Annotated in this window: 212 protein-coding genes and 7 tRNA genes (1 of these 219 cut by a window edge); 163 read left to right on the forward strand and 56 right to left on the reverse strand. The window is 36.1% G+C overall.

Going from position 1 to position 230,686, the window contains the following annotated elements:
- Positions 1-94 precede the first annotated feature (94 nt).
- On the reverse strand, positions 95-802 hold the full coding sequence (gene pepE / locus AWV75_RS08090; protein ID WP_060873905.1) for a dipeptidase PepE: 708 nt from the start codon (positions 800-802) through the stop codon (positions 95-97).
- Between the two features lie 159 nt (positions 803-961).
- On the opposite strand from pepE, the gene AWV75_RS08095 reads away from it, so the two are divergent.
- Genes AWV75_RS08095 through AWV75_RS08105 form a run of 3 tightly spaced genes read left to right on the forward strand, consistent with a single transcriptional unit; the run spans position 962 to position 2,676 of the window.
- A complete protein-coding gene (locus AWV75_RS08095) occupies positions 962-1,762 on the forward strand; it encodes a hypothetical protein (protein WP_060873906.1) in 801 nt (266 codons plus the stop codon).
- A 39-nt stretch (positions 1,763-1,801) separates the two neighbouring features.
- Positions 1,802-2,107: a Sec-independent protein translocase subunit TatA/TatB gene (locus tag AWV75_RS08100; RefSeq protein ID WP_002987759.1), complete on the forward strand. Its 306-nt coding sequence runs from the start codon at positions 1,802-1,804 to the stop codon at positions 2,105-2,107.
- Entirely contained in the window at positions 2,107-2,676 is a 570-nt protein-coding gene (locus tag AWV75_RS08105) for a phosphatase PAP2 family protein (RefSeq protein WP_060873907.1), read from the forward strand. Before AWV75_RS08100 ends, AWV75_RS08105 begins: the two co-directional genes overlap by 1 nt.
- A gap of 37 nt (positions 2,677-2,713) precedes the next feature.
- Here AWV75_RS08105 and AWV75_RS08110 read toward each other — a convergent pair whose 3' ends face one another.
- On the reverse strand, positions 2,714-3,355 hold the full coding sequence (locus AWV75_RS08110) for an O-methyltransferase (protein WP_060873908.1): 642 nt from the start codon (positions 3,353-3,355) through the stop codon (positions 2,714-2,716).
- Positions 3,356-3,510: 155 nt separating this feature from the next.
- Here AWV75_RS08110 and AWV75_RS08115 point away from each other — a divergent pair, with 155 nt between their 5' ends.
- From AWV75_RS08115 to AWV75_RS08130, 4 genes are all read left to right on the forward strand, one after another.
- Complete coding sequence (locus AWV75_RS08115) at positions 3,511-4,671, forward strand: serine hydrolase domain-containing protein (protein ID WP_060873909.1); 1,161 nt, start codon at positions 3,511-3,513, stop codon at positions 4,669-4,671.
- Between the two features lie 2 nt (positions 4,672-4,673).
- The gene (locus AWV75_RS08120) at positions 4,674-5,387 is read left to right on the forward strand and encodes a 3'-5' exonuclease (RefSeq protein WP_060873910.1); all 714 of its coding nucleotides are present in this window, start codon (positions 4,674-4,676) and stop codon (positions 5,385-5,387) included.
- A 474-nt stretch (positions 5,388-5,861) separates the two neighbouring features.
- A complete protein-coding gene (locus AWV75_RS08125) occupies positions 5,862-6,314 on the forward strand; it encodes an OsmC family protein (protein ID WP_060873911.1) in 453 nt (150 codons plus the stop codon).
- 124 nt (positions 6,315-6,438) lie between these two features.
- On the forward strand, positions 6,439-8,121 hold the full coding sequence (locus AWV75_RS08130; RefSeq protein ID WP_060873912.1) for an ABC transporter ATP-binding protein: 1,683 nt from the start codon (positions 6,439-6,441) through the stop codon (positions 8,119-8,121).
- Here the strand turns inward: AWV75_RS08130 and AWV75_RS08135 are convergent.
- Positions 8,108-9,232 (reverse strand): hypothetical protein, encoded by a 1,125-nt coding sequence (locus AWV75_RS08135; protein WP_060873913.1) that lies wholly within the window; start codon positions 9,230-9,232, stop codon positions 8,108-8,110. The two genes, AWV75_RS08130 and AWV75_RS08135, sit on opposite strands and share 14 nt — an antisense overlap.
- Positions 9,233-9,289: 57 nt before the next feature.
- On the opposite strand from AWV75_RS08135, the gene AWV75_RS08140 reads away from it, so the two are divergent.
- The 3 genes from AWV75_RS08140 to AWV75_RS08150 are packed head-to-tail and all read left to right on the forward strand — an operon-like array spanning position 9,290 to position 12,916.
- Positions 9,290-10,180: a hypothetical protein gene (locus AWV75_RS08140; protein ID WP_060873914.1), complete on the forward strand. Its 891-nt coding sequence runs from the start codon at positions 9,290-9,292 to the stop codon at positions 10,178-10,180.
- 6 nt (positions 10,181-10,186) lie between these two features.
- The gene (locus AWV75_RS08145) at positions 10,187-12,067 is read left to right on the forward strand and encodes a zinc-dependent metalloprotease (protein WP_060873915.1); all 1,881 of its coding nucleotides are present in this window, start codon (positions 10,187-10,189) and stop codon (positions 12,065-12,067) included.
- 3 nt (positions 12,068-12,070) lie between these two features.
- On the forward strand, positions 12,071-12,916 hold the full coding sequence (locus AWV75_RS08150; RefSeq protein WP_060873916.1) for a hypothetical protein: 846 nt from the start codon (positions 12,071-12,073) through the stop codon (positions 12,914-12,916).
- 38 nt (positions 12,917-12,954) lie between these two features.
- Here AWV75_RS08150 and AWV75_RS08155 read toward each other — a convergent pair whose 3' ends face one another.
- On the reverse strand, positions 12,955-14,304 hold the full coding sequence (locus tag AWV75_RS08155) for a saccharopine dehydrogenase family protein (RefSeq protein ID WP_060873917.1): 1,350 nt from the start codon (positions 14,302-14,304) through the stop codon (positions 12,955-12,957).
- A gap of 427 nt (positions 14,305-14,731) precedes the next feature.
- Here AWV75_RS08155 and AWV75_RS08160 point away from each other — a divergent pair, with 427 nt between their 5' ends.
- Both AWV75_RS08160 and pckA read left to right on the forward strand, forming a co-directional pair.
- Complete coding sequence (locus AWV75_RS08160; RefSeq protein ID WP_060873918.1) at positions 14,732-15,130, forward strand: DUF423 domain-containing protein; 399 nt, start codon at positions 14,732-14,734, stop codon at positions 15,128-15,130.
- A 67-nt stretch (positions 15,131-15,197) separates the two neighbouring features.
- Entirely contained in the window at positions 15,198-16,817 is a 1,620-nt protein-coding gene (gene pckA / locus AWV75_RS08165; protein WP_060873919.1) for a phosphoenolpyruvate carboxykinase (ATP), read from the forward strand.
- A gap of 108 nt (positions 16,818-16,925) precedes the next feature.
- On the opposite strand, the gene AWV75_RS08170 is transcribed toward pckA, so the two are convergent.
- Entirely contained in the window at positions 16,926-17,669 is a 744-nt protein-coding gene (locus AWV75_RS08170; protein WP_006264750.1) for a uroporphyrinogen-III synthase, read from the reverse strand.
- Between the two features lie 14 nt (positions 17,670-17,683).
- Positions 17,684-18,355 carry a DUF4271 domain-containing protein gene (locus tag AWV75_RS08175; protein WP_060873920.1) on the reverse strand — a complete coding sequence of 224 codons (672 nt, stop codon included), beginning with the start codon at positions 18,353-18,355 and terminating at the stop codon, positions 17,684-17,686.
- Positions 18,356-18,458: 103 nt separating this feature from the next.
- On the opposite strand from AWV75_RS08175, the gene AWV75_RS08180 reads away from it, so the two are divergent.
- The 3 genes from AWV75_RS08180 to AWV75_RS08190 are packed head-to-tail and all read left to right on the forward strand — an operon-like array spanning position 18,459 to position 21,068.
- Complete coding sequence (locus AWV75_RS08180; RefSeq protein WP_060873921.1) at positions 18,459-19,178, forward strand: polyprenol monophosphomannose synthase; 720 nt, start codon at positions 18,459-18,461, stop codon at positions 19,176-19,178.
- Complete coding sequence (locus AWV75_RS08185; protein ID WP_060873922.1) at positions 19,178-20,515, forward strand: dihydroorotase; 1,338 nt, start codon at positions 19,178-19,180, stop codon at positions 20,513-20,515. Before AWV75_RS08180 ends, AWV75_RS08185 begins: the two co-directional genes overlap by 1 nt.
- Positions 20,516-20,525: 10 nt before the next feature.
- The gene (locus AWV75_RS08190) at positions 20,526-21,068 is read left to right on the forward strand and encodes a DUF4296 domain-containing protein (RefSeq protein WP_060873923.1); all 543 of its coding nucleotides are present in this window, start codon (positions 20,526-20,528) and stop codon (positions 21,066-21,068) included.
- Positions 21,069-21,088: 20 nt separating this feature from the next.
- On the opposite strand, the gene AWV75_RS08195 is transcribed toward AWV75_RS08190, so the two are convergent.
- Positions 21,089-22,087, reverse strand: coding sequence for an NAD-dependent epimerase/dehydratase family protein (locus AWV75_RS08195; RefSeq protein ID WP_060873924.1), 999 nt, complete (start codon positions 22,085-22,087; stop codon positions 21,089-21,091).
- Between the two features lie 182 nt (positions 22,088-22,269).
- Here AWV75_RS08195 and tyrS point away from each other — a divergent pair, with 182 nt between their 5' ends.
- From tyrS to AWV75_RS08215, 4 genes are all read left to right on the forward strand, one after another.
- On the forward strand, positions 22,270-23,562 hold the full coding sequence (tyrS, locus tag AWV75_RS08200) for a tyrosine--tRNA ligase (protein ID WP_060873925.1): 1,293 nt from the start codon (positions 22,270-22,272) through the stop codon (positions 23,560-23,562).
- A 419-nt stretch (positions 23,563-23,981) separates the two neighbouring features.
- Positions 23,982-27,077, forward strand: a complete 3,096-nt coding sequence (locus AWV75_RS08205) for a SusC/RagA family TonB-linked outer membrane protein (protein WP_060873926.1) — start codon at positions 23,982-23,984, stop codon at positions 27,075-27,077.
- Between the two features lie 4 nt (positions 27,078-27,081).
- Positions 27,082-28,599: a RagB/SusD family nutrient uptake outer membrane protein gene (locus AWV75_RS08210; RefSeq protein ID WP_060873927.1), complete on the forward strand. Its 1,518-nt coding sequence runs from the start codon at positions 27,082-27,084 to the stop codon at positions 28,597-28,599.
- Between the two features lie 127 nt (positions 28,600-28,726).
- Positions 28,727-29,386, forward strand: coding sequence for a response regulator transcription factor (locus AWV75_RS08215; RefSeq protein WP_060873928.1), 660 nt, complete (start codon positions 28,727-28,729; stop codon positions 29,384-29,386).
- A 35-nt stretch (positions 29,387-29,421) separates the two neighbouring features.
- On the opposite strand, the gene yihA is transcribed toward AWV75_RS08215, so the two are convergent.
- On the reverse strand, positions 29,422-30,042 hold the full coding sequence (gene yihA, locus AWV75_RS08220) for a ribosome biogenesis GTP-binding protein YihA/YsxC (RefSeq protein WP_060873929.1): 621 nt from the start codon (positions 30,040-30,042) through the stop codon (positions 29,422-29,424).
- 4 nt (positions 30,043-30,046) lie between these two features.
- A complete protein-coding gene (locus AWV75_RS08225; RefSeq protein ID WP_060873930.1) occupies positions 30,047-30,811 on the reverse strand; it encodes an alpha/beta fold hydrolase in 765 nt (254 codons plus the stop codon).
- A 745-nt stretch (positions 30,812-31,556) separates the two neighbouring features.
- On the opposite strand from AWV75_RS08225, the gene mraZ reads away from it, so the two are divergent.
- The 14 genes from mraZ (at position 31,557) to AWV75_RS08295 (ending at position 48,293) form a co-directional block, all read left to right on the forward strand.
- The gene (mraZ, locus tag AWV75_RS08230) at positions 31,557-32,015 is read left to right on the forward strand and encodes a division/cell wall cluster transcriptional repressor MraZ (RefSeq protein WP_060874059.1); all 459 of its coding nucleotides are present in this window, start codon (positions 31,557-31,559) and stop codon (positions 32,013-32,015) included.
- Positions 32,008-32,919, forward strand: a complete 912-nt coding sequence (gene rsmH / locus AWV75_RS08235; RefSeq protein WP_060873931.1) for a 16S rRNA (cytosine(1402)-N(4))-methyltransferase RsmH — start codon at positions 32,008-32,010, stop codon at positions 32,917-32,919. Before mraZ ends, rsmH begins: the two co-directional genes overlap by 8 nt.
- Positions 32,916-33,275 (forward strand): FtsL-like putative cell division protein, encoded by a 360-nt coding sequence (locus AWV75_RS08240; RefSeq protein WP_002987710.1) that lies wholly within the window; start codon positions 32,916-32,918, stop codon positions 33,273-33,275. Before rsmH ends, AWV75_RS08240 begins: the two co-directional genes overlap by 4 nt.
- Complete coding sequence (locus tag AWV75_RS08245) at positions 33,266-35,278, forward strand: penicillin-binding protein (RefSeq protein WP_060873932.1); 2,013 nt, start codon at positions 33,266-33,268, stop codon at positions 35,276-35,278. The genes AWV75_RS08240 and AWV75_RS08245 overlap by 10 nt, the downstream gene beginning before the upstream one ends.
- Complete coding sequence (locus tag AWV75_RS08250) at positions 35,275-36,729, forward strand: UDP-N-acetylmuramoyl-L-alanyl-D-glutamate--2,6-diaminopimelate ligase (protein WP_060873933.1); 1,455 nt, start codon at positions 35,275-35,277, stop codon at positions 36,727-36,729. Before AWV75_RS08245 ends, AWV75_RS08250 begins: the two co-directional genes overlap by 4 nt.
- Positions 36,730-36,744: 15 nt before the next feature.
- Entirely contained in the window at positions 36,745-37,956 is a 1,212-nt protein-coding gene (gene mraY / locus AWV75_RS08255) for a phospho-N-acetylmuramoyl-pentapeptide-transferase (RefSeq protein WP_060873934.1), read from the forward strand.
- Positions 37,957-37,959: 3 nt separating this feature from the next.
- Positions 37,960-39,291 (forward strand): UDP-N-acetylmuramoyl-L-alanine--D-glutamate ligase, encoded by a 1,332-nt coding sequence (murD, locus tag AWV75_RS08260; protein ID WP_060873935.1) that lies wholly within the window; start codon positions 37,960-37,962, stop codon positions 39,289-39,291.
- A gap of 24 nt (positions 39,292-39,315) precedes the next feature.
- On the forward strand, positions 39,316-40,557 hold the full coding sequence (locus AWV75_RS08265; protein WP_060874060.1) for an FtsW/RodA/SpoVE family cell cycle protein: 1,242 nt from the start codon (positions 39,316-39,318) through the stop codon (positions 40,555-40,557).
- A 6-nt stretch (positions 40,558-40,563) separates the two neighbouring features.
- Positions 40,564-41,658: an undecaprenyldiphospho-muramoylpentapeptide beta-N-acetylglucosaminyltransferase gene (murG, locus tag AWV75_RS08270; protein ID WP_060873936.1), complete on the forward strand. Its 1,095-nt coding sequence runs from the start codon at positions 40,564-40,566 to the stop codon at positions 41,656-41,658.
- A 3-nt stretch (positions 41,659-41,661) separates the two neighbouring features.
- A complete protein-coding gene (gene murC / locus AWV75_RS08275; RefSeq protein ID WP_060873937.1) occupies positions 41,662-43,011 on the forward strand; it encodes a UDP-N-acetylmuramate--L-alanine ligase in 1,350 nt (449 codons plus the stop codon).
- 6 nt (positions 43,012-43,017) lie between these two features.
- Positions 43,018-43,755: a cell division protein FtsQ/DivIB gene (locus AWV75_RS08280; RefSeq protein WP_060873938.1), complete on the forward strand. Its 738-nt coding sequence runs from the start codon at positions 43,018-43,020 to the stop codon at positions 43,753-43,755.
- 9 nt (positions 43,756-43,764) lie between these two features.
- Entirely contained in the window at positions 43,765-45,210 is a 1,446-nt protein-coding gene (gene ftsA / locus AWV75_RS08285; RefSeq protein WP_060873939.1) for a cell division protein FtsA, read from the forward strand.
- A gap of 15 nt (positions 45,211-45,225) precedes the next feature.
- Positions 45,226-47,274 (forward strand): cell division protein FtsZ, encoded by a 2,049-nt coding sequence (gene ftsZ / locus AWV75_RS08290; RefSeq protein WP_060873940.1) that lies wholly within the window; start codon positions 45,226-45,228, stop codon positions 47,272-47,274.
- Between the two features lie 302 nt (positions 47,275-47,576).
- Positions 47,577-48,293 carry a hypothetical protein gene (locus AWV75_RS08295; RefSeq protein ID WP_060873941.1) on the forward strand — a complete coding sequence of 239 codons (717 nt, stop codon included), beginning with the start codon at positions 47,577-47,579 and terminating at the stop codon, positions 48,291-48,293.
- 45 nt (positions 48,294-48,338) lie between these two features.
- On the opposite strand, the gene AWV75_RS08300 is transcribed toward AWV75_RS08295, so the two are convergent.
- The 7 genes from AWV75_RS08300 to AWV75_RS08330 all read right to left on the reverse strand — a co-directional run bounded on the left by AWV75_RS08300 (position 48,339) and on the right by AWV75_RS08330 (position 55,922).
- The gene (locus AWV75_RS08300; protein WP_060873942.1) at positions 48,339-51,071 is read right to left on the reverse strand and encodes a hypothetical protein; all 2,733 of its coding nucleotides are present in this window, start codon (positions 51,069-51,071) and stop codon (positions 48,339-48,341) included.
- Positions 51,071-52,093, reverse strand: a complete 1,023-nt coding sequence (locus tag AWV75_RS08305) for a hypothetical protein (RefSeq protein WP_060873943.1) — start codon at positions 52,091-52,093, stop codon at positions 51,071-51,073. Before AWV75_RS08305 ends, AWV75_RS08300 begins: the two co-directional genes overlap by 1 nt.
- Positions 52,090-52,881 carry a hypothetical protein gene (locus AWV75_RS08310; protein WP_060873944.1) on the reverse strand — a complete coding sequence of 264 codons (792 nt, stop codon included), beginning with the start codon at positions 52,879-52,881 and terminating at the stop codon, positions 52,090-52,092. Before AWV75_RS08310 ends, AWV75_RS08305 begins: the two co-directional genes overlap by 4 nt.
- Positions 52,882-52,895: 14 nt before the next feature.
- Positions 52,896-53,429 (reverse strand): hypothetical protein, encoded by a 534-nt coding sequence (locus AWV75_RS08315; protein ID WP_060873945.1) that lies wholly within the window; start codon positions 53,427-53,429, stop codon positions 52,896-52,898.
- Positions 53,430-53,437: 8 nt separating this feature from the next.
- Entirely contained in the window at positions 53,438-53,950 is a 513-nt protein-coding gene (locus AWV75_RS08320; RefSeq protein WP_060873946.1) for a hypothetical protein, read from the reverse strand.
- A gap of 227 nt (positions 53,951-54,177) precedes the next feature.
- On the reverse strand, positions 54,178-54,738 hold the full coding sequence (locus tag AWV75_RS08325; RefSeq protein WP_002987670.1) for a hypothetical protein: 561 nt from the start codon (positions 54,736-54,738) through the stop codon (positions 54,178-54,180).
- Between the two features lie 332 nt (positions 54,739-55,070).
- On the reverse strand, positions 55,071-55,922 hold the full coding sequence (locus AWV75_RS08330) for a helix-turn-helix domain-containing protein (protein WP_060873947.1): 852 nt from the start codon (positions 55,920-55,922) through the stop codon (positions 55,071-55,073).
- Positions 55,923-56,239: 317 nt separating this feature from the next.
- Between AWV75_RS08330 and AWV75_RS08335 the strand changes: the two genes are divergently transcribed.
- Both AWV75_RS08335 and AWV75_RS08340 read left to right on the forward strand, forming a co-directional pair.
- Positions 56,240-56,692, forward strand: a complete 453-nt coding sequence (locus AWV75_RS08335) for a GatB/YqeY domain-containing protein (RefSeq protein ID WP_002987665.1) — start codon at positions 56,240-56,242, stop codon at positions 56,690-56,692.
- A 12-nt stretch (positions 56,693-56,704) separates the two neighbouring features.
- Positions 56,705-56,778, forward strand: a tRNA-Arg gene (locus AWV75_RS08340).
- Positions 56,779-57,114: 336 nt separating this feature from the next.
- Here the strand turns inward: AWV75_RS08340 and AWV75_RS08345 are convergent.
- The 3 genes from AWV75_RS08345 to AWV75_RS08355 form a co-directional block, all read right to left on the reverse strand.
- Positions 57,115-57,450, reverse strand: a complete 336-nt coding sequence (locus tag AWV75_RS08345; protein ID WP_060873948.1) for a heavy-metal-associated domain-containing protein — start codon at positions 57,448-57,450, stop codon at positions 57,115-57,117.
- Between the two features lie 21 nt (positions 57,451-57,471).
- The gene (locus tag AWV75_RS08350) at positions 57,472-59,712 is read right to left on the reverse strand and encodes a TonB-dependent receptor plug domain-containing protein (RefSeq protein WP_060873949.1); all 2,241 of its coding nucleotides are present in this window, start codon (positions 59,710-59,712) and stop codon (positions 57,472-57,474) included.
- Positions 59,713-59,793: 81 nt separating this feature from the next.
- Complete coding sequence (locus AWV75_RS08355) at positions 59,794-60,267, reverse strand: HYC_CC_PP family protein (RefSeq protein ID WP_440131128.1); 474 nt, start codon at positions 60,265-60,267, stop codon at positions 59,794-59,796.
- A 128-nt stretch (positions 60,268-60,395) separates the two neighbouring features.
- Between AWV75_RS08355 and AWV75_RS08360 the strand changes: the two genes are divergently transcribed.
- From AWV75_RS08360 to AWV75_RS08375, 4 genes are all read left to right on the forward strand, one after another.
- The gene (locus AWV75_RS08360) at positions 60,396-60,857 is read left to right on the forward strand and encodes a GAF domain-containing protein (protein ID WP_060873950.1); all 462 of its coding nucleotides are present in this window, start codon (positions 60,396-60,398) and stop codon (positions 60,855-60,857) included.
- A gap of 139 nt (positions 60,858-60,996) precedes the next feature.
- On the forward strand, positions 60,997-61,266 hold the full coding sequence (gene rpsO / locus AWV75_RS08365) for a 30S ribosomal protein S15 (protein WP_002987657.1): 270 nt from the start codon (positions 60,997-60,999) through the stop codon (positions 61,264-61,266).
- Positions 61,267-61,436: 170 nt separating this feature from the next.
- The gene (locus tag AWV75_RS08370; RefSeq protein ID WP_060873951.1) at positions 61,437-63,617 is read left to right on the forward strand and encodes a polyribonucleotide nucleotidyltransferase; all 2,181 of its coding nucleotides are present in this window, start codon (positions 61,437-61,439) and stop codon (positions 63,615-63,617) included.
- Positions 63,618-63,737: 120 nt separating this feature from the next.
- Complete coding sequence (locus AWV75_RS08375) at positions 63,738-64,676, forward strand: ketopantoate reductase family protein (protein ID WP_060873952.1); 939 nt, start codon at positions 63,738-63,740, stop codon at positions 64,674-64,676.
- A gap of 34 nt (positions 64,677-64,710) precedes the next feature.
- On the opposite strand, the gene AWV75_RS08380 is transcribed toward AWV75_RS08375, so the two are convergent.
- Complete coding sequence (locus AWV75_RS08380; protein ID WP_231738068.1) at positions 64,711-65,049, reverse strand: hypothetical protein; 339 nt, start codon at positions 65,047-65,049, stop codon at positions 64,711-64,713.
- Positions 65,050-65,401: 352 nt separating this feature from the next.
- Here AWV75_RS08380 and AWV75_RS08385 point away from each other — a divergent pair, with 352 nt between their 5' ends.
- The gene (locus AWV75_RS08385) at positions 65,402-66,787 is read left to right on the forward strand and encodes an NAD(P)-binding domain-containing protein (RefSeq protein ID WP_060873953.1); all 1,386 of its coding nucleotides are present in this window, start codon (positions 65,402-65,404) and stop codon (positions 66,785-66,787) included.
- Between the two features lie 183 nt (positions 66,788-66,970).
- A complete protein-coding gene (locus AWV75_RS08390; RefSeq protein ID WP_002987652.1) occupies positions 66,971-67,834 on the forward strand; it encodes a sigma-70 family RNA polymerase sigma factor in 864 nt (287 codons plus the stop codon).
- 96 nt (positions 67,835-67,930) lie between these two features.
- Here AWV75_RS08390 and lysS read toward each other — a convergent pair whose 3' ends face one another.
- Positions 67,931-69,631: a lysine--tRNA ligase gene (gene lysS, locus AWV75_RS08395; RefSeq protein WP_060873954.1), complete on the reverse strand. Its 1,701-nt coding sequence runs from the start codon at positions 69,629-69,631 to the stop codon at positions 67,931-67,933.
- Positions 69,632-69,828: 197 nt separating this feature from the next.
- Here lysS and AWV75_RS18475 point away from each other — a divergent pair, with 197 nt between their 5' ends.
- The 3 genes from AWV75_RS18475 to rpe all read left to right on the forward strand — a co-directional run bounded on the left by AWV75_RS18475 (position 69,829) and on the right by rpe (position 71,439).
- Complete coding sequence (locus tag AWV75_RS18475; RefSeq protein WP_082711057.1) at positions 69,829-69,993, forward strand: YqaE/Pmp3 family membrane protein; 165 nt, start codon at positions 69,829-69,831, stop codon at positions 69,991-69,993.
- A gap of 10 nt (positions 69,994-70,003) precedes the next feature.
- Positions 70,004-70,708: a lipoyl(octanoyl) transferase LipB gene (gene lipB, locus AWV75_RS08400; RefSeq protein WP_060873955.1), complete on the forward strand. Its 705-nt coding sequence runs from the start codon at positions 70,004-70,006 to the stop codon at positions 70,706-70,708.
- 71 nt (positions 70,709-70,779) lie between these two features.
- The gene (gene rpe, locus AWV75_RS08405; RefSeq protein WP_060873956.1) at positions 70,780-71,439 is read left to right on the forward strand and encodes a ribulose-phosphate 3-epimerase; all 660 of its coding nucleotides are present in this window, start codon (positions 70,780-70,782) and stop codon (positions 71,437-71,439) included.
- Positions 71,440-71,541: 102 nt separating this feature from the next.
- Here the strand turns inward: rpe and groL are convergent, their stop codons facing one another.
- The 7 genes from groL to miaB all read right to left on the reverse strand — a co-directional run bounded on the left by groL (position 71,542) and on the right by miaB (position 78,338).
- Positions 71,542-73,170, reverse strand: coding sequence for a chaperonin GroEL (gene groL / locus AWV75_RS08410; RefSeq protein ID WP_060873957.1), 1,629 nt, complete (start codon positions 73,168-73,170; stop codon positions 71,542-71,544).
- A gap of 41 nt (positions 73,171-73,211) precedes the next feature.
- Positions 73,212-73,487 (reverse strand): co-chaperone GroES, encoded by a 276-nt coding sequence (locus tag AWV75_RS08415; RefSeq protein WP_060873958.1) that lies wholly within the window; start codon positions 73,485-73,487, stop codon positions 73,212-73,214.
- A 155-nt stretch (positions 73,488-73,642) separates the two neighbouring features.
- Complete coding sequence (secG, locus tag AWV75_RS08420; RefSeq protein WP_060873959.1) at positions 73,643-74,032, reverse strand: preprotein translocase subunit SecG; 390 nt, start codon at positions 74,030-74,032, stop codon at positions 73,643-73,645.
- Between the two features lie 2 nt (positions 74,033-74,034).
- Complete coding sequence (locus AWV75_RS08425) at positions 74,035-75,024, reverse strand: tetratricopeptide repeat protein (RefSeq protein WP_060873960.1); 990 nt, start codon at positions 75,022-75,024, stop codon at positions 74,035-74,037.
- Between the two features lie 19 nt (positions 75,025-75,043).
- Positions 75,044-75,547 carry an LptE family protein gene (locus AWV75_RS08430; protein ID WP_060874063.1) on the reverse strand — a complete coding sequence of 168 codons (504 nt, stop codon included), beginning with the start codon at positions 75,545-75,547 and terminating at the stop codon, positions 75,044-75,046.
- Positions 75,548-75,550: 3 nt separating this feature from the next.
- On the reverse strand, positions 75,551-76,849 hold the full coding sequence (locus AWV75_RS08435; RefSeq protein WP_060873961.1) for a sigma-54 interaction domain-containing protein: 1,299 nt from the start codon (positions 76,847-76,849) through the stop codon (positions 75,551-75,553).
- A gap of 37 nt (positions 76,850-76,886) precedes the next feature.
- Positions 76,887-78,338 carry a tRNA (N6-isopentenyl adenosine(37)-C2)-methylthiotransferase MiaB gene (gene miaB, locus AWV75_RS08440; RefSeq protein WP_060873962.1) on the reverse strand — a complete coding sequence of 484 codons (1,452 nt, stop codon included), beginning with the start codon at positions 78,336-78,338 and terminating at the stop codon, positions 76,887-76,889.
- A 544-nt stretch (positions 78,339-78,882) separates the two neighbouring features.
- Here miaB and topA point away from each other — a divergent pair.
- The 10 genes from topA to AWV75_RS08490 all read left to right on the forward strand — a co-directional run bounded on the left by topA (position 78,883) and on the right by AWV75_RS08490 (position 92,248).
- The gene (gene topA / locus AWV75_RS08445; RefSeq protein WP_060873963.1) at positions 78,883-81,405 is read left to right on the forward strand and encodes a type I DNA topoisomerase; all 2,523 of its coding nucleotides are present in this window, start codon (positions 78,883-78,885) and stop codon (positions 81,403-81,405) included.
- Positions 81,406-81,419: 14 nt separating this feature from the next.
- Entirely contained in the window at positions 81,420-82,568 is a 1,149-nt protein-coding gene (locus AWV75_RS08450) for a formimidoylglutamase (RefSeq protein WP_060873964.1), read from the forward strand.
- A gap of 128 nt (positions 82,569-82,696) precedes the next feature.
- Positions 82,697-84,097 carry a gliding motility lipoprotein GldK gene (gldK, locus tag AWV75_RS08455; protein WP_060873965.1) on the forward strand — a complete coding sequence of 467 codons (1,401 nt, stop codon included), beginning with the start codon at positions 82,697-82,699 and terminating at the stop codon, positions 84,095-84,097.
- Between the two features lie 55 nt (positions 84,098-84,152).
- Positions 84,153-84,824, forward strand: coding sequence for a gliding motility protein GldL (gene gldL / locus AWV75_RS08460; protein WP_060873966.1), 672 nt, complete (start codon positions 84,153-84,155; stop codon positions 84,822-84,824).
- A 26-nt stretch (positions 84,825-84,850) separates the two neighbouring features.
- Positions 84,851-86,416 (forward strand): gliding motility protein GldM, encoded by a 1,566-nt coding sequence (gldM, locus tag AWV75_RS08465; protein WP_060873967.1) that lies wholly within the window; start codon positions 84,851-84,853, stop codon positions 86,414-86,416.
- 36 nt (positions 86,417-86,452) lie between these two features.
- Positions 86,453-87,340: a gliding motility protein GldN gene (gene gldN / locus AWV75_RS08470; protein WP_060873968.1), complete on the forward strand. Its 888-nt coding sequence runs from the start codon at positions 86,453-86,455 to the stop codon at positions 87,338-87,340.
- A gap of 55 nt (positions 87,341-87,395) precedes the next feature.
- On the forward strand, positions 87,396-88,463 hold the full coding sequence (locus AWV75_RS08475) for an NAD(P)/FAD-dependent oxidoreductase (protein ID WP_060873969.1): 1,068 nt from the start codon (positions 87,396-87,398) through the stop codon (positions 88,461-88,463).
- A gap of 5 nt (positions 88,464-88,468) precedes the next feature.
- On the forward strand, positions 88,469-90,388 hold the full coding sequence (abc-f, locus tag AWV75_RS08480; protein ID WP_060873970.1) for a ribosomal protection-like ABC-F family protein: 1,920 nt from the start codon (positions 88,469-88,471) through the stop codon (positions 90,386-90,388).
- A gap of 98 nt (positions 90,389-90,486) precedes the next feature.
- Complete coding sequence (locus AWV75_RS08485) at positions 90,487-91,059, forward strand: hypothetical protein (RefSeq protein ID WP_060873971.1); 573 nt, start codon at positions 90,487-90,489, stop codon at positions 91,057-91,059.
- A 160-nt stretch (positions 91,060-91,219) separates the two neighbouring features.
- Positions 91,220-92,248 (forward strand): SseB family protein, encoded by a 1,029-nt coding sequence (locus AWV75_RS08490; RefSeq protein WP_060873972.1) that lies wholly within the window; start codon positions 91,220-91,222, stop codon positions 92,246-92,248.
- Between the two features lie 64 nt (positions 92,249-92,312).
- On the opposite strand, the gene AWV75_RS08495 is transcribed toward AWV75_RS08490, so the two are convergent.
- The 4 genes from AWV75_RS08495 to AWV75_RS08510 all read right to left on the reverse strand — a co-directional run bounded on the left by AWV75_RS08495 (position 92,313) and on the right by AWV75_RS08510 (position 95,030).
- Positions 92,313-92,385, reverse strand: a tRNA-Met gene (locus AWV75_RS08495).
- 120 nt (positions 92,386-92,505) lie between these two features.
- Entirely contained in the window at positions 92,506-93,123 is a 618-nt protein-coding gene (locus tag AWV75_RS08500) for an NAD(P)H-dependent oxidoreductase (protein WP_060873973.1), read from the reverse strand.
- 4 nt (positions 93,124-93,127) lie between these two features.
- On the reverse strand, positions 93,128-94,081 hold the full coding sequence (locus tag AWV75_RS08505; RefSeq protein ID WP_060873974.1) for an alpha/beta hydrolase: 954 nt from the start codon (positions 94,079-94,081) through the stop codon (positions 93,128-93,130).
- A gap of 1 nt (position 94,082) precedes the next feature.
- Positions 94,083-95,030 (reverse strand): NADP-dependent oxidoreductase, encoded by a 948-nt coding sequence (locus tag AWV75_RS08510; protein ID WP_060874064.1) that lies wholly within the window; start codon positions 95,028-95,030, stop codon positions 94,083-94,085.
- An 86-nt stretch (positions 95,031-95,116) separates the two neighbouring features.
- On the opposite strand from AWV75_RS08510, the gene AWV75_RS08515 reads away from it, so the two are divergent.
- Positions 95,117-95,971: a helix-turn-helix domain-containing protein gene (locus tag AWV75_RS08515; RefSeq protein ID WP_231738070.1), complete on the forward strand. Its 855-nt coding sequence runs from the start codon at positions 95,117-95,119 to the stop codon at positions 95,969-95,971.
- Here the strand turns inward: AWV75_RS08515 and AWV75_RS08520 are convergent.
- From AWV75_RS08520 to AWV75_RS08535, 4 genes are all read right to left on the reverse strand, one after another.
- Positions 95,968-96,810, reverse strand: coding sequence for a hypothetical protein (locus tag AWV75_RS08520; RefSeq protein ID WP_060873975.1), 843 nt, complete (start codon positions 96,808-96,810; stop codon positions 95,968-95,970). The two genes, AWV75_RS08515 and AWV75_RS08520, sit on opposite strands and share 4 nt — an antisense overlap.
- Positions 96,811-96,900: 90 nt before the next feature.
- On the reverse strand, positions 96,901-97,533 hold the full coding sequence (locus AWV75_RS08525; protein ID WP_060873976.1) for a peroxiredoxin-like family protein: 633 nt from the start codon (positions 97,531-97,533) through the stop codon (positions 96,901-96,903).
- A 275-nt stretch (positions 97,534-97,808) separates the two neighbouring features.
- Positions 97,809-97,881, reverse strand: a tRNA-Met gene (locus tag AWV75_RS08530).
- 142 nt (positions 97,882-98,023) lie between these two features.
- A complete protein-coding gene (locus AWV75_RS08535; protein ID WP_060873977.1) occupies positions 98,024-98,680 on the reverse strand; it encodes a CatB-related O-acetyltransferase in 657 nt (218 codons plus the stop codon).
- Positions 98,681-98,844: 164 nt separating this feature from the next.
- On the opposite strand from AWV75_RS08535, the gene era reads away from it, so the two are divergent.
- The 3 genes from era (at position 98,845) to AWV75_RS08550 (ending at position 103,936) form a co-directional block, all read left to right on the forward strand.
- Positions 98,845-99,732 (forward strand): GTPase Era, encoded by an 888-nt coding sequence (gene era, locus AWV75_RS08540; RefSeq protein ID WP_060873978.1) that lies wholly within the window; start codon positions 98,845-98,847, stop codon positions 99,730-99,732.
- Between the two features lie 66 nt (positions 99,733-99,798).
- Positions 99,799-101,112 (forward strand): ribosome biogenesis GTPase Der, encoded by a 1,314-nt coding sequence (gene der, locus AWV75_RS08545; RefSeq protein WP_002987617.1) that lies wholly within the window; start codon positions 99,799-99,801, stop codon positions 101,110-101,112.
- A 61-nt stretch (positions 101,113-101,173) separates the two neighbouring features.
- Positions 101,174-103,936: an outer membrane beta-barrel protein gene (locus AWV75_RS08550; RefSeq protein ID WP_156424186.1), complete on the forward strand. Its 2,763-nt coding sequence runs from the start codon at positions 101,174-101,176 to the stop codon at positions 103,934-103,936.
- Between the two features lie 52 nt (positions 103,937-103,988).
- On the opposite strand, the gene AWV75_RS08555 is transcribed toward AWV75_RS08550, so the two are convergent.
- From AWV75_RS08555 to AWV75_RS08575, 5 genes are read right to left on the reverse strand one after another with little or no spacing between them, the layout of a single operon-like run.
- Complete coding sequence (locus AWV75_RS08555; RefSeq protein ID WP_060873979.1) at positions 103,989-104,813, reverse strand: TPM domain-containing protein; 825 nt, start codon at positions 104,811-104,813, stop codon at positions 103,989-103,991.
- 6 nt (positions 104,814-104,819) lie between these two features.
- Complete coding sequence (locus tag AWV75_RS08560; RefSeq protein ID WP_060873980.1) at positions 104,820-105,260, reverse strand: TPM domain-containing protein; 441 nt, start codon at positions 105,258-105,260, stop codon at positions 104,820-104,822.
- Between the two features lie 6 nt (positions 105,261-105,266).
- Positions 105,267-105,851: a LemA family protein gene (locus AWV75_RS08565; RefSeq protein ID WP_060873981.1), complete on the reverse strand. Its 585-nt coding sequence runs from the start codon at positions 105,849-105,851 to the stop codon at positions 105,267-105,269.
- Between the two features lie 15 nt (positions 105,852-105,866).
- The gene (locus AWV75_RS08570; RefSeq protein WP_002987612.1) at positions 105,867-106,196 is read right to left on the reverse strand and encodes a MerR family transcriptional regulator; all 330 of its coding nucleotides are present in this window, start codon (positions 106,194-106,196) and stop codon (positions 105,867-105,869) included.
- Positions 106,196-107,173 (reverse strand): M23 family metallopeptidase, encoded by a 978-nt coding sequence (locus tag AWV75_RS08575; protein ID WP_060873982.1) that lies wholly within the window; start codon positions 107,171-107,173, stop codon positions 106,196-106,198. Before AWV75_RS08575 ends, AWV75_RS08570 begins: the two co-directional genes overlap by 1 nt.
- Positions 107,174-107,390: 217 nt before the next feature.
- Between AWV75_RS08575 and alaS the strand changes: the two genes are divergently transcribed.
- The 3 genes from alaS to AWV75_RS08590 are packed head-to-tail and all read left to right on the forward strand — an operon-like array spanning position 107,391 to position 111,688.
- The gene (gene alaS / locus AWV75_RS08580; RefSeq protein ID WP_060873983.1) at positions 107,391-110,027 is read left to right on the forward strand and encodes an alanine--tRNA ligase; all 2,637 of its coding nucleotides are present in this window, start codon (positions 107,391-107,393) and stop codon (positions 110,025-110,027) included.
- A gap of 59 nt (positions 110,028-110,086) precedes the next feature.
- A complete protein-coding gene (locus AWV75_RS08585) occupies positions 110,087-111,043 on the forward strand; it encodes a GSCFA domain-containing protein (protein WP_060873984.1) in 957 nt (318 codons plus the stop codon).
- 12 nt (positions 111,044-111,055) lie between these two features.
- The gene (locus AWV75_RS08590) at positions 111,056-111,688 is read left to right on the forward strand and encodes a DUF4230 domain-containing protein (protein ID WP_060873985.1); all 633 of its coding nucleotides are present in this window, start codon (positions 111,056-111,058) and stop codon (positions 111,686-111,688) included.
- 1 nt (position 111,689) lies between these two features.
- Here the strand turns inward: AWV75_RS08590 and AWV75_RS08595 are convergent, their stop codons facing one another.
- The gene (locus AWV75_RS08595) at positions 111,690-113,438 is read right to left on the reverse strand and encodes an aromatic amino acid hydroxylase (protein WP_060873986.1); all 1,749 of its coding nucleotides are present in this window, start codon (positions 113,436-113,438) and stop codon (positions 111,690-111,692) included.
- Positions 113,439-113,784: 346 nt separating this feature from the next.
- Between AWV75_RS08595 and AWV75_RS08600 the strand changes: the two genes are divergently transcribed.
- Positions 113,785-114,915 carry a hypothetical protein gene (locus tag AWV75_RS08600; RefSeq protein WP_060873987.1) on the forward strand — a complete coding sequence of 377 codons (1,131 nt, stop codon included), beginning with the start codon at positions 113,785-113,787 and terminating at the stop codon, positions 114,913-114,915.
- Between the two features lie 429 nt (positions 114,916-115,344).
- On the opposite strand, the gene AWV75_RS08605 is transcribed toward AWV75_RS08600, so the two are convergent.
- Both AWV75_RS08605 and AWV75_RS08610 read right to left on the reverse strand, forming a co-directional pair.
- Complete coding sequence (locus tag AWV75_RS08605; protein ID WP_060873988.1) at positions 115,345-115,905, reverse strand: DUF4136 domain-containing protein; 561 nt, start codon at positions 115,903-115,905, stop codon at positions 115,345-115,347.
- A gap of 21 nt (positions 115,906-115,926) precedes the next feature.
- Entirely contained in the window at positions 115,927-117,915 is a 1,989-nt protein-coding gene (locus tag AWV75_RS08610; protein WP_060873989.1) for a urocanate hydratase, read from the reverse strand.
- A gap of 218 nt (positions 117,916-118,133) precedes the next feature.
- Here AWV75_RS08610 and AWV75_RS08615 point away from each other — a divergent pair, with 218 nt between their 5' ends.
- Genes AWV75_RS08615 through hemL form a run of 3 tightly spaced genes read left to right on the forward strand, consistent with a single transcriptional unit; the run spans position 118,134 to position 121,233 of the window.
- A complete protein-coding gene (locus tag AWV75_RS08615) occupies positions 118,134-119,018 on the forward strand; it encodes a 1-aminocyclopropane-1-carboxylate deaminase/D-cysteine desulfhydrase (protein WP_060873990.1) in 885 nt (294 codons plus the stop codon).
- Between the two features lie 4 nt (positions 119,019-119,022).
- Positions 119,023-119,946: a glucosaminidase domain-containing protein gene (locus AWV75_RS08620; protein ID WP_060874067.1), complete on the forward strand. Its 924-nt coding sequence runs from the start codon at positions 119,023-119,025 to the stop codon at positions 119,944-119,946.
- A gap of 6 nt (positions 119,947-119,952) precedes the next feature.
- Entirely contained in the window at positions 119,953-121,233 is a 1,281-nt protein-coding gene (hemL, locus tag AWV75_RS08625; RefSeq protein ID WP_060873991.1) for a glutamate-1-semialdehyde 2,1-aminomutase, read from the forward strand.
- A gap of 58 nt (positions 121,234-121,291) precedes the next feature.
- Here the strand turns inward: hemL and AWV75_RS08630 are convergent, their stop codons facing one another.
- A complete protein-coding gene (locus AWV75_RS08630) occupies positions 121,292-121,891 on the reverse strand; it encodes a ribonuclease HII (RefSeq protein WP_060874068.1) in 600 nt (199 codons plus the stop codon).
- 445 nt (positions 121,892-122,336) lie between these two features.
- Between AWV75_RS08630 and AWV75_RS08635 the strand changes: the two genes are divergently transcribed.
- Together AWV75_RS08635 and AWV75_RS08640 are read left to right on the forward strand one after the other, a co-directional pair.
- Positions 122,337-125,393 carry a SusC/RagA family TonB-linked outer membrane protein gene (locus AWV75_RS08635; RefSeq protein WP_060873992.1) on the forward strand — a complete coding sequence of 1,019 codons (3,057 nt, stop codon included), beginning with the start codon at positions 122,337-122,339 and terminating at the stop codon, positions 125,391-125,393.
- 6 nt (positions 125,394-125,399) lie between these two features.
- Complete coding sequence (locus AWV75_RS08640) at positions 125,400-126,917, forward strand: RagB/SusD family nutrient uptake outer membrane protein (protein WP_060873993.1); 1,518 nt, start codon at positions 125,400-125,402, stop codon at positions 126,915-126,917.
- A 98-nt stretch (positions 126,918-127,015) separates the two neighbouring features.
- Here AWV75_RS08640 and AWV75_RS08645 read toward each other — a convergent pair whose 3' ends face one another.
- Entirely contained in the window at positions 127,016-127,618 is a 603-nt protein-coding gene (locus AWV75_RS08645; RefSeq protein ID WP_060873994.1) for a hypothetical protein, read from the reverse strand.
- A gap of 840 nt (positions 127,619-128,458) precedes the next feature.
- Between AWV75_RS08645 and AWV75_RS08650 the strand changes: the two genes are divergently transcribed.
- From AWV75_RS08650 to AWV75_RS08690, 9 genes are all read left to right on the forward strand, one after another.
- Positions 128,459-131,650 (forward strand): SusC/RagA family TonB-linked outer membrane protein, encoded by a 3,192-nt coding sequence (locus AWV75_RS08650; RefSeq protein WP_060873995.1) that lies wholly within the window; start codon positions 128,459-128,461, stop codon positions 131,648-131,650.
- A 13-nt stretch (positions 131,651-131,663) separates the two neighbouring features.
- A complete protein-coding gene (locus tag AWV75_RS08655; RefSeq protein WP_060873996.1) occupies positions 131,664-133,157 on the forward strand; it encodes a SusD/RagB family nutrient-binding outer membrane lipoprotein in 1,494 nt (497 codons plus the stop codon).
- 362 nt (positions 133,158-133,519) lie between these two features.
- Positions 133,520-136,543: a SusC/RagA family TonB-linked outer membrane protein gene (locus tag AWV75_RS08660; RefSeq protein ID WP_060873997.1), complete on the forward strand. Its 3,024-nt coding sequence runs from the start codon at positions 133,520-133,522 to the stop codon at positions 136,541-136,543.
- Positions 136,544-136,548: 5 nt separating this feature from the next.
- A complete protein-coding gene (locus AWV75_RS08665; RefSeq protein ID WP_060873998.1) occupies positions 136,549-138,003 on the forward strand; it encodes a RagB/SusD family nutrient uptake outer membrane protein in 1,455 nt (484 codons plus the stop codon).
- 120 nt (positions 138,004-138,123) lie between these two features.
- Positions 138,124-140,154 carry a putative porin gene (locus AWV75_RS08670; protein ID WP_060873999.1) on the forward strand — a complete coding sequence of 677 codons (2,031 nt, stop codon included), beginning with the start codon at positions 138,124-138,126 and terminating at the stop codon, positions 140,152-140,154.
- 104 nt (positions 140,155-140,258) lie between these two features.
- Positions 140,259-141,548: a DUF2851 family protein gene (locus tag AWV75_RS08675; protein WP_060874069.1), complete on the forward strand. Its 1,290-nt coding sequence runs from the start codon at positions 140,259-140,261 to the stop codon at positions 141,546-141,548.
- A 28-nt stretch (positions 141,549-141,576) separates the two neighbouring features.
- Positions 141,577-141,798, forward strand: coding sequence for a PspC family transcriptional regulator (locus AWV75_RS08680; protein WP_060874000.1), 222 nt, complete (start codon positions 141,577-141,579; stop codon positions 141,796-141,798).
- 54 nt (positions 141,799-141,852) lie between these two features.
- Positions 141,853-142,755: a ComEA family DNA-binding protein gene (locus tag AWV75_RS08685; RefSeq protein ID WP_231738072.1), complete on the forward strand. Its 903-nt coding sequence runs from the start codon at positions 141,853-141,855 to the stop codon at positions 142,753-142,755.
- Between the two features lie 11 nt (positions 142,756-142,766).
- On the forward strand, positions 142,767-143,909 hold the full coding sequence (locus AWV75_RS08690) for an acyl-CoA dehydrogenase family protein (RefSeq protein ID WP_060874002.1): 1,143 nt from the start codon (positions 142,767-142,769) through the stop codon (positions 143,907-143,909).
- A 78-nt stretch (positions 143,910-143,987) separates the two neighbouring features.
- Here AWV75_RS08690 and AWV75_RS08695 read toward each other — a convergent pair whose 3' ends face one another.
- A complete protein-coding gene (locus tag AWV75_RS08695; RefSeq protein WP_060874003.1) occupies positions 143,988-145,172 on the reverse strand; it encodes a dicarboxylate/amino acid:cation symporter in 1,185 nt (394 codons plus the stop codon).
- A gap of 341 nt (positions 145,173-145,513) precedes the next feature.
- On the opposite strand from AWV75_RS08695, the gene AWV75_RS08700 reads away from it, so the two are divergent.
- The 28 genes from AWV75_RS08700 (at position 145,514) to AWV75_RS08835 (ending at position 172,336) form a co-directional block, all read left to right on the forward strand.
- Entirely contained in the window at positions 145,514-147,646 is a 2,133-nt protein-coding gene (locus AWV75_RS08700; RefSeq protein WP_060874004.1) for a TonB-dependent receptor, read from the forward strand.
- Positions 147,647-147,726: 80 nt separating this feature from the next.
- Complete coding sequence (locus AWV75_RS08705; RefSeq protein WP_060874005.1) at positions 147,727-148,365, forward strand: tetratricopeptide repeat protein; 639 nt, start codon at positions 147,727-147,729, stop codon at positions 148,363-148,365.
- A gap of 35 nt (positions 148,366-148,400) precedes the next feature.
- Positions 148,401-149,477, forward strand: coding sequence for a sensor histidine kinase (locus AWV75_RS08710; protein WP_060874006.1), 1,077 nt, complete (start codon positions 148,401-148,403; stop codon positions 149,475-149,477).
- A gap of 3 nt (positions 149,478-149,480) precedes the next feature.
- Positions 149,481-150,227 carry a LytR/AlgR family response regulator transcription factor gene (locus AWV75_RS08715; protein ID WP_060874007.1) on the forward strand — a complete coding sequence of 249 codons (747 nt, stop codon included), beginning with the start codon at positions 149,481-149,483 and terminating at the stop codon, positions 150,225-150,227.
- Between the two features lie 159 nt (positions 150,228-150,386).
- Complete coding sequence (rpsU, locus tag AWV75_RS08720; RefSeq protein WP_002987575.1) at positions 150,387-150,581, forward strand: 30S ribosomal protein S21; 195 nt, start codon at positions 150,387-150,389, stop codon at positions 150,579-150,581.
- Between the two features lie 68 nt (positions 150,582-150,649).
- Entirely contained in the window at positions 150,650-151,558 is a 909-nt protein-coding gene (locus AWV75_RS08725) for a tyrosine-type recombinase/integrase (RefSeq protein WP_060874008.1), read from the forward strand.
- Positions 151,559-151,570: 12 nt separating this feature from the next.
- Entirely contained in the window at positions 151,571-151,870 is a 300-nt protein-coding gene (gene hpf, locus AWV75_RS08730) for a ribosome hibernation-promoting factor, HPF/YfiA family (RefSeq protein WP_060874009.1), read from the forward strand.
- Positions 151,871-151,963: 93 nt separating this feature from the next.
- Positions 151,964-152,037, forward strand: a tRNA-Thr gene (locus AWV75_RS08735).
- Between the two features lie 29 nt (positions 152,038-152,066).
- Positions 152,067-152,147, forward strand: a tRNA-Tyr gene (locus AWV75_RS08740).
- Positions 152,148-152,170: 23 nt separating this feature from the next.
- Positions 152,171-152,242, forward strand: a tRNA-Thr gene (locus AWV75_RS08745).
- A 58-nt stretch (positions 152,243-152,300) separates the two neighbouring features.
- Positions 152,301-153,488: an elongation factor Tu gene (tuf, locus tag AWV75_RS08750; protein ID WP_002987571.1), complete on the forward strand. Its 1,188-nt coding sequence runs from the start codon at positions 152,301-152,303 to the stop codon at positions 153,486-153,488.
- A gap of 58 nt (positions 153,489-153,546) precedes the next feature.
- Positions 153,547-153,617 (forward strand) — tRNA-Trp (locus tag AWV75_RS08755).
- A gap of 15 nt (positions 153,618-153,632) precedes the next feature.
- Complete coding sequence (gene secE, locus AWV75_RS08760) at positions 153,633-153,830, forward strand: preprotein translocase subunit SecE (protein WP_002987570.1); 198 nt, start codon at positions 153,633-153,635, stop codon at positions 153,828-153,830.
- Between the two features lie 12 nt (positions 153,831-153,842).
- Entirely contained in the window at positions 153,843-154,397 is a 555-nt protein-coding gene (nusG, locus tag AWV75_RS08765; RefSeq protein ID WP_060874010.1) for a transcription termination/antitermination protein NusG, read from the forward strand.
- A gap of 54 nt (positions 154,398-154,451) precedes the next feature.
- Positions 154,452-154,889, forward strand: coding sequence for a 50S ribosomal protein L11 (gene rplK / locus AWV75_RS08770; protein ID WP_002987568.1), 438 nt, complete (start codon positions 154,452-154,454; stop codon positions 154,887-154,889).
- A gap of 18 nt (positions 154,890-154,907) precedes the next feature.
- Entirely contained in the window at positions 154,908-155,597 is a 690-nt protein-coding gene (gene rplA, locus AWV75_RS08775) for a 50S ribosomal protein L1 (RefSeq protein ID WP_002987567.1), read from the forward strand.
- Between the two features lie 22 nt (positions 155,598-155,619).
- Complete coding sequence (rplJ, locus tag AWV75_RS08780; RefSeq protein WP_060874011.1) at positions 155,620-156,108, forward strand: 50S ribosomal protein L10; 489 nt, start codon at positions 155,620-155,622, stop codon at positions 156,106-156,108.
- A gap of 85 nt (positions 156,109-156,193) precedes the next feature.
- Positions 156,194-156,562: a 50S ribosomal protein L7/L12 gene (gene rplL, locus AWV75_RS08785; protein ID WP_002987565.1), complete on the forward strand. Its 369-nt coding sequence runs from the start codon at positions 156,194-156,196 to the stop codon at positions 156,560-156,562.
- Positions 156,563-156,689: 127 nt separating this feature from the next.
- A complete protein-coding gene (gene rpoB / locus AWV75_RS08790; protein ID WP_060874012.1) occupies positions 156,690-160,502 on the forward strand; it encodes a DNA-directed RNA polymerase subunit beta in 3,813 nt (1,270 codons plus the stop codon).
- A gap of 70 nt (positions 160,503-160,572) precedes the next feature.
- Complete coding sequence (gene rpoC / locus AWV75_RS08795; protein WP_060874013.1) at positions 160,573-164,868, forward strand: DNA-directed RNA polymerase subunit beta'; 4,296 nt, start codon at positions 160,573-160,575, stop codon at positions 164,866-164,868.
- A 3-nt stretch (positions 164,869-164,871) separates the two neighbouring features.
- The gene (locus tag AWV75_RS08800; RefSeq protein ID WP_060874014.1) at positions 164,872-165,183 is read left to right on the forward strand and encodes a DUF3467 domain-containing protein; all 312 of its coding nucleotides are present in this window, start codon (positions 164,872-164,874) and stop codon (positions 165,181-165,183) included.
- A 628-nt stretch (positions 165,184-165,811) separates the two neighbouring features.
- Complete coding sequence (locus AWV75_RS08805; protein WP_060874015.1) at positions 165,812-166,090, forward strand: hypothetical protein; 279 nt, start codon at positions 165,812-165,814, stop codon at positions 166,088-166,090.
- A 137-nt stretch (positions 166,091-166,227) separates the two neighbouring features.
- Positions 166,228-167,226 carry a pyruvate dehydrogenase (acetyl-transferring) E1 component subunit alpha gene (gene pdhA / locus AWV75_RS08810; RefSeq protein WP_060874016.1) on the forward strand — a complete coding sequence of 333 codons (999 nt, stop codon included), beginning with the start codon at positions 166,228-166,230 and terminating at the stop codon, positions 167,224-167,226.
- Between the two features lie 9 nt (positions 167,227-167,235).
- Positions 167,236-168,873, forward strand: a complete 1,638-nt coding sequence (locus AWV75_RS08815) for a pyruvate dehydrogenase complex dihydrolipoamide acetyltransferase (protein ID WP_060874017.1) — start codon at positions 167,236-167,238, stop codon at positions 168,871-168,873.
- 119 nt (positions 168,874-168,992) lie between these two features.
- Positions 168,993-169,940, forward strand: coding sequence for a M28 family metallopeptidase (locus AWV75_RS08820; protein WP_060874018.1), 948 nt, complete (start codon positions 168,993-168,995; stop codon positions 169,938-169,940).
- 2 nt (positions 169,941-169,942) lie between these two features.
- The gene (locus AWV75_RS08825) at positions 169,943-170,620 is read left to right on the forward strand and encodes an SDR family NAD(P)-dependent oxidoreductase (protein WP_060874019.1); all 678 of its coding nucleotides are present in this window, start codon (positions 169,943-169,945) and stop codon (positions 170,618-170,620) included.
- An 11-nt stretch (positions 170,621-170,631) separates the two neighbouring features.
- Positions 170,632-171,255 (forward strand): SprT-like domain-containing protein, encoded by a 624-nt coding sequence (locus AWV75_RS08830; protein ID WP_060874020.1) that lies wholly within the window; start codon positions 170,632-170,634, stop codon positions 171,253-171,255.
- A gap of 10 nt (positions 171,256-171,265) precedes the next feature.
- A complete protein-coding gene (locus AWV75_RS08835; RefSeq protein WP_060874021.1) occupies positions 171,266-172,336 on the forward strand; it encodes a mannose-1-phosphate guanylyltransferase in 1,071 nt (356 codons plus the stop codon).
- A gap of 33 nt (positions 172,337-172,369) precedes the next feature.
- Here AWV75_RS08835 and AWV75_RS08840 read toward each other — a convergent pair whose 3' ends face one another.
- Positions 172,370-174,163, reverse strand: coding sequence for a cytochrome c peroxidase (locus AWV75_RS08840; protein WP_060874022.1), 1,794 nt, complete (start codon positions 174,161-174,163; stop codon positions 172,370-172,372).
- Positions 174,164-174,222: 59 nt separating this feature from the next.
- The gene (locus tag AWV75_RS08845) at positions 174,223-175,737 is read right to left on the reverse strand and encodes a hypothetical protein (RefSeq protein WP_060874023.1); all 1,515 of its coding nucleotides are present in this window, start codon (positions 175,735-175,737) and stop codon (positions 174,223-174,225) included.
- A 222-nt stretch (positions 175,738-175,959) separates the two neighbouring features.
- Here AWV75_RS08845 and AWV75_RS08850 point away from each other — a divergent pair, with 222 nt between their 5' ends.
- Complete coding sequence (locus AWV75_RS08850; RefSeq protein WP_060874024.1) at positions 175,960-176,694, forward strand: sterol desaturase family protein; 735 nt, start codon at positions 175,960-175,962, stop codon at positions 176,692-176,694.
- 74 nt (positions 176,695-176,768) lie between these two features.
- Here the strand turns inward: AWV75_RS08850 and purE are convergent, their stop codons facing one another.
- Together purE and AWV75_RS08860 are read right to left on the reverse strand one after the other, a co-directional pair.
- Entirely contained in the window at positions 176,769-177,251 is a 483-nt protein-coding gene (gene purE, locus AWV75_RS08855) for a 5-(carboxyamino)imidazole ribonucleotide mutase (RefSeq protein WP_060874025.1), read from the reverse strand.
- Between the two features lie 3 nt (positions 177,252-177,254).
- The gene (locus AWV75_RS08860) at positions 177,255-178,409 is read right to left on the reverse strand and encodes a 5-(carboxyamino)imidazole ribonucleotide synthase (RefSeq protein ID WP_060874026.1); all 1,155 of its coding nucleotides are present in this window, start codon (positions 178,407-178,409) and stop codon (positions 177,255-177,257) included.
- Positions 178,410-179,017: 608 nt separating this feature from the next.
- Between AWV75_RS08860 and hpt the strand changes: the two genes are divergently transcribed.
- The 11 genes from hpt to AWV75_RS08915 all read left to right on the forward strand — a co-directional run bounded on the left by hpt (position 179,018) and on the right by AWV75_RS08915 (position 189,381).
- Positions 179,018-179,551 carry a hypoxanthine phosphoribosyltransferase gene (gene hpt / locus AWV75_RS08865; RefSeq protein ID WP_002987547.1) on the forward strand — a complete coding sequence of 178 codons (534 nt, stop codon included), beginning with the start codon at positions 179,018-179,020 and terminating at the stop codon, positions 179,549-179,551.
- A gap of 33 nt (positions 179,552-179,584) precedes the next feature.
- Positions 179,585-180,160 carry an adenylate kinase gene (locus AWV75_RS08870; RefSeq protein WP_060874027.1) on the forward strand — a complete coding sequence of 192 codons (576 nt, stop codon included), beginning with the start codon at positions 179,585-179,587 and terminating at the stop codon, positions 180,158-180,160.
- A gap of 53 nt (positions 180,161-180,213) precedes the next feature.
- The gene (gene obgE, locus AWV75_RS08875; protein WP_060874028.1) at positions 180,214-181,215 is read left to right on the forward strand and encodes a GTPase ObgE; all 1,002 of its coding nucleotides are present in this window, start codon (positions 180,214-180,216) and stop codon (positions 181,213-181,215) included.
- 173 nt (positions 181,216-181,388) lie between these two features.
- Positions 181,389-183,707, forward strand: coding sequence for a putative monovalent cation/H+ antiporter subunit A (locus tag AWV75_RS08880; protein ID WP_060874029.1), 2,319 nt, complete (start codon positions 181,389-181,391; stop codon positions 183,705-183,707).
- The gene (locus AWV75_RS08885; protein WP_002987541.1) at positions 183,688-184,128 is read left to right on the forward strand and encodes a Na+/H+ antiporter subunit B; all 441 of its coding nucleotides are present in this window, start codon (positions 183,688-183,690) and stop codon (positions 184,126-184,128) included. The genes AWV75_RS08880 and AWV75_RS08885 overlap by 20 nt, the downstream gene beginning before the upstream one ends.
- 18 nt (positions 184,129-184,146) lie before the next feature.
- The gene (locus tag AWV75_RS08890) at positions 184,147-184,500 is read left to right on the forward strand and encodes a Na+/H+ antiporter subunit C (protein WP_002987540.1); all 354 of its coding nucleotides are present in this window, start codon (positions 184,147-184,149) and stop codon (positions 184,498-184,500) included.
- Positions 184,497-186,008 carry a proton-conducting transporter transmembrane domain-containing protein gene (locus tag AWV75_RS08895; RefSeq protein ID WP_002987539.1) on the forward strand — a complete coding sequence of 504 codons (1,512 nt, stop codon included), beginning with the start codon at positions 184,497-184,499 and terminating at the stop codon, positions 186,006-186,008. Before AWV75_RS08890 ends, AWV75_RS08895 begins: the two co-directional genes overlap by 4 nt.
- A gap of 8 nt (positions 186,009-186,016) precedes the next feature.
- Positions 186,017-186,502: a Na+/H+ antiporter subunit E gene (locus AWV75_RS08900; protein WP_060874030.1), complete on the forward strand. Its 486-nt coding sequence runs from the start codon at positions 186,017-186,019 to the stop codon at positions 186,500-186,502.
- On the forward strand, positions 186,499-186,774 hold the full coding sequence (locus AWV75_RS08905) for a cation:proton antiporter (protein WP_002987537.1): 276 nt from the start codon (positions 186,499-186,501) through the stop codon (positions 186,772-186,774). The genes AWV75_RS08900 and AWV75_RS08905 overlap by 4 nt, the downstream gene beginning before the upstream one ends.
- Positions 186,767-187,171, forward strand: a complete 405-nt coding sequence (gene mnhG, locus AWV75_RS08910) for a monovalent cation/H(+) antiporter subunit G (RefSeq protein WP_060874031.1) — start codon at positions 186,767-186,769, stop codon at positions 187,169-187,171. Before AWV75_RS08905 ends, mnhG begins: the two co-directional genes overlap by 8 nt.
- A 53-nt stretch (positions 187,172-187,224) precedes the next feature.
- Positions 187,225-189,381: a S46 family peptidase gene (locus tag AWV75_RS08915; RefSeq protein ID WP_060874032.1), complete on the forward strand. Its 2,157-nt coding sequence runs from the start codon at positions 187,225-187,227 to the stop codon at positions 189,379-189,381.
- Between the two features lie 486 nt (positions 189,382-189,867).
- Here AWV75_RS08915 and AWV75_RS08920 read toward each other — a convergent pair whose 3' ends face one another.
- Positions 189,868-190,308 (reverse strand): DUF4190 domain-containing protein, encoded by a 441-nt coding sequence (locus AWV75_RS08920; RefSeq protein WP_060874070.1) that lies wholly within the window; start codon positions 190,306-190,308, stop codon positions 189,868-189,870.
- A gap of 273 nt (positions 190,309-190,581) precedes the next feature.
- Here AWV75_RS08920 and AWV75_RS08925 point away from each other — a divergent pair, with 273 nt between their 5' ends.
- The 3 genes from AWV75_RS08925 (at position 190,582) to AWV75_RS08935 (ending at position 193,561) form a co-directional block, all read left to right on the forward strand.
- The gene (locus tag AWV75_RS08925; protein WP_060874033.1) at positions 190,582-191,934 is read left to right on the forward strand and encodes a UDP-N-acetylmuramate--L-alanine ligase; all 1,353 of its coding nucleotides are present in this window, start codon (positions 190,582-190,584) and stop codon (positions 191,932-191,934) included.
- A gap of 132 nt (positions 191,935-192,066) precedes the next feature.
- Positions 192,067-192,807 carry a JAB domain-containing protein gene (locus AWV75_RS08930; protein WP_060874034.1) on the forward strand — a complete coding sequence of 247 codons (741 nt, stop codon included), beginning with the start codon at positions 192,067-192,069 and terminating at the stop codon, positions 192,805-192,807.
- Between the two features lie 55 nt (positions 192,808-192,862).
- Entirely contained in the window at positions 192,863-193,561 is a 699-nt protein-coding gene (locus AWV75_RS08935; protein WP_060874035.1) for a YjjG family noncanonical pyrimidine nucleotidase, read from the forward strand.
- Positions 193,562-193,576: 15 nt separating this feature from the next.
- Here the strand turns inward: AWV75_RS08935 and AWV75_RS08940 are convergent, their stop codons facing one another.
- A complete protein-coding gene (locus tag AWV75_RS08940) occupies positions 193,577-194,854 on the reverse strand; it encodes a replication-associated recombination protein A (protein WP_060874036.1) in 1,278 nt (425 codons plus the stop codon).
- Between the two features lie 153 nt (positions 194,855-195,007).
- Between AWV75_RS08940 and AWV75_RS08945 the strand changes: the two genes are divergently transcribed.
- Positions 195,008-195,748, forward strand: a complete 741-nt coding sequence (locus AWV75_RS08945; RefSeq protein ID WP_060874071.1) for a rhomboid family intramembrane serine protease — start codon at positions 195,008-195,010, stop codon at positions 195,746-195,748.
- A 407-nt stretch (positions 195,749-196,155) separates the two neighbouring features.
- Here the strand turns inward: AWV75_RS08945 and rlmB are convergent, their stop codons facing one another.
- Together rlmB and AWV75_RS08955 are read right to left on the reverse strand one after the other, a co-directional pair.
- Positions 196,156-196,890 (reverse strand): 23S rRNA (guanosine(2251)-2'-O)-methyltransferase RlmB, encoded by a 735-nt coding sequence (rlmB, locus tag AWV75_RS08950; RefSeq protein WP_060874037.1) that lies wholly within the window; start codon positions 196,888-196,890, stop codon positions 196,156-196,158.
- A gap of 95 nt (positions 196,891-196,985) precedes the next feature.
- Complete coding sequence (locus tag AWV75_RS08955; RefSeq protein ID WP_060874038.1) at positions 196,986-198,647, reverse strand: hypothetical protein; 1,662 nt, start codon at positions 198,645-198,647, stop codon at positions 196,986-196,988.
- Between the two features lie 183 nt (positions 198,648-198,830).
- On the opposite strand from AWV75_RS08955, the gene rpsL reads away from it, so the two are divergent.
- From rpsL to AWV75_RS09165, 43 genes are all read left to right on the forward strand, one after another.
- Complete coding sequence (rpsL, locus tag AWV75_RS08960; RefSeq protein ID WP_002987523.1) at positions 198,831-199,211, forward strand: 30S ribosomal protein S12; 381 nt, start codon at positions 198,831-198,833, stop codon at positions 199,209-199,211.
- A 25-nt stretch (positions 199,212-199,236) separates the two neighbouring features.
- The gene (rpsG, locus tag AWV75_RS08965; RefSeq protein ID WP_002987522.1) at positions 199,237-199,713 is read left to right on the forward strand and encodes a 30S ribosomal protein S7; all 477 of its coding nucleotides are present in this window, start codon (positions 199,237-199,239) and stop codon (positions 199,711-199,713) included.
- Between the two features lie 21 nt (positions 199,714-199,734).
- Entirely contained in the window at positions 199,735-201,870 is a 2,136-nt protein-coding gene (gene fusA / locus AWV75_RS08970) for an elongation factor G (protein WP_060874039.1), read from the forward strand.
- A 12-nt stretch (positions 201,871-201,882) separates the two neighbouring features.
- Positions 201,883-202,188, forward strand: coding sequence for a 30S ribosomal protein S10 (gene rpsJ, locus AWV75_RS08975; RefSeq protein WP_002987520.1), 306 nt, complete (start codon positions 201,883-201,885; stop codon positions 202,186-202,188).
- A 113-nt stretch (positions 202,189-202,301) separates the two neighbouring features.
- The gene (rplC, locus tag AWV75_RS08980) at positions 202,302-202,919 is read left to right on the forward strand and encodes a 50S ribosomal protein L3 (RefSeq protein WP_002987519.1); all 618 of its coding nucleotides are present in this window, start codon (positions 202,302-202,304) and stop codon (positions 202,917-202,919) included.
- Positions 202,919-203,548 carry a 50S ribosomal protein L4 gene (gene rplD, locus AWV75_RS08985; protein ID WP_002987518.1) on the forward strand — a complete coding sequence of 210 codons (630 nt, stop codon included), beginning with the start codon at positions 202,919-202,921 and terminating at the stop codon, positions 203,546-203,548. The genes rplC and rplD overlap by 1 nt, the downstream gene beginning before the upstream one ends.
- Before the next feature lie 7 nt (positions 203,549-203,555).
- Positions 203,556-203,846, forward strand: coding sequence for a 50S ribosomal protein L23 (gene rplW / locus AWV75_RS08990; protein ID WP_060874040.1), 291 nt, complete (start codon positions 203,556-203,558; stop codon positions 203,844-203,846).
- 6 nt (positions 203,847-203,852) lie between these two features.
- Positions 203,853-204,677, forward strand: coding sequence for a 50S ribosomal protein L2 (rplB, locus tag AWV75_RS08995; protein WP_060874041.1), 825 nt, complete (start codon positions 203,853-203,855; stop codon positions 204,675-204,677).
- 11 nt (positions 204,678-204,688) lie between these two features.
- Positions 204,689-204,967 carry a 30S ribosomal protein S19 gene (gene rpsS, locus AWV75_RS09000; RefSeq protein ID WP_002987514.1) on the forward strand — a complete coding sequence of 93 codons (279 nt, stop codon included), beginning with the start codon at positions 204,689-204,691 and terminating at the stop codon, positions 204,965-204,967.
- A gap of 9 nt (positions 204,968-204,976) precedes the next feature.
- Positions 204,977-205,387 carry a 50S ribosomal protein L22 gene (gene rplV, locus AWV75_RS09005; protein ID WP_002987512.1) on the forward strand — a complete coding sequence of 137 codons (411 nt, stop codon included), beginning with the start codon at positions 204,977-204,979 and terminating at the stop codon, positions 205,385-205,387.
- A gap of 8 nt (positions 205,388-205,395) precedes the next feature.
- Positions 205,396-206,118 (forward strand): 30S ribosomal protein S3, encoded by a 723-nt coding sequence (gene rpsC, locus AWV75_RS09010; RefSeq protein WP_002987511.1) that lies wholly within the window; start codon positions 205,396-205,398, stop codon positions 206,116-206,118.
- Between the two features lie 18 nt (positions 206,119-206,136).
- Positions 206,137-206,556: a 50S ribosomal protein L16 gene (gene rplP, locus AWV75_RS09015; RefSeq protein WP_002987510.1), complete on the forward strand. Its 420-nt coding sequence runs from the start codon at positions 206,137-206,139 to the stop codon at positions 206,554-206,556.
- Between the two features lie 12 nt (positions 206,557-206,568).
- Positions 206,569-206,760: a 50S ribosomal protein L29 gene (rpmC, locus tag AWV75_RS09020; protein ID WP_002987509.1), complete on the forward strand. Its 192-nt coding sequence runs from the start codon at positions 206,569-206,571 to the stop codon at positions 206,758-206,760.
- Between the two features lie 17 nt (positions 206,761-206,777).
- The gene (rpsQ, locus tag AWV75_RS09025; RefSeq protein ID WP_002987508.1) at positions 206,778-207,035 is read left to right on the forward strand and encodes a 30S ribosomal protein S17; all 258 of its coding nucleotides are present in this window, start codon (positions 206,778-206,780) and stop codon (positions 207,033-207,035) included.
- Positions 207,036-207,037: 2 nt separating this feature from the next.
- The gene (gene rplN / locus AWV75_RS09030; RefSeq protein WP_002987507.1) at positions 207,038-207,406 is read left to right on the forward strand and encodes a 50S ribosomal protein L14; all 369 of its coding nucleotides are present in this window, start codon (positions 207,038-207,040) and stop codon (positions 207,404-207,406) included.
- Between the two features lie 12 nt (positions 207,407-207,418).
- Complete coding sequence (gene rplX / locus AWV75_RS09035; RefSeq protein ID WP_060874042.1) at positions 207,419-207,736, forward strand: 50S ribosomal protein L24; 318 nt, start codon at positions 207,419-207,421, stop codon at positions 207,734-207,736.
- Positions 207,737-207,738: 2 nt separating this feature from the next.
- Positions 207,739-208,290, forward strand: a complete 552-nt coding sequence (gene rplE, locus AWV75_RS09040; RefSeq protein ID WP_060874043.1) for a 50S ribosomal protein L5 — start codon at positions 207,739-207,741, stop codon at positions 208,288-208,290.
- A 5-nt stretch (positions 208,291-208,295) separates the two neighbouring features.
- Entirely contained in the window at positions 208,296-208,565 is a 270-nt protein-coding gene (rpsN, locus tag AWV75_RS09045) for a 30S ribosomal protein S14 (RefSeq protein ID WP_002987503.1), read from the forward strand.
- Positions 208,566-208,587: 22 nt separating this feature from the next.
- Positions 208,588-208,986 (forward strand): 30S ribosomal protein S8, encoded by a 399-nt coding sequence (gene rpsH / locus AWV75_RS09050; RefSeq protein ID WP_002987500.1) that lies wholly within the window; start codon positions 208,588-208,590, stop codon positions 208,984-208,986.
- Positions 208,987-209,003: 17 nt separating this feature from the next.
- Positions 209,004-209,546 (forward strand): 50S ribosomal protein L6, encoded by a 543-nt coding sequence (rplF, locus tag AWV75_RS09055; protein WP_060874044.1) that lies wholly within the window; start codon positions 209,004-209,006, stop codon positions 209,544-209,546.
- Positions 209,547-209,557: 11 nt separating this feature from the next.
- Positions 209,558-209,908, forward strand: coding sequence for a 50S ribosomal protein L18 (rplR, locus tag AWV75_RS09060; RefSeq protein WP_060874045.1), 351 nt, complete (start codon positions 209,558-209,560; stop codon positions 209,906-209,908).
- A gap of 6 nt (positions 209,909-209,914) precedes the next feature.
- Positions 209,915-210,439: a 30S ribosomal protein S5 gene (gene rpsE, locus AWV75_RS09065; protein WP_002987497.1), complete on the forward strand. Its 525-nt coding sequence runs from the start codon at positions 209,915-209,917 to the stop codon at positions 210,437-210,439.
- 11 nt (positions 210,440-210,450) lie between these two features.
- Positions 210,451-210,633 carry a 50S ribosomal protein L30 gene (rpmD, locus tag AWV75_RS09070; protein ID WP_002987496.1) on the forward strand — a complete coding sequence of 61 codons (183 nt, stop codon included), beginning with the start codon at positions 210,451-210,453 and terminating at the stop codon, positions 210,631-210,633.
- Between the two features lie 12 nt (positions 210,634-210,645).
- Complete coding sequence (gene rplO / locus AWV75_RS09075) at positions 210,646-211,098, forward strand: 50S ribosomal protein L15 (RefSeq protein ID WP_002987495.1); 453 nt, start codon at positions 210,646-210,648, stop codon at positions 211,096-211,098.
- 16 nt (positions 211,099-211,114) lie between these two features.
- A complete protein-coding gene (gene secY, locus AWV75_RS09080; protein WP_060874046.1) occupies positions 211,115-212,461 on the forward strand; it encodes a preprotein translocase subunit SecY in 1,347 nt (448 codons plus the stop codon).
- A 5-nt stretch (positions 212,462-212,466) separates the two neighbouring features.
- Entirely contained in the window at positions 212,467-212,682 is a 216-nt protein-coding gene (gene infA / locus AWV75_RS09085; protein ID WP_002987492.1) for a translation initiation factor IF-1, read from the forward strand.
- A gap of 13 nt (positions 212,683-212,695) precedes the next feature.
- Positions 212,696-212,812 (forward strand): type B 50S ribosomal protein L36, encoded by a 117-nt coding sequence (ykgO, locus tag AWV75_RS18480; protein WP_002987490.1) that lies wholly within the window; start codon positions 212,696-212,698, stop codon positions 212,810-212,812.
- A gap of 2 nt (positions 212,813-212,814) precedes the next feature.
- A complete protein-coding gene (rpsM, locus tag AWV75_RS09090) occupies positions 212,815-213,189 on the forward strand; it encodes a 30S ribosomal protein S13 (protein WP_060874047.1) in 375 nt (124 codons plus the stop codon).
- Between the two features lie 11 nt (positions 213,190-213,200).
- Positions 213,201-213,584 carry a 30S ribosomal protein S11 gene (rpsK, locus tag AWV75_RS09095; RefSeq protein ID WP_002987484.1) on the forward strand — a complete coding sequence of 128 codons (384 nt, stop codon included), beginning with the start codon at positions 213,201-213,203 and terminating at the stop codon, positions 213,582-213,584.
- An 84-nt stretch (positions 213,585-213,668) separates the two neighbouring features.
- A complete protein-coding gene (gene rpsD, locus AWV75_RS09100; protein WP_002987483.1) occupies positions 213,669-214,274 on the forward strand; it encodes a 30S ribosomal protein S4 in 606 nt (201 codons plus the stop codon).
- 25 nt (positions 214,275-214,299) lie between these two features.
- Positions 214,300-215,292 (forward strand): DNA-directed RNA polymerase subunit alpha, encoded by a 993-nt coding sequence (locus AWV75_RS09105; protein WP_060874048.1) that lies wholly within the window; start codon positions 214,300-214,302, stop codon positions 215,290-215,292.
- 33 nt (positions 215,293-215,325) lie between these two features.
- A complete protein-coding gene (gene rplQ / locus AWV75_RS09110) occupies positions 215,326-215,805 on the forward strand; it encodes a 50S ribosomal protein L17 (protein ID WP_002987480.1) in 480 nt (159 codons plus the stop codon).
- A gap of 101 nt (positions 215,806-215,906) precedes the next feature.
- Positions 215,907-217,016, forward strand: coding sequence for a glutamine-hydrolyzing carbamoyl-phosphate synthase small subunit (gene carA, locus AWV75_RS09115; protein ID WP_060874049.1), 1,110 nt, complete (start codon positions 215,907-215,909; stop codon positions 217,014-217,016).
- A 113-nt stretch (positions 217,017-217,129) separates the two neighbouring features.
- Positions 217,130-218,419, forward strand: a complete 1,290-nt coding sequence (eno, locus tag AWV75_RS09120; protein WP_002987478.1) for a phosphopyruvate hydratase — start codon at positions 217,130-217,132, stop codon at positions 218,417-218,419.
- Between the two features lie 279 nt (positions 218,420-218,698).
- Positions 218,699-219,985 carry a citrate synthase gene (locus AWV75_RS09125; RefSeq protein WP_060874050.1) on the forward strand — a complete coding sequence of 429 codons (1,287 nt, stop codon included), beginning with the start codon at positions 218,699-218,701 and terminating at the stop codon, positions 219,983-219,985.
- 231 nt (positions 219,986-220,216) lie between these two features.
- Positions 220,217-221,131: a dimethylarginine dimethylaminohydrolase family protein gene (locus tag AWV75_RS09130; protein ID WP_060874051.1), complete on the forward strand. Its 915-nt coding sequence runs from the start codon at positions 220,217-220,219 to the stop codon at positions 221,129-221,131.
- A gap of 10 nt (positions 221,132-221,141) precedes the next feature.
- Entirely contained in the window at positions 221,142-222,077 is a 936-nt protein-coding gene (gene ctlX / locus AWV75_RS09135) for a citrulline utilization hydrolase CtlX (protein ID WP_060874052.1), read from the forward strand.
- Positions 222,078-222,218: 141 nt separating this feature from the next.
- Positions 222,219-224,342 carry a TonB-dependent receptor plug domain-containing protein gene (locus tag AWV75_RS09140; RefSeq protein ID WP_060874053.1) on the forward strand — a complete coding sequence of 708 codons (2,124 nt, stop codon included), beginning with the start codon at positions 222,219-222,221 and terminating at the stop codon, positions 224,340-224,342.
- Positions 224,343-224,344: 2 nt separating this feature from the next.
- Complete coding sequence (locus AWV75_RS09145; protein WP_060874054.1) at positions 224,345-225,793, forward strand: HmuY family protein; 1,449 nt, start codon at positions 224,345-224,347, stop codon at positions 225,791-225,793.
- Between the two features lie 254 nt (positions 225,794-226,047).
- On the forward strand, positions 226,048-226,704 hold the full coding sequence (locus AWV75_RS09150; RefSeq protein WP_060874055.1) for a class I SAM-dependent methyltransferase: 657 nt from the start codon (positions 226,048-226,050) through the stop codon (positions 226,702-226,704).
- Positions 226,705-226,848: 144 nt separating this feature from the next.
- Positions 226,849-227,415: a xanthine phosphoribosyltransferase gene (xpt, locus tag AWV75_RS09155; RefSeq protein WP_002987460.1), complete on the forward strand. Its 567-nt coding sequence runs from the start codon at positions 226,849-226,851 to the stop codon at positions 227,413-227,415.
- A 154-nt stretch (positions 227,416-227,569) separates the two neighbouring features.
- Entirely contained in the window at positions 227,570-228,577 is a 1,008-nt protein-coding gene (locus AWV75_RS09160; protein ID WP_060874056.1) for an LLM class flavin-dependent oxidoreductase, read from the forward strand.
- Positions 228,578-228,615: 38 nt separating this feature from the next.
- Positions 228,616-229,164 carry a hypothetical protein gene (locus AWV75_RS09165; protein ID WP_060874057.1) on the forward strand — a complete coding sequence of 183 codons (549 nt, stop codon included), beginning with the start codon at positions 228,616-228,618 and terminating at the stop codon, positions 229,162-229,164.
- A gap of 35 nt (positions 229,165-229,199) precedes the next feature.
- Here AWV75_RS09165 and AWV75_RS09170 read toward each other — a convergent pair whose 3' ends face one another.
- A protein-coding gene (locus AWV75_RS09170) for a M3 family metallopeptidase (RefSeq protein ID WP_060874058.1) crosses the window boundary here: on the reverse strand, positions 229,200-230,686 show its 3' portion. Its footprint extends 679 nt past the window's final position; only the last 1,487 of its 2,166 coding nucleotides appear in the window; its start codon lies off the right edge, out of view; it ends in the stop codon at positions 229,200-229,202.

The raw sequence follows: 230,686 nt of genomic DNA on the forward strand, positions 1-230,686 counted from the left end.
TCAGTTGGTAGAGCTCCAGCCTTCCAAGCTGGTTGTCGCGAGTTCGAGCCTCGTCTTCCGCTCAAATAAAAAAGCCTGCATTCGCAGGCTTTTTCTATTTTAAATCACTTAGATCCGTGTTGGGTGCAACTTCATAAGCTGCTTTGCCTTGTTCAAAAATACGAGCATGAAGTGATCCTTCTAAAACAATGTGATTACCAGCAACGTTCAACCAACTTCCTTCTCTTAATCCTACAACTGGCTGAGAATTTATCGTGTGAAATTCATTAATTCTCGTTTCTCTCGTCTCTCCCATGTGGGTAGATCCTTCAATAGGATCCAAATAGTGTGGATTGATATTGAATGGTACAAAACCAAAAGTTTTGAATGAAGGTGGATATGTGATAGGCATATCGTTGGTCGTTTCCATTGTTAAACCACAGATATTACTGCCGGCACTACAACCTAAATAAGGCGTTCCATTGTTGACCACTTCAATAATGGTTGGTAGTAAATCGTGAGCATATAATTGTTTTACTAGTAAAAAGGTATTTCCACCTCCAGTAAAGATTCCTGTAGCTTCTTGAATTGCTTGTTTAGGGTTGTCAAATTCATGCAACCCTTTTACTTGCACATCAATGGATTGAAACGCTTCGCGTACTTTCGCTGTATAGTCGTCATGACTAATGCCGCTTGGACGAGCATAGGGAATAAATACAAGTGTTGAACCTGCTTTGAAATGGTTTTGTAGCGTCGGTAATAAGTACTCCAAGTATCCTTGATTGTAGATAGTTGAGGTACTGGCTATAATTAAATTTCTCATGATTGCTTTATTAAGTAGAACAAAAATAGACTTTATTCGGCAAATGAAAAAAGTTGTTTCTTTTAGGTGAATTTTATATTTAACATAACTTTACACGATTAAAATTTTGCTTTATGCTTTTATAAGATATTTTTACGGACTTCATTAATATATTAATAGATGAGATTAGTTTTAACCTTTTTATTGTTGATTGTAGGAGTAAATGTATGGGCCCAGAATCGTGTGCCTTTGCAAGGGAAAATCGTATCTCGAAGCAAGGACTTAAAAGGGATTTACGTCTCAAATATCAATACAGGTGATGCCTTGGTAACAGAGCCAGGGGGGTATTTTTCAATTCAAGCACAAGAAAAGGATACCTTGATATTTTCAGGTCCCCTATTTATTGGTTATCGCTATGTATTAGATGATATCGATTTTAAACGTGATATTGTCTTAATTCCACTTGAACCTAACGACCTTAATCGACAGTTAAACGAGATTGTCATTACTCATATTTCCTCTTCTTCTTTAGGATTGGTCCCAGAAGGGGCTAGACGTTATACACCTGCAGAACGCCGATTATATACAGCTACTTCTGGATCGGGAATTATCCCAGTCAGTGCAATTGTCAATTGGATTAGTGGACGTACCGCTATGTTGAAAAAAGCATTGAAGTATGAAAAACAAGAAATGAGAAAAGATAAGTTCTTGAATATCATGGACGAATACGTGTTGGTTAAAGATTACAGTATTCCTAAAGACTACGTGGTTGGTTTTGCTTATTATGTTTCGGATGATGATATCATGTCAGGGTATTTGAATGCAGGTATTATTGAGAAAGATAAGATTTCTTCTAGAACAGGAGTTTTGGCCTTGGAATTTTTAGATTTATTAGGTAATAAAATAAAGGAAGAGCCTCAGCAGAAGAATTTAACAATAGAGCAAGTAAATTTAAACCAACAGAAAGCAACTAAAAAATAATAAACTTTGTAGATTTGTATCTTAACTAAAAATAGAGTTATGTTTGGAATAGGAGGAGGAGAACTGTTTTTTATCATATTAGTCATTTTAATGCTTTTCGGTTCTGATAAGGTACCAGAAATGGCTCGAGCTTTTGGTAAATTTATGGCTCAAGTGAAAAATGCCACAAATGATATCAAACACGAAATCAATAAAAGTGCTGACGAATCTGGTATTAAAAAAGATATTGAAGATGCCTTGAATATAGAGGCTGATATAAATCCGATTAAGGATATCCAACAAGAAATTGAGAAGCAAAAAGAGGATATTGAAAATATTACAGGGCCAATTAAAAGGAGAAATTAATGTTAGATCAATTGATACAATTAGATAAAGAACTACTCATTTTTTTTAATGGATTAGGAAGTGAAGCTTTTGATCCCTTTTGGTTGTTTATTACGAAGCAAGTAAACTGGATTCCCTTTTTTGCGTTATTGGTTTATTTAACCTATCGCAAAGTATCACTGAAAAAATTAGGTGTTATTATTTTAGTATTAGCTGGATTGGTTGCTTTTACGGATCAGATGACGAATGTAGTAAAATATGCTGTTGCTCGTCCTAGACCGTGTAATACAGAAGATATTCAGGCGTTTATTCGCGTAGTAAAATGTAGTCCAACCTTGAGTTTCTTCTCAGGACATGCTTCAAATTCTATGGCGAATATGCTTTTTATGTTTATGGTATTGAGACGTTATTATAAACATGCTTATTTGGTGTTTATTTTTCCTTTAGTATTTGCATATAGTAGAATCTATCTGACCATGCATTTTCCTTTTGATATTTTAGCAGGATATTGTTTCGGTTTGTTATCTGGAACGCTATTCTATCAAATCTTTTTGTGGATTGAAAGAAAATACAAGGATCAATTGATATAATAAAAAAAGGGATTTGGCTCAAACCAAATCCCTTTTTTTATCGTACTCTCGAAACGGTTAATCCATCTCGAATCGGAAGTAAAATCGTTTCTACTCGAGGATCTTCCTTCAAAAGTTTATTGTATTGATCTAGCGCAAGTGTACTTTTATCATTTGCTTTAATTTCTTCAATCACTTTGCCTGACCACAAGACATTATCAGATAAAATAATTCCTCCAGGGTTCATTTTATTGATAATCAATTCAAAGTAATTGCTGTAATTCTGCTTATCAGCATCTATAAAAACTAAATCGTATTTTTTGTCTAGCTGTGGAATAATATCCAAAGCACTTCCTACGTGCTGTGTGATTTGTTTCCCATAAGGAGACAAGTCAAAATACTTGCGTTGGAAGTCGTATAATTCTTCATTGACGTCAATGGTGTCTAAGGTTCCTTCAGCTTGTAAACCTTCGGCTAAGCTCAGTGTTGCGTATCCTGTAAAAGTTCCAATTTCTAAAATATGCATTGGACGAACCAATTTAGCAATCATACTTAAAAAACGCCCTTGAAAATGACCGCTTAACATTCTCGGTTGTACTACCTTTTGATGCGTCTCTTTGTCAAGTTGTGCCAATAATTCAGGTTCATTTTCACTGTGGTTCGCAGCGTAATCTTCTAGTTCTTTGGATATAAAGTGCATATAAAAAGCGTATTTAAATTAAGAAAATCAAGTTGCAAAGATAAAAGGCTTTTTACAATACGAGACTATTTTGTTGATTTTATAAGAATGCTAGAGAAATTCATCAAACAAGGAAAAAAAATGGTAAATTTAACTACCAACTAGAATCAAATGTTATGAAAATACTCTGGAGAATCCTAAAAGGATTGGCTATTATCATCGTGGGAATCGTTGTTTTAGCCTATGTGTTTAAGGTAGATTACTTATTTACAGCAGTGCGAACCATTTATTTTAATGGACATAAAACAGCATTCTTAGATGATTATCACTATTTCCCAACACGTGAAGTTCCTGCAGGAAATGCACAGCCATGGCCTGTGGCTAAGGATTATAATTCCGTTGCAGCTACTGAAGTCTTAGCAAGTACCCATAAAGATTTACAGACCATTGCTTTTTTGATTATTAAAAATGATAGTATTTGGCATGAGAGTTACTATGATGGGTATACGGCCAATAGTAAAACGAATTCGTTTTCTATGGCAAAAAGTGTCGTTTCAGCGGCGTTAGGAAAGGCTTTACAACGAGGTGAAATCAAGAGTTTAGAGGATAAAGTGATTCAGTATCTTCCAGAACTAAAAGGAAAGTACAAAGACGAGGTAACAGTCGGAGATTTATCTTCGATGGCTTCTGGTTTGGATTGGGATGAAGGGTATTACAGTCCTTTTTCAGTAGTTACGCAAGCTTATTTTGATAAGGACTTACGAGCAGTGATGTTAGGTTTGGATATAAAAGATCAGCCAGGAAAAGAATTTATCTATAAAAGTGGTGATACACAATTATTGGCCATGGTATTGGAAAAAGCAACGGGACAAACGCTTTCTGCTTATGTGTCGGAATATTTTTGGAAACCAATGGGAGCTGAAAATGATGCTCTATGGCAAATTGACCATAAAGGGGACGGAATTGAAAAATCATACTGTTGTTTTACAAGCGGTGCTAGAGATTTTGCGCGATTTGGTAAGTTGTATAAAGACTTTGGAAAATGGAGAGGAGAACAACTCTTAGACAGTATATTTGTGGCTAAATCAATTGTGCCTCGATTTGAAGCTAGCCCAGAATATGGCTATGGTTGGTGGTTAAAAAAATACAAAGGGCAAGATTTCTTTTATATGCGCGGTCATTTAGGACAGTTTACCATTGTATCACCAAAAGACAATGTTATCATCGTTCGCTTAGGCCATATTAAAGGACTGCAAACAGAAGAGGACCCGCATAGCAATGATTTGTACACCTATATTGATGAAGCTTATGCTATGTTAGCGCAACGAAAAAAATAATTATGCTAGATCGAATTAATTTATCTCACATCTTGTTTTTAGATATTGAAACCGTTCCACAAGAACAAGACTTTCAACAACTCCAACCAGAAGAGCAACTATTGTATGAGGAGAAAACACGTTATCAGCGCAAAGGAGAAATTTCAGCAGAAGAGTTTTATACGCAAGCGGGGATATGGGCTGAGTTTGGCAAGATTGTTTGTCTTTCGGTAGGCTATTTTACGTATAAAATGGGGGATCGCCAATTTAGAACAACTTCCTTCATCGGAGAAGAGGCAAAAATTCTTACGGATTTTACTAATCTACTGACGTCTTACTTTAACCGAGGAGAACACCTATTGTGTGGTCATAATGCAAAGGAGTTTGACTTTCCTTATATCGCAAGAAGAATGATTATCCACGGATTAAAAGTACCAGCAAAATTAGATTTAATGGGAAAAAAGCCGTGGGAAGTACCACATCTAGATACCATGGAAATGTGGAAATTTGGTGATTATAAACATTATACATCGCTGAAATTATTGACGCATATTTTGCAAATTCCCTCTCCTAAGGATGATATTTCGGGCGCAGATGTTGCTCAGGTTTACTACCGAGATAACGATATAGACCGTATTGCGCGTTATTGTGAAAAGGATGTCGTTGCAGTGGCGCAAATTTTATTGCGTTTGCGAGGAGAAAAGATTTTAGAAGAAGATGAATTAATAGCAGTGTAAAAAAAAAGAGTTAAAAATATTGGAAAACTTGCTTTTTATAAAAAAATAATTTCTAGCTTTGTAAGCAGTAAAAAAATAGAGAAAAAATATATTATGTCAACAATTCAATCGTATTTTCATAAATCAATGTGGTGTTCTACACAAGAGGTGAGTGGATTGGGATTGTTATTTTAAATTGATAATAATAATTAGATATACGAAAGCCTCTGTTTGTAAAACAGGGGCTTTTTTTTTAAATCAAACGCAATGAGACAGCAAATTCAGTATGTATCGAACCCAACATGTTATATGTGGATGTTTATTAAACATTCGCCTAACCGCTTGTTACCAGAACTGAAGCAAAAATCCTAGCGTTTTTTAAATAAAAAATGATTAAGTGTAATATTTCAAGTCCTTTTGGTAACGTACGACGACCAAAAGGACTTTTTTTTTGAGGTAAAGTGTCGTCATTCAAATAAAAAAATAAAAAGCAAAATGAGTAAAAAAGTAGTAAAAGTATTAGGTTTTTCAGTACGAGAAAGTCAGCTGGCAATCAAGACAGCGAACTTTTCTTTCACTGTCAAAGATGGAAAAGAGTTGGTCAAAGAAGCCCAAGTGGATTCAGAAGAATTGATCTTAGCAAAGTTAGCGGGAAGTATCCATGCGATTGGAAACTTGATTGGTTCGACGTTAAACGTGGATTTGAAATCCATTCAGATTGAGGTAAGTGGCGTGTTAGATGAAGCTTTGCAACAAAAGCATTTGGATGCAGGGGTATTTAAAAAAATTGATGTGATTGTGAAACCAACATCAACGGCTTCTATTATTCTACTAAAAGAATGGATAGATGCAGTGAAATTAGCTTGCCCTGTTTTCGCTAATTTTAAACAACAAACACCAACTATTGTAACGTTGGTCAAGGAATATGATCATGTAAATGTAGCTTAGTATGTCTGACTTTAGTTTTTTAATTGTGATTTGATGTTCACGATAGAGCGAATAGCTTCTTTCTACAACATTAAATCACAATTAAATATCTTATTTTTGTTTTAGACATCGTTAACTCATTTTTATGCCAGAACAAACACCGCTACTTCACGTAAAGGATCTTCAAATTAGTTTTCAACAGAACAAAGATTGGAAACCAATTGTACACGGAGTGTCCTTTGATTTGCACACCAACCAAATTTTAGGTATTGTGGGCGAATCAGGATCGGGGAAATCGGTTAGTTCTTTGGCCTTACTAGGTTTATTACCTAAAAAACAAAGTAAAATTGTCGGGCAAATCGTGTTTGAAGGACAAGATTTAACGGCTTTTACGGAAGAGGAATACCGACAAATACGAGGGAATAAAATCGCGATGATTTTCCAAGAGCCTATGAGTGCGCTTAATCCTTCGATGCGTTGTGGATATCAAGTGGAAGAAATGTTGCGCTTGCATACCCATTTAAGGGGAACTGCCTTAAAAAATAAGGTAATTGAATTATTTACTCAAGTGAAATTGCCTTTTCCAGAAGAGGCTTATACCAAATATCCGCATCAATTATCAGGAGGACAAAAACAACGGGTAGTGATTGCGATGGCGATTGCTTGTAAACCGACCTTGTTGATTGCCGATGAACCAACGACCGCTTTGGATGTTACCGTTCAAAAAGACATTATCCTATTGTTGAAAGAACTGCAGGCTGAAACGCAAATGGCGATGATTTTTATCTCCCATGATTTAGGTTTGGTTTCTAGTATTGCGGATGAAGTAATGGTGATGTACCAAGGAAAAGTGGTGGAAAAAGGAGCTACACAGGCTGTTTTTACTACACCTCAAGAAATTTACACCCAAGCCTTAATTGCCGCTCGACCTTCGGGTGAGGTTCGCTTAAGACGCTTGCCGACTATTCAAGATTTTATCGAAAAACGCGTAAGTGCTTCGATTGTCTCTCAAGAAGAACGCCGAGAGTTTCATGAAAAAATCTATGCTAAATCTCCTTTGTTAACCGTCAAAGATGTGGGAAAGGAATATGTCTCTACTGTTGGATTATGGGGGAAGAAAACTTTTCGTGCTTTGGATCAAATTAACTTTGAAGTATATGAAGGCGAAACATTGGGATTGGTTGGAGAAAGTGGCTGCGGAAAATCCACGCTAGGCAATGCCATTCTACAATTAGACCCCGCTACTCAAGGGGCTATTTTCTACCAAGGAAAAGATATTACACAATTGAATGGCAAAGCGCTTCGTGCATTGCGCAAGGATATTCAAATTATTTTTCAAGATCCTTTTTCTTCTTTAAATCCAAAACTAACGGTTGGGCAAGCCATCATGGAACCCATGATTGTACATGGACTATTTGGCAATAAAAAAGAGAAAAAACAAAAAGTACTTCAGCTTTTACAACAGGTAGGATTGACGGAAGAAGCCTTTAATCGTTATCCTCATGAATTTTCTGGCGGTCAGCGTCAGCGTATCGGGATCGCGCGTACGATTGCCGTTCATCCGAAGTTAATTATCTGTGACGAATCGGTCTCTGCATTAGATATTTCAGTTCAAGCCCAAGTGCTCAACTTGTTGAATGAACTGAAAGAACAATATCAATTTACCTATATTTTTATTTCACATGATTTAGCAGTTGTCAAGTATATGTCAGACCAAGTGATGGTGATGAACAAGGGACAAATCGAGGAAAAAGGAGAAGCGGATGCTTTGTATGCTCATCCTCAAACTGCTTATACGAAAAAGTTGATTGCTTCTATTTTGGAGTAGGTCTGCTGAGTAAAATCCAAAGTAGAGGAAAAATATAAGCGAGATAGGCTAAATCAAACACACTATGATGTAGAAGCTCTTCAAAACCGACACGATTCCAAAATTGAATAAACAAGATTATACTCAAAGTTCCTGTAATAAGTAAAGTATAGAAGAAAAAGTCATAATTAAATTTCTTGATATAAAAACTCAAAATTAACGGAGCTAAAAAGATAAATAATAGATTGTAAATGGAAGTATACGAGGTTTGTAATGTTAGCGGATTGTATTCTTTTAAAGTTTCTAAATTGGGAACTGTATAGAACACAAATAGGATAAGTAGAATTGATGTGACAAGAAAGCTGACGGAGAATCTGAGTTGTTTTTTCAGTTTCAATTGACAGAATGGAGCAAAGAAATATAAAGCGAGTGGCACATAAGTAAAACCTCTTGTTAAAGCTAAAATACTGATACCAATGGCTAAACCAATTTCCTTCTTATAGATTTCTTGTTTGAAATAGTGGTTCCAAAGTATAATAAAACACAGTACAAGAATCATATTGGACATGAAATCGCTAATCACGGCCATTTCGTACCAAAAAGGAATAGATATACCCAATAGTAAGAGAATATAAAACGCTTGTTGACGTTCAAATACTGTATACAGGGTATAGGCTAGTAATAGAAAAGAGAAAGCCTGAAAATACCCTACATCACCTAATAAATAGAACGGGATTCCCAATAATAACAAACCTGGAAAATTAGAGGTTCTCCCCCCTAAATGATCAATGGCAGTATAGGGATATTCACTTGTAAATATGGCTCGGATGGCCACTTCCATAGCAGACCAACGATCTACCTGTAAGGCATAACGATCTACATACTTTGTAAGAAATAGAATTCCTCCTACTATTAGGCAAACGAAAAGGATGTAAATAAGGTTGTTTAATTTTGATAGGAGTTTATAAATAATTGCCCTTCCTCCTAAGATACATACTTGAAGAACTGTGAAACTAAGAATTATGGGTAGAAGAGGTAGGTTGTATTTTGTTCCATATTTGAGTAAGTATAGATAGTTAATTAGAATAAATAGTAAAGAAAATACAATATATTTTAAATTATAACATTTCATTTTTTATTTAAGTTAAAATAGGTTAATTTTCGGGTTTTAAATTTAAAATGTAATATTATGAATAAAAAATTACTTTGCGGTTTGTTTTTGTGTTTTAGTTCTTTTACTTGGGCACAGATTCTAGTACCTGTATCAACGGATAATCGATTACCTGTTTATGGAAAAGTAGGAGTTGGAATTAGTGCTCCTAAGAAGTCCTTACATATTAAAAAGCCTGATGTTTATGAGTTGGGTAGAGAAAATCATGATGGAGATGTTTGGATTGATGGAGGAAAATTAGAAATCGGAACGGTATGGGATTTTGAGATCGATGGACGTAATAGGTCGAAAATATTGTCAGATGGTTCGTTAAAGATTCAAACTAATAATTATCCTTTTATGATGCTTGCAGAAGATCGACAAAATGGAACTATATTTACGTTGGGTATTGCTATCGCAAATCAAAACTATTCTCATATTGCTAAAAAAGGGGATTTGATTTTAAAATCAAATATGTATGCTAATTCTTACATCTTTGCTAATGAGAATAAGAATGGGTTAAACAATTTTAAATTTACGACAACAGGTCCAAATGAGACCAATGCTAGTACCAAACTCTTCATTGGAAACAATGGAAATATTGGAATTGGTACAGAAACTCCAGATGCAAAGCTTGCGGTAAATGGAGATGTGCATGCCAAAGAAGTGCGAATTGACTTAACAGGATGGCCAGATTATGTTTTTGAAGATGCTTATGTTTTACCAACAATCGAGGAAGTAGAACGCCATATTAACGAAAAAGGGCATTTAATCAACATTCCTTCTGCAACTGAAGTGGAAAGTGGAGGTTTGCATGTTAGTGATATGATTAAAAAGCAACAAGAGAAAATCGAAGAATTGACGTTGTATATCATTGAATTGAATAAACAATTACAAGAAGTTAAGGCAACAGTTAATCAAAAAAACTAGATTCGGATGAAAAAGATACTCATACTCTTTGTATGGTGTTTGGGATTATCTGCTCTAGGTCAAGAGAATTTAATTTACCAACAGATACAAAATGAAAAGCTGAACGGAGAAAAATTTGCTCCGGTTCAAGGGGTTTTTAAGCCCGATAAATTGGATCCTGCTATAGCAAAAGAGTTTAAGAATAGCAAAGAAGTTGATTTTTTCCAGTTTGACGCCAAAGCAATTTCACATAAAGAGCGCTCGTTTAGTCTAGATCTCCCTTTACATAATCAAATTATAACTTTGGAATTAGTAGCCGTGGATGATAGTTTCTATGACTATGAAGTGGTTACGGATAAAGGAAAAATTATTCCATCAAATCGAAGCGTTAAACATTATCGAGGGGTGGTAAAAGATGATTCCAAGAGTTTAGTAGCAATAAGTTTTTTCGAAGATGAAATAGGAGGAGTAATATCCAATAAGTATGGCAATTTTAATATTGGAACGATTTCTAAAAAAGGAGTAATCTTTTATAAAGATAGTAATTTAATTAAAGAGTCTGATTGGGCCTGTAAAGAAGTTGAATTAAAAGAAGAGAAAGCAATAACATCTATTAAGGATATGACTGCTAATACTTTCAATGCAAAAGAATTAATTTCTAATTGTGTAAAAATACAATTAGATGTAGCTTATGATGTATATACATTTAATCAGTATAATTTTTTGCGTACTGAAAGTTATATGGCTACTCTTTTTAATCAAGTAGCACTTCTCTATCAAAATGAAGGAATCCGTATTGGAATTTCTAATATAAGGATTTGGACTTCACCAGACCCTTTTGCTACTCTAGATCCCGCTAGTGAAGAACAACTTACTTCCTATCGATCTTATCTCTCTGGAAATTTTTCTGGAAATATTAGTATGTTGTTTACTAAAAGAACAAATGGAGGAATAGCTTATCTTAACACTAGTTCAATGTTATGTAGTAAAAAAAGCAATAAGGTTGGTATCTCAGGTATATCGGGAAATGTAAATTTGGTACCTGTTTTTTCTAGACCAGTTAAAGTTGTCGCTCATGAGTTAGGGCATATTTTTGGGTCTCCTCATACACATGCGTGCGAATGGAATGGAAATAATACGGCAATAGATAATTGTGGTACGTTTTATTTTGATTACTATGGAGAATTTAATAGTAGTACCCAAGGATATTATTGTTATGATGCAAATAATCCTATGTTGCCTTCACAAGGAGGAACAATAATGAGCTATTGCGACCAGTTTTTTCCTGGAAGTCCAGGAGTAAGTTTTAGTGAGGGGTTTGGACCACAGCCCGGGAATCGCATTAGAGCAACAGTTGCTTTTTCATCTGTTGGAATTTTAAAATGTTTAAACGATTGTCCAATTAATTGTATGGCAAATATTGCGGTTACTTCAACAGTATCAAATTTGATTTATGATTTAAAGCAAGCTTCTAATACTGTTACAGCAACTAATACTATTGAACCAGGAGGAATGGCCGTTTATTTAGGTAATTCAGTTCTATTAAAAAATGGATTTAAGGCAACTGAAGGTGCTGTGTTTTTAGGGAAAGTGCTTCCATGTGCTGGAAATACTAGAGCAACAAGTGTTGCAGTAGGTTTTGCAGAAGATCAAGGAACAAATGAAGAAAATCAATCTATTATACAAGTATTTCCAAACCCAACCTCAGATCAAGTGACTGTAACTTCCAATCAAGCTATTGTATTTTGGGAGCTATTTAATGAAATTGGACAAACAAGTGGTAGTGCTAAAGTAAACCATCAAAAAGAGTTTCAAGTGAATCTTACCCAGCTGAAAAAAGGCTTGTATTTGATTCGCTTTACGATGGAAGATGGAACAAGTAACAGTCAAAAAGTAATCAGAAAATAAATCATGAGAAATATAGTTCCTGGTGTACTAGTCTTCTTTCTGTTGCTTTGTACTGCTTGTAATACAGATGATACCGTAATACCTTCCTACACCCAAATAACCAAAGAGCAAAAAGCACTAGTGGTGGGCGATTGGCAATTGACGTATTACACCAATACAGCAGGCGATAAATTGGATTTGAGCGCAGCAGGTATTTTGGTTCGTTACGCATTTACAAAAGAAGGAATAGTAACCATCGAAAATGGTTCCTCACAACCCATTCGCTTTACCGATAATTCGCAGTATTTAACGTCTGATGGAACAACGGAATATGTGTTTGACTATGTCAAACAATGGGGGGATGAAATAGAAAAGAAAGAACGCTTGTATTTTCGAGGGCCTTGGCAACCAACTATTGCATTTGATCTTGATGAAGTGACCCAAGACCAATTGATTTTAAGTCAGGAGGGAAAAGAAACGTATGTGTTTAAAAGACTACCAAAAGATGTTGTTTACCCTAAAATTTCAGAAGAGGATAAAAGATTACTAGTGGGTACTTGGAGATTATACGAAATTTCTGATTTTACTGGAAAAAAAAGAGTGTTCAATGAAACGGAGGTCGTAGAATATGATTTTGGTTATAATGAATGGCTAATAGTCAATAATAAATCAGCCTTGGAGGGTGGTATTTTCAATCAATTTATTAAAATGAGGCTGTCATCTTATTCCTATCGATTTGATTTTAAATGGGAACAACAAGAAGTACTATATATCGATGATTTAGGAAGCTATACAATGAGAATTGCCCAAGATAGGTTAATACTTGCGGTATCGGATGGTGTAGTACTTAAACTAGATCGTTTAAAATAAAAAAAAGTCTAAAGCATCGCTTTAGACTTTTTTGTGTATTAGAATCCTTGGTATTCTACTTCTTTTTCGTCGAAAACGATGCCGTTTTCTTCTAATTCTTTCAGAATCGGAGCATATACTTCCTCTTCAATTGGCATTTGTACCCCAGGGGTACTAATAGTACCTTTTAATATTTTTAAAGCTGCAATTGCTAAAGGTAAACCAACTGTTTTTGCCATAGCGGTATAGGTCTGATCATCACCGATACAAATCATCGTAGAGTCAATTTGTTTTTTCTCTCCGTTTAATTCATACCCAATCTTGTGGTACATCACAATCATGTCTTTGTCATCAGGATCCAATGTCCAGCTATCAGCTAATATTTTTTCTAAAATCTGCGCTGGAGTAGCATTTTTCAAACCAATGATTTTGTTCGGGTTGAAAAGATCTAGTTCTAATAACTTCTCCCATGCAATATCATCTTGATCAATGTTTAATGCCAATCTCAATTTCGTTTCTACGGTATCCGTTGGATGGTACGGTAAATACAAGTTAATGAATTCACGGTATGACATGGTCTCTGAATGATCGATTACATAAGTATCGTCTGTAATTCCCAATTCAACAAATAAGTTCCATGCTCTTGAATATCCTACACGACGAATAGTTCCTCTAAAGATCGTTTTCGCATCGTCTAAGCCATAAACGCTTTGGTATTTCAATGAATCGCGGTTCGCATAGGCTTCAAATTTGCCATAACCTTCCACATTTAAGAACTCCGTACGTCTGAATACTTTGTTGTATGGGATATATTTGTATTGTCCTTCTTGGATAAATTTAGCAGCACCACCTTGTCCTGCTAAAACCACATTACGCGGATTCCAAGTAAATTTATAGTTCCATAAGTTGTTGTCTGATTCAGGAGCCATTAATCCCCCACAAAAAGATTCAAAAGAAATTACTTTTCCTCCTTTTGCTTTTACTTCATGAATAATTTTCATGGCACTCATGTGATCGATTCCAGGATCTAGTCCTATCTCGTTCATGAATACAAGGTTATTGGCTTTTACTTCTTCATCCAAGGCAGCCATAGCCGGACTGATATAAGAAGCCGTAGCTAAATGTTTTTTAAACTGAACACAATCTTTCGCTAATTCGATGTGTAAAGCGGCCGGTAGCATCGAGATAACAATATCCGATTGCTGTACCAAAGCTTGTCTTTGTTCGGTATTAAATAAATCAAATTCCTTTGCCGTAGCATTTGGATGTCCCATTGCTTTTTTCTCCGCTAAAGCTAAAGATAAATCACAAATGGTTAAATGAAGGTTTTCTGTCGTAGATTTTTCAAGTAAATACTTAATAAGTGATGAGGCAGAACGGCCAGCGCCTACGATTAATATTTCTTTCATTATTTTGTTTTTGGTTGTTTTACGAGTTACGAAAGTAAGGAATTATATAATGATAGGGGCAAAATTTTTGCTAAAAAAGTTTGGAATAGAATTGTCTAAGTGAAGATAATATAGAAGGCTTTTCCTGGCTAAACAAGAAAACAAACAGCAGTTTTCAAGTAGATGGAATGTATTGTAAGACGATCAAATCGAAGAGCAAAGAAAGAAAACAGCTTTTATCGTTTTTTAATAGGATCGCTGATGGTTTGATGAAACCTTTTTTTGTTTGGTAAAAAAATGAAAGAGGAGTGAAAAAGTAGTGAAAAAGGAAGATAAACCTCAAATGGAGAACAATAAATAACTCCTTCGTGACATGGAGTCTACATTTATTTTTAAGTTTTCTTCGGTGCCGTTTGGTGGATAATTTGTATCTTCGAAAGAAAAATAAATGGGACGAAAAATTATTATAACAGCTACATTATTAGGAGCTTTAGGTATTATTTTAGGCGCCTTTGGAGCACATGGTTTGAAAAAGATTGTCAGTGAAACGGCAGTAGCTTCTTATGAAGTTGGTGTTCGTTATCAGATGTATCACGTCTTTTTTCTCTTGTTCGTCGGTCTTTCTTCCTTTTTTACTGATGCAGTGAAAAAGCGATTGTTTATTTTGACTTTGATTGGAGTAACCTTATTCTCAGGGTCGATTTATCTACTAACGTTCAATGGATTGTCAGGATTTAACGTTAAATTCTTGGGTCCAATTACACCTATTGGAGGAATTTTTATGATTTTAGCATGGGTGTATGCTGCAATTCAGACCCTTAAAATGGGAAAAAGTACGAAAATCTAGTTTTGTGCATCGTTATATTAAATTTATTTCTAAGTTTGCATATTAATTAAAAAGACAACATAACATAATGAAAATGGCTAATACGCAATCAATTTCACTTGAAAAATATGGTATTAAAGATGTTGTAGAGATTGTATATAATCCTTCCTACGATCTTTTATATAATGAAGAAATTAAGTCTGACCTACAGGGGTTTGAAAAAGGACAAGTAACTGAATTAGGAGCTGTAAATGTTATGACAGGTGAGTTCACTGGTCGTTCTCCAAAAGATAAATATATCGTAAAGGACTCAGTTACTGAGAATACCGTATGGTGGAATTCTCCAGAATCTCCAAATGATAACAAGCCGATTGACCAAAAAACGTGGGAAGCTTTAAAAGCAACTACGGCAGAAGAGTTGTCTGGAAAAAAACTTTATGTTGTTGACGCTTTCTGTGGTGCGAATGAAAATACGCGCTTGAAAGTGAGATTCATTATGGAAGTAGCATGGCAAGCACATTTTGTGAAAAATATGTTCATCCGCCCTACAGAAGAAGAATTAGCAAACTTCGGTGAGCCTGATTTCGTAGTAATGAATGGTTCTAAAGCAACATTTAAAGATTACAAAGCATACGGATTAAATTCAGAAGTATATATTGCGTTCAATCTAACTGAAAAAGTTCAAATCATTGGTGGTACTTGGTACGGAGGTGAGATGAAAAAAGGATTGTTCTCTATGATGAACTATTATTTACCATTGCAAGGAATGGCATCAATGCACTGTTCAGCAAACAAAGGTAAAGATGGGGATGTAGCCGTATTCTTCGGATTATCTGGAACAGGAAAAACAACGTTGTCAACAGATCCAAAACGCGAGTTGATTGGTGATGATGAGCACGGATGGGATGACGAAGGAGTATTCAACTTCGAAGGAGGTTGTTATGCAAAAACAATTAGCTTAAGCAAAGAAAACGAACCAGATATCTATGGTGCGATTCGCCGTGATGCTTTATTGGAAAACGTTACTGTTGATGCAAATGGTGTTATTGACTTTAATGATGGTTCTGTAACACAAAACACACGTGTTTCTTACCCAATTGATCACATTGAAAATATTGTAAAACCGGTTTCTAAAGCTGGTCATGCAACGAAAGTAATCTTCTTAACTGCAGATGCTTTTGGAGTGATGCCTCCAGTTTCAAAATTGACTCCGGAACAAACTAAATATTACTTCTTATCTGGATTTACAGCTAAATTAGCAGGTACAGAAAGAGGAGTAACTCAACCAGAACCTACATTCTCAGCTTGTTTTGGTAAAGCATTCTTGTCTTTACACCCAACAAAATACGGAGAAGAGTTAGTGAAGAAAATGGAGGAGCACAACGCTACTGCCTATATGGTTAACACTGGTTGGAACGGTACTGGAAAACGTATTTCTATTAAAGATACACGTGCAATTATTGACAGAATTTTAGATGGTTCTATCGAGAATGCAGAAACGAAAATTATTCCTATTTATAATTTTGTTGTGCCAACAGCTTTAGAAGGAGTAGATACAAATATCTTAGATCCTCGTAACACGTATGGTGAAGCAAAAGAGTGGGAAGATAAAGCAAAAGATTTAGCTGCTTTATTCATCAAAAACTTTAATTTGTATACAAATAATGACGCTGGAAAAGCTTTAGTTGAAGCAGGACCACAGTTGTAATAGATATTAAAAAAAAGAGAGCTAAGCTCTCTTTTTTTGTTATGAGGTAACTCATAACTCATAACTCATAACAAAAAAAGTCTTCCAATCGGAAGACTTTTTTTATATTTATTTATTCACTTTCTGAATGTATTTTTCAAGAGCCATGGTCATGGATGGGGCTTCCGGTGACGGAGCCATAATATCCACGCGTAAATCGTGATCTAAGGCTTCTTTTTGCGTTGTTGTACCAAATACTGCAATTCGAGTATTATCTTGAGAGAAATCGGGGAAATTCATAAATAATGATTTGATTCCCGTTGGACTGAAGAAAGCCAGAACATCGTATTTTACATCGGCTAAATCAGATAAATCACTCATGACCGTTCTGTAAAATGTTCCTGGAGTCCAATCCACTTTTAATTCGCCTAGAATAGTAGGTACTTCCGCGTTTAATTGATCTGAAGCCGATAATAAGAATTTCTCGTCCTTGTATTTTTTAATTAAAGGAGCTAAATCAGCAAAGTCTTTCTGACCAACATAAATCTTTCTTTTGCGATATACCACATATTTTTGTAAATAAAAGGCGATAGCTTCTGATTGACAAAAGTACTTAAGTGTTTCAGGCACTTTATAGCGCATTTCTTCTGCAACACGAAAGAAGTGGTCAACGGAGTTTCTACTCGTTAAAATAACCGCTGTAAAGTTATTTAAATCGATCTTCTGTTGTCTTACGTCCTTAGCAGGTACACCTTCAACGTGTATAAAAGGCCTAAAGTCAATTTTTACTTTATACTTTTGTTCGATCTCAAAGTATGGAGAGTTTTCTACTTTAGGTTCTGGCTGAGAAACCAAAATTGTTTTCACTTTCATAGTTTAATTCTTATTTAGGCTCTAAAGTTTTTAAATGCAAAGTATATTATAAAATAAGGAGCTATTTCAAGGGTGCAAAGATACAAAATAAAATAGAACAACTTATTTAATATCGTTTTTCGATTGTTTTTTATAAATATAACGTATAAACCAAGATTTGTTAAGATTAAAGCAATTCCAAGTAGAGTAATTGCGAATTGGTTGACTATATCGTTGTAAAATAAGAGTAAATCTATTCCCAAAAGATACATCCCAATGTAATTTCTATAGGTTGCTTTTTGTAAATTAAAATGGTCTACAAAATCTTCTATCTCAAATGTAATGCCAATAATCTTATCGATTAAATATTTTCCAATGACAAAAAAACAAGTGAAATTCAAAATTTGGATATAAGACAACAAGGTGTATTGTTCGATAAATCCGAAGGACTTCGCTGCAATTTGCAAGAAGAAGGTGATGGACAACAACTGAATGGTCAAAAAAGAAAGCGTAAAACTATTGCGCAGATTGGTGTTGTCTTTATAAATCTTCAAATACTTATCCGAGATTACTAAACGAGTAAACTCTGCAAAGCGAACACTAAAAATAGTTCGATTAATAGCAATGATGGAAAAGCCCACGAAAAACAGTAGGGTAGCCCAATCCTTGTTGGCAACAATTCGTTCAGTTAATAGTAGGTTGTCCATATCATTTGCAAAATTAGCAAAAAAATGTATTTGTTAGACTTTGTTAATTATTTAAGGGTTAACTTTCTATAAAAAGGTTATTTTTGTATCCAAAGTAAAGACAATGAATGCAGGACTAGTTATTATTCCTACCTATAATGAGATTGAAAATATCACGCAAATTATTGAGGCTGTACTCGAATTACCCGAGTGTTTTCACGTACTTATTGTAGATGATAACTCTCCTGATGGTACGGCTGCAGTGGTAGAACATTTGCAAGAAAAGTACGATACCCTTCATTTACTCAAAAGACAGGGGAAAAATGGGTTGGGAACAGCTTATGTAGATGGTTTTAAATGGGCGCTACAAGGTGATTATGCCTATATTTTTGAAATGGATGCTGATTTTTCACATAATCCCGCTGATTTGAGTCGATTGTTAGCAAGCTGTAAGGAGAAAGGAGGAATGGTGATTGGATCGAGGTATGTAACAGGAGTAAATGTTGTCAATTGGCCTTTGAATCGCGTATTACTTTCCTACGGAGCATCAATTTATGTGCGTTGGATTACACGTATGCCAGTAAAAGATACAACAGCTGGATTTGTTTGTTATGCAAAAGAGGTTTTAGAACATATTGATTTAGATAAGATTCGATTTGTAGGATATGCCTTCCAGATTGAAATGAAATACAGAGTTTACGTCAAGCAATTTCCAATTACAGAGGTGCCCATTATTTTTACAGATCGAACGCGAGGTGAATCTAAAATGTCAAAAGGGATCATCAAAGAAGCTATTTTTGGAGTAATGAATCTAAAAATTAGAAAACTACTAAACAAACTATAATGAGCAACTATTTAATTAAGAATGGAAGCCTTGTTAACGAAGGGATCGTTCAAAAAGGGGATATCCTGATTCAAGAAGGCAAAATAGCAAGAATAGCACAGACTATTGAAGCAACACCTGATATGCAAGTGATTGATGCAACAGGAAAATATGTTGTTCCGGGTATGATTGATGATCAAGTGCATTTTCGTGAACCAGGCTTAACACATAAAGGAGATATTGCTTCTGAGTCCAGGGCAGCTGTGGCTGGAGGGATTACCTCTTTTATTGAACAGCCTAACACGGTTCCGAATGCAGTAACGCAAGAATTATTGGAACAAAAATACGAAATAGCGTCTTCTGCCTCTTATGCGAATTACTCGTTTATGATGGGAGGAACTAATGATAACTTAGAAGAATTATTACAAACAAACCCACGTAATGTGGCGGGGATTAAATTGTTTTTGGGTTCTTCTACTGGAAATATGTTGGTCGATCGTCAAGATGTCTTGGAAAAAATATTTTCTAGTACTTCGATGTTGATTGCTGTTCATGCAGAAGATGAAGGGACAATTCAGGCAAATCTGCAACAACATAAAGAGCAGTATGGAGAAGACATCCCTGTGCAATGCCATCCCATTATTCGCAGTGAAGAAGCATGTTATATCTCTTCATCTAAAGCAATTGAATTAGCAAAGAAAACAGGAGCGAGATTACATGTTTTTCACGTGTCGACAGGAAAAGAAACGGAGTTATTCCGCAATGATATTCCATTAAAGGACAAGAAAATTACGGCGGAGGTTTGTGTTCATCACTTGTGGTTTACAGATAAAGATTATGAAACAAAGGGAAATTTCATCAAGTGGAATCCTGCTGTGAAAAAAGAAAGTGATAGAGAAAAGCTTTGGGAAGCTTTATTAGACGGTCGTATCGATGTTATTGCGACAGATCACGCACCACATACGAAAGAAGAGAAAGCAAAAGCCTACACACAAGCTCCTTCTGGAGGTCCTTTGGTTCAACATGCCTTAGTTTCGCTATTTGAAGCAAAAAAACAAGGGCGAATTACAGTTGAAAAAATTGTAGAAAAAACAGCACATAATCCAGCTATTTTATTTCAAATAGAAAAAAGAGGATTTTTAAAAGAAGGCTATCATGCAGATATTGTTTTAATTGATCCGAATAGTAGCTGGGAAGTAAAGCAAGAAAATATCTTGTATAAGTGTGGATGGTCTCCATTTGAAGGAGAGACATTTTCTTCTAAAGTTACCCATACGTTTGTTAATGGATGCTTGGTGTATGAAAATGAAGAAGTAAAAGAAATTCGTTGTGGGCAAAGATTGCTTTTTGAACGTTAGTATAGTAAAAATGAAACAGGTAGTTATAATTTGTTGTATGGCTTTGTTGCTATTTTCTTGTCAAAAAGATGTAGACAAACCCAATCCATTTATTGAAGAATCAAAGATGGAGGATATTTTGTATGATGTAGCGTTGTTGTATGGCATGCAAACAACAAATTCTTTTGCGTCAGATACAGTAAAAACGGTACAGATAAAAGATGTTTTTGATAAATATCAAATTGATAGTTTGACGTTTACAACAAATAATCGCTATTATGTGACATTGAAAAAGGGCGTTTATTTTGATATGCAGACCCGTGTTATGGAACGACTTAAAAAGGACAAGGAACGAATTGATTCGCTATTGCCTAAAAAAGAATTGGAGTTAGCTCCTGTTGCTGCTATTGCGGTTGATTCTATGCCTGTTGTAAAGACTGATACTAGCCAGGTAGAACCGGTGAAAAATACCGAAGCAGTTTCAAAGACGAAGAAGGTAAAATCAACGAAGATTAAAGAAATTAGTCCACAAATGAAAAAAAAGCTATTACAGCAAATAAAAGCAGATCAATAGTGATTCAAGGTAAAGTATAATTATTTAAATCCCTTACTAGCATTAACTAAAAATTCTTGATAAGGAGAAAAAGTAAAATTGAGCGTTTGTTCAATTTTTGAAGCATCATAAATAAAAGAACTCAAGGAAGCTTTCGCGATAGCACGTGTAAAGCTTCTTTTTTTTCTAGTTACGACAGAAACTAAAGCATCTAAACGCCAAGCCAAAGTAAGTCCAAACGGGCCTATTTCAAAACTAGCGGGCTTCTTGTTGAGTAAAGTAGCAATAAAGTGCAGGAGCTCACGGTTCGTTAGATTATCAGAAACGAGAATATAACGTTCATTTTTATGTTCGCTCTGCATGAGTTGATGCATGCAGGATACGACATCTTCGACGGAAACAACGGCTGTAGTTCCAGTCGTGTAAAAAGGAAATCCCTGATGTACTTTGTAAAATAATTCGCTACTACCTTCTCTGTAAAATCCGCGCCCAAAAATGACCCCTGGATTGACAATAACTACATCAAGTCCTTCTTGAGTTCCACGCCAAACCTCCATTTCACTACCAAATTTGCTCAACGCATAATCGCTGTGATAGAGGGCTGGATTCCATTCTGTTTGCTCTGTAATGGGAGTAGAGTAATGCAAAGATTCGCCTAAAGCAGCAATAGAGCTTACATGACACAATTTTTCAATGGAATGGGCAAGACAAAGGTTGACAATATTGGCCGTTCCTTCAATATTAGTTTTGCGCAGGATTTTTTCATCTTTAGGATCAAAAGAAACCATAGCAGCACAATGGTAAACATGAGTGATTCCTTCAAAAGCTTCTTCTAGTGCAGGTAAATCTAGGATGTCCGCTTGTTGCCATTGTATCGCTTCAAATAGCGTGAGTACATCATAAATTTCAAATACATGTTTCGTCTTAGTTATACTTTGTACATTTCGGTATATCGCACGTATATTGTCTTCTCCTTGTTGAAGAAGATGTAATAGAAGATGACTTCCAACTAAGCCTGTTGCACCAGTAACTAATATCATAATGAACAAATGTAAAGGTTATGTTTTAGAAAGTGAAAGAATTGAACTAAAAGTTTGAAAGTAACGCCCGTATTTTCAGTGTATTGTTTTGAACCGTTTGAAAGCAATAAAAATAGAAATGTGACAAAAAAAAGTTCGAATAGCGTAAGGAATTGGACTATCTTTGCATAAAATATAATTAAATGAAAAATTTTATTGAAGAAGTGACTTGGAGAGGAATGCTCCACGACGTAATGCCAGGCACTGAAGAACATTTGTTGGAGCAGATGCGTGCGGCATATGTGGGAATTGACCCAACAGCGGATTCATTGCATATTGGACATTTAGTAGGTGTAATGCTTTTAAAGCATTTTCAAATGGCAGGTCATAAACCAATTGCATTAATTGGTGGTGCTACAGGAATGGTAGGAGATCCATCTGGAAAATCAAATGAAAGAAATCTATTGTCAGAAGAAGCTTTGCGTCATAATCAAAATGCAATTAAGGCACAATTAGAGCGCTTTTTAGATTTTAATTCTGGTGCAGAAAATGCTGCAGAACTCGTAAATAATTACGATTGGATGAAAGATTTTTCTTTTCTAGAATTCATCAGAACGGTTGGTAAACACATTACAGTGAACTATATGATGGCAAAGGATTCTGTGAAAAAACGCCTAAATGGTGAATTCCAAGATGGAATGTCATTTACAGAGTTTTGTTATCAATTGTTACAAGGATATGACTTTTTGCATTTGTTTCAAGCAAAGCAGGTTACATTGCAAATGGGAGGTTCAGATCAATGGGGAAACATCACGACAGGTACAGAGTTAATTCGCCGTACAATTAGTGAGAAAGCGTATGCTTTAACTTGTCCTTTGATTACTAAAGCAGATGGAACAAAGTTTGGTAAATCGGAAGGTGGAAATATTTGGTTATCTGCGGAATATACTTCTCCTTACAAATTCTACCAATATTGGGTAAACGTATCAGATTCAGATGCAGAAAAATACATCAAAATCTTTACGTTTATTGGACGTGAAGAAATTGAAGCATTAGTAAAAGAACACCTAGAAGCACCGCATTTACGCGTATTGCAAAAACGATTGGCTGAAGAAGTGACAACAATGGTTCACGGAGCTGAAAATCTAGAAAATGCAATTAAAGCTTCGGGTATCTTATTTGGAAATTCATCAGCAGATGATTTAAAACAATTGGATGCTAAAACTTTTTTAGAAGTGTTTGACGGTGTACCTCAAGCAGAAATTACCAAAGCAGATGTGGAAGCTGGTTTGCCAATTATTGAAGCATTAGCAGGAAAAAGCGGATTCATGCCTTCAAATGGAGAAGCGCGTCGTTCATTACAAGCCAATTCTATTGCAGTAAATCGAGAGAAAGTAACAGAAGAATATGTGATTACTGCACAGGATTTGATCAATGATGAATTCATCCTCTTACAAAAAGGAAAAAAGAATTACTTTATTTTACATGTAAAGTAATCAATATAAGCATAATAGAATTTAAAAAAGGTTACCTCCATACTGTTGAGGTAACCTTTTTTTATAAATCTACCATATACGTGGTATTTACTTCTGTTTTTGCAGCTACTATCTTTGCCTTATCAAAAAACAAATAATAGTTGCTTGTTGTTTCACTCATAGTGAAAATCAAAAGCCTATAATTAAAAAGTAGTAGTATGCAGTCTATAGTTTTTTTATCGAAAACGACTTCTTTTCTTAATCTTAGTCAACGTGAAGTATCTTCTTCTGTGTCGATGAAGTGCTGCATGAACTTGTGTTGTTGCTAGCGCAACAATTATCTTATCTCGGATGTTAGTTGAACATTCCAATCAATTTAATTCTATCACTTTTATTATTAATGTATTGCTAGAAATTTCTGGCGATCAAAGGAACAATTTATGCAAAAAATTTTACAAATTGTTTTTGTGCTGATGGGAGTTTATCAGCTACAAGCACAGGAGTTTACACTGAAGGGGACTGTTTCTGATATTGGAGGAAACTTGCCTGGAGTAAGTGTAACCATCGTAGAAACAGGAAAGGGTGTTGCTACGGATTTTGATGGAAATTATGCCATTAAGGTGGAGCCTAACCAAACCGTTGCGTTTTCTTTTATTGGTTATACCACACAAAAAGTAAAGATTTCCACACAAACGGAACTTAATATTTACCTAGAGGCTCATGCCGAAAATCTAGAAGAAGTTATTATTCAAGTGCCTTATGGTACAGCGAATAAAAAGACCTATACAGGATCAGTTGGATTAGTTAGTGCTAAGACGATAGGACAGTCTCAAGTGAGTAATGTGTCCAGAGTTTTAGAAGGTTCGGTAGCAGGGGTTCAATCTTTTGCAGCAAGTGGACAGCCTGGTTCGGAAGCGGAAATACGCATCCGTGGAATTGGCTCCGTGAATGCAGGGAGTAGACCTTTGTATGTAGTAGACGGAGTGCCTTATGAAGGGGGGCTGTCTACTATCGCACCGGCAGATATTGAATCTATTTCTGTATTAAAAGATGCGACAGCAGCAACTTTATACGGATCTAGAGCGGCAAATGGGGTAGTGATGATTACAACCAAGAAAGGATTAAAAAATCAAGAACCTCAAATTGAAATATCTGCTAAATACGGAACGTCAAGTCGAGCGCGTAGTGATTATAAAACGATGAACACAAATCAATATATGGAAATGTATTGGGAGGCGATGCGCAATGGACGTATGGACACTGCAGGAGAAGATTGGGCAACCGCTTCTCAATATGCTACAACAAATTTAGTAAGTTCTATAGGAATCAATCCCTACGGATTAGATAATCCAGAGCCTGTTGGAACCGATGGAAAACTACGTGCAGGATTACGTCCTTTATGGAACGATGACTGGACGGATGCATTATCTCAAAACGCTAATTATACTGATCTTAATGTTCGTGTATCAGGCGGTGGAGAAAAAACACGATATTTTGTATCAGGAGGTTTCCTAAATAACCAAGGGTATGTGAAAGAATCGGGATTTAAACGTTTTAACTTCCGTTCCAATATTGTAATTGATGCTAAAAGTTGGTTGGAATTGGGATTGAATACTTCTGCTTCACATTCCATTCAAGATTATCCCAAACAGGATGATAGTGCCATTGGAAACGTTATTGGTTTTGGACGTAATATGCCTTCGTTTTATCCCATTTACGAACGTGATTTAACTACAGGAGCCTATATTTTAGATCCAGAAACAGGAAATCGCGTATATGATTTTGGAAATTATAGAGCGAGTTCGTATGCGCGTCATAATTTAGTGGCTACACTTCCATTGGATAAAGCAGAAAATAAAACAGATTATGCTTCTGTTCGTACCTATGCACAAGTGAAGTTCTTAGACAATTTAAAGTATAAAACATCATTAAATGTAGATTACAATAGTGTGTATAATCATAATGTAACCAATCCAGAGGTTGGGCCATCTAGTGCTACAGGTGGAGGGGTAAGTATGAGAAATACACGTACAGTAACCATGACTTATAATAATGTGTTGAATTATGATCTAGATCTAGATGATAAAAATAGCATTGGTGTAATGGTAGGGCAAGAGTTTTATAAATATAAATCGAATTATTTTGGAGGTGCTAGAGATCAGTTGATAATGTTAGGCTATGAACAACCAGATGCAGCTTCTCGATTAGTTGATTTTTATGGTAAAGCTGATGAATACAGTATTTTTAGTTTATTTGGAAATCTACAGTATTCGTATGATAAGAAATATTATTTATCGGGATCATACCGCAGAGATGAATCTTCTCGTTTTGCTCCTGGAAATCGTGCGGCGACTTTCTGGTCTTTAGGAGCTTCGTGGCGTCTGATAGATGAAGACTTTATGCAGTCGTATAGAGATTCTTGGTTGAACGAATTGATGGTTCGAGCAAGTTATGGAGCACAAGGAAATGATAATGTAGAATATTATGCATACCAACCGTTATTCAATATCTACAATAACTTAGGAAATACTGGATTAGTGGCTTCTCGTTTGGGAACACCTAATGTAAGCTGGGAAACCAATATGAATTTAAATTTAGGTTTTGACTTTGGTGTTTTCAATAATCGTTTAAGTGGTACAGTAGAATATTTTGAACGTGCATCGAAAGATTTGTTGTTTAATGAAGAATTAGCGCCTTCACTTGGTTTTAACTCAGTCTTGAGAAATATTGGGAAGATGAAAAACTATGGATGGGAATTGTCATTAGAAGGATATCCTATTCTAACAGACGACTGGAAATGGAAATTAGGAATGAATATTACTACGTATAAGAATAAAATTCAATCTCTTCCAACGGAGGAAATGTATAGTGGTACAAAAAAATGGATAAAAGGAGGATCGTTGTATGATTTTTATCTGATTGAATGGGCGGGTGTTAATCCTGAAACAGGGAAACCAAGATGGTATGGAACAGATGCAAATGGCGAACGATTTATTACAGAAAATTACAGTGAATTGAAAGATAAAGACAAAGTGAAAAGCGGAAATTCACTACCGAAATTTTCTGGAGGATTCCAAACGGATTTATCGTATAAAAATTGGCAATTAATTGCAAACTTTTCCTATGCCATTGGAGGTAAAATTTACAACAGTGATAAGACAAGTTTAATGAAACAAAATGGAGGAGGTACTTCGTGGAGTGTGGATATGTTAGATCGTTGGACACCTGAAAATCCAGATGCTGATGTTGCTCGATTGACAACTTCAACAGCTAATGTGTGGACAAACAACTCCACAAGATTTTTAGTAGATCGTTCTTTTTTAAAGTTGAAGAACTTATCTGTAGCTTATAATTTTCCACAAGAGTGGTTGAAAAAAGTGAATATTGGTCAAGCTTCTCTTTATTTGCAAGCAGAAAACCTATTTACGGTAGCAAAACAACAAGGGTTAGATCCTGAACAAACGTATGATGGGACAACCTATTTCCGCTATCCTGCTATGAAAACAATTTCAGTAGGGTTAAATTTAAAATTATAAAAAGATGAAAAATTATATCCAATATAGAAAAGCTTTACTATTGTTATTTTCTTTTGTTTTGTTTTCTTGTGATTTAGATACTTCTCCTACTGATGCAGTGGAAGAGAAGGAAGTGTTTAAAACAGTTGAAGGGAGCGAAAAAGTATTAAACGGTAGTTGGGGACAATTAATGGAAACGTATTATACCTATGCAAATCCTGGGTTTGGTTCTTTTTTACGTACCAGTGATGCGATGGGGAATGATGTCGTGCTGCAAACCAATAAATATGGTTTTGGATCACATTATCAATTCAATGCCTTGTATGGAAAAGGGGGAACAAATACACATAGTTGGAATTTGTCCTATAAAGCCATAAATAATATGAATAATATCTTGGCTTATGTTGATGACTCAAAAGGAGATGCCGGAGAAAAAAGAATAGTAAAGGGGCAAGCACATGCTTTGAGAGGTTTCATATATCTGCATTTAGCCTCTTCCTATGCTTTTGCTATCGATAAAGATCCGAATGCTTTAGCAGTGCCTATTTATCTGAAACCAACGACAGTAAATTCACAACCTGCGAAAAGAGCAACTGTAACAGAAGTGTATAATCAAGCATTAGCTGATTTAGAAGAAGCATTGGTATTAATTCCTGAAGGATATGTACGTGAACAAAAGTTCCAATTTGATCAAAATGTAGTGTTAGGTTTATTGGCTCGAGCAAACTTATATGCTAGAAATTGGGAAAAAGCGAAAGAATATTCGGATCGCTTATTAGCGAAGAATGATTATTTGATGAATGAAATAGAGTATAAATCGGGATTTAATGATATCAATAACCGCGAGTGGATTTGGGGACATCCGCAAACACCAGATCAAAGTAATGCGTCGTACCAATTCCATTATTTAGATGTTACATCAAAAGATAGCTACTATTATAGCTTTAATGCAGATCCTTATTTCAAAGATTTATTTGAAGATGGAGATTATAGAAAATCAATGATTAATTGGGCGCCAGATCCTGGTGCAGATCTTGCAAAAGCATCTGTAGTTTGGATGCGTTATGGTAAGTTTAAATTTAAAGCAGGTCAAATTGCCGATATCGTATTGATGCGTACCTCAGAGATTTATTTAATCAATGCAGAAGCAAAAGCCCGATTAAATGATGGAGATGCAATAAATAAATTAAATGCAGTTAAACAGGCTAGAAATGCCGTGTTGGCAACAAACTTATCTGGAAATGATTTACTAGAAGCAATCTGGCTCGAAAGAAGAAAAGAATTATTCGGAGAGGGATTTAGCTTGGTTGATATTGTAAGAAATCAAAAAGCAGTAGTTCGAAAAAAATACGAACAAAATAAAGTGGAGTATACGTATGTAGTACGCGATGTAAATGGCAATGAGGAAACAAAAACAAAATTAATGACTGCTAATGGGCATTATGCATTGAATTTCCCAGACCAAAGTCCGTTTGTGGCAAATAGTCCGTACTATTTATACCAAATACCTGCAGTAGAAGAGAGAGAAAATCCGAACCTATAATAGTGAGTGGTTCATTAGTTGTTTATTTTATTCAATCAGTAATGGTGGAAAAGGCTGTCTATTTAGGCAGCCTTTTGCTGTTTATTCCTAATATTATTTCATTAATTTTGTACGACAAAGGTAAGATATGGTGCATATTGCTATTTTAGAAGAGAAAGAATTGGTTCGTTTAGGGATAAAAACGATAGCAGAGCAGGTTGTACAAGAGGAAATCGTCTGGTATGATTTACAAACCGTGCAAGATATTCGTCTGTTCTTGAAAAAGAATAGTTCAGGCTATGTGTTTTTTAATCCGACAACCTATCAATTACTGCAACAAGTAGATGGTATTTACGAGTTGAAAAATACATATGAACGCAGCATATGGGTAATGTGGTTAGAAGAATTACCTGAGATTTGGTTAAAGAAAATGTTGTATATGAAATCAGTCAATGGTTTTAATTTGTTGCAACAAAAAGATTCGTTGCAAGAAATAAAAAAAGGGTTGACCACGGTTTGGCGCAGAGAAAATTATATTGCTGCTTGTGTACAAGAAGTCTTTAATTCGTATAAAACAACCGCTTTTAAAGTAGATCAAATTTTGACTAATGCAGAACGAGAAATTTTAAAGGAAATTGCCACAGGAAAAATGACTAAAGAAATTGCGGCAGATCGAAATATAAGTATTCATACCGTGATTACTCATCGAAAGAATATTTTTAAGAAGCTTGAAGTAAACAGCGTACATGACGCGACGCGTTATGCTATTCGAGCAGGAATCATTACCGTGAACGACTATTATATTTAGATACAAAAAAAACTGCCAAGGCAGTTTTTTTGTTTTTATATCGGTAATGGATTTTTAAAGATGTCTTGATTGATTTCATCAATATAAGCCAATACTTCATCTCGTCCTGTTTTGTCTTCGGAAGAAGTAACAAAATAAGGTGGCATTTCTTCCCAAATACCACTTAACAGTTGCTTTTTATAATCAGCAACTAATTGAGGTACTTTCGTTTTTCCTACCTTATCAGCTTTAGTAAAAATGATGGCAAAGGGAATACCAGATTCTCCTAAATATTCCATGAATTCTAAATCAATTTTTTGCGCTTCATGTCTGATGTCAATCAAAACAAAAGCAGAAACCAATTGTCTGCGTTTTTCAAAATATTCTGTAATGAATTTCTGAAAAATACCTTTTGTTTTCTTCGATACTTTAGCATATCCATACCCTGGTAAATCGACTAAAAACCAATTCGAATTAATCTTAAAGTGGTTAATCAATTGGGTCTTTCCAGGTCTTGACGAGGTCTTTGCTAAAGATTTTGAATTGGTAAGCATGTTGATTAAAGAAGACTTTCCAACATTGGATCTTCCTATAAATGCATACTCTGGTAAAGGCTCATTAGGGCACTTACTTACTTCAGAGTTACTCATTACAAATGCTGCGGTGTTTATTTTCATTGTTTTATATGTTGCGTTCGTTGAACCACTTATTCAATAGTTCATTGAATTCGTCTGGGTGTTCCATCATAGCGGCATGCCCACATTTATCAATCCAATATAGATTTGAATCAGGGAGCAATTCGTTAAATTCTACAGCAACTTCTGGTGGAGTTACTTTGTCGTTTTTTCCCCAAATTAAACAAGTAGGAACATTTATTTTTGGTAAGTCCTTGGACATATTGTGTCGAATGGCACTTTTAGCAATGGTCAAGGTCTTAATTAACTTCATGCGATCGTTGACTGTAGCAAAAACATCATCTACGATTTCTTTTGTTGCTACAGCAGGGTCATAAAATACATCTTCTGCTTTTTTTCTGATGTACTCATAATCCCCGCGCTTTGGATAACTGTCCCCCATAGCACTCTCGTATAGCCCTGAACTTCCAGTCAGCACCATAGCCTTTAGATATTGAGGATACATTTTAGCAAAGTACAGCGCAATATGGCCTCCAAGTGAGTTACCCAACAAAATAACATCTTTATAACCCATGCGTTCAATAAAGTCCTTGACAAATTTAGCAAAGGCTTTTACATTCGTTTTTAAAATGCTATTGGTATATAAAGGCAGTTCAGGAATAATAACTTTATAGCCTTTTTGAGGAAAGAAATTTACAACTCCATCGAAATTACTAAGCCCTCCCATTAATCCATGTAAGATGATAATTGGTGTTCCTTCACCAACTTCCATATATCGGAATTTACCGTCTTCTTTTAAAGTTCGCTCCATTAGCTCTTACTTGCGATTTTTAAATTCTTACAAATATACATTTTTAATAGAGACAAATATTGTAATAAAAGGATAAAATACAGGTGGAGGTGAAAAAGAAAAGGGGAGCCCTGTAGGTCAATAGATGAAATGATTCGTTTATGCGGTAGAAAGATACATGGTATCAGTTGGTTAGTCGTTGTTGAATTTGTTAGTCGTATGCTGTAAAGTTCTTCGGTTTTTACTTTATTTCTTTTGTTTAGGATAAGGATGAAACGAACAAAAGACAAAATTCTTTGGAAAGTATATAAGAAGGTTGATCGATACACGCGGTTCATTTTTTTTGAACTAAAAAAGAAGTGAAAAAGAGCATTTTTACTGAAAAAAGTAATGAAAAAAACGAGTTGGAATTGGGTTAAAACTAGCCTGAAATTAGACTGAAAAGAGCGTGTTTTTTGTGGAAAGTAGTTTCGGTGTTTTTGGTGATTAAATTAGATATTGATTGGTTTAAAAAGAGAATTTTCGTTAAAACAATGGTGAAAAAACAATGGTAGGTTGAGAGGTGAAAAACAGTGAATAGTATAGGGATAAGTAGGTTCAAATCAAGGAGTTTGATGTGAAAATCGCTAAGTATAAGCAATTAAAACGGCTATTGAAGTCAGTAAATACGCTATTTTTAGAAAACTTATCAACAAAGTGGGTAAAAGTGGGTAAAAGTGGTAAAAAAATAATTACATTTGCTAAGTATATATATATAAACAAAATTTTGACGTCGATTATTGGGACATACGAGTGTAAGGTCGATACCAAAGGTAGGGTATTGGTGCCTGCTTCTTTGAAGAAGCAGTTACCTGCTATGTCCGATGGTTTTGTGCTGAAAAGATCGGTGTTTGAGACGTGTTTGGAATTGTGGCCAATGGCTGAGTGGGAGAAGATGATGTTGAAAATCAACAAACTGAATCCTTTTGATAAAAAAGTAGATACGTTTATTCGCGCATTTATGGCGGGAGTTAAACTTGTAGATATTGATGATGCAGGTCGTTTGCTAATTGCAAAGGATCTTTTGCAGTTTGGAAGTATTACGAAAGAAATCGTAATGGCGTCCAAAGTAAATATTGTTGAGATATGGGATAAAGACCTGTATGAAGCTACTTTAGGACCAGATGATTTTGATTTTGGTGCATTGGCGCAAGAAGTAATGAGTAATATTAGTTTTGATGAGTAAAGATTTATACGCATATCATAGACCTGTTTTGTTAACCGAAACAGTGGATGGATTAAATATCCGTCCCGATGGCGTTTATGTGGATGTGACATTTGGAGGTGGCGGACATTCAAGAGAAATATTGAGTCGTTTGGGTGAAAATGGAAAATTGTTCGCGTTTGATCAGGATGATGATGCAGTGAAAAATGCAATCGACGATCCTCGATTTGTCTTGATTAATCAAAACTTTAGACATTTGAAACGCTACTTGAGATTCTATGGTGTACGTGAAGTCGATGGGATCTTAGGTGATTTAGGTGTTTCTTCTCATCAGTTTGATGTTGCAGAACGCGGATTTTCGACTCGTTTCGCAGGTGATCTCGATATGAGAATGAATCAAAAAGGCGAATTGTCTGCCTATCATGTAGTCAATGATTATGACGAAAAAGACTTGAGATATGTGTTGAGTGTCTATGGAGAGTTGAACAATGCAGGTGCAATGGCACATGCCATTGTGAACGCAAGAGCAAATGGAGAGATAAAAGATACGGATCAATTGAAACAAGTACTAGGTCGATTTTTACCTGCACACAAAACAGCTAAAATACTAGCGCAAGTGTATCAAGCTATTCGAATTGAAGTAAATCAAGAGATTGAAGTGCTGAAGGAATTGTTAGAACAAAGTGTTGAGGTATTGAAACCAGAAGGAAGGTTGAGTGTAATCTCGTATCATTCATTAGAAGACCGCTTGGTAAAGCGCTTCATGAAAAATGGAATGTTTGAAGGAGAACCAGAACGCGATATGTTTGGAAGATTTGAAGTTCCGTTGAAACAATTGGGAAAACTTATTGTTCCAACTGAAGAAGAAATAGCAGTAAATAACAGAGCTCGATCAGCAAAGTTGAGAATTGCAGAGAAAAAATGAAAAAAACAATAGCAAGTCCAGTAGATGTAATAAAAGCTAAAATTCTCGTTAACGAGAATTCCGCGAAGACGTGGGCCTTTATTATATATGTGATTGTGTTAGGAATGATACTAATTGGAAACACACAGCGATATGAGTCGAAAGTGTTTAAAATTGGGAAATTAACCCACGAAGTGAAAATGCTTCGTGCTGAGTTTGTCGCAACGCGATCAGAACTTATGGAACTGAAAATGGAATCGACAATTACTCGCAAATTAGAAGAAGAAGGAATATATCCTTCTGAAACACCACCACAGAAAATTAAGGTGTTGAGGGAGGTAGACAATAAAACATTTTGGAATAAACTATGGCCCTAGGGAACAAAAATATTTATGTCAATATTTATGTCGTCACTGCAATAGTATTGTTATTAGCGGGAGGGGTAATTTATAGGATGCTATTAATTCAAGGAGTAGAAGGGAGTGAACTTCGCCAAAAAGCGAGAAGTGAAAACCGAGTGAAAGAAGAAATAATAGAAGCCAATAGAGGAAATGTTTATTCTGCTGATGGAAGCTTATTAGCCACATCAGTGCCGGTCTTTGAAATACGTTTTGATGGGGTTGCACCCAAACAAGAGAACTTTGAAAAAGAAGTAAAACCATTAGCTGATTCGCTAGCTGTGATGTTTCGAAAACCAAGTGCATATTATGAAAATATGTTGAGAAAAGGGAGAGCATCTAAAAGCCGATATATTCTTATTGCCCGAAATTTGAGCTATGTAGAATATGTGCGAATCAAGAATTTTCCTCTTTTTAAGCGAGGAGGAAATGGTGGAGGTTTTATTTCTTCTCAAAAAACGGTTCGCCAGCATCCCATTGGAAGAATTGCCAAGCGAACTATCGGATATGAACGAAAAAATGAAGATGGTACATTCGGGAGAGTTGGAATTGAAGGCGCTTTTACAGATTACCTTAGTGGATATGATGGAAAGCGTAAAATGCAAAGTCTAGCAAAGAATCAATGGAAGCCAATTAATGATGAGAATGAAATTGAACCTATAGATGGGAAAGATATTATTTCAACCATTGACGTGTACATCCAAGATATTGCGCATCATGCTTTGTTGCAATCGTTAGAGAAATACAGCGCAGATCACGGTTGTGTGATTGTAATGGAAACGAAAACAGGTGCTATTCGCGCGATTTCAAATCTTGGAAGAGATGAGAAAACAGGAGGATACTATGAGACGGTGAACTATGCAGTGGGAGAAAAACACGAGCCTGGTTCGACGTTTAAATTAGCCTCGCTTTTAGCCTTATTGGAGAAAAAACAAGTGGATACGGCGCGTATTTATGATACAAATGATGGGGTGGTTCGTTTTTATAATGCAAGAGTTCGCGATTCCAAACATGGAGGATATGGTAAAGTTTCCTTAGCAAGGGGAATTGAATTATCATCAAATACGGTAATTACACAGGCCGTAGATGAAGCGTTTAAAAATGATCCGAAAGTTTTTACGGATTATTTGAGCTCTTTGTGGATGGATAAACCTTTGGGATTAAAAATAAAAGGAGAAGCAGTACCGTATATACCTAAACCAGGGAAAAAAGGATGGAGTGGATTGGCTTTACCTTGGATGGCTTTTGGATACGGTTTATCTGTAACGCCTTTGCAAACCTTGACCTTATATAATGCAGTTGCTAATGATGGTGAAATGGTCAAACCTTATTTTGTATCTGAAATCAAAGAATTCGATCAAACGATACAGAAATTTGATAAGGTTGTGTTGAATCCACAAATTGCCTCACCTGATGTAATTCATCAAGCGAGAGCGATTTTAGAAAATACAGTGAAAAAAGGAACGGGTAGAAAACTGTACTCACCAAACTTTTCTATGGCTGGTAAAACAGGAACTGCACAGGTGAATTATGGAAAAGGAAAAGGGTATGGTTCAGATATGTACTATTCCTCTTCTTTTGCAGGATATTTTCCAGCAGATAATCCAAAATATTCTTGTATCGTCGTGATTCATAAACCAGATCGATCCAAGAGTTATTATGGAGCAGATGTAGCAGGGCCTGTATTCAAGCGAATTGCGCAGAAAATTTATACAGATGTTCCTACTACAAAGGAAATGAAAGATTCCAATGAGGTGCCTATGAGTATTGTTGAAAGTTATCAATCCTTCTTGGCACAGAATCAATTTGGAGAGGCTGTGATGCCAGATGTAAGAGGAATGCAAGTTATGGATGCTCTGCCTTTATTGGAGAATTTAGGATTGAAAGTTCAAGTGAAGGGAGTAGGAAAAATCAAAACGCAATCAATACTCGCAGGACAAAAAATAGATAAGAATCAAAAAGTAGTTTTAGAACTATCGTGAAAAAGATAAAAGACATATTATACAAAGTAGAAATACAGTCTATTGTTGGATCGACAGATGCAACAATAGACCATTTGACTTTTGACTCACGTCAAGTGAAGTCAAACACTTTGTTTATTGCCATAGTAGGTGAAGTAGTAGATGGGCATGCATATATCAAGCAAGCAATTGATCAAGGAGCAACGGCTATTGTATGTCAGGTTTTGCCAAGTGATTTGGTAGAAGGAGTCATCTATGTTGTTGTAGAAGATAGCAATAGAGCTTTAGCGCTTATAGCCGCTAATTTCTATGATAATCCTTCGCATAAATTAAAATTAGTAGGTGTAACAGGAACGAACGGAAAAACAACAATTGCTACATTATTGTACAATATGTTTACCAGTTTAGGCTATAAAGTGGGATTACTGTCGACTGTAAATATCCGTATAGGAGTAGCACTTTATGAAACTTCTCATACTACACCTGATTCAATTACTATTAATGCGTATTTGAATCAAATGGCAGAAGAAGGATGTGATTTCTGCTTTATGGAAGTAAGTTCTCATGGGGTGGTTCAACATCGTACATTTGGCCTTCATTTTGAAGGTGGGATTTTTACGAATTTGACTCATGATCATTTGGATTACCACAAAACATTTGCCGCTTATCGCGATGCAAAAAAAATGTTCTTTGATCAGTTAGGAAAAACAAGCTTTGCGTTGACTAACCTAGATGATAAAAATGGCCCAGTAATGGTACAAAATACCAAAGCAAAGGTTTGTACGTATGCATTGAAAAACATGGCAGATTACAAAGGGCAAATTCTAGAAAGTCAATTCTCAGGGATGTTGATGAAAATCAACCAACAAGAATTATGGGTACAGTTAATCGGCGCATTTAATGCTTCTAATTTATTAGCAGTATTAGGTGCAACAGTAGAATTAGGCGTGCCACAAGAGGAAGCATTGGTACACTTGAGTAAGTTAACAAGTGTGGAAGGTCGTTTTCAATACATTGTTTCATCTAAACATGTGACTGCAATTGTTGATTATGCCCATACTCCAGATGCTTTAGCTAATGTTATAGCGACAATTAACAGCATTCGCACCAACAATGAACAGCTGATTACGGTTGTTGGATGTGGCGGAAATAGAGATAAAACAAAACGCCCAGAAATGGGTAAAATAGCATCTGATTTGAGTAATAAAGTAATCTTCACTTCAGATAACCCTCGATTCGAGGAGCCTGCGTTGATATTGGAAGATATTGAAGCGGGAGTTGAACCACAAAACAAAATGAAAACGGTTGTGGTTGAAGACAGAAAGCAGGCGATTAAACTAGCCTGTCAACAAGCCACTGCGGGTGATATTATATTAATCGCAGGAAAAGGGCACGAAACGTATCAAGAGATAAAAGGAGTAAGAAGTCATTTTAATGATTTAGAAATAGTAAAGGAGTTTTTAGAACTATAGAAAAGGAAAATAGTTATGTTGTATTACGTATTTCAATACTTAGAGAGTTTTTTCAAGATACCTGGAGCAGGGGTGTTCCAGTATATTACGTTTCGTTCAGGTATGGCGATGATTTTCTCTTTGCTGATCTCCATTATTTACGGAAAGCGAATTATCTCGCGTTTGAGAAAAATGCAAATTGGAGAAACAGTTAGAGAACTAGGTTTAGAAGGACAAAAAGAAAAATCAGGTACCCCAACAATGGGTGGTGTTATCATCATTATTGCAACTTTAATCCCTGTATTATTGTTTGCGAAATTAGATAATATCTATGTGTTGTTACTTATTTTGACAACCATTTGGATGGGAGCTATTGGGTTCTTAGATGATTATATTAAAGTATTTAAGAAAGATAAAGAAGGACTAAAAGGACGATTTAAAGTGGTGGGCCAAGTTGGTTTAGGACTTATTGTTGGAGCAGTTTTATATTTCAGTCCAGCGGTTACAGTTCGTGAAGTACCAGCCAAACACATGCTAAGTGAAGTGGCGATAAGTCAATACGATGTAAAATCTACTGCAACAACAATTCCTTTCTTTAAGAATAACGAGTTTGATTACAGTATGTTAATCAGTTGGATGGGAGAGGGCGCGCAGGATTATGCTTGGTTAATCTTTATTCCCATTGTAATTTTTATCGTAACTGCGGTATCTAATGGGGCGAATTTAACAGATGGAATAGACGGCTTAGCCGCCGGTACTTCTGCAATATCCACTTTTGTGTTGGGTATTTTTGCCTTTATATCGGGGAACGTAATTTTTGCCAATTACCTCGATATCATGTATATCCCCAATTCAGGGGAAATGACCGTCTTTGTCTCCGCATTTATTGGAGCATTGATTGGTTTCTTGTGGTATAATACGTTTCCCGCTCAAGTATTTATGGGCGATACAGGAAGTTTAACCATTGGAGGAATTATTGCAGTATTAGCTATAGCAGTGCGCAAGGAATTATTGATTCCAGTACTATGTGCCGTGTTTTTCGCAGAAACATTATCAGTAGTATTGCAAGTAAGTTATTTTAAATACACGAAAAAGAAATATGGCGAAGGAAGGCGAATATTTTTAATGTCACCCCTGCATCACCATTTTCAAAAGAAAGGATACCATGAAAGTAAAATCGTTACTCGTTTTTGGATTATCGCTATTCTTTTAGGTGTATTCTGTGTGATTTCATTAAAACTGAGATAAGACATGAGAGTGGTTATTTTAGGAGGAGGAGAAAGTGGCGTTGGAACAGCTTTATTAGCTGTTGAAAAAGGATATGACGCTTTCGTTTCAGATTATGGAATCATCCAAGAAAAATATAAAGAAGTTCTTATACATCATCATATCGATTGGGAAGAACAGCAACATACAGAAGCGAAGATATTAAATGCAGATGTAGTTGTAAAAAGCCCTGGAATTCCAGATAAAGCGCCAATCGTAAAAAAAATTGTAGCAGAGGGAATCAAAGTAATTTCTGAAATAGAGTTTGCTTATCCTTTTAATGACGCGTTGTCGGTTGCTATTACGGGAAGTAATGGAAAGACGACAACTACGATGTTAACGTATCATGTATTACACCGCGGTGGATTAAATGTTGGTTTAGGTGGAAATATTGGTCAAAGTTATGCGGAGCAAGTTAAGGTGGATCCTGCAAAATGTTATGTTTTGGAGTTGAGTAGTTTTCAATTAGATGGTATCGAAACCTACAGACCCCATATTGCAGTAATCACTAATATTAGTCCAGATCATTTAGATCGATACGACTATAAATATGAGAATTATATCGCTTCAAAGTTTCGAATTACGATGAATCAAACCGAAGAGGATTATTTGATTTATGATTATGACGATGTTGAGATTCAGAAATGGTTGAGCGAACATGAGGTAAAAGCACATAAATTACCTTTTTCTATTAAACATAAACTAGAAGAAGGGGCCTATGTGGAAGATGATAAAATTATAGTGAATATGAGTGATGAAAAATTTGTATTACCTATTAAGGAAGTGGCTCTCGAAGGGATGCACAACTTAAAAAATGTTATGGCAGCAACAACAATAGCACAGTTAAAGCGAATTCGAAAAAATGTAATACGTGAAAGTTTGTCAGATTTTCAAGGAGTTGAACATCGTTTAGAAAAAGTGCTGAAATTAGAAAACGTTCAATATATTAACGATTCGAAAGCAACTAATGTCAACGCTACTTTCTTCGCTTTAGAAAGCATGAAAACGCCAACCGTTTGGATTGTTGGAGGTGTTGACAAAGGGAATGACTATGATGAGTTGATGCCTTTAGTACGTGAAAAGGTAAAAGCAATTGTTTGTTTGGGTATTGATAACCAAAAAATAAAAGCAGCATATGAAAAGGTTGTAGATGATCTAGTAGAAGTACAATCGATGCATGATGCAGTTATTCAGGCAAAAGCTTTAGCTGAGGGGGGAGATACTGTTTTACTATCACCCGCTTGTGCGAGTTTTGATTTGTTTACCAGCTATGAAGATAGAGGAAGACAGTTCAAGGAGGAAGTAATGAAATTATAACAATAGATAAATTAGAGGTAGATGATGAAAAAATTACTTTCATTATTACACGGAGATAAGATTATATGGGCATTAGCAATTTTATTGGCCATGCTTTCTTTTTTACCCGTTTATAGTGCAAGTACGAATCTAGTTTATACCATCGGAACGGGAAAGGCAACAACTGATTACTTGTTTCGACATTTCGTTCATTTATTTATTGGAATTTGCATCATGTGGTATTTTCACAAAAGAGATTATGCACTCTTTCGGAAGATAGCCATTATTGGTATGCCTATTATTGCATTGATCTTATTGTACACCTTGTTGAAAGGAAATACAATTGGAGGTGCGAATGCAAGTAGATGGCTGAAGATTCCCTTATTGGGGCAGTTTCAACCTTCTTCTACAGCAGCAATTATCTTGCTGATGTATGTAGCGCAATACCTCACTGGCATTAAAGATGAAGTAGTGTCCTTTAAAACATCCTTTTGGCAATTATGGGTTCCCGTATTAGTAATCATAGGATTGATTTTACCGGCTAACTTCTCTACCGCTGCTTTAATCTTTTGTATGGTCTGTGTACTGGTATTTATTGGAAAATATCCTTTTAAATACTTAATGACCATCATCGGAATTGGCGCTTGTGGAATGCTCTTGTTTGTTTTAGTGGCCAAAGCTTTTCCAGGGGCATTTCCCAATCGTGTGGATACTTGGATTAGTCGTATTGACCGCTTTACCGGACCTGATGATGGAACACGCGATTTGTATCAAGTAGAAAATGCAAAGATGGCCATTGCGAATGGAGGGTTATTTGGAGTAGGACCTGGTAAAAGTGTATTGAAAAATTTTTTACCTCAGTCGTCTTCGGATTTTATCTATGCCATCATCGTTGAAGAATGGGGATTGTTCGGAGGATTAACGATCTTAGGCATTTATCTTTTGCTGTTTTATCGCTTTTTAATTGCGGTACATAAGGCCCCCACGCTCTTTGGAAAATTATTAGTTGCTGGATTGGGATTCTATCTCATCTTTCAGGCATTAATTAATATGGGCGTAGCAGTTTCGCTTTTGCCTACAACAGGACAAGCATTACCACTAGTAAGTAGTGGAGGTACCGCTATTTGGATGACGTGTTTCGCTATTGCAGTAATCTTGAGTGTAACCAAGAAAGAAGCAGAGATACAAGCCGAAGAACAAAAGAAAAAAGAAGAAGAAGCATTGGAACAAGAAATGCTACATGATTTACATATTGAACGATTAGAAAAAAATAGTATAGAAGAATAAAAGCAAATGGAACGTAAACCAAAGTTTATTGTAAGTGGAGGAGGAACAGGAGGGCATATCTTTCCTGCATTGGCAATAGCCGATGAATTGAAAGTGAGATTTCCTGAAGCCGATATTCTTTTTGTAGGGGCAGAAGGAAAAATGGAAATGCAACGTGTGCCTGAAGCTGGATATCCCATCGAAGGATTGTGGATTTCTGGTATTCAACGCAAATTGACCCTTGACAATTTGATGTTTCCTTTCAAGTTATTAAGTAGCTTAAAGAAGTCCAGAAAAATTGTCAAGCAATTTCAACCGGATGTCGTTATTGGCACAGGAGGATTCGCTAGTGGAGCTGTGGTAAAAGTAGCTGCAGGAAAAGGAATTCCAACCCTTGTTCAAGAGCAAAATTCGTTTCCTGGTATTACGAATAAACTCTTGGGAAAAGAAGTAGATAAGATTTGTGTGGCGTATGATGGATTGGAACAATTCTTCCCCAAGCACAAAATAATAAAAACAGGAAATCCTGTTCGTCAAGGATTACTTGATGTGGCATCAAAAAGAGAAGAAGCCATGGCCTATTTTGGATTGGATCAATCAAAAAGTACGCTATTGGTTTTAGGAGGGAGTTTAGGTGCACGTAGAATTAATCAATTGATCGAAGAACAACTGCCATTATTTAAAGAAATGGGCATACAGTTGATTTGGCAATGTGGGAAATTCTACTACGAGGAGTATAAGCAATACGAATCGGCAGAAGTAAAAGTTCGCGCGTTTTTAGACCGCATGGATTTGGCATATGCCGCAGCAGATAGCATTATTTCTCGTGCAGGTGCTTCATCTGTATCAGAGCTGGCATTGGTAGGAAAAGCAGTTATTTTTATTCCGTCACCTAATGTAGCAGAAGATCACCAAACCAAAAATGCAAGAAGCATCGTCGAACAAGATGCCGCACTTTTGATAAAAGAAAGCGAGTTAGCAGAAACGTTTGTCGAGACGTTCAAAGACTTGTTTAACAATAAAGAAAAACAAATGGAGCTGGGACAAAACTTCAGAACTTTAGCTTTGCCCCAAGCAACAAAAGATATAGTAGATCAGATCGTAGAATTAATGAAGAAGTAAGAAATGGATATAAATAGCATTAAGAGCGTATATTTTATAGGAATAGGAGGCATAGGTATGAGTGCTTTGGCTCGTTATTTTAAGTTCATTGGAAAAGAAGTAGCAGGATACGATAAAGTATCTACGCAATTGACACAAGAATTAGAAGCCGCAGGAATTGAGATTCACTATGAAGATAATGTAGACTTAATTCGTGCAAATTATAAAGACGTAGCTTCAACGTTAGTTGTAGTTACTCCTGCAGTTCCACAAGAACATTCAGAATGGAATTATTTCAAATCAAATCAATTTGAAATCAAGAAACGTTCAGAAGTATTGGGAATTATTACCAAAGATACCTACTGTTTTGCAGTAGCTGGTACCCATGGTAAAACGACAACGACAAGTATCTTAGGACATTTGTTATTTCAAGCAGGATTGGATGTTACTGCATTTGTAGGGGGCGTAGTTGAAAACTACCAAACCAACTTGATTGGAAGCGGTAAAACAGTTACAGTAGTAGAGGCGGATGAATTTGATCGTTCTTTTTTGCGACTGTTTCCCAATGTAGCCTGTATCACTTCAACAGAAGCGGATCATTTGGATATATTTGGAACGGCAGAAGAAATGTTGGTTGCTTTTAAAGATTTTGCGCAACGTTTACCTGAAGCAAATAAATTATTTGTTACTGAAGCGGTTGACTTAGCTGGAATCCAAGTCGGATTCGGATCGGATTGTAGCTATCAAGCAAAAGACATCAAAGTTGTAAACGGATGGTATGTATTTGATATCGTAACACCGAAGGAAACGATTCACAATGTTTCTTTTGGTCTACCAGGAAGACATAATTTATCCAATGCGCTAATGGCTTTTGCTATGGCGAGTGACTATGGAGTAGATACACAAAAGTTGGTCGAAGGGTTGAAAAGCTTCCGCGGTGTACGCCGAAGATTCTCGTATAAAATTAGACGAGAAGATTTGATTTACATTGATGATTATGCCCATCATCCAACAGAAATCAAAGCTGCAAGTCAGGGCGTTCACGAAATGCACGGAGATAAGAAGATTGTAGCTGTATTTCAACCACACTTGTACAGTAGAACAAGAGATTTTATGGATGAATTTGCAGCCGCTTTATCTACATTTGACAATGTGATATTGTTGGATATTTATCCTGCGCGCGAATTGCCTATCGAGGGAGTAACCTCGGCAAAATTGTTGGAGCAATTAACATCAAAAGAAAAGCAGTTGGTTGCTAAAGAGGAATTAATTACACATTTAAAAGCATCAGATGCTGAAATCATCCTGACTATTGGAGCAGGTGATATTGGAGAAATGGTGCAAGACATAAAAATAGCTTTAGAAGGAAAATAAAAAAAAATGAAAAAATTGTTGAAGAAAATAAAATGGTCAGATTTGCGCATTTTGATGATGCTAGGAGTCTTATTGTTTTTATATTCTTTTAGCAATGACCGAAGCACACATCGAAACTTAAAAGGAGTAGATATTATTTTTAAAGGAGAAGAAACACATTTTGTAACTTCTAGTGATGTAAAAGATATTGTAACAAATAAAAGCGGTAATATTATAGCTCAAGATCGAACGACAGTTGATTTAAATATTTTAGAAAAAGGAGTATTGCAAAATAAGCTGATCAAAGAAGCTGAGGTATATGTAACCATTGATGGGGTTTTAAAAGTTGAAGTCAATCAAAAAAAAGCGATTGGACGCGTGGTGGGAGAAGTAGAGTCGTATTATTTGGATGAAAATGGAAATCGAATGCCTTTATCTGATAATTATGCGGAACGCGTAATACTAGTTGAAGGAAACATTAAGAATGAAATGCAAGGCGAGTTAAAAAGCATGTTGGACGTTATTAATGGGGATGAATTTTTAAAGCAAGAAATCACTGGAATTACTATTGAACCTGATGAGGGGATTTATTTAAAAAGTCGAGTAAATAAGTTTCAAATTTTGTTTGGAAGTTTCAATGAAATGGAACGAAAACTTATGAATTACAAAGCTTTTATACAGTATGCGATGAATGAGAATATAGATATAGATAGTTATAAAAAGATCAATCTGAAATTTACCCAACAAGTGGTGTGTTCAAAATAAAAATTGAGTATGGAAAAAGAAAATATAGCTGTTGGTTTAGACATTGGGACAACGAAGATTGTTGCAATGATTGGTAAAAAAAATGAATACGGGAAGCTCGAAATCTTAGGCTTGGGAAAAGCAAAGAGTTTGGGTGTGAAAAGAGGAGTGGTGAACAATATTACACAAACCATTCAATCGATTCAACATGCGGTGGCAGATGCTGAAACTCAAGCAGGGTATAAGATTAAGAATGTTGTAGTGGGTATTGCTGGTCAACACATCAGAAGTATTCAACACAGTGATTATATTAGTCGTCCAAATCCTGATGAGGTAATTGGAGATAAAGATATTGAACAGTTGATTAATCAGGTGCAGAAATTGAGTATGTTGCCAGGAGAAGAGATTATTCATGTTTTACCACAAGAATTTAAAATAGATGGAGAACCGGGAATTAAAGAACCGGTAGGAATGTATGGTAGTCGATTAGAAGCTACGTTTCATGTAGTTGTAGGTCAAGCAGCTTTAATTAAAAACGCTGGACGTTGTATCAAAGATGCAGGCCTTGAACTAGCAGGGATTACGTTAGAACCTTTAGCATCTGCAGAAGCAGTACTGAGCCAGGAGGAGAAAGAAGCAGGAGTTGCTTTGATTGATATAGGAGGAGGAACAACGGATTTAGCTATTTTTAAAGATGGAATTATCCGCCATACTGCTGTAGTACCTTTTGGAGGAAACGTAATTACAGAAGATATCAAAGAAGGATGTTCGATTATTGAACGTCAAGCAGAGATTCTAAAAGTAAAATTCGGTTCTGCATGGCCAGGAGAAAACAAGGATAATGAAATTGTTTCAATTCCAGGTTTGCGAGGAAAAGAACCCAAAGAAATTTCTTTAAAAAATCTTTCGAAGATTATAAATGCTCGCGTTGAAGAAATTATTCAATTGGTTTTTTCAGAGATTAAGAGTTATGGATATGAAAATCCACAGAAAAAATTAATCGCAGGAATTGTTTTAACAGGAGGAGGATCAGAACTCAAACACATTAAACAATTAGTCGAATATATTACAGGTATTGATACCCGTATTGGATATCCAAATGAGCATTTAGCTGGGGATTCAAGCTTAGAAGTTTCAAGTCCATTATATGCAACGGGAGTTGGATTGGTAATGGAAAGTGAAAAACACCGCAAAAGAGGTGCTGTTTCAGTAGAAGAATTAAAAGCGGTTGAAACAAAAGTTGAATCAAAACCAGAAGAGCGAAAGGTCGTGTATACTTCTCCTGAAGAAGAAGTGGTAAATACACCAAAAGAGCCTGTTGAGCGCGTCATTCAACCTCGTGTTGAAACGGTCTCACAACCTAAGGAAGAACAAAGCGAAGGACAGCCAAGTACAAGTACAGCAGATCGCTTCGAAAGTAGTTTCATAGGGAACTTTTTTAGAAAAATTAAAGAATTTATTGAAAAGCAAGAATAATAAAACGATACGTATATGGAGAATACAGATTTCGGAGGAATAAAGTTTGATATGCCTAAGAACCAATCAAACGTTATCAAGGTAATTGGTGTAGGTGGCGGAGGAAGTAACGCAATCAATCACATGTTTAAGCAGGGAATTAAAGGCGTTGATTTCATCGTTTGTAACACGGATTCACAAGCCTTAGAGAATAGTTCAGTTCCTAATAAAATTCAGTTAGGGGTTAACCTAACGGAAGGACTAGGTGCGGGTGCAAACCCAGAAGTTGGACAACAATCTGCTTTAGAGAGTATAGAAGAAATTGAGAAAATGCTAGATACCAATACCAAGATGGTGTTCATCACTGCGGGTATGGGTGGAGGTACAGGAACAGGTGCTGCTCCTGTCATTGCACAACTATCAAAAGAAAGAGATATATTAACGGTAGGTATCGTGACGATTCCTTTCCAATTTGAAGGGAAAGTACGTCAAGAACAAGCGTTAAGAGGAGTTGATCGATTGAGAAAACAAGTGGATTCTCTAATCGTAATCAACAATAATAAATTACGTGAAGTATATGGAAACTTAGGCTTTAAGGCGGGCTTCTCCAAAGCAGATGAGGTATTGTCAACTGCTGCTCGTGGTATCGCTGAAGTTATTACGCACCACTATACGCAAAATATTGACTTGAAAGATGCGAAAACAGTATTGTCTGATAGTGGTACAGCTATTATGGGATCAGGTACAGCATCAGGAGACAATAGAGCAAAAGATGCGATTATTGATGCGTTAGATTCTCCATTGCTTAATGACAATAAAATTTCAGGTGCTAAAAACGTATTGTTATTAATTGTTTCTGGAACAAATGAAATTACAATTGATGAAATTGGTGAAATCAATGATCACATCCAAACCGAAGCCGGTCATAATGCAAATATCATTATGGGGGTTGGTGAAGATGAATCATTAGGTGAAGCAATTTCAGTTACTATTATTGCTACGGGATTTAATTACGAGCAGCAAAAAAGTATTGTAAATTCATCTGAACCAAAAGTGATTATTCACACCTTAGAAGAAGAACAAAAAGTAGTACGCGATTTAACGCAAACAGCGGCTGTGTCTTCTTATGGATTTACTACACCGGATCAACCTTTGCGCGTTTCTACTCCAGAAACAAGCGAGCTTGCGGTGGAAAAAGAAGAAGTAAATTACGAGATAGAAACTAGAAAAGTTTTTACGTTAGAGGATGATTATGAAGAAGGAGATGACGATGATGATTTCGGAGGACCAACAACTCCCACACAACCTGTAGGGGAAGTTGATGAGGTTGTATTTGAAAGAAAATCAGTAGATGCTTCTAACTTAGATGTATTCTTCGAAATTGTAACGCCAAAAGCAGAAGAAAGAACACAAGAGCACAACCAACAGGATCCGATGGCTTCCAAACAAAAAGACATCAGAGATATTCAAGTAATTGACCCTGAGTTTGTCATTGTTACGCCTAAAAAACAAGAAGTAGCTGCACCAATTGTATACCATTTTGATGAAGAACTAGCTGAAATGGAAGTATCTGCTGCTGAAGTAGTAGGACATGCAAATGATGCAATAGCTCAATCTGCGGCAAAAAAAGAAGAAATTATTCGTTTTTCTTTAGAGGACTACATGGATAAAGAAGAAGAGTTATCTTTAGCTAAACCAGTAGTGAATCACACAGAAGAAATTGCAGAAGAATTTAAATTTTCTGTACGTGCAGAAGGAACTCCAGTTGTAAATAAAGTGGAAGTAGAAGCTTCTACAGAAGATTATGACGAGATGAACCCAACAGAAATGAGTATTGAAGAATTCACATTGAGAAGCAGAGCAGCAGAGCGAAGAAGAAAAATGAAAGACTTCAATTACAAGTTTAACAATTCAACAGCTCATTATTCAGATTTAGAAAAAGAGCCAGCGTATAAGCGCCAAGGAGTTGATTTGGAAGATGTAAATGATGAAAGTAATAAGTCTAGAATATCATTCGGTGTAGATGGGAATAACGATCCTAAATTGAGATCAAACAACTCGTTTTTACACGATAATGTAGACTAAGCGATACCTAGTATCATCTATCACTTATAATTTAAAACAGTAGTAAATGTAGTTTACTACTGTTTTTTTTTGTCTATGTTTCATCTTTATGCCCTAATACGCTAGTTAAAGATAAAAATGAGGCGTAATAGCGTAATGCTTCTATATAAGTATACTGGCTAAATTCGTTACAGTATTCAAATATTTATGCGAATTGTTTAATAAAAGCCTGTTTGTGTTTGATTGCCTTTCGTAATTTATTTTTGCAACTTATTGGTTTTCGGTACATTGTCGTCTCTTTTTTCTAATATAAAATAGTGATGATGAAAAAAATATACCTTCTTTTTCTTGTAGTATGGATGTCTTTTACCTCTTGTTCTCAGCTCAGTCCAACGCTTGTGAAATCTAAATATACAGCAGACCAAGTCTTGCGCAAGTTGGAGTTTACACAACCTTATACGGTTACAACAAGTACGCCTGTTACCTTTGGAGAAAAAATAGTTTCAGGTGATTTTAATACAGAAAATTATCAGCATACACCCTGGGCAGACGCAACCAAGGGAAGGGAATTTATTATTGTGGAATACGCTGACCCAAAGCAAAAAACGGAATGGGGGTATTTATACCAGGTCTACCTGTGGAAAGATCGCATCCTGCCTTTCTTTGTGAATCGAGGGGATGGCATGGGACTAACGCTGCGTTATAATGGAACCTCACAAGCGTGTTATCGCGTGAATTATTCGCCGGATTTGTATCGCTACAACTATCCAACGTTAGTCGAACCCAATCAAATTCTGAATTTTGTATTTATGGAAAAAGAATGGGTGGTACGCAAAGATAAAATGAAGGTGCGATCCTATGTATTCAATGCCGATGAAAGCAGCGGTGTAGAATTAATTGCCAGAACAGAAGAACCTTGTAAGGGAAGTATCTTGATTACTTTTTCCATTAAGATTGTTGCAGACGATGCGTGGATTGCTATTGATAAAACAGTAAATAGCTACAAGATCAACTGTAATGAGGGTCATGCTACACCGTGATGCAATAAAAAGACCTTTTCAAGTTGGAAAGTCTTTATGGAAGGGTTAGAAACTAACGGCTTTGAATTTTTTGACCTGTACTTCTTTCTCTTTTATTTTCAAGGTAAAGGAAATATCTTTCGATTCACCTACTGCCGTACTGATTTTAACTGCATTTTCCACGACATCCACCTGATTCTGATGTTCTGGATAAACGGTTAAGATATAATCTCCTTTAGGTAAATAAAAGGCGTATTTCCCTTCATCAGACGTATAGGTAGTAAATACTTCACCTTGGGTATTCTGTGCTGTTATACGTTGTCCTGCTAGGTTTTTGTTGATGGAGAATGAATTTGCCGTATAGTCATAAGCAATACTTCCTGTTATGGTAGTTGTTTGTCTTAAATAAATAATATGAGTCACATCTGAATTCAATTGAATTTTTTCAACTTGAGCAAACCAGTGTTTGTCATTTTGTGTTTGAATCGTATACGTATTAGCCGGTAGTTTTTTGTATTCAATAATTCCTTCATCGGTAGTAACAAAGGCTTTGTTGTTGATGGTCACGATGCGATGGTTCGCAGGGGTTAGGGTTTGGTCTTCGTCTTGATAGTACACGAGTACTTTTAAATTATAGGATTTCTCATAGAATTTATAAGGAATTAATTGTTTGATTAATCCTACTTGCACATAATTGGTTTGATTACTAGAAGAATAGCCCCCATAATTGTTGTAATTCGTGATGTAAACATCAAAGTCCTTTTTAAGCTTGTATTCGATGCGGGTATTAAACTGCCAAAAATCACCACTTGTAGTTGTATTCGTATAGTAACTACTGAATTGAACGCCTAAGCGATTGTTGAAAAAACGCTGTCTATAATTTGCCATAACCATCAAGTTGATATAGGTGTTTAGCGTTTGCATGTCGTAATAAGAAGCATTAATAAGCTCACTTAAGTTGTTGTAATTGTATTGATAGCTCAACCCAAAATCGAAATATTTATAGTTTAATCCTACGTTGATTCGATAATGTAAGCGCTCTTGTAGTTCCGTTTCTGTCGTGTAATTTCCTAAATCAATAGATGCATTGTAACCCAAGCCTTTTAGAAAATTACTTTTTGTAAAGGCTGTATTGAGGCGAATAGCATACAAATCCTCCATAGCGCTTGTATGGTAGTTATAGCGTTTCTCATGGACATATTGAGGACTTACAGCAAGGGTACTCGTTGCAAATCGATACGAATAGCTTAGCCCCAACGTATTGGATTGTTGCTTGGCATTATAGGAATTGGTATAACTGTACTTTGGTGCATAATCAATAAAATGCTGAACAAGGCCAACACTGTGTCGGTCAAAATTTCGGCGAATAGTTGTTGCTATTTGAGAAACTCCTTGACGCATACCTGCATAATAAGGACTGCTATAGAAACTATTGTGTTGTACTTGGTATCTATTGAAGTTGGCAGCTAGGTTTAAACCAACAAAAAGCCCCAATTGATTGGATTCAGTCGCTTGTAGCAAAGAGGTTCCTTGATTTAAATCTGCTTGAAGGGTTGGTTTATTCCACAACGTAAAGCTATTGTAGGCTAACATTTTCTTTTCTGCATAACGATGGTTGACATCGTAATACAATTGTGCTTGTTTCCAACGATTCTTTTGCGATTGGAATCCCACCCAAGTATTGTAACCAATAGAACGATCATTGGGATCTGTAATTAGATATGTTTTATCTAAATACCCCGCTTGGATATAAAGTGAATCACGAACTTTAATATTCGTTTGAATTCCACGTCCTTGTTGAGAAAACTCACCCGATTGAAAAATATTACCCGCTTGTACTTGCACTTTTTCTGTTTGAAAGTCAGCGAGGAAATAACGCAAATTCATCTTATTTTCTTTATCCCAATGGATTAAATCACCAGTTAATCCCAATTGCGTTTTCTCTGTAAATTGTAAGGTAGCTGAACCAATTAATTGTGTAGCTCCCAGCACGTTTTGTCCCATTACACGGTTTAATTCTATCGTGTTGGATTGTGCTGCATAGGCAAGATTTTGGTCTTCTGCTTTATAGCGTCGTTTTGATTTTAGAGAACTAACAGCATAATTGGTACGAGCGATAAAATCGCCATTTTCATATAATAAAGTTGCACTTATATCGAAATCTTCCAGTTTAAAAGCCTCTTTGGTAATGCGTTGTTGAATGGACAATAACGTGTCGTTTTGCGGCTGAAGAGCAAAATCAAAGGCTAAGGTTTTGTCTTTGTACAGTTGAGCAGGTAAAGTTAGAATGTAATGAACGTTCTCCGTGGTATTTCCTTTATTTTGAATTAAGGCTTTCAGATAGATACTGTCTCCAATTTGTTGAAATTGAAGTTGGTTTTCTACATTTAAAAGTAGTATGCGTCGATTCTTTTGAATTAAAATGGGATGTTCTACCCAAGGAATAGAAGGACCAAAATCAGCAGTTAATTTAGCTTTAATGGATAAGTTTCCCTCCATAGCAGTACTTTGGTCTACTTGTGCAATAACGGGTACAAACATCTTTTGCCCCGGATTTAATCGCACTACTTTTGTTGGCGAACTCGAAATGCGAATGGATTTAGCATTGCTTTCTATCCCTAGATTTCCTGTCCATGCAACTTGTCCTAAATTGGATAGTTCTAATGTAGCAGTAACATGACCGAGTTCATCCGCTTGAGAAGCAGTGGAGGTGAATTTTAAAAATACAGTAGCCCCCTGTGCCCATAACGAAGATGAACCAAGTAAAAAGAAAAAGAAGATAAAAAGCTTTTTAGCCATTAATTCGGAACAATTATAAAATAAAGATAGGTTTCATATCTTCCACTTGCTTGTTGTAGTTCTTTGGTATTCGGAGGAATACTCAATTCCAAATTGTAGGACATGGATTGACTCCATCTCGGAAAAGAAGCCAAAGCCTGTTCTTGAGCAGATAAGGAGAGTGGTCCAAATAAAGTTACCTCAGAAGCATTTCCGCCTTGAATATTGTTTAATGTGGCTCTTAGCTTTAAAACAGAAACAGGAATACTATTAGACATCGTTGTGTTGTATAATAGATTGTCCGCCGTTTTAACTAGTACTTGATGCCCTTGATAGCTTCGAATAAATAAAGCATTGTTAATGGTGATTTTTTTACCTTTTACTATATCTTCTGGACTGTCAAAATTAAAAATAAATTCATTGGCTCCATTGCGCAATTCAGCCACTTGATCCCCATGATTTCCTACATAATTTACTTGGAATCGTGCAACTCCAGGTGAGGAAGTTCTACGGGTGAGTAAAACATCTTTTCCTGAAGTTGTATCGTAGAGTGAAAACTCATAGGTACTGCGGTATACGCCATTGGGAATGGTCAAAAGATGCACGCCTCCTCGTAGGGCTAAGTTAAAAGATAGGGTGTAATAATTCCCTTCAGGAAGGGCTGTTGTGCTTTCTACAATAGTACTTTCTTGGAATTTACTCAAAGGCAAATCTCGTCCTATACTGCTGAATGAAATTTGATTGAAATTACCACTTTGTCTATTGATGCTTAAGCTCGAATTTTCTGCTGGAACACTATAATTTTCGAAGGTATAATCATCGAGTAGACGAACCGTAATTTTCCATTTGGCAGGAGCAGTCACGTTAAAATTTCTTCTAAACTGAACTGAAATTTGTCGTTCTTCTGACTTGCCAAATTTTAAATCATTATAGGAGTTTAGCACTAATTGTCCACCATCATATACATTGAGGTCATATTGTGCATAAATCAAAGTATGCAAACAACAAGCAAGTGCTACAAAAAGTTTTTGTTTGAAACTCATAGGGTAAAATCAAGTTCGGCTATTTTTACAGTATTGTCCTTTCCATAAGTCAATTGTACTATAAAAGTGTAAGTGCCAGGTTTTAAATCTTGCGGCAAAGGGAAAGATTGTTTTCTCGAGTCATCAGGTAAGCTGTAAAAATCAAGCGTATTCAAGGCTTGTTTTTCTCCTGTTTGTTGATCAAATAGTGTAGCTGTGATTTTTCCATCACTCCACAATAACCCATTATTTTGAAACGAAACATCAATCGCACGTTGGCCCTCTGTCGTTTTATTTGGTTCTAAATTTGTAATCTCTACAGATTCTGTATTATTCTGGTTGGCATGATAGACTTTTAATCCCATGCGAACCGTTACCTTAATTGCTGCCCCGTTTTCGTCTACTGCATTACCTGGATTTAACTGCGTAAAGAAAATCATCGCTGTGTGTACAGGTGTGTCAGTATCTACTTGTTGAGGAACGTTCAAAATTACCTCTACCTCTTTAATTTCATTTGGCTCAATTACAAAATAAGAATTAGGCAGGACCTGAATCCAAGAAGAAGCAGAATTGCGCAAAGTATTCGCTTCTGCAATGTGGTTACTTCCGTTGGTATCATAATTCCAGTCCCCTAATGAAACCCCTACTTCTACTGCTTTATCATTGGGATTTGCAATACGTACCTTTTGTGTAGCAACTGTACCTGCAGTATTGCGAAAATACATTTTCCCAGGTGAGATGGATAATCCCGCTTGCGCAAATGAAACAATTGAACTCAAAAGAAAGACTAGATAAAATAATTTTCTCATTATAAAGCAATTAATTAATGGGGCAATAAAGTATATACAATTGTAGTTTGATAACTTCCTGCTTTTTGATTTAATGTTTGACTAATATTTTGAACGGGTATTGTATAATTGACATCTATTTGTTGACTATTCCCTCTATTATTAGATTGAATCATAAGCTGTGGATTAATGGTTAGATCAACGGGATGTAGTTGCAACGGAAAATCCAAGGCTGTAGATGTGGTAATATTCGGTTTAATGCGAATGATGGATACGGGTAAACCAGAAAGCGAATTTTCATATTGGAAATAGGCATTAATGGAACGTACCGATAATTCGTAAGGAGTAGAACATTGGATGATTAAGTGATTTTTAAGCATACCTGTTTCTACACCTTTAGCGTATTCAGCACCTTTGTTGAGGTTTATGTCAACAGAAGGATGACTAATTACCAACGACTGTTGTTCTCGAAAATTGAGCACAATTTTAGACTTAGCAGAACCAATTTGAGCTAAGATTGGAGAAGTGGCAAGTAACAAAGTTAAGATAAATAGAGTTTTTTTAAACACGTATATTGTTACAAAGATAAAATAGTATAGGTTATAACAGTACTATAAGTACCTACTGGTTTATTTAATAATTCATCAGAGGCATTCATTTTGTACGAAACATTAAAAGTTCGTTTTACATCACCTGCATTCGATTGGATCATATTGCGTTCGCGCATAGAAAGCGAAACGGGAAGAAGTGTAATATTATCTCTAAAATCACCAATAGCACCTAAGCTAGGGTTGAGTCCAATATGTTCTACTCGAATTTCATCGGCATCATGCATAAAAGGAGCTTGAGCAACTACGCGTATTTCATAGGTTCCACTACTCATCACTTCGATGTGATCTGCTTGATTACTGATTTTTCCTTTGGTATAATCTTCAACTGTTTCAAAAGATAAATTAACATGCTGTTGCTGATCGTTAATTTTAATCGATTGGATGGGTTTCAAAATAACATTAAGGTTACTTTGAGCTGAATTTTGCGCAGATAGGACAAAACTAAACAACAGGAATAAAGGGGCTAATATGTTTCGCATTGTATCAAATTATCTAGGTTAAATTTAGCAAAAAAAATCGAATTAATTAAGCAGATTTCTCTAAAATAAGGGCTTTAAATGCAAAATAGAAGCTAGACTTCTCAATTTTTTGGCACGACTTAGGCGATTTGTTTGAACATATGGTGACCCAGTGAAAGGAGCAGATACAAAAAATCTACTGTTGCAAAGAAGGAGCAACAGTAGATAAAATGGGGGCGCTTTTTATATTATAATGCGTATAAATTGTAAGTTACTGTTGTAGTGTAAGTTCCTTCTTTTTTATCTGTATAAGCAGAAGTTTGACTTGCTGGAATAGCATACTCAACTGCATATCCCATTTTAGCAGTACCTGCTGAAGTTGTAATTAAAGGAGTACTTTCTGTTGTTGCTAATTGTGCAATGTTGTGAGACGCAGTGAAATTGTTTGGCCCTGCTCCCTCAGCTAAGTTAGTATTTCCTTTGATTCTTACTTCTACGGTGTTTACTGGAATAGTTACACCACTGTTGTTTAAATCGCTACTTGCTACAACTTTGATTTCGTATTTTTGAGTAGCTGTTACTTCTAAGTGATTTTTTAATTCTCCAGAAGTACTTCCTTTTTGAAACTGCTCAACAGTATTCATCGGGATAGTTACAGATGCATTTGTTACGTTAAGTTCGTATACATCTGACAAATTAACGTTTAAGTTGGTAGTGCTTGAACTTTTTTTGTTGCCCTCTTGAGCAAATGATGTTACACTGATAAAAGATAAAGCGGCTACTAATGCTAATTTGAAGGTTGTTTTCATCGTTTTGTTATTTTTTTTAAAGTGTTTTTTTTTTCTTGTTTTGATGGAACAAATGTATAGTAGGTTAGCTTCTAAATAAAGGTCAAATCTCGCTAAAGAATTGTCATTTTTCTCTTAATTCGTGAATATTTACTTAAAAATACGGTTTGAAGTCGTGTTTTGAGAATTTAATTCGGTTTTGTGGTCGCAAATAGATAGATTTTAAAAGTGATTACCTGTAGTTTTAGATTTTAATTCTGAGGGTTGAGGGTTCGAGCCCTTCCGCGGACGCAAAAAAAAAGCACCAATGAAACTCATTGGTGCCTGTATAATCTTGTAAAGGAAACGATAGGTTATAAACTCTCGCGGTATTCTTTTGGACTTAAGCCCGTTGCTTTAATGAAAAAACGAGTAAAATTACTTGAATCCTCAAAGTTTAATTCATACGCAATCTCTTTGATTGTCAAAGGAGTGTGCTTTAATAATAACTTTACTTCATTCACTACGGCACTCGCAATAATCTTTTTAGGCGTTGTTCCATAAATATCCTTGCTAATTTCGGTAAGCTTAGAAACTGAAATATTCATGTGATCCGCATAAAACTGTACATTGCGTTCGTTTCGAATATTGGTTTTAATCAGTTCATTAAACTTAATGACATTTTTAAGTTGAGCAGGAGATAACTTTTCCTTATTAAACTCTACATAGGTATTAATATGACAAGCCATGATGAAGAGTAAGACACGCTCAATAATATTATGAGCAGTCATATAATTCAAATTGCTGTACGTTTTGCTTTGTAATTTCAGTAATGAAATAAAATAGTATTGCGCAAAAGTCGTTTGTTCCGGTTTCAGTGTAATGGAATTAATCGCTTTGGTATTGTCAAAAAAGACACATTTATCTAAAAAGTGACGATCTACTTCTGTGCGACAATAGAAGTTGTCCGTAAATTGGACATAACAGAGGGAATAGCTCTCGTCAGCAGTTAAGCGAAATAATTCATTTTTACCCAGAAATAAACAGTCGCCTTCTGTCAATTCTTTTTTGTTGGTAGACATGATTACGGAAACTTTTCCTTTTTGCAGCCAAAGCAATTGATATACGTCGTTGTGCTGTTGAAAAAGATGATCGTTTTCAGTCAGATAGGTGGCTGTGCCAGCATCAAATCCATAAATGGATTTTAGTTCAATAGAAGATAACATTATAAGAAGGGGTAAATAGTGTTTTCTAAAATATTTTATTGACTGTAAAAATAGAATTTTCTATGGAATATGAAGGGTTCTCGCTCTATTTTAACGTTTTACCGAAAAGGAAATAAAGTTGGTCGTTTTCTTTTATGGATTTTTTTTGGGAAGGGAAGTATAATATAACAGAGGAAATTATTTCTTCAAAAAAGGAATAAAGTGAATTGCTTTATAATAAGAAGGATGAATATGTGGGGAGAATAAAAAGTAAAAATTGCGAATTTGTCTTGTTTTCTCGGCTTTTTTATATCTTTGCAAAATCAAATAAATAAGAGATGAGTTTACAAGCAAGTATTATGGATGCGATGAAAAGCGCCATGAAATCAAAAGATAGTATCGCTTTAGAAGCACTTAGAGCAGTTAAGGCAGAATTGTTATTAGCGCAAACTCAATCAGGTTCTAAAGAAGAAATCAGCGAAGAGGAAGAGATTAAGATTTTACAAAAATTAGTAAAACAACGCAAAGACAGTGCAGCTATTTTTGCTGAACAAGGAAGAGCGGATTTAGTAGAACCTGAATTAGCACAAGTAGCTGTTATCGAACAATTTTTACCAGCACAGTTGTCTAACGAAGAAGTAGAAGCAATTATTGCTAAAATTATCGCTGATGGAAATCATGCAGGTATGGCTGCTATGGGACAAGTAATGGGAATGGCATCGAAAGAATTAGCTGGTAAAGCTGATGGAAAGACAATTTCAACAATAGTAAAAACACTATTGACAAAATAAAATTTTTGGTTGGTCCGCGTAGTTCAATTGGATAGAATATCAGATTTCGGCTCTGAGGGTTGAGGGTTCGAGCCCTTCCGCGGACGCAATAAAAAAGCACTTATGAATTTCATAAGTGCTTTTTTTTTCAGAAAAAACACTTTTTAAGCTATTTTTTCTGAAAAGTGATAAAAATCATATTTTATGCACGCATAGCATCTTACTTTTGTTGTGTAATAAAATACAGCTATAAAGAGAAATTACGTTTCTGTTTATCTTTCTAGTAAACGATGTTTTAGTGTCTTATTCAAGATGGTTTACAGAAGATAGGGAGAAATGCTATGAAAAAGAAAAAGATATTTTGTAGTTTGTGAGTTTGGCTACAGAATAGCATATTGTTGTTTGAAAAAAAGCACTAATCGCTAGTTAGTGCTTTTTTATTTCTATCTCTCGTATTTGCAACAACCATGTAAATTGTTATACGCTTCATCTGTTGCTTTTACTGATTCTGTATCATGACCCGCTAAAGCAATTGCTTCTTGTACCTCTTTTCCCGTTGTTTTCTTTGGATTCAAATATACGGTTAGCTGTTGATCTGCTATAGACCAATCTACAGAGCGTACTCCTTTAACGTCTAAAGCTGCTTTTTCAATGCGTTTTTTACACATTTCACATACCCCTTTCACGCCAATTACTTGTTTCGGTTGTTCTTTTTCTTGTGCAACGATGGCTGCATTCGTAACTAGGAATAGTCCTAGTGTTAAAAATAATTTTTTCATCTTATAAAGAGTTTGAGTTAATTAAAGTTTAAGACGCAAGCCTGCATAATACATTGAGCCTGCAATAGGAGCATAGACCATAGAGGTATCAAAATCAGTAGCAAACGGATTACTAGCACTAACAATTGGATTGCGTTGTTTGTAGTTTCCAATATTCTCACCACCTACATAAAATTCAAAACGAGGAGAGCATACTTTTGTAATTTGAAAGTTCATCAAAGAATATGGATTGGAAGCTGATTTCATTTGATTAGCAGTAGCATATGCTGCAGTAGAGGTAATACGTTGTTTACCTAACCAATTGTAAGTGAAATCAAATTTCCAATGTGCACCATTGTCTTGTTCGTTAGTTGTAAACTCTAAATTCGCAAAGAAACGATGTTTCGGTTGATAGGCTTTTTCAAATTTACCCGTCTTTTGGTCCGTAGCAATATCGTAGTATTTGTAGGCAGAACGGAAGTTTAAATTACGCGCTAAGTTATAGTTGACTTCGAGTTGAAAACTATTTGCATAAGACTTTCCATCTAAATTGTAAAATAACAACTGATGTGCGTCATAATCTGCATCCACCACAATTTGATTTTCAAAATCTGTGCGGTAGAAATCCAGTGTTACATCTCCTTTTCTACCAATCAAATGGAAGTTTTGGGTGAAACTTAATCCATAGTTCCAGGCAATTTCAGGATCTAAATCATAGATTTTTCCATTGTTTCCATCAATTTGAAAATAGCGATTCGTCGCAAAGAAAATTTGATTTTCCGCAAATACGTTCGCTAGGCGTTTTCCTCGACCGACTGAAGCACGTAAAACCCCATTTTCCCATGGATTATAGCGCAAATGTAAACGCGGCGTTGCAAATACCCCCATGCGATTGTGATAATCCACACGCATACCCGCTACAACACTGAAGTCAGTGGTATTGTCATACGTATATTCGTAGAATGCCCCTAAAGCATTATCTGTGCGGTTGAAATTTCCATCAATACCTGGAACAAATACCTGTTCCGTATATTGATCTAAGGTGAAACTAATTCCCGTAGTGAATTTGTGTAGCGTATTGTTGATAATAGAATTGAAAACAAGATTAGAGTATAAACTATTCTGTTTGATATCATAGAGATTCAATCCAAAATAAGAATCTTGTTTGTGGTAGTTATACGCGACTTGTAATCCTGCACTTTGGAAGGGTAAATCGGGAAATACATATCCTAGTTTTGTAGATAAATCGATTTTTTCTGTATGAATCTCGGATCCCCAAAGTACCGTAGAGCCCTTGTCTTTCTTTTTGTCGAAATCCACTTGCCCTGCTACTTTATTATCTTTCATATAACGAGCCGTGATAAAACTTACCACTCCTTTTTCAGGGTTGATGTATTGCCAACGATTCATTACATTAATTTGCTCTCCTTTAGGCATATCCAAGAAACCGTCGTGGTTTTTATCGTGGTCACCGGTTCGCAAGTTTCCGTGGATGAATAGAGAAGAACTCCATTTGTCATTTAAACGGTAATTTCCATGTACGTTCGCTTCAAAACGCTCGTCTGTAGAACCATATAGATTTAAGAAAAATGGACGATCCGTCGCGGGTTTGATTAATTCCGTATTCAATTGACCTGAAATACTTTCATATCCATTGATTACGGTTCCTGCTCCTTTGGTTACTTGAATACTTTCTACCCAAGTTCCTGGAGTAAAAGTCAACCCATAAATTTGAGAAGCTCCGCGAACCGAAGGAATATTCTCCTCTGCAATCAAAATATAAGGACTAGTTAAACCGAGCATTTTAATTTGTTTGGTTCCAGTAATTGCATCCGTATAATTGACGTCAATAGAGGGATTTGTCTCAAAAGCTTCTGAAATATTACAACAAGCAGCTTTGAGCAATTCTCCACTATTCATGGTGAAACTATTCGTTGTTCCTTTAATTGAACGGGTGGTATTGCGTTGTTTCGTTTGGATGATTACTTCATCTAAGGATTCCTCAGGTTGTAAAACAAGGTGATAGGATTGTCCTACTTGTGGAGTAAGCGATTGCGTTTTATATCCAATATAAGAAATGGTTAAGGACTCCTTTTCTACATAAGGCAAGGTGAATTTTCCTTGTGCATCTGTCGCTACACCAATAGACTGATTGGCATAAAAAACAGAAGCGCCAATAATAGGAGTGTGCGTTTCGTCTACGATTTGTCCTGTAATCGTTTGTTGTGCATATAGCGAAGTACCCACCGTCAATACGGCAAGGGTAACTAAATGTTTGATCATTTTTTACGTGTAATTGTTAGTACAAAATAGAAAGGTTCGACTTGCAAAGGCAAAGTCAAACGAAAATATAGCAACAATAGGTTACGCGTAAAGAACTAGACGACAATATAATTGATAGAGTGGAGGGGCATTGGCCTCCATGTAATAGGCTAGCGTCTCCTGTTTTTGTACAGGAAAATCCACTACATGCCTAGAGCATTCAGTCCAGCTATAATCTGGAAGAATGAATTCGAAATGCGGAGTATAGACATGCTGAATGTTGTGATCCGAAGGATTGGATTTAATCAATTCATCTTGGCAACATTTTTTATCCGCAAATTTTTTGATGGGTTTTTCAACCGGAGCTTTTGTAGAACAACAGGCTTTTTCTTCTTGTTGTATTTCTTGCTCCATCTCCATTTCCATGGTACATCCCTTATCTTGATGGGTGTGCGTATAACGCAAGGGACTGTAATGTGCTTCACCTTGACAGTAATGTACACTCATTGACCATCCTATGTTTGAAAATAGGAAAATCAAGAGAAACCAAATACTGACAAGTTTTTTCTTTAGCATGGAGCAAAAATAAGAAAAAAAGCATTATTTCGGGAGGGTAAAAAGTTTTTTGTATAAATTATTAGAGCGAAAAAAGAAAAAATGCCTACAACAGATATTGTACCTTTGGTAGACTAAAAAAATCAAATATGCATACGTTATATACCACCCTTTTAGAAGAAGTTACACCTATACTAACCAAAGAAGGTAATGTGACAGAAAAACTACAGTCCATTTGTGATTTATTGGAGGAAAAAGTACCCCACTATGATTGGGTTGGATTTTATTTTGCTGATGCAGAAAAGCGCTTGTTGCATTTAGGGCCTTATACGGGAGAGGCAACAGATCATACTGTTATTCCTTTTGGAAAGGGGATTTGTGGGCAAGTAGCAGAGAGCAACCAAACGTTTCTAGTTGACGACGTGAATGCACAAAGCAATTATATTGCTTGTAGTATGACTGTAAAGTCAGAAATCGTGGTTCCTTTATTTGTGGAAGGAAAAAACATCGGACAAATCGATATTGACTCCCATACGCTTCGCGCATTCACCCAAGACGATCAACAATTCTTGGAAACACTGAATGAAAAGATTGCCTCTTTATATGTGTAATAAGGTGTAAGCAAGGGACTTATTATTTTTTTGAAAAAAAATATAGAACTGTGATGATGGTTTGAAAAATAAAAGTAACTTTGCAATTGAATTTTAGAGAACTAGAATTCGTACATAAAAATCATTAAAGAATATTGGCATGTATTTAACAAAAGAAAAAAAAGCTGAGATCTTCCAACAACACGGAGGTGTAGCTGCAAACACAGGATCTGCAGAAGGACAAATCGCTTTGTTCACTTACAGAATCTCTCACTTAACTGAGCACTTGAAAAGAAATCGTAAAGATTACAACACGGAGCGTTCATTAGTTCTTTTAGTAGGTAAAAGAAGAAGACTTCTTGACTACTTAAAGAAAACTGAGATTAACAGATATCGTGAGATCATTAAAGTATTGGGTATTAGAAAATAATCAATATAGGAAAGAGGTGCCTGCGCGCCTCTTTTTGTTTTTTTGCCTTTAGCAGAGTTAGATCTGGTTTTTCATTGGGTTTCATATACTACACAACACACAACACAACACACACAACACATTTTACGTCTCTCTTCGGAGAGACAGAAACCCTAAAGTATTAAATTATTATGATTCCTAAGGTAACCAAAGAAATTATCGATTTAGGAGATGGACGTAGCATCTCAATCGAAACGGGGAAATTAGCGAAACAAGCAGATGGTTCTGTTGTTGTTCGTATGGGAGACTGTATGCTTCTTGCTACAGCTGTTTCTGCGAGAACGGCAAATCCTGGTGTGGACTTCCTTCCTCTAACTGTAGATTACAGAGAAAAATTCGCTGCTGCTGGACGTTTTCCAGGAGGCTTTTTTAAACGTGAGGCACGTCCAAGCGATCAAGAGGTATTGACAATGCGTTTAGTTGACCGTTGTTTACGCCCATTGTTCCCAGACGATTACCACGCGGAAACACAAGTGATGATTCAGTTAATGTCTCATGACGAAAACGTAATGCCTGATGCATTAGCTGGTTTAGCTGCCTCTGCAGCCTTAGCGGTATCAGATATTCCTTTTTACAATTCAATCTCTGAGGTAAGAGTTGGACGTGTTGACGGACAATTCATTATCAACCCTTCAAGAGAGCAGTTAAATGCTTCTGATCTGGATATGATGATCGGGGCTTCTAAAGACTCTGTTTGTATGGTAGAGGGAGAAATGAGAGAAATCTCAGAACAAGAGATGATTGATGCAATTAAATTTGCACATGAAGCGATTAAAGTTCAAATCGAAGCACAAGAGAAAATGCGTGCAGCTTTAGGTCTTACTTTCCGTGAGTACGAACCAGAAGCTACGGATGTAGAAGTAGAGAAAATCGTTTACGATGCAGCGTATGCTAAATTGTACGAAATCGCTTCTCATGCAAGTGGTAAAAGCGAGCGTGGTGAGAAATTTGCTGAGGTATATGAAGAGGTTAAAGCTTTATTCTCTGAAGAGGATTTAGCAGAAAAAGCGGAGTTAATCAGCACGTATTTCAAAAAGACACAAAAAGAAGCGGTACGTAACTTGATCTTAGATCAAAATATCCGTTTAGATGGTCGTAAAACGACAGAAATCCGTCCGATTTGGAGTGAAGTAGATTACTTACCTTCAGTACACGGATCATCAATCTTTACACGTGGAGAAACACAAGCATTAGCTACAGTAACATTAGGTACATCTAGAGATGCTAATATTATTGACTTACCAAGTGAGCAAGGAGAAGATAGATTCTATTTACACTATAACTTCCCTCCATTCTCAACAGGTGAAGCAAAACCATTAAGAGGTACATCACGTAGAGAAGTAGGTCATGGTAACTTAGCACAACGTGCGTTGAAAAACATGATTCCTGCTGATTGTCCTTATACTATTCGTTTAGTGTCTGAAGTATTAGAATCAAACGGTTCGTCTTCTATGGCAACAGTTTGTGCAGGTACATTAGCCTTAATGGATGCAGGTATCCAAATGATCAAACCAGTTTCAGGTATCGCAATGGGATTAATCTCAGATTCAAAAACTGGACGTTGGGCTGTATTGTCTGATATTTTAGGTGATGAAGATCACTTAGGAGATATGGACTTTAAAGTAACGGGTACAAAAGATGGTATCACAGCTTGTCAAATGGATATTAAAATCGACGGATTAGCTTATGATATCATGGAGCAAGCATTAAAACAAGCGCTTGAAGGACGTCTACATATCTTAGGATTATTAGAAGAAACAATCGCTACACCTAATGCAACTGTGAAACCAAAAGCACCAAAAATTGTTACCATTGAAATTCCTAAAGATTTCATTGGAGCAGTTATCGGACCTGGAGGTAAAAATATTCAAGCACTTCAAGCTGAAACTGAAACTACAATTGTAATCAACGAAGTAGATGACAAAGGAGTAATCGAAGTTTTAGGTACAAGTCAAGCGGGAATGGACAAAGCAATCCAATCAATCAACAACACAATCTTTGCTCCAGTAGAAGGAGAAGTATACAAAGTGAAAGTTGTAAAAATGTTGGATTTCGGTGCAGTAGTAGAATTTGTACCAGGAAAAGAAACTTTACTTCACGTATCTGAATTGGATTGGAAACGCATTGAAAATCCTGCAGATGTATTGAAATTAGGAGATGAGTTAGAAGTGAAATACATGGGTATTGATCCGAAAACGAAAAAACCAAAAGTTTCTAAAAAGGCACTTTTACCACGTCCTCCAAGAGAAAATAAACCAGAAGGAAACAAACCTGAAGGCGCTCAAGGACCGAAAAAAGAAGAGAAGAAATAATTCCGATCTAGCATATAAAAACACCTCAATCGAGGTGTTTTTTTTGTTTTAAACGGATGGAAGTAGCGTGTTTTTTAGCTTTTTGAGTATCTTTAAAAAGGAAAAAAGAAATAGTATACAATGAGTAAAATAAATATAGGCATTATTGGGCTAGGTGGTGTTGGTGGGTTTTATGGTGGATTATTAGCCCATCATTTTGAACAAGATGCAGAAGTAGAAATCCATTTTGTAGCAAGAGGAGAGCATGGTAAACAAATCCAAGCACAGGGATTGACTGTATGGACTAAAGGCAATGTGATCATTGGAAAACCTGCACAAGTAGTAGAACGAGTACAGGATTTGACCGCAATGGATTATATCTTGCTTTGTACGAAGGAATACGATTTAGATGGGATAATTGACGATTTGAAGAAAATTGTGTCTAAAAATACGGTTATTCTCCCGCTATTGAATGGAGTGGAGGCTTTTGAAAAGCTAGATCAACAACTAGAAGCTGAAGTTTGGCAAGGATGTACCTATATGGTTTCTCGTCTAAAAGAAGCAGGTGTTATTGATAACCCTAGCGGAAGACAAAAGATTGTTTTTGGACGTACAGAAGGGATTACGCCCCAGATGTTACAATGGGATGAACTGCTCAAAGCAGCAGGGATTACTTCTATTTGTACACAAGATATTGCCCGAGAAGTTTGGGAGAAGTATATCTTAGTTTCTGCTTCTGCCGTGGCGACGGCATTTTACAATTGTTCTTTTGGTGTTGTGATGCGCGATTATACGACAACTATTCAGGCTTTAGTAACGGAAGCAAGTCAAGTTGCGCAAGCCAAAGGCGTAAACTTAACAGAAGATGTAGTTGAGGTGGTGATGCAGCGTTTAGCAGCGATTCCCTTTGATTCTACGACGTCCATGCATAGTGATTTCTTGAGTAATAAACGCCAAACAGAACTCGAAGTGATGGCGGGTTATTTAATTCGAGAAGGTCTGCGCTTGAAAACGGATGTTCATACCTATCAGAAACTATATGACGTTTTAAAAGTAAAACAAGGTCATTATACCGTATAGAAAATAAAAAGAGCCTGTATTAAAGGCTCTTTTTTTATTGTGATAGTATCAAGTACGCGATTGTTCCTGCAGATAATATACAAGGAAGGATTAGTTTTGTCCAAGCTGCTTTTTTTCTACAGGCTAAAACAAACCACACAATAGGAATACTAAATAAAGCTGCGAGAAGAGGGAACCAGAGGAGTTCATATAATGCACCTAACAACGGATAGGTATATATGCCATTAGCGCCCATTCGACTTAAGAAAGTAAAGCTGAGAATGAGCAAGGCACTTAAGAGAGAACTACTATGTAAGGCATAGGTTAATTTCGGTGTTTGATTCATCGTTTTTTTGGTATTGGTTAAAGTAAAGATAGGCTTTTTTATTCGCATTGTATTTGCCTATTTTTGTAATTAGATATTGATTTTTAGATAGTTAAAAATGGAGGAGTTTGGCCATGTCCTAAAAATTGCTTATATTTGCTCTATCAGCTGTAAAGTGATGAATTAAAATCGCTTGCAATTAGGCAGTAATATATAGAGGCTTTTCCTCTTTGTCTAGTAAGAACCCACTATGGGTTCTCCTATTATTAGGTTGTCTTTCACGATGACCTATCAAATCACTCCGTGAGAGTGTCTGTAAGAGTCTTCGTACAAGATTCTTTCTTTGATGAAATCGAAAATATCGTTTATTAATTAGCTCCATTTCGCATGAAAGTTAGGGGCCTAAAAATAGTAGTATATAATGACTAATTTTAAAGTAGGAATTATTGGAGCAGGTCCAAGTGGGCTTGCTATGTTAAGAGCTTTTGAATCAGAACAGAAAAAAGGGAATCCAATCCCTGAAATTAAATGTTACGAAAAACAAGATAACTGGGGTGGAATGTGGAACTATACTTGGCGAACAGGTGTAGGAAAATACGGTGAACCTTTGCACGGAAGTATGTATAAATACTTGTGGTCAAACGGACCTAAAGAATGTTTAGAATTCGCTGACTATACTTTTATGGACCACTTCAAACAACCGCTATCTTCATATCCTCCAAGAGAAGTGCTCTTTGATTATATTGAAGGACGAATTAAACAAAGTAACGCAAGAGATTATATTAAATTCAATACGGTAGCTCGTTGGGTGGATTACCTAGAGGATAAAAAACAATTCCGCGTGATTTTTGATGACTTGGTGAAGAATGAAACGTTTGAAGAGTTTTTCGATTACCTTGTATTAGGAACGGGACACTTCTCAACACCGAATATGCCGTTCTTTAAAGGAATTGATCATTTCCCTGGAACGGTGATGCATGCACATGATTTCCGTGGAGCAGACCAATTCATCGATAAAGATATTCTGTTAATTGGAAGTAGTTATTCAGCAGAAGATATTGGGGTACAATGTTTCAAACACGGAAGTAAATCGGTAACCATTTCTTACCGTACGAATCCAATTGGGGTAAAATGGCCGAAAGGAGTAGAGGAGAAGACAATTGTTACGCATTTTGAGGGTAATAAAGCCTTTTTCAAAGATGGAACATCAAAAGCTTTTGATGCTGTTGTGTTGTGTACAGGGTACCAACATAAATTCCCTTTTTTACCAGATAATCTGCGCTTAAAAACAAAGAACTGTTTGTATCCAGATAATCTATACAAAGGAGTGGTATTCAACGACAACGAACGCCTAATCTTCTTGGGAATGCAAGACCAATATTACACGTTTAATATGTTTGACGCACAAGCCTGGTTTGCTAGAGATTATATGTTAGGACGTATCACGCTTCCTTCGAAAGAAGAACGTCAAACGGATATCGACAAATGGTTAAAAGCGGAAGAACTGACGCAGACAAGTAATGAACAAGTTGATTTGCAAACAGCTTATATTAAAGATTTGATTAGTCTTACTGATTATCCAACGTTTAATATTGATAAAGTAGGAGAAATGTTTAAACGCTATTTGGATTCGAAAGAAATCGATATTCTAACCTATCGTGACCAAGTGTATACCTCTGTTATGACAGGCGTAACAGCAGAAGAGCATCATACCATTTGGATGAAAGAACTAGATGATAGTTTAGAACGTTATTTAGATGAAGTAGAAGTTGATGAAAAAGAACTGAGTAAAGTCAATTATTATTAATCGTTAGCGATTATTGAAATAATTTGTTTTTATAAAGCCTTAAAAACCATGTTTTTAAGGCTTTATATTTTTAGAAGGCAACAAAAAGAAAATATTTTTTAAAATATTGTAACTTTTTGATGAATGTATACGTATAACTAATGTAGACCATTAAGGACAAAGACAAATAAGGAGTAAAATACTATGAGACAACTTAAAATTACCAAGCAAGTTACGAATCGTGAAACCGCTTCACTAGATAAGTATTTGCAAGAGATTGGTAAAGTAGATTTGATTACTGCAGATGAAGAGGTAGAATTAGCACAGCGAATTAAAGCAGGTGATCAAAGAGCTTTAGAGAAATTAACTAAGGCTAACTTAAGATTCGTGGTTTCGGTAGCTAAACAATACCAAAACCAAGGGTTGACGCTTCCGGATTTAATTAATGAAGGAAACTTGGGGTTGATTAAAGCCGCACAGCGTTTTGACGAAACTCGTGGTTTTAAATTTATTTCTTACGCAGTTTGGTGGATTAGACAATCTATTTTGTCTGCTTTAGCTGAACAATCTAGAATTGTACGTTTACCATTAAATAAAATTGGTTCGATTAATAAAATTAATAAAATGTACGCGCTGTTAGAGCAGTCTAATGAACGTCCACCTTCAGCAGAGGAAATCGCTGTGGAATTGGATATGACTGTAAATGACGTGAAAGAGAGTATGAAAAACTCAGGGCGTCATTTATCTATGGATGCTCCTTTAGTAGAAGGAGAGGATTCTAACTTATACGATGTATTGCGTTCAGGTGAATCACCAAACCCAGACCGTGAGTTAATCCACGAATCATTGCGTACAGAAATTGAAAGAGCCTTAGAAACGTTAACGCCACGTGAAGCTGATGTTGTTCGTTTGTATTTTGGTTTAGGAGATCAACATCCAATGACCTTAGAAGAAATAGGAGAAACGTTCGACTTAACAAGAGAGCGTGTTCGTCAGATTAAAGAAAAAGCGATTCGTCGTTTAAAGCATACGTCAAGAAGTAAAATACTGAAAACGTATTTAGGATAATAAAAAAAGCACTGCTCAGCAGTGCTTTTTTTATGCTTGTATTTTGCGATTTAAATAGAATAAAAAAGGAATGCATTGCATCCCTTTTTTATTCTATTATTGTTGATAAACGACATATTTACTATCGTCCTCTGTTACTACTTTGGTCAAGTTATGTGAGGAAAGTGCTTTCATTGCCTTATCCCATTTCTTACCACTTAAAGCCGCTTGTTCTTTTAGGGAACCTAACTCCACTTTATTTTCATTTTTCTCTAGAATTTGGATGATGATTTTCTCTTCATCTGATAATTCCACAGCTGGAGCTGTTTTTTCTGGTCTCATTTGAGGGAAGAATAATACTTCTTGAATCGATGGATTATTCGTTAAGAACATAATTAAACGATCCATTCCAATTCCTAAACCTGAAGTAGGTGGCATTCCGTATTCTAAGGCACGTAAGAAATCTTGATCAATAAACATAGCTTCATCATCTCCACGATCTGCTAAAGCCATTTGAGCTTCAAAACGCTCTCGTTGATCAATAGGATCATTTAGCTCTGAATAAGCATTTGCAATCTCTTTTCCACATACCATCAACTCAAAACGCTCGGTTAATTCTGGATTATCACGGTGTGCTTTTGTCAAGGGAGACATCTCTTTTGGATAATCTGTAATATAGGTTGGTTGGATGTAGTTTCCTTCACATTTTTCACCGAAAATTTCATCGATTAATTTTCCTTTCCCCATCGTTTCATCTACAGGAATACCCATACCTAAAGCAGCTTGACGAATTTCATTTTCTGTCTTTCCAGTAATGTCAAAACCAGTGAATTCTTTAATCGAATCAGCCATGGTGATGCGCTTATAAGGTGCTTTAAAGTCAATCTCATGCTCGCCAAACGTCGCTTTTGTTGTTCCGTTTACTGCAATTGCACAATACTCTAATAAACGCTCTGTAAACTCCATCATCCAATTGTAGTCTTTATAGGCTACATAGATTTCCATCGCTGTAAATTCAGGGTTATGGGTTCTGTCCATTCCTTCGTTACGGAAGTTTTTAGAGAATTCATAGACTCCATCAAAACCACCTACGATTAAGCGTTTTAAATACAATTCATTCGCGATACGCAAATACAAGGGAATATCCAAAGCATTGTGATGGGTAACGAATGGACGCGCAGATGCTCCACCAGGAATTGACTGTAATACAGGGGTTTCAACCTCCATATAGCCAGCTTCATTGAAGAACTGACGCATAGCGTTAAACAACTTCGTACGTTTGATAAAGATTTCTTTGTGTTGTGGATTAACAACTAAATCTACATAACGCATTCTGTAACGCAATTCTGGATCTGTAAAAGCATCAAATGTATGACCTTCTGCATCTGTCTTAGGTAAAGGTAACGGACGTAAAGATTTACTCAATAGAGAAAGCCCTTGTACGCGTACTGTTTTTTCACCTACTTGTGTGGTAAATAATTCCCCTTCGATACCAATAATATCTCCTAAGTCAATTAGTTTTTTGTAAACTTCGTTATATAAATCTTTGTTCTCACCTGGACAAAGTTCATCTCTGTTGATGTATAATTGAATCTTTCCCTCACTGTCTTGAATGGTTGCGAAAGAAGCTTTTCCTTGAATACGAGAAGACATTAATCTTCCTGCCACAATTACCTTCTTACCTTCTTCAAAACCGTTCTTTATCTGCTTGGATGTATGATTTACTGGAAATAAGTTAGCAGGATAAGGATTCACACCAAGCTCTTGCAATTTTGCGAGCTTCTCTCTTCTGATGATTTCTTGTTCTGAAAGTTGCATAATAATTGTGAATTATGAATTAATTTATAAAGTGCAAATATAGGTAATCTTTAAAAATTAGTCCCCATTGTATCTCGCCAAATGTCAGTTAATTAGTCAATTGATCTTTTTGAGTGGATTTCAAGCGTGGGTTTAGTTGAATTTATAGCCATAATTCATAAAAAATGACGAAATTTGTAGGATATAAATAAGTGATTATGAGTATTTGGAGAGTAATTTTGTCTATTATTTTTCCGCCTATCGCCGTGTTTGATAAAGGGTGCGGATCCATATTAATTGTTTTTCTTTTAACCCTAGCGGGTTGGATTCCGGGTGTTATTGGAGCGTTAGTCATTCTTAATAATCCAAAATATAACCGCTAAGTTTGTAAACATGAATAAAGAAGTGACCCTAATTGATTTAGGTGAAAAAGACTATAAAGATACTTGGGCGTATCAAGAAGAACTTTTTCAATCGGTCTTAGACATCAAAATCAAGAATAGAAGAGAGGAAACAGAAGAACCAACACCCAATTATTTTTTGTTTGTTGAGCATCCCCATGTATATACCTTAGGAAAAAGTGGAGATATAGAGAATCTTCTGTTGGATGAAGAGCAATTAAAAGCAAAAGGCGCTACATTCTATAAGATAAATCGAGGGGGAGATATTACCTATCACGGACCAGGTCAAATTGTAGGATATCCCATTTTAGATTTAGAAAACTTTTTTACGGATATCCACAAGTATTTGCGTTTGTTAGAAGAAACAATGATTCTCGTATTGAAAGACTATGGTATTGAAGCGAGTAGAAGTGAAGGGGAGACAGGAGTTTGGTTAGGTGTAGGAACACCTTTTGCAAGAAAAATATGTGCCATGGGTGTACGTGCTTCTCGTTGGGTGACCATGCATGGTTTTGCTTTGAATGTCAATTCAGATTTAGGGTACTTTGACAATATTATTCCTTGTGGAATTCGCGGGAAAGGGGTTACCTCTTTGCATGTAGAATTAGGGGTAAATTACGTTGATGAAGATGAAGTTCGCGCTAAAATCATCAAGTACTTTGCCGAATTATTTGAAGCGACAATAAAAGAACAATAACATAATTTATAAAATCCTGAGTGGACGTTCCTCTTGGGATTTTTTTATCTTTGTACAAACAACACAACAGTATGAAAAATATAAAGATAGCGCCATCAGTTTTGGCTGCCGATTTTGCAAATCTACAACGCGATATTGAAATGATTAACGAAAGCCAAGCAGATTGGTTTCACATTGATATTATGGATGGTGTTTTCGTGCCCAACATTTCTTTTGGGATGCCTGTTCTAGCGGCAATCAACAAACATGCAAAGAAAACGTTGGATGTGCATTTGATGATTGTAGATCCTGATCGTTATATCAAAACGTTTAAAGAATTAGGTACAGATATTTTAACGGTACACTATGAAGCTTGTACACATTTACACCGTACGATACAAGCGATCAAAGCGGAAGGAATGCAAGCGGGAGTAGCCTTAAATCCACATACACCAGTTGCTGTTTTGGAAGACATCATTCAAGATCTAGATTTAGTTTTGATTATGAGCGTAAACCCTGGTTTTGGTGGGCAAAGTTTTATTGAAAATACCTATGAGAAAGTGCGTAAGTTAAAAGCAATGATCGATGCTAAAGGAGCAAATGTAATCATTGAGATTGACGGTGGTGTAAATAGTAAGAATGCCAAAGCATTAGTGGAGGCTGGTGCTGGCGCCTTAGTGGCAGGTAATTTTGTGTTTAGTGCTGCTGATCCGATGGCAACAATTGCTGATTTGAAGGAAATCGTTGGATAGCAAATAGAGAAAAGAAAAGAGTAAGGAGAAAACAGCTCATTACCTATAATAAAAAAAGGCTTGAACATATGTTCAAGCCTTTTTTTATTATAGGGTGTGAAATTACATCATTCCTGGCATACCTCCGCCCATTGGCATTCCTCCACCGTTTTCGTCTTTAATATCTACTAAAGCACACTCTGTGATAAGGATCATACCTGCAACTGAAGCTGCGTTTTCTAAAGCAACTCTTGTTACTTTTTTAGGGTCGATTACACCTGCTTGTAGCATATCGATGTATTCGTTTGTTTTTGCATTGTATCCGAAGTTATTGTTTCCTTCTAATACTTTAGCAACAACTACAGAACCTTCTAAACCTGCGTTTTCAACAATCGTTCTCAATGGAGACTCTACTGCTTTAGCGATGATTTGGATTCCTGTTTCTTCGTCTGCATTAGCTGCTTTGATGCTGTCTAAGTTTGCTTTTGCTCTTAGTAAAGCAACTCCACCACCCGCAACAATTCCTTCTTCGATTGCTGCTCTAGTTGCATGTAAAGCATCGTCTACTCTGTCTTTTTTCTCTTTCATCTCTACTTCCGTAGCAGCCCCAACATATAATACAGCAACACCTCCAGCCAACTTCGCTAGACGCTCTTGTAATTTTTCTTTATCATAGTCAGATGTAGTTGTTTCCATCTGTGCTTTGATTTGGTTTACTCTGTTTTGAATCATTTCTGATTCGCCACTTCCACTAACAATCGTTGTATTGTCTTTGTCGATACTCACACGTTTACAAGTACCCAACATTTCTAAAGTAGTGTTTTCTAAGGTATATCCTTGCTCTTCTGAAATTACTACACCACCAGTTAAGATAGCGATATCTTCTAACATGGCTTTTCTTCTATCACCAAAACCTGGCGCTTTTACAGCAGCAATTTTTAAAGCTCCTCTTAATTTGTTTACAACCAAAGTAGATAGTGCTTCTCCATCAACATCTTCTGCAATAATCAATAGTGGTTTTCCAGATTGAGCTACAGGCTCTAATACAGGAAGTAACTCTTTTAAAGAAGATACTTTTTTGTCGTATAATAAAATGTAAGGAGAATCTAGTTCCACTTCCATTTTTTCTGAGTTGGTAACGAAGTAAGGAGATAAATATCCTCTGTCGAATTGCATTCCTTCTACTACATCAACAAATGTTTCAGTACCTTTTGCTTCTTCAACTGTGATTACCCCTTCTTTACCAACTTTCTCAAAAGCTTGAGCGATTAATTCTCCGATGAATTCGTCGTTGTTTGCTGAAATAGAAGCGATTTGTTGGATTTTATCCATTGATCCACCTACTTCTTGTGCTTGGTCTTTTAAATGGTTTACGATTACTTCAACCGCTTTGTCCATTCCGCGTTTTAAGTCCATTGGATTTGCTCCAGCAGCCACGTTTTTCAAGCCTTCTTTTACAATTGCTTGTGCTAAAACAGTAGCTGTTGTTGTTCCATCTCCTGCTAAATCGTTTGTTTTAGAAGCAACTTCTTTTACCATTTGAGCTCCCATGTTCTCTAATGCATCTTCTAACTCTACTTCTTTAGCTACAGAAACACCGTCTTTCGTTACAGTTGGTGCACCAAATGCTTTTCCGATGATTACGTTTCTTCCTTTTGGTCCTAAAGTTACTTTAACAGCATTTGCTAAAGCGTCAACACCGCGTTTTAAACCTTCGCGTGCTTCAATGTCGAATTTAATATCTTTTGCCATGATTTAGTCTTGTTTTACTTTGTGTGTTATTATTCAATTTATTAAACAATCGCTAAGATGTCATCTTCACGCATGATTAGGTAATCTTTACCTTCTAATTTTAGCTCTGTTCCTGCATACTTACCATACAATACTGTATCGCCTACTTGTACCGTCATGTTGTGGTCTTTTGTACCGTTTCCTACAGCGACTACTGTCCCTTTTTGTGGTTTTTCTTTCGCTGTGTCAGGAATAAAAATACCAGAAGCAGTTTTTGTTTCTGCTGGTTGAGGTTCAATAAGAACTCTATCCGCAAGTGGTTTAATGTTTAATGCCATAGTGTTTATAGTTTATAAAAATTGAATTATTTATATTAGTTCTAAATGCTATATAAATAGTCATAAAGTGTGCCAAACCTTGTATTGACAGCTATTGCCAAAAAAAAATGCCAACTTGACAGCTGGCATTCTATAACGAAAAGTAAAATACTTTCTTATTCTTGTGTAGTTTCAGGCGTTGAAGTCTCGCTAGTAGCAGGAGCTTCAGTTCCTGTTGTTGATTCTGTCGTGTTTTCTGTGTTAGCTGCAGCAGGAACAGTAGGTTGTGCTGGCATTGTTGCATTAGGATCTAAAAGTTTAGAATCTCCAACTGCACCACCACTAAAGCTAATGCTCGACATTAAGATTAGGATGATTAACACCGCTCCTAATGTCCAAGTACTCTTATCTAAGAAGTCATTCGTGTTTTTTACACCTCCTGCAACAGTAGATCCTCCAAAAGATGAGTCTAAACCTCCTCCTTTAGGATTTTGTACCATAATAACCACAATTAATAAAAAACATACGATAGCAATCAATACTAAAAATACTGTAAATGTGTTCATGCTTATAAACTATTATGTTGTTGTAACGCTTTTATATCTAATATTTGGTTTGCAAAGAAACTACTTTTTTCTGGATATTTCAAAATTAAAATCTCATAAGCTTGTATTGCTTTTTGATATTTTTTTTGCTCCAAATAAATTTTGGCTAAGGTCTCCGTCATTAAACTAGTATTCTCTTGTACGGATAATTCAATATTTATGGGGCTTGCCGTGACTTTTTTTGTTGGGATAATTTTAGGATTTGTTTCGATGAATTTATCAATCATGGCTTGTTTTTTCTCCAAACTTTTTTGAAACTTTTTTTCATCTTCCGTAATTATCTCTTCTTTTTCTTCCTTTTCAGTCTGTATTTCCTCCTTTTTCGTATCCAATTCACGGACAATTGGCTGTTGTTTGGAAAGTTTTAACCATTCTTGAAAGGAGTATTTCTCCTCTGCTTCAAAAGCTAAAGGTTTCCCAATTTCTAATCTGTCTTCTAGTGATTCAACAGTAGGAATTGCCTTTTCTTCTTCTTCCTTAATAGGAGATTCTATTACAGTGCTAGATTCCGATTGTACCGTTTCTTCTTCTATTTCTTTTTCCAGTTCATCTGTCAAGACAGGACTTTCTTGTACAATTTCGTAAGCAACTTTGGAAATAGTTTGCAACAATGTGCTGATGTTTTGCTCTGGATCTTTGTCTTTTTCCTTTGCTACAGTCTCAATTTGCTCCTCAGTTTCATCTTGCATTTCGATGGATAAAGGAGTATAAACAGTAAAATCATCCGAAACAATGAAGCTAAATAAAATATCGCGGTCTAAGGTATAGGCAGCGGTTTTTTTGAGCTCTTGATTATAGGAAGTACTTTCATTTGAATAGAGTGCTTTCAGGTACAAACTGCGCAGCGCTTGTACATAAGGATACTGTTCAAGTAATTGTTTTAATTCTTGAATGTCTGAACGCTGTACTTGTGTTGGATCAGCTAAGTAAGTATGTAAAGTAGCTATATTCAAATTAGTTTTTGTTGATATTTTACCATTTGGCTAAGGATTCATTGAATACATCTTGCGTAATTCTTTCGTAAATTTCGTCTAAGGCTGTATTTAATGTGGCTCCTACTAATTGTGCATTAGCATCATAGTCATAATAGAAAGAGAATCGTTTTTCAAAATCATCTTCTGCATTTCTCTTGTTTGTAAATCGCACATTAATTGCAATATACAAACGGTTTTGTGCGGCTCTCTGATCTGCAGTTGCAGTCATCGGACTGATTCGATAATCGACAATTTCACCTTCATAAACTAAATCTGCATCTGAATTAGTTAAGGTTAAACTCGTTTGATTCTGAATTAAATCTTGCAGAGCTAATGTGAAGGTACGTTCAATTCCTGGTTCAACCAACGGTGCATTATTTTGAAAATAATTCACTTGGAACGAATCTGCATCAATTTTTCCTGTTCCCGTAAAGTTATAGTACTTACAGCTTTGTAAGCCTAAAGTTATAAAAAGAATGACAAGGACTGGTTTAAACTTCATCATTTATAAGTTATATTGTTTAATCTTTCGATATAAAGTTCGTTCTGAAATACCGAGTTCTTCGGCAGCTGCTTTTCTTTTTCCCTTGTTGCGTTCCAAAGATTTTCGAATTAATTCTACTTCTTGTTCTTCTAGATTAAGCGGTTCATCTTCCACTGTTTCTGCAATAAGGTAGTTGTCATCATCATCTTCATTTTCAATAATAGTAGGATGATAGGTGGAATGAACGGGCTGTGAAGGATGGACAGTATGTGCATTACTGTTTTCCAACTGTAGAATATCCGAAGGATTTGTCGGATAGTCTACCGATTCACTTTTGCTGCCATAGATACGCTGAATCAAGTGCTGATTGCTTTCTTGTACCTGTCCTTTATCTTGTTTTAATAGCTCTAAGGTCAGTTTTTTTAAATCTGTAATATCATTGCGCATGTCAAAGAGAATTTTGTATAAAATCTCTCGTTCCGTACTGAAATCGCTTTCTGCTTTTTTACTCTGTACCACAGAAGGTAATTGCCTGTCGTGGTTGGGTAAATACGTTTGTAAAATAGGAAGTGTAATTTCTCTGTTTGTTTCCAACACAGAAATTTCTTCTGCTACATTTCGCAATTGTCTGATGTTTCCATCCCAGCGATAGCGAATCAAAAAACTAGCCGCATTTGCATCTAAGCGAACAGGTGGCATTTTGTATTTATGTGCAAAATCCGAAGCGAATTTTCTAAATAACAAGTGAATATCTTCTCCTCTTTCTCGAAGGGGAGGTAGATTAATTTCAATTGTACTCAAACGGTAGTACAAATCCTCTCTAAATTTACCCTTTTGTATTGCTTCAATCATATTGACATTGGTTGCAGCAATAATGCGAATATCTGTTTTTTGAACACGAGAAGAACCTACTTTAATAAATTCTCCATTTTCTAAAATACGCAATAAACGCACTTGAGTAGTGAGGGGTAATTCACCTACTTCATCTAAAAAGATAGTACCACCATTCGCTTCTTCAAAATAACCTTCTCGCGTGCTAATTGCACCCGTAAAGGCCCCTTTTTCATGACCAAATAGCTCACTGTCAATCGTTCCTTCAGGAATAGCACCACAGTTGACAGCAATGTATTTGCCGTGTTTGCGGTGGGATAGGGAATGGATGATTTTGGGAATACTTTCTTTCCCAACTCCACTTTCTCCAGTAACTAAAACCGAAATATCCGTGGGGGCAACTTGTATCGCCTTCTGGATCGCACGGTTGAGCTTAGGATCATTACCTATAATTTCAAATCGTTGTTTAATCGCTTGAACATTTTCCATGTAGTGAACTTTTTCGTACTATTTTTTCAAAAGGTGATTAATCTTCTTGCATTGGTGAATAACCAACAGCCTTACCGATTAAGGTAGCAGAAGTACAATCTTCAACGTATACTTCTACAAAGTCACCTACTTTATAATTTTCTTTCGGGAATACAACCGTTGTATTCTGTGAATTTCTTCCACTCCACTCTAAATCTGAACGCTTTGATGTTTTTTCAATCAACACCTCTACTGTTTGTCCTACAAAACGCTTTGTACGCTCTAAGCTAATCTTACCTTGTACTGCGATAATTTCGCTCAAACGACGTTTTTTCACTTCTTCTGGAATGTCGTCTTCTAGTTTACGTGCAGCTAAAGTACCTGGGCGTTCTGAATAAGCAAACATAAACCCAAAGTCATAGCGAACATGCTCCATTAACGAAAGCGTATCTTGGTGATCTTCCTCTGTTTCTGTAGGGAAACCTGTAATCATATCCTGTGAAAGAGAAATATCAGGGATTAACGCATAAATCTTGTCTACTAATTCGATGTATTCCTCTCTTGTATGTTGACGATTCATTTCTTGTAAGATACGTGTACTTCCTGATTGAACAGGCAAGTGAATGTATTTACAAATGTTGTCATGATTAGCGATTACCTCAATTACTTCCATGTGCATATCCTGTGGATTTGACGTTGAAAAACGGAATCTCATCTTCGGGAATTTTGTAGCACATAAGTCTAAAAGCTGAGCGAAATCAACCGCTGTCGCTTTTTGAATGTCTGAGGCCTTGTCATAATCTTTCTTTAGTCCACCTCCATACCAAAGGTAACTATCTACGTTTTGACCTAACAACGTAATTTCTTTGAAGCCTCTTTCGTATAAGTCTTGGATTTCTGAAATAATACTGTGTGGTTCTCTACTGCGTTCACGTCCTCTTGTGAAAGGCACAACACAAAACGTACACATGTTGTCACAACCTCTTGTGATCGACACAAAAGCAGTAACACCATTACTTTGTAAACGAACAGGAGCAATATCACCATAGGTTTCATCTTTTGATAAAATGACGTTGATAGCATCTCGACCTTCGTCTACTTCTTTTAAAAGATTAGGAAGATCTTTGTAAGCATCAGGTCCGACTACCATATCGACAATCTTCTCTTCTTCTAAGAATTTACTTTTTAGACGTTCTGCCATACAACCTAACACCCCCACTTTCATTCCTGGGTTCTTTTTCTTTACTCGGTTGTATTGGTCTAAGCGTTTGCGTACGGTTTGTTCCGCTTTGTCGCGAATAGAACAAGTGTTTACTAAAACTAAATCAGCTTCTTCTAAGTTATTGGTTGTATTATATCCTGCGTCAGATAAAATGGAAGCAACGATTTCACTATCTGAAAAATTCATTTGACAACCATAGCTTTCAATAAAAAGCTTCTTAGTGTTGTCTCTATTCTGTTCTAGCTGTAAGCTCGTTCCTTGTTTATTTTCGTCAATTACCTTTTCCATATGATTATTTAAAAGGGAGTTTTATTTTAAGTCACAAAGATAGTTTAATTTTATTTGCTGACAAGTTGACAGCTTTATATTTAAGAAGCTCTTAGCGATTTTATTGGAACGATTAGGTCGTCTTTACTCTATTGGTTGGTTTTGCATGGAATTGTCGCTTGAGGTGTTTTACTGTGGGAATCTTGAATGGTAGCTGAAAAATAGTTTCAATAGGTCATAAGGATACTAAAAAAAGATATTTTTGGTGTAGATGAATGAAAGTAGTTACTATCGTTTTTCCTTATATTATAGGTGTTGTGAATTGATGTAAAAAGTAAAATACACAAGAAGGTATGTATTAATTACTTTTGTTTTTTTACTTTTGGACGAATTTCTGTTTGTATAAGGTGTTGGGTAAAAAAAAGAATTTTTTTCTAATCAACGTTAAAAAAGTGTGTATTTTTTAAATCATCGGAAAGGATTTTAAGAGAAAGTATGAATTATATCGGTTGAAGTAGAAATATTAAGAAAAAACGCATATTTTTGCTTCACAAAAGAATGAAGTATGGCAAAGAATTTAGTGATCGTGGAGTCGCCTGCAAAGGCAAAAACAATTGAAAAATTTTTAGGAAAAGATTATCAGGTAGAATCTAGTTATGGACATATAGCGGATTTACCTTCTAAAGAGATAGGAGTTAATGTAGAAGATAATTTTAAACCCAAATATGAGGTTTCTAGTGATAAGAAAGCTGTAGTAAAGAAGCTAAGAGATCTTTCTAAAAATGCAGAAGTTGTTTGGTTAGCTTCCGATGAGGACCGTGAGGGTGAGGCTATTGCTTGGCATTTGGCAGAAGAGTTAAAACTAGATCAAAATAAAACAAAACGCATTGTTTTTCACGAAATTACTAAGTCAGCAATTCTAAAAGCGATTGATAACCCAAGAGGGATTAATTATAATTTAGTAAATGCACAACAAGCTAGACGTGTATTAGACCGTTTGGTGGGGTATGAGTTATCACCCGTATTGTGGAAAAAAGTAAAAGGAGGATTATCTGCTGGACGTGTTCAGTCTGTAGCTGTTCGATTAATTGTTGAAAGAGAAAAAGAAATCAACGATTTTAAAATTGAATCTTCTTATGTTATAACAGCAGAATTCAAAACTGCTGAAGGCAAAGTTGTAAAAGCAAGATTATCAAAGAATTTTGCTACTGAACAAGAAGCCAAAGATTTTTTAAACCTTAATATAGGAGCAAACTATGCTATTAAGGATTTAGAAACAAAACCCGCTAAAAAATCACCAGCCGCACCATTTACAACATCAACCTTACAACAGGAAGCAGCGCGTAAGTTGTATTATTCTGTGGGACAGACGATGATGTTAGCACAGCGTTTGTACGAAGAAGGGTATATCACCTATATGAGAACAGATAGTGTGAATTTATCTGAAGAAGCGACAAAAGCAGCAGCAGCAGAAATTGCAAAATCATACGGTGCAGAATATGTACAATCTAGAAGTTATGTAACAAAGAGTAAAGGAGCACAAGAAGCGCACGAGGCAATCCGACCTACGAATATGGCGTTACACACTGTTCCTTTAGATAGAGATCAAGCGCGTTTGTATGATTTGATCTGGAAACGTACGTTGGCTTCTCAGATGAGTGATGCTAAATTGGAGCGTACGAATGTGAAAATTGGAGCGAATAAGTACAGTGATTTATTCGTCGCTACAGGTGAGGTGTTGTTATTTGATGGATTCTTAAAAGTATATTTAGAAGGACATGATGATGAAGAGGAAGAAGTAGAAGGAATCTTACCACACTTAAAAGTAGGAGAGTCGCTTTTATCTAATGCAATTGTGGCAACACAACGCTTTAGTAAACCTGCTGCTCGTTATACAGAAGCTTCTTTGGTGAAGAAGCTAGAAGAGTTAGGGATTGGGCGACCATCTACGTATGCACCAACGATTTCTACGATTATTGCACGTAATTATGTAGAAAAAGGAACAACAGAAGGGAAAGAGCGCAATTACAAAGTTATGACGCTAGCTCAAGCTGCTGTGACTGAAAAAGTATTGGTGGAAAAAACAGGATCGGATAAAGGAAAAATGATTCCAACAGATATTGGTATTATTGTCAATGATTTCTTAGTAAAGAACTTCAAAACAATCCTTGATTACAACTTTACGGCAAAAGTTGAAGAAGATTTTGATGCTATTGCTGCAGGGGAAGAAGATTGGGCGAAGATGATGCGTGAATTTTATGATCACTTCCATCCAACAGTAAAAGATGTAGAAGAAAACGCAGAGCGTGAATCAGGAGAGCGTATTTTAGGAACGGACCCTGCTTCTGGTAAGCCTGTGTTAGTTCGCTTAGGGAAATTTGGACCGATGGCTCAAATTGGTGATGCTGAAGATGAAAATAAACAATTTGCAAGTTTAGCTCCAGATCAAAATATTGGAACAATCACATTAGAAGAGGCGTTAAAGCTATTCTTATTGCCTCGTATGTTAGGAGAATATAAAGGAGAAGAAGTAGAAGTAAATAACGGGCGATTTGGTCCTTATGTGCGCGTGGGTAAAACGTTTATTTCTTTGCCAAAAGGATTAGAACCATTAGACGTGTCTTACGAAAAAGCGCTAGAGTTTATTCAAGAGAAAGAAGAAGCCGATAGACCGATTGCTACGTATAAAGATTTACCTGTACAAAAAGGTGTAGGGCGATTTGGTCCTTACTTGAAGTGGAATAATATTTTTATCAATGTCAATAAGAAATACGATTTTGACAATTTATCGAATCAAGATATTATCGAGCTGATTGAAGATAAAATTCAGAAAGAGAAAGATAAGGTTATTCACGATTGGACAGCAGAAGGTATCCGTGTAGAAAAAGCAAGATGGGGAAGATCTGTGATCTTAAAAGGGAAAGTAAAAATAGAGTTGTCTAAAGATGTAGATGCACAAGCGTTAACGTTGGATGAAGTAAAAGCAATGATTGAGGCGAAAACACCTGCAAAGAAAACAAAGGCAACAGCAGCTAAAAAACCGGCAGCTAAAAAAGCGACAGCTAAGAAAACAACGACCAAGAAATAATTGAATAGTAAGGCATGTTAGAACTTTTACGTCCAGTTAGTATTGAATTCAGGAATTATATCGATGGATTACCTAGCCAAAGTCTAGGTAAAAAAGTTTATTTCCACTCTGGTGGTCCTTTTGATAAGTACGAGCAATATAAAATCGCTATTATAGGGGTGACCGATAATAGAGGATTGGCCTTGGAACCTGCTATGGTGGACTTGATGAAAGTTAGAAAAGCCTTTTATACGTTATTTCCTGGGAATTGGAATGTTCGAATAGCAGATTTAGGGGATATTACACCTGGTGAATCGATAGAGGATACTTATTTTTTATTGAGGAAAGTTGTAGAAGAGCTAGTAAAGAACGGAACAATTCCAGTAGTGATAGGAGGAAGCCAAGATTTGACCTATGCGTTGTATCGCGGTTATGATAAATTAGAACAAATGGTGAACCTTGTTTGCATCGATCATAAATTAGATGTGGCAAAAGATGGAGGTCCAGCAGCAGAAAGTTTCCTATCGAGAATTATTCTAGAAGAACCGAATAATTTGTTTAATTTTTCAAATTTAGGCTACCAAACGTATTATAATTCGCAAGAAGAGATCGATTTAATTGAAAGTTTATACTTTGAAGCGTACCGAGTTGGCGAAATTATTAATAATATTGCATTGGCGGAACCCGTATTGCGCGATGCTGATATTGTGAGTATCGACATCAACGCTGTTAAGTCAAGTGATTCAGGTAATTTTGTAACCTATAATCCCAATGGATTTGATGGAAGAGAAATTTGTTCTTTGGCTCGTTATAGTGGATTAAGCGATAAAGTTAGTACTTTTGGAATATTTAATTATAATAATCAAATAAATGAAACGTTATTATTAGGACAAATATTATGGTATTTTATTGAAGGGGTGAATTATCGCTACAATGAATATCCGTTTGCCTGTAAGGATAATTATATAAAATATATAGTGCCTTTTGATGATTACGAGAATTTGATATTTTACAAGAGCGATATTTCCGGAAGATGGTGGATAGAAGTGAATGTTGGAGTAGGTGTTAATGAAAAGTTAACAAAGAAAATCTTGCTGCCTTGTAGCTATGAAGATTACGAAAAGGCAACCGCTCAGCAATTACCTGATAGATGGTGGAGAGCATTTAAAAAGAGTTTAGTTTAGGCTTAAAAAATTTAACATTTACATATGTTAAATATAAACTAAATTTTTTTTAGCTTTGTTTTTGAAAATTAAAAATAATTGAATACGTTTACATTTTTAAGAAGTATATAAGAAAACCTAAATAATATATGAAGAAGATCATTACGTTAGGAGCAGTTTTAGCTTTGGTATGCAGCTGTGGTACTGGAGATCGAGGTGAGTTGTTAGGCGGAGTAGAAGGTAAGAGATGGTCAACTACGAAGCCTCATGGTATGTCTTTAGTTCCTGGTGGGACTTTTACAATGGGACAATCAAACGAAGATTTCCTTGGTGCACAAGATGCTCCAACAAAAACGGTAACTGTTGGTTCATTCTACATGGATGAGACTGCTGTTACAAACAACCAGTACAGAAAATTTGTGGATTGGGTAAAGGATTCGGTTATTCGAACTCGTTTGGCTATTGCTGCGGATGATATGGGATTGACTCCAGATGGTGGTGGTATTGGTGCTTATGCATTTTTAGATAATGAAGAAAATCTAGATCGTATGACACCTTATCAAAGATATATGTACGAAAATTACTACAGCATGGATAGCAGTGATGATATGTATGCAGGTAGAAGATTGAATAAAAAAGTGAACTTACCTGTATCGGTAGATCGTTACCCAGACGAATATTATGTTGAAGTAATGGACTCTTTATACATTCCAGCTTCTGAAACATATAATGGATTAGGTATGTTCGATGCTTCTAAAATTAAATTTAAATACACGTATGTGGATTTAGAAGGAGCAATGAAAGATAAAGGAAATGATCCTCGTGGAAAACGCAGCAGACACTTAAAAACAGAAACGTTATTGATCTATCCTGATACAACACGTTGGATTAAAGAATTCCAATATTCTTATAACGAGCCAATGCACAATGATTATTTCTGGCACGAAGCTTTTGGTGAATATCCTGTAGTGGGTGTGAACTGGAATCAAGCTAGAGCGTTTGCAGCATGGAGAACGTTATACAAAAATACATTCTTACGTTCAAAACGTTTACCTTCTGAAGTACATGAATACAGATTGCCAATGGAAAGCGAATGGGAATTTGCTGCTAGAGGTGGTTTAGAAGGAGCAATGTATCCTTGGGGGGGTCCATATACAACAGATGAAAAAGGTTGTTTCATGGCAAACTTCAAACCTAGTCGTTTTGACTATGCAGCGGATGGAGCTACTTATACAGCTGAAGCACGTGCTTATCCACCAAATGGATATAACCTATATAATATGTCAGGAAACGTGGCAGAGTGGACAAGTTCACCGTATGATTCATCATCTTATGACTTCATGTCAAGCTTAAAACCAAAAAATAGAAGATCAGATACGCCATTAAAAGTAGTTAGAGGGGGATCTTGGAGAGACCCAGCTTATATGTTACAAGTTGCGACACGTGACTCAGAGTATGCAGATTCTGCTAGATCATACATCGGATTTAGAACTGTACAATCTGTTTCAGGATCAATGTCAAGAAGCAATGCGTCTAAAATGGCTAAATAACCAGAACCAAAACAATTATAGATTATAGACAAACAATTAAAACAATTAAAAAATTATGGCAATACCTAAAAAAGTAATGAACTTCTGTTATGGAATGGGGGCTTCAGTTGTAATTATCGGTGCATTATTTAAGATTACGCACATGGAGTTAGGTCCAATTAATGGAAATAATATGCTAACTTTAGGATTGGTTGTAGAAGCTCTTATTTTTGCGATATCTGCTTTTGAACCAGTTGATGACGAGTTAGATTGGTCTAAAGTGTATCCAGAATTAAAAGGTGGAGAACCAACACAAGTTAGAGGTGGTGGTAGTGCTGTAGGATTTGTTGGCGGTGGAACAACAGAAGAACAAGGTATGTTATCTAAAAAATTAGATGATTTATTGAAAGAAGCGAAAATTGACGGTGAGTTAATGAATAGTTTAAGCAAAAGTATCAGAAACTTTGAAGCAGCATCAAAAGAAATTGCTCCAACTGTAGATTCTGTAGCTTCTACTAGAAAATATGCTGAAGAAATGTCAATGGCTGCTGCTCAATTAGAATCTTTAAACTCAATGTATAAAGTACAATTGGAAAGTGCTACTCGTAACGCTGAAATCAATAAAGAAGTTGCCGAAAATAATATTAAATTAAAAGAGCAAATGTCTGCTTTGACAAGCAATCTATCTTCTTTAAACACTGTTTATGGAGGAATGCTTTCTGCAATGGGAAACCGCGGTGCTAATTAATTTATAATCAGATAAAGTTATAAATAATGGCAGGAGGAGCAAAATTGACACCTAGACAAAAGATGATTAACCTTATGTATCTTGTGTTCATCGCGATGATGGCACTTCAGATGTCAAAGGAGGTTTTATCAGCTTTTGGTATGGTAAACGATAAATTTGAATCGGCGAACGTTTCGGCGATGACAAATAATACTAGCTTGCTAGAGAGTTTAGAAGTGAGAGCTTCGGATGATCCAGCTCGCTTTGGAGAACCTTACAAAAGAGCAAAACAAGTAGCAGTTATTACAAAAGAATTTTTTGATTATATTACTACTGTAAAAACGATGATTACTGAACCTTTAGAAGAACAACGTATTGATGGAAAATTACCAGCAGAGCGTATGGATAAAGGGGATGTAATTGATCAAGCTTGGTTTAATGGAGATAAATACTCTGCACAAGGAGAGGAATTTATTGGAGCAATTGAAAAATACAAGAAAGATATTGCTGACGTTCTTACAGAAGATACGAAGTACCAACTAATTATGGTTGAATTGCAAAATAGATTTGATTTAGCCGATGTAAAAGATGGAGAAGGAGTTGTAAAGCCTTATTTAAATTACAATTTCCAAGGATTCCCAGCAATTGCATCGTTGACTAAATTATCTACGATGCAGAATGATGCAAAAGTAATTGAGCATGATTTCTACAACTTATTGTTAGGAAACACATTGAGTCAAGCGGCTTCTATGCGTAATTATAAAGCGATTGTTATTTCTGAGAAATCAGCTTATTTTGCTGGTGAACAATTTAAAGGAATGGTTGTTCTAGGTCGTTATGACCAATCAACTGTACCAACTGAAGTAATCGTAAACGGACAAAAAGTTGATTTGTCAAAAGCGTTAGACAATGGACGTGTAAACTTAGGTTTCAGTACAGGTAACGTGGGAGAGCATGAATTTAAAGGTAAATTTACATTCATGGAAGATGGACAAGCAATTCCAGTTGACTTTACAGGAAACTATGTTGTTGTACCAAAACCAAATCAAGCGAACATCTCTGCAGATAAAATGAACGTTGTTTATCGTGGGGTAACTAACCCAATGACGATCTCTTTTGCTGGTATTTCGGATGATAAAGTAGTAGCTTCTGCTCCTGGTTTATCTAAAGGAGGAAAAGCAGGACAGTATAACATGCGTCCACAAGCAGGTAGAGAAGTTACAATCAACGTAACTGGAAAATTACCTGACGGAACATCTGTAAGCGATAAAAAAGTATTTAGAATTAAAGATATTCCTGCACCTCGTGGTACAGTTCGTGGTGAATACGCTGCGAAAGGACCTAAGTCTAACTTAGAAGTGGTAACCATCGGTGCAAAATTAGAAGATTTTGATTTTGAATTAGGTTTAACAGTTACAGGATTTGTATTGCAAGTTCCAGGACAACCTTCTGTGGTAGTTCAAGGAAATAGAATGAATGACAGAGCGAAAGCTGCGATTTCTAAAGCAAGACTAGGGGATGTGGTTGTTATTTCTGATATCAAGGTACGTTTAGACGGTGCAAGTGATTATGCATTGAAGAAAACAGCACCTTGTACATTCGAAATCATGTAATTTCGAAATAAATAAAAGAAGAAAACTTTGAATAATATGAACTGGAAAAAAATTTCACTATTTGTAGCATTTTCAATATTCTCATTGCAATCATTTGCACAAAGCAACTTATTAAATGCTAAGTCTGCTGAGGAAATTGGAATGAAAAGTATTCAAGAAATATACGTACAAAGCGAAGGACCAATTCCATACGGGTATGTAGCAGATAAGGATATCCTATTTGGTATTAAAGTATGGGAAAACATTTCTCTTGAAGAGAAAGCTAATGAGTCTTATTACTATCCAATCGAAGAAGTATCTGGAGATGGAAGAAAATCAATGTTCCAAGCTTTGATTGATGGTATTAAGTCTGGAGCTATCACAGAAGTATACGATGATAGTGACTTTAAAAGAAAAAGAACGTTAAAGGAACTTGAAACATCTTTCGTGAAAGTTGATACTACAGATGCTGGTATTGAATACTATAATGCTGGTGAAAGAATTCCAGAGGAATATATTCAACGTATTGAATTACGTCCATCTGATGTAAAATCGTATCACGTTTTGGGATTGTGGTATTTTGACCGCAATGAGGGACAATTAAAATATCGTTTATTGGGAATTGCTCCAGTAGTAGTTGACCTTTACACGAAAGGAGCTGAGGTAGAAAACGCAGTTGAATTGTTTTGGATTTTCTTCCCAGATGCTAGAAACACGTTATTCGATGCTCAAGTATTTAACTCGAAAAACCCAATGAATCCAATGAATTTTGATCATTTGTTAAACGCTAGACGCTTTAGCTCTACGATTTACAAAGCAGATAATCAATATGGAGATTCTCGTATCAACGATTATATCAAAGGTGGAGAGTTAAGTCAATTATTTGAAGGCGAACGCATCAAAGAATTGATCAGAAACCTTGAAGATGATTTATGGAATTACTAATTTTGTAATTACTAATTTATAAAGCTCTTATCTAAATTAGATAAGAGCTTTTTTTATGATTTCAATTATGGTGGATTATATTGTAGTAGGAACTGGATTAGCAGGTATTGCATTTACTGAAAAGCTAGCTCAAGAAGGAAAAACTTTTGTTGTCATTGATGGGGAAACGCGTTCTTCTTCTCTTATTGCTGGTGGAATGTATAATCCAGTGGTGTTGAAACGTTTTACTGATGTTTGGAAAGTGAAGGAACAGTTAGCTTTAGCGGAGGTATTTTACCCTGCTTTAGAAGCAAAGTTACAAGTGAAATGTTGGTTCCCGATGGATTTATATCGCCGTCTAGCTTCGATTGAAGAGCAAAATAACTGGTTTCAAGCAGCAGATCGACCAAATTTAACTGCCTTTTTATCTCCTGAAATTGTAAAGATGCAACGAGATGGAGTAGATTTGTCTTTCGGTTTAGGCAAGGTAAAGGCAACAGGTTATTTAGAAACAGATGATTTAATTCCTGCTTATCGCCGTTATTTAGCACAACTAGGTTGTTATAAAAAGGAAACTTTTGACTATAGTTTATTAACGTATCATGAGGATGGTATCGCCTATAAAGGAATAGAAGCACAACATATTGTTTTTGCAGAAGGTTTTGGCCTATTACAAAATCCCTTTTTTAAAGAATTGCCACTAGATGGGACGAAAGGGGAGTTGCTGATTGTTAAAATTCCAGAGCTGAAATGTGATTTTATGTTGAAAGCAGGCGTATTTTTGATCCCGATTGGAGGGGATAAATACAAACTAGGAGCCACCTATAACTGGGAGGATAAAACAGATAAACCGACAAAAGAAGGAAAAGATGAACTGATTGATGGATTGAAAAGTTTTATTGATTTGGATTTTGAAATAGTAGAACATATTGCTGGGATACGCCCTACTGTGAAAGATCGTCGCCCTTTGTTGGGAAGAAGTTTGGAATCTGATCGTATTTTTGTATTGAATGGATTGGGAACACGAGGGGTTTTATTAGCGCCTTATTTGGCAGAACAGTTGTATAATTATATTGAAAATAATATAGCGTTGGATGAAAATATATCCATTCATCGCTACAAAAAGTTTAAATTAAAGAAGTAATATTTATGTTGAATATACATAATTTGTCTGTGTCGTTTTCAGGCGAATATTTATTTGAAAACGTTACATTCAGAATCGGTGCTGGTGATCGCGTTGGATTAGTTGGAAAGAATGGCGCTGGAAAATCAACAATGTTGAAACTTTTATCTAGAGATATGGAACCGGATACGGGGAGTATTGCTATGGAAAAAGAACTGAAAATAGGTTTTTTACGTCAGGATATTGATTTCATTCCAGGTAGAACGGTTTTAGATGAGGCTTACCAAGCTTTTGAAGAAATTAAAGCCGTAGAGGCTACTTTAGATCAAGTGAATAAAGAATTAGCTGAACGAACAGATTACGAGTCGGAATCATATTCAGAATTAATTGAAAAGTTAAGCGATTTAACGCATCGTTTTGAGATTATTGGAGGATACAATTACGTAGGGAATACGGAGCGTATCTTGCAAGGTTTGGGATTCAAACGTGAGGATTTCGAAAATCTTACAGATACCTTTTCTGGGGGATGGCGTATGCGTATCGAATTAGCAAAACTATTATTACAAGATAATGATGTGCTTTTACTCGATGAGCCGACCAACCACTTGGATATTGAAAGTATCATTTGGTTGGAGCAGTTTTTAAGAAGTTATCCAGGAGCGGTTGTGATTATTTCCCACGATAAAATGTTCTTAGATAATGTAACCAATCGCACCATTGAAATATCATTAGGTAAAATTTACGATTTCGATAAGCCGTATTCTGAATATTTAATTCTACGTGAGGAATTGCGTGAGATGCAATTGGCAGCACAGAAAAATCAAGCGAAGAAAATTGAAGAAACAGAGAAATTAATCGAGCGTTTCCGATACAAAGCAACAAAAGCATCCATGGCTCAATCTTTGATCAAAAAATTGGATAAAGTAGAGCGTATTGAGGTAGATGAAGATGATAATGCCGTAATGAATATCTCATTTCCAGTGAGTATTGATCCAGGTAAGGTCGTATTGGAAATGGAAGGCGTTACGAAGCGTTTTGGTGATAAAGTTATTTTTAAAGATGTTGATTTTTTAATCGAACGTGGAAGCAAGATTGCATTTGTTGGACAAAATGGACAAGGGAAATCTACGTTGATTAAAGCAGTCATGAAAGAGTTTGAATATGACGGAATAATTAAATTGGGACATAATGTTCAGATTGGATATTTCGCTCAGAATCAAGCGGATTATTTAGATGGAGAGAAAACCCTTTTAGATACAATGTTAGATGCCGCTACCGATGGGAATCGAGTAAAAGTGCGCGATATGCTAGGAGCTTTCTTATTTAGAGGGGATGATGTAGAGAAAAAAGTAAAAGTGCTATCAGGAGGAGAGCGAAATCGCTTGGCTCTATGTCGTATGCTTCTTTCACCTATTAATGTCTTGCTTATGGATGAGCCGACCAACCACTTGGATATTAAATCGAAGAATGTGTTGAAACAAGCGTTGCTAAACTTTAAAGGGACGTTGATTTTGGTTTCTCACGACCGTGATTTCTTGCAAGGGCTAACTAATTTAGTGTATGAGTTTAAGGATCAGAAGATTAAAGAGTACTTAGGGGATATCAATTACTTCTTAGAAGAGCGCAAGGCACAAAATATGCGCGAAATCGAAAAGAAGAGTGATAAGAAAGAGCCTCAAGCTGAAGTAAAAGTGGAGGAAAAGAAAGTCGAAGCATTATCATACGAAGATCAAAAGAAGCAAAAAACGCTTCAAAATAGATTGAGTAAAATAGAAAGTGAGATTAATACCCTTGAAAAGAAAGTCGCTAAAGACGACGAACGATTAGCGGTTGATTATGAAAAATTGATGCAAGACGAAAGCTTTTTTAAGGCCTATGAGCAAAATAAAAAGAAAATAGAAGCATTGATGCAAGAATGGGAAGATGTAGCTGCAGAGTTAATGTAAATGAATATAGATAAGGTTTGTGTGATTTGCACAAACCTTTTTTTATGGTCCTGGTTTAAGATCAGTTGTTTTTGCTTACATTTAATAAAAAAAATACAATGAAAGCATATCGAACATGTTGGGTTTTAGGCCTGGCTTGCCTAGGGTTATGGAGTACAACAACTACGGCACAAACGAAACAAAAAACAGATTTGTCAGCTGCCATGGCAACCAAGGTTGGGCCTCAAGATATTGATAAATTATATTACAATTTTGCAATTGAAGTGGAAAAACAATTGTATAGTGGGTATAGCCTATTGGGAATAAACCCAAAGAGTTTTGAGACAATGAAAACAGCAGAAGAAGGTCTTTTTTCAGTTGGAACGAAAACCTATGACAAGAAGATTACTCTTCCACTGAAAGAAGGACATAAATCGAATTTAGTGGTCTTGGAACAGTGGGCTAAACAAAATATCAGCTACAAAGGAAAATTGATTTTTATGATCGATGGAGTGGTGTTGAATACGCAACCTAATTTGATGCTATTGGATCAAAATTATATTGTGGATTATGCTGTTGTTCCTTTAGATCAATTGGATTTGAAAGAAGTTACAGCTGTTGTTCAGTTGAGAATGAAGTCCGCAGCTAATTTTAAGACGATGTCTGCAGCGAAAAAAAGGAAGCGTGAATAAAATCTTGATGCTGTAGGAATAGAGGAAGATGAGAGGAGTGGTTGGAAGGAAGATTAAAAGTGTTGTATCTTTAGTGATTATAGATAAACGCTCACCGTTATTCCGTTTGTGCATAGAAGAGCGTATGAAACGCCGATGAAGCAAGTATAAAAGCAAGTAAATGAAATTATTCGATATTTTTAAAAAGAAGAAAGAACAACCCTCTACTTTTCCTGAAAATGAATTAGAACGTTATTTAATAGAAGGTGCATCTAGTATTGATGCACAGAAATATTTTTATCAAAAGTTGATGTGGAACCAACTGATTGTGTTGACTCCAGATGGAATGGAATTAGAAGAAGGAGAGCAAACAGTTGGAGGAAATACCACGGTAAAACTGGTGTCTTTTGATGGAGGACATATTCCCGTATTTACCTCGTTGAATCGCGTTTTTGATCAGGAGATCATGAAGGGAAAAGTGTCGTATATCAGTTTGAAGGGACAAGATTTATTTAGTATGACGAAAGGTTCTACTTTTATTTTAAATCCCTATTCTCCCTATAGTAAAGAATTGTTACCACTGGAGATTGAACAGTTGATGAATGGGACGATATACGATCAGATTGATGCAGATGAAGCCGAAAGGCAACATATTGAACAATTCAATACCCTCTATGACTTAGCGTGTGAAAAACAGCAGGATCTTATTCTGTTGGAAGAATACCGCATGCAAGAGTTGAATGCTGAGGATCAAGCAAGATTAGAAGAATCTGTGCATTATTTTAAACAATGTCTGGCGTTAATTGAAGATCATTGGCCTAGTATGGTATTGATGGCAAAAGCGCTGCAACGTTTGGAACGCCATGAAGAAGCGTTTGCCTTATTGGAAAAAGCGTTTGTGATTAATGTAGAGAATCACTCTATTCCGATGGAGGCTGCTTTAGAAGCCGTTCATTTACAAGATTTGGAGAAAGCGTTGTACTATTCTGAAGAATCCATGAAACGAAAACCCAATGATTTTGCCCTGATGGGTAATCACGCCATGAATTTGGTTTTGGCAGAACGAGATCATGAAGCATTAGATTTAATTGAACAAGCTTTGGTACTAAAGCCTAAGGATGAAGTCAATGAAAATGTGAAAAACTTAATTACAGAAGTGATGGCGGGGACTCGTAAACGGCCAACAATGGAGGAAACCGTGAACGGTTAACAGTAAACCCTTCATCATAAACCAAAAAAAAGACTTAATCGTGAGATTAAGTCTTTTGGCTTAGTAGCGGGAACAGGACTCGAACCTGTGACCTTCGGGTTATGAGCCCGACGAGCTGCCTACTGCTCTATCCCGCGCTATTGTGGTGCAAATATACAAACTAATAATGGTATAAAACAAATAAAAAAGTAAAAAGTTTATGGGATTATTTCTTTATGGTGTTAACTAACTGATTATTAGTTTGATATTAATTGTACTTAATTCGAAATGTCATTTGATATTACTTCAGAAAGATGTTTTTCGACATCTTCTTTCGCTTTTTCTTTCATTTGTAAGAGGAGTTGATGGATGTCATTCGGACTATAATCATTTAGAGGACCAAATACTTCTGCTTGTTCTACCTGTACACCGCAATAGGCTAATATGCCTTCTTGTAGAGGAATTGAACCACTTTCACGATATACTGATTGATGAATTTCTGGAGATAAATCGCCCATGGTTACTATGATACGAGCTGTTTTGCCTTGTAAAAGACCTTCAGTATGTGTTGTAGTATGATGTTTAAATACTAAACCTGGTAAAAATAAACGATCAAAGAACCCTTTCATGATTGCGGGCATACCCACCCACCACATCGGATGTATCCAAACTTGATGGGTACTCCAATAAATATCGTCTAAGGCGCGGAGTAAATCGGGTTCTAATTCCATGCGTTGCGCATAACCATATTGAAGATTGGGATTAAAGTGTAATTCACCAATAGCGAGATAACGAACAGTGGCGCCTAAAGCCTGTGCTGTTTCGATATAGGTTTGTGCCAATGTGGCATTGAGGCTAGTTGGATTAGGATGTCCATTGATGACTAAGAGATTCATAGTATTATTGAATAAAAATGGTTTTTAAATAAGTAATTTGTTGTTGCCAAAAGTCGCGAGCCATGGCTGTCGGGAAAAAGTCAAATACATGTGTAGCACCTTTTACTTCAAAAAATGCAGTTGGAACTTGTGCATCCTTGAGTTTGTCCGCATAGTGTTTAGCCTCATCTTTGAGGGGGTCAAACTCCGCTACAACTAAAGTTGTTGGAGGAAGATCAGCAAAATTCGATTGCAAGTAAGGCACTGCATATGGCGGTGGAGCCTCATGATGTGTGGCCAAATAATACTTCCACATAAAAGTGGCAGCAGATTTGGTTTGCATCGGTGCATGAGCTAAAGTCTGCATGGAAGGCGTGAGCAAGCGGTGATCCATCGGCGGATAGAGCAGATATTGATGTCGTAGTACAACTTCCTGTTTGTCTCCGGCTAAATGAGCAAGTGAAGCTGCAATAGTTCCTCCTGCACTACTTCCACCTATGCTAATGTTTTCTTTATTTCCTCCCAATTGATCAGCTTCTTGTGTTAACCAAAGTAATGCATCATAAGCATCTTCTAAGGCTGCAGGAAATGGATGCTCAGGAGCTAATCGGTAATCGACGGATACAATTGAAATATTCAAGGCCAATGCTAAGGGGTAAAAAATAAAATCATATTGTTCTGGAGTACCATATATAAAAGCACCGCCGTGAAAATACAGCAACACCGGAAGATTGCTTTGTCCCTGTGGTCGATAGGTTCTTAATCCGATGGTTCGATTAACCTCTCGAGAGGGGATTGCAAGGTTTTCAACGACTAAACCTTCTGGAATTGCTAAAGGCTCTTCCTGATCCGCTAGTTGTTGTTCTTCAATGCGAATTTGTGCAGGGTTATGGGCTAATAAATAATCGTAGTCAATTTGGTTATAAGGACTTTCGTGGATGGCTTGTAGCAGCTCGATGGAAATATCTTGTTGTATCATATTAAAATTTAATTACTATTTTACCTACGGTATGTCCGCTTTCTAGTTGCAGATGGGCTTGTGGTAATTCTTCAAAAGAATAAATGTGTGACAGATGCGGTTTGATATGACCCGCTGCTAACAGTTGAGCAATCTGCTTCATATCCTCTTGACTAGCATACACCGACATAAAATAACAAGCATGTAAAAATTTAGCTTGTGCTTTTTGTTCATCTTCCTTTGTATGTCCAGATGGTAAGGTAACAAGGGTTCCAAAAGGTTTGAGTACTGCAACGGATTTTTGAAAATTTGTTCCTCCTATGGATTCCAAAACAAAATCAAGGTTACTCAATTCTTTTTCAAAATCAACTTGACGGTAATCCAGATGCTCGTCTGCCCCTAAAGAAAGCACAAAATCTTTGTTGACTGCAGAAGAAGTAGCAATGACATAAGCACCAAGGTATTTTGCGATTTGTACAGCAAAATGTCCGACGCCACCAGCAGCGGCATGAATGAGTAAACGATCATGGGGACGTAATTTTCCATACGATGTGAAAGCTTGCCAGGCAGTCAATGCGGCTAGTGTGCTCGCAGCAGCTTCTGCATGAGAAATATTGGTGGGTTTTACTGTCAAATGATGGGCGGGTGCAGCGACGTATTCTGCATACGTTTGTCCATGGCCTACAAAGTTGACCATGCCAAATACTTCATCACCAATGGAAAAGTCAGTTACCGCATTACCTACTTTAACTACAATTCCTGAAATATCCCACCCTAAAATCAAGGGATGATATTGAAGAAGTTGTTCAGCTAAAGGGGCTTGACGCTTCCGAACTTTAACATCTACAGGATTGATGCTAATCGCTTTGGTTTGAATGAGTACTTCATTTGCTTGAGGTTGAGGAATTGGAATATCTTTATAGTGGAGATGTTCAATCCCTCCAAATCCTTCTAATGTAATGGCTTTCATCATCTTCTATATTTTTTTAGCAAAAATAGACTGATAAAATGAGGTTTTTTAGGTATAAATTAAGTGTATTTCGGTATCTTTGCAACATGGCAAAAGAAAATATGTACCAGGCGCTGGAGGTGTACTATGAAAAAATAGACAGTTGCCCTTTGCGCGATAGACAATTTAATTTTTTTGAATTGGTTTATGTCATTTCAGGAGAGGGGAGTCATGCTGTAAATGGCAATCGAATTCCATTTCAAAGAGGAGATCTATTTTTAATTACTCCTCAAGATTGCCATGAATTTGATTTAGAGGGGATGTGTGAATTTATGGTGATTCGTTTTGGCGAATCCTATGTCAAGGAGTATCAATGGAAGAGCATTGATCACATTGAATGCTTGCTGTATTATGCTTCTCATTTATCAGCTTCTGTATTAGTTCACGAAGAAGATAAACGACTCGTTGCTCAGTTGATGCAGACGCTACAAGAAGTATTGAAGATTGAATTGATGTATAATGAAGACCTAATTCGCCCCATGGTCAATGCGATATTGGTGATAGCTGCTCGCAATATTGCTCGTATTCAGATGAAGCCCATGGAAGTTAATACAGATGCGAAAATGATGCAGATACTCCACTATATTCAAGCGCACATTCGCGAACCAGAACAGTTGAAAGTGGCGGTTGTTGCAGCGCGTTTTGGACTTTCAGAAACGTATTTGGGGAGTTACTTTCGCAAACAAGGTGGTGAATCCTTTCAAGCGTATATTTCAGCATATAAAATTCGACTAATCGAACATCGTTTGCTCTTTAGTGAAATGCGTATCAATGAGATTGTCCATGAATTTGGATTCGCAGATGAAAGTCATTGCAATAAATTTTTCAAACGACATAAAGGAATGAGTATGTCAGCTTTTCGAAAGATGGAAAAAAGTAAAAAGTTAATAGAACAAGATTAGTTCTCTTTTTGCTTCTCTGAATGTTGAATTATGTTATCGATTGTTTTATTAGATAACACAACAAAGTCAGATTTTTTAAAATCCCAAATACTCTTGTATTCTTCTGAAACTATGATATGAGTTCCCCAGTTAACGTACGGAGCATATAGCATTAGGGTACATACATCAGTTGCGGTGGGTAAATGCCCTGTTTCAGATGTGTGAGAGTGCATTGTACTTAGAATAGTATGATTACCTTCTGTTGCTTCGGTTTGGATAGGAATAATATTTTGATGTAATTGTTTTTTTGTACGGATCTTATTTTTTTTATCGAAAGTAATCAGATAATCATTGCCAAAAATAACAACTCCACCCGTAGTTGGACCAGTAAGAACATATACTTTTTTCTCCTTTTCGTGAATGAGGGGAACCAAGTTTAAGTTAGTGTTTTTATATCGTTTAAAAAGCGTATCGTTAGCAATATTTTCTAATGCAATTTGCCTAATTGTATACAACTCTAATTCCTTTTGGCTAAAAGGACGTTCTTTTATGTCAACCTTCGCTTGTTGTACGTTATAATCTTTATTAAAAGTAATAGTGCCTAGTACTTGCGGGTTTGGTGTTTTGGAAAAAAAGATACAAATAGAAGTTTCTTCTTCTACATAGGAAAGATAACCTCCAATATTTTCTTCGTTACTATATTGAGGAAGGAATAGATCTGTACCATACCAAGATGCCATTTCGGAGCGATATAGGCGGATTCCTTCATCAAGAATTTCTTTATGTTGCTTATCTATTTTTGATTGAGCAAAACAAGGGATTAAAGAAAAAGTGAATAAGATGAAAATAAAATGTTTCATGGTGAATAAGATGATGTGATTGGCTAAGGTAAAACATTATCTCATTAATATTAAATAAAAAGCATCCCAGTTGGAATGCTTTTTATGTATTTAAATGTGTGAAATTATTTCATCTATGTCTACTCGATTCATATAATTAGTATCGATAAAAGTATAAGTAATGGTTCCCGTTTGATCCAGTACAAAAACAGCTGGAATTGGTAGTTCGTTGTAATCATTCCCATTGAAAGAAGAAAGCGTAATACCTAACTTTTCATAGATAGGTAATATGAAGTCTTGTAAGGAAAAAGAAATGCCCAATTGTTTGGCTAAACGATTGTCTTGATCGGTCAATACATCAAAACCTAGCGCATGATTGTTTTTTAATTCTTCATTATACGTTGCTATCTGTGGTGAAATAGCAACTAATGTAGCTCCTTCGAAGTCTTGTAAACGATCTTGCAGGGCTTTTAATTCAAGATTACAGTACGGACACCAATTTCCACGGAAGAAAGCAAGGATAACGTTTCCTTTTTGCAAGAGTTCTTTTAGTTCAACGGGTTGATTAAGCGTATTTGAAAGTTTAAAATTGGGAAAAACTTGTCCTACTTTTGGAGCTTGATTTTCTAATCCTTGACTTTTCAAATCGGCAATGGATTGACCAAAGGCTTCGAGTATTTCTGGAGGTAATTGAGAAGCTAGATTTTCATTTAGCGCTTCAATTTGTTGGGCTAATGTTGTCATGTTTACGATATTTTACCTGCAAATTTTTTGAAATAAAAGCAAAATAACAATACCGCATATTTTTGTCCCTACGGGATAAAAAAGTCAATATTGAATTAGGAGGGGGATATCGTAAAAAAAAGATTAATAAAATTTTGATGGATGAAGAGGTAGCCCTTTATAATCTCAGGGAATGTGAATTGATAAAAAAGATGATTGTTGCCCTTATTTCATTCAACCCTTCACCGTAAACCAAAAAAAAAGACCTAATCGTTAGATTAAGTCTTTTGGCTTAGTAGCGGGAACAGGACTCGAACCTGTGACCTTCGGGTTATGAGCCCGACGAGCTGCCTACTGCTCTATCCCGCGCTATTGTGGTGCAAATATACAAACTAATATTAGTACAAACCAAGTAAATGAAAGAAAAACTTTTAATAAAAAGGACTGCATTGGCTTTTATTGGTCGTAATCTACTGGTCAATAGGGAGATGTGGTTCTGTTTTTTTTGTAATTATTTGAGTATACTGTTTGTTTGATCGTATAAACGGCTTTTTTCTTCTAAAACAGCAATAGCATTGGCACTGATGTAGGGTTGTAAAGCTTTAAATTTCGCTTCCGGCCAATCGTATAGATTCAATTGAAGTAAACGCGCGATGGTTGTTTCATCAAATCTTGTTTTGATAGGCTTGGCAGGATTGCCTGCAACGAGGGTATAAGGAGCCACATTTTTGGTCACCACCGCACCAGAAGCAATAATTGCTCCCTCGCCAATGGTAATTCCAGGCATAATCATCGCACGCATACCAATCCAAGCTCCATCGCCAATGAGGGTATCTCCTTTTCCTTCATAAGATTCTCCTATGGTTTCAATAAAAGGATATAAACTAAACCAATCGGTACGGTGTGTGTTGTTACCTCCCATTAAGATTACCGCTTCAGCAGCAATGCAAACATAGGAACCAATATAAAGTTGATCAATAGGCCAAGCAGGTTCCCATTGACTTGTACTATAAGCATCTCCATATAAATAACGTACAACACTTTCTTCAAATGAACCACTCCAAGCGGCACTGTAATAACTGGTATTTCCTTTAATGTGTATATTGGGATTTTTAACCGTTTCGTGTAAATATTCTACTATTGACCAATGTTTTTGGTTTGTAATCATAAAATTGTATTTGCTTTAAAAAAGATAAAGCTAGTAAAATCGCATATAAATCAAAATTTTGATCTCCCAAAAAGCTTTTTGGGAAGGATTTAAGTCGAGTTCTTTCATTTTTTTTCAACTATCTCATTGATAAAAACTACCTTTGTAGCGAAAAATATATTTTTATGGCACATAAAGCTGGATTTGTGAACATTATAGGTAATCCCAATGTAGGGAAATCTACCCTAATGAATGCATTAGTAGGAGAGCGATTATCAATAATTACATCAAAAGCACAAACAACAAGACATCGTATTCTAGGAATTGTAAATGAAGAGGAGTATCAAATTGTATTTTCTGATACCCCTGGTATTATTAAACCAGCGTATGAATTACAAGCCTCAATGATGGACTTCGTAAAGTCTGCTTTTGAAGACGCAGATGTTTTGATTTATATGGTAGAAGTTGGAGAAAAAGAATTGAAAGACGAAGCTTTTTTCAATCGAATTATTCACTCAAAAGTGCCTATTCTATTGTTGTTGAATAAAATTGATAAATCCAATCAACTTCAATTGGAAGAACAAGTAGAATTGTGGAAATCAAAAGTACCTAATGCGGAGATTTTCCCGATTTCAGCTTTAGAAAAATTTAATACACAAGCGGTGTTTGATCGTATTTTGGAGTTAATTCCAGAATCACCACCTTATTACGCAAAGGATGCCTTAACGGATAAATCAGAACGTTTCTTTGTGAATGAAATTATTCGCGAGAAGATTTTATTGAATTATGATAAAGAGATTCCTTATGCCGTAGAAGTCGAAACAGAGGAGTTCAAAGAAGAGGAGGATATTATTCGAATCAAAGCCATTATTATGGTGGAGCGCGATACACAAAAAGGAATTATCATTGGTCATAAAGGAGCTGCTTTGAAAAAAGTAGGAATTGCTTCTCGTGAAGAGATGGAGAAATTTTTTGATAAAAAAGTGCACTTGGAACTTTTTGTGAAGGTAAATAAAGATTGGAGATCGAGCGATTATCAGTTGAAACGTTTCGGATACAATCAAAAAAAATAGAGAAATTAAATAATAGCGTCAAATATTGCATTGAAATATTAACTTTGCGAGATATTTAAATAGTATATGAGTAGTATAGTAGCCATAGTTGGGAGACCAAACGTAGGAAAATCCACTTTCTTTAATCGCTTGATTCAAAGGAGAGAGGCAATTGTAGATTCGGTTAGCGGGGTAACCCGTGATAGAAACTACGGCAAATCAGAATGGAATGGAAGAGAGTTTTCTGTCATTGATACAGGAGGATATATCAAAGGTTCTGATGATGTTTTTGAAGAAGAAATCAGACGCCAAGTAGCATTAGCTATTGAAGAGGCTGATGTTATCATATTTGTAGTTGATGTAGAAGAGGGAATTACTCCTATGGATGCTGAGGTAGCTAAATTATTACATCGTGAGACAAAACCTGTTTTTGTAGCAGTGAATAAGGTGGATAGTGGAAAGCGTATGGAAGATACGTATGAGTTCTACAATTTAGGATTGGGTGAAATTTACCCAATTGCAGGAATGAGTGGTAGTGGTACAGGTGATTTATTAGATGAAGTAATCAAAGTATTGCCAGAAGAGGAAGTAAGAGAAGAGAGTGAAGATGGAGAACTACCTCGTTTTGCTGTAGTAGGACGTCCAAATGCTGGAAAATCAAGTTTCATCAATGCGTTAATTGGTGAAGATCGTTATATCGTAACGGATATTGCTGGTACAACAAGAGATGCCATTGATACACGTTTTACTCAATTTGGATTTGACTTTAATTTAGTAGATACTGCGGGGATTCGTAGAAAGACAAAAGTAAAAGAAGATTTGGAATTCTACTCTGTGATGCGTTCTATTCGCGCGATCGAACACAGTGATGTTTGTATCTTGATGGTGGACGCTACGAGAGGGTTTGAAGGACAAGATCAAAATATTTTCTGGTTAGCAGAGAAAAATAGAAAAGGAATTGTTATTTTAGTAAATAAGTGGGACTTGATTGACAAGGATACACTAACGTCAAAACAATTCGAGGATAAAATTCGCGAAAGCATTGCTCCGTTTACGGATGTGCCTATTGTGTTCACGTCAACTATTACAAAACAACGTTTATTAAAAGCGTTAGAAACTGCAGTTCAAGTATATGAAAATAGAAAAAATCGCATTTCTACGTCTAAATTTAATGAAACAATGTTGCCAATCATTGAACATACTCCTCCTCCAGCAATTAAAGGAAAGTATATCAAGATTAAATATTGTATGCAGTTGCCAACACCATCGCCTCAATTTGTGTTTTTTGCTAATTTGCCTCAATACATTAAAGATCCTTATAAAAGGTTTGTTGAGAATAAATTACGCGAAATTTATGACTTTAGCGGTGTGCCTATAGATATCTATTTTAGACAAAAATAATTGTAATTATACTAAAATATACGGTCTTTGTTTGTGAGAACAAAGACCGTTTTTTATTGCTATGAAGAAACTAATTTGCATCTTAACTGTATTTGTTAGCCAGCTGATATTCAGCCAATCAACAGTTATCTTCAAAGGTCAATTGACGGATTCTGTAAAAAATCCATTAGAAGCCGTTACGGTTTATCTCGTGAAAGAAAAAGACAATGCTGTATTAGAATACAATATGTCGAATGCGGAAGGAAAGTTTGATTTGAAAATAAAACTACCAGAGGAAAAAATACTCTTCAAAGCCAGTATGGTTGGATTTAAACCTTATACTAAAGCAATAGAGAAAACAGGAGAATCGACCTATGACCTCGGGGTAATACGCTTACAAGAATTGGTAACTAGTTTGGATGAGTTAGTCATTACGGCAGATGTTCCGCCAATTCGCGTGAAAAAAGATACCTTGGAGTTTAATGCGTCTTCTTTTTCCGTTCGCCCTGATGCTAATCTTGAACAATTGTTGAAGCAATTGCCCGGTTTTCAGATTGATGAAGACAAAAAGATTACAGTAAATGGCAAGGAAGTAAAAGAGATATTGGTTAATGGAAAACCATTTTTTGGAGAAGATGGCAAAATTGCGTTAGAAAATTTGCCTTCGGAAATCATCAATAAAGTTCAGGTAACAGATAAGAAAACGAAAAAAGAAAAATTTACTGGAGAGCGAGCAAGATCGGAAGATGCAAGTATCAATATTACGATAGATGAAGAACATAATAAAGGATATTTTGGAAAGATAACTGGAGGTTATGGCTCGGATAAGCGCTATGAAAGTAGCTTGTTCTTTAATACGTTTTTCAACAAAACCCAGTTGAATGTGATTGGTTCTGCCAATAATATCAATGCCATGGGCTTTTCAATGGATGAGGTATTCGATAATATGCGGATGGGAAAAAGCTCTGGTGGAATTACGGAATCGAGAATGTTAGGGGTGAACTTCGTACAAGATATTAATACTAAATTGAAAGTCAACGGAAGTTATAATTATAATTTTTCGGATACAGAAAGTAAAAATCGATCAACAGTAACGCAATTTTTACCTTCTGGGGAGTTTGTAAATAATTCAGAATCGGAAGCAAATAGTGATTCAGAAGGACATTCTGCCAATGTGTCGATTGATTATATAGGGGAGAAGGATTCATTCTATATTATGCCTAATTTTCAAACCAACTATTCCCGTTCAGTAACGAGTTCGAAAGATCAAGCCCTCAATGAAGCGGGAGAATTATTGAATGATAGCGAATCGTATGCAACAAGTAAAGGGGATAGTAATTCTTTTTCCAATGCCATGCGCTATATGCGAAAATTGAAAAGAGATCGACAGTTTTTTACACTTGAATTTATGAACACAAATAGTGTAAATACGAGTGATGCGCTACAAGAATCGACTACGCGTTTTTATAAATCAGAACAAGAGGATGATATTCGTCGTCAATTTCAAACGCAAAACAATACTAATGATACCTACCGTTTCGCTATGGAATATAGTCAACCGATTACGGATTCATTGACGTTGTTAGTCGGGAGTAATTGGGATAGAAATCAAACAATTACGGATGCAAAAGTATTTGATTACGATGAAGCAACACAGGAGTATTCGGAGTTAAATACGCTGCAGACCAACCGTTATAATACTGTTCAAACAACAGTAGCGCCCTATGTAGGATTGAACTATAAGTATAAAAAGTGGTTCGCAGATTTTAATACGTCTACGAATATGGTTAAGAACAGTGTAGAAGCCTTATATAACAATCAAATATATTCCTTGGATAAGAAATACATCGACCCGAATGTTCGCCTTAATTTGAGCTATGCCATGGGAAAGGGGAGTTATTTCTGGATGATGTACAACTATAATGTTAGCTATCAAAGTGCAACGCAATTGTTGGATATTGTAGATGTAAGTAATCCACTACATACGTCGGTAGGAAATCCTGATTTACGCCCAACAGGGAATCATGGGGTGAATCTGAGTTACCGATCGTATAACTTTCAAACGCGATCAGGTTATTCCCTGAATGGTAATATTAACTTCATGAATAATAGCATTGTGAATGCTGTAGATTACGACGAAGATAGAAAGAGTATTTCTACTTATAAAAACGTTTCTGGAGCGTATAATTGGTCTTTATATGGTTCTTGGTATCGATCAGAAAAGTGGGAGGCCTTGACGATGCGCTATGGTATTAACTTGCGTTACAACCAAAATGTCAATAAAGGATATATCGATGGAGTTACGTATGATGCAACGACCAATGGAATAAGCCCAAGGGTATATGTGAATTTAGACTACGGTGAATTGTTTCGAATTTCACCTTCTTATAACTACAACAGAAGTTGGTCAAGCTATAAGAATTTTAGTATAGATCGAGCAAGTAATTTTGTTCACAATGCAGCATTGGAAACAGTGGTGTATTGGCCGAGTAAATTCACCATAGGGAATGATTTTACGTATACCTATAATTCTCAAATAGCTTCAGGCTATAATCGAGATTTCTATATGTGGAATGTGAGTTTAGCGTATGAGTTTTTTAATGATCGCTTTAAAGCTAAAGTTAAAGTATATGATATGTTGAATCAAAATACAAGTTCAAGGCGAACAATTGATGCAACATCGATTGTAGATTCAGAAAGTTTAGTGCTTAAGCGTTATGTGATGTTTTCTTTAACGTATAGTTTAAAGGCTTTTGGAAGTAAAGAAATGAGAGGGAATAGAGGAAGCTTTGGTGGACCTGGTGGTGGCCGTAGAGGAACTGTCATACAAAGAGGAGGATATTAAAAAACAATAAGGGGGATGTTGATCATCCCCCTTATTGTTTTTATTTGATGGATTACCAGCTTCCACTTGATCCACCACCAGAGAAACCTCCACCTCCGAAGCCGCCGCCAAATCCGCCGCCGCCGCCAAAGCTTCCACCTCCGCCAAAACCTCCGCCTCCGGAGCTTCTGCCAAGGTTACTGAGGATAACCATGCTGGTTAAATCATCTAAGAAACCACGGTGACCTGAGTTGCCTCGACCACCTCCATTGTTTTTATTTTTGTTAAATAGAATCGTACCTACTATCAAAGCGATAATCGCTATCAAGCAGAATAGCCCACCTATTTCATTGTCGCCATCCATACGAGCGTCTTTATCCGCTTGGTATGTTCCAGCAAGCATTTCCATAATACCATCTACTCCTGCATTTAGACCCGCATAGTAATCTCCTCGTTTAAACTCCGGAATAATTCTATTTCGAATCAATTCTCCTCCTTGACCTGCCGTAATTTGCACTTCAGCACCATACCCAGGGTAAATGCCTATTTGTCTTTCTTCCGCAGCCATGAGGATTAAAACACCATTGTCTTTTCCTTTTTGACCAATACCCCACGTTTGCCCCCATTTAGGACCTAGAATACCAATGCTTTCTCCTTTTAGAGAAGGAATGATAATGACAACAATCTGCGTGGAGGTTGTATCACTATAGTTGATTAACTTTTGTTCTAATGCTTTGTTTTGTTGACTGCTTAGAAGCTGAGCATAATCATAAACGGCTGTTTGTTTTGTACCTGTAGGCTTTGTTGGAATATCAAATTGCGCATAATTGACTTGCGACCAAAGTAAAAAGAAAGCAAATACAACAAATGATAAGACGCTGTTCTGTAGTTTTCGCATGTTGAGTTAAGCTTTTGATATTTCGTTTGATAGTTCATTTTTGTTTTCTCCTGTAGCAGGGAAATACACTTTTAATTGACTACCTGCTTTGAGAATTCCATAAATAAGCCCCTGTTTGAATAACCCTTGTTTAAAGTGATTGATAACAAGTTCTTTGGTTCCTTCCCAAAAATTTTCTTCCTTTACGCGTTGATCAATTCCCTTATCGCCAAGAATAACAAAAGCTTTGGAGCTTAAACAGATATAGAACAAAACTCCATTTGCATGCGTCGTTTTGTCCATAGCGAGTTCAAAAAATACCTCTTGAGCTCTTGTATAAGGTTCTTTTGTTGTTTGTGTTTCAATGTGAACCCTAATTTCTCCTGTGGTATTTTTCTCCGCTTGTGTAATGGCTGCTAAAATTTCTTGTTCATCCGAAGGACTTAGAAACTGATGAATTGGTTGCATAATCAATTAGAATTTTACTTTTGGCGCACTTTCAGCTCCGGCTTCTGCTTTAAAGAATGGTCGTTCTGCATAGCCATTCAAGAAAAATTTATTAGGTACTTTTAAAATATATCCATTGTACACTTGTACTGCCTCATTGAAGCGGCTGCGTTGTGTAAAGATTTGATTTTCAGTACTCGCTAATTCATCTTGTAATTTCAAGAAGTTTTGATTTGTTTTTAAGTCAGGATATTTTTCTACCGTAACTAATAAACGCCCCAATGCACTAGAAACCCCAGATTGTGTTTGTTGGAAGTTTGCTAATTGTGCTTCTGTCATATTTGTTGGATCAATCGAAACGGAAGTTGCTTTTGCTCTTGCATTAACAACGGCTTCTAAAGTTGATTTCTCAAAATCAGCTGCTCCTTTTACTGTTTCGACTAAGTTTCCAATTAAGTCATTTCTTCTTTGGTAGGCACCTTCAACATCTGCCCATGATTTATCCACGGCTTGTTTGTGTCCTAAAGCTGTATTTTGATAGTTCATGGATAACAAGAAGTATCCCCCAATTAATACAACTAATACGATGATAATAGGTAACGCTTTTTTCATTTGTTTTTTTCTGTTTTAAAGTTCGTTTTTTATACTTATTAATGTTTCTTTAATGTATTCTAATCGCTTGATGATTTCAAGGTTATCTACAGCTTCTTTTGGTTTGAGTTTTAGCTGTTCTTTGGCTCCCTCTAAAGTAAATCCTCTCTCTTTGACTAGATGGTAAATTAATTCAAAGTTTTTGACATCTTGTTGCGAGAACATGCGATTGCCCTTGGCATTTTTTTTGGGCTTGATGATGTCAAATTCTTTTTCCCAAAAACGAATCAAAGAAGTGTTGACGTCAAAAGCTTTTGCAAGCTCGCCAATACTGTAATATCTTTTTTCAGGTAAATTAACTTTCATTAGTCTAGAGATTGATTTTCGTGATTAGCTTCTTGTAATAATAGTTCAAATTCTTTGGCTGAAATATCGCCATAGTAATAATTTAATGGATTCACAGGATTTCCTTTGTAGTGGACTTCATAGTGTAAGTGGGGGCCAGAACTTCGTCCTGTACTTCCTGCATAACCAATGATATCCCCTCTTTTTACGGTTTGCCCTGGTTTAACGTTATATTTACTCAGGTGGGCATAACGCGTTTGATATCCATATCCGTGTTCTACTTCGATTAAATTACCATAACCAGAAAGTTGATTGTTGGCTCTTGTTACTTTTCCATCTCCAGTAGCGTAAATAGGCGTTCCTATGTTGACAGAAAAGTCCATCCCAGAGTGAAACTTCTTAATCTTCGTAAAAGGGTCACTTCGATAACCATAACCCGAGGCCATGTGTTTTAAACTTTCATTCTTTACAGGCTGAATGGCCGGAATAGCTGCTAATAATTTTTCTTTTCCTTTTGCCAAATTAATAATGTCATCTAAAGAACGTGATTGTATAGCGGTTTGCTTGGCAATGAGATCTATTTTTTCAGTCGTCAATCGCAATAGCTTTTCGTTTTGTAAGTTTTTAAACTCTTTGTAGCGATTAATTCCCCCTAATCCTGCTTTGCGTTGCTCCTCCGGAATAGGAGCTGTGTTGAAGTAAGCCCTGTAAATTTCGTTATCACGAACTTCAAGTTCATCTAAAACTTCCGCAATAAGATCAATTTTCTTGTTGAGTAAGGTATAGTTGGTTTTAAATTCTGCAACTTCTCTTTCTAACATCTTCTCTTTGGGTGTAGCTAGGATATTTGAATTAATTAAAATAAATAATCCCAATAAACCAAAGGCAGCTGCAGATAGGATGAACAAGAATATGTTTACGATTCGCTTAGAAGATTTGGGACGTATTCTGTGAAACGCTAACTTTTCGGAATCGTAATAATATTTTACCTTAGCCATAATTTAAAAAACACTATTTTTGCACTAATTTTGTAAACACCCTTGTTTGGTTTAAAAAGGCATTAAACAACAAATTTAAACAATGTTTTGGTTTAATACTTGGTAAAATAACAAATGGAAATAAAAAATTAACACATTTTGTTGGTTAAAAGGGTAGTATACAATGCAATTAGCAAGTTATTTAAATGTTTGATAGAAAATATTAGTTTCCGAAAATATGAAATCACAAGAAATTCGTCAGAAGTTTTTAAACTTTTTTGAAGAAAAGGGACATTTAATCGTTCCTTCAGCACCGATTGTTTTAAAAGACGATCCAACTCTAATGTTTAACAACTCTGGAATGGCCCAGTTTAAAGAATATTTTTTAGGAAACGCCACGCCGAAAAGCAAACGTATAGCAGATACACAAAAATGTTTACGTGTTTCTGGAAAGCATAATGACTTAGAAGATGTAGGTTTTGACACGTATCACCATACGATGTTCGAAATGTTGGGGAACTGGTCATTTGGGGATTACTTCAAAAAAGAAGCAATCGCTTGGGCATGGGAATTTTTAACGGAAGTTTTAAAACTAGAAAAAGATCGCCTATATGTGTCCGTTTTTGAAGGAAATCCTGCTGAAAATGTACCATTTGATCAAGAGGCTTTTGATCTTTGGAAACAGTATGTAGCCGAAGACCGTATTATTCTAGGAAATAAAAAAGATAACTTTTGGGAAATGGGAGATCAAGGGCCTTGCGGACCTTGTTCTGAAATTCACATTGATTTGCGTACAGACGAAGAAAGAGCAGCCGTTTCAGGTTTTTCTTTAGTTAATGCAGATCACCCTCAAGTAGTAGAGATTTGGAATAACGTATTCATGGAATTCAACCGTAAAGCGGATGGTTCTTTGGAGAAATTACCAGCTCAGCATGTGGATACTGGAATGGGATTTGAACGTTTGTGTATGGCTATGCAAGGAGTAACATCTAATTATGATACAGATGTATTTACACCTTTAATCCGCAAAGTGGAGGAAATCACTGGATTGAAATACACGGATAATACAGTAAAAGACATTACAGAACAACAAAATAAAACCAATATTGCCATTCGTGTAATTGTCGATCACGTTCGCGCAGTTGCTTTTGCTATTGCTGACGGGCAATTGCCATCAAATAACGGGGCAGGGTATGTTATTCGCCGTATTTTACGTCGTGCAATTCGCTACGGATTTACGTTTTTAGGAACAAAAGAACCTTTTATTTATCAATTAGTTGACGTACTATCGGTACAAATGGGCGCTTTCTTCCCGGAAATCGTAGCACAAAAAACGTTGGTTGAGAATGTAATCAAAGAAGAAGAAGCTTCCTTCTTGCGTACTTTAGAACAAGGTTTACATTTATTGGATCAAGTGATTGAGAAAACGAATGGAAAAGTAGTAGATGGAGCAAAAGCATTTGAACTATATGATACGTTTGGATTCCCTATTGACTTAACCGCGTTAATTCTAAGAGAAAAAGGATTCGAATTAGATGAGCAAGGGTTTGAAGTTGCTATGAATGAGCAAAAAACGCGTTCAAGAGCAGCATCAGAAGTATCTACTGATGACTGGACAATTCTAATTGGCGGTAATGTAGAGCAGTTTGTTGGTTACGATCAATTAGAAAACCAAGTAAAAATTACACGATACAGAAAAGTAGATAGCAAGAAAGATGGTAAATTATTCCAATTGGTGCTTGATGCAACGCCATTCTATCCAGAAGGTGGAGGTCAAGTTGGTGATTGTGGGGTAATCGTTTCTGCGAATGAAGCTATTCCGGTTCTTGATACTAAAAAAGAAAACAATTTAATTTTACATATTGTAAGAGAATTACCAGCGAATGTAGAAGGAACTTTTACAGCAAAAGTAGATGTAGAGGCTCGTCAACAATCCATGGCGAATCACTCAGCAACACACTTATTGCACCAAGCATTGCGTACGATTTTAGGAACACATGTGGAGCAAAAAGGTTCCTTAGTGTCACCTACACATTTGCGTTTTGACTTTTCGCATTTTGCTAAAGTGACAGAAGAGGAATTACAACAAGTAGAAGACTTTGTAAACAGTCGTATTCACGAGCAATTACCGCTTATTGAAAGACGCAGTATTCCTTTTAATCAAGCAGTTGCTGAAGGAGCAATGGCTCTTTTTGGAGAGAAATACGGAGATGAGGTACGTGCTATTCGCTTTGGTGAAAGTATGGAATTATGTGGAGGAACGCACGTTCAAAATACCGCTGATATTTGGCAGTTTAAAATTGTAAGTGAAGGAGCTGTAGCAGCAGGAATTCGCCGTATTGAAGCGATTACCAATAAAGCGGCAAGAGCTTTTTATGCAGACCAAGAAAACACGCTGAAAGAAGTAAAGGCTGCATTGAAAAATCCACAAGATACGTTGAAAGCAGTCGTGGCTTTACAAGATGAAAATGCAAAACTTAAAAAACAAGTAGAGCAATTGTTAAAAGAGAAAGCTAAAAATCTAAAAGGAGAGTTGAAAGGGCAAATCCAAGTAATTAACGAGGTGTCTTTCTTAGCTGTAGAAGTGGATTTAGATGCGAATGGAGCAAAAGACTTAGCGTATGAACTAGGAAGTGAGTTAACTAATCTTTATGTGGTGTTGGGATCTAATGCGAATGATAAACCGATGTTAACTTGTTACGTTTCTAAGGAAATTGTTGAGGTAAAAGGATTAAATGCTGGACAAATCGTTCGTGAATTAGGAAAATACATCCAAGGGGGTGGAGGAGGACAAGCCTTCTTCGCAACAGCAGGAGGTAAAAATCCAGATGGAATGAAAGAAGCCATCAGTCACGCTATTGATTATTTGAAATAATATATTGATAAAGAAAGATTCCTATTCGTAGGAATCTTTTTTTCTTATACCTAGTAGAGATGAATTTTAGTACTGTTGTTCCCCTATCCTATACCGGAAAAAAGATTACCTATGAAGATAAAATTCTTTGTTTGGGATCTTGTTTTGCCGTTAATATTGGGGAGAAGTTTAAAGCATATCAATTTCAACAAACCATCAACCCATTTGGGATCTTATTTCATCCTAAGGCGATTGAAAAATTGGTCGAATACGCAGTAAAGGGGTATGAATTTACTGCTTCAGATGTTTTTGAGCACCAAGAAATTTGGAGTTCTTTTGTGGCGCATTCTGATTTAAATGAACTGGAACAAGAAGATATCGTGACCAAATTGAATGTCAAATTATTTGACTTACAAGTAGCCTTACGTGAAAGTGCTTTCATTACGCTTACTTTTGGTACCGCTTGGGTATATGCAGTAAAAGAAACAGGGGAGATTGTAGCGAATTGTCATAAAGTACCGAATACACAGTTTGACAAACGCTTGCTTTCATATGAAGAGGTATTGGCGAGTTATCAACACATCATTACGTTGATTCGCACCGTTAACAAGGAGGCACAAATTTTGTGTTCTATATCACCTGTACGTCATAGTAAAGATGGTTTTGTGGAGAATCAACGCAGTAAAAGTATCTTACTTGCCGCTTTACATAGTACTATGGATGCTTTACAAGATACGAAAGTAAGCTATATTCCCGTTTATGAGATAATGATGGATGAATTGCGCGATTATCGTTTCTACAAGGAAGATTTGATCCATCCTAATGCTATTGCGATTCAGTATATATGGGAACGCTTTGTTGCCTATTATATTGACGAACAAATGTATACTGTAATGAAAAAAGTGGATGAAGTTCAGAAAGGATTGAATCATCGTCCCTTTAATCCAACAGCAGAACAACATTTGAAGTTTTTAGATACGTTGATTGAAAAAATTGACGATTTATTAGAGCGCTATCCGTTTATGAGTTTTAGATAATTAGTGTAGGTTATGAGAAAAGTATTCAAAATTGTATTTTCTTTCTTTATTGTGCTATTCTTCATGTTTATGGGGGTAGTGATTTATCAATATACATTTGGGAAGTCAACGAGTAATGTAGAATATAATTCGGACTTGATCCAAGAGCAATTGAAAAATGTAAGTAAATTGATTGTGACAGAGGCGAATTATACGCAAGTCATGACCTATCAAGATCAACAGAAGTATTTGTTGAATCTCGTTTCCTTTACGAAAAAAGCAGTAGTCATTGTCAATGCGAAAGCAACCGTGGAGTATGATTTGACGCAGTTGCAATACCAAATTGATGAAGAACACAAGGTGGTTCAGCTGTTGCATATTCCAGAACCGGAGATTCACATTTATCCAGATTACAAATTATACGATGTAGAGACGAGTACATTCAATCCGTTTACTGGAGCGGATTACAATAAGATTAATGCAAAGATAAAAGAAGATTTACAACGCAAGATTGAGCAATCCAGCTTAAAGTCGAATGCAGAAAATCGCTTGACTAGTGAATTGGGTAAATTATTAGTGGTGACTAATATGTTAGGATGGCGATTGGAATATCAAGGAAATACTATAAAAAAAGAAAGTGACTTATCAGCCACTTTCCCTATGTAAATTATGCTTGTTCAATAATACTTACTCCATCTAGAATTAAATGAGCAACCTTGGGTCTCTCAACCTTTAATTGTTCTAGACGATGCATGGCTTTTTGATAGAGTGCTTCCTCTTTGTTTTGTTTAGCTAGTTCTAAAATCTCAACAGTTAATAACCAGTCCGAAGGGTAAGTTGATAGCAACGTATCTAAAATGGTGTTTAAATCGGTTGCTTTGTTTTCTTCGCGCATTAAACGAACCGCTTGATAAAGTCCTTCTAACTTTATTTTTTCTTCGTCTCTTTTGGCTTTAATTGTTTTAGATGATGGAACGTGGTTCACTAGATCAAAACTCTTATAATCTGCTGGTCCAGAGAAGGCAGAAATTACATCTGCACCAACGGCCATATCATAGGTACCCCATTCCGGTTGGAATAAAACAGTAGTTCCATGTTTAACCATACAATCTCTAAAGCTAATTAGAATAATTTTACCATGGATATTGCGGATACCTGTAATATTTGTTCCAGATACAGTAATATCTCCTTCAAATTCCAGTGTCACGGGTTGACCTTCAAATAAATTGTAGGCTTTTAAATCACGTGGACTCATATCTTCAATGGCTAAGTTGATTCCTTTTAAACGACCTAGAGCCGTTCCAAAACCGTGAGGATGTGTTTCTGTTCCGTGTCCAACAAGTTCTTTTTCTCTATAGGATAGTGCGGTAGCTCCTGTTGTTTGTATATAGGCCGGTTTACCTTCATGCTCGATGACATTGGTAAAGTTTCCTGAAATTTGAATACCTGTATTCAATTCGATTGTACCTAGGGCTTTGGAGTCAATTAGTTTTTGAATTCCCTCTAATCCACCTTTGCGTATTGCCATTTTATTGGCAAAATTTTCCAAAACTTCACTCAAATAAGCAAAATCTGGGGTAACATATAGTTGAGGTTGAGGTTTAGTAATATCAAAACCTTGATTAGCCGCTTCGATCGTGTACGGTAGTTTAACTACGTTATCCGTCATACACCAAGCACTCTCTCCAATGGAAGACAATAATCCAGCACCGTAAATTTTAGGATTGTCAACCGTTCCGATTAACCCGTATTCTACCGTCCACCAGTGTAAATTTCGAATTAAAGCCATTTCTGAAGGTGCTGTTGTGATTGCTTGTAAGCGATCAACTTCATCTTCTGCTTTTTTAATATCTTCTTCGGCTACACCCTCTGCTTCTTTTAAGATGGATAATAAACGAATAGCTTCGTAAATTTCATAATCATGAGCGGATGAAATAGCCTTACAGCCAATCTCTCCAAAACGTCTTAAGTATTCTGCGTATTCTGGATTGGCAATAATAGGAGCGTGTCCAGCTCCTTCGTGAATGATATCTGGAGCAGGTGTATATTCAATATTTTCTAATTGTCTAATATCAGAGGCAATAACAAGTACTTTGTAGGCTTGAAATTCCATAAAGGCATTAGGTGGAATAAAACCATCTACAGCGACAGCAGCCCAACCAATTTCCTTTAAAATTCTATTCATACCATACATACTTGGAATTGATTCAACCGAAATACCTGTTTTACTTAATCCTTCCAAATAGGAGTCGTGGGCTACTTTAGATAGATAGTCGACATTTTTGCGCATGACGTAGCGCCATACCGCTTGGTTGATGGGAGTATAGTCCTCATAGTCTTGCGGCTTGATAAATTGTTTCAAGTGAGGAGGTAATCGGTCTATTAATTCGTTGCTTTCGTATTCTTTTGCGTTCATAGTATGCTAACAGTAGTTTGGTTGCGGTAAATATAAGGAAAAAGATGAATGTATTAAAAGCTCTTATTTTTTCTAGTGATAAAGAGGTAAAAATTGAAATAGAAAGAATATTTTACGATTTTATAAATGTTAAAATAGAGTAATGATTGTTATGTGGTTAAATATTTGGTTTTGTACTAATGGATGTGTTAAATATTTTGACTAAAAATAAGGTTTATTATGTAATATTTAGGTGTTAGTGTAGAATGTTAGGGAACATTAAGGATAATATTAACTAATTTTTTTTTTTGTTTCAAAAATGTTTTTATATTGCAACACAATTATTAACTAATTAAAGCAAATATTTATGAAAAAATTATTTATGTTTTTGGCTGTAGCTGGTTTAGCTACATTCGGAGCTTCTTGTAGCAGCAGCGATGATAACGGCGGTGACGGAGGACAAAAAAAAGACTTAGTATTATCTGGAAAAACTGACGTAAAAGAAGGTGATGCTGTTACATTTACAGTAAAAGTAGGTGACAAAGCAGAAGCTGGAACTGATTTGTATGTTGCAGGTGAGAAAGTTTCAAACCCATATACTTTTGCTAAAGTAGGAGAATTTAAAGTTCAAGCTAAGAAAAACGGCTTCAATGACAGTAACGTATTGACTGTTAAAGTATCAGAAAAAGGTGGAGTTACTCCAGATCCTAAAACATTAGTATTGTCAGTAGTTGGTGGTACTGATGTTAAAGTAGGAGATGAAGTAGTTTTCCTTGTAAAAGATAATGAAGGAGCTACTGTAACTGGTGCAACTATTAAGAAAGGTGGAACTACAGTTGCTAGTCCATGGGTTCCAACAGAAGTAGGAACATTTAAATTTGTTGCTTCTAAAGATGGATATGAAAATAGTAATGAAGTGTCTGTAGTTGTTGCACAAAATACTATTCCAGAAAATTTTGTTAAAGTAAATGGTGTACATACTGAAATTACAAACTTAAAAAGAGTTTACATTAATGGAGTGAAAAATGCTCAAGGACAATTTCAACCATATATTTATACTGAAGAAGGAAGTAGTTTCTCTGTTGTAACGTATGAATTAGGTACTATTGACGAAGCAGCTCAAGCTTATGTGACTAGAAGTTCTACAGTTTTTATTACTAATCAAGTTGTAGGGCAACCATACCAATGGCCAGCAAATGTTGGTGAAGATACATTCATTGCTAGTTCAGCTGTAGCTGATTTTGCAGCAGAACGTTTTGTTGAATTTAATTTAAACAATGATTTATTAGATCTTGAAATTGCTGATAGTGATACAGATTTCTTATTAACTTTACATGTTGAGAATCAAACAAACGGAATTAAGTTTGATGGTACGCTTGGAACAGGTTACTACTGGAGAGAAGTTAATGCTGATGGAAGTCCAAAACAAGGAGCTACAGTTGCTAAAGTAAGTGCTAAGTTTCTTCAAAATTCTATCTTTGGAGGTAGAAAAAAATAAATTGATTTTGTAAATCAAATAAAATAAAAGAATAAAAAAAGTAGTAATTGTTTTGATTACTACTTTTTTTTATAAAAAACGGAAGTTATAAGGAGTTTGATTTTGTTTCTTCATATATAGTTAAAGGTAATTTGTTTTGTCTGAAAAATATTCTGTTCAGTAGCTATAAAGTTTGAAGTAATATGTTAAATCTAAGTAAGTTTAGTTTTGAATCGAGTTAATTGGATTTTTAAAAATATCATTTTTTAAGAATTAATAACAGTAAAGAATATTGTTGTTGAAATGTATATATTCATTTTTGATAGTAATCTATATTAATATTGATGAGGAAGAGCATATTGATTAGAGTCTTTATATACATGTTTTTCATATAAAAATTATAAAAAAAGAGCAATAATAACACCAATTATTATTGCTCTTTTTACAATTTTATTTCTTCAATTCAGGTGGATATGTACTCAATATTTTCTGTACAAAATCCTGAATCTTTGCTTCTTTCTTTTCAGGGGTATTGGCGTTGTCTATATAGCCCGTTCCAATTCCTTGCCAGATTAAAGCTTTTTTGTTTGTATCAATGAAATCAATGTATAGTTTTCCTTCTATTGACGTAGATACTGTGGTTGAATTAGGACCCCAATAAGGAGCATACCCCCATCCGTAGTAGCCGTATCTTGAGTAGAAGTAATCGTTGTTTGTGGTAACGTTTACCTGCTGTTGTGATTTAGTAAAAATATTTACTAATAATTGAGGATTACGATCTGTTTTAGTAAAGCCTTTGGCCGCCATTTCTTGGTCAATTGCATTCAGAATACGTTTTTTATCCAAGTCGTTTAATTTTACATTATCAATACCTTCTTTGAAAAAAGCATAGGTTTGATAGGCTGTGAAATTAGTGTTTTTGTCATAATCGGCACTAACACGTACACTACTACAAGAAGCTGTAAAAATGCTTACAGCTGCAAGAATTAGAAATTTTGATACCGTTTTCATCGCTTACTTATTTTTTGTGAGTTAATTCAATAAACTATCATCAACGATATTCGGGATCGTAACCTTTAATAGTGGTTCAATCTCCATGGCACGCTTAATTGCAAAAGTAGCCTCTTTGTTTCGAGCCCAGTTGCGTCGTGCAATACCGTTGTTTACATCCCAGAAAAGCATGGATTTTAATTTTTCATCAGATTCTTTAGTGCCATCTAAAAGCATGCCAAAACCTCCATTGATGACTTCTCCCCATCCTACACCACCACCATTGTGGATAGAAACCCAAGTAGCGCCTCTAAAGCTGTCACCGATTACATTTTGAATCGCCATATCAGCCGTGTATCTAGAGCCGTCATAGATGTTAGATGTTTCACGGTATGGGGAATCTGTTCCCGATACATCGTGGTGATCACGTCCCAATACTACTGGGCCAATTATTCCTTCTTTAATCGCTTTGTTAAAAGCTTCGGCAATTTTAATTCGACCCTCTGAATCAGCATATAGGATACGAGCTTGAGATCCTACAACTAGTTTGTTTTCTTGTGCACCTTTAATCCAACGGATATTATCAGCCATTTGTTGTTGTATTTCAGCAGGGGAGTTTTGCATAATCTCCTCTAACACACGACAAGCAATTTCGTCTGTTTTTGCTAAGTCTTCCGGTTTTCCTGAGGCACATACCCATCGGAAAGGACCAAAACCATAATCAAAACACATTGGACCCATGATATCTTGCACATAACTTGGGTATTTAAAATCAATACCGTTAGCCGCCATAATATCAGCGCCTGCTCTTGAAGCCTCTAGTAAAAATGCGTTTCCATAGTCAAAGAAATACGTTCCTTTGGCTGTGTGTTTGTTAATAGCTGCTGCTTGTCTACGCAAAGATTCTTGTACTTTTTCTTTGAATAAAGTTGGATTATTAGCCATCATATCATTGGCTTCTTCAAAAGATAAGCCTACAGGGTAATATCCTCCTGCCCAAGGGTTGTGTAAAGAGGTTTGGTCAGACCCTAAATGTACAAATAGGTTGTCTTCCGCAAATTTCTCCCATACTTCTACAATATTTCCTTGGAAGGCAATCGACACGACTTCTTTGTTTTCTTGTGCTTTTTTTACACGTTGTACTAATGCATTGAGATCCGTAACGACTTCATCCACCCATCCTTGAGAATGTCTGGTGTGTACTGCTTTTGGATTTACTTCTGCACAAACTGTAATACATCCTGCAATATTCCCTGCTTTAGGTTGTGCTCCACTCATTCCTCCTAATCCAGAAGTTACAAATAGTTTACCTGTTAGGTCTTCGCCCTGTTTAGCAATTTTACGACCTCCATTTAATACGGTGATTGTTGTTCCATGTACGATGCCTTGTGGACCAATGTACATATAGCTTCCCGCTGTCATTTGACCATATTGTGTAACACCTAAAGCATTGAATTTTTCCCAATCGTCTGGTTTAGAGTAGTTCGGGATCATCATTCCATTGGTTACTACAACGCGTGGTGCTTTAACATGTGAAGGAAATAACCCCATCGGGTGCCCTGAATACATCACTAATGTTTGTTCATCCGTCATTTCTGCTAGATAACGCATCGTTAGTAAGTATTGTGCCCAGTTTGAAAAAACAGCCCCATTACCACCATACGTGATTAATTCATGTGGGTGTTGCGCAACGGCATAATCCAAATTATTTTGAATCATCAACATAATTGCTTTAGCCTGTGTAGAATTTCCTGGATATTCTTCTATTGGTCTTGCATACATCTTGTAATCGGGTCTAAAGCGATACATGTAAATACGACCATATGTTTCTAATTCTTCTTTAAACTCTTGGATTAACTCGGAATGATGTTTAGCATCAAAATAACGTAAAGCATTTCGCAAGGCAAGTTTCTTTTCCTCTTCTGTCAATATTTCTTTGCGTTTTGGAGCGTGATTAATTGCCGGATCATACTCCTTCTTTGCCGGTAGCTCATTTGGAATTCCTTGTAAAATTTGTTCCTTAAAAGTCATTTTCTGAGTTTTTTGTGATTAATTATTTATGTGTTTTTTAAGTAAAAACCTAAAAACTATTAACTAGTTTTGTCGCGTAGTCTAGCTTTAGATTTTGACTCGTTTTTGCGTAGGTAAGTTACTAAAAACTCTTGTATTATTTATTTTAATATTTATACAAAAAAAAACGTTTTTAGTTAAACCTATTGTAAATTAAAAGCTTGTAAATGTGATAGGTTATGATCGATTTGTTTTCAAATGAGAAGGTGCCAACAGTAAAAGTAGAACGTTCATTCCGCAATGGAATTGAATTGTTTATTCGCAGAGAAGATTTGTTGCATCCGGAGGTTTCGGGTAATAAATTCCGAAAATTGAAATACAATATGGAAGCAGCAGTATCTAAAGGGAATCAACAAGTGTTGACTTTTGGAGGGGCTTATTCCAATCATATTGCTGCAACCGCGGCTGCAGGAAGGATATTGGGCATGCGAACCATTGGAGTAATTCGAGGAGAGGAGATCCAAGCGAACTATCGCGATAATCCAACGTTAAAGAAAGCGGAAGAGGATGGAATGCGTTTTAAATTTGTTACTCGAACAAACTATAGAACGAAAGAATCAACGGCTTTTTTAGCAAAGCTAAAGGAAGAGTTTGGCGATTTTTACTTGGTTCCAGAAGGAGGAACAAATAAAGAGGCAATCCAAGGGACGGAAGAGATTTTGAAGGAAGCGGACCATAGTTATGATTATGTGTGTTGCGCAGTCGGAACAGGTGGCACGATTGCAGGAATTATCAACCGTTCATTTGCCCATCAACAGATTATTGGTTTTCCTGCCTTGAAGGGAGATTTTCTGCAGGAGGAAATTAAGAAGTATGTAAACAAAGAAAACTGGAGATTGGAAACGGCTTATCACTTTGGTGGTTATGCGAAGTATAATGCAGATTTATTGCAATTTATACGTCATTTTGAACGCGATACGGGAATTCTTTTAGACCCAATTTATACAGGTAAACTACTTTTTGGTATCTTTGATTTAATTGAACAAAATCAATTAAAAAAAGACAGTAAGATTCTCGCTATTCACACGGGGGGCTTGCAAGGATGGAATGAAAAAATTAAATAGCTATATGATAAAAAAAATCCTTTTACTGTTCTGTTTACTCACACTTGTAAGTTGTGGGGTGAAGAACAATTCCAAACTTACAGGGAGGAAGTCGAAAACGAAAGAGTTGGTCTCTAAGGAGCAATATCGAGCACAACAAAAAAAGGTTGAAGAACAACGTCGTATTCAAGAGGAAACGAAGCGAGAACGGGATAAGCGTACAGCAGCTAAAAACAGTGAAACGTTAGAAGCGACTTCGCGAATTTCAGTTACAGCTGACATGATTCAAGACTATATTTTACAGTATAAAGACATTGCGAAAGACAATATGTCTTCCTATGGTATTCCTGCTAGTATTACTTTAGCACAGGGGGTATTGGAATCTGGATCAGGACAAGGAACGCTGAGTAGAAATGCAAACAATCACTTCGGGATAAAATGCCATAAAGAATGGGATGGACCATCCGTTCGTCATACGGATGATGCACCAGACGAATGTTTTAGAAAATATGATGCGCCTGAGGAATCTTATCGGGATCATTCTCAGTTTTTGGTGTCACGCAGTCGCTATAATGATTTATTTCTCTTAGAGAAAGATGATTATGAAGGGTGGGCGCATGGGTTGAAAAAAGCAGGTTATGCAACAGATCCTAAATATGCAAATAAGCTAATTAGCTTGATTGAACGTTATACCTTGGATCAATACGATCGTGAAGTATTGGGATTAACTTCACCGAGACCGAAGAAAGAAATAGAGAAAAAGGCCGAAACAACCGTGGCAACTAAGGCAAAGGCAGAAACGAAAGCGGGAGCCAAAACCCATGTGGTTCAAAAAGGAGATACGTTATATTCAATATCAAAAAAATATAATACAACTGTAGCAAAACTACAGAAAACAAATAAACTTGATGGGACGAATCTATCGATTGGTCAACGCTTAAAATTATAAAACACTATGTTATATCAAAGAAGTAGTCAGCTTTTTGCAGAAGCTGAAAAAGTTATTCCTGGTGGAGTAAACTCACCAGTTAGAGCATTCAAATCTGTTGGAGGAACTCCTATATTTGTTAAAGAAGCTAAGGGAGCTTATTTGTATGATGTGGATGGGAATAGACTTGTCGATTATATTAATTCGTGGGGGCCGATGTTGTTGGGACACGCGTATCCACCTGTGGTAGATGCGGTAATTGAAAAAGCGAAAAAAGGGACTTCTTTTGGTATGCCAACAGAGATTGAAACGGAAATTGCAGCTTTGGCAGTATCTATGGTGCCAAATATTGATAAAATACGCTTTGTGAACTCAGGTACAGAAGCGTGTATGAGTGCAATTCGCCTCGCGAGAGGTTATACGGATAGAGAAAAGATCATTAAATTCAAAGGATGTTATCATGGGCATTCTGACTCTTTTTTAATTCAAGCAGGTAGTGGAGCTGTAACATTTGGTTCGCCAAATAGCCCGGGTGTAACCCAAGGAACGGCAAAAGATACGTTATTAGCTACGTATAATGATTTAGCAAATGTCGCTTCTATTTTAGAAGCCAATAAAGGAGAAGTAGCGGCTATTATTATTGAGCCTGTTGCAGGAAATATGGGATGTATTCCTCCGAAAGCTGGTTTCTTAGAAGGATTACGTCAATTATGTGATACTCATGGAACGTTGTTGATTTTTGACGAAGTAATGACAGGGTTTCGCTTAGCACGTGGTGGAGCGCAAGAATTATTTGGCGTCCGAGCAGACTTGGTTACTTTTGGGAAAGTAATTGGTGGTGGATTACCAGTAGGAGCTTTCGCTGGTTCAGCTCAAGTAATGGATTATTTAGCTCCTGTTGGACCAGTGTATCAAGCAGGAACCTTATCAGGAAATCCTTTAGCAATGGCTGCGGGATTGGCGATGTTACAAGCAATTAATAATGATTTAGCGGTGTTTACACGCCTGGAAGAAAAAACAGCTTATTTAGAACAAGGAATACGCCGTGTATTGGAAGCAAAGCAAATAAAATATACGATTAACCGTGTAGGATCAATGATTTCTGTGTTCTTTGATGAACGTGAAGTAGTTGATTTTGATACAGCAGGTTATGGAAATAACGATCAGTTTAAAACATTTTTCCACGGTCTGTTAAAAGAAGGAGTATACATCGCTCCATCTTCTTATGAAACGTGGTTTATTACGGATGCTTTGACCTATGAAGATTTAGACTTTACGATTCAAGCGGTTGATAAAGTATTCGCTTAAGAATACGATTATAGCATAAAAAAAGGTTCTTTTACTCGTAAAAGAACCTTTTTTTATGCTATAATTCTAATTTTAACTGGTCGGGTAAAAGTTTGAATGATTTTCGATGATATTTACAAGGACCGTATTCTAAAATTGCTTTTCGGTGTTCTTGTGTGGGGTATCCTTTATTTTTTTTCCAATTGTACATAGGAAATTCTTCGTGTATTTGATTCATATAATCATCACGGTAGGTTTTGGCTAATACAGATGCAGCAGCTAAACTGAGATATTTGGCATCTCCTTTGACAATGCACTGATGAGGAATAGAGGGAATAGGAGTGAATTTATTTCCGTCTACGATTAAGAAATCAGGTATAGGGCGCAGTTGATGTACACTTTCATGCATGGCTTTTATCGCAGCATGTAAGATGTTTAATTCTTCAATAACATCTTCGTGTAAATGAGTTACGCCATAACTTAGGGCCTGCTCTTCAATAATGCTTCTTAAGGCATACCGATTTTTAGCCGAAAGTTGTTTGGAATCATTCAAGATTTCATTGGCGAAATCTGGAGGTAGGATGACAGCTGCAGCAGTTACTGGTCCAGCAATACAACCTCTACCAGCTTCATCTGTTCCGGCTTCATATTGTGATTCTGAAAAATGATGGATTAACATAAGCGAAAATATGAAGAACAAAGGTAAGGTTCTCCAAGGGAATCCAAAGGCTGAAAAGGTAATATTTGCTAAGAAATACATTAAATAAATCCTAACAACTTAAAATTTAACATTTGATGAAAGTGGTGGCCTTTTGTTGTGTTTTTTCTTTATGTATTGATAACTAGTTTGTTGTGTTTTTCTATAGAAATGTGAGCGATTTTGATGTTGTTAAATGTGAAGAGAATGATAAGGCTTTATTAAGTTTTTTGATGAAAGGTGGTGTGTGAATTATTTGAATTTTTAATTTGTTTTTTTATCGATTTATTTTTTTTTATATAATTTCATTGGTTTTATTTCTATTCTTTAGTAATTCATTGGTTTGTTTCTAGTTAATGATAGGGAAAGTTAACTTCGTTTTAGTTTAGTTTTTTATGTTTGCGAACTAACTAATTCAATTTAAATAATGAGATCAAAGTTAAAATGGACTTTAGTGCTATTTATGGCACTATTTGTGCAATTTTCATTCGCTCAGGAAAAAACGCTAAAAGGGGTTGTGACTGAGGATGGATTCCCTTTACCTGGGGCTACGGTTGTTATTAAAGGAACAACAATGGGTACTCAAACCGATTTAGATGGAAACTATTCCATTAAAGTAAAAGAAGGAGAAGTAGTATCTTTTTCTTTTATTGGTTTAAAAGATGTTACATATAAAGTAGGTGCAGCTAATACTTACAATGTAACGATGACAGCAGTAGAAGATATGTTAGAAGAGGTTGTTGTTTTAGCTTATGGACAAGTTAAGACAAAGAACCAAGTAACAGGAAATGCAGTTGCTATTAAAGGAGATGCAGTAGCTGCTACGCCAATGGCTTCTGCAGATCAAGCTTTACAAGGACGTGTTGCAGGTTTACAAATGTCAGCTTCTTCTGGTTCACCAGGGGCAAAGCAAAATATTCGTATTCGTGGACGTAACTCTATGACCGCTACGAATGAACCATTGTATGTAATTGATGGTATTCCAATGTATGATGGTGACTTTTCAGGAGGAAATCAAGGAACAGATTCGCCTTCAACATCTTTGTCTTTATTGGCAACTATTAACCCTGCAGATATTGAATCAATGACTGTATTGAAAGATGCAGGTGCAACTGCTGTATATGGAGCACGTGGTACAAATGGGGTTATCTTGATTACAACAAAACGCGGTAAATCAGGAGCGACAAAATTCAATTTTAGTACACGTGTAGGTTTCCAAAATAACGCAGTAAAAGGGCCTCGTTTATTGTCTTCAAATGAGAAAGAAGAAATTTTCTTAGATGGATTGTATAATACGTTTGGAGGTCAAGGAACTGTATTTACACGTGAGCAAGCTGGAGATTATGCTTTGGCTAACTATTCTAAATCAGGTAATTATGGTAATTGGGTAGCTGCAGGTCGTCCGGATAATGATTGGGGAGATTATGTGAAAAATGCAGATGCTCCATTGACAAGTATTAACTTCTCTGCAACAGGAGGAAGTGAGCGTCATAATTTCTATGCTTCATTATCTCATGATAAAATAGAAAGTACAGTGATTGGATCAGATTTTAGACGTATTGGAGCTTCCTTGAGCTTTATGCAAAAAATTACGGATAAAGTTGAATTCAATACAAGTATTAAAGTTACAAATACCAAACAAAATGGTATTTCTGAAGGAGGAGCTTATTTCTCAAACCCGAACTATATTAAGTTAGTAATGAACCCTTGGAACCCTTTATACAATGAAGATGGTTCTTACTTCTTGCCTAATTCAGGATATCATAATGTGGTTTATACAACTAAACATAACCAAACATTAAATGATGTAACACGTGTAATTAATTCTAACTCGATTAGTTATGCTATTACAGATAACTTGAAGTTTACTTCTTCTATGGCAATTGACTATACATTAGCTGATTTCTCAGAGTATAGAAACCCTGTTCATGGAGATGGTAAAAACTATGGTGGTACAGCTGCTAAAGCGGTTAGAAATAACTTCAATTATGTAGCACAGAATGGATTAGATTATAAATTCTATTTAGGAGAAAATCACCAATTTAACACTAAAGTATTAGTTGAATACCAAAAATCAAAACGCCGTTTCTTAGAAGGATCTGGGCAAATTGTATTGGATGGATTTAATTCTTTAGCTGCTGCAGCTGCTAATAAAGATGCAGCTTATGACTTCTTAGATGATGCTAACTTAGGTTACGTGGGAATTATCAACTATAACTACCAAAATAGATTCTTAGTTGACTTAACAGGTAGACGTGAAGGGTCATCTAAATTTACAGATAGAATTGGTTATTTCTATTCAGTAGGTGGGGCTTGGAATATGCATTTAGAAAATTGGATGGCTCATCAATCTACAATTTCAACGATGCGTTTTAGAGGATCATACGGAACAAATGGTAACTCTCAAATTAATCCAAACCAATATGTACGTCGCGCAGACATCGTTTCTTATGATGGTGAAGCAGCTTTAATCCCTGTTCAAATTGGTGGACCAATTGGATGGGAGAAACAACAAAAGATGGACTTTGGTTTCATGTTAGGTATGTTTGAAGATCGTATCACTTTGGGAGCTACATATTTTGAGAGTAAAACAAGTGACTTATTGTACAAGAAAACATTGTCGAAAATGTCTGGATTTGAATCTCAAATGATGAACATGGGAGCAATGAACAATCGTGGTATTGAGCTTGAATTAAATGCAGATATCGTAAGATCAAAGGATTTCAATATTTCAGTTGGTGCTAACTTCGGTACTGTTCGTAATAGAATTACAGAAATGCCTGTTATTGATGGGATAGAAATGGAGGATTACAAATCATACACAGCGGATGTTAGAGGACATGCTGTTGCTGAATGGTATATGCCTGATTGGGCTGGTGTTGATGCTCAAACAGGTCAGCCGATGTGGTTCGATAAAGACAACAATACTACTTCAGACTATTCTAAAGCAGAGTCAAGATTCCAAGGAGCAAGTGCTTTACCGAAATTTACAGGAGGTGCTAATTTACACGTAGATTATAAAGGATTCTTCTTAGATGGTATGTTTACTTTTGCAGGAGGACATAAAGTATACGAACAATATGCTTTCAAAACTGCTGGAACAACAAGTGCTCTTGTTTCTTCAAATGCTTCTTCTGAAATGTTAGACAGATGGCAAAAACCTGGAGATATTACAGATGTGCCAATCGTTCAGTACAAAGCGACAGGTGGAAATGTTAATTTTACTAGCCCATCTTCAAGATTTTTACACGATGGTGATTATATTCGATTGAGAAATGTAACCTTAGGGTATAACTTTAATCCAGAAATCCTTAGAACATTGAAAGTAGATGGTTTATCGCTTTCTGTAATTGGTACTAACTTATGGACTTGGGTTAAAGATAAAGGATTGAAATACGATCCAGAAGTAGATGCTTCAGGGTATGTAAATGTGGCTACTCCACCTGTGAAATCAATTGTATTCTCACTTAATGTTAAGTTTTAAAAAGTTATGAAAAAGATTATATTTTCAATTTTAGCAGTAACGTTATTGTCTTCTGGACTTACTAGTTGTTCAGATGATCGATTAGACGCTACTTTAGAAGGGGCTCGTGATATTGAAGCGAAACCCCTTGAAACGCTAACGGATTTGCGTGCAGCTGTATCTGGTGCTTACTATCGAATGGTAAATGCAGCTTATTACGGTCGTGATATTATCGTGTACAGTGAAGTTAGAGGAGATAATGCTTATGCAGCGGCTGGTTTTTCTAACCGTTTCCAAAATGTATCAGGATTCGATTTGACACCTACTCATGCATTCCCTGCAGATACTTGGAAGAAAATTTACGAGGTAATCAGTTCAGCGAATTTAGCGATTGGATCGAATATCAAAACAGGAAATGAAACTGATATTAAACAAGGAAAAGCTGAGGCTTTCGCTATTCGTGCTTTAGCTCACTTTGATTTATTGCGTATTTATGGTCAACAATATGTAGATGACCAAGGATTAGATGCATTAGGTATTCCTTATATTACTCGATTCGGAGAATTAGATATGAAAAACTATAACCGTATTTCAGTAAGAGAGGTTAGAGATAATATCTATAAGGATTTAGATGAGGCATTGAAATTAGTAGATAAAAATGCTTCAAATAAAAAGCGCTTTACAGCACAGTCTATTCACGGAGTGAAATCGAGAGTAGCTTTGTTCTTTGGTGCTTTTGATGAGAATGATTATGCAATTGCTTTAGAAAGTGCAAAAACAGCCATGGAATTAGGTGGAGGAATTGTACAAAGAAGTGCATATATCGCTTCTTTTAGAGCGGAAGAACCACAAAGTAATTCTGTGTTTGAATTAGCGCAAGACAATATCAATAACCCAGGAAACAATTCATTATATAATATTTTTTCATATGATGGATATGGGGATGTTGTTGGTTTGGGTGAGAACTTACAAGATTTATTCGAAGATCAAACCGATATTCGTTCTTCTACTGATATGCAGCGATATAATAATCTAGCTCAAAATGCAAAAGGAAACTACAAAAAAGTAGGACCTTATAAGTTTATTAAATTGACAAAAGAAGAATTAGAAGGTACTGTAGCAGTAGATCCTGCTATTCGTTATAACTTAGAATACTACCGTAACTTTGGTAAATACACAGCTATTAGCTCAAATATCAAAGTGATGCGTTATGAAGAGTTAGTCTTTAACTTCATTGAAGCAGCAGTGCGTACCAATACAGAAGAAGGTGTAGCATTAAACTTATTAAATCAGGTGGCTTCAGAGCGTTACGAAGGTAATCCAGCAACAAAGTATACGTCACTTACTTTGGCAGATGTATTAACTGAAAGACGCAAAGAGTTAGTTTTTGAAGGATTCCGTTTCGAGGATAAAATGCGTAGCAAAGAAAATCTTGCTAGTACACCAATTGCAGAAGAGGTGAATTATGGAGCTTTTCAATTAGCTTTCCCTATTCCGCGTAATGAGATTAACGCTAGTAAAATTGCTCAAAATAAAGGATACTAATTATAGTATTAAGAAAGTGAGTATATAAATAAGCTCTTACATATAAAACCCCACTGTTTTTTCAGTGGGGTTTTTTAGTTTTAAAAGAAGCGTTTGTTCTATTTCTTTTTAATGAATGTTTGAAGATCAATGTAGTCTTCTAAGGCTATGCGATCTGCATAATAACCTTCATCTGCTATTGTTGTAGGAGCTCCAAGATTACCTTTGTTGTCTGGTTTTCTAACGGTTCGTTTTATTGTAAAATAGACTTCAATGTAAAAGGCTTTTCCTTCTTTCTGATAACGGATAGATTTATTTGTAATGCTTATCGATGCCGTTTGATTAATTGATGGAAAGGGATTTGGAAAAGGAGTCATGCTAACTACTAAGTTTTTAGGAGTAGCTTCGCCTGTCGTTGGGTTGTACGTAAATGTAAAACTTGTTTGGGACTTAGATAAATCTCTATAAGTGAAACGTCCACCACCTAAATGAGGGTTGCGAATAATAAAAGAGCCTTCGTGAATGTTACTGTTTCTATAATACTCTAAATGAGTATAATATTCTTCTTTGTCGATACACTCCATGCAATTGCCATAATCAACTTCCTCTGTTACAGTTTGAGATGATTTTTTCAAATCCTGGTTTGTTGGTTCATCAAAATTGGAATCGGAGCTACAAGCCACTGCTATCGGCAGCAATGTAGCTAAAATAATTTTTTTCATAATTTAAATTAGTTTATTTGTTGTAAATATAATTATAAAAAATATGAGAGTTATATTGGTAATAATTAATATGGAATATTCTGTTTTTGTGTTAATATTTTTGCTGTTTATAGGGGGGTGTTGTGTTGTATTGATAAAAGGTGGTTTGATTTTTATATAATGAAATAAACTGCATTGAAAAGTGTTTTTGAATAGGGTTTAATGAAGAGTAAAATGACAAATTTGTATTTAGGTATACATTTTAAATAAATACAGAGAAATCAAGTGCAATGTCAAGGTAGCTAAACGCCTTATAAATAAAGAAACACTAGTTTATGGTAAAGGTTTTAACACTCAAATAAACCACGCAAAGCGTCTTAAATTATAGCGTAAATCAATGGTTTTTAGAAAGGTGCCTGATACATCTGTATCAGGCACCTTTTTGTTTATTATCGGTAGAGGAGTGAATGATTATTTATTTTTAACAATAGTTGCATTGCTCAAGAAAATATAGAAATCAATTTTGAATTTCTTTCTATATATAGCGGTTTTGTTTGTATTAACGCTCTTTTTTAATAGCTATTATAAGAAAAATGTTAGGTAGTGTTCGTTAATGAAAAAAGAGGGGTAATGCTAAAAAAATATTAAATGTTTGATTAGTCTAATATTTAGATACTTGAAGTTAGTGTTTTGGATTTTGTGTAACATTGCTCTATTTTTATTAAATTGGCAATAAAAACACGTATTATGCATATTTATTTCGTTAGTTTTTATTTTTTAGAAGATATGTCCTGTATGCACTAAAATGGTTCTGATAAAAAAGGTTTAGATTTGTTTAACTAACTAATCAATTTTTTAAGAATGAGATCGAAGATTAAGTGGATTTATGCGTGCATCATGATCCTGCTTGTACAAGTGGGGTTTGCGCAGGAAAAAACACTATCGGGAGTGGTATCAGAAGAAGGTATGCCACTACCAGGGGTGACGGTTGTGATTCAAGGAACCCAGATGGGGACACAAACCGATTTAGATGGTAAATATTCCATAAAAGCCAAGCAAGGTGAAGTGCTTGTCTTTTCGTTTATTGGAATGAAAGATGTGAAGCACACCGTTGGGGGTGCGAATGTGTTTAACGTAGCTATGGTTGCTGATGAACATCAATTGGAGGAAGTAGTGGTTACCGCTATGGGAATCAAGCGAAGTGCAAAAGCTTTAGGATACGCGACACAAGAAATTAAAGCAGCGGATTTGAACAAAACTGAAAACAGCAGTTTATCAGGTGCGTTACAAGGGAAATTAGCAGGGGTGCAAATCACACCATCAAGTGGTGCACCAGGGGCTTCTTCTCAAATTATAATTCGCGGCGCTCGTTCTTTTACAGGAAATAATACGCCTTTGTATGTTATTGACGGGATGCCTATCGAATCTACAGCACCAATTTCTACTGGAAATAGTGTGTCAGGGACTGATATTGCTAACCGCGCGATTGATATCGATCCAAGTGATATTGAAACCATCAACATCCTAAAAGGACAAGCGGCTTCTGCTTTATATGGTATCCGCGCATCCAATGGTGTAGTGGTAATCACAACTAAAAGCGGACGAGGACTAAAAGAAGGAAAACCGGTGATTAGTTTTACGTCAACCAGTAGTTTTGAGACCTTATCTAAAAAACCAAGTTTGCAAAAAACCTACGCACAAGGTACAAAAGGAAAGTATGATCCATATAGCTCAATGTCTTGGGGACCTAAAATTTCCGAATTGCCAAATGATCCAATCTATGGTGGAAATATACTGAATCCTGATAATGTAAATGGTGGAGTTCTACGTCCAGGACAATATTATGTACCTCAATTAGCAAAAGCAGGATTGGATCCTTGGGTAACACCAGGAGTATATGATAACATTGATGATTATTTTAGAACAGGTAAAACCTTGACAAATAACTTCAATATTAGCCAAAATACAGGGAAAACGAATTACTCGTTTGGTTTGGCAAATACAAAACAAGAAGGGATTATGCCAGGTACGGAAATGAAACGTACGACGATTAAATTCTCGGGTGAAACGAAGTTAAACTCAGAATGGACTACGGGGTTTGCAGGTAGTTATATCACAAGTGATGTACGAAAAGCTTCTGCAGCAAATAATTCTGTATTACCAGGAATCTGGGGAGGACCAGTGAGCTATAATCTAAAAGGAATTCCATACGGAAGTGAAATTAATCCGTATGATCAAGTTCATTACAGAGCTACTGGTTTTGATAATCCATATTGGGCCGCGCAGCACAATGAGTTTTCTGAAAAAACAGGTCGTTTTTATGGAAATGCAAATATTGCTTATGCGCCAGAAATTAGTACAGATGGATCTAAAAACATAACGTTCCGTTATCAAGCAGGAGTAGATACATACACTACTCATTATAGAGATGTTTACGAATTCGGTTCTGCTCATGATTTGACAGGAAATAATGCGAATTTAAATTTATATGGGCTTACGAATACAGTAACCAACTCTTTATTTACCATCAACTACGATATGTTGTTAGGGGATGATTTCCGCTTTGATATCATGGTTGGAAATGAGTTCAATGAGACGACTTTAAAAATGTATGATGATTTAGGAGTAGGGCTAAACTTTGGAGGATGGCCTACCATCGGTAATGCGGTTAATGTTACTTCAAAAGAAACACGTGAGATGAGACGTAATGTTGGGTTCTTCTCGAATGTTGGTTTTTCTTACCGTGATATGATTTTCTTGAATGGTACGATTCGTAAAGATATTGTCTCTACCATGCCAAGAGGAAATAGAGATTTTGTCTATCCTTCGGTATCTTTAGGTTTTGTGTTGACAGAGCTCGAAGGATTAAAAGGGAACAGTGTTTTAAGTTTTGCTAAATTAAGAGGATCTTACGCAGAAGTAGGGCAAGCTGGAGAATTTAAAAAACCGTATTATTATACACCAAGTTATGCAGGAGGTTTCTGGGGAACGGCTAGCCCGATTCTCTATCCATTAAATGAAGCTGTTGGGTATATTCCAAGTACAACAATCTATGATCCAGAGTTAAAACCACAAAATACCAAATCATGGGAGTTTGGTGGAGACTTTAGATTCTTTGATAACCGATTTGGAATTGACTATACTTTCTCACGCCAAGATGTGAAAGATCAAATTTTCCCAGTGCCTTTACCAGGATCAACAGGAGCAGCTAGTTTTGTAACGAATGGAGGGAAAATTCATACGATTGCGCATGAAATTACAGCTTTTGTAACACCAATCCAAACGCAAGATTGGCAATGGTCGATTAATGCTAACTTCTCTAAAATTGATTCGAAAGTAGATGAGTTGAAAGAAGGAGTTGAGAATATTATGCTAGGAGGGTTTGTGGAACCACAAATTCGCGCACAAGCAGGAGATCGTTTCCCTGTAATTTATGGAAACTCATTCGCTAGAAATGAAAATGGTGATATTTTAGTTGGTGCAGATGGTATGCCTCTAGTAGGAGAAACAAAAGCATTAGGAGAGGTAGCACCTAAATTTATCTTAGGAGGTTCTACGAGTTTAACTTGGAAAAGTTGGAACTTAAGTGCAACAGTTGAATGGAAAAACGGTGGAAAAATGTACAGTGGATCGAATATGGGAATGAAACTATATGGGGTAGATTCTAGTACAGGAAACCGTGATCAATCATTTGTATTTAATGGGGTTCGCGAACAAGCAGATGGTTCATACGTGAAAAATGACGTAGCCATTACAGGAGCAACACGTGAACGTTACGAAAATGTAATGAGTAATATTACAGAAAGCAATGTATACGATGCAAGTTTTGTAAAATTACGCGATGTAAGCTTGGGGTATAAGTTTGATAAGATTTGGAAAGATAAAGTAGACGTAAAGGTATCTGCTTTTGCACGTAATTTATTGTTGTGGTCAAAAATGCCAAACTTAGATCCAGAAGCATCTCAAGGAAATAATAACATGAGTGGTGGTTTTGAACATTATTCAATCCCTCAAGCCAAAAGTATTGGTTTCTCAGTAAATGTTACATTTTAATTAGTCGAGAAAAATGAAAAGAATAAAATATATTTTAGCGAGTATAGTCGTGGCGGCTTTAACTTTGCAATCATGTTCTGAGGATAAGATGGACGACATCAACAAAAATAAAAATGATCCTGAATTTATGGAATCTAGATTTATTATTACGGATGTAATCAATAGAACAGGTTTTTCAATTACCGGGTCAGATTTAGCTTTTTATGCATCAATCTATACAGAATTACTAGGAGGTGGACATGCTCAATTTTACAATGCACAAGAACGCTTAGGTGAACCATCTTTAAGTACAACTTATAATAACCAGTGGAATGCACTTTACATCAACTTGCGAAGCTTAAAGTTTGTAGAGCAAAAATGTTCACCAGGTGGAGAAGAAGCGGGTAATTACCATGCATTGGGAATCGCTCAAATTTTAAAAGCGTATAATTTAGCTATGCTGACTGACTTGTTTGGGGATGTACCTTATTCGGAAGCATTAGAACCATTGCTAAACCCACAGGCAAAGATTGATAAACAAGAGGATATTTATAAAGCCGTATTTCAATTGTTAGATGATGGAATTGCTAATTTAGCGAAAGATACAGAGTACGCTAGTATAGGAAAACAAGACTTCTTGTATATAAATGGAGATGTTGAGAGTTGGACAAAAGCTGCTTATGGGTTAAAGGCAAGATATTTAATGCAGTTGTCGGCAAGAACTCCAGACTATCAAGGGGTAATTGATAATGTGGATAAATCTTTTGCAAATGCTAGTGAGGATTTGACTTACCGCGTATCAGGGGTAATGTATCCTTTTTATAGATTAAATGTGGTAAGAAATGGATTGTTTTCATCTAAAACGTACTATGATTTAATGCAAAAATTAGATCCAGCTGACCCGCGTTTGAATGATTATTTTGTAAAAGTTGGCAAGAATAAAGATCAACTTGTTTTAATTGATCACAGTAAAGAAGTGGCACAAGCGCAATCCTATTCTCCTTCGGGATTAAGTGCTGGAAGTGCTAATGCAAATAATGCAGTGTACTTAATGAGTTACCATGAATTGTTGTTCTTGAAAGCGGAGGCACAGGCACGTTTAGGTGATCCGCAAGCGAATGCCACTTTACAAGCAGCAGTTGATGCTGGATATATAAATAAGAAACAAAAGTTTACGTATGTACGTTTTACTCCAAGTACTGATCCAAATATTCCAGATCCAGAGAATGGATATAATAGAAATTTACCTGGAAATCTAACTGGAGAGGCGCTATTAAAACGCATTGCTGAAGAGAAGTATTTATCTGCTTTTGAAGTAGAAAGTATTGAAATATACAATGACATCAGAAGATGGAAAGCAATGGGAGAAAATTTAATTGAGTTGCAACATAGAGACCCAACTAAATTTCCTAAGCGCTTTGCATACGGAAACTCAGATGTATCAAACAACCCACACGTAAGAGCAGCTTACGGTGATGGAAGTTATGTATACACAGAAGATGTTTGGTGGGCAGGTGGAACTAGATAAACCGAAACAGTAAACATGTTTAGATATAGAAAAGAGGAAGTCGAAAGACTTCCTCTTTTTTTATGTGCATAATTGAAAAAATAGTTTATAGAATAGCTGATGCTAAGGGTAGGAGGAGAAAAATGGGGCGCGCTGTTTTTTACTTGGTAAGGCAGATGAACTAAAGGATTTTAATTCATTTAGTTAATAATTTTATTTGTTTGAAATTGTGTTTTTATTATGAATAAATACGGGTGTTATTGGGTTGTTAGTGGTTAATGTGGTAATTATTTAGAAAAAACGATAATGAATAGTTAATTTATCTCTGGGATTTGTTAAAAATATTGTTTAGATTTGTTTAACTAACTAATCAATTTTTTAGAATGAGATCAAAGATTAAGTGGATGTACACGTGCATGATGATCTTACTTGTACAAGTAGGATTTGCACAAGAAAAAACACTTTCTGGGGTGGTTACAGAAGATGGTATGCCACTACCAGGAGTGACGGTAGTGATTCAAGGAACTCAATTGGGTACACAAACCGATTTAGATGGTAAGTATTCCATAAAAACAAAACCAGGTCAGGTACTGGTATTTTCTTTTATTGGAATGAAAGATGTAAAACATACTGTAGGTAATGCCAATGTATTCAATACAGCTCTTCTAGCAGAAGGGAATGAATTGGAAGAAGTAGTGGTATTGGCCTATGGTCAGGTTAGAAAAAAGAATGAAGTGACGGGTAACGTTGTCGCTATTAAAGGGGATGTTGTGGCCGAGACACCAATTGTGTCTGCAGATCAAGCGTTACAAGGACGTGTAGCGGGTTTACAAATGGCTACAACTTCAGGTTCGCCAGGATCGGTACAAAATATCCGTATTCGTGGACGTAACTCCGTTTCTGCAACCAATGAGCCATTGTACGTTATTGATGGAGTGCCTATCATTAATTCAAATATTTCTAATTCGGCAGATGTAACAAGTTTATCTCCGTTGTCCTCTATTAATCCAGATGATATTGAATCGATGACGGTTTTAAAAGATGCTGGTGCTACTTCTGTGTATGGGGCAAGAGGATCAAACGGGGTAATCTTAATTACAACGAAAAAAGGAAAACAAGGGAAACCGAGTTATAACTTCAGATCGTCAATTGGATTCCAAAATAGAGCAGTTAAAGGACCTAAATTCTTATCGGGAGAACAAAGAGCAGAATTGTGGATGGAGGCGATAGCTAACGGAAATGATTTAGATGTAGATTATGTAAAAGAGAATTATGCCGATTTAATGGGAGAGGACTTATATGTGTATTGGAATAACAATGGAAGACAGCATTATGATTGGCAAGAAGCTGTACGTGTTAAAAATGCACCCATGTCTAGTTTAAATTTCTCAGTAAATGGAGGAGATGAAAACGGAACATACTTTGCTTCAATTGGTCATGACAAATCAGATGGAATTATTATCGGAACAGATTTTAGAAGAGTTACGGGTAATTTTAGTTTCACAAGAAAGCTTAATGATAAAATTGATATCAAAATTGGAGCGAATGTTTCCAATATTAAACAAAATGGTATTCTAGAAGGTGGATCTTTCTTTGGAAACCCTAACGTAACCAGCAAATTAATGAACCCTTGGGCGTCACCCTATAATGCTGATGGATCTTATAATATTGACTCAGGATTATTAGGAGGAGAATTACCTAACTCGCTGTTTACTGTAGCAAATGATATTGTGCGAAATGATATGACAAGAGTTATATCGAGTAACTCATTTGGCTATAAAATTTTAGATAATTTGAAATTTGAATCAACAATCGGATTGGACTATACATTGGTGAATTATCAAAACTACCAAAATGCAGTACACGGTGATGGATATGGGTATGGGGGAATTGCTGCTCAATCTGATCGAAGAATATTTAATTATGTTTGGCAAAACTCATTAAATTATAACTTTTTTATTGGAAATGATCATCGTTTTGATGTTCGTGCTCTTATGGAGTTCCAAAAAAATAAATATAATATGGTATTTGCTGACGGGCAAGTTTTACCTCCTGGGTTGATTACTCTAGGTGGAGCTGCTGCCAATTATACAGCTTCTTCCCAGTATTATGATTGGACTCAGTTGAGTTATTTGGGGTTGTTAAACTACTCTTATGCTAATAAGTATTTAGTAGATTTAACCATTAGACAAGAAGGATCTTCTCGTTTTTCAAGTGATAATAGATGGGGAACTTTTTGGGCTGCAGGAGTTGCTTGGAATATACATAAAGAAGATTTCTTAGCTAATTCAAATGCAGTTAGCACTTTGCGTTTAAGAGGATCTTATGGTTCTACAGGAAACTCATCGATTGAGCCAAACGTGTATCAACACTTACTAGAATCGGTATCTTATAATAACGAAGCTGGTTTAGCCTCTAAGCAAATTGGTGGAAAATTAGGATGGGAAAAACAAGATAAATTAGATTTCGGATTGGAATTTGGTTTCTTTGATGATAGAATTACTGGAGGAATCGCTTTCTACCAAAGTAAAACTAGAGATCTATTGTATCGTTTACCACTCTCCTATACTTCTGGATTTGATGCTAAATGGATTAATCAAGGAAAACTTAAGAATCATGGATTTGAAGCGGAGTTAGATGTGAAGATTTTTGATTCAAAAGATTTTAAATGGTCTATTGGTGGAAATGTAGGAGTTGTTAAAAACGAATTAACAGAGATGCCTACTACGTATAAATCCTATACCGCAGATAAAGTAGGAAGAGCTATTAATGAGTGGTATATGCCAAACTGGGCGGGAGTAGATCCTCAAACGGGAGCGGCACAATGGTATGCAGCTGATGGGACAAAAACCTCTAATTACGGACAAGCGGAATCTCGATTCCAAAATGCGAGTGCGTTACCAAAAGTAACAGGAGGTGTCAATACGCATATTGAGTATAGAGGTTTTTATGCGGATGCATTGTTTACTTTTGCAACTGGATATAAAGTATATGATTATTGGTCACAAGTTACAAGTGCTCCCGAAGCAACAACATTATATTATTATAATGGAAATGAAGAGTTGATGAATCGTTGGCAAAAGCCAGGTGATATTGCAGATGTACCAATTTTAACAGACGGTCCTGTTGCTGGAAATGCATATTTTACTTCTCCATCTACACGATTTTTATATGATGGAGATCATATCAGATTGCGTCAGTTAACTGTTGGTTATAATTTTACGAATCAAGCGGCCAAGTTTATTGGAGTAGATGCTATTAATATTTCTGTTGCAGCGTTGAATCCTGTTACATGGGTTAAAGATGGTAAGTTGAAATTTGATCCCGAAGTTGATGCAACAGGATATGTGGAATTTGCTTCACCTCCTTTGAAATCAGTTGTGTTTTCAGTTAACGTTAAATTTTAAGTAAGATGAAGAAGTCAATAATAGTTTTATATGTATTAGCACTATTTAGTGGTACAGCGATAACATCGTGTTCATTAGATACAAAGCTTTCAGAAGAAGTGGATTTTGATAAAAACCCTATAAGTAATCTTGCTGAGCTAGGGGCTGGACTTAATGGGGCTTATGCTCGAATGAAAACAGCAGAGTATTATGGTAACAACATCATAGCCTTTTCAGAAGTTAGATCGCAAAATGCTTATTCAAATAATAGAAGTAACCGTTTAGGTAATGTAAGTGGATTTACTATTACACCTACAGCCGCCTATGCAGTAGATACGTGGTTTCAAGCCTATAAAGTGATTTCACAAGCAAATCGCGTAATTGAAGCGAATTATCCTGGCATGGGCGAGCAAGAGGATATGATTAAAGGACAAGCTTATGTGTTAAGAGCATTAGCCCATTTTGATTTGTTGAAAAATTATGGAGAACAATATGTCAACGGTCAGGGATTAAAAGCCTTAGGTGTACCTTATATTGTTACTTATGCTGATATTAATGCTAAAGTAGTTCGACCAACTGTACAAGAAAATCGCGCAAGTATCTATGCCGATTTTGATAAAGGAATTGAGTTGTTAACAAAACAAAATTCGGGTAGTAAAGTAAAGGTTAATCTTGCTGCTGCATATGGGTTAAAGGCACGTGCAGCTTTACTGTTTTCTAATTGGGATGCTGAAGATTTACAAGTTGCAAGAGACAATGCAGAACAAGGAATGTCTGTGGCAGATGGAGGGGTAGTGTCTCGATCAGCTTTTAGAGATACTTTTAAATCAGATGACCCTCAAAGTAATTCAGTTTTTGAAATTAAATTTTCAGGAACGGACAATCCAAGTTCGGATTCGTTGTATTATTTGTATAACCTTACCGCAGGTGGTGTGGGATATGGTCCAATTCTAATTAACTTTTCAGTTGCAGATTTGTTTGGAGCAGATGCACCAGTAGAAGCTACAGAAACTACAGAAGCGAAAGAAGCAAATGATATTCGTGCTGATGTTACCATGATCGGTGAAAACTTTAAAGGTGGTGGGATGCGCAATCTTGGAAAGTATGTGAAAATAAGCTCTAATGTAAAAGTTTTAAGATTTGAAGAGATGCTATTGACTTTTGTTGAGGCGGATTTTAGAATTAATAATGGAGTTACTGGAGAAGCTTTGGCCTTGTTTAATCAATTAAAACAAAATCGTCTAACAACGTATGCTCCAGTGACAACGTATACGCTTGATGATATTAGAATTGAAAGACAAAAAGAATTAATGTTTGAAGGTACAGGTTTTGAAGATGCAATGAGATTTCATTTGGATATTAAAAACCCTAGTATAGCAAACCCTGGGGTTGTAGCTTATGGAAGCCCGAAATTAGCATTTCCTATTCCACGAACTGAGATTAATGTAAGTGGTATTCAACAAAATGAAGCTTATAGATAATGTAAATGATTAGATGAGAAGAGCTATCCCGAAATGGATAGCTCTTTTTTATTCCCTTAAATTATCCCACTATCATCATTATAATAAAAATAAATTTACCTTTGCTTAAATTAAATTTTTATGCGAAAGTGTCTTTACTTGGTTTTCTGTTTCCTGAGCTTTGGTTTCTTAGCTCATGCTCAGTTTCAACCAACAAGAATAGATCGTGGTAATACAACGAATTTTGGTGATCCAAATGATCCCTACAATAATTTTGGTAATCAAAACAACCAAAATCCACAACAAGAAAATCAAGAACCAAGAAGTTTAAGAGAAAAAGTAAAGAAAGATTCTATTGCGCCCATCAAGGATTATAAGATTATTACCATCCTTCGTGATACCATTGCTGTGGATACTGCCCTTACTTTAAAAAGTTACTATAAATTTAATTATCTACGCAAAGATAATTTTGGTTTATTGCCCTTCGCCAATGAGGGACAAACCTATGCTACCTTAAAATACAGTCAAAAAGCAAATAATGTACTTCCTGGTTTTGGTTTTGAAGCCAAACACTTCAATTATATGAAAGCAGAGGACATCACCTATCATTCTAGCCCAACACCACGTACAGAATTGTATTATAAAACGGTAATGAAGCAAGGACAGAGTTTAGATGCATTCATTACGTTGAATACGAGTGAACACTTGAATATGTTTTTGGCATATAAAGGAATGCGCTCTTTAGGAAAGTACATGAGTCAGTTGTCTTCTACAGGGAATTTCCGCATAGGAGGAAGTTATTATTCACCCAATAAGCGTTATGTGTTGTTTACTCACTTTGTTGCTCAAGATATCTTGAATCAAGAAAATGGAGGAATTACAGACTTAGATTTATTTGAAACAAGTGAAAAACCCTATAACAAACGCGAACGCCTCAATGTGTATTTCCGCGATGGAGAATCGCTTTTGAAAGGAAAACGATTGTTCTTACACCACGAATATCAGCTGAATAGTTCGTTAGCTAACGGGGTTTTATTGACACATGAATTTACGTATGAAGATAAATTCTTCGAATATTATCAGAAGGATTTAAATAGTACCTATACCCAAAAAGACCGATTTGGTTCTTCTTTTAAATCTACGATTTCCAATAAAACAAAGTATTATACACTCTCTAATAAAGTGGGAGCAGCTTTTCAATCAGGCCTTTTAGGAAGAGTAGAAGTATATGCGGATTTTTATAAGTACAACTACCAATACAACAGTGTAGCGAATATCAATGGCGGATTCATTCCGAATCTACTAGAAAAAAATATGACGCTTATAGGAGGGAAATATACCTATAAAAAAGAAAATTGGAATGCCTTTTTATTGGTGTATAATTCGCTAGGAAGTGATAATACAAGTAATATCCAAGCCAATATCGATTATGCATTAGCAGATAATATTGGATTACAAGCGGGATATCAAAAGTTGAGCCGCATGGGGAATTTAAATTACTATTTGTATCAAAGTGATTATTTACATTACAATTGGAATAATAGTTTCAATAATGAGAAAATCAACCAATTTGATGCAACCCTTACAACACCTTGGGTAACGCTAGAAGGAAGTTATCAAGTGATTAAAGATAAATTGTATTTCTCTAATGACAATCCGGTGTACAATGATTTCGGTATAGCGAAGCAATTGTTGATTACACCTAAACAATATGGCAAAACAATTAACTTCTTGTCCCTACAAGCATCCAAAGAGATCAAGTTCGGACGATTCGGATTGGATAATACCATCTTATATCAAGAAGTAGATCAAGAGGACCATATCCTCAATGTTCCCAAATTGCTAACGCGTAATACCTTGTACTACAAAGGAGCTTTATTTGATAAAGCATTGAAATTTCAAACGGGAATTACATTTACCTATTTCAGTAAATTCTACGGGAATGACTACAACCCTGTAATTGGAGATTTCTATGTACAAGACAAAGTGAAAATTGGGGATTATCCAGTCTTCGATTTCTTTATTGATATGAAAGTGCGTACGGCACGTATTTATTTAATCCTAGAGCATTTTAATGCGAGTATGTCTGGATATAAATATTATACAGCACCCAATTACCCATATAAAGACTTTACGTTTAGATTTGGTTTAGTTTGGAACTTCTTTAGTTAAAATAGAGTAAGGTTGACCAGAAGGTCAACCTTTTTTTATTTCAAGTACGCGCTTTGGTTAGGTTTTTGTTGCTGTTGTATGACCAACCAACAAAACAGACGAGAATGAAAGAAGCTTTTGTACAATATGTTTGGGAGAAGCAATTGTTTACCACGCCATTCTTGCAGACCATACAAAAGCAAGAAATTAGGGTAATCTACCCTGGGCAGTGGTCTACCTTAGCAGGTCCCGATTTTTTTAATGCACACATATCAATCGAAGGACAAGTGTGGGCAGGGAATATTGAGGTCCACGTACAATCATCGGATTGGTTCCGTCATCATCATGAACATGATAGCCGGTATGATAATGTGATTTTACATGTAGTTTGGGAATATGATACTCCTGTTTTTAATTCTAGGGGAGAAGAAATTCCGACTCTTGTTGTGGCTGGGTATGTACAGCCTGAAGTATTGCATCAAAGAATGCGCCTTTTTGCTCCTAAAACATCTATCAATTGTCAGTCACTTGTAAAAGGGAGTATATCTCCTATTGCTTGGCTCAAGTGGAAAGAAACTTTGTATGTGGAGCGCTTGGAAGACAAGGCAATAAAAATACAGTTGCTTTTACAGGAAACAACAAATGATTGGAATCAAGTGCTATGGTGTTTTCTAGCTAAAAACTTTGGATTAAATATCAATGGAGATGCTTTTCTATCCATAGCAAAAGCATTACCTATTCAGATCTTACTCAAGGAGGGCGATGAGTTGTTCCATATTGAAGCATTGCTTTTTGGAATGGCAGGATTTTTAAACGAAAACCAAGAAGAGATACTAGATTGCTATTATTGGGAGTTAGTGAAACAATGGGAGTTTTATAAACAGAAATATCAATTACAAGAGCGCAATGGGAGCGAATTACATTTCTTTAAACTCCGTCCAATTAACTTTCCGACCATTCGCTTAGCGCAATTGGCGTATTGGTTTTACCATCAAAAATACAATCTTGCGACCTTGCTTCAAGTACAAAATATTGACGAGTTAAAACAGCTACTCCAAGCAGATGTTAGTTCATATTGGCGCGAACACTATATGTTCGGGAAAGAAGGAAAACGCACAAGAAAACGGTTGTCTAATTCTTTTCAAGAACTTGTGCTGCTTAATACAATCATTCCGATGCAATATGTATTTGCATGTCATCAAGGAAGTATAGAGGATGTGGAGCGCATTATTGAAATGAGTACCCGTCTAAAAATGGAGTCCAATGCAATTACTACTTTATTTCAGAAGGAAGGTGTGAGTTTAGAAAGCGCTTTTGATTCGCAAGCCATGATTCAATTGAACAAAAACTATTGTGTGGTGAATAAATGTTTGTCTTGCGCGGTTGGTTTAGCAATTTTAAATAAAAAGAACTAAATTTGTATTACGACAAAGAAGTTAGAAGATGATTAATAATTTGCGTTATTTTTTGGAGAAACACGGATTCAAAGTATCTACCCGTTTAGGGGATCGCTTGGGTATTCGCGTATCCAATATTCGACTCTTTTTTATCTATCTTTCTTTTTTTACTTTAGGGTTAGCTTTTGCGCTTTATCTTACCCTCGCTTTTATAGTGCGCTTGAAAGATCTAGTTTATACCAAACGAAGCTCTGTTTTTGATCTATAATTTAAGTGAAGTAAATCTACTCCTTTTGCAGTAATACACATGTATACATGTGGTATGAAAGGGAACAAATACTTTTATCATTGGTATTATTATACCCAATCCCAGAAGCGAGGTTTCATCGCTTTATTATTCGTCTTTTTTGCTGTACAACTGTTGTTGTATCTGTATGATCAACAACAATTCGACATAGGAGGAAGAGAAGGGAGTGTAGTTGAAGGACAGCACAAAATTCAAAAAGAGATAGATAGCTTGCGTTTATTGCAAGCTTCTAAGAAGGATACCATTTATCTTTTTAATCCAAACTACCTCACTGATTATAAAGGATACATCCTTGAATTAACGCCAGAAGAACTTGATCGCTTATTCGCGCATCGAGCAGCCAATCATTATGTCAATTCTAGTCTAGAATTTCAACGGGTAACAGGGGTTTCGGATGCGTGGATGGCAAAATATAGCCGTTATTTTGTTTTTGGAAATCGACGAAAAAATGGTTCAACTACCAATTATATAGGAGCATCGACAAGTAAACAAAAAGAGAAGACTAAACCAATCGTTATCCGCGATATCAATGCCGCAACCATAGAAACATTACAAGAGATTTATGGTATTGGGCCTGTCCTGTCCAAGCGAATTATCGAAGATCGTACCAAATGGGGTGGGTATGTTCACATCGATCAAGTGAAATTTGTATATGGATTATCAGAAGAAGTGATTGCTTTGCTTTTGCAACAATATGCGGTTCTTTCACCGCCCCAAATTGTACAAATTGATTTGAATAATGCAACTGTAAATGATTTGAAAAATATACCTTATTTAAACTATTATCTCGCAAGAGAGATCATTAAATATAGAAGTTTACACGGAGATTTCGTTAATAAAGAACAATTAAAAGAAATTGAAAAAATTCCACTTGACAAGATTCATATAATTAGTTTATATTTGGAAATTAGGAATTAAATTAAACAACCATGAATTTTGAATACAATGAAACTCAAGCAATGATTGCTGAGTCTATTAGAGATTTTGCTGAACAAAATATTCGTCCATATATTATGGAATGGGATGAAGCACAGATTTTTCCAGTTGATTTATTTAAGAAATTAGGAGAAATGGGATATATGGGAGTGCTTGTTCCAGAAGAATATGGAGGATCAGGACTTAATTATCATGAATATATTACAATTGTAGAAGAAATATCAAAAGTAGATTCATCAATTGGTTTATCAGTTGCTGCTCATAATTCACTATGTACCAATCATATTTTGACGTTTGGTAACGAGGAGCAAAAGAAAAAATGGTTGCCAAAATTAGCTACAGCAGAATGGATTGGTGCTTGGGGATTGACAGAGCACAATACAGGATCTGATGCTGGAGGAATGAATACAACAGCAGTAAAAGATGGAGATCACTGGGTGTTAAATGGAGCGAAAAACTTCATTACACACGCAATTTCTGGAAACGTTGCAGTTGTAATTGCTCGTACAGGAGAAAAAGGAGATTCACGCGGGATGACTGCTTTCGTTATTGAAAAAGGAACACCAGGATTCTCTAGTGGTAGAAAAGAAAATAAATTAGGAATGCGCGCTTCAGAAACAGCAGAATTAATTTTTGATAACTGTCGTGTTTCAGATGCAAACCGTCTAGGAGAAGTTGGCGAAGGATTTATCCAAGCAATGAAAGTGTTAGATGGTGGTCGTATTTCAATTGGAGCTTTATCGTTAGGAATTGCGAAAGGAGCTTATGAAGCAGCCTTGAAATACTCAAAAGAAAGAGTGCAGTTTGGAAAACCAATCAGCGATTTCCAAGCTATCGGATTCAAATTAGCAGATATGGCTACAGAAATCGAAGCATCTGAATTGTTATTACACAAAGCAGCTTTCTTGAAAAACAATAATAAACCAATGACAAAATTAGGAGCTATGGCTAAAATGTATGCTTCTGAAGTTTGTGTGAAAGTTTCTACAGATGCAATCCAAATCCACGGAGGATACGGATATACAAAAGATTTCCCAGTAGAGAAATTCTTCCGTGACTCTAAATTATGTACAATTGGAGAAGGAACAACAGAAATTCAAAAACTAGTAATTTCTAGAAATATTTTAAAAGAGTAGTTTCTTATAGATAAAATAGAAAAGGTCAACCCAACGGTTGACCTTTTTTTATGTGTATTTTTTCAAAATTCATTGGATTTAAATAGCTTCCTCAGTGATACTTTCAGATTTACCTTCACTAAACTTGGTGACCATTAAACTTAAAGCACCATCTCCCGTTATATTACAAGCTGTACCAAAACTATCTTGTAAAGCAAAAATGGTTAATGTTAAGGCAATTCCAGCATCGTCAAAACCAAGTACAGAACTGATGATTCCCAAAGAGGCCATGACCGTACCGCCAGGAACTCCAGGAGCACCGATGGCAAAAATACCCAATAACAGAATAAAGAGAATCATTGTGCCAAGATCGGGCATCGTACCGTATAACACTTGAGAAACGGTCATTACAAAAAAGACTTCCGTTAGTACAGAACCGCACAAGTGAATGTTGGAAAAGAAAGGAATAGTGAAGTTGGTAATAGAAGGACGAAGCACTTTACTCTGATGCGCGGAGTGTAAGGCCACTCCTAAAGTAGCCGCTGAAGACATCGTTCCTACAGCAGTTAGATAAGCTGGACCATAATGCTTTAAAACCTCCCACGGGTTCTTCTTGCTATAAATCCCTGCAATCGTATAGAGCACAGCTAACCAAACAAAATGAGCTACAATGACAATTAGAATCACAGTTAAGAATACAGGAAGTTGAGATTGAATAGATCCTTCATAACTAAGTAAAGCAAAATTACTCATGATGTAAAAAGGAAGTATAGGAATCAACACGCGATTGACTAACAACAAAACAATATCCTTAAACTGATCAAAAGCTCTTTCCAAAGGCTTCGCTTCCGTCCAGAGTATACCAATACCAATCATTAATGCAAGCGTCAAGGAAGTCATTACACCAAATACGGGTGGAATATCTAACTTAAAAAGCATCGCAGGAAGTTCCTTTAGTTCTTTAGCAGAATTTGCTATTTCTAATCGAGGGATAAGCTCATAGCCTAAAGTTGAGCTGAAAAAACCAGCTCCAATACTCGAGAGGTAAGCAATTAGAACGGAAAAGCTAATAATTTTAACCGAGTCCTTGTTGAGTTTGGTAATGGACGAAACGACAAAACCAAGAATGATTAAGGGAACTAAAAACAAGATGAGCTGCCCTAAAATATGGCGTGTTGATAGAATAATCTGCAAGAGCGTATCATTCAAGTATCCTCCAATTAAAAGCCCTATAATGACTCCGAGTAGCAATCGAAAAATGGTGTTGTTTAGTATTTTTTTCATAGTCAATATTTGAATAGAATTAAAGGTAAAAATAAAAAGTGAAGTTTGGTTTTATAGCAAAAGAAAAGTAAAATACCATATAGATGGTAGGTGCAGAAATCATGGAGGAGAGAAGGGCTTTTGATAATCAAATATTTCATTTCAATTTATTATTTAATCAGCTATAAATGGATTGGAATGGCAATCAAGTAGCGTTGAAAAGTGTGGATGAATGGTTGCTATTCTGCGTTTAGAAACTTCTATTTACCGTTCGCACACTTAAATATACCGTTCACGCATCCTTTTTTGGGTAGCGGTAGGTTGTAAACTACGTTTGCATTATAACTCAGAATTGAAAAAAAATGAAAACATTGTTTGGTTTGCTGTTGGTTTTAGGATGGTTTACGGTACAAGCTCAGCCTAGGCAACTATCTGGAATTGTAAGGGATAAGAAGAACAAACCGATTGAACAAGTTAATGTATACCTAGAAGGAAGTTTTGATGGAGCCTTGTCTGATGCGAATGGCTATTTTTCATTTGAAGTAGAAGATAGCCTTGTAGAAGGTGTATTGAAATTGAAACATCCACACTATCGCAGTTTATCCGTTCCTGTGCAACTCAAGCAAAAGGAAGTATATGAAGTTGTTATGGAGCAAGAGGAAGATGTATTGGGAGAGATTGTTATAAAAGCAGTGGGGAGTGCTAAAAGAGGACGAACAGAAGCTCTCGCTTTTACGGCTATGGATGTTGTGAGTACTGCTGGGAGTCCGGGGAATATCATAGGAGCCTTGAGTACCTTGCCTGGAGCCCAAGTCAATGGGGAAGATGGGCGATTGTTAATTCGCGGGGGAAAAGCAGATGAAAGCGCGATTTATGTGAATGGCAATAGGGTTGCTCAACCTTACACAGCAGCTGTTGGGACTATGCCAGTACGTTCAAAATTTAACCCTTTTCTGTTTAAAGGAATGTCTTTCTCTGCTGGCGGATACAGTGCAGAATTTGGGGATGCGCTATCGGGAATTTTACAGCTAGATATTGCAGAGGATATTGATCCTTCGCGTAAAGATATATCAATCTCAACGGTCGGAGCGAGTTTTGGGGAAACACGCCAATGGAAGAAAAATTCATTGACTTATCATTTGAATTACCTCAATTTAGGTGCTTATACAGCTTTGGTCAAACAGCGATACAAAAGTAAGAAACCATTTTCAACAAGTGCGGGTGAAGTGGTGTATAAACGAGCGATTCAAGATGGAGGGTATGTGTTGTATGCAGCAGCAGATTATACGACAATGGCCTATGAGCAAACGGCTAAACCAAGTTATCGTGTGGACACTCTTGCTCTCCGGTCGAATACAATAGATGTAAATAGTTTGTACTTTAAGAAGCTCACTCCATTTATGCGATTAGATGTAGGAACAGGATTGGGGTATTCCGATTATAGGGGAGAACAAAATGGAGGATTCCTTACTAGTGAACGTTGGAATCTCAATCAAAAGATTAAGTTGTCTTCTCAGTGGAGTGGGCGTTGGCAATCGATCGGTGGTGTTGATATCCAAGTTGCTCAAGTGAACCTTGTTCAAGGGATGAAACAACAACAAAAACAGGATAAGATACAAGTCAATCAATTTGCATTGTTCTTTGAAAATCAATGGCGTGTCATGGCTGATTTAACTTGGAGAGTAGGTGTACGCATTAACAAGGCAAATTCAATTTCTAAAGGCGTGATTGAACCTCGAACCATGTTAACCTATCAAGCTGATTCCAGACAACAAATTTCTTTCTCTTATGGTATTTTTCATCAAGCGTTGAATGCAGAACAAATGCGTTATATCGAACAAGAAGATTGGATGCAAGCCCATCACTACATCGTAAACTACACGTATACTTTTAGAAAACGCGTATTGAGAGCAGAGGTCTTTTATAAAGATTATCGCAAGTTATTACTGAATTCGTCAACTGGAACAGGGGCTTATACACAAGAAGGAACTGGTTATGCCAAAGGATTTGACCTTTTCTGGAAAGACAATACGACGTTTAAAAACTTTAACTATTGGATTACCTATACCTACCTGGATTCTCAAAGAAAGGAAATGCAGAGAAGGGAGTGGGTACAACCTTCTTATGTAGCCAAGCACAATCTAGCTGTGGTAACGAAGTATTGGATAGACGCTTGGAAGTCTCAAGTAAGCATGACGTATAACTATAGTTCACCCCGCCATTTTTACGGCGGAGCTGCAGATTTAACTTCATCGTATGCAAGTAGTCCTATTCATAATGTAAGCATGAGTTGGGCCTATGTGTTACAAGCGCAAAAAATAATATTTGTCTCTGTAGATAATTTATTAGGACGCAATCCGACCTATGCGTATCAATTTAATGCAAAAGGAGGGCAACCAGATGTGGTTCAACCTTCGGCAAAGCGATTTATCTATGTTGGGTTTATGTGGACAATTAGCTCAGATAAGAAAGCAAATCAAATAGAAAATTTATAACAATGAGTTGGGGAAAGCGGTTCAAATTTTAAAGGACTCTCGCATCAATCGAATTTATTTTACATCTTAAATTTATTTTTATGAAAAAGGTTTTACTTTTAATTTTTAGTTGCTGTAGTTTGATGTCCTTCGGGCAGACAGCATATGAAAAGGGAATGCAAAAAGCCATGCAAGAATGGCAAGGTGGAAATAGCCAAGGTGCCTTAGCTATTTTAGAGCGAATTGCAGATGCTAACCCAGAGAATTGGATTCCGGCCTATTATCAAGTGTTTATTGTAATAACCCAAGGGTTTCAAGATCCTCAAAATGAAGCAGTAGAACAAAGTGTAAGCAACAATCGCTTTGTAATTGAGCAATGGTTGGCTCGAGGAGGTGAGGAATGGTATGTTTTACAAGGAATGAATGAGACGCTGGATCTTATGACAGATCCAATGAATAAAGGGATGAAGCAAAGTGGAGTAATTATCAAAGCATATGAAAAGGCCTTGGAACTCAACCCTGCTAATCCTAGAGCACTTTTTAGTTTAGCGAGTTTTTATTTAAATAGTTCTAAATTTATGAAGGTAGATACAACATACTGCAGTAACTTATTGGATAAAGCAATTGAACAATTTGATCAGCAAAACAGTGAAGTGCCTTTTTATCCCAAATGGGGCAAAGAATGGGCGCTCAAAACACAAACATCATTAGCGAATCAGCAAGAGAAGGTAAATAAATAAAAAAACCTTGTTAGTTAGTACAAGAAAAAGAGGATATGAAGATTAATTGGTATCGACATTTAGCATTAGCTATTAATTTTGGAGTGATGAGTAGTTTGTCCACTTCGTATTATTTTTTTAATAAATCCAAACATGTAACGCAAGCTTCTTTTTCGGATTATATTTTTTCAAAAAATGCCTTGCTTTCATTCCTGATTACAATGTGTATTTATGGAACTAACGTTGCAATGAGTTTGTTGCTGAGTTTTTACTTGAATAAGAGAGAGCAAAAAACGCAGGTGCCCTTGAGCCGAAAGATTCGAAATATTTTGTTTTTTACTAATGGATTAGTCGTTTCCATTGTATCATACTATTTCTTTTTGAGTGTGCTGTTGTGGTTTTTTTATGAAGTACCTTTTCGATCCTTCTATGCTGGCGAAAATCTTCATTTTAGCGATTTCTTAGGTGTTGTACTCATTAGCTTTTTTATTATCATGATCGTCTTTGTATTTTCGTATCATGACCAGCTGAGAGTGCTCGAAATAAAAAACAAAGAAATGGAAATCGCACTGCAGAAGAGTCAGATTGCGCACATGAAAGAACAGCTGTCACCGCACTTTTTATTTAATAACCTCAATGTACTCATTAGCACGATTCAAGAAGATCCGGTTAAAGCAGAGCAATTTGCTCGTTCTTTCTCTAAGATCTACCGCTATGTATTAGAGCGATTGGATTACGCTTCTTGTGCCTTGGAAGAAGAAGTCGCTTTTATCCGAGATTATGTCTATCTTTTAAATGTGCGATATGATCAGGCTATTGATTTTCAAATTAGCGATGAAGTCGCTCAATGGGGAGGAACGCAAATACCGACATTGAGTTTGCAATTGTTACTAGAAAATGTAATCAAGCACAATGCAATTCCAACCTTGGGCAAAATTGAAGTAACCTTGGATGTTGTTGAGGGGAATCTAGTCATGAGTAATGAAAAATACAAGAAACCCAAACAAGAAGATTCCACGGGATTGGGGTTGCAAAATTTATCCAATCGCTGTCAATTGTTATTCCAAAGAAAAGTTGAAATAGAAGATGTAGCGCATCGTTTTACAGTGCGTATTCCACTACATAGTAAGTAAAATATGAACATAGTCATTATAGAAGACGAAAAACCAGCGGCAAGATTGTTGACCAGAGAGCTGGCTAAAATAGGATTTGAGGTACAAGAAACGCTCCACTCAGTTAGTGATGCGATTCCCTGGTTGATGCAACATGACGAACCCGATTTAATATTTGCCGATATTCAATTAACAGATGGATTGTCTTTGGAAATATTTGAGCAAATAGAATTGAAGCACAGTGCGATTATTTTCGTAACGAGTTTTGATCATTATGCTATCAAGGCATTTAAATTGAATAGCATTGATTATTTGTTGAAACCTATTGATCCTGCTGAATTGGTAAGAGCTATAGGAAAGTATAAAACACAATATACTAAAATCGGACAGCAGGTAGAGGGGCTAAAGCAGACGTTACAAGGAACGAGTTATCCTAAGCGATTAATTGTCAAGTTGGGGATGCAGCTGAAAGTAGTCTTGGTGGATGAAGTTGTTTGTTTTTATAGAGAAGATCGAGGGGTTTATAGTGTGACGAAAGAGGGGAAAACACATCTTTTGGAAGAATCTTCGATTGAAGCTGTTTTAAAGTTGATGGATCCGTCTAAATTTTTTCGTGTAAATCGCTATCAAGTTGTCGCAATTGACTGCATTGAGCAAATCATCCAGCTATCTACAGCGCGACTGAAATTAGTTCTGTTGAACTATAATGAAGAGGTGATTGTCAGTAGAGAGCGCGTTGTCGAATTTAAGCTGTGGCTAGGAGCAAATTAATTTTGAGGTTCACGTATTTTGAATTGTTGTTGAAGGAGTTAATCAAGAGAATAGGAGCTGAGGAAATAAAAAATGTAGAATAAAATTTTATTTTTTTATTGCGTTGTATAAAAAAAGCTTTACTTTTGCATCACCAAATGAGAGGAGGTGTATGAAAACATGTTGATCATTCCAATTAAAGACGGAGAAAATATTGATAGAGCACTAAAGCGCTACAAAAGAAAATTTGACAGAACAGGTACGTTACGTCAATTAAGATCTCGTCAGCATTTTACAAAACCATCTGTTTTAAAAAGAGACAAGATGCAAAAAGCAGAGTATATCCAACACTTAAGAGATTCAGTAGAAATCTAGACTTAAACGATGGATTAAATTATAAGGCCGTTGTAATAAAGTATTATCTTTGTTACAACGGTTTTTTTATGGACAAAAATTTAGAGAAATTTCTAGAGTACTTACAGAAGGAGAAAAATTATTCTTCTCATACCATAGAGGCATATCAACATGATATCGCTTCTTTTTTAGTTTTTGTAGCAGAATCAGAACAAGATTATTTGATTATCAAATACGATGCTGTGCGTTTGTGGATTGTCGCTTTGATGGAAGTGAATATAAGTAAGCGTTCAATTAATAGAAAAATGAGTGCGCTTAAAGCTTTTTATAAATTTTTGATGAAAGTAGGAGAAGTAGAGGTTAGTCCGCTGCAACAACATAAAACGCTCAAAATAGAAAAGAAGTTGCAATTGCCTTTTTCGGTAGCTGAGGTTGATGCTGTTCGATTGTCCTTGGAGAGTCAAGAAGGGTTTGATGCCTTGCGAGATTTGGTAATTGTAGAAATGTTATACTGTTTAGGACTGCGAAGAAGTGAGTTGTGTGGGGTGCAGATGGCTGATGTGGATTTTTATACCCGTATGATTCGCATAACAGGAAAGGGAAATAAGGTTCGTTATGTACCTATGATTAATCAATTACTTGTGCTTTTAAAACGCTATATGGCAGAGCGAGAGATAGTTTTGAGGGATGTTCAAAAAATTAACGATTTTTTAATAGATAGTAGGGGTGCTAAAGTTGATGAAATATTTGTTTATCGAATGATTAATTTATATTTTAGTAAGACAACAACAAAGGAGAAAAATAGTCCTCATATGTTGAGGCATGCTTTCGCAACGCACCTCTTAGAGAATGGTGCAGATATCAACTCTATCAAAGAGTTGATGGGGCATCAAAGTTTGGCTTCGACAGAAGTATATGCTCATGTCAATCTGAAAGAATTGAAAGAGACATACATGAAGACGCATCCTAGGTTGAAGAAAAAAAATAGAAAACCTTAAAAACAGAAAGTTATGAAAGTAAACATTCAAGCCGTTAATTTTAACGTAGATCGTAAGTTAGTAGATTTTATCAACGAAAGAATGCTGAAAGTAGGTAAGTTTTACGATAAAGTGATTTCTGTCGATGTATTTTTGAAAGTAGAAAATACCAATGAGAAAGAAAATAAAACAGTTGAGGTGAAATTATTAGTTCCAGGAGACGATATTGTTGCTAAAAAAACATGCAAAACTTTTGAGGAGGGGGTTGATTCGGGTGCCGATGCGATTGAACGCATGGTTGTGAAGTATAAAGAGAAAATGAAAGCACATTAATGGAAAAAAATCAGTAAATTGTTTTTTTTAATCAATAAAATATATACATTTGCAGTCCGTTAGAAATAGCGGACTTTTTCTATTGAGTAAAATGCCGGTGTAGCTCAGCTGGCTAGAGCAGCTGATTTGTAATCAGCAGGTCGTGGGTTCGAGTCCCTCTATCGGCTCAAAGAAAAGAAACAAACACAAGGTTTGAGGGGAGATACTCAAGCGGCCAACGAGGACGGACTGTAAATCCGTTGGGAAACCTTCGCAGGTTCGAATCCTGCTCTCCCCACGACTAAATATAAAAATGCATAAGCCGGTGTAGCTCAGGGGTAGAGTGCTTCCTTGGTAAGGAAGAGGTCACGGGTTCAAATCCCGTCATTGGCTCAGGTTTTTTTATTATATTTGAACACTAATTATATAACTAAGATTAAATTATTAGATCATGGCAAAGGAAACTTTTGATCGTTCGAAACCGCACTTAAACATCGGTACTATCGGACACGTTGACCACGGTAAAACTACTACTACTGCTGCTATTACTAAAGTTTTAGCTGACGCAGGATTCTCAGAAGCTCGTTCATTTGATTCAATTGATAATGCTCCAGAAGAAAAAGAGCGTGGTATTACAATTAATACTTCTCACGTAGAGTACCAAACTAAAAACCGTCACTATGCACACGTTGACTGTCCAGGTCACGCGGATTACGTGAAAAACATGGTTACTGGTGCTGCTCAAATGGATGGTGCTATCTTAGTAGTTGCTGCTACTGATGGACCAATGCCACAAACTCGTGAGCACATCTTATTAGGACGCCAAGTTGGTATTCCTAGAATTGTTGTTTTCTTAAACAAAGTTGACTTAGTAGATGACGCTGAGTTATTAGAACTTGTTGAAATGGAAGTTAGAGATTTATTATCTTTCTACCAATACGACGGTGATAATGGACCAGTAGTTCAAGGTTCTGCTTTAGGAGCTTTAAACGGAGAGCAAAAATGGGTTGATGCATTATTACAATTAATGGATGAAGTTGATGCTTGGATCGAAGAGCCAGTACGTGACAACGAAAAACCATTCTTAATGCCAGTAGAAGACGTATTTACAATTACAGGACGTGGAACTGTTGCTACAGGACGTATCGAAACTGGAGTTGCTAATACAGGAGATGCTGTTGAAATCATCGGTATGGGAGCTGACAAATTAACTTCTACTGTAACAGGAGTTGAGATGTTCCGTAAAATCTTAGACCGTGGTGAAGCTGGAGATAACGTAGGTTTATTATTGAGAGGTATTGACAAAACTGATATCCGTCGTGGTATGGTTATTTGTAAACCAGGTTCAGTAAAACCACACGCTAAATTCAAAGCTGAGGTTTATATCTTGAAAAAAGAAGAAGGTGGACGTCACACTCCATTCCATAACAATTACCGTCCACAGTTCTACGTACGTACAACTGACGTAACTGGAACTATCCAATTACCAGAAGGAACTGAAATGGTTATGCCTGGAGATAACTTAACTATCACTGTTGAGTTGTTAAGCCCAATCGCATTATCAATCGGTCTACGTTTCGCTATCCGTGAAGGTGGTAGAACAGTAGGTGCTGGTCAGGTAACTGAAATTTTAGACTAATTTTTTAGTATAAATAAATTTTTAAAGTCAGCGGGCTAACCGCTGACTTTTATAACAAACGGGTGTAGTTCAAGGGTAGAATAGCGGTCTCCAAAACCGTTGATGGGGGTTCGAATCCCTCCACCCGTGCAAAAACAATATAACATGGCAAAGGTATTTAATTACATATCAGAAGCTTTTACAGAACTTAAATCAAATGTAACTTGGTCTCCTTGGGCTGAAGTGCAAAAGTATACTATCGTGATTGCAATTTTTGCAATTGTGTTGGCACTTGCTACTTGGGGAGTGGATAGTTTGTTTGGGGACTTGTTAGGGAAGTTTTATAATTGGATAAGATCATAAGGAGATAATATTATGGCTGATACAAATGTCAAAAAATGGTATGTGGTTCGTGCGGTAAGTGGACAAGAGAATAAAGTGAAGAATTATATTGAAACTGAAATTTCTCGTTTAGGGTTGTCAGATTATCTTTCGCAAGTTTTAGTACCAACTGAAAAAGTGGTGTCTGAAGACAAGAACGGTAAGAAGAAAACAACAGAACGTGTCTATTTTCCAGGCTATGTGATGATTGAGGCTAACTTGACAGGTGAAGTTCCGCATGCTATTAAATCAATAACTGGTGTTATTGGATTCTTAGGAGAAACAAGAGGGGGTGACCCAGTTCCTTTGAGAGAATCAGAAGTAAATCGCATGTTAGGAAAAGTTGATGAATTAGCAGTTAAAGTTGATTCAGGTACAATTCCTTATGAAGTTGGTGAGTCAGTAAAAGTGACTGATGGTCCATTTAAAGGTTTCGATGCAACCATCGAAAACATAAATGAAGACAAGCGTAAGCTAGAGGTTATGGTGAAGATTTTTGGAAGAAAGACACCTTTAGAATTAAGCTTTACACAAGTAGAAAAAATATAATGTTACATAGACGCATCTTTGCTTCCAAAAGAGATGTGCTAAATTTTTTTAGAAATGGCAAAAGAAATTAGTAAAGTAGTTAAACTACAAGTTAAGGGAGGTGCTGCGAATCCTTCGCCACCGGTTGGACCTGCTTTGGGGGCTGCTGGAGTTAACATCATGGAGTTCTGTAAGCAATTTAATGCTAGAACACAAGATAAACCCGGTAAAGTTTTACCAGTACAAATTACTGTGTACAAAGACAAATCATTTGACTTTGTTGTTAAAACGCCACCTGCTGCTGTTCAATTATTAGAGGCTGCAAAAGTGAAATCTGGATCTGGTGAGCCTAATAGAAAAAAAGTAGCTAGCGTAACTTGGGAACAAGTTCGTGCTATCGCAGAAGACAAAATGCCGGATTTAAACGCATTTTCTGTTGAATCAGCGATGTCAATGATCGCGGGTACTGCAAGATCTATGGGTATATCAGTAACGGGAACAGCTCCTTTTTAATTGTAAAAGAAAAAAGAAATGGCAAAATTAACAAAAAAGCAAAAGGAAGCTGCTGCTAAAATTGAGAAAGGTAGATTTTATTCTTTGAAAGAAGGTTCTGCTTTAATTAAAGAAGTTGCTTCTGCAAAATTTGACGAATCTGTTGATATCGCAGTGCGTTTGGGTGTAGATCCACGTAAAGCAAATCAAATGGTGCGTGGGGTAGTTACTTTACCACACGGAACTGGAAAAGATGTTAGAGTGTTAGCATTAGTTACTCCAGATAAAGAAGCTGAAGCTACAGCTGCTGGGGCTGACTATGTTGGATTAGATGAGTACCTACAAAAAATTAAAGACGGTTGGACAGATGTTGATGTAATCATCACTATGCCTGCTGTTATGGGTAAATTAGGACCATTAGGACGTATTTTAGGTCCTAGAGGATTAATGCCTAACCCTAAAACTGGTACTGTAACTATGGACGTAGCGAAAGCAGTTCAAGAAGTGAAAGCTGGTAAAATCGATTTTAAAGTTGATAAAACGGGAATCGTTCACGCAGGTATTGGAAAAGTATCATTTAGTGCTGATATGATTCAAGAGAATGCAGCTGAATTGATTCAAACATTAATCAAATTAAAACCAACAGCAGCTAAAGGTACTTATGTTAAGTCTATTCATATATCTAGTACTATGAGCCCTGCTATTGCTTTAGATCCTAAAGCAGTATAATTGGTAGAAAAAATTTTTACGTATGACTAGAGAACAAAAAGCAGTAGCGATAGAAGACATTAAAGGGAAATTAGCTGATGCTAATATCTTTTATATTGCTGATATTTCAGGATTAAATGCAGAGGTTACTACTAACTTGAGAAGAGCTTGTAACAAAGCTGGAATCAAAGTAGAAGTAGTTAAGAATACGTTGCTTGCTAAAGCAATGGAATCATCTGAGAGAAACTATGAGGATTTAGCTTCAGTTTTAAAAGGAAACAGCGCTATCTTTATTTCGGACGTTGCTAACGGACCGGCTAAAATCATCAAAGACTTTAGAAAGAAAAGCGATAAACCTGCATTAAAAGGAGCTTATATTAACGAGGAAATCTACATTGGTGATAATCAATTAGACGCGTTAGTAGCTATTAAATCAAAAGAGGAAGTTATTGGAGAAATCATCGGATTACTACAATCTCCTGCTCAAAGAGTTATCTCAGCTCTACAAAATCAATTCAAAGACGAAGAATAAAAAAAGATTCTTGTGTTTGAATGTTCCATAAACGAACGCACATTAATAAATTATATTTTTACAAATCATTTAAACGATAGAAAAAATGGCAGATTTGAAACAATTCGCAGAACAATTGGTTAACTTAACAGTTAAAGAAGTTAACGAATTAGCAACTATATTAAAAGACGAATACGGAATTGAGCCTGCAGCTGCTGCTGTAGTTGTAGCTGCTGGTGGAGACGCTGGAGCTGCTGAAGAGCAAACTGAATTCACAGTTGTATTAAAAGAAGCTGGTGCTTCTAAATTAGCAGTAGTTAAAGCTGTTAAAGAATTAACTGGTTTAGGTCTTAAAGAAGCTAAAGATATGGTTGATTCAGTTCCTGCAAACATCAAAGAAGGTGTTTCTAAAGATGAGGCTGAAGGTCTTAAAAAAGCATTGGAAGAAGCTGGAGCTGTTGTTGAGCTTAAATAAGCTTTTTAACCAAAATATTTTAGGTTTAGGTCTTGGGAGTAATCTCAAAGGCCTAAACCATTTTGCGTATAAAGTGATTTGTGCGTAAATCTTATTAAACATTATAAACAAAATTTATTGTCCATTGATGATCACAAATCAGAATGAAAGATTAAATTTTGCCTCTACAAAGAATATTCCTGCGTATCCAGATTTCTTGGATATCCAGGTTAAGTCTTTTAAAGATTTCTTTCAGTTAGAAACGAAATCAGAAGAAAGAGGTAATGAAGGTTTATATAATACCTTCATGGAGAACTTCCCGATCACTGATACGAGAAATCAGTTTGTATTGGAGTTTCTTGATTACTTTGTTGATCCTCCTCGCTATTCAATTGAAGAATGTATTGATAGAGGACTAACGTATAGCGTTCCGTTAAAAGCGCGTTTAAAATTATACTGTACTGACCCTGAACACGAGGATTTTGAAACTATCGTTCAAGATGTGTATTTAGGAACAATACCGTATATGACGCCTAGCGGTACATTTGTAATCAATGGAGCTGAGCGTGTGGTAGTGTCTCAATTACACCGTTCACCTGGTGTGTTCTTTGGACAGTCATTCCATGCTAATGGAACTAAGTTGTATTCGGCGAGAGTAATTCCTTTCAAGGGATCATGGATTGAGTTTGCTACTGATATCAATAGCGTAATGTACGCGTACATTGATAGAAAGAAAAAATTACCTGTTACTACCTTATTCCGTGCTATTGGATTCGAAAGAGACAAGGATATCCTAGAGATTTTCGACTTAGCAGAAGAGGTTAAAGTATCAAAAACAGGATTGAAAAAATACATCGGTCGTCGTCTTGCTGCACGTGTGTTAAATACATGGCATGAAGATTTCGTAGATGAAGATACAGGAGAAGTAGTTTCAATTGAGAGAAATGAGATTATCTTAGACCGTGATACAGTCCTAGATAAAGATAATGTCGAAGAAATCATTGAGGCGAACGTTAAGAATATCCTCCTACATAAAGAAGACAATAATCAGGCAGATTATGCCATCATTCATAATACATTACAGAAGGACCCTACAAACTCTGAAAAAGAGGCTGTAGAGCACATCTACCGTCAGTTGCGTAACGCAGAACCGCCTGATGAGGAAACTGCACGTGGTATTATTGATAAATTATTCTTCTCCGACCAACGTTACAATCTAGGTGAGGTGGGTCGTTACAGAATGAATAAGAAACTTAATCTTGATACCCCAATTGACAAACAGGTATTGACAAAAGAGGATATTATCACTATTGTTAAATACTTGATTGAATTAATTAACTCTAAAGCTGAAATTGACGATATTGACCACTTATCAAACCGTCGTGTACGTACTGTAGGTGAGCAATTATCAGCACAATTTGGTGTTGGTTTAGCACGTATGGCTAGAACAATTCGCGAGCGTATGAACGTACGTGACAACGAAGTGTTCACTCCAATCGACTTAATTAACGCGAAGACGTTATCGTCAGTGATTAATTCATTTTTCGGAACAAACCAGTTATCTCAGTTTATGGACCAAACGAATCCATTGGCAGAGATTACACACAAACGTCGTTTATCTGCTTTAGGACCTGGAGGTTTATCTAGAGAAAGAGCTGGATTCGAGGTACGTGACGTTCACTATACACACTACGGACGTTTATGTCCTATTGAAACGCCAGAGGGACCAAACATTGGTTTGATTTCATCTCTTGCGGTGTATGCAAAAGTGAATAATATGGGATTCATCGAAACACCTTACCGCCCAGTTGTGGATGGAAAAGTGGATATCGTGAATGCTCCAACTTATTTGAGTGCTGAAGAAGAAGAAGGAATGTTAATCGCACAAGCGAACGTTCCGATGGATAATGATGGAAACATCACGGAAGAACGTGTAGTTGTAAAAGAAGAAGGGGATTTCCCAGTGGTTGAACCAAAAGACTTACACTATACAGACGTTTCTCCAAACCAGATCGCTTCGATCTCAGCTTCATTGATTCCATTCTTAGAGCACGATGATGCGAACCGTGCGTTGATGGGATCGAACATGATGCGTCAGGCTGTGCCTTTATTACGTGCGGATTCTCCAATCGTGGGTACAGGTTTAGAAAGACAAGTTGCTTCAGATTCACGTGTTTTAATTAACGCTGAAGGTGAAGGGGTTGTTGAGTATGTAGATGCACAGAAAATTATTATTAAGTACGATCGTACGGATGATGAGCGTTTAATCAGCTTCGATCCAGACGAAAAAGTGTATAATCTAATTAAGTTTAGAAAAACGAACCAAAGTACTTGTATCAACTTGAAACCTATCGTTCGCAAAGGAGATAGAGTAACAAGAGGTCAAGTATTATGTGAAGGATATGCTACACAAAATGGAGAGTTAGCTCTTGGACGTAACTTACAAGTGGCGTTTATGCCATGGAAAGGGTACAACTTCGAGGATGCTATCGTAATTTCAGAGAAAGTAGTACGTGAAGATATCTTTACTTCGATCCATATCGATGACTATACCTTAGAGGTGAGAGATACTAAATTAGGAAACGAAGAGTTGACTAATGATATCCCGAACGTAAGTGAGGAAGCAACGAAGGATTTAGATGAAAACGGTATGATCCGCATCGGAGCTGAAGTGAAGCCTGGTGATATCCTTATTGGTAAAATTACACCGAAAGGTGAATCTGATCCTACACCAGAAGAGAAGTTATTACGCGCAATCTTCGGTGATAAAGCTGGAGATGTAAAAGATGCATCGTTAAAAGCTTCACCTTCATTAAGAGGGGTGGTATTAGATAAGAAATTATTTGCAAGAGCTGTAAAAGACAAACGCAAACGTTCTAAAGATAAAGATGATTTAGCTTTACTAGAAACTAAATTCGAAGTGAAGTTCAATGAATTGAAAGATCGTTTAGTTGAAAAATTATTCTTCATCGTGAATGGTAAAACATCTCAAGGTGTATTGAATGATTTAGGAGAGGAAATCTTACCAAAAGGAAAGAAATTCACTCAAAAAATGTTACATGCAGTGGATGATTTCGCTCACTTAACGAAAGGACAATGGACAGTTGATGAAGAAACAAACAGTATGATTACTGACTTGATTCACAACTACAAAATTAAGTTGAATGACTTACAAGGTGCTTTACGTAGAGAGAAATTTATGATTACTGTTGGGGATGAATTGCCATCAGGAATCTTAAAACTTGCAAAAGTTTATATTGCTAAAAAACGTAAGTTAAAAGTTGGGGATAAGATGGCAGGACGTCACGGTAACAAAGGTATTGTTGCTAGAATCGTTCGCGATGAAGACATGCCATTCTTAGAAGACGGTACACCAGTTGATATCGTGTTAAACCCATTAGGGGTACCATCTCGTATGAACATTGGTCAGATCTATGAAACTGTATTAGGATGGGCTGGACAAAAATTGGGTAAAAAATATGCTACTCCAATTTTCGACGGTGCTAACTTAGATCAAATCAATGCCCTTACAGATGAAGCTGGTATTCCTAGATTTGGACATACTTATTTGTACGATGGAGGAACTGGAGAGCGTTTCCACCAAAGAGCAACAGTAGGAGTTATTTACATGTTGAAATTAGGACACATGGTTGATGATAAGATGCACGCGCGTTCAATCGGACCATACTCATTAATTACGCAACAACCATTAGGAGGTAAGGCTCAATTTGGAGGTCAGCGTTTTGGAGAGATGGAGGTTTGGGCTCTAGAAGCATACGGAGCATCAAGTACATTACGTGAGATTTTGACGGTAAAATCAGATGACGTTATTGGTAGAGCGAAAACTTACGAAGCTATCGTTAAAGGTGAAACTATGCCAGAACCAGGATTACCTGAATCATTCAATGTATTAATGCATGAATTAAAAGGTCTTGGACTAGACATCAGATTAGAAGAATAAACTATAGATTTTAGAGTAAGCAGTTTTTGCTGCTTACTCTTTATCATACACTTTAACAAGTAAGTTTACCATGAATAGAAATAAAGAGAAAAATACCGTAAAAAGGTTTAATAAAATCTCAATTGGTTTAGCTTCACCTGAATCGATTCTTGCTGAATCAAGAGGGGAAGTTCTAAAGCCAGAAACAATTAACTATCGTACGCATAAACCAGAACGTGATGGTTTATTCTGCGAGCGTATTTTTGGACCTGTAAAGGATTACGAGTGTGCTTGTGGTAAGTATAAAAGAATTCGCTACAAAGGAATCGTTTGTGACCGTTGTGGTGTTGAAGTTACTGAAAAGAAAGTACGTAGAGATAGAGTAGGGCATATCAACCTTGTTGTGCCTATCGCACATATTTGGTATTTCCGTTCTTTACCTAATAAAATTGGTTACATCTTAGGGCTTCCTTCTAAGAAGCTTGATATGATTATTTACTACGAGCGATATGTAGTAATTCAACCAGGTATTGCTAAAAATGCTGAGGGTGAACCATTAAATCGCCTTGATTTCTTAACAGAAGAAGAGTATTTGAATATTGCAGATTCTCTTCCGATGGAAAATCAATTCTTAGATGATACAGATCCAAATAAATTCATTGCTAAAATGGGTGCTGAATGTATCATGGATTTATTAGCAACAACTGATTTAGATCAATTGTCGTATACATTGCGTCATGCTGCTAATAACGAAACATCTAAACAAAGAAAAACTGAAGCATTAAAACGTCTTCAAGTGGTTGAGGCTTTCCGTGAATCTAATGAGAATCGCGAGAACAGACCTGAATGGATGATCTTAAAAGTTATTCCAGTTATTCCACCTGAATTACGTCCATTAGTGCCATTAGATGGTGGTCGTTTTGCAACGTCGGATTTGAACGATTTATATCGTCGTGTTATTATCCGTAATAACCGTTTAAAACGATTAATGGAAATTAAAGCTCCTGAGGTAATTTTGCGTAACGAAAAACGTATGCTTCAAGAGGCTGTGGATTCCTTGTTCGATAACACTAGAAAATCTTCTGCTGTTAAAACAGAATCTAACCGTCCATTAAAATCATTATCTGATTCATTAAAAGGTAAACAAGGACGTTTCCGTCAAAACTTACTAGGTAAGCGTGTGGATTATTCTGCTCGTTCGGTAATTGTCGTTGGACCTGAATTGAAATTATATGAATGTGGATTGCCAAAAGATATGGCAGCTGAACTTTACAAACCTTTTGTTATCCGTAAGTTGATTGAAAGAGGAATTGTGAAAACAGTAAAATCTGCGAAGAAAATTATTGATAAAAGAGAACCAGTAGTTTGGGATATCTTAGAAAACGTAATTAAAGGACACCCAGTTCTATTGAACCGTGCTCCTACGTTGCACCGTTTAGGTATTCAAGCATTCCAACCTAAATTGATTGAAGGTAAAGCGATTCAGTTACACCCATTAGTGTGTACGGCGTTTAACGCGGATTTCGATGGTGACCAGATGGCCGTTCACTTACCTTTAGGGCCTGAGGCAATCTTGGAATCTCAATTATTAATGTTGGCTTCACATAATATTTTGAACCCAGCGAATGGTGCACCTATTACAGTACCTTCTCAAGACATGGTACTTGGTCTTTACTATATGACTAAGTTACGTAAGTCTACACCAGAAGAAATTGTAAAAGGAGAAGGATTAACATTCTACTCTGTTGAGGAAGTACACATCGCAATCAACGAAGGGAAACTGGACTTGAATGCTGGGGTAAAAGTACGTGCTAAAGATTATAACGAAAAAGGTGAATTAGCGTATAGAATCATTGAAACTACAGCTGGACGTATCTTGTTCAACGAGGTAGTTCCTGAAAAAGCAGGATATATCAATGAGGTATTAACGAAAAAATCACTTCGTGATATTATTGGAGGTATTTTAGCTACAACTGATGTACCTACAACAGCTGCATTCTTAGATGATATCAAAGGAATGGGGTATGGTTACGCTTTCCGAGGAGGATTATCATTCAGTTTAGGTGATATTATCGTTCCAGAGAAAAAACAAGATTTGATTGATGATGCAAACCAACAAGTAGATCATATTACAATGAACTATAACATGGGGCTTATCACAAATAACGAGCGTTACAACCAAGTAATTGACGTTTGGACTTCAACGAATGCTATGTTGACTGAATTAGCAATGAAGAACATCCGCGAAGATAAGCAAGGATTTAACTCAGTATACATGATGTTGGATTCTGGAGCGAGGGGTTCTAAAGAGCAGATTCGTCAGTTAACAGGTATGCGTGGTTTGATGGCTAAACCGAAAAAATCAACAGCAGGTGGTGGTGAAATTATCGAAAACCCGATTCTTTCTAACTTTAAGGAAGGTCTATCGATTTTAGAGTATTTCATTTCTACTCACGGTGCTCGTAAAGGTCTTGCGGATACGGCGTTAAAAACAGCGGATGCTGGATATTTAACTCGTCGTCTACATGACGTTGCACAAGATGTTATCGTTAACTCTGTAGATTGTGGTACTTTAAGAGGTATTGATGTAATGCCATTAAAGAAAAACGAAGAGGTAATCGAAACGTTAGGAGAAAGAGTATTAGGACGTGTTGCGTTAAACAACGTAGTGAATCCATTAAACTCTGAAGTAATTGTTGGTGCTGGTGAGGAAATCACTGAAGCTATTGCTAAAGCAATCAACGCTGCTCCTATCGAATCTGTTGAAGTTCGTTCTCCATTAACTTGTGAGGCAAAAGTTGGTATCTGTGCGAAATGTTATGGACGTAACTTAGCTACGGCTAGAATGGTTCAAAAAGGAGAAGCTGTTGGAGTTGTTGCTGCTCAATCAATTGGGGAGCCAGGTACACAGTTAACACTGAGAACGTTCCACGTAGGGGGTACGGCAGGAAATATTTCTGAAACATCTACAATTAATGCTAAATTCAAAGGTCGTTTAGAGATCGAAGAACTTAGAACAGTTGAAGGTGAAGATAATGATGGAAAAGCAATCAACATCGTAATTTCTCGTTCTACAGAGGTGAAATTGTTTGATTCAAATACTGGAATTTTGTTAACTACAAACAACATTCCTTACGGTTCTACAATCTATGTAAACGATGGTGATGTGGTTGAAGAAGGAGCTATGATCTGTAAATGGGACCCTTATAACGGTGTAATCGTTTCTGAGTTCACAGGTAAGGTTGCTTATGAAGATATCGAGCAAGGACAAACGTTCATGGTTGAAATCGATGAGCAAACAGGTTTCCAAGAGAAAGTAATTAGCGAATCAAGAAACAAAAAATTAATTCCTACTTTATTAATTTATGGTAAAGATGGTGAGTTAATTCGTTCATACAACTTACCAGTAGGTTCTCACTTAATGGTAAACGATGGGGAGAAAATTAAAGCTGGTAAAGTATTAGTTAAGATTCCTCGTCATACATCAAAAGCAGGAGATATTACAGGAGGTTTACCTCGTATTACAGAGCTTTTAGAAGCGCGTAATCCGTCAAACCCAGCGGTAGTTTCTGAAATTGATGGGGTTGTATCTTTCGGTAAAGTGAAGAGAGGTAACCGAGAAATCGTTGTTGAATCTAGAACAGGTGACGTAAGAAAGTATTTAGTTAAACTTTCAAACCAAATCTTAGTACAAGAGAATGACTTCGTAAGAGCTGGTGTGCCTTTATCAGATGGAGCAATTACTCCAGACGATATTTTACGTATCCAAGGACCTTCTGCTGTACAGCAGTACTTAGTAAATGAGATCCAAGAGGTGTACCGTTTACAAGGGGTAAAAATTAATGACAAACACTTCGAGGTTGTTATTAGACAAATGATGCGTAAAGTTCAAATCCAAGATCCAGGAGATACATTGTTCTTAGAAGATCAATTGGTTCACACAAGTGACTTTATCGTTGAAAACGATCGTTTATTCGGTATGAAAGTTGTTGTTGATGCTGGTGAATCTGAGAACTTGAAAGAAGGACAAATTGTTTCAATGAGAGAATTACGCGATGAGAATTCATTGTTAAAACGCGAAGATAAAAACCTAGTAATTTCTAGAGATGTTATGCCAGCAACTGGTACACCAATTCTACAAGGTATTACTAGAGCTTCCCTACAAACGAAGTCATTTATCTCTGCAGCGTCGTTCCAGGAAACAACAAAAGTATTAAACGAAGCAGCAGTTGCTGGTAAGATCGATACTTTAATGGGATTAAAAGAAAACGTTATTGTTGGACATAGAATCCCTGCAGGTACTGGTATGCGTGAGTATGAAAGTATCCTTGTTTCTACAAATGAAAATGGAGATTTATTAACGCAAGAACAAGAATTAAATTTCTAAACTATGGCGGAAGAGCAAAATAATTTCAACATAGAGTTGGATGAAGTAACGGCAGAAGGAACCTATTCAAATCTGGCAATAATCAATCATTCAAATACTGAATTTGTTGTCGATTTTGTTAACATTATGCCAGGTGTACCAAAAGCAAAAGTGAAGTCGAGAATTATCTTAACTCCGCAACATGCAAAAAGACTTTTACGAGCACTAGAAGATAATATCAATAGGTTCGAACAGTCGAATGGTGAGATCAGAGATTATGAAGTTAGTAATAATACAATGCCACCAATTAATTTTGGACCCAAAGGAGAAGCTTAATTAGCGCTATATAGGAAAGCCTCGCACGAAAGTGCGAGGCTTTTTTTATGTTGACTATGGAAGGAAGATGTTGGACAAAAAGGATCGTTTACAATTTCTTGATGTCTTCGTTGCAGTCCTCGATCATTTGAGGAAATGTTACCTCAATATTAAAGTTGTTGAGTGAGTACTTAGATTGTCTTTTTACCGTTGTAAAGGCTCTTTTTGTGCTAAATGTGAAGTTTGTGTTCAATAGTAAAGGATTGTGTTACATTGTTTGTTGAAAATAGGGGAAATGGACTGAAAGTACAAAGGAATCAAACTGATGAGTTGTGTAAGCAGCAGATTGGATTTCATAACCTAAACTTGATATAGGTTAACTATAGCTTAATTTGATTTTATTGGAATTATCACGGAAATTGATTTGTTTTGTTCTAGCAAAATGAAAGAACTACGCAACACAACGTGTATAGGTGTAAGTGTAAGGAAATACAACAATAGCAAAGCTAAATGTGAGCGATAGTGCATTTCATCTGACCTTACAATAAAGCCAAAATTAGGATAGTCGTTGTTACCGCTCGATTTATATTCATATAAAAAGAAAGTAATGACCTAATTTATATTTTATTTTAAGCGTGAATCGAGCCCTTTGAAGAGAAATTCTCTTGAAGGGCTTATTTTTTGGGGATCAATAGAAGCCTTTGAAAGGGAAAGAAGAACGCAGGTAAGGTTTTATTCTAGGACAAAAGAAGAAGGAATTTTGGGAATAGAAAGTACAAGTAAATTTAAACTACATCATTCGTATAAAAAAGAGGAAAGGGCTGTGAATAATTTGCCGAAAGGAGGATTGAAGGGGTATATTGGTAGTAGTGTTAAGGGGATATGTTTGACTAAAATTAAATATTTTCTTAAAAAATATAAAGAATAATAACTGTAATTTAAAATACTTCAAATAAATTTTTCAATCTAAAGTAGATGTGCTATTTTTGCCTTTCCACAGTATAGTGGGTATTTAGCAAAGTCTGTATTTAGAGTAGCTGATCTACTCATGAAAAGTAAAGTCATATGAAAGAAATTACAAAAGAAGTTTATCTAAAGTGGTATGAAGACATGCTATTTTGGAGAAAGTTTGAAGATAAACTTGCCGCTTTATATATTCAACAAAAAGTAAGAGGATTCTTACACTTATATAATGGGCAAGAAGCTGTTTTGGCTGGAGCTTTACACGCAATGGATTTGTCAAAAGACAAAATGATTACAGCATACAGAAATCACGTACAACCGATCGGATTGGGTGTTGACCCAAGAAGAATCATGGCAGAGTTATTAGGAAAAGGAACAGGTACTTCTCAAGGTTTAGGAGGATCAATGCACATTTTTTCTAAAGAGCATAACTTCTATGGAGGACATGGTATTGTAGGTGGACAAATTCCTTTGGGAGCTGGATTAGCATTCGCAGATAAATATTTTGATAGAAAAGCAGTAACCATGTGTTACTTTGGAGATGGTGCAGCGCGTCAAGGATCATTGCATGAGACATTCAATATGGCAATGAACTGGAAATTACCAGTTGTGTTTATTATTGAAAATAATGGATATGCAATGGGGACTTCAGTTGAGCGTACAGCAAATCACTCAGAAATCTGGAAATTGGGATTAGGATATGAAATGCCTAGTGGACCAGTTGATGGAATGAACCCAGTAAAAGTAGCAGAAGCGATGTATGAAGCAATCGAAAGAGCGCGTCGTGGAGATGGACCTACTTTACTAGAAATGAAAACATACCGATACAGAGGTCACTCGATGTCGGATGCACAAAATTACCGTTCAAAAGAAGAGGTTGAAGAATACAAAAAGATAGATCCAATTACGCAAGTTTTAGATGTGATTAAAGCAAACGGTTACGCTACAGAAAGCGAAATTGAGGCTATGGATCAACGTGTGAAAGACTTAGTAGCTGAATGTGAGAAGTTCGCTGAAGAGTCTCCGTTCCCTGAGTTGAACGTAATGTACGACGTAGTATACGATCAAGAGAATTATCCTTTTTTACCTCATAGATTATAATAAAATAATATGGCAGAAGTAATTACAATGCCACGCTTAAGCGACACCATGACAGAAGGTGTTGTTGCAGCTTGGTTAAAGAAAGTTGGAGATAAGATTTCTGAAGGAGATATCCTTGCTGAAATCGAAACAGACAAAGCAACAATGGAATTTGAATCTTTCTATGAAGGAACATTGTTATACATTGGATTACAAGAAGGAGAAGCTGCTCCAGTTGACTCGCTTCTTGCTATTATTGGAAATGAAGGTGAAGATATTTCTGCTTTAATTGGCGGAGGTGCTGCTCCAGCTGCTGAAAAAGTAGCGGAAGCTGAAGCTCCCAAAGCAGAAGAAAAAACCACTACTGCCGCACCGGCTATTCCAGCAGGTGTGAAAGTAATCACAATGCCGCGTTTGAGTGATACAATGACAGAAGGAACTGTGGCTAGTTGGATTAAAAAAGTAGGTGATAAAATTGAAGAAGGTGATATTTTAGCTGAGATTGAGACGGATAAAGCAACAATGGAATTTGAAGCTTTCGAATCAGGAACGTTATTGTACATTGGAATACAAGAAGGTGAATCTGCGCCTATTGATAGTGTATTAGCTATTTTAGGACCTGCAGGAACTGATGTTACTGCTTTAGTTGAAGGAGCTAAAAATGGTGGAGTTGCACAAGCAACAGCAACTGAAACGCCAGCTGAAGCACCAAAAGCAGCGGAAGCTGTAGCAGCACCAGTTGCAACGGAAACTGCAACAGGAGGAAGAGTATTCGTTTCACCTTTAGCTAAAAAAATAGCTGAAGAGAAAGGAATTAACTTGGCTCAAGTAAAAGGGACAGGTGAAAACGGACGTATTATCAAACGCGACGTTGAAAACTTTGTTCCAACAGCAACACAAGCTCCTGCACAAACAGCAGCTCCAGTTGCACAAGCAACAGCAACAGCAACAGTAGCAGCAGTACAACCATTTATTCCTGCTGGAGAAGTAAGTTCAGAAGAAGTGAAGAACTCGCAAATGCGCAAAACAATTGCACGTCGCTTAGCGGAATCTAAATTTACGGCCCCTCACTATTATTTAACAATCGAAATTGACATGGATAATGCTATGGCTTCTCGTAAGTTAATTAATGAATTACCAGACACAAAAGTATCGTTCAATGATATGGTGGTTAAAGCTTGTGCTATGGCCTTGCGTAAACACCCTCAAGTAAATACACAATGGACTGATAATGCTACTATTTACAACCACCACATCAATGTTGGAGTTGCAGTAGCGGTAGAAGATGGATTAGTAGTACCTGTATTGCCTTTTACAGACCAAATGTCGTTAACTCACATTGGAGCAAAAGTAAAAGAATTAGCAGGTAAAGCGAAAACGAAAAAACTTACACCTGCAGAAATGGATGGTAGTACGTTTACAGTTTCTAACTTAGGAATGTTCGGAATCCAATCGTTTACTTCAATTATCAACCAGCCAAACTCTGCAATTTTATCTGTAGGAGCTATTGTTGAAAAACCAGTAGTGAAAAACGGACAAATTGTAGTTGGTAATACAATGACAGTTACATTGGCTTGTGATCATAGAACAGTAGATGGTGCTACAGGAGCACAATTCTTACAAACATTAAAAAGTTATATTGAAAACCCAGTTACGATGCTGGCGTAATCAAAAAATATAGAATTGAAAGAAAAAGCTTGCATTTTGCAGGCTTTTTTTTGTTTTTTTAGTATTAGTTTCTACGAAAAGGCTGTAAAATACCAAGGGTATTTTGTATTTTTGATACCATGTTTAAAGTGAGATATTTTAGTTTTTTATTAGCGATTGTAGCTACATCATGTGGAGTACCGTCTAAGTTATCAAGTGAAGCGGAAAGCGAGGTTTCTGCATTGAAAATTCAAACTACGCTGAATTATTTAGCATCGGATGAATTGCTAGGTAGAGATTCTGGTAAGGATGGAAATGTACTAGCAGCGACATATTTAGCGGAGGAACTTCAGGCGTACGGCATCAAGCCATATTTTACGAACTATGAAGATAAGTTAGTAGAAGTAGAAAACACATGGAATGTGGTTGGGGTTATTCCAGGTCAAGATCCTGAGCTGAAGAATGAAATTGTTGTTCTAGGCGCACATTATGACCATATTGGCATTCAAAAACCGGTAGCAGGAGATTCTATTGCAAACGGAGCAAATGACAATGCTTCTGGAGTGAGTATCGTATTAGAGCTAGCGCGAAATCTAGCAAAAAAGAAGATGAAACGCACAGTTTTAGTTTGTTTCTTTACTGCTGAAGAATTAGGACTTTTAGGTTCAACACACCTAGCCAATCGATTAAAAGAGGAAGAAGCAAATGTCGTGATGATGTTGAATTTTGAGATGTTGGGGGTACCTATGAAGCGAGAATACACCACTTTTATCACTGGATATGATCAAAGTAATTTAGCAGTAAAAATAAATGAAATAGCAGGCGAAAATTTAGCAGGACGATTTGAGGATGCAGAAAAAATGCAATTGTTCAAACGTTCCGATAATTATCCTTTTTATTTAGCCTTCAACATACCAAGTCAAACCTTCAGTTCTTCTGATTTTGAAAACTTTATATACTATCATCATGTCAAGGATGAAGCGCATTTGATGGATGTACCCTTTATGACAGAACTAACTGAAAAATTTATTCCTGTCGTAGAAAAATTGATTAACTTACCTTCTGGTGAAATTAGATTGAAAAACTAAAGATGAAACATATCATTGTTACAGGAACAAGCCGCGGTATTGGTTTAGAAACTGTAAAAATATTAGCAAATAGAGGACATAAGATTTTGGCTGTTTCTCGAAAAAAAGCAGCTGAATTAGCAGCCTATAAAAATGTTACCTGTCTAGAAATAGATCTTACTGTTGAAGCCGATCTTCAAAAAGTAAGCGACTATGTAGCTACAGAATGGGGGCATATTGATATTTTGATTAATAATGCAGGTGCCTTAGTAAATAAGCCTTTTGAAGAAATCACAACAGAAGAATTCGAATGGGTATACAAAGTTAATGTCTTTGGTTTGGCGCGTTTAGTACAATTGTGTATTCCGCATTTTGTAGTCAATAGCCATGTTGTGACTATTAGCAGTATGGGTGGTGTACAAGGAACAATGAAATTTGGCGGTTTAGCTGCTTATAGTTCAAGTAAAGGTGCGGTGATCATCTTAAGTGAATTGTTAGCGGAAGAATACAAAGAAATGGGTATTGCATTTAATGTGATTGCCTTAGGAGCCGTTCAAACTGAAATGTTAGAAGAAGCTTTTCCAGGGTATCAAGCCCCTTTGATGCCAGAAGAAATTGGAGAATATATAAGTGATTTTGCACTTACAGGAAATAAATACTTTAATGGTAAAGTACTACAAGCATCTAGTACGACGCCTTAAAAATAAGTAGATTGATTACAATACTCAAGCCTTATTTACCGGAATCAGCCTTGGAGGCAGCTTTTGAATTGATCAAGCATTACCACATTCATTTGAAAATAGTGAATGAAAGAGTAACGCGACATGGGGATTATACCAGAGGATTAGATGGCAAGCACTTAATCACCATCAACTCCAATTTAAATCCCTATCGCTTTCTAATGACTTTAATTCACGAGATTGCCCATTTGGTAGCTTTTCAAAAATATGGACGTCATATCAAACCACATGGAGTAGAGTGGAAACAAACATTTCGCTTACTCATGCTGCCTTTTTTAAGACCAGAGGTTTTCCCTGATCGATTGTTGCCTCTTTTGGCCAATCATTTTAGAAACCCTTCGGCTAGTAGCGATACAGATGAGCGCTTGTCGATTGCCATGCGCATGTATGATCAAGTAGAAAAAGGTAGCAACCATTGTTTTGTATATGAGATTCCCTTAGGAAGCCATTTTAAAACGTATAATGGCAAGGTGTTTAAACGCGGTCCATTGCGTGTAAAAAGATTTGAGTGTTTAGAAGTAGCAACAGGGCGATTATTTGTCTTTAAGGCAAACGCTGAAGTTGAAATGATGACACATTATGTTGTAAAACAATAAGAAGAATAGTATGAGTTCGAATTATTATGCTGTTGTAATGGCGGGAGGAGTTGGTTCGCGTTTTTGGCCAGTAAGTACTCCAGAATTTCCTAAACAGTTCCACGATATGTTAGGATCAGGTGAAACCCTGATTCAAAAAACATTCATGCGATTGTCTCAGTTAATACCGAAAGAGAATATCTTGATTTTAACCCATGAGAATTACAAAACAATCGTTCAGGAGCAATTGCCTTCAGTAGAACCCGATAATATCATTTTAGAACCTGCCATGCGAAATACTGCACCGTGTATTTTGTATGCTGCAATGAAAATTAAAAAACTCAATCCCGATGCAGTGATGGTGGTTGCGCCGAGTGATCACTGGATAGAAGATGAGCTTCAATTTGTATCGAATTTACAACGTACATTTGACGTTTGTGAACGAGATCAAGTGTTGATGACATTGGGAATTTTACCGACTTTTCCTAATACAGGATATGGGTATATTGAATTTAATAAATTAGATTCTAGACCCATTAAAAAAGTAGTGCAATTCAGAGAAAAACCAGATTATGTAACCGCAAGAAAGTTTATTCAAAGTAGACATTTTCTATGGAATTCGGGAATTTTTGTGTGGAGTGTGCGTGCAATATTAGATGCATTTTCGAATTTTCAACCAGAAATGACTGCGCTTTTTGAAGCTGGATATGATTTGTTTAATACCGATCAAGAGAAAACGTACATTGACGAACATTATTCTGAAGCAGAGAATATCTCTATTGATTATGCGGTGATGGAAAAAGCCAATAATGTTTATGTTTTACCTGCCACTTTTGATTGGAATGATTTAGGAACTTGGGGATCGTTATACGAAAAATTGCCAAAGGATATTTCAGACAATGCAGTGGTAAATGCTCAAGTGTATTTCAATAATGCAACCAACAATATTGTACGTACAGACAAAGGAAAGTGCGTAGTAGTTGACGGATTAAATGATTACATTGTAGTAGACAAGGAAGATATCCTCTTAATCTATCCAAAGAAAAAAGAACAAGAAATTAAGACCGTTAGTCAATACATAACGACTAAAAAAGAGAAATAAAAGAAAAAGTCCTTGGCATGCCAAGGACTTTTTTTATGCTTGATCACTTAGTGCCTTCATGAAGGCCACTATAGCTTGAATTTCTTGATCGGTTAAATCTAATGGAGTGTCAGGAAGGGTTTGATTTTCTACCTTCAAACCTAAGCCAAGCCCACCTCCTTTGTTGTAGAAGTCCATGACTTCTTCAAGTGTCTCATATACCCCATTATGCATATAAGGACCACTTTCATTGATGTTTCGCACGGTAGGTGTTTTAAATGAGTGTTTCAATTGGTCCAAATCCGTATTGAATACATAGCGTCCCAAATCATCATCTAATTGGGTACCTGCCTTATCTTTTGGAACACCGAGAATCTCTTGCTCAGAACTTCTGAAGTAAGGAGAAACAGTTCCGTTAAATACAGGTAAAAAGTGACAAGTAGCACATTGTGCTTTTCCTACAAATAGGTTAAACCCTTGTTGTTCTTGGGCTGTCATGGCCTGCTTATTTCCTCTCATGTATTGATCAAATCGAGAGTTGAAGGTAGAAAGCGAACGGATATAAGAAGCCAATGCATTTTCTACTTGCCAAACAGCAATCGGAGCATCGGTTTGGTAGGCTTTAGCAAAGTGCTTTTTATAGGTTTCACTTTGATTTAATACCTGAACAATCTCTTGTAAATTACCATGCATTTCATCTTTATTGGTAATTACATCTGAGGTTTGACTTTCTAGTGTCACACTGCGCATATCCCAAAATTGACCGTGATAATAAGCGGCATAATTTAAAGATAAAGCATTTCTGTGTAAAGGATTCCCAGTTAAATCCAACGAAGTTTTTCTGTTTTCACTGAAGGCTTTGTCAGGATGGTGACAAGTGGCACAACTTCTCGTATTCTCTTTGGACAATTGCTGATCAAAAAACAATTCCTTTCCTAACGCAATTTTAGTTGATGTTGGATAATAGGTACTATCCGGTAAAAAAGCATTGAGATTAATGGTATTGGCATCAAATAAAGAACCTGTTTCTCCTCCAATTACCTGATTGGTTTGTAAAAATGGAATTGCCAATTCGCGTTGCAAAGCAACAATCTCTTTGGCTAATGGATCTAAGTACTTTAAAATAAAGGTAAGGTAATCAAAGGAATTTTTCGCAGGATTAACCTGACATAGTGCAATTGCTTCAGTCAGCAGTTGATCTATTGTTGCATAAGCCTGTGTATTGGTCCATGTTTTAGACGCTTGTATGGCTTGATTAACTCCTGATAAACTTGCAGTGGCTTCTATAAATTGCAATTTGCTTGCAGGGGTATCAAAACCTGTAATTCCCAAGGTAGTGATTTGAAAAATCTCCAATTTAAGGGCTTCTAATACAGAAGCAGGTTCAAAGGTAATGGCCTCAAAGTTTTTGTGAATTTTGTTCGATAAGTTTTTGAGTTTTCGCGCTTGAAGCAACAGTTCCTCTTTTGACGTGCTATCATAGACTGGATAAAGGAATTCTTCAACCACTTGAAATCCTTCCGCAGGAATGAATTTGTTTTCGTCTAAATCGAGTTGATCTAATGCTGGACCATTAATAGCCGCTGCTGTATGAGGTAGAAAATAGGATACCGCCCATTCAATTTTTTTATAAGCAAGTCTGCTGGCAATAAACCTTTGTCTAAGTTGCGTACTATCTTGATTATGTTCTATAGCGTGAATAAGTTGGTCGATGTTGGAACTAAGTGTATCCACTTGTTCTACCAAATAAGTATTGTAAGTAAGGGATTGATAGGTGTCTTTTTTTTGACAACTCGTGAATCCAATTGCTAGGAAGAGCAAAAGGAGGTATGGTTTGATGTACTGCATAGGATAAAAAACACACTTTACATGCTGGTTAGAGCATGTAAAGTGTAGTAAATGATATATTATTTTTCGACGTTGCGAATGATTACGACTTGTCCTCCTTCTTTGTTTTTATTTACGCCAGCTTTATCTGCGTTCATAAACTCATCTTTTTGCCAAGTATGAGAGTGGATATTCACAGCAAACGTATTTGGAATCCCTGTTAAGTCTGAAATGTCTTCCATGGCACCAAATTCCCAAGAACCGAATTTTTGTAAATTACCTGATTGATTGTAATTCGCTTGCCATTGGGCATCTTGTCGGTTGTGTTTCATGTTTAACCATGGCTTGTACGTACCATCTGAAATTTTATATTGCCAGATATAAGAATCGTGTTTCGCATCAGCATAGTACGAATCACCATCTTCTTGAATGTAAACGTAGTTTTCAGTTACACAAAGGTTATCAGGATTAATAAGGTTATGTCCTGGGTTACTATCTCCTTCTGCGGCAACAGATAGTTTACCTGTTAGCATATTGTTTTTGTCTAAAACTAATTTATATACACGTCCCCACATGGTGAAACCTTCAACTGGATTACCACCACTAGCTTGTCCCGTAGCAGTGAAGTACATTTCATTTCCTTTGTTGGCTCCTTTGCGGTAGTCGATGTCTTCTACACGTGAAAAACGAATCACACCCAACTCCATATTCTTCTGGTTGATTTGTGCACCCGTTAGATTCTTAGCATTTGGTATCTCTACGAATTCTACATCGTATTCCATCCCTTTCGCCATATCCATTTCTGTATATCCGCCAGATTTTCTCTTCAACGCATATAATTTTCCATTGTGTAAATCGCCTTGATTACCTACGTACATCAATAATTGACCTGCACTTTGGTGGCTTGAACCATACCCTTGATCTTCTCCAATTACGATATACGTTTTCCCTTTAGAAACATCCATAGGTAAAGGAACAGCATTTTCCATACTTGCTTTTCCTAAAGCAGGTAAAACGCGATCTGTTGAGGATTTTAAAGCTGTTGAACCTAGTGGATCAATAGCGTGTACCATACTTTCTTCCCCAGATTCTCCTGCCGTTAAAAATACAGGACCAAATCCATGTAGTTCTGGCTTAGCTAAGGTTGCAGAACACAAACGTGTGATTCCACCAATTCCGTCTACGATATATTCTCCTTTGATAGGTTTGAAGGTTTTGTCTAAATAAACACGAGAAACGGATTGCATGATTTCATGATTCGTAATCATCAAATACCCCTCTCCATTTGGATCTTTCATAAAACCAGCACCATCTGGTTGACCGCCAAATACGAATTCTGGAGATCCTTCTAATTGATCTTCACTAGAAATAAGAGAAAAGATTTCTAAGTTGCTAAAACCAGGCATAGCATATACAAAGGCTGGAGTTTTAGAATGATTTTTTAAAACCACAGGATTTTTAGGGTCTACTGGTTTAGGCTCCTCTATAATAGGATCTTTATCCGTTACTTTGTTGTCGTCATTGTTACACGATGTGGTAGCAAGCGTCAATAGGAAACTCGCAGTCAATACCGTTAGTGTGTTGTTTACTTTCATTTTTGTTTATTTTTGTTAGAGCAAACATAGGGGTTGAAAGTATCTGTAGAGTTATTGATACTTTACCAAATCTTTAACAAAAAAGAGTAGGGGTATTGGTCTTTCAAGCGAGGAATTGACTTGGAAAGTGGAGAAGGAATTAGCTCATAAAGGAGTTAAAACTTTTATTATCCATGCATTAATGCGTACTTTGATGATTCCTATTTTTTAAAAACAAAGGCAATGAATCCGATGGAAACGATATTAACTCAAGATTACCGCTCAATTGTAGGATTTGCATTCCTGCTTAATCTAGCCTTGATGTTGGGATCAATCTTGTTTTACTTCTTGTGGCATGCCTTAAAAAAGAGCAATACTGCAGTTAATGCGTATCAACCGATTGTTCCTTCTGATGTTTGGGCTGTAGTGACGACGTTGATTTGCAATATTGTCATCTTTGTTTTAGGCGCTTTTTTGTGGAAGGAAGGCTACTTAGTTGTTGATTTTAATAAAGTACGTGTTGGAACAATACTCTTACAGCTATTGGCTTTGATTTTGGTTGTTGATTTTTGGATGTACGTTTTTCATAAACTAGCACATAGTAAATTCCTATATCGTTTTATTCACGAAAAACACCATGAACACGTCGGGGTAAATGCGTTGAGTCTGTTTGTGCTTAGTCCTTTAGAGGCAACAGGTTTTGGGTTCATGTTGCTCGTCATTTTATGGTGTTATCCCTTTCACTATCTCAGTGTAGGATTGTATTTTATTATTAATGTCGTATGGGGCACCATTGGTCATTTTAATCGCGTACAAACTGTTGCACGTAAAGGATGGATGACTTGGTTAGGTACAGCTAGTTTTCACAATAGGCACCATATTGAACCACAGATGAACTTCGGGTTTTATACCACGTTGTGGGATCGATTATTTCAAACGCATCAAACAGCTACGTATAAAGGGAATAATAAGACATAAAAAAACCAGTAATTGATATTACTGGTTTAGTATAAAGTTAAACGCACTTGGAAAAGCGCGTCTTGTTATTTAATTTATTGTTTAAGACTTGCTGCTGCTTTTAAAACCGCATCTCTTAGTCCATTTTTATAAGCAATCATTTTATTTCGAATGTCTTCATTTTGACTACCTAAAATTTGCAAAGCTAAAAGACCTGCATTTTTTCCGCCATTTAAGGCAACTGTTGCTACAGGTACTCCACCTGGCATTTGTAAGATAGAAAGAACACTATCCCATCCATCAATTGAATTGCTTGACTTAACAGGAACGCCAATAACAGGAAGTGGAGACATAGAAGCAACCATACCTGGTAAATGCGCTGCACCACCAGCTCCTGCAATAATAACTTGAATCCCTCTGTTGTGTGCATGAGAAGAAAAATCAACTAATTTCTCTGGTGTACGGTGTGCTGAAACAATATCAACTTCAACTTCAACTCCAAATTCTTTAATTATATCGATTGCATCTTGCATGATAGGCATATCTGAAATACTGCCCATTACTACGGCTATTTTCATATCTTATTGACTGATTACTTTAATGGTTTCTTTTACTTTTTGAGCGATTTCTCTCGCTTTATTCATATCGCTATTTACGATAGTGACATGGCCCATTTTGCGGAAAGGTCTTGTTTCTCTTTTGCCATAAATATGAGGAGTAACTCCAGGAATAGCTAAGATCTCATTCATTCCCTCATAGTATACTTGGCCTGTGTGTCCTTCTGCACCCACTAGATTAACCATAACACCTGCAACTTTACTATCGGTATTACCTAACGGTAAATCCAAAATAGCGCGGATGTGTTGTTCAAATTGCGAAGTATAACTTGCTTCAATAGAATAATGACCAGAATTGTGTGGACGAGGAGCAACTTCGTTGACTAGAATTTCGTCTTCTTGTGTTTGAAACATCTCCACCGCTAATAATCCAACGTGGTTAAACTTCTCAGAAACCGTTAAGGCAATTGCTCGTGCTTTATCTGCAACGGTTGCATCAATACGTGCAGGACAGATAACATATTCGACTTGGTTTGCCTCAGGATGAAATTCCATTTCTACCACAGGAAAAGTTTTAATTTCTCCAGAGGCTGAACGCGCTACAATTACCGCTAATTCATTTTTGAAAGGAATCATAGTTTCAGCAATACATTCTACTTCAGGTAGTGCGGTAAGATCTGCAGTAGAACGAACAACTTTTACTCCGTTTCCATCATACCCAAATTGTGCCGATTTCCAAACAAAAGGAATAGATACCGTTTGTTGATTTACTGCAGCAACTAAATCTTCTTTAGTGGTAAAACGTACATAAGGAGCTGTAGGAATATGATGGGAAGCATAAAAATCTTTTTGCTTGCCTTTGTTTTGAATCAAACGCAATGTCTCAGGAGCAGGATATACTTTAACGCCTTCTTGCTGTAATTGATCTAAAGCTTCAAGATTAACACCTTCAATTTCGATGGTTAGAACATCTACTTTTTTTCCAAATCGATAGACCGTTTCATAATCCATCAAATCTCCTTGAAAAAATTGGTGTGCACCAAATTGTGCAGGAGCTTCTTTACTTGGGTCTAAGATGAAAGTAGCAATATCAAATTTGCGTGTATCGTACAAAAGCATTTTGCCTAGTTGTCCGCCTCCTAATATTCCCAAGCGAAAATCAGTTGAATAATAATTCATTGTGTTGTTGTAATTGTGTTTATGCAAAGATATACTAAATCAAATGGTGTACATAAAATAGAACCAAAAAAAGTGGGTTAGGTTTGAGATAAGATAATACAAGGCAGAGAAAGGAAGGATTAGGTAGATGGTAGGGGAATGTAGTAGTTTTAACTTTTATTAATCTGATTTATTATTTTTTGAAACTGAATTTGTTTTTAATTCTAATGCGCGAGTTTTTGGATTGTGAAAAAAAACTTAAAACAAAACTTGTTTAGTTAAAAAATTAACTTATATTTGAAATCGATATTACATGGTACAACGTATTAGAAGATAATATATACCCTTGATCTGGTGTATAAAAAATAATCTTAACAATAAAACTTATTAGCTTTGGTTTTAGAGTTAGATTGAATTAGTTTGTTTTAGACGTAGCGTTTGAAGAAAGCGCTACGTTTTTTTGTTTACAGGTTTGCGGTTTGTTCTTTGCGCTATTTTACCAACTTCGTCTTCTCATCCCCTCACCAAGCTCACCGTAACAAAATGAATTTGTTTGGAATTCATCTGTTAAGGAGTATAAATGTGCTGTATCTTTTTTGTATATTTGCAAATTATCAATTCAATTGTTTATGGAAATTCAAGTTTTAGACAAGACTTTTGTTCCTTTTATTTCGGAAAAACAGATTCAAGAAAGATTAGGGGAGATAGCAAATGAGATTTTGCGTGATATGAATGGGGAAATACCAATCTTCATTGGTGTTTTGAATGGATCTTTCATGGTGGTTTCGGATTTAGTTAAGCAATATAAAGGCAGCTGTGAGATGAGTTTTGTAAAGATGGCTTCATACATCGGGACTCAATCAAGCAATCAAGTGAATCAACTTTTAGGTTTGGATATTGATGTGACGGATCGACGTGTAATTATTATTGAAGACATCGTGGATACGGGAAATACATTAGTAGCTCTAAAAAAACTTTTTGAACAACAACGCCCAAAAGAAGTTAGAATTTGTACGTTGTGCTTAAAGCCAGAAGCTTACACCAAAGACATTAAACTAGATTATGTCGCTTTTGAAATTGAAAATAAATTCATCGTGGGGTATGGGATGGATTATGATAAACACGGAAGAAATATTCCGGAAATTTATCAAATTAAAGAGTAATAAACAGTAACAGCATAAATAAAGTATAGTAGCATGATTGCAATAGTTTTATTTGGAAAACCTGGTGCAGGAAAAGGCACACAGGCAGAATTTCTTAAAGAAAAGTACAATTTAACTCATATTTCTACCGGAGATGTGTTTCGTTATAATCTAAAAAATGGAACAGAATTAGGAAAACAGGCCAAGGTCTTTATGGATAGAGCAGAATTGGTACCAGATTCTATTACAATTGATATGCTTGCAGATGAAGTAGAAAAAAACATGGATAAGGCTGGATTCTTATTTGATGGTTTTCCACGTACAATTCAACAAGCAGAAGCATTAGAAGCTTTATTAAAAGAAAAAAATATTCGTTTTGTAGGAACAATTGGATTAGAAGCAAATGATGATGTTTTAGTACAACGCATCCTAGAAAGAGGAAAAACAAGTGGAAGAGCAGATGACCAAGATGAGAAAATCATCAGAAGTCGCTATGAAGAATATAATGAAAAAACAGCACCATTAATTGACTATTATACAGGGAAAAACTGTTATAATTCAGTAGATGGTATCGGAACTGTTGAAGAGATTACAACGAGATTAAGCGGCGTAATTGACCGTTTGATTTAATTGATCTTTTGGATAAAAAAGACAAAAACAAAGAGAAGGTAATAAAATAAAAGATGACTGAAGGGAATTTTGTAGACTACGTAAAAATCTATGTGGCCTCAGGAAAAGGTGGAAGAGGTTCTACGCATTTACACCGTGAAAAATTTATTGAAAAAGGAGGTCCTGATGGTGGAGATGGTGGACGTGGAGGTCATGTCTATATTGTCGGTAACGAAGGACTGTGGACGTTGTATCACTTAAAATTCATGCGCCATATCAAAGCGGGGCACGGAGGAGATGGTGGTAGTTCAAGAAGTACGGGTGCTGACGGGGATGACCGAGTTATTGAAGTACCTTTAGGAACAGTTGTAAAAGATAAAGAAACAGGAGAAGTCCTGTTCGAAATTACTGAACATAATGAAAAAAGAATCCTTGGAAAAGGAGGAAAAGGAGGTTTAGGAAACTGGCACTTTAGAACGTCAACGAACCAAACCCCTCGTTATGCACAACCAGGGATGCCAGGAGAAGAACTCGATATTATTTTAGAGTTGAAAGTATTGGCAGATGTTGGTTTAGTAGGATTTCCAAACGCAGGTAAGTCAACGTTGTTATCAGTGCTAACTTCTGCAAAACCAAAAATTGCAGATTATCCTTTTACAACGCTAAAACCCAATTTAGGAATTGTAGCTTACCGTGATTTTAAATCGTTTGTGATTGCAGATATCCCTGGAATTATCGAAGGAGCTGCAGAAGGAAAAGGTTTAGGACATTATTTCTTACGTCATATTGAACGAAATTCTACACTTCTTTTCATGGTGCCTGCAGATGCAGAAGACATTAAAAAAGAATACGAAATTCTGTTGGATGAATTGAGACGATACAATCCTGAGATGTTGGATAAAGATCGTCTATTAGTTATTACCAAATCAGATATGTTGGATGCAGAGCTCCAAACAGAAATGAAAGCTGAATTAGATGAAGAACTAGAGGGGGTGCCTTATATGTTTATATCGGCAGTTGCCCAGCAAGGTCTTCAAGAGCTAAAAGATAAATTGTGGCAGATGTTAAATAACTAGCCCTGAAAGCGAGATTTTAAAATCTCGCTTTTTTTGTGGCTATATCTGTTTAAAAATGGTTATAGTTTTGTTAAAAAAAGGCGCGTTATTTGGCTTTAATTCCTTTTTTTTTGATTTTTTTATATATTTACCCTCAATAGAAATATTTGAAAAAAGAGAAATAAAGCTCATTTATGCTATTCATTATTTTACTCACTTTTGTACTAGCTTTTAGTACACTTTTTTTGAAGGGGTTAGGACGTTCTAAGTTTACAGGATTATTAACTTTAATACCATTAAGTCTTTTCATTTATTTCCTGTCCTATTTGCCAAAAATACAGTCAGGAAAAGAAGTCATGCTTTTTAGAAATGAATGGGTACCTTCCTTAGGTATCGCTTTTGACTTTAAACTAGATGGATTATCGCTCTTATTCTCCTTGTTGATTACAGGAATCGGAACACTCGTGTATTGGTATGCGTCTTACTATCTTAAAGGACATGTCTATATTCATCGATTTTTTGCCTACCTCGGACTCTTTATGGGCGCCATGCTTGGTGTCGTACTATCAGATAACTTAATTTCCCTATTTGTATTCTGGGAATTGACCAGTATTACTTCTTTCTTCTTGATTGGATTTAATAACGAAGAAGAGGATTCGCGTAAAAGTGCACTATGGGCACTTGGAATTACGGGATTAGGTGGATTCTTCTTACTCTCCTTCGCTGCAGTGATGGGAAGTATCGCAGGAAGTTATTCTATCCATGAACTTCTAACACAATCAGACTTCTTGAAAGAACATGCTTCTTATGGGGTGCTGTTGTTCTTCTTGTTCATGGGAGCCTTTACTAAATCAGCTCAATTTCCTTTTCATTTTTGGTTGCCTGGAGCCATGAAAGCCCCTACGCCAGTATCGGCTTATTTGCACTCAGCAACTATGGTGAAAGCGGGAATTTATCTTTTAGCGCGTTTTACGCCTATTTTAGGTGATCATGTGTATTGGAATACCACTTTGCAAATAATCGGTGGTTTAACCATGTTATTTGGCGCGATACACTCGGTATTCCGAAAGGATATGAAAGGAATCCTCGCGTATACCACAATTTCTGCTTTGGGACTGATTGTTTTCTTACTCGGTGTAGGATCAGAAAAAGCAATTTACGCAGCGAGTATCTTTATTCTAGTACACGCGCTGTATAAAGCCACTCTTTTCTTGGTCACAGGAACAGTAGACCATCAAACGCACACTAGAGATATCAATCAACTAGGTGGATTGCGTAAAACAATGCCTGCTTTAGCGGGGGCTGCCTTGATTGCGGCTTTATCTAGCGCGGGAATTCCATTGACTTTTGGATTTATTGGGAAGGAAATTATCTATGATGCAACGTATACCTATCCGATTAATGAATGGGCATTAGCCTTTACAGGGGCCGCTGTACTAACAAATATATTCTTGACCGCATCGGGGTTCCTCGTGGGGATTAAACCGTTTTTTGGAAAAGTGAAAAAAGCTTGCCAAGATGTGCCTAAACCGTCTATTCAAATGTGGTTGCCTCCTGTAATATTAGCTGTACTAAGTGTTGTATTTGGAGTATTACCTCAATTCGTAAATGAAGGAGTACTTGCATCGGTAGTTCGAGCGATTGGAGGAAAACCTATTGATATGGAATTGGCTTTATGGCATGGATTCAATGAAATCGTAGCGCTAAGTGGTGGAACCATTCTTTTAGGGACTGCCTTGTATTTTGTGTTTAAAGGATACAAAAATTCGTTGGCTGTTGTTTCGCCTTTCTATAACTTATCTCCACAGCATATCTTCGGTTTTGTCGTTGAGAAATTTAGACTATTTGCCTATACGTATACTCGATTATTCCAAAGCGGATATTTGCGCATCTATTTGATGGTGATTATTGTATTCTTTATTGGTTTAGTAGGGTATAAACTATTTGCAGATGTGCCTTTGCGTGTTAATACTGAGGGATTATCTGAATTTAGGGTATATGAATTGGTTGTATTCTTAATTACAGTGATTGCTATTTTCTTTGCAATCAATACGCCATCTCGTTTGTCTGCTATTGCAGCAACAGGAGTTGTAGGCTACTGTATCTGTTTAATCTTTGTATTTTACGGAGCACCTGATTTAGCCATGACACAGTTTGCCATCGATACGCTGACAGTGGTTTTATTTGTCTTAGTATTATTTAAATTACCTGGTTTCTTAAAATTGAGTAATCGAAGAATTCAATTCAGAGATGCTGTGGTTTCCATTGCTTTTGGTGGGTTAATCTCCCTAATTACGTTGCAAGCCTTAGTATCTCCAGCAGATAAAGAAATCAGTAGATATTATGCTGAAAATGCATACATCTTAGCCAAAGGGAAAAACGTAGTTAACGTAATCCTCGTGGATTTTAGAGGGTTTGATACATTAATTGAGACTATTGTACTTTCAATCGCCGCATTAGGAGTATATGGTCTTTTAAAATACAGAACGAAGGATGAGGAAATATCAGAATAAACACCACGTTTTAGATTCAACAATCTTGCGTACGGCAACCAATTATTTATTGCCTTTATTGATTCTGTTCTCCTTGTTTGTCTTGTTGAGAGGACATTATCTTTCTGGAGGAGGATTTGTAGGAGGATTAATCGCTTCTATTGCCTTCGTATTGCACTCTTTTGCGTATAGTACGAAACAGACCTTAGCCTTGTTTCAATTTTCGCCTATGCGTTTAATTGGTATTGGCCTATCGTTGTCTATTATAAGCGCAATATTACCCGTTTTTTTAGGGTTACCCGTGATGACAGGGGTGTGGTTTGCCGAATCAGTTGCCGTTATCGGTGCAGTAGGTACTGCCTTGTTTTTTGATATCGGGGTCTATCTCGTTGTAATTGGGGTTGTGTTGACCATCCTTTTTACAATCGCAGAGAATGTTTAATTAATTAGAAGCATTTACATGGAATTATTACTCGTAGTTTTAGTAGGTATATTATATTCTGCAGGCGTTTATTTAATGTTTCGCAGAAGTATGGTGAAGTTACTCCTCGGATTGATGATGTTGGGAAATGGTGCCAATATCTTGATTTTCCTAATGGGAGAATTAACCAAAGGAAAAGCGCCAATTATTGATGAAGAACACAAACAGTTCTTTGACGCTTATGCCGATCCCGTGCCACAGGCACTAATTTTAACCGCAATTGTAATCAGTTTCGGTTTAACCGCTTTCGCTATTGTTTTATTGAATAAGGTATATAGTACAACCGGTACAGATGATTTAGATTCCCTTAATATTCAAGATTTAGATATATGATTTCAAACTTCATATTAGCGCCAATTTTTGCTCATATGTTTACGGCGGTTGTTTTATTAATTTTTTGGAAGAATGTCAAAATCCAAAAAATAATAAGCATCGTTGGTAATAGTATTGCTTTTCTGTTGTGTTGGAATTTATTTGCCGCAACGTGGGAATATGGTGCCATTACTTTACAATTGGGGAGTTGGAAAGCTCCTTTTGGTATCACCTTCGTCGCTGATACACTGAGTGCGGTGATGGTACTCCTCACAGCAACAGTAGCACTAGCCGTAGGGATTTACTCCACATCTGCTATTAATATTAGCCGTATCAAATTCGGGTATTTTATTATTTTCCATTTTTTAATTATGGGATTGTTAGGTGCTTTCTTAACGGGAGACATCTTCAACTTATATGTTTGGTTTGAGGTGGTAATTATCTCTTCCTTTGTATTGTTAACCTTAGGAGGAAAGAAAAGACAAATGGAATCTGCGGTTAAGTATGTGACCATGAATATGCTGGCTTCCACTATTTTCTTAACGGCTATTGGAATTTTATACGGAATTACTGGAAGTTTAAATATTGCCGATTTAGCGCATCAAGTGTCTATTGTTGAAAATAGAGGATTAGTGTCCGTAACGGCTTTGTTGTTCTTCGTCGGATTTGGAATTAAATCGGCCGTATTCCCAATGTATTTCTGGCTGCCTTCTTCGTATCATACACCACCATCGGCAATTGGGGCTATTTTTGGTGGATTGTTGACCAAAATGGGGGTATACTCTATGTTTAGGGTGTTTACCATTATATTTCAACCAGACGATTTCGTTTTAGGTGTTTTTGTAGTAATCGCCATTCTAACTATGATTAGTGGTGCTTTAGGGGCAATTAATAAAAGAAATATCCGCCGTATCCTTTCTTACTTTATTGTATGTCATATCGGATATTTAATTGCAGGATTTGGTTTATATACAGAACTCGCCTTTGTAGGAGTTATCTTCTATTTAATTCACGATGTCATTGTAAAAAGTAACCTTTTTATGATGAGTGGATTGATACAAAAAATTAGAGAAACACAAGATATTAACCGTCTAGGAGGGTTGTATAAAGATTACCCAAAATTGTCCATCTTGTTTGCTGTTATTCTATTTTCGTTGGTGGGAATTCCTCCTTTATCAGGATTCTGGCCTAAGATTATGTTGTTTCAGGAAGCTTTCCGATTGGAACAGTACGTCTTATTAGGAACTTTAATCTTCGCGAGTTTCGTCACGCTATTTATTGTGGCGCGAATTTGGTCTGAAGTATTCTGGAAAGACTTACCTAAACCCAATAGTGAAGAAATTGATCACTTTGCACCATTTGTGAGCTCTGGAAAAGTAGCCTTAATTTTACCAGTGGTCGCTTTAGCAGGGGTATCCCTATTTATTGGGTTAAATGCTCCATTAATTTTCGAAGTTTCAGAACGTGTTGCACATGAAATGATGAATCCTTCGATTTATATAGAATCAGTTTTACAAGGCATAAAATAACGAGAAGTATGTTAAAATATTTTTTACTTAATATCTTATTGACCTTTGTTTGGGTTGCGCTAACAGGACAATTAAACTACGCCAACTTCTTCTTTGGAGGGGTAGCTGGTTTCTTTATCCTATGGATGTTGACGAAAACCTCTTCCAATAAAGCCGATAAGGAATACTTTTATCGCGTACCTAAAATTATCGTTTTTATTTTTTACTTCTTTGTGGATATGCTACAAGCAAATTTACAAGTGGCGATGGATGTAATTACACCCAATTACCATACAACGCCAGGAATTATTAAATACGAAATCGATGCGGAAACAGATTTTGAAATTACCATGTTAGCGAACATTATTGCGCTTACACCTGGAACAATGGTAATTGATATTGCAGATGATAAAAGCCATATCTTTATTCATACCATGTACCTAAAGGATAAAGATAAATTCATTCAACGCATGAAAGAAAGAACTGAAAAGAAACTATTAGCTATTTTACGATGAGAGTAGAAACCTATTTGATCTATGTGGTAATGCCGATCATCTGTTTGTCCTTAATCTTGATTTTTATTCGATTTTTAAAAGGACCTACAGTGGCGGATCGCGTAGTGGCTATTGATTTACTGATTACCGTCGGAGTTGGATTTATTGGACTATTTAGTTTAATCGCCAATAACCCTATTTTTTTAGACGTGGCTGTCATCATGGCGCTGATTGCGTTCTTGAGTACTGTAGCCTTTTCGTTTTACTTAGATAAAAGAGATAGAGATGACTGATTTACTAATCATGATATTAAGCACACTAGGAGCAATTTTTATTTTAATTGCTTCTATCGGTATTTTTAGAATGCCCGATTTTTATACCAGACTTTCCATTACAATTAAAGCAGCAACGTTGGGAATCGGATGTATCCTCGGAGCTGCAGCCATTCACTTCTCAGAGTTTTCTATTACCACCAAAGTGTTTGCGATTGTTTTCTTCTTGTTTATTACCTCACCAGTAGCTGCCTTCTTAATTGCAAGAACGGCGTATATGACGGGAATTAAATTGTGGAATAAATCTGTAGCGGATGAATTAAAAGATAAATATGGTTTTGATGAATCTTGTGAAATAGAGGAGAAAAACACTTGTTTGAACCAGAGTACCAATAAAAATGATGAAGAGAAGGATTAATTATTTTGTTTATTAAACTATCTTCGCAAACTAAGTAACATACTATTATAATTATGAAAAAAATCGTTTTATTACTGACGGCATTTTTACTTGTTGCGCCTATCAAATTGAAGGCCGATGAGGGAATGTGGTTTTTAATGTTCATCGAGCGTTTGAATCAACGCGATATGGAAAAAATGGGATTACAGCTTACGGCTGAAGAAATTTACAGTATTAATAATCATTCATTAAAAGATGCAATTGTGCAATTTGATGGAGGATGTACTGCAGAAATAATCTCAAATCAAGGATTGGTTTTGACAAACCACCACTGTGGATATGATAAGATTGCTAGCTTATCTACACCAGAAGATGATATTTTAACTAATGGATTTTGGGCGAAAGACAAAGCTGCAGAAAGACCAGCAAAAGGTTTATCTGTTCGTTTCTTCGTTCGTATGGATGACGTGACTAAACGTATCTTATCACAGGTTAATAATAAAATGACGGAGGAGGAAAGAGAAAAAGTAATCAACCAAGAGATTGCTAAAATTCAAAAAGAAAATGATGGCGATGGAAAATATACGGTATCAGTAAAATCTTTCTTCCAAGGAAATGAATACTACTATTTTGTATATGAAGATTACAATGATGTTCGCTTAGTAGGTACACCTCCAAATAGTATTGGAAAATTTGGTGGAGATACAGACAACTGGGAGTGGCCACGTCACACAGGTGATTTCTCAATGTTCCGCGTTTATACTGATAAAAATGGTAACCCAGCAGAATATAATGCTGCAAACGTTCCAATGAAACCGAAACATTCTTTACCAGTTTCTATCGCTGGAATTAAAGAAGGTGATTTCTCTATGATTTTAGGATACCCTGGAAGAACAAACCGTTGGATGCCAGCACAAGGAGTAGAGCAAAATATTAAGTTTGCATACCCAGCTTGGGTTGAGGGATCTAAATTAGGAATGGATGTGATGAAAAAACACATGGCTAATGATGATGCTGTGCGTTTAAATTATGCTTCTAAATATGCAGGTGTAGCGAACTACTGGAAAAATAGACAAGGGATGATTGATGCTTTAAATCAACACCAAACAGTAGCTACGAAAACAACAGCAGAAAAAGAATTCCAACATTGGGCTGATAAGAAAGATAATAAAGCAGAATTCGGTAATGTAATTAACGATATCAATGCTTTCTATAATGCGACAAATACAAAAGCACGTCATGACAATTATTTGATGACGATGTTGCGTACGTCTGCATTAGCTGCTGCTCCTTATCGTTTATCTGGAGGAATGGAAGCTTATGCTGCTGGAGATGATAAGAAAAGAAAAGAAATGCATGATGAGTTCGTTGCTTATGTTAATGAGATCTATGACGGACAAAGTGAAGCATTAGAAAAAGAAATGTTGGCAAAACAATTGGAGTTGTATGCTACAAAATCTGAAGGATATGCAATCGCTCCTTATGTAGCGCAAATTCAAAAAGAATACAACGGCGACTTTGCTAAATTTGTAAACAAAGCCTTTGAAGAAAGTGTGTTTGCTAACAAAGAAAGAGTATTAGCTTTCATTGCTAAACCAACAAGTGGTACTATTAGCAGAGACCCATTATTGAAATTATCAGTTTCTATTATGGAGCAATACCGTGCAAAAAGCGATGAATTAGCGAAATTAGAAGATAAGTACCAAAAAGCATATCGTCTATTTGTTGATGGAGTAAGACGTAGTAACCCAACAGGGAAATACTACCCAGATGCTAACTCGACATTGCGTTTAACCTATGGAACAGTAAAAGGGTTACCAAGAGGTGAAAAAGCTAATGACGCAAAAGAAAATTGGTATACTACATTAAAAGGTACGATTGCAAAACACGTACCAGGTGATGAAGAGTTTGAAGTACCACAAAAATTAATCGATTTGTATAAGACTGCTAATTACGGTATGTATGCAGATAAAGAAGGACACTTGCCAGTAAACTTCTTAACAAACCACGATATTACAGGAGGTAACTCTGGTTCACCTGTATTAAACGGAAAAGGAGAGTTAATTGGATTGGCTTTTGACGGAAACATCGAAGCAATGGCAGGAGACGTAATTTACGATCCAGAATTGCAACGTACAATCAACGTTGATATTCGTTATGTGTTGTTTATTATTGACAAGTTTGCTGATGCAAAACACATCATCGAAGAGATGAACATTGTGAAAAAATAAGAATAAAAGCAGTAGTAGACTCCGTGTTTCCTACTGCTTTTTTATATTGGCTTTAGTATTACAATAAGCCACAAATAAAAACAGCTTGCAATTGCAAGCTGTTTTTATTTTTTAAGTCAATCCTAACAGAGGTAGAAAAGCATATAAAAAGAAGATACAAAGTATAACTATATCGATGAGCATTACTTGTTTGTTGTACCGTGTAGCAGGTAGTAAAAGTAATATACCTCTTGAAAACCCTACATAAACAAAAAACAAAAATATCGAATAGCTATAAGGATTAATCAACTCTTTTTTGCCCCTTAGTAAGGCCATAAAATCTCGGGTTAACCCTCTACTTTTACACAAAGCTTCTGGCAGTCCTTCACAAGCGGAACGAATACTTAGCGTGGTTGAGGTTGTGATAGTGAGTAGAAAAATATACCCAAATAAGCACAGCATAAGGGAGAAAAAAATCCAATTGATAATCTTGTAATTTGTCACTCTTTATTCTGCTACTTGTTCTTCTATAAATAAACTGTCTTCTTGATTGTGAAGTGAATCTGACTCATCTTCTTCGTAGTATTCGTACTCTTGATTATTCATACTATCTAACTCTTTCTGAACTTCATCAATGTTTTTGATTGCTGCTGTTGTTACAGAAGCAAATAGAAGACCCCAAAGTAGAATGATAGCGAAGCTGATAGCTCCAAGAACAAGACCAGCAATTCCTAAACCTTTAGATTCGCTGTGTTTTTTTGCGCTAGAAATAGCCAAGATTCCCAATACAATAGCTGCAACTGAAACAATGATTGCAATCATACCAAAGCAAGGGATGAAAGAAGCAGGTAAAGCAATAATACCTGAAACAAGTGATAAAATACCTAAAACTTGTGTGTTATTACCACTTTTCTGTGATGGTAATGGTGGCGGAGTGTAATTGTCCATAGGGCGATTTTTTGAATAAAATTTTGACGAAAATACGATATATTTTTTCTTAAATGTTAATAAAATAGTAAAAATGACGGGTGCAAGTGGAATTTGATATTGAATTTGACAGGAAAACACCTGAGAGTAAAGAAGTAATGCGTTAGTAAAACTAAAAAGTAAAAGACGAGAATCAGCTGTTTTTTCATGAAGCATTGCGAAAAGTATCCTGTTTTTTCAGTAATAAAATCGTAATTTTAACGCCAATTACAAATCGACTTAAATAGATAGATAATGCGCATACATTTTATTGCAATCGGAGGAAGCGCCATGCACAATTTAGCCTTAGCCTTACATGCAAAAGGCGATATTGTTACAGGAAGTGATGATGCTATTTTTGAACCTTCTAAAACACGATTGGCAAAACAAGGCTTGTTGCCAGAACAAGAAGGATGGTATACAGAGAAAATTACAGCGGATATTGATGCCGTAATCTTGGGTATGCATGCAAAAGAAGATAATCCAGAGTTGATTAAAGCAAAAGAATTAGGTCTTACAATCTACTCCTATCCTGAGTTTATTTATGAACATGCAAAAAATAAAACGCGTGTAGTGATTGGAGGATCACATGGTAAAACAACCATTACTTCTATGGTGTTACATGTCTTGAATTACCATGGTGTTGAGGTAGACTATTTAGTAGGCGCACAGCTAGAAGGATTTGATCGTATGGTGAATTTGACCGATGACAATGATTTTATGCTGATAGAAGGGGATGAGTACTTATCTTCTCCTATTGATAGACGACCAAAGTTTCATTTATATGAACCTAATATTGCTCTGCTTAGTGGTATCGCTTGGGATCATATTAATGTGTTTCCTACTTTCGAGAATTACGTTGATCAATTCCGTATTTTTATTGATAAAATTACCAATGGAGGTATTTTAATCTACAATGAAGAAGATGCTATAGTGAAGCAAATTGCGGAAGAAAGCACAAATCCTATTCGCAAGATTCCTTATACAACGTTGGAAAATGAAATTGTAGATGGAGTAGCATATCTAATTACTTCAGAAGGACCAATGCCATTAGAAGTATTTGGTCAACACAATATAAACAATATTAGTGGAGCTAAGTGGGTATGTCAGAATATGGGAATTGACGAAGATGATTTCTTCGATGCGATTACAAGTTTTAAAGGAGCTTCTAAGCGCCTGGAAAAATTGTACGATGAAGGAACTACAGTGGTGTATAAAGATTTTGCACATTCGCCAAGTAAAGTAAAGGCAACGATGAAAGCGGTTCGTGAACAATACCCCAACAAACAGGTAGTGGCTTGTTTAGAATTGCATACCTATAGTAGTTTAAATGCTGATTTTCTATCAGAGTATAAAGGAAGTTTAGATGCAGCGGATCAAGCGGTGGTGTTTTATTCGTTGGATGCGTTAAAAATTAAGCGCATGCCTGAAATTACAGCCGAGCAAATGAAGACTGCTTTTGAACTACCAGCGTTGATAACCTATACTAATGCAGACGACTTTAAAACCTACATAAAAAACCTAGACCTAAAAGATAGTGTATTGCTATTTATGAGTTCCGGAGATTATGGCGGATTAGATTTGAATGAATTTATTCAGACGTTATAAATAAAAAAATCCTTTCATTGAAAGGATTTTTTATTTTGAGACCTTTAGTAATCGAAGAATACGAGAAAGAACATTGAGATGTGGAGTGATTTTTGAAGCAGTTAGATTAGTCTAGCTACTAATCATATCAACATGTCCGATACAAAAAAACCGATTAACACGTGGGCAGAAGACGATCGCCCTAGAGAAAAACTCATACTCAAAGGAAAAGGCGCTTTGAGTGATGCAGAACTAATTGCTATTTTAATTGGTTCAGGAAATAAAGAGGAATCCGCAATAGACCTCAGTCGTCGAATTTTAAAAGAGAATGAATCAAGTTTAGCCGAACTTGCGAGGCAGTCTGTATTGAATTTGCAGCGCTTTAAAGGAATAGGAGAAGCCAAAGCAATTGCTATCGTAGCCGCATTAGAATTAGGACAACGTCGGCGCATAGCAGATAAATTGAGTAGAAATAAAATAGGCTCTAGTCAGGATGTGTTTGAATTGATGCAACCTAAAATAGGAGAGCTGCCCCATGAAGAGTTTTGGGTGGTCTTTTTAAATAATGCTAATCATATACGAGGTGTTGTAGCCAATCATACAGAGCCTTTCATCAAATACCAACTCATCGATGCAGTCAATATTAGTAAAGGAGGCATGGCGGGAACCGTGGTTGATTTGAGGATTTTATTTAAACTGGCATTAGAAAAACAAGCGACTGCTGTAATTCTAGTACATAACCATCCTTCGGGTAAACTTGTACCTAGTGAAGCAGATATTCAGATTACTGAAAAAATTAAAGATGCAGGAAACATTATGGACATTGCAATTTTAGATCATCTCATCATTACAGAGTACGATTATTATAGTTTTGCTGATCATGGACGATTCTGATGTGGATTTTTTTTCAAAATGCGTACTTTTGTATCTTTAATAGGAAAAAGTACCAATGTCTTTAAAAAAGTTTGAACATAAAACCGATATATTTTTTGACCTTGACCATACGCTTTGGGATTTTGAAAAAAATTCAGCTTTAGCTTTTGAGCAAGTGTTGCATGAAATGAAATTGCCTTTTACAATTGAGCAATTCTTGAATTACTATGTAAGTATTAATGCAGAATATTGGGACCGCTATAGCTTGAATCAAATTTCACAAGCGGAACTCCGTATAGGAAGAATTCGCGATACCTTCAATTCTTTAGCTTATACAACATCTGTAGATTGTATGTTAGAAGTAGGAGATCGATATCTTTCTTATCTGCCAAATTACAATCATTTGTTTGATGGCGCAATTGAAATTTTAGATTACTTGAACGAGAAGTACAAGTTGCATATCATCACCAATGGATTCGATCAGGTACAAGCGAGAAAAATAAAAAATTCAGGAATGGGAGGTTACTTTCAAACCATTACTAACTCTGAATTAGCAGGAGTGAAAAAACCCGATGCAAAGATCTTTACTTATGCGTTGCAGTTGGCAAAAGCTCAAGTGCAAGATACAGTTATGATTGGAGATAATCTTTTAGCAGATATTGAAGGAGCACAAAATATAGGAATGGATGTGATTTATTATAATGAACACCATAAAACTGTTCCAACAACCTTACCTCAAGTCAATACATTATTAGATATAAAAAGCCTGCTGTAATAGCAGGCTTTTGTATTAATAGTTGTATTTGAATTGCCATCTGTTTTTTAAGAAATCACGCGTGCCGTTTTCTCTGCTGTTTTGCCCAGGTTCGTATAAAACCGTGCCACTTAATTCGGTTGGCAGAAATTCCTGATCAACAAAATTGTTGGGATAGTCATGAGAGTATTTATAGTCTTCCCCATATCCTAATTCCTTCATTAATTTGGTAGGTGCATTGCGCAGGTGAATAGGAACAGATAAATCACCGGTTTGTTTTACTAGTTGTTGGGCTTTGCCAATAGCGATATAAGTAGAATTACTTTTGGGCGAAGTAGCTAAATAAATAGCACATTGACTTAATAAGATTCTACTTTCTGGATAACCAATCACAGATACGGCCTGAAAAGTATTGGTTGCCATAATTAAAGCCGTAGGATTGGCATTGCCTATATCTTCAGATGCAGCAATCACCAAACGACGCGCAATAAATTTGACATCTTCCCCACCTTCAATCATACGCGCCAACCAATATACAGCTCCATTGGGATCACTCCCGCGAATAGACTTGATAAAAGCGGATACAATATCGTAATGTTGTTCCCCTGTTTTGTCATAGAGTACCGTGTTTTTCTGAACAACTTGCATCACATAATCATTCGTCAACACGACATCGTCTCCTGTTGTGGCATTTACAATTAGCTCAAAGGTATTGAGTAGCTTTCGCCCATCTCCACCCGATACGCGGAAGAGCGCCTCTGTTTCTTGCAAGGTGATGCGTTTGGAGCGCAGGAATGAATCTTTTTCAATTGCGCGATCCAATAAAGCACGTAAGTCTTCTTTTGTAAAAGCATGTAAGGTATATACCTGACATCTGGAAAGCAAAGCTGGGATTACTTCGAAACTAGGGTTTTCTGTGGTAGCTCCAATAAGGGTAATCCAACCGCGTTCAACCGCAGCTAAAAGCGAATCTTGTTGCGACTTACTGAAACGGTGAATCTCATCTATAAATAGAATAGGGTTGCGAGCCGTAAATAACCCGTGATTAGATTTAGCCTTTTCAATAACTTCTCGCACATCTTTAACACCAGAATTAATTGCACTCAAAACATAAAAAGGACGCTGACTCTCTTTGGCCATAATTTCGGCTAACGTTGTCTTTCCTGTACCTGGAGGACCCCAAAATAGCAAAGAAGGAATAAAGCCAGTTTGTAATTGCTTCGTTAAAATTCCTTGTTCACCCACTAAATGAGCCTGACTAACATAGTCTGCTAAGGTTTGTGGTCGTACTCGTTCTGCTAATGGTGCATCCATGACTATATGATTTTGAGAAATACAAAAATACAACCTATAATGCCGAATAAAAAACAGTCAACCAAAATTGTACTGAAAACCATGTAGTTTGTATGGTTGATTTGAAAGACTATTTTATATCTTTATGTTTTATGTACTAACGAAAACATGCAAATGAAAGATAAGCAACTTGTCGTGACGGCTAATCTAATTATACTGCCTATCGTATTCTTGATGGTGATATGGAGTGTATATTGGTTGGATTGGAAGGACTATTTACAACTCTATCAATATGGCGTTTATCCTCGTACGCTAAAAGGATTGAGAGGAATTCTTTTTAGCCCTTTTATTCATGGAGGACTCAAACATATATATAACAACTCAGTGGCTTTATTTGTCTTGCTTTTGTTGTTGCAATTTTTTTATAAGAAACAAGTATGGCAAGTGCTGGGATGGGGGATTTTGTTTTCTGGATTTGGAACGTGGTTGATTGCTCGTGAAAGCTATCATATCGGTGCAAGTGGATTGATTTATGTACTTGTGAGCTATATGTTTTTTAAAGGAATACAAACCAAGTATTTTCGTTTAGTAGCCCTTTCGCTTTTAATTGTTGTACTCTATGGAAGTATGATTTGGTATGTCTTTCCTGATATTGAGGAAGGAATCTCTTGGGAAGGGCATTTGAGTGGATTCATTACAGGTATGATCTTGTCTTTTGTATTGAAGAATCCTGAATATGCAGAGACCATATATAAATATGAATGGCAATCACCAAATTATGAACCAGAACTCGACCCCTTTATGCAATGTTTTGATGAAAATGGAAACTTTGTAATTATACCAAAAGAAGTACAGGTCGCAATCGATTTGAAAAATCCCTATCGAACTACTTTGCCTATTGTTTATGGGAAATGAGAAAATGGAGATAGGAAAGGGGAAAGGAGAAGTTTTGCAAAAGCAAAAAAATAACATCATCCTAAAATAAGAAACATTGGCTTAGGGTATTGTATAAGGTTCTTTCGACTTTCCTTGGAGATTCCTTCGACATTCCTTCGACATTCCTTCGACAAAAGGGGGTGTTTTCCAAGGAATCTCCAAGCATTGTCCAAGGAATGTCCAACAAAGCTACTACTAAACCCTTATGATAGACAGAAAAGGATAGATTTTGTGGAGCCATTTACTCTTGTATTTTGCAGAGTACAATAAAAGAATATTGTTTAAAATAAAAAGGAACGGATTGCAATTGCAATCCGTTCCTTTTTATTTTAAACGTTACTATAAGTTTAAGCTTTTCTCATAACCCATAACCCATAACTCATAACTTATCTTCGTTGTCTGATAATTTCATATAAAAATGCACCACAAGCAACAGATACATTTAGAGAATCAATGCTGCTAAACATAGGAAGTTTCGCTTTTTCGTCGATGATTTTTAATACAGATGGATTGATTCCTCTGTCTTCACTACCCATGATAATCGCTAAAGGGATATTTAAATCTACATCGTAAATTTCCTTTTCTGCTTTTTCAGTAGCACCTATCGTCATAACTCCAGATCCTTGTAAATAGAAAACAGCATCTTTAATGTGGTCTACTTTACAAATCGGAATATTGAATACAGCACCAGCAGAAGTTTTTATGGTATCTCCATTTACAGGAGCAGCGCCATTTTTAGAAATGATGATTCCATCAGCCCCACAGCAAACTGCTGTACGAATGATAGCACCAAAATTACGCGCATCTGATAATTGATCCAAAACAACAAATAAAGGTTTTTCTTTTTTCTCTAATGTAGTTTCAACTAACGCTTCTAAAGTGACAAAAGTAATAGGTGCAATCGTTCCGATAGCCCCTTGGTGATTTTTTTTCGTTAAGCGATTCAGTTTCTCAATAGGCACATAAGAGAAATTAATGTTATTTCTCTTCAATGACTTGATTAACTCATTCATTAATTCACCTTGAGCATCCTTTTGTAAGAATACTTTATCTATATCTTTTCCTGCTTCAATGGCTTCGATTATCGCACGAATACCAAAAATTTGATTCTCCTGATCCATGGTGCAAATGTAGCTATATTTTTAATAATCATTTGATGTTTTTTGTTTTACAACTAAACTTTTGTATCCATTTCGAGGTAAAGGATAAAAGAAAATTAAAAGAGGGTTTTAAACCCAATGTGTATCGTGGTGTTGTCAAAGGAAAAGGGGATACCAGGCTGCTTGCCATTGGCAAAAGAAAGGTTGAAATAGCTAGAAGAGGTAATGAATCCTAACCCCATACCGATACTATATAAGGTATGTTTTTGATCTAAAGGTTTATATTCTTGTAGCGCATAATCAAATATCGTATGTAAATAGAGACTAGGATGAACTAAAAAGCGATACTCGGTATTGATTAAGTTTAGCTGATTGGCTAGCAAGCTGTTTTCTTGAAAACCGCGTAGCGATTGTGTACCACCAAAGCGATACAATTCATTTACGAGGTAATCTTTACTAAAGAGTGAATAATAAGTCCAATTGATATAGAAAAAGTGCTTAGGAGCTAACTCAATGTTTTTATTGGCTTGAAGTTGCAGGATGTATTGTGATTCTTTCGCTTCTTCTGTTGTACGATTTCCTGTACCTACTAGGGCATCTAAAGAATAATTGACAGGAAATAAAGGCAGGTAATTTCTCTTCTTAATTAAGGTATAATTAAGGGTGTAAAATTTGCTGTCAAAATTTGCCATGGAAGGTAAGATGCTCGTAGTTGTTGAAGAAGTACTTTGATAACCTACTTTGATGTTTTGGTTGTATTGAATTGCATAACCAATTTGCAAGGCTAGCTTGGTGTTTTGATAAATGGTATCTTGTTTTTGTATGTTCAGCTGACCGCTAAGGTTGAGTGGAGTATTAAATAAGTAAACAAAAGAAGTCTTGAAGTCAAATTGGGTTTGTTTGTTCGCATCGCTTCTCCAATATAATTGAAGCGTTTCTCCTTTATTTAATACATTGTTTAAGGCTAAATCCAAATATCCTGCTAATGTAAATTTTTCATTTTCATCTGTACTAAATCCCATAAAACCATCAAAGGTATTGGTGTTGACCTTGTCTAGGTAAAGATATAGTGTGGTGTTATCTGCAGTGAATAGGGTTTCCGGTGTTTTATATTGCTTTAAAAAATCCAATTCATTTAAGGTTTCAGTTAAATTAGAAACGAGTTGATCACTATACGGTTTATTGAGGTAGCGCTTCGTAACCTGTCTGATGATTTTTTCAGGAACCTGACCGCTGCTTTGGATGGCAATGTTATTTAATTTTCTGCTTTGTGTCAAATTGAGCTGGAGGTCACAGTATAAAGTGTTATTTAGGATGTTGTGATTACTCAATTGTAGAGCAGACATTCCCAATCCCTCTTGATCCAAGAGCTGCGTGTATTGTTGCAACTTCGCTGAGAGTAATTCAAAATCGAAGCGAAGGCTGTCTTGGGTAAAACCAAGTCGTTGCTGAAGGGATGGATCTAAGTTTTTATTCGATAAAACAACTTGGCGAATAGGATCTCCTAATATATAGGTGTATACTAAGGCTTCCTCTTGTTGTTCTCTATCTTTTGTGAAAGACAAAAAGCCTTTTCGATACAAAAGCTGATCAATACTATCTAGTGTTTGTTTAATGGATTGTAAATCAGGGTGATTTTTTTTGTACCCCAAGTTGCGAAGCAATTCGCGCTCTTTCGCTTGCGCTGAAGTTAGTTCAAGCGTCAGGGCTGTATTTTGACCATAGGAGGCTAAACACAGGAATAACAAGAAAAAAAAAGGGAGAATAGACTTGAACACTTGGGCGATATATTTACGTGTAAAGTAAAATAAAAAAAGTAAGAAGCTGAGACTTAAAGAATAAAATAAATAAATTACTTGAAAATTAATAAATTGTCTTTTGAAAAAAGAAAAAAACTTTCTACATTTGCAACCCCGTATATAGTGGGGAATAATATATTGTAGAAATTATTAATAAACATTATGCCAACAATTCAACAATTAGTAAGAACAGGGAGAACCCAATTAACTAAGAAGAGTAAATCGGTTGCTTTGGATTCTTGTCCTCAAAGAAGAGGAGTTTGTACGCGTGTTTATACTACTACACCTAAAAAACCTAACTCTGCAATGCGTAAAGTTGCAAGGGTACGTTTGACAAATGGTAATGAAGTAAACGCTTACATCCCAGGAGAAGGACACAATTTACAAGAGCACTCGATAGTATTAGTTAGAGGAGGAAGGGTAAAAGATTTGCCAGGTGTTAGATACCACATCGTACGTGGAGCTTTGGATACTGCTGGAGTAAACGGTAGAACTCAAAGAAGATCTAAATATGGTGCAAAACGCCCTAAAGACAAAAAATAATCGTTTAAACGTTTAAGAAAAAGACATGAGAAAAAGACAGGCGAAAAAGAGACCTCTTTTACCAGATCCGAAATTTAATGATCAATTAGTGACGCGTTTTGTAAATAACTTAATGTGGGACGGTAAGAAGTCTACGGCTTTTAAAGTATTTTATGATGCTTTAGCAATCGTTGAAGAGAAAAAACAAGATGAGGAGAAAACTTCATTGGAAATTTGGAAAGAGGCTTTAACTAACGTTATGCCACACGTAGAGGTTCGCTCTCGTCGTGTTGGAGGTGCTACATTCCAAATTCCTATGCAAATTCGTCCAGATAGAAAAATTTCTATGGCAATGAAATGGATGATTTTGTATGCGAGAAGAAGAAATGAGAAATCCATGGCTGCAAGATTAGCTTCTGAAATTTTAGCTGCTGCTAAAGAAGAAGGTGCTGCGGTTAAAAAGAGAATGGATACGCATAAAATGGCTGAAGCTAATAAAGCGTTCTCTCACTTTAGATTTTAATCCATACAGAAAAATTATACAATGGCAAGAGATTTAAAATATACAAGAAATATTGGTATCGCTGCTCACATCGATGCTGGTAAAACAACTACTACAGAACGTATTTTGTTCTATACAGGTAAAAACCATAAAATGGGAGAAACTCACGAAGGATCTTCTACTATGGACTGGATGGAGCAAGAGGCGGAAAGAGGTATTACTATTACTTCAGCAGCGACTACTTGTACTTGGAATTTCCCAACAAAACAAGGTGAGAAGATAGCTGAGTCTATGGAGTACCACTTCAATATTATTGATACTCCGGGTCACGTTGACTTTACAGTAGAGGTGAACCGTTCTTTACGTGTATTAGATGGATTAGTATTCTTATTTAGTGCAGTTGATGGTGTTGAGCCACAATCTGAAACTAACTGGAGATTAGCTGATAACTACAAAGTTCCTCGTATGGGATTCGTTAATAAAATGGACCGTCAAGGAGCTAACTTCTTAGCAGTATGTCAACAAGTTAAAGATATGTTGAAATCAAACGCTGTGCCAATCGTTTTACCAATTGGTGATGAAGCAGATTTCAAAGGGATCGTTGACTTAGTGAAAAACCGCGCAATTGTATGGCATGATGAAAATCATGGTTCTACTTTTGACGTTGTTGACATTCCTGCTGATATGATCGATGATGTTAAACAATACAGAGGTCAATTAATCGAGGAGATCGCGGCTTATGACGAGAACCTTCTTGAAAAATATATGGAAGATGAGAACTCAATTACTGAGGACGAAATTCACAGAGCATTACGTGCTGCTACATTAGATATGAGTATCATCCCAATGTCTTGTGGATCATCATTCAAAAACAAAGGTGTTCAGTTTATGTTAGATGCTGTTTGTCGTTACTTACCTTCTCCAATGGACAAGGAAGCTATCGAAGGAACAAATCCTGATACTGAAGAGCCAGTTGTACGTAAGCCTTCAGTTACTGAGCCGTTTGCTGCATTAGCATTTAAAATCGCTACCGATCCTTTCGTAGGTCGTTTAGCTTTCTTTAGAGCTTATTCAGGACACTTAGACGCTGGTTCTTATGTATTGAACACGCGTTCTGGTAACAAAGAGCGTATTTCTCGTATCTACCAAATGCACGCGAACAAACAAAATCCAATCGAATATATTGAGGCTGGAGATATTGGAGCTGCTGTAGGATTCAAGGATATTAAAACTGGAGATACTTTATGTGATGAAAAATATCCTATCGTATTAGAAAGTATGGACTTCCCTGATCCTGTAATTGGTATCGCTATTGAACCAAAAACAAAAGCGGATATGGATAAAATGGGTACTGCTTTAGCTAAATTAGCAGAAGAGGATCCAACGTTTACTGTGAAAACAGATAAAGCATCTGGACAAACAGTTATCTCTGGTATGGGTGAGTTACACTTAGATGTATTAATCGACCGTATGAGACGTGAATTCAAAGTTGAAGTGAACCAAGGTGAGCCTCAAGTTGAATACAAAGAAACACTTACGCGTGCTGCTCAACACAGAGAGTCTTATAAAAAACAATCTGGTGGACGTGGTAAATTCGCGGATATCGTATTTACAATTGGACCTGCTGATGAAGTGGATGGAAAACCATTCGTTGGATTACAGTTCGTAAATGAGGTAAAAGGTGGTAACGTACCAAAAGAATATATTCCTTCTGTAGAAAAAGGATTCAAAGAAGCGATGAAACAAGGGCCTTTAGCAGGTTTCGAAATGGATTCGATGAAAGTTACTTTAACAGACGGTTCTTATCACGCGGTTGACTCGGATGCATTATCATTCGAATTGGCAGCGAAAATGGGTTACAAAGCTGCTGCAAAAGCTGCTGGTGCTGTAATTCTTGAGCCGATCATGAAGTTAGAAGTATTGACTCCTGAAGAAAACATGGGTGATATCGTTGGGGATTTGAACCGTCGTCGTGGACAAATCAACAGCATGGATGATAGAAATGGAGCAAAAGTTGTAAAAGCTTCTGTGCCATTATCAGAAATGTTCGGATATGTAACTACATTGAGAACGTTATCATCAGGTAGAGCTACTTCTACAATGGAGTTCTCTCACTACTCTGAAACACCATCAAACATTTCAGAGGCTGTAATCACTAAAGCAAAAGGAAACGCTTAATTTTAGAGAAAAATGAGTCAAAAAATCAGAATAAAATTAAAATCTTACGATCATATGTTGGTTGATAAATCAGCAGAGAAAATCGTAAAAACTGTAAAAAGTACAGGTGCAGTAGTAACAGGTCCAATTCCGTTACCAACTGATAAAAAAATCTTTACTGTATTACGTTCACCACACGTAAACAAAAAAGCTAGAGAGCAATTTGAAGTTAGTTCTTACAAAAGATTGTTAGATATTTATTCTTCTTCTTCTAAAACAATTGATGCTTTAATGAAATTAGAGTTACCAAGCGGTGTAGAAGTTGAAATTAAAGTGTGATAATCCGAAAGTAATTTCAAGAAAAATAAAAGAATAAGGATTAAGTATTAGTGTGGAAATACGCTAATGCTTAATTCTTTTAAATAAGTTTCAAATAATTTAATTAAATATTTATGTCTGGGTTAATTGGTAAAAAAATCGGCATGACTAGTATTTTCGACGAAAATGGAAAAAACATTCCATGTACAGTAATCGAAGTTGGTCCATGTGTCGTTACCCAAGTCAGAACCAATGAGGTTGACGGGTATGAAGCGTTACAACTTGGTTTCGATGACAAGACAGAGAAACACGCTACTAAAGCTGAGTTAGGTCACTTTAAGAAAGCGGGAACATCTGCTAAAAGAAAAGTCGTTGAAATCAAAGAATTCGAAGGAGAGCACAAATTAGGTGATGTTATCACTGTTGATTTGTTCACTGAAGGAGAATTCGTAGACGTTCAAGGTGTATCTAAAGGAAAAGGTTTCCAAGGGGTTGTTAAACGTCATGGATTTGGCGGGGTAGGACAAGTTACTCACGGTCAAAAAAACCGTTTAAGAGCGCCAGGTTCTGTAGGAGCTTCTTCTTATCCATCTAGAGTATTCAAAGGAATGCGTATGGCAGGAAGAACTGGAGGAGAAAATGTAACAGTACAAAATCTTAGAGTTTTAAAAGTAGTGGCTGATAAGAACCTACTTGTTGTAAAAGGAGCTATTCCAGGACACAAAAACTCTTATGTAATCATTCAGAAGTAATGGAAGTAAAAGTTTTAGATATTACAGGGAAAGATACTGGAAGAAAAGTTGAACTTTTAGATTCAGTATTCGGAATTGAGCCAAATAATCACGCAGTATATCTTGATGTTAAACAATATTTAGCAAATCAAAGACAAGGTACACATAAAGCTAAAGAAAGAGCTGAAATCTCTGGAAGTACGCGTAAGATTAAAAAGCAAAAAGGAACTGGAACGGCGAGAGCAGGAAGCATCAAGTCGCCAGTATTCAGAGGAGGAGGAAGAGTTTTCGGACCAAGACCAAGAAACTACTCTTTCAAATTGAATAAGAACTTAAAACGTTTGGCTAGAAAATCAGCGTTTTCAATTAAGGTTCGTGAAGAGAACTTAATCGTTTTAGAAAACTTTAACTTCGAAGCACCAAGCACTAAAAATTTCATTAGTGTATTGAAAGCTTTAGGGTTAGAAAATAAAAAATCTCTATTTGTGTTGGGTGAATCAAATAAAAATGTATATTTGTCATCACGCAATTTAGAGAAGGCTGCTGTTGTAACTAACTCAGAATTAAGTACTTACGCTATTTTAAACGCGGGAAGCTTAGTCTTGACAGAGGGATCTGTGGCTGGAATTGTTGAAAATTTAAGCAAATAATAAGAACATGAGTGTTTTAATTAAGCCTATAATTACAGAAAAAGTAACAAAAGACGGTGAAGTTTTTGGCCGTTATGGTTTCGTAGTTGATAGAAAAGCGAACAAAATTGAGATCAAAAAAGCAGTAGAAGCTACTTATGGTGTTAATGTTGTTAACGTAAATACTATGAACTATGGTGCTAAGCGTTCTGTTAAATATACAAAAAGCGGTATGATTAACGCTAAAACTAATGCTTTCAAAAAAGCAATAGTTGAATTGAAAGAAGGAGATAATATAGACTTTTATTCAAATATCTAATAAATAATGTCAGTTAGAAAATTAAAACCTATTACCCCAGGTCAGCGTTTTAGAGTTGTAAATAGTTTTGACGCTATAACAACTGATAAGCCGGAGCGTAGTTTACTAGCACCGAAAAAAAAATCTGGAGGTAGAAATAGTCAAGGAAAAATGACCATGCGCTACACAGGTGGTGGTCATAAACAAAGATATCGTATTGTCGATTTTAAAAGAACAAAAGAGGGAGTTCCTGCAGTTGTTAAAACAATCGAGTATGATCCAAACCGTTCAGCATTTATTTCATTACTTGCTTATGTGGATGGAGCTAAAACTTACGTTATCGCACAAGCTGGTCTTAAAGTTGGACAAACTGTAGTTTCAGGACCAGATGCATCACCTGAAGTAGGTAATGCAATGCCTTTAAGTAAAATTCCTTTAGGAACTGTTATTTCTTGTATTGAACTACGTCCTGGACAAGGAGCTGTAATTGCTCGTTCAGCTGGTACTTTCGCACAATTAGTAGCAAGAGATGGTAAGTATGCAACAATTAAAATGCCTTCTGGTGAAGTGCGTTTAATTTTGTTAACTTGTATGGCTACTATTGGAGCTGTATCGAACCACGATCACCAATTAATCGTTTCTGGTAAAGCTGGTAGATCTAGATGGTTAGGTAGAAGACCTAGAACAAGAGCTGTAGCTATGAACCCGGTAGATCACCCAATGGGAGGTGGAGAAGGTCGTTCTTCTGGAGGACATCCACGTTCAAGAAACGGGATGCCTGCTAAAGGTTATAGAACTCGTTCTAAAGTTAAGTCGAGTAACAAGTATATCGTTGAACGTAGAAAGAAATAAAAGAGTAAGACATGGCACGTTCGTTAAAAAAAGGACCTTATGTTCACTTTAAATTAGAGAAGAAAGTTCTTAAAAATGTAGAGTCTGGAAATAAAGCTGTTATCAAAACTTGGTCAAGAGCTTCTATGATTACTCCAGATTTCGTTGGACAGACTATCGCAGTACATAATGGTCGTCAATTTGTTCCTGTATATGTAACAGAGAACATGGTTGGACACAAATTAGGGGAATTTTCACCAACAAGATCGTTTAGAGGTCACGCTGGTGCAAAGAATAAAGGTAAAAAATAATAAGAAGCTATGGGAGTTCGTAAAAGAGAAAGAGCTGAGCAAATTAAAGAAGCTAATAAGCAGGTTGCTTTTGCTAAGCTAAACAATTGCCCTACTTCTCCAAGAAAAATGCGCTTAGTAGCGGATTTAGTAAGAGGACAGAAAGTAGAAAAAGCTCTAAATATATTGAAATTCAGCACAAAAGACGCTTCTCGTAACTTAGAGAAATTACTTTTGTCTGCAATTGCAAACTGGCAAGCAAAAAACAGCGAAGAAAACATGGAAGAAGCTGGACTTTTTGTAAAAGAAATTAGAGTAGATGGAGGAATGATGTTGAAAAGACTTCGTCCTGCACCTCAAGGAAGAGCACACAGAATAAGAAAACGTTCTAATCACGTGACAATCGTATTAGGATCTAATAATAACACACAAAGCAATTAATAAACAGTATGGGACAAAAAACTAATCCGATCGGGAATCGCCTTGGTATTATTAGAGGATGGGACTCAAACTGGTATGGTGGAAATGATTACGGTGATAAAATCGCTGAGGATCACAAAATCAGAAAGTATATCCATGCTCGTTTATCAAAAGCTAGTGTATCTAAAGTAATCATTGAGAGAACTTTGAAACTTGTAACCGTTACTATCACTACTGCTAGACCCGGTATCATTATCGGAAAAGGTGGACAAGAGGTAGACAAGTTGAAAGAGGAATTGAAAAAGATTACTGATAAGGAAGTTCAAATCAATATCTTTGAAATTAAGAGACCTGAACTTGACGCGTTCTTAGTGGCTGCTAGTATCGCTCGTCAAATCGAAAACAGAATTTCTTACCGTAGAGCAATCCGTATGGCGATTGGAGCTGCGATGAGAATGAATGCTGAAGGAATCAAAGTAATGATTTCTGGTCGTTTGAATGGTGCTGAAATGGCACGTTCAGAATCTTTCAAAGAAGGAAGAATTCCATTATCTACTTTCAGAGCTGACATCGATTATGCACTTGCTGAAGCTCATACTACTTACGGTAGAATGGGAATTAAAGTGTGGATCATGAAAGGTGAGGTTTACGGTAAAAGAGATCTTTCTCCGTTAGCTGGTATGGATAAAAAACAATCTAAATCGCCAGCAGGATCTAGTAAAGGTAGACCTAACCAACGCAAAAGAAAGTAATTTTTAAACTGAAGAAAAATGTTACAGCCTAAAAGAACAAAATACCGTAAGGTACAGAAAGGTAAGATGAAAGGGATTTCCCAAAGAGGGCATGAACTTTCTAATGGGATGTTCGGAATTAAATCTTTAGATTCAGCATTTATCACTTCTCGTCAAATCGAGGCTGCACGTATCGCTGCAACTCGTTTCATGAAACGTGAAGGACAATTATGGATCAAGATTTTCCCAGACAAACCAATCACTAAGAAGCCTCTTGAAGTGCGTATGGGTAAAGGTAAAGGTGCAGTAGAATACTGGGTTGCTGTGGTAAAACCAGGAAAAATAATGTTTGAGGTTGGTGGTGTTCCACTATCTGTAGCAAAAGAAGCATTACGCTTAGCTGCTCAAAAACTTCCTGTGAAAACAAAATTTATAATTGCTAGAGATTTCGAAGCATAATAGAAATTTATCATGAAACAATCTGAAATAGTAAACCTATCTGTAGCTGATTTACAAGAGCAATTAAAAGAGTTGACTAACGCATTAAATAGCTTAAAAGCTACTCATGCAATTTCTCCAATCGAGAATCCTCTTCAAATCAGAAAGGTGAGAAGAACAATTGCTAGAGTGAATACTGAGCTAAGCAAAAGAGAGTTACAATAATTGTATTCTGCCAAAAGATGGAAAATAGAAAAGAAAGAAAAGAAAGAATAGGTGTTGTTACTAGTAACAAAATGGAGAAATCTATTGTTGTTTCTGAAGTAAAAAAAGTAAAACACCCATTATATGGAAAGTTCGTGAAGCAAACTAAAAAATATGTGGCTCACGACGAAACGAACAACTGCAACATTGGTGATACAGTTAGAATTATGGAGACTCGTCCATTATCTAAATCAAAATGTTGGAGATTAGTTGAAATCATTGAAAGAGCGAAATAATTATGGTACAACAAGAATCTAGACTTAAAGTAGCAGATAACACGGGAGCAAAAGAGGTTTTGACTATCCGTGTATTAGGTGGGACAAAGCGTCGTTACGCTTCAGTAGGGGATAAAATTGTAGTAAGTATCAAAGACGCAACTCCAAACGGAAGTGTGAAAAAAGGTACTGTTTCTACTGCTGTAGTTGTTCGCACTAAAAAAGAGGTTAGAAGAGCTGATGGATCATACATTAGATTCGATGATAACGCTTGCGTATTGTTAAATGCTGCAGGTGAAATGAAAGGAACTCGTGTTTTTGGACCAGTAGCAAGAGAACTTCGTGAAAAACAATTCATGAAAATTGTATCATTAGCACCTGAGGTGTTGTAATTCGTTCTAAACATGATTAAGCTAAAGATAAAAACAGGAGATACTGTACGTGTTATCGCTGGAGATCACAAAGGATCTGAAGGAAAAATCGTACGTGTATTACGCGAAAAGAACAAAGCTATTGTTGAAGGGGTAAACATCATTTCTAAGCATGTTAAGCCTAGTGCTACTAACCCTCAAGGTGGTATTGTTAAAAAAGAGGCTCCTATCCACATTTCTAATTTAGCGATCGTAGATCCTAAAACAAATGATACTACGAAAGTAGCGATCCAAAGAAATGAAAATGGAAAAAATGTAAGAGTTTCTAAAAAATCAAATCAAGTATTATAGTTATGGCTTATATACCAAGACTTAAAGAAGAATATAGTAGCAGAGTGATCTCTGCTCTTAAAGAGGAGTTTGGATACAAGAACATTATGCAAGTTCCTAAACTTGAGAAAATTGTTGTTAGCCGTGGTGTTGGTGCAGCTGTATCTGACAAAAAATTAGTTGATTACGCAGTAGAGGAATTAACTAAAATTACAGGACAAAAAGCAGTAGCTACTATTTCTAAGAAAGACGTTGCTTCTTTCAAATTGAGAAAAGGAATGCCAATTGGAGCTAAAGTTACTTTACGTGGAGAAAGAATGTATGAATTCTTAGACCGTTTAGTTACTTCTGCTTTACCACGAGTGAGAGATTTCTCTGGTATCAAATCTGATGGATTCGACGGTAGAGGAAATTATAACTTAGGTGTAACTGAGCAAATTATTTTCCCTGAAATCAATATTGATAAAGTAAACAAAATCGCTGGTTTTGATATTACGTTTGTAACATCTGCTAACACAGATAAAGAAGCAAAATCTTTACTAGTTGAATTAGGATTACCTTTTAAAAAGAATTAAGAGTTATGGCTAAAGAATCAATGAAAGCCCGTGAGGTTAAAAGACAAGCATTAGTAGCTAAATATGCGGATAAAAGAAAAGCTCTTTTAGAGGCTGGTGACTACGAAGGGTTACAAAAATTACCTAAAAATGCTTCTCCTGTGCGTTTACACAACAGATGTAAATTAACTGGAAGACCTAGAGGGTATATGCGTCAATTCGGTATTTCTCGTGTTACTTTCCGTGAGATGGCTAACCAAGGGTTGATACCAGGAGTTAAAAAGGCAAGTTGGTAATTAAGATTTAAAGGTAAAAACAATGTATACAGATCCAATAGCAGATTTCCTTACAAGAATTAGAAATGCTGTGCGTGCAAACCACAAAGTGGTAGAGATCCCAGCATCTAACTTCAAAAAAGAAATCACGAAAATTTTATTCGATCAAGGATATATCTTAAGCTATAAATTTGATGATAGTACAGTTCAAGGTACAATCAAAATAGCTTTGAAATACGATAAAGACACAAAAGAGTCTGTGATTAGAGATATCCAAAGAATTAGTAAACCAGGTTTGCGTAAATACGCTTCTGCAACTGACCTTCCAAGAATCTTAAACGGTTTAGGAATTGCGATTGTTTCAACATCAAAAGGATTGATGACTGGAAAACAAGCAAAACAATTGAATGTTGGTGGTGAAGTAGTTTGTTACGTATACTAATTTAAAAAGACTAAGAAATGTCAAGAATAGGAAAAAGTCCGATAACAATTCCTGCTGGTGTAACAGTTGATGTTCAAGAAGGCGTTATTGTTGTTAAAGGTAAATTAGGAGAGCTTACTCAGAAATTCGATACAGTTAGTGTTAAAGTAGAAGATAATCAAGTTGTTGTAGAAAGATCATCTGACGATAAAGATGAAAGAGCTAAACACGGATTATACCGTAGCTTAATTAACAATATGATTACTGGTGTTTCTGAAGGATTTACTGTAACTTTAGAGTTTGTAGGGGTAGGTTACCGTGCTTCAAACCAAGGGCAAAAGCTAGACTTAGCTTTAGGATTCTCTCACAATATCGTGATGGATATCGCTCCTGAAGTTGTAGTTGAAACAATATCAGAAAAAGGGAAAAACCCTCTAGTAAAATTAACTTCTTACGACAAACAATTAGTAGGTCAAGTAGCTGCAAAAATCCGTTCTTTCCGTAAGCCAGAGCCTTACAAAGGAAAAGGAATCAAGTTTGTAGGTGAGGAATTAAGAAGAAAAGCAGGTAAATCAGCTTAAAAATTAAGACTATGTCATTAACAAAATCTGAAAGAAGACAACGTATAAAGTTCAGAATTAGAAAGACAGTTAGCGGTACACCTGCTAGAACTAGACTTTCTGTATTCAGAAGTAATAAAGAAATCTATGCACAAATCATAGATGACGTAAATGGAGTAACTTTAGTGTCAGCATCGTCAAGAGAAGCTGGGATAACAAGAGGAACCAATGTTGAAACTGCTGCATCGGTTGGAAAACTAATCGCAGAGAAAGCTTTAAAAGCAGGTATCGAAACTGTATCTTTTGATAGAAACGGTTATTTATACCACGGACGTGTTAAATCATTAGCAGACGGCGCTAGAGAAGCTGGATTAAAATTCTAATTAGTTATGTATCAAAATTATAAAAACGTAGAATTTGTAAAACCAAGCGGTCTTGATTTAAAAGATCGTTTGGTTAGTGTTAACCGTGTTACTAAAGTAACAAAAGGGGGAAGAGCTTTTGGTTTTTCTGCTGTTGTTGTAGTAGGTGACGAAAACGGTGTAGTGGGTCACGGTTTAGGTAAATCTAAAGATGTATCTGAGGCTATTGCTAAAGCAGTTGAAGATGCTAAGAAAAACTTAGTTAAAGTTCCATTAAACGGACATACTATTCCGCACGAACAAAAAGGTAAATTCAGTGGAGCGCGTGTATTGTTGATGCCAGCATCATTAGGTACGGGAGTTATTGCTGGAGGTTCTGTGAGAGCGGTAGTTGAAGCTGTAGGAATTACAGATTTATTATCTAAGTCTCAAGGTTCTTCGAATCCACATAACGTGGTGAAAGCTACTTTCGATGCTTTATTACGATTAAGAAGTGCTTCTACAGTTGCAAAACAAAGAGGAATTTCTTTAGAAAAAGTATTTAAAGGTTAATTTGAAAGATTATGTCGAAAATCAAAATAAAACAAGTAAAAAGCCAAATTAAATGTCCTCTTAACCAAAAGAGAACATTAGAGGCTTTAGGACTTCGTAAGATTGGTCAAGTAGTTGAACATGATGCTTCTACTGCAATCTTAGGAATGGTAAATAAAGTTCAACACTTAGTTTCTGTAGAAGAAATTAAATAATATTCGCAATAGATGAATTTAAGTAATTTACAACCAGCAAACGGTTCAGTACACAACCAAAACAAACGTGTTGGTCGTGGTGAAGGTTCTGGAAAAGGAGGAACTTCTACAAAAGGACATAAAGGTGCTAAATCACGTTCAGGTTATTCGAAAAAGATCGGATTTGAAGGAGGGCAAATGCCACTTCAAAGACGTGTACCTAAATTCGGTTTCAAAAACATTAACAGAGTTGAGTACGCTGTAATTAACTTAGAGGCTTTACAAGGTCTTGTTGATAGCGGAAAAGTAACTGATACTGTAGATTTTTCTCAATTAGTTGATTTAGGATTAGCTACTAAAAACAGTTTAGTTAAGGTTTTAGGACGTGGAGAGCTAAAAGCAAAATTAAAAGTTTCTGCTCATAAATTTTCAGCTTCTGCCCAAGCAGCTATCGAAGCAGCAGGAGGAGAAGTTGTAACGTTATAAAATCTTAGTGAACAGGATGAAGAAGTTTTTTGAAACATTAGCCAGTATCTGGAAAATTGAAGAGTTAAAAAATAAAATCTTAATCACATTAGGACTATTACTTGTGTACCGTTTCGGTACACAAGTAACTCTACCAGGTATTGATGCAACGAAATTGCAAGCGTTGACTGATCAAACGGATCAAGGAATCGGATGGTTAATTAACGTTTTTACAGGTGGTGCATTTGCACAGGCATCTGTTTTTGCTTTAGGTATTATGCCTTACATTTCTGCTTCCATTGTGGTGCAGCTGATGGGAATTGCGGTTCCTTATCTGCAAAAATTACAAAATGATGGAGAAAGCGGTAGAAAGAAAATGAATCAAATTACAAGATGGTTAACTATCGGTATTACCTTATTACAAGGACCTAGTTACATTTATAACTTGTATGTGCAATTGCCATCAGATGCATTTTTGCTAGGTTTTAATTCTTTCTCATTCTTGTTTTCTTCAGTAATGATACTAACTGCCGGAACTATCTTTGCCATGTGGTTAGGAGAAAAAATTACTGATAAAGGGATTGGAAATGGTATTTCGTTATTAATTATGGTTGGTATTATTGCAAGACTTCCAATGTCTTTCATCCAAGAATTCCAATCACGTATTACAGAAAATAACGGAGGACCAATGTTAGTTGTTATTGAAGTAATTTTATGGTTATTGATTATCGTAGCTTGTATCTATTTGACATTAGCTGTACGAAGAATTCCAGTACAATACGCTCGTAGAAGCACTTCTGGAACGTATGATCAATCCATGTTAGGAGGAAACCGTCAATGGATTCCTTTGAAACTAAATGCTTCAGGAGTTATGCCAATTATCTTCGCGCAAGCGATTATGTTTGTGCCTGCTGCTGTAGCTGGTTTGTCAACTTCGGATACTGCAAAATCAATTAGTAATACATTCCACAATGTATTTGGTTGGGAGTATAATTTACTTTTTGCTTTATTAATCATTATTTTTACGTACTTTTACACCGCGATTACAGTACCTACTAATAAAATGGCAGATGACTTGAAGCGAAGTGGTGGTTTTATTCCAGGGGTTAAACCTGGTTCAGAGACTGCAGATTTCTTAGATAGAATTATGTCATTGATCACTTTTCCTGGGTCTTTATATCTTGCAATCATTGCTGTTTTTCCAGCAATCATTGTAAGCATCTTAGGGGTTCAACAAGGATGGGCGATGTTTTATGGTGGTACTTCACTATTAATTATGGTAAGTGTTGTAATTGATACAATCCAACAAGTTAACTCATATCTATTAAACAAACAGTATGATAGTATGATGACAAGTGGTAAAAATAGAAGAGCGACAGCTTAAATTTTATGGCAAAACAATCAGCAATAGAACAAGACGGAGCAATAATCGAAGCATTGTCTAATGCAATGTTCCGTGTAGAATTAGAAAATGGTCACGTTGTTATCGCGCACATCTCAGGTAAAATGCGTATGCACTACATTAAGTTGTTGCCTGGTGATAGAGTGAAACTGGAAATGAGTCCATATGACTTGACCAAAGCAAGAATTACTTATAGATATTAAAGAGGCTATTAAAATGAAAGTAAGAGCATCAGTTAAAAAAAGAAGTGCCGAGTGCATCATAGTACGTAGAAAAGGTAGACTTTACGTTATTAATAAAAAGAATCCTAGATTTAAACAAAGACAAGGATAATTATGGCAAGAATCGCAGGGGTAGACATACCTAAATACAAAAGAGGAGTTATTGCTTTAACTTATATCTTCGGGATTGGTTCTAGTAGAGCTAAAGAAATTTTAGCAACAGCTAATGTTGATGAAGATAAGAAAGTACAAGATTGGAATGATGACGAGATCGGAGCTATCCGTGAAGCAGTAAGTCATTTCAAAATTGAAGGTGAATTACGTTCAGAGATTTCTTTAAACATCAAACGTTTAATGGATATCGGTTGTTACAGAGGAATCCGTCATAGAACTGGACTTCCATTAAGAGGACAAAGAACGAAGAATAACTCGAGAACGAGAAAAGGTAAAAGAAAAACTGTTGCTAACAAGAAAAAAGCAACTAAATAATAAGTAGTAATATGGCTAAAGCGAATACAAAAAAGCGTAAAGTTGTTGTAGAAACAACAGGTGAAGCTCATATTAATGCAACATTCAACAATATCATTATTTCTTTGACTAACAAGAAAGGTGAAGTAATCTCTTGGTCGTCTGCAGGTAAAATGGGATTCAGAGGTTCTAAAAAGAACACTCCGTATGCTGCTCAGATGGCTGCTGAAGATTGTGGTAGAGTTGCACTTGAGGCAGGATTGAAAAAAGTAAAAGTTTATGTTAAAGGTCCAGGAAACGGAAGAGAATCTGCAATCAGATCTTTACATAATGGTGGAATCGAAGTAACTGAGATTATCGATATTACTCCAATCCCACACAACGGATGTCGTCCTCCTAAGAGAAGAAGAGTTTAATTTATAGTATAACCAAAGGTAGGATAGATTATCGGAGGAAAGTGACCTGAATTCATAATCCCTACCTTTTTTTTATTTTGAAAAATGGCAAGATATACTGGTCCACAAACAAAAATCGCTCGTAAATTCGGCGAAGCTATTTTCGGAGATGATAAATCATTCGAAAAAAGAAACTACCCTCCAGGACAGCACGGATTAGCTAAAAAAAGAGCTAAAAAATCTGAATATGCTATCCAGTTAATGGAGAAACAAAAAGCAAAATACACATACGGTATCTTAGAAAAGCAATTCCGTAATATTTACAAGAAAGCTGCGGCTGCTCGTGGAGTTACTGGTGAGGTATTGATTCAATTGTGTGAATCGAGATTAGATAACGTAGTTTACAGAATGGGAATTGCTCCTTCTCGTAGAGCTGCTCGTCAAGTAGTTTCTCACAGACATATCACAGTTAATGGTGAAGTAGTGAATATTCCTTCTTACCAATTAAAAGCTGGTGATAAAGTTGCTGTTCGTGAAAAATCTAAATCTTTAGAAGTTATCGAACGTTCGTTATCTAATTCTAGTTCTGTTTACGAATGGATTACTTGGAATCCTGAAACTTTAGAAGGTACTTTCGTTGCTGTACCTCAAAGACTTCAAGTTCCAGAAAACATCAAAGAACAGTTAATCGTAGAGTTGTACAACAAATAATAATTGACATTCAGTCGAAACAAATATGGCAATATTTAATTTTCAAAAGCCCGATAAAGTTATCATGATTGATTCGACCGATTTTAGAGGTAAATTCGAATTTAGACCTTTAGAACCGGGATATGGATTGACTATTGGTAATGCATTGAGAAGAGTACTTCTGTCTTCGTTAGAGGGGTATGCTATTACTTCAGTACGTATCGAAGGAGTTGATCACGAATTTTCTACCATCGCTGGTGTTGTTGAGGATGTTACTGAAATTATCCTTAACCTTAAGCAAGTACGTTTTAAACGTCAGGTGGAAGATATAGATAATGAATCTGTAAGTATCACTTTTTCAGGGAAAGAACAAATGACTGCTGGAGATTTCCAGAAGTATATTTCTAATTTCCAAGTATTAAATCCGGAGTTAGTTATCTTCAATTGCGAAAGCAGTGTAAGTATTACAATGGATTTAACAATCGAGAAAGGGAGAGGTTACGTTGCTGCAGAGGAGAATAGAAAACCAAATGCACCAATCGGAACAATTTTCACAGATTCGATTTATACTCCAGTTAAGAACGTTAAGTATGCTATAGAAAATTACCGTGTAGAGCAAAAAACGGACTACGAAAAGTTAGTTTTTGATATCATTACAGACGGTTCTATTCATCCAAAAGACGCCTTAACAGAAGCAGCTAAAACATTGATTCATCATTTTATGCTGTTCTCAGACGAGAGAATTACTTTAGAGGCTGATGAAATTGCTCAAACTGAATCATACGATGAAGAATCATTGCATATGAGACAGCTTCTAAAAACTAAATTGGTAGATTTAGATCTTTCAGTTCGAGCGTTAAATTGTTTAAAGGCGGCTGAAGTAGATACATTAGGAGATTTAGTATCTTTCAACAAAAATGATTTGATGAAATTTAGAAACTTCGGTAAGAAGTCACTATCTGAATTAGAAGAATTAGTTGCTGTGAAAGGATTAAATTTTGGTATGGATCTATCAAAATACAAATTAGATAAAGAATAATCTAGACCGCTAAAGTCTAAATTCGATAACGCAATGAGACACGGAAAAAAAATAAATCACTTAGGTAGAAAAGCTGGACATAGAAATTCTATGTTAGCTAATATGGCTTGTTCTTTGATTGAGCACAAGCGTATCAATACTACTGTAGCTAAAGCAAAAGCATTAAAACAATATATTGAACCATTAGTAACTAAATCTAAAACAGATGATACTCATAATCGTCGTGTTGTTTTCTCTTACTTGAGAAGCAAAGAAGCTGTTACTGAATTGTTCAGAGAGGTTGCTCAAAAAGTTGGTGATCGTCCAGGAGGATATACACGTATCATCAAATTAGGTAACCGTTTAGGGGATAACGCTGATATGGCTATGATTGAATTCGTTGACTTCAACGAAATCTACAATGTAGCTAAGAAAGAAGCTAAGAAAACTACTCGTAGAGGTAGAAAGAAAGCTGAAACTGTTGACGCTCCTCAAGCTGAAGCTACTACAACTGAAACAGAAACAAATGAATAATAATTCATTATATATGTTTTCATTATAAAATTAAAAGGACATTCTTTTTAGAATGTCCTTTTTTTTGCTTTATTTTTGCATCACTACAATACAACTTACACATGGAATATAAAAGAAAAGAAGACGGTATCATTGTTTTAGCAGATGGCACCGTTTTTTATGGGAAATCAATTGGTATTAAGGGAACAGCATTTGGTGAAATTTGCTTTAATACTGGAATGACAGGGTACCAAGAAGTATTTACTGATCCGTCATACTACGGACAAATTATGCTTTCTACAAATCCACATATCGGAAACTATGGAGTCAATGCTGATGAAGTGGATTCTGATGGAATCAAGATTGCTGGTTTAGTATGTAAGAACTTTAGCTACGAATATTCTCGCCCTGGGGCAGATGGTAGTTTATACGATTATTTTGAAGCACATCAATTAGTTGCTATTTCTGATGTGGATACAAGAGCTTTGACTGCTTATATCCGTGATAATGGTGCTATGAACGCAGTTTTAAGCACAGATGGTAAATCAGTAGAGGAATTAAAAGCTTTATTGAAAGAAGTGCCTTCAATGGAAGGATTGGAACTTTCTTCTGTGGTTTCAACAAAAGAACCTTATTTTTATGGGAACCCAGAAAGCAAATACCGCGTATCTGTTTTAGATTTGGGTATCAAAACAAATATTTTACGTTGTTTAGCAGAACGTGATTGCTATATTCAAGTATTTCCATACAATAGTTCATATGAAGATTTACTTGCTTTCAATCCGAATGGAATCTTCTTGTCTAACGGACCTGGTGATCCACAAGCATTAGCGGATAAAGGAGTATTAACGGTAGTTAAACAAGTTGTAGAAGGAAATTTACCTGTTTTTGGTATTTGTTTAGGACATCAGTTAATTTGTTTATCTCAAGGTGTGGGTACATACAAAATGTTCAGTGGACATAGAGGAGTAAATCACCCAGTATTAAATGTATTGACTGGTAAAGGAGAAATTACGTCTCAAAATCATGGATTTGCCGTGATTAAAGAGGAGTTGACAAACCATCCTACGTTAGAAATTTCACATTTACATTTAAATGACCAAACTGTGGCAGGTGTTCGCATGAAAAACAAAGCAGTTTTCTCTGTACAATACCACCCAGAATCTAGTCCTGGACCACATGATTCAAGATATTTATTCGACGATTTCGTTTCGAATATGAGTCAAAATTAAATTGATCCTTTTCATGCTAAAGAAGGATTTGAAAAAGTAAAATACACAACACAATAGTCTTGGACCATCAACCACAAGGGGTCCTAGACTAATTAATAACACACACTTTAATTATGAGTACAATTTTAAGCGTTCACGCACGTCAAATTTTAGATTCTAGAGGTAATCCAACTGTTGAAGTTGATGTGATTACAAGTAATGGAAGTTTAGGAAGAGCTGCTGTTCCGTCAGGAGCTTCTACTGGAGAGCACGAAGCTGTCGAATTAAGAGATGGTGGAAAAGCTTTTATGGGTAAAGGCGTTTTAAAAGCAGTTGAGAACGTGAATACAATTATTGCTGAAAATATTGTAGGTTTAAGCGTATTTGAACAAAATTATATCGATCAGTTGATGATTGATTTAGATGGTACACCAAATAAAGGAAACTTAGGGGCTAATGCAATTTTAGGTGTTTCTTTAGCTGTGGCTAAAGCAGCAGCAGCTGAATTGGGCATGCCTTTATACCGTTATGTAGGTGGTGTATCTGCAAATACACTTCCTGTACCCATGATGAATATTATCAATGGTGGATCTCACTCTGATGCTCCTATTGCTTTCCAAGAGTTTATGATTATGCCGGTAAAAGCAATTACGTTTTTACATGCCATGCAAATGGGAACTGAAATTTTTCATCACTTGAAAAAAGTGTTGCACGACAGACAATTAAGTACAGCTGTTGGTGATGAAGGAGGATTTGCTCCTACTTTAAAAGGAACAGAAGATGCATTAGATTCAATTAAAGTTGCCGTAGAGAATGCAGGATACCGTTTTGGAGATGAAATCATGCTTGCTTTAGACTGTGCAGCTTCTGAATTCTATGTAAATGGAAAATACGATTATACTAAATTTGAAGGCGATTTAGGCAAGGTACGCAGTTCACAAGAACAAGCAGACTATTTGGCAGAATTAGCCGCTAAATATCCTATTATTTCTATTGAGGATGGAATGCATGAAGATGACTGGGAAGGATGGAAATACTTAACAGAAAAAATCGGAGATAAAGTACAATTAGTAGGTGATGATTTATTCGTAACGAATGTTACGCGTTTAGAAAGAGGAATCAATGAAGGTATTGGAAACTCAATTCTAATTAAAGTAAATCAAATTGGTACATTGACCGAAACGATAGCAGCAGTTAACATGGCGAAAAATGCTGGATATACTTCTGTAATGTCACATCGCTCAGGAGAAACTGAAGATAGTACAATTGCAGATTTAGCAGTAGCTTTAAACTGTGGTCAAATTAAAACAGGTTCTGCTTCGCGTTCGGATCGTATGGCAAAATACAACCAATTGCTTCGTATTGAGGAAGAATTAGGTGATGTCGCTTATTATCCACAAGAAAAAGCATTCAAAATCAATTAATTTTAGCAAATTAATAAAAAAGCTCCAACTTATGATGTTGGAGCTTTTTTTGTAAAAAATCTATTTATTTATTATTTTTTTAATAGTATATTGTAGATTGAAATACAATTGTTTATAACAATATATTTTTATAGAAATTGTGTCGAAAATGTTGTGAATCAATGATTATTATTAGCTTTTATATCTTGTATGTAAGCATAATATTTCTTATCTTTCCAACTGCAAAAAACATTTTAAATGTTTAATTATATAAATAAAAAGTAAATAAAAAATAACAATATGTCTAAAACAGCTTTTATAGAAGTTGATGGTCAAAGACACGAACTGCCAGTATTAGTTGGTACTGAAAACGAAGTAGCAATTGATATCTTAAAATTACGTGCTTTAACAGGGGCTATCACTTTAGATCCAGGGTATAAAAATTCTGGTTCATGCCAAAGTGCAATTACTTTCCTAGATGGAGAACAAGGAATTTTAAGATATAGAGGCTATTCAATCGAGGACCTTGCTGCTAAATCTAACTTTTTAGAAGTTTCTTATTTAATTATTTTCGGAGAGTTACCTACACAAGAGCAATTAACTCAATTTGAAAAAGATATTCGCAAGTATTCGTTAGTAAACGAAGAAATGAAAAATATCATAGACGGATTCCCGAAAACAGCACACCCAATGGGGGTATTAGCTTCTTTAACAAGTGCGCTAACGGCTTTTAATCCAAAAGTTGTTGATGCAGACTGTGAAAAGAGCTTATATGAAGCTGTTTGCAAAACGATGAGTAAATTCTTAGTTATTGCAACGTGGACCTATAGAAAAGCAAAAGGATACCCATTGAATTATTACGATAACACAAAAAGTTACGTAGATAGTTTCTTACAGTTGATGTTTGCTTTGCCAACGGAACCTTATGAAATGGATCCAGTTGTTAAAAATGCAGTAGATAAATTATTTATATTACATGCGGATCACGAACAAAACTGTTCTACTGCTACAGTAAGAATGGTAGGTTCATCGCATGCTGGATTATTCGCTTCAATTTCAGCTGGAGTATCTGCTCTTTGGGGACCTCTTCACGGAGGTGCTAACCAAGCAGTACTTGAGATGTTAGAAGCAATCCAAAATGATGGTGGTGATGTTGAGAAATATATCAACAAAGCGAAAGACAAAGATGATCCATTCCGTTTAATGGGATTCGGTCACCGCGTTTACAAAAACTTCGATCCAAGAGCACGTATCATTAAAAAAGCAGCAGATGAAGTATTAGCTAAATTAGGAGTTGATGATCCTGTTTTAGATATTGCTAAACAATTAGAAGCAGCAGCATTAAAAGATCCGTACTTTGTAGATCGTCACTTATATCCAAACGTAGATTTCTACTCTGGAATTATCTACAGAGCATTAGGTATCCCAACGGAGATGTTTACAGTAATGTTTGCTATCGGTCGTTTACCAGGATGGATCGCACAATGGAAAGAAATGAGAATCAACAAAGAGCCTATCGGACGTCCACGTCAATTGTATGTTGGAGAGCCTTTAAGAGCATTTGTTCCAATGGACCAAAGAAAATAATTTTCTGTCCAGCATAAAATAGAAAAGGAAATGAGCAATCATTTCCTTTTTTTATTGGTTAGGAGTGATAAGAGGTGATAAGAAGTGTTCTAATCTATGTGAACAGCTATTTCAATGAAAATTTAATAGGATTAGGCATACTTTCATCATACTACTAGAAAAAAGTAAAAACACACAAAAACAACTTTTTATCAAAAGGGGTTTTACTATATTTGTACAAAATGACAGCATATGTTACAATTAAATGTAAAAAATGAAACCTCTCGTTTGCGGGCTGTGGTCCTAGGCACTGCCGTTAGTAATGGACCCACCCCAACAATTGAAGAAGCTTATGATCCCAAATCACTAGAGCATATCAAAGCAGGAACGTATCCTATTGAAGCCGATATGGTGCGTGAGATGGAAGCCTTTAATCAGGTTTTTGAAAAATACGAGGTAAAGGTTTACCGACCTGAAATCATTGAAAACTATAATCAAATCTTTACTCGAGACATTGGATTCGTGATTGATAATAAATTTATCAAAGCCAATATACTTCCCGATCGAGACAGAGAATTAGACGCTATAAACTACGTTTTAGATCAAATAAATCCCAACGATATTATATCCGCACCAAAGGAAATGCATTTCGAAGGTGGTGATGTAATGTTGTGGAACGATCATATCTTTATTGGATCATACAAACGTCCTGATTATCGCAATTATATTACTGCTCGTACCAATGAATTGGGGGTTGAATTTATTCGTGAATTATTTCCAAATAAAACAATCAAGAGTTTTGATTTAGTTAAATCAAAAGTAGAGCCTAGAGATAATGCCTTGCATTTAGATTGTTGTTTCCAACCGGTAGGTTTGGATAAAGCCATTATCTATAAAGGAGGTTTTTATGATGAGAAGGAATATCAATATTTAGTTGATATCTTTGGTGAGGCGAATTTGTTTCAAATTACAAGAGAAGAAATGTATCACATGAATTCAAATATCTTCTCTATTGCCCCTGACGTGGTAGTTTCAGAACGAAACTTTACGCGCTTGAACAATTGGTTAAGAAGCCATAATATTACAGTAGAGGAAATTCCATATGCCGAAATTGCGAAGCAAGAAGGGCTATTGAGATGTTCTACATTGCCTTTAATAAGAGATTAATTTGAATAGTATGAAACAGATAACAAATAATATTCTGATGATTCGTCCTGTTGCTTTTCGCATGAATGAGCAAACAGCAGTGAATAACTATTACCAAAAGGTTTTAGATAATTTGACACCAGCAACAGTAAATGCAAAAGCACAGCAAGAATTTGATGCTTTCGTAGATAAATTACGTGCAGTAGGAGTACAGGTTACGGTAGTTGATGATACAGTAGATCCGGATACACCAGATAGTATTTTTCCAAACAACTGGATTTCTTTCCACGAATCTGGAGAAGTTGTTTTGTATCCAATGTTTGCTGAAAACAGAAGATTGGAAAGACGCGAAGATATCTTGGATATTTTAGAGGAACAAGGCTTTGAAATCAACGATATTTGGGATTATACTTCAGCAGAAGAAGATGATTTGTTTTTAGAAGGAACAGGGAATCTTTTGTTAGACAGAACGAATGAAATCGCTTATTGTGCTTTATCTCCACGTGCAGATGAAGGCTTAGTGATTGAGTTCTGTGAAGACTTTGAAATGAATCCAGTTATCTTTGAAGCATTCCAAACCGTTAATGGAGAACGTAAAAATATCTACCACACCAATGTAATGATGTGTTTAGGAGATACATTTGCCGTTATCTGTGCAGATACTATTGACGATAAACAAGAAAGAAAAATTGTTTTGAATCACTTAAAAGAATCAGGAAAAGAAATTGTTCTTATTACAGAAGATCAAGTAAATAATTTTGCGGGTAATATGTTACAAGTTTTAGGTGCAAATGATGAAAAATACTTGGTAATGTCTACACAAGCTTTTAATAGCTTAACAAATGGACAGATTAAAACACTTGAAAAGCACGCAAAAATTCTACACAGCAGCTTAGATACTATTGAAGCATGTGGTGGTGGAAGTGCAAGATGCATGATGGCAGAAGTGTTCTTACCTAAAAATTAGAAGCTCAGCGTATAGATCGAAAAGCGAAGTTGTTAACTTCGCTTTTTTTATTAAAAATATATTATTTAAAATCAATTTAAATAATATATTTTCTTATCTTTGCAATTAAGAATCTATCTAAATAAAAGACTTTACATATAAATGAAACGTTCACTACTGCTTGCAACAGGTACCTTACTTACTTTAAGTTCGACTGTAGTTGCTCAAACAAATGATACGATCAAAGAGCCTGAACAAAAGTTGGAAGAAATTGTAATTTCAGGTCAATATAATCCGCAGTCGATCAATAAAGCTATCAATAACGTAACTATTCTAAATAGACAAAGAATTGAAAATTTAGGTGCTGTTACCTTAGCGGATGCTTTAAATCAAGTAATGAATATTTCTATTTTACCTAATGCAGGTTCGGGTAGATCAACTGTAAAAATGTTTGGCCTAGATGCCCAATATTTTACTATTCTAATTGATAATGTACCCATGATTTCGGATGAAGGATTTGGGAATAATACCGATTTAACGCAAATCAATCTTGATGATGTAGAGCAGATTGAAATCGTTGAAGGAGCAATGGGAGTTGACTATGGAGCTAATGCGGTAACAGGAATTATCAATATCATCACCAAAAAGAATAACGTTAACGATTGGAATGTCAACTTCTTTGTACAAGAAGAAACCGTAGGTAATGAGTATGACTGGAAGAATAAAGGAAAGCATACACAGGGAATTACAATGGGACATAACATCAATGATAATTTATATGCTAGTCTTTCGTATACTCATACTGATTTTAAAGGATGGTATAACGACCGTGAAGGATTCACTTATTATGGTGATGAAGATAAAAGAGGGCATGAATGGTTGCCTAAGAATCAAAATAATATCAAAGGATTTTTAAACTATCACAAAAATTCGTATCGCGTATACTACAAGTTCGAGCTGTTTGATGAGCGAATGAAAGATTATGCTAAGCTCTTCAATATAAACGAAGATCCTGTTTTTGAAACTATTAATCCTGTAGCAAATGATCGTATTTTAAATACGAAGCGTTGGTCTAATGTTTTAAACACTTCAGGAAATTTAGAAGATTTATTCCGCTTTGATTTATCGTTCTCTTACCAGAAGCAAGAACGTGAAACGGACAAATACAGATATCGTATTATGTATGATGAAAAATATGATAGAAGTTCGTATAAAAGTGAAAGTAGAGAAGTGTTTTTCTCTAGAGGTACATTCAGTGACTTCATCAAACTAGAAACAGCTAAGTTTCAAGTTGGATATGAAGTAGCCTATACCAATGGTTATTCTGCTATGTCTGAGCAATTAGCCGAAAATCCACAGAAAAAATCATTGGGAAGTTATGATTTCTATGCCTCTTCTGAGATTAATGTATTGCCTAGATTGATGGTGCGTCCAGGGTATCGTTTGATGACTTCGAATACATTTAATAGTCAGCATGCATTGAGTTTGGTATTGAAGTATGTACTTCCAGGTGATTATGAAATTAGAGGTACTATCGGTACATCACCGCGTTTACCTAACTACGAAGAATTGTATACTTATTTTGTAGACGTGAATCACGATTTACAAGGAAATGAGAATTTAAATCCTGAGAAAGGAAAAACAGCATTTTTAAATTTCAAGAAAACATTTGCTTTAGCAGATAATATTGAAATAAATAATAGCTTAACAGGACGTTATTTAGAAGTTTCAGATAAAATTGATTTAATTGAAGTTGTAAATCCAGAGGGATTAAAGTACGTGTATGAAAATACAGATTTATACCGCAATATTGGAGTGACCTTTTTAAGTCAATTGAGCTGGGATGCTTTTGATTTTGGATTAGGATTCACCATGTCTGGCGTATCACAAGAGATGTATAAAGCACCCAAAGGAACAGATAAATTCTTATATACCCCAGAGGTAACTGCAAATATCAATTATCGTTTGGCAAAAACAGGGACGAATTTCTCTCTATACTATAAATTTAATGGAGAAGAAGAACGATTCAAAAAAGGATCGGATGAGTTTGGTGAATATTATGTGAAAGGAAAACAAGAAAGTTATTCTTGGTTAGACTTTAGTGTGAGACAACCATTTTTCAAAAATATGTTGTACGCAACTGTTGGAGTGAGAAACTTATTTGATATTAAAGATATTAGGTCATCTACTAGTGGGGCTACAGCACACGGAGGAGGAGCTACAGCAATACCAATTGGATATGGAACGAGTTTCTTTATTAAATTACAATATAAATTAGGATTTTAATTATGACGAAGTATAAAGTAGGAAAACTAGTTATTGCCCTTGTTGCACTTGTTTTTTTTAGTTCATGTGAGAAAGATTCTAATAACGGAAATACGGATGAACGAGAGTTTATCGTAGCATTTGATAATCCATCGATTCCCTATAGGGAAATTGAAACAACAAGAGAAATTAAACTTGTGTTTTCTGATGTTGCTCAAGAAGAGGGCTCAGTAGAAATTCAAATTATTCCGAGTAAAGCAATCTATGATGTTGATTTCTCTACTTTGCCTAAGGCAACAGGTGATAAATTAATCGTGCCAATTGCAAAGGGAACAAAGAGCAGTTCTTTTACCTTTGAAAATTTAATTTTTCCTTATGATCGAATGGATAAAACCATTCAATTCAATATCGTAAAGATTAATTATGCGGCCAAAACACCTAAAATTCAAGGCTATAATGTCATGATGATTAGCTTTGATACTTCTTTGGGTGGAATTATGACACCAAATGTTGGAGGACCAACTCAGCCGAATCAGGTGTATGTTGATTTAGGTGGAAAGGCGATGTACGAAGTAAAACGCAATTCATGGGATTTAGCTTTTGATAGTAGTGGTGAATTTAGAGTGCGCCTGAATGGTTCTGTCTATATGGCTGCAGGGGTTATTAAAGGAGTAAATGCTATTGATGATGTACGCGAAGACAATACCATCCGCGAGATGAAAAATGTAGTGAAGATTGGAACTTTTGATCCAGCGAACTTAGCATACATTGATGACCCATCAGGTGATGCTTCTAAAACTGCAATTTCTGCTATTTCAGATGTTGATGCAAATAATAAAGTGTATCTCGTTAATATGGGCTTTGACCCCGGAATGGATGCGGTTGAACCAGGATCGGTTTTAGTAACTGGTAAAGAGCGCGGTTGGAAAAAAGTACGTATTCTAAAACGTGAAGGAGGGTATTTATTACAATATGCTGATATTAATGATAGTACGCATAAAGAAGTAATGATTCCAAAATCACCAGGGTTTAATTTTACATTCTTTAGTTTCAATACCAATAGTATTGTACAGGTAGAACCAAGTAAAACAAAGTGGGATTTAAATTTTACAGTGTTTACCAATAAAGTCGATCAAGCAGGTGACCCGAAAGGATCTTACGGTTATTCCGATTTTATTGTGCACAATAGCTATGGAGGAGTAAAAGCATATAAAGTAATTATACCTGCGGGAGATAAGAATTTCTATAAAGCTTATAACTTGCAAAGCGTACAAGAAAGCGAATTGTCCGAAGATTTTACTACAATAGGTGGTACTTGGAGAGAAGTAGCCAACGCCAAGGTATTATATAAAAATGTGTTTTATGTCATCAAAGATGCCAAAGGACATTATTATAAAATGCGAATGCTCGATTTCTTCAATGAAAAGGGAGATCGTGGATATCCAAAATTTGAATATGCTCTATTGAGATAGAGATAGAAAATAGTTAAGAGTATATAGGGGTTAGTTGTCGCACTCTATATGTTGAATTCAATCGAATGGCAAATAGCTTTTTGTATTTGTTCTTTATTGAGTTGTTAGTTTATTTTTGTTAGGAAAACCCCGAAGTAGTCTTTCGGGGTTTTTCGTTTTAAATCTTTCTTTTTTAACTGCATAACAGAAAATAATATGCGCATATATTATGTGGACTCATTCTAAATAACTATCTTTGAGCAAAATTAAAAGGAATGAGTAATTTAGATTTAAATGAGGTAGCAAATCAACTGCGATGCCCTTCTGGACAAGCAGGTGAAGAGTTGGCAGAAGTAATGTTTAAATCAAATAGCAACATGATTTACAAAACTGTAGATCGGTTGCAATTGCATGAAGAAGAAACCGTTTTAGAAATTGGATTTGGAAGTGCTAAACATTTGCCTTACATTTTTTCAACCGCTCAAGGCCTTCAGTATTATGGCGTAGAAATCTCTCCCTTAATGTTAGAAATGGCAATGAAAGTCAAGGAGTCGCTGAGTCAAGAAAAGATTGAATTACAATTGTCGGAAGAATTAAATACGCTTTCTTATCCAGATAAATTTTTTAATCATTGCTTTTCCGTAAATACAGTTTATTTCTGGAAGGATCCCGTGAAGTATTTTACAGAGATTTACCGTGTACTAAAACCAGGAGGAAGTATTGCCTTGTCATATATACGAGAAGATTTTGCGCAACAACAGCCATTTGCTAAAGAAGAAGTTTTTCATTTTTACCGAACAGAGTGGTTAATCCGAATTATGACTAATATTGGTTATAGTCATGTAGAACGTTGGCAGTATATTGAAAACACACTAGATAAAGTAGGTAATAAAGTAATTCGACCTTTTGTTGTATTAAAAGGAAAGAAGTGAGTTTTAAGTTAGGTCTATTGTTAAAAATGAGTTTGCGAATTTTGTAAACGAGTTTATATTATTTTAACTTCGCGTAATTATATTACCCCAAAAAGGAGATTCAAACTGATCTCCTTTATTTATTCATAGACAACACACAAAATAATGGAATTATTACGTCAACGAATTCTTCAAGATGGTAGATGTTTTGAAGGAGGAATTTTAAAAGTAGATAGCTTTATCAATCACCAAATGGACCCCGTTTTAATGAAGTCTATTGGAGTAGAGTTTGTCCGTCGATTTGCTGGAACTAAAGTAAACAAGATCATGACCATTGAAGCAAGTGGAATTGCACCTGCAATCATGACAGGATATTTACTCAATCTTCCTGTGGTGTTTGCAAAGAAAAAGAAACCGAGCACGATGGAGCATATGTTGCATACGCAAATCCATTCTTTTACAAAAGATAGAACGTATGATGTAGTGATTAGCAATGATTTTCTAACTCCTGATGATCACGTACTTTTTGTGGATGACTTCCTAGCGTATGGAAATGCTGCTGTAGGCGTATTAGATTTGATAGAACAATCTGGAGCGACTTTAGTTGGAATGGGCTTTATCATTGAAAAAGCTTTTCAAGAAGGACGAAAGTTACTAGAAGAAAAAGGGGTTCGCGTTGAATCTTTAGCTATTATAGATGATCTTTCTAATTGTACGATTACAATTCGATAAAAATATAAAGCCTCTTCCTTGTGAAGGGGCTTTTTTATAGGGACTAGCTGCTTGGGAATTTAGATATGTTAAACTATTTCTATTGGATTAGTGTATTCTTTTTTTATTGATTACTTTAATAGCTTACAAAAACTAATTCACCAGATTAAATATTATGAATAAAAATATAGCCTATTCTTTCCTCGATTTAGCTGTTATTGGCGCCGAAAAATCGACGAAAGAAACATTAAACAATGTCTTAGTTACCGCTCAACATGCTGAGCAACTTAATTATACCCGTTTTTGGTTAGCTGAACATCACAATATGCCGCATATTGCAAGTTCTGCTACTTCAGTTCTGATTGGTTATATCGCAGGCGGAACAGAAAAAATACGCGTTGGATCTGGGGGGATTATGTTACCCAATCACCCTCCTTTGGTAATTGCAGAGCAATTTGGTACTTTGGAATCATTGTATCCCAATAGAATTGACTTAGGATTGGGGAGAGCACCAGGTACGGATCAGCTCACTGCAATGGCATTGAGAAGAAATGATACGATGAGTGCCAATTTCTTTCCACAGCAAATACAAGAATTAAAAACGTTTTTTAGTGCATCTAATTCAGATGCAAAAGTAAGAGCCTTTCCTGGAGAAGGATTGGATATTCCGTTTTGGATTTTGGGATCGAGTACGGATAGTGCCTATTTGGCTGCCGAATTGGGATTGCCTTATGCTTTTGCTAGTCATTTTGCACCAGATCAAATTCAAATGGCTGGAAAAATCTATAGAAATAATTTTAAACCTTCAACGCAACTAGATAAACCATACTTTATGCCTTGTGTTAATGCCATTTTAGCGGACTCTGCGCATGAAGCTGAAAAATTGGCGACTTCCTTTTATCGCATGTTCTTGGGAATTATCAGAAATGATAGAAAACCACTGCAACCACCTATTGAATCTATGCAAGGAATCTGGAATGTACAAGAGGAGGCTGCGGTTTACAATATGACCGCTTGTTCTTTTATTGGAACCAAAGAAGAGATACTACCAGAACTCAATCGCTTCTGTGAAGTACTAGAAGTGGATGAACTAATGATCACAACACCAATCTATGATTATGACAAGCGCAAGCACAGCATGCAGTTATTTGCAGAAGTCATGCAAAATTTGCAACAATCTTAATTTTGTGTGTATTTTTGTTGGACTAAATCAAAATAAATATGATCAAGAAAATTGGAACCTTCGTACTTCTTTTAACTGTATTGGTAGGATGTACTAATAAAACCACTTATATTGAAGTTGTACAGGATGATAAATTCAGTGTTGAAGTTCCCAGCACCATGCAAAAAACTAGAGCGCTAAATGGAGAGGCGACCCTTCAATTGCAAAATGTACAAGAAGAACTTTACCTGATTGCTATTAAAGAAAATAAAGGTGAAATTGATGAGTTATTCAAGGCAACAACAGGAGAAGAAGAAAATATATTCACTCAGTTTTCAGATACAACACTAGAATATTTAACTGCTACATTAGAAGAATTTGAACCAAGTGAATTAAAACTTCAAGATCAAACGATTAATAACTTGCCAGCAAGAGTAGTTGATTTTACAGCAAGAGTTGGAGGATTGGATGTTTATTATAAGTTTGCTGCTTTTGATGGAAAAGAAGATTACTATCAAGTATTGACTTGGACGTTAAAAGAATACAAAGACAAGAATCAAGAGCAAATGAATAAAATGGTTGACAGCTTCAAAGAAGTTGCAAAATAAAAAAAAGTCAGAGCAATTTGCTCTGACTTTTTTTGTTAGATTTTAGCATCTAATTTATTGTTGTTTTTGAATGCGGTTTTTTGATCAAACCCTTTCATCTTTAAATAAGCATCAATCGTTGCATCTTTTCCTCTAAATTCGCGATACATTTCATCAGATGGTTTTGTATTTCCTTTTGATAAAATCTTATCTCTGAAAATTTGTCCATTTTTACGGTTCATTCCACCGTTGTCCATCAGCCATTGGAAAGCATCATTGTCTAGTGTTTCTGCCCAAGTGTAAGAATAGTACCCTGCTGCATAGCCTCCTCCAAATACGTGATTGAAGAATGAAGAGCGGTATCTTGGGGGTACTGTAGTTAGATTAATCCCATATTTAGCTAAAGCTTCTTGTTCAAATGTAGCGACATCTTTTATATCAGCTGTAGATGAAATCGTATGCCACTCCATATCCAATAAAGAAGCACTTAAAATTTCAGTTAATCCATACCCAATATTAAAGTTTTGAGCCGCTTTCATCTTTGCAATTAAACTCTCCGGAATTACCTCTCCAGTTTTATAATGCTTAGCATAGTTGGTTAATACCTCAGGTAAAAAAGCAAAATGCTCATGGAACTGTGATGGTAATTCAACAAAATCACGAGATACACTTGTACCAGCAACAGTTGGATAGGTTACATCTGATAAAAATCCATGAAGCCCATGTCCAAATTCATGGAACATTGTGATTACTTCATCTGGAGATAATAGGGTTGGTTGACCTGCCGCAGGTTTCTGGTAGTTACAAACATTGTAAACAACAGGAGCTTGGTTTAATAATTTCGATTGTGTGACGATACTACTCATCCATGCACCTCCGCGTTTCGATTCGCGTGCATAAAAGTCAACGTAAAATAATCCAATCGGACTTTTATCTTCATTGAAAATTTCAAAAACACGTACATCTTCTTGCCAAACAGGAATATCCTTGCGTTCGTGAAAAGTAATTCCATATAATTTTTCAGCCATAAAGAACACACCATGCTCCAATACAGCATTCATTTCGAAGTATGGTTTTACTTCATTTAGATTCAACGCGTATTTCTGTTCTCTAATTTTCTCAGCATAATAATCCCAATCAGCTGCGGTCAAAGTAAATGGATCAGCTTCTTTATTGATTAGGTCTTGAATTTCCTTCGCCTCTTGTGTAGCTGAACCAACTGCATAAGGGCTTAATTGCTCCATTAATTTTTTTGCTTGATCTGGTTTCTTAGCCATACTGCCTTGTAGGCTCCATTCCGCATAGTTTTTGAAACCTAATAATTCCGCTTTTTCTGCGCGTTTCTTTGCAATCGTAATTAAAGTCTCTCTTGTATCATTGTCATCTCCTTTTTCTGTGCGATTCCAACCTGCATCAAATAACTTTTTGCGTGATTCTTTCTTGTGTAAAGAAGCAGCAATTGGTTGTTGTGTTGTATTATTTAAAGGAATAGCGTATGTTCCATCTTCCTGTTTGAATGCTTCTAGTTCAGATTCAGTTAGGC

The organism is Myroides odoratus, from assembly GCF_001549985.1.
Classification (GTDB): Bacteria; Bacteroidota; Bacteroidia; order Flavobacteriales; family Flavobacteriaceae; genus Flavobacterium; species Flavobacterium odoratum_A.

Bases quoted from the DNA above. Each gene is read 5' to 3' on its own strand.
- pepE (WP_060873905.1), bottom strand. From the start codon at position 802: ATGAGAAATTTAATTATAGCCAGTACCTCAACTATCTACAATCAAGGA.
- AWV75_RS08095 (WP_060873906.1), top strand. From the start codon at position 962: ATGAGATTAGTTTTAACCTTTTTATTGTTGATTGTAGGAGTAAATGTA.
- AWV75_RS08100 (WP_002987759.1), top strand. From the start codon at position 1,802: ATGTTTGGAATAGGAGGAGGAGAACTGTTTTTTATCATATTAGTCATT.
- AWV75_RS08105 (WP_060873907.1), top strand. From the start codon at position 2,107: ATGTTAGATCAATTGATACAATTAGATAAAGAACTACTCATTTTTTTT.
- AWV75_RS08110 (WP_060873908.1), bottom strand. From the start codon at position 3,355: ATGCACTTTATATCCAAAGAACTAGAAGATTACGCTGCGAACCACAGT.
- AWV75_RS08115 (WP_060873909.1), top strand. From the start codon at position 3,511: ATGAAAATACTCTGGAGAATCCTAAAAGGATTGGCTATTATCATCGTG.
- AWV75_RS08120 (WP_060873910.1), top strand. From the start codon at position 4,674: ATGCTAGATCGAATTAATTTATCTCACATCTTGTTTTTAGATATTGAA.
- AWV75_RS08125 (WP_060873911.1), top strand. From the start codon at position 5,862: ATGAGTAAAAAAGTAGTAAAAGTATTAGGTTTTTCAGTACGAGAAAGT.
- AWV75_RS08130 (WP_060873912.1), top strand. From the start codon at position 6,439: ATGCCAGAACAAACACCGCTACTTCACGTAAAGGATCTTCAAATTAGT.
- AWV75_RS08135 (WP_060873913.1), bottom strand. From the start codon at position 9,232: ATGAAATGTTATAATTTAAAATATATTGTATTTTCTTTACTATTTATT.
- AWV75_RS08140 (WP_060873914.1), top strand. From the start codon at position 9,290: ATGAATAAAAAATTACTTTGCGGTTTGTTTTTGTGTTTTAGTTCTTTT.
- AWV75_RS08145 (WP_060873915.1), top strand. From the start codon at position 10,187: ATGAAAAAGATACTCATACTCTTTGTATGGTGTTTGGGATTATCTGCT.
- AWV75_RS08150 (WP_060873916.1), top strand. From the start codon at position 12,071: ATGAGAAATATAGTTCCTGGTGTACTAGTCTTCTTTCTGTTGCTTTGT.
- AWV75_RS08155 (WP_060873917.1), bottom strand. From the start codon at position 14,304: ATGAAAGAAATATTAATCGTAGGCGCTGGCCGTTCTGCCTCATCACTT.
- AWV75_RS08160 (WP_060873918.1), top strand. From the start codon at position 14,732: ATGGGACGAAAAATTATTATAACAGCTACATTATTAGGAGCTTTAGGT.
- pckA (WP_060873919.1), top strand. From the start codon at position 15,198: ATGAAAATGGCTAATACGCAATCAATTTCACTTGAAAAATATGGTATT.
- AWV75_RS08170 (WP_006264750.1), bottom strand. From the start codon at position 17,669: ATGAAAGTGAAAACAATTTTGGTTTCTCAGCCAGAACCTAAAGTAGAA.
- AWV75_RS08175 (WP_060873920.1), bottom strand. From the start codon at position 18,355: ATGGACAACCTACTATTAACTGAACGAATTGTTGCCAACAAGGATTGG.
- AWV75_RS08180 (WP_060873921.1), top strand. From the start codon at position 18,459: ATGAATGCAGGACTAGTTATTATTCCTACCTATAATGAGATTGAAAAT.
- AWV75_RS08185 (WP_060873922.1), top strand. From the start codon at position 19,178: ATGAGCAACTATTTAATTAAGAATGGAAGCCTTGTTAACGAAGGGATC.
- AWV75_RS08190 (WP_060873923.1), top strand. From the start codon at position 20,526: ATGAAACAGGTAGTTATAATTTGTTGTATGGCTTTGTTGCTATTTTCT.
- AWV75_RS08195 (WP_060873924.1), bottom strand. From the start codon at position 22,087: ATGATATTAGTTACTGGTGCAACAGGCTTAGTTGGAAGTCATCTTCTA.
- tyrS (WP_060873925.1), top strand. From the start codon at position 22,270: ATGAAAAATTTTATTGAAGAAGTGACTTGGAGAGGAATGCTCCACGAC.
- AWV75_RS08205 (WP_060873926.1), top strand. From the start codon at position 23,982: ATGCAAAAAATTTTACAAATTGTTTTTGTGCTGATGGGAGTTTATCAG.
- AWV75_RS08210 (WP_060873927.1), top strand. From the start codon at position 27,082: ATGAAAAATTATATCCAATATAGAAAAGCTTTACTATTGTTATTTTCT.
- AWV75_RS08215 (WP_060873928.1), top strand. From the start codon at position 28,727: ATGGTGCATATTGCTATTTTAGAAGAGAAAGAATTGGTTCGTTTAGGG.
- yihA (WP_060873929.1), bottom strand. From the start codon at position 30,042: ATGAAAATAAACACCGCAGCATTTGTAATGAGTAACTCTGAAGTAAGT.
- AWV75_RS08225 (WP_060873930.1), bottom strand. From the start codon at position 30,811: ATGGAGCGAACTTTAAAAGAAGACGGTAAATTCCGATATATGGAAGTT.
- rsmH (WP_060873931.1), top strand. From the start codon at position 32,008: ATGAGTAAAGATTTATACGCATATCATAGACCTGTTTTGTTAACCGAA.
- AWV75_RS08240 (WP_002987710.1), top strand. From the start codon at position 32,916: ATGAAAAAAACAATAGCAAGTCCAGTAGATGTAATAAAAGCTAAAATT.
- AWV75_RS08245 (WP_060873932.1), top strand. From the start codon at position 33,266: ATGGCCCTAGGGAACAAAAATATTTATGTCAATATTTATGTCGTCACT.
- mraY (WP_060873934.1), top strand. From the start codon at position 36,745: ATGTTGTATTACGTATTTCAATACTTAGAGAGTTTTTTCAAGATACCT.
- murD (WP_060873935.1), top strand. From the start codon at position 37,960: ATGAGAGTGGTTATTTTAGGAGGAGGAGAAAGTGGCGTTGGAACAGCT.
- AWV75_RS08265 (WP_060874060.1), top strand. From the start codon at position 39,316: ATGAAAAAATTACTTTCATTATTACACGGAGATAAGATTATATGGGCA.
- murG (WP_060873936.1), top strand. From the start codon at position 40,564: ATGGAACGTAAACCAAAGTTTATTGTAAGTGGAGGAGGAACAGGAGGG.
- murC (WP_060873937.1), top strand. From the start codon at position 41,662: ATGGATATAAATAGCATTAAGAGCGTATATTTTATAGGAATAGGAGGC.
- AWV75_RS08280 (WP_060873938.1), top strand. From the start codon at position 43,018: ATGAAAAAATTGTTGAAGAAAATAAAATGGTCAGATTTGCGCATTTTG.
- ftsA (WP_060873939.1), top strand. From the start codon at position 43,765: ATGGAAAAAGAAAATATAGCTGTTGGTTTAGACATTGGGACAACGAAG.
- ftsZ (WP_060873940.1), top strand. From the start codon at position 45,226: ATGGAGAATACAGATTTCGGAGGAATAAAGTTTGATATGCCTAAGAAC.
- AWV75_RS08295 (WP_060873941.1), top strand. From the start codon at position 47,577: ATGAAAAAAATATACCTTCTTTTTCTTGTAGTATGGATGTCTTTTACC.
- AWV75_RS08300 (WP_060873942.1), bottom strand. From the start codon at position 51,071: ATGGCTAAAAAGCTTTTTATCTTCTTTTTCTTTTTACTTGGTTCATCT.
- AWV75_RS08305 (WP_060873943.1), bottom strand. From the start codon at position 52,093: ATGAGTTTCAAACAAAAACTTTTTGTAGCACTTGCTTGTTGTTTGCAT.
- AWV75_RS08310 (WP_060873944.1), bottom strand. From the start codon at position 52,881: ATGAGAAAATTATTTTATCTAGTCTTTCTTTTGAGTTCAATTGTTTCA.
- AWV75_RS08320 (WP_060873946.1), bottom strand. From the start codon at position 53,950: ATGCGAAACATATTAGCCCCTTTATTCCTGTTGTTTAGTTTTGTCCTA.
- AWV75_RS08325 (WP_002987670.1), bottom strand. From the start codon at position 54,738: ATGAAAACAACCTTCAAATTAGCATTAGTAGCCGCTTTATCTTTTATC.
- AWV75_RS08330 (WP_060873947.1), bottom strand. From the start codon at position 55,922: ATGTTATCTTCTATTGAACTAAAATCCATTTATGGATTTGATGCTGGC.
- AWV75_RS08335 (WP_002987665.1), top strand. From the start codon at position 56,240: ATGAGTTTACAAGCAAGTATTATGGATGCGATGAAAAGCGCCATGAAA.
- AWV75_RS08345 (WP_060873948.1), bottom strand. From the start codon at position 57,450: ATGAAAAAATTATTTTTAACACTAGGACTATTCCTAGTTACGAATGCA.
- AWV75_RS08350 (WP_060873949.1), bottom strand. From the start codon at position 59,712: ATGATCAAACATTTAGTTACCCTTGCCGTATTGACGGTGGGTACTTCG.
- AWV75_RS08355 (WP_440131128.1), bottom strand. From the start codon at position 60,267: ATGCTAAAGAAAAAACTTGTCAGTATTTGGTTTCTCTTGATTTTCCTA.
- AWV75_RS08360 (WP_060873950.1), top strand. From the start codon at position 60,396: ATGCATACGTTATATACCACCCTTTTAGAAGAAGTTACACCTATACTA.
- rpsO (WP_002987657.1), top strand. From the start codon at position 60,997: ATGTATTTAACAAAAGAAAAAAAAGCTGAGATCTTCCAACAACACGGA.
- AWV75_RS08370 (WP_060873951.1), top strand. From the start codon at position 61,437: ATGATTCCTAAGGTAACCAAAGAAATTATCGATTTAGGAGATGGACGT.
- AWV75_RS08375 (WP_060873952.1), top strand. From the start codon at position 63,738: ATGAGTAAAATAAATATAGGCATTATTGGGCTAGGTGGTGTTGGTGGG.
- AWV75_RS08380 (WP_231738068.1), bottom strand. From the start codon at position 65,049: ATGCGAATAAAAAAGCCTATCTTTACTTTAACCAATACCAAAAAAACG.
- AWV75_RS08385 (WP_060873953.1), top strand. From the start codon at position 65,402: ATGACTAATTTTAAAGTAGGAATTATTGGAGCAGGTCCAAGTGGGCTT.
- AWV75_RS08390 (WP_002987652.1), top strand. From the start codon at position 66,971: ATGAGACAACTTAAAATTACCAAGCAAGTTACGAATCGTGAAACCGCT.
- lysS (WP_060873954.1), bottom strand. From the start codon at position 69,631: ATGCAACTTTCAGAACAAGAAATCATCAGAAGAGAGAAGCTCGCAAAA.
- AWV75_RS18475 (WP_082711057.1), top strand. From the start codon at position 69,829: ATGAGTATTTGGAGAGTAATTTTGTCTATTATTTTTCCGCCTATCGCC.
- lipB (WP_060873955.1), top strand. From the start codon at position 70,004: ATGAATAAAGAAGTGACCCTAATTGATTTAGGTGAAAAAGACTATAAA.
- rpe (WP_060873956.1), top strand. From the start codon at position 70,780: ATGAAAAATATAAAGATAGCGCCATCAGTTTTGGCTGCCGATTTTGCA.
- groL (WP_060873957.1), bottom strand. From the start codon at position 73,170: ATGGCAAAAGATATTAAATTCGACATTGAAGCACGCGAAGGTTTAAAA.
- AWV75_RS08415 (WP_060873958.1), bottom strand. From the start codon at position 73,487: ATGGCATTAAACATTAAACCACTTGCGGATAGAGTTCTTATTGAACCT.
- secG (WP_060873959.1), bottom strand. From the start codon at position 74,032: ATGAACACATTTACAGTATTTTTAGTATTGATTGCTATCGTATGTTTT.
- AWV75_RS08430 (WP_060874063.1), bottom strand. From the start codon at position 75,547: ATGAAGTTTAAACCAGTCCTTGTCATTCTTTTTATAACTTTAGGCTTA.
- AWV75_RS08435 (WP_060873961.1), bottom strand. From the start codon at position 76,849: ATGGAAAATGTTCAAGCGATTAAACAACGATTTGAAATTATAGGTAAT.
- miaB (WP_060873962.1), bottom strand. From the start codon at position 78,338: ATGGAAAAGGTAATTGACGAAAATAAACAAGGAACGAGCTTACAGCTA.
- topA (WP_060873963.1), top strand. From the start codon at position 78,883: ATGGCAAAGAATTTAGTGATCGTGGAGTCGCCTGCAAAGGCAAAAACA.
- AWV75_RS08450 (WP_060873964.1), top strand. From the start codon at position 81,420: ATGTTAGAACTTTTACGTCCAGTTAGTATTGAATTCAGGAATTATATC.
- gldK (WP_060873965.1), top strand. From the start codon at position 82,697: ATGAAGAAGATCATTACGTTAGGAGCAGTTTTAGCTTTGGTATGCAGC.
- gldL (WP_060873966.1), top strand. From the start codon at position 84,153: ATGGCAATACCTAAAAAAGTAATGAACTTCTGTTATGGAATGGGGGCT.
- gldM (WP_060873967.1), top strand. From the start codon at position 84,851: ATGGCAGGAGGAGCAAAATTGACACCTAGACAAAAGATGATTAACCTT.
- gldN (WP_060873968.1), top strand. From the start codon at position 86,453: ATGAACTGGAAAAAAATTTCACTATTTGTAGCATTTTCAATATTCTCA.
- AWV75_RS08475 (WP_060873969.1), top strand. From the start codon at position 87,396: ATGATTTCAATTATGGTGGATTATATTGTAGTAGGAACTGGATTAGCA.
- abc-f (WP_060873970.1), top strand. From the start codon at position 88,469: ATGTTGAATATACATAATTTGTCTGTGTCGTTTTCAGGCGAATATTTA.
- AWV75_RS08485 (WP_060873971.1), top strand. From the start codon at position 90,487: ATGAAAGCATATCGAACATGTTGGGTTTTAGGCCTGGCTTGCCTAGGG.
- AWV75_RS08490 (WP_060873972.1), top strand. From the start codon at position 91,220: ATGAAATTATTCGATATTTTTAAAAAGAAGAAAGAACAACCCTCTACT.
- AWV75_RS08500 (WP_060873973.1), bottom strand. From the start codon at position 93,123: ATGAATCTCTTAGTCATCAATGGACATCCTAATCCAACTAGCCTCAAT.
- AWV75_RS08505 (WP_060873974.1), bottom strand. From the start codon at position 94,081: ATGATACAACAAGATATTTCCATCGAGCTGCTACAAGCCATCCACGAA.
- AWV75_RS08510 (WP_060874064.1), bottom strand. From the start codon at position 95,030: ATGAAAGCCATTACATTAGAAGGATTTGGAGGGATTGAACATCTCCAC.
- AWV75_RS08515 (WP_231738070.1), top strand. From the start codon at position 95,117: ATGGCAAAAGAAAATATGTACCAGGCGCTGGAGGTGTACTATGAAAAA.
- AWV75_RS08520 (WP_060873975.1), bottom strand. From the start codon at position 96,810: ATGAAACATTTTATTTTCATCTTATTCACTTTTTCTTTAATCCCTTGT.
- AWV75_RS08525 (WP_060873976.1), bottom strand. From the start codon at position 97,533: ATGACAACATTAGCCCAACAAATTGAAGCGCTAAATGAAAATCTAGCT.
- AWV75_RS08535 (WP_060873977.1), bottom strand. From the start codon at position 98,680: ATGATTACAAACCAAAAACATTGGTCAATAGTAGAATATTTACACGAA.
- era (WP_060873978.1), top strand. From the start codon at position 98,845: ATGGCACATAAAGCTGGATTTGTGAACATTATAGGTAATCCCAATGTA.
- der (WP_002987617.1), top strand. From the start codon at position 99,799: ATGAGTAGTATAGTAGCCATAGTTGGGAGACCAAACGTAGGAAAATCC.
- AWV75_RS08550 (WP_156424186.1), top strand. From the start codon at position 101,174: ATGAAGAAACTAATTTGCATCTTAACTGTATTTGTTAGCCAGCTGATA.
- AWV75_RS08555 (WP_060873979.1), bottom strand. From the start codon at position 104,813: ATGCGAAAACTACAGAACAGCGTCTTATCATTTGTTGTATTTGCTTTC.
- AWV75_RS08560 (WP_060873980.1), bottom strand. From the start codon at position 105,260: ATGCAACCAATTCATCAGTTTCTAAGTCCTTCGGATGAACAAGAAATT.
- AWV75_RS08565 (WP_060873981.1), bottom strand. From the start codon at position 105,851: ATGAAAAAAGCGTTACCTATTATCATCGTATTAGTTGTATTAATTGGG.
- AWV75_RS08570 (WP_002987612.1), bottom strand. From the start codon at position 106,196: ATGAAAGTTAATTTACCTGAAAAAAGATATTACAGTATTGGCGAGCTT.
- AWV75_RS08575 (WP_060873982.1), bottom strand. From the start codon at position 107,173: ATGGCTAAGGTAAAATATTATTACGATTCCGAAAAGTTAGCGTTTCAC.
- alaS (WP_060873983.1), top strand. From the start codon at position 107,391: ATGAAATCACAAGAAATTCGTCAGAAGTTTTTAAACTTTTTTGAAGAA.
- AWV75_RS08585 (WP_060873984.1), top strand. From the start codon at position 110,087: ATGAATTTTAGTACTGTTGTTCCCCTATCCTATACCGGAAAAAAGATT.
- AWV75_RS08590 (WP_060873985.1), top strand. From the start codon at position 111,056: ATGAGAAAAGTATTCAAAATTGTATTTTCTTTCTTTATTGTGCTATTC.
- AWV75_RS08595 (WP_060873986.1), bottom strand. From the start codon at position 113,438: ATGAACGCAAAAGAATACGAAAGCAACGAATTAATAGACCGATTACCT.
- AWV75_RS08600 (WP_060873987.1), top strand. From the start codon at position 113,785: ATGAAAAAATTATTTATGTTTTTGGCTGTAGCTGGTTTAGCTACATTC.
- AWV75_RS08605 (WP_060873988.1), bottom strand. From the start codon at position 115,905: ATGAAAACGGTATCAAAATTTCTAATTCTTGCAGCTGTAAGCATTTTT.
- AWV75_RS08610 (WP_060873989.1), bottom strand. From the start codon at position 117,915: ATGACTTTTAAGGAACAAATTTTACAAGGAATTCCAAATGAGCTACCG.
- AWV75_RS08615 (WP_060873990.1), top strand. From the start codon at position 118,134: ATGATCGATTTGTTTTCAAATGAGAAGGTGCCAACAGTAAAAGTAGAA.
- AWV75_RS08620 (WP_060874067.1), top strand. From the start codon at position 119,023: ATGATAAAAAAAATCCTTTTACTGTTCTGTTTACTCACACTTGTAAGT.
- hemL (WP_060873991.1), top strand. From the start codon at position 119,953: ATGTTATATCAAAGAAGTAGTCAGCTTTTTGCAGAAGCTGAAAAAGTT.
- AWV75_RS08630 (WP_060874068.1), bottom strand. From the start codon at position 121,891: ATGTTAATCCATCATTTTTCAGAATCACAATATGAAGCCGGAACAGAT.
- AWV75_RS08635 (WP_060873992.1), top strand. From the start codon at position 122,337: ATGAGATCAAAGTTAAAATGGACTTTAGTGCTATTTATGGCACTATTT.
- AWV75_RS08640 (WP_060873993.1), top strand. From the start codon at position 125,400: ATGAAAAAGATTATATTTTCAATTTTAGCAGTAACGTTATTGTCTTCT.
- AWV75_RS08645 (WP_060873994.1), bottom strand. From the start codon at position 127,618: ATGAAAAAAATTATTTTAGCTACATTGCTGCCGATAGCAGTGGCTTGT.
- AWV75_RS08650 (WP_060873995.1), top strand. From the start codon at position 128,459: ATGAGATCGAAGATTAAGTGGATTTATGCGTGCATCATGATCCTGCTT.
- AWV75_RS08655 (WP_060873996.1), top strand. From the start codon at position 131,664: ATGAAAAGAATAAAATATATTTTAGCGAGTATAGTCGTGGCGGCTTTA.
- AWV75_RS08660 (WP_060873997.1), top strand. From the start codon at position 133,520: ATGAGATCAAAGATTAAGTGGATGTACACGTGCATGATGATCTTACTT.
- AWV75_RS08665 (WP_060873998.1), top strand. From the start codon at position 136,549: ATGAAGAAGTCAATAATAGTTTTATATGTATTAGCACTATTTAGTGGT.
- AWV75_RS08670 (WP_060873999.1), top strand. From the start codon at position 138,124: ATGCGAAAGTGTCTTTACTTGGTTTTCTGTTTCCTGAGCTTTGGTTTC.
- AWV75_RS08675 (WP_060874069.1), top strand. From the start codon at position 140,259: ATGAAAGAAGCTTTTGTACAATATGTTTGGGAGAAGCAATTGTTTACC.
- AWV75_RS08680 (WP_060874000.1), top strand. From the start codon at position 141,577: ATGATTAATAATTTGCGTTATTTTTTGGAGAAACACGGATTCAAAGTA.
- AWV75_RS08685 (WP_231738072.1), top strand. From the start codon at position 141,853: ATGAAAGGGAACAAATACTTTTATCATTGGTATTATTATACCCAATCC.
- AWV75_RS08690 (WP_060874002.1), top strand. From the start codon at position 142,767: ATGAATTTTGAATACAATGAAACTCAAGCAATGATTGCTGAGTCTATT.
- AWV75_RS08695 (WP_060874003.1), bottom strand. From the start codon at position 145,172: ATGAAAAAAATACTAAACAACACCATTTTTCGATTGCTACTCGGAGTC.
- AWV75_RS08700 (WP_060874004.1), top strand. From the start codon at position 145,514: ATGAAAACATTGTTTGGTTTGCTGTTGGTTTTAGGATGGTTTACGGTA.
- AWV75_RS08705 (WP_060874005.1), top strand. From the start codon at position 147,727: ATGAAAAAGGTTTTACTTTTAATTTTTAGTTGCTGTAGTTTGATGTCC.
- AWV75_RS08710 (WP_060874006.1), top strand. From the start codon at position 148,401: ATGAAGATTAATTGGTATCGACATTTAGCATTAGCTATTAATTTTGGA.
- AWV75_RS08715 (WP_060874007.1), top strand. From the start codon at position 149,481: ATGAACATAGTCATTATAGAAGACGAAAAACCAGCGGCAAGATTGTTG.
- rpsU (WP_002987575.1), top strand. From the start codon at position 150,387: ATGTTGATCATTCCAATTAAAGACGGAGAAAATATTGATAGAGCACTA.
- AWV75_RS08725 (WP_060874008.1), top strand. From the start codon at position 150,650: ATGGACAAAAATTTAGAGAAATTTCTAGAGTACTTACAGAAGGAGAAA.
- hpf (WP_060874009.1), top strand. From the start codon at position 151,571: ATGAAAGTAAACATTCAAGCCGTTAATTTTAACGTAGATCGTAAGTTA.
- tuf (WP_002987571.1), top strand. From the start codon at position 152,301: ATGGCAAAGGAAACTTTTGATCGTTCGAAACCGCACTTAAACATCGGT.
- secE (WP_002987570.1), top strand. From the start codon at position 153,633: ATGGCAAAGGTATTTAATTACATATCAGAAGCTTTTACAGAACTTAAA.
- nusG (WP_060874010.1), top strand. From the start codon at position 153,843: ATGGCTGATACAAATGTCAAAAAATGGTATGTGGTTCGTGCGGTAAGT.
- rplK (WP_002987568.1), top strand. From the start codon at position 154,452: ATGGCAAAAGAAATTAGTAAAGTAGTTAAACTACAAGTTAAGGGAGGT.
- rplA (WP_002987567.1), top strand. From the start codon at position 154,908: ATGGCAAAATTAACAAAAAAGCAAAAGGAAGCTGCTGCTAAAATTGAG.
- rplJ (WP_060874011.1), top strand. From the start codon at position 155,620: ATGACTAGAGAACAAAAAGCAGTAGCGATAGAAGACATTAAAGGGAAA.
- rplL (WP_002987565.1), top strand. From the start codon at position 156,194: ATGGCAGATTTGAAACAATTCGCAGAACAATTGGTTAACTTAACAGTT.
- rpoB (WP_060874012.1), top strand. From the start codon at position 156,690: ATGATCACAAATCAGAATGAAAGATTAAATTTTGCCTCTACAAAGAAT.
- rpoC (WP_060874013.1), top strand. From the start codon at position 160,573: ATGAATAGAAATAAAGAGAAAAATACCGTAAAAAGGTTTAATAAAATC.
- AWV75_RS08800 (WP_060874014.1), top strand. From the start codon at position 164,872: ATGGCGGAAGAGCAAAATAATTTCAACATAGAGTTGGATGAAGTAACG.
- pdhA (WP_060874016.1), top strand. From the start codon at position 166,228: ATGAAAGAAATTACAAAAGAAGTTTATCTAAAGTGGTATGAAGACATG.
- AWV75_RS08815 (WP_060874017.1), top strand. From the start codon at position 167,236: ATGGCAGAAGTAATTACAATGCCACGCTTAAGCGACACCATGACAGAA.
- AWV75_RS08820 (WP_060874018.1), top strand. From the start codon at position 168,993: ATGTTTAAAGTGAGATATTTTAGTTTTTTATTAGCGATTGTAGCTACA.
- AWV75_RS08825 (WP_060874019.1), top strand. From the start codon at position 169,943: ATGAAACATATCATTGTTACAGGAACAAGCCGCGGTATTGGTTTAGAA.
- AWV75_RS08835 (WP_060874021.1), top strand. From the start codon at position 171,266: ATGAGTTCGAATTATTATGCTGTTGTAATGGCGGGAGGAGTTGGTTCG.
- AWV75_RS08840 (WP_060874022.1), bottom strand. From the start codon at position 174,163: ATGCAGTACATCAAACCATACCTCCTTTTGCTCTTCCTAGCAATTGGA.
- AWV75_RS08845 (WP_060874023.1), bottom strand. From the start codon at position 175,737: ATGAAAGTAAACAACACACTAACGGTATTGACTGCGAGTTTCCTATTG.
- AWV75_RS08850 (WP_060874024.1), top strand. From the start codon at position 175,960: ATGAATCCGATGGAAACGATATTAACTCAAGATTACCGCTCAATTGTA.
- purE (WP_060874025.1), bottom strand. From the start codon at position 177,251: ATGAAAATAGCCGTAGTAATGGGCAGTATTTCAGATATGCCTATCATG.
- AWV75_RS08860 (WP_060874026.1), bottom strand. From the start codon at position 178,409: ATGAATTATTATTCAACTGATTTTCGCTTGGGAATATTAGGAGGCGGA.
- hpt (WP_002987547.1), top strand. From the start codon at position 179,018: ATGGAAATTCAAGTTTTAGACAAGACTTTTGTTCCTTTTATTTCGGAA.
- AWV75_RS08870 (WP_060874027.1), top strand. From the start codon at position 179,585: ATGATTGCAATAGTTTTATTTGGAAAACCTGGTGCAGGAAAAGGCACA.
- obgE (WP_060874028.1), top strand. From the start codon at position 180,214: ATGACTGAAGGGAATTTTGTAGACTACGTAAAAATCTATGTGGCCTCA.
- AWV75_RS08880 (WP_060874029.1), top strand. From the start codon at position 181,389: ATGCTATTCATTATTTTACTCACTTTTGTACTAGCTTTTAGTACACTT.
- AWV75_RS08885 (WP_002987541.1), top strand. From the start codon at position 183,688: ATGAGGAAATATCAGAATAAACACCACGTTTTAGATTCAACAATCTTG.
- AWV75_RS08890 (WP_002987540.1), top strand. From the start codon at position 184,147: ATGGAATTATTACTCGTAGTTTTAGTAGGTATATTATATTCTGCAGGC.
- AWV75_RS08895 (WP_002987539.1), top strand. From the start codon at position 184,497: ATGATTTCAAACTTCATATTAGCGCCAATTTTTGCTCATATGTTTACG.
- AWV75_RS08900 (WP_060874030.1), top strand. From the start codon at position 186,017: ATGTTAAAATATTTTTTACTTAATATCTTATTGACCTTTGTTTGGGTT.
- AWV75_RS08905 (WP_002987537.1), top strand. From the start codon at position 186,499: ATGAGAGTAGAAACCTATTTGATCTATGTGGTAATGCCGATCATCTGT.
- mnhG (WP_060874031.1), top strand. From the start codon at position 186,767: ATGACTGATTTACTAATCATGATATTAAGCACACTAGGAGCAATTTTT.
- AWV75_RS08915 (WP_060874032.1), top strand. From the start codon at position 187,225: ATGAAAAAAATCGTTTTATTACTGACGGCATTTTTACTTGTTGCGCCT.
- AWV75_RS08920 (WP_060874070.1), bottom strand. From the start codon at position 190,308: ATGGACAATTACACTCCGCCACCATTACCATCACAGAAAAGTGGTAAT.
- AWV75_RS08925 (WP_060874033.1), top strand. From the start codon at position 190,582: ATGCGCATACATTTTATTGCAATCGGAGGAAGCGCCATGCACAATTTA.
- AWV75_RS08930 (WP_060874034.1), top strand. From the start codon at position 192,067: ATGTCCGATACAAAAAAACCGATTAACACGTGGGCAGAAGACGATCGC.
- AWV75_RS08935 (WP_060874035.1), top strand. From the start codon at position 192,863: ATGTCTTTAAAAAAGTTTGAACATAAAACCGATATATTTTTTGACCTT.
- AWV75_RS08940 (WP_060874036.1), bottom strand. From the start codon at position 194,854: ATGGATGCACCATTAGCAGAACGAGTACGACCACAAACCTTAGCAGAC.
- AWV75_RS08945 (WP_060874071.1), top strand. From the start codon at position 195,008: ATGAAAGATAAGCAACTTGTCGTGACGGCTAATCTAATTATACTGCCT.
- rlmB (WP_060874037.1), bottom strand. From the start codon at position 196,890: ATGGATCAGGAGAATCAAATTTTTGGTATTCGTGCGATAATCGAAGCC.
- rpsL (WP_002987523.1), top strand. From the start codon at position 198,831: ATGCCAACAATTCAACAATTAGTAAGAACAGGGAGAACCCAATTAACT.
- rpsG (WP_002987522.1), top strand. From the start codon at position 199,237: ATGAGAAAAAGACAGGCGAAAAAGAGACCTCTTTTACCAGATCCGAAA.
- fusA (WP_060874039.1), top strand. From the start codon at position 199,735: ATGGCAAGAGATTTAAAATATACAAGAAATATTGGTATCGCTGCTCAC.
- rpsJ (WP_002987520.1), top strand. From the start codon at position 201,883: ATGAGTCAAAAAATCAGAATAAAATTAAAATCTTACGATCATATGTTG.
- rplC (WP_002987519.1), top strand. From the start codon at position 202,302: ATGTCTGGGTTAATTGGTAAAAAAATCGGCATGACTAGTATTTTCGAC.
- rplD (WP_002987518.1), top strand. From the start codon at position 202,919: ATGGAAGTAAAAGTTTTAGATATTACAGGGAAAGATACTGGAAGAAAA.
- rplW (WP_060874040.1), top strand. From the start codon at position 203,556: ATGAGTGTTTTAATTAAGCCTATAATTACAGAAAAAGTAACAAAAGAC.
- rplB (WP_060874041.1), top strand. From the start codon at position 203,853: ATGTCAGTTAGAAAATTAAAACCTATTACCCCAGGTCAGCGTTTTAGA.
- rpsS (WP_002987514.1), top strand. From the start codon at position 204,689: ATGGCACGTTCGTTAAAAAAAGGACCTTATGTTCACTTTAAATTAGAG.
- rplV (WP_002987512.1), top strand. From the start codon at position 204,977: ATGGGAGTTCGTAAAAGAGAAAGAGCTGAGCAAATTAAAGAAGCTAAT.
- rpsC (WP_002987511.1), top strand. From the start codon at position 205,396: ATGGGACAAAAAACTAATCCGATCGGGAATCGCCTTGGTATTATTAGA.
- rplP (WP_002987510.1), top strand. From the start codon at position 206,137: ATGTTACAGCCTAAAAGAACAAAATACCGTAAGGTACAGAAAGGTAAG.
- rpmC (WP_002987509.1), top strand. From the start codon at position 206,569: ATGAAACAATCTGAAATAGTAAACCTATCTGTAGCTGATTTACAAGAG.
- rpsQ (WP_002987508.1), top strand. From the start codon at position 206,778: ATGGAAAATAGAAAAGAAAGAAAAGAAAGAATAGGTGTTGTTACTAGT.
- rplN (WP_002987507.1), top strand. From the start codon at position 207,038: ATGGTACAACAAGAATCTAGACTTAAAGTAGCAGATAACACGGGAGCA.
- rplX (WP_060874042.1), top strand. From the start codon at position 207,419: ATGATTAAGCTAAAGATAAAAACAGGAGATACTGTACGTGTTATCGCT.
- rplE (WP_060874043.1), top strand. From the start codon at position 207,739: ATGGCTTATATACCAAGACTTAAAGAAGAATATAGTAGCAGAGTGATC.
- rpsN (WP_002987503.1), top strand. From the start codon at position 208,296: ATGGCTAAAGAATCAATGAAAGCCCGTGAGGTTAAAAGACAAGCATTA.
- rpsH (WP_002987500.1), top strand. From the start codon at position 208,588: ATGTATACAGATCCAATAGCAGATTTCCTTACAAGAATTAGAAATGCT.
- rplF (WP_060874044.1), top strand. From the start codon at position 209,004: ATGTCAAGAATAGGAAAAAGTCCGATAACAATTCCTGCTGGTGTAACA.
- rplR (WP_060874045.1), top strand. From the start codon at position 209,558: ATGTCATTAACAAAATCTGAAAGAAGACAACGTATAAAGTTCAGAATT.
- rpsE (WP_002987497.1), top strand. From the start codon at position 209,915: ATGTATCAAAATTATAAAAACGTAGAATTTGTAAAACCAAGCGGTCTT.
- rpmD (WP_002987496.1), top strand. From the start codon at position 210,451: ATGTCGAAAATCAAAATAAAACAAGTAAAAAGCCAAATTAAATGTCCT.
- rplO (WP_002987495.1), top strand. From the start codon at position 210,646: ATGAATTTAAGTAATTTACAACCAGCAAACGGTTCAGTACACAACCAA.
- secY (WP_060874046.1), top strand. From the start codon at position 211,115: ATGAAGAAGTTTTTTGAAACATTAGCCAGTATCTGGAAAATTGAAGAG.
- infA (WP_002987492.1), top strand. From the start codon at position 212,467: ATGGCAAAACAATCAGCAATAGAACAAGACGGAGCAATAATCGAAGCA.
- ykgO (WP_002987490.1), top strand. From the start codon at position 212,696: ATGAAAGTAAGAGCATCAGTTAAAAAAAGAAGTGCCGAGTGCATCATA.
- rpsM (WP_060874047.1), top strand. From the start codon at position 212,815: ATGGCAAGAATCGCAGGGGTAGACATACCTAAATACAAAAGAGGAGTT.
- rpsK (WP_002987484.1), top strand. From the start codon at position 213,201: ATGGCTAAAGCGAATACAAAAAAGCGTAAAGTTGTTGTAGAAACAACA.
- rpsD (WP_002987483.1), top strand. From the start codon at position 213,669: ATGGCAAGATATACTGGTCCACAAACAAAAATCGCTCGTAAATTCGGC.
- AWV75_RS09105 (WP_060874048.1), top strand. From the start codon at position 214,300: ATGGCAATATTTAATTTTCAAAAGCCCGATAAAGTTATCATGATTGAT.
- rplQ (WP_002987480.1), top strand. From the start codon at position 215,326: ATGAGACACGGAAAAAAAATAAATCACTTAGGTAGAAAAGCTGGACAT.
- carA (WP_060874049.1), top strand. From the start codon at position 215,907: ATGGAATATAAAAGAAAAGAAGACGGTATCATTGTTTTAGCAGATGGC.
- eno (WP_002987478.1), top strand. From the start codon at position 217,130: ATGAGTACAATTTTAAGCGTTCACGCACGTCAAATTTTAGATTCTAGA.
- AWV75_RS09125 (WP_060874050.1), top strand. From the start codon at position 218,699: ATGTCTAAAACAGCTTTTATAGAAGTTGATGGTCAAAGACACGAACTG.
- AWV75_RS09130 (WP_060874051.1), top strand. From the start codon at position 220,217: ATGTTACAATTAAATGTAAAAAATGAAACCTCTCGTTTGCGGGCTGTG.
- ctlX (WP_060874052.1), top strand. From the start codon at position 221,142: ATGAAACAGATAACAAATAATATTCTGATGATTCGTCCTGTTGCTTTT.
- AWV75_RS09140 (WP_060874053.1), top strand. From the start codon at position 222,219: ATGAAACGTTCACTACTGCTTGCAACAGGTACCTTACTTACTTTAAGT.
- AWV75_RS09145 (WP_060874054.1), top strand. From the start codon at position 224,345: ATGACGAAGTATAAAGTAGGAAAACTAGTTATTGCCCTTGTTGCACTT.
- AWV75_RS09150 (WP_060874055.1), top strand. From the start codon at position 226,048: ATGAGTAATTTAGATTTAAATGAGGTAGCAAATCAACTGCGATGCCCT.
- xpt (WP_002987460.1), top strand. From the start codon at position 226,849: ATGGAATTATTACGTCAACGAATTCTTCAAGATGGTAGATGTTTTGAA.
- AWV75_RS09160 (WP_060874056.1), top strand. From the start codon at position 227,570: ATGAATAAAAATATAGCCTATTCTTTCCTCGATTTAGCTGTTATTGGC.
- AWV75_RS09165 (WP_060874057.1), top strand. From the start codon at position 228,616: ATGATCAAGAAAATTGGAACCTTCGTACTTCTTTTAACTGTATTGGTA.